This window comes from Bradyrhizobium sp. CCBAU 53415 (assembly GCF_028128735.1).
Lineage (GTDB): Bacteria > Pseudomonadota > Alphaproteobacteria > Rhizobiales > Xanthobacteraceae > Bradyrhizobium.
Genome location: NZ_LBJF01000020.1, coordinates 1 through 208,802, shown reverse-complemented (window position 1 = coordinate 208,802; position 208,802 = coordinate 1). Strand labels below are relative to the sequence as shown.

175 protein-coding genes, 4 tRNA genes and 3 pseudogenes are annotated in these 208,802 nt (G+C 64.4%); 80 read left to right on the top strand and 102 right to left on the bottom strand.

Features of this window, described 5'->3' with window-relative positions; all coding sequences use genetic code 11:
• Nucleotides 1–1,688: Na/Pi cotransporter family protein (locus XH87_RS13395; protein WP_271587621.1), on the bottom strand; the 1,688-nt coding region annotated here is incomplete at its 3' end.
• A 177-nt stretch (nucleotides 1,689–1,865) separates the two neighbouring features.
• Nucleotides 1,866–3,050 carry a cystathionine beta-lyase gene (gene metC / locus XH87_RS13390; RefSeq protein ID WP_271587620.1) on the bottom strand — a complete coding sequence of 395 codons (1,185 nt, stop codon included), beginning with the start codon at nucleotides 3,048–3,050 and terminating at the stop codon, nucleotides 1,866–1,868.
• Nucleotides 3,051–3,444: 394 nt separating this feature from the next.
• Between metC and XH87_RS13385 the strand changes: the two genes are divergently transcribed.
• The 7 genes from XH87_RS13385 (at nucleotide 3,445) to XH87_RS13355 (ending at nucleotide 15,087) form a co-directional block, all read left to right on the top strand.
• Complete coding sequence (locus tag XH87_RS13385) at nucleotides 3,445–4,461, top strand: amino acid ABC transporter substrate-binding protein (RefSeq protein ID WP_035713794.1); 1,017 nt, start codon at nucleotides 3,445–3,447, stop codon at nucleotides 4,459–4,461.
• Between the two features lie 26 nt (nucleotides 4,462–4,487).
• Entirely contained in the window at nucleotides 4,488–5,693 is a 1,206-nt protein-coding gene (locus XH87_RS13380) for an amino acid ABC transporter permease (RefSeq protein WP_035713796.1), read from the top strand.
• The gene (locus XH87_RS13375; protein ID WP_271587619.1) at nucleotides 5,690–7,210 is read left to right on the top strand and encodes an amino acid ABC transporter permease; all 1,521 of its coding nucleotides are present in this window, start codon (nucleotides 5,690–5,692) and stop codon (nucleotides 7,208–7,210) included. Before XH87_RS13380 ends, XH87_RS13375 begins: the two co-directional genes overlap by 4 nt.
• 11 nt (nucleotides 7,211–7,221) lie before the next feature.
• Nucleotides 7,222–7,959: an amino acid ABC transporter ATP-binding protein gene (locus XH87_RS13370; protein ID WP_158667656.1), complete on the top strand. Its 738-nt coding sequence runs from the start codon at nucleotides 7,222–7,224 to the stop codon at nucleotides 7,957–7,959.
• A gap of 98 nt (nucleotides 7,960–8,057) precedes the next feature.
• Nucleotides 8,058–10,298, top strand: a complete 2,241-nt coding sequence (locus XH87_RS13365; protein WP_271587618.1) for an O-linked N-acetylglucosamine transferase family protein — start codon at nucleotides 8,058–8,060, stop codon at nucleotides 10,296–10,298.
• Between the two features lie 195 nt (nucleotides 10,299–10,493).
• Nucleotides 10,494–12,737 (top strand): O-linked N-acetylglucosamine transferase, SPINDLY family protein, encoded by a 2,244-nt coding sequence (locus XH87_RS13360; protein ID WP_442868267.1) that lies wholly within the window; start codon nucleotides 10,494–10,496, stop codon nucleotides 12,735–12,737.
• 106 nt (nucleotides 12,738–12,843) lie between these two features.
• Nucleotides 12,844–15,087 (top strand): O-linked N-acetylglucosamine transferase family protein, encoded by a 2,244-nt coding sequence (locus XH87_RS13355; protein WP_271587617.1) that lies wholly within the window; start codon nucleotides 12,844–12,846, stop codon nucleotides 15,085–15,087.
• A 9-nt stretch (nucleotides 15,088–15,096) separates the two neighbouring features.
• Here the strand turns inward: XH87_RS13355 and XH87_RS13350 are convergent, their stop codons facing one another.
• The gene (locus tag XH87_RS13350) at nucleotides 15,097–16,131 is read right to left on the bottom strand and encodes a cysteine synthase A (protein WP_158667655.1); all 1,035 of its coding nucleotides are present in this window, start codon (nucleotides 16,129–16,131) and stop codon (nucleotides 15,097–15,099) included.
• A 726-nt stretch (nucleotides 16,132–16,857) separates the two neighbouring features.
• Between XH87_RS13350 and XH87_RS13345 the strand changes: the two genes are divergently transcribed.
• The 7 genes from XH87_RS13345 to XH87_RS13315 all read left to right on the top strand — a co-directional run bounded on the left by XH87_RS13345 (nucleotide 16,858) and on the right by XH87_RS13315 (nucleotide 27,261).
• On the top strand, nucleotides 16,858–18,309 hold the full coding sequence (locus XH87_RS13345; RefSeq protein WP_271587616.1) for an efflux transporter outer membrane subunit: 1,452 nt from the start codon (nucleotides 16,858–16,860) through the stop codon (nucleotides 18,307–18,309).
• The gene (locus XH87_RS13340) at nucleotides 18,299–19,690 is read left to right on the top strand and encodes an efflux RND transporter periplasmic adaptor subunit (RefSeq protein WP_271587615.1); all 1,392 of its coding nucleotides are present in this window, start codon (nucleotides 18,299–18,301) and stop codon (nucleotides 19,688–19,690) included. Before XH87_RS13345 ends, XH87_RS13340 begins: the two co-directional genes overlap by 11 nt.
• Nucleotides 19,691–19,726: 36 nt before the next feature.
• Nucleotides 19,727–22,876, top strand: coding sequence for an efflux RND transporter permease subunit (locus tag XH87_RS13335; protein WP_271587614.1), 3,150 nt, complete (start codon nucleotides 19,727–19,729; stop codon nucleotides 22,874–22,876).
• Nucleotides 22,876–25,980, top strand: a complete 3,105-nt coding sequence (locus tag XH87_RS13330) for an efflux RND transporter permease subunit (protein WP_271587613.1) — start codon at nucleotides 22,876–22,878, stop codon at nucleotides 25,978–25,980. Before XH87_RS13335 ends, XH87_RS13330 begins: the two co-directional genes overlap by 1 nt.
• Before the next feature lie 36 nt (nucleotides 25,981–26,016).
• On the top strand, nucleotides 26,017–26,757 hold the full coding sequence (locus XH87_RS13325) for a tRNA-uridine aminocarboxypropyltransferase (RefSeq protein WP_271587612.1): 741 nt from the start codon (nucleotides 26,017–26,019) through the stop codon (nucleotides 26,755–26,757).
• Nucleotides 26,758–26,853: 96 nt separating this feature from the next.
• A tRNA-Cys gene (locus XH87_RS13320) sits at nucleotides 26,854–26,927 on the top strand.
• Nucleotides 26,928–26,940: 13 nt separating this feature from the next.
• Nucleotides 26,941–27,261: a hypothetical protein gene (locus tag XH87_RS13315; protein ID WP_271587631.1), complete on the top strand. Its 321-nt coding sequence runs from the start codon at nucleotides 26,941–26,943 to the stop codon at nucleotides 27,259–27,261.
• An 83-nt stretch (nucleotides 27,262–27,344) separates the two neighbouring features.
• On the opposite strand, the gene XH87_RS13310 is transcribed toward XH87_RS13315, so the two are convergent.
• Entirely contained in the window at nucleotides 27,345–27,551 is a 207-nt protein-coding gene (locus tag XH87_RS13310; protein WP_158671258.1) for a hypothetical protein, read from the bottom strand.
• A 258-nt stretch (nucleotides 27,552–27,809) separates the two neighbouring features.
• Here XH87_RS13310 and XH87_RS13305 point away from each other — a divergent pair, with 258 nt between their 5' ends.
• The 15 genes from XH87_RS13305 to XH87_RS13235 all read left to right on the top strand — a co-directional run bounded on the left by XH87_RS13305 (nucleotide 27,810) and on the right by XH87_RS13235 (nucleotide 46,195).
• A complete protein-coding gene (locus tag XH87_RS13305; RefSeq protein WP_271587611.1) occupies nucleotides 27,810–28,073 on the top strand; it encodes a hypothetical protein in 264 nt (87 codons plus the stop codon).
• Nucleotides 28,074–28,520: 447 nt separating this feature from the next.
• The gene (locus XH87_RS13300) at nucleotides 28,521–29,441 is read left to right on the top strand and encodes an ABC transporter substrate-binding protein (protein WP_158671256.1); all 921 of its coding nucleotides are present in this window, start codon (nucleotides 28,521–28,523) and stop codon (nucleotides 29,439–29,441) included.
• Complete coding sequence (locus tag XH87_RS13295; protein ID WP_271587610.1) at nucleotides 29,441–31,063, top strand: amino acid ABC transporter permease/ATP-binding protein; 1,623 nt, start codon at nucleotides 29,441–29,443, stop codon at nucleotides 31,061–31,063. Before XH87_RS13300 ends, XH87_RS13295 begins: the two co-directional genes overlap by 1 nt.
• Before the next feature lie 43 nt (nucleotides 31,064–31,106).
• The gene (locus tag XH87_RS13290; RefSeq protein ID WP_271587609.1) at nucleotides 31,107–32,348 is read left to right on the top strand and encodes an acetamidase/formamidase family protein; all 1,242 of its coding nucleotides are present in this window, start codon (nucleotides 31,107–31,109) and stop codon (nucleotides 32,346–32,348) included.
• 134 nt (nucleotides 32,349–32,482) lie between these two features.
• On the top strand, nucleotides 32,483–34,813 hold the full coding sequence (locus XH87_RS13285; protein WP_271587629.1) for an acetamidase/formamidase family protein: 2,331 nt from the start codon (nucleotides 32,483–32,485) through the stop codon (nucleotides 34,811–34,813).
• A 14-nt stretch (nucleotides 34,814–34,827) separates the two neighbouring features.
• A complete protein-coding gene (locus XH87_RS13280) occupies nucleotides 34,828–35,211 on the top strand; it encodes a RidA family protein (RefSeq protein WP_271587628.1) in 384 nt (127 codons plus the stop codon).
• A gap of 339 nt (nucleotides 35,212–35,550) precedes the next feature.
• A complete protein-coding gene (locus tag XH87_RS13275; protein WP_035713846.1) occupies nucleotides 35,551–36,714 on the top strand; it encodes a PspA/IM30 family protein in 1,164 nt (387 codons plus the stop codon).
• Between the two features lie 10 nt (nucleotides 36,715–36,724).
• Nucleotides 36,725–37,384 carry an OB-fold-containig protein gene (locus tag XH87_RS13270; protein WP_035713849.1) on the top strand — a complete coding sequence of 220 codons (660 nt, stop codon included), beginning with the start codon at nucleotides 36,725–36,727 and terminating at the stop codon, nucleotides 37,382–37,384.
• A 22-nt stretch (nucleotides 37,385–37,406) separates the two neighbouring features.
• Nucleotides 37,407–39,104 (top strand): flotillin family protein, encoded by a 1,698-nt coding sequence (locus tag XH87_RS13265; RefSeq protein WP_271587608.1) that lies wholly within the window; start codon nucleotides 37,407–37,409, stop codon nucleotides 39,102–39,104.
• A 159-nt stretch (nucleotides 39,105–39,263) separates the two neighbouring features.
• Nucleotides 39,264–39,338, top strand: a tRNA-Asn gene (locus XH87_RS13260).
• 213 nt (nucleotides 39,339–39,551) lie between these two features.
• Entirely contained in the window at nucleotides 39,552–39,731 is a 180-nt protein-coding gene (locus XH87_RS13255; RefSeq protein WP_035713856.1) for a hypothetical protein, read from the top strand.
• 132 nt (nucleotides 39,732–39,863) lie between these two features.
• Nucleotides 39,864–40,526, top strand: coding sequence for a protein-L-isoaspartate O-methyltransferase family protein (locus tag XH87_RS13250; RefSeq protein WP_271587607.1), 663 nt, complete (start codon nucleotides 39,864–39,866; stop codon nucleotides 40,524–40,526).
• Nucleotides 40,527–40,731: 205 nt separating this feature from the next.
• Entirely contained in the window at nucleotides 40,732–42,117 is a 1,386-nt protein-coding gene (locus XH87_RS13245) for a TolC family outer membrane protein (protein ID WP_271587606.1), read from the top strand.
• Between the two features lie 301 nt (nucleotides 42,118–42,418).
• Nucleotides 42,419–43,192 carry a PopZ family protein gene (locus XH87_RS13240; RefSeq protein WP_271587605.1) on the top strand — a complete coding sequence of 258 codons (774 nt, stop codon included), beginning with the start codon at nucleotides 42,419–42,421 and terminating at the stop codon, nucleotides 43,190–43,192.
• A gap of 126 nt (nucleotides 43,193–43,318) precedes the next feature.
• Nucleotides 43,319–46,195 carry a valine--tRNA ligase gene (locus tag XH87_RS13235; protein ID WP_271587604.1) on the top strand — a complete coding sequence of 959 codons (2,877 nt, stop codon included), beginning with the start codon at nucleotides 43,319–43,321 and terminating at the stop codon, nucleotides 46,193–46,195.
• Nucleotides 46,196–46,298: 103 nt separating this feature from the next.
• Here XH87_RS13235 and XH87_RS13230 read toward each other — a convergent pair whose 3' ends face one another.
• Nucleotides 46,299–46,901 carry a DNA-3-methyladenine glycosylase gene (locus XH87_RS13230; protein ID WP_271587603.1) on the bottom strand — a complete coding sequence of 201 codons (603 nt, stop codon included), beginning with the start codon at nucleotides 46,899–46,901 and terminating at the stop codon, nucleotides 46,299–46,301.
• A gap of 130 nt (nucleotides 46,902–47,031) precedes the next feature.
• On the opposite strand from XH87_RS13230, the gene lipA reads away from it, so the two are divergent.
• Both lipA and XH87_RS13220 read left to right on the top strand, forming a co-directional pair.
• Complete coding sequence (lipA, locus tag XH87_RS13225) at nucleotides 47,032–47,988, top strand: lipoyl synthase (protein WP_271587602.1); 957 nt, start codon at nucleotides 47,032–47,034, stop codon at nucleotides 47,986–47,988.
• 6 nt (nucleotides 47,989–47,994) lie between these two features.
• The gene (locus XH87_RS13220; protein ID WP_035713876.1) at nucleotides 47,995–48,465 is read left to right on the top strand and encodes a type II toxin-antitoxin system RatA family toxin; all 471 of its coding nucleotides are present in this window, start codon (nucleotides 47,995–47,997) and stop codon (nucleotides 48,463–48,465) included.
• A gap of 137 nt (nucleotides 48,466–48,602) precedes the next feature.
• Here the strand turns inward: XH87_RS13220 and XH87_RS13215 are convergent, their stop codons facing one another.
• Genes XH87_RS13215 through XH87_RS13190 form a run of 6 tightly spaced genes read right to left on the bottom strand, consistent with a single transcriptional unit; the run spans nucleotide 48,603 to nucleotide 53,760 of the window.
• Entirely contained in the window at nucleotides 48,603–49,418 is an 816-nt protein-coding gene (locus XH87_RS13215; protein WP_271587601.1) for a c-type cytochrome, read from the bottom strand.
• Complete coding sequence (locus XH87_RS13210; RefSeq protein WP_271587600.1) at nucleotides 49,418–51,040, bottom strand: b(o/a)3-type cytochrome-c oxidase subunit 1; 1,623 nt, start codon at nucleotides 51,038–51,040, stop codon at nucleotides 49,418–49,420. Before XH87_RS13210 ends, XH87_RS13215 begins: the two co-directional genes overlap by 1 nt.
• Entirely contained in the window at nucleotides 51,027–51,596 is a 570-nt protein-coding gene (locus tag XH87_RS13205) for a cytochrome C oxidase subunit II (RefSeq protein WP_271587599.1), read from the bottom strand. The genes XH87_RS13210 and XH87_RS13205 overlap by 14 nt, the downstream gene beginning before the upstream one ends.
• Nucleotides 51,593–51,769: a hypothetical protein gene (locus XH87_RS13200; RefSeq protein ID WP_035713137.1), complete on the bottom strand. Its 177-nt coding sequence runs from the start codon at nucleotides 51,767–51,769 to the stop codon at nucleotides 51,593–51,595. Before XH87_RS13200 ends, XH87_RS13205 begins: the two co-directional genes overlap by 4 nt.
• Nucleotides 51,770–51,788: 19 nt before the next feature.
• Nucleotides 51,789–53,042, bottom strand: a complete 1,254-nt coding sequence (locus XH87_RS13195; RefSeq protein WP_442868266.1) for a cytochrome c — start codon at nucleotides 53,040–53,042, stop codon at nucleotides 51,789–51,791.
• Between the two features lie 10 nt (nucleotides 53,043–53,052).
• Nucleotides 53,053–53,760: a c-type cytochrome gene (locus XH87_RS13190; protein WP_271587598.1), complete on the bottom strand. Its 708-nt coding sequence runs from the start codon at nucleotides 53,758–53,760 to the stop codon at nucleotides 53,053–53,055.
• A gap of 933 nt (nucleotides 53,761–54,693) precedes the next feature.
• On the opposite strand from XH87_RS13190, the gene XH87_RS13185 reads away from it, so the two are divergent.
• Nucleotides 54,694–54,873 carry a hypothetical protein gene (locus XH87_RS13185; protein ID WP_035713145.1) on the top strand — a complete coding sequence of 60 codons (180 nt, stop codon included), beginning with the start codon at nucleotides 54,694–54,696 and terminating at the stop codon, nucleotides 54,871–54,873.
• A gap of 149 nt (nucleotides 54,874–55,022) precedes the next feature.
• On the opposite strand, the gene XH87_RS13180 is transcribed toward XH87_RS13185, so the two are convergent.
• Together XH87_RS13180 and XH87_RS13175 are read right to left on the bottom strand one after the other, a co-directional pair.
• Nucleotides 55,023–55,631, bottom strand: a complete 609-nt coding sequence (locus tag XH87_RS13180) for a CinA family protein (protein WP_271587597.1) — start codon at nucleotides 55,629–55,631, stop codon at nucleotides 55,023–55,025.
• Between the two features lie 3 nt (nucleotides 55,632–55,634).
• On the bottom strand, nucleotides 55,635–56,831 hold the full coding sequence (locus tag XH87_RS13175; RefSeq protein WP_271587596.1) for a bifunctional 2-C-methyl-D-erythritol 4-phosphate cytidylyltransferase/2-C-methyl-D-erythritol 2,4-cyclodiphosphate synthase: 1,197 nt from the start codon (nucleotides 56,829–56,831) through the stop codon (nucleotides 55,635–55,637).
• Between the two features lie 278 nt (nucleotides 56,832–57,109).
• Here XH87_RS13175 and dusB point away from each other — a divergent pair, with 278 nt between their 5' ends.
• From dusB to ntrC, 3 genes are read left to right on the top strand one after another with little or no spacing between them, the layout of a single operon-like run.
• Entirely contained in the window at nucleotides 57,110–58,111 is a 1,002-nt protein-coding gene (dusB, locus tag XH87_RS13170; RefSeq protein ID WP_271587626.1) for a tRNA dihydrouridine synthase DusB, read from the top strand.
• The gene (locus XH87_RS13165) at nucleotides 58,108–59,283 is read left to right on the top strand and encodes a two-component system sensor histidine kinase NtrB (protein WP_271587595.1); all 1,176 of its coding nucleotides are present in this window, start codon (nucleotides 58,108–58,110) and stop codon (nucleotides 59,281–59,283) included. The genes dusB and XH87_RS13165 overlap by 4 nt, the downstream gene beginning before the upstream one ends.
• Nucleotides 59,284–59,292: 9 nt before the next feature.
• Nucleotides 59,293–60,735, top strand: coding sequence for a nitrogen regulation protein NR(I) (ntrC, locus tag XH87_RS13160; protein WP_028174062.1), 1,443 nt, complete (start codon nucleotides 59,293–59,295; stop codon nucleotides 60,733–60,735).
• A 168-nt stretch (nucleotides 60,736–60,903) separates the two neighbouring features.
• On the opposite strand, the gene XH87_RS13155 is transcribed toward ntrC, so the two are convergent.
• Complete coding sequence (locus XH87_RS13155) at nucleotides 60,904–61,050, bottom strand: hypothetical protein (RefSeq protein WP_199763045.1); 147 nt, start codon at nucleotides 61,048–61,050, stop codon at nucleotides 60,904–60,906.
• 184 nt (nucleotides 61,051–61,234) lie between these two features.
• On the opposite strand from XH87_RS13155, the gene XH87_RS13150 reads away from it, so the two are divergent.
• From XH87_RS13150 to hflX, 4 genes are all read left to right on the top strand, one after another.
• Complete coding sequence (locus XH87_RS13150) at nucleotides 61,235–63,646, top strand: sensor histidine kinase NtrY-like (RefSeq protein ID WP_271587594.1); 2,412 nt, start codon at nucleotides 61,235–61,237, stop codon at nucleotides 63,644–63,646.
• Nucleotides 63,647–63,663: 17 nt separating this feature from the next.
• Nucleotides 63,664–65,034, top strand: coding sequence for a nitrogen assimilation response regulator NtrX (gene ntrX / locus XH87_RS13145; protein ID WP_027558046.1), 1,371 nt, complete (start codon nucleotides 63,664–63,666; stop codon nucleotides 65,032–65,034).
• Between the two features lie 311 nt (nucleotides 65,035–65,345).
• Nucleotides 65,346–65,594 (top strand): RNA chaperone Hfq, encoded by a 249-nt coding sequence (hfq, locus tag XH87_RS13140; protein WP_007591126.1) that lies wholly within the window; start codon nucleotides 65,346–65,348, stop codon nucleotides 65,592–65,594.
• 11 nt (nucleotides 65,595–65,605) lie between these two features.
• Nucleotides 65,606–66,985: a GTPase HflX gene (gene hflX / locus XH87_RS13135; RefSeq protein ID WP_271587593.1), complete on the top strand. Its 1,380-nt coding sequence runs from the start codon at nucleotides 65,606–65,608 to the stop codon at nucleotides 66,983–66,985.
• A gap of 140 nt (nucleotides 66,986–67,125) precedes the next feature.
• Here hflX and mazG read toward each other — a convergent pair whose 3' ends face one another.
• Entirely contained in the window at nucleotides 67,126–67,980 is an 855-nt protein-coding gene (gene mazG, locus XH87_RS13130) for a nucleoside triphosphate pyrophosphohydrolase (RefSeq protein WP_271587592.1), read from the bottom strand.
• A 125-nt stretch (nucleotides 67,981–68,105) separates the two neighbouring features.
• Here mazG and queC point away from each other — a divergent pair, with 125 nt between their 5' ends.
• Nucleotides 68,106–68,819 carry a 7-cyano-7-deazaguanine synthase QueC gene (gene queC / locus XH87_RS13125; RefSeq protein WP_271587591.1) on the top strand — a complete coding sequence of 238 codons (714 nt, stop codon included), beginning with the start codon at nucleotides 68,106–68,108 and terminating at the stop codon, nucleotides 68,817–68,819.
• Nucleotides 68,820–69,014: 195 nt separating this feature from the next.
• Here the strand turns inward: queC and XH87_RS13120 are convergent, their stop codons facing one another.
• The 3 genes from XH87_RS13120 to nthA are packed head-to-tail and all read right to left on the bottom strand — an operon-like array spanning nucleotide 69,015 to nucleotide 70,674.
• Entirely contained in the window at nucleotides 69,015–69,395 is a 381-nt protein-coding gene (locus XH87_RS13120; protein ID WP_271587590.1) for a nitrile hydratase accessory protein, read from the bottom strand.
• On the bottom strand, nucleotides 69,395–70,054 hold the full coding sequence (gene nthB / locus XH87_RS13115) for a nitrile hydratase subunit beta (RefSeq protein WP_271587589.1): 660 nt from the start codon (nucleotides 70,052–70,054) through the stop codon (nucleotides 69,395–69,397). The genes XH87_RS13120 and nthB overlap by 1 nt, the downstream gene beginning before the upstream one ends.
• Entirely contained in the window at nucleotides 70,051–70,674 is a 624-nt protein-coding gene (nthA, locus tag XH87_RS13110) for a nitrile hydratase subunit alpha (RefSeq protein ID WP_271587625.1), read from the bottom strand. Before nthA ends, nthB begins: the two co-directional genes overlap by 4 nt.
• Before the next feature lie 125 nt (nucleotides 70,675–70,799).
• On the opposite strand from nthA, the pseudogene XH87_RS13105 reads away from it, so the two are divergent.
• Nucleotides 70,800–71,264, top strand: a pseudogene (locus tag XH87_RS13105) (hypothetical protein); the annotation flags it as partial.
• A gap of 422 nt (nucleotides 71,265–71,686) precedes the next feature.
• Complete coding sequence (locus XH87_RS13100; RefSeq protein ID WP_271587588.1) at nucleotides 71,687–74,776, top strand: ATP-binding protein; 3,090 nt, start codon at nucleotides 71,687–71,689, stop codon at nucleotides 74,774–74,776.
• Here XH87_RS13100 and XH87_RS13095 read toward each other — a convergent pair.
• Nucleotides 74,773–78,609, bottom strand: coding sequence for a hypothetical protein (locus XH87_RS13095; protein ID WP_271587587.1), 3,837 nt, complete (start codon nucleotides 78,607–78,609; stop codon nucleotides 74,773–74,775). The two genes, XH87_RS13100 and XH87_RS13095, sit on opposite strands and share 4 nt — an antisense overlap.
• Before the next feature lie 292 nt (nucleotides 78,610–78,901).
• Complete coding sequence (locus XH87_RS13090) at nucleotides 78,902–79,393, bottom strand: FAD:protein FMN transferase (RefSeq protein WP_271587586.1); 492 nt, start codon at nucleotides 79,391–79,393, stop codon at nucleotides 78,902–78,904.
• 330 nt (nucleotides 79,394–79,723) lie between these two features.
• Between XH87_RS13090 and XH87_RS13085 the strand changes: the two genes are divergently transcribed.
• The 3 genes from XH87_RS13085 to XH87_RS13075 are packed head-to-tail and all read left to right on the top strand — an operon-like array spanning nucleotide 79,724 to nucleotide 84,331.
• Nucleotides 79,724–80,755 carry a TRAP transporter substrate-binding protein gene (locus XH87_RS13085; protein WP_271587585.1) on the top strand — a complete coding sequence of 344 codons (1,032 nt, stop codon included), beginning with the start codon at nucleotides 79,724–79,726 and terminating at the stop codon, nucleotides 80,753–80,755.
• A 15-nt stretch (nucleotides 80,756–80,770) separates the two neighbouring features.
• The gene (locus tag XH87_RS13080; RefSeq protein ID WP_271587584.1) at nucleotides 80,771–82,660 is read left to right on the top strand and encodes a TRAP transporter large permease; all 1,890 of its coding nucleotides are present in this window, start codon (nucleotides 80,771–80,773) and stop codon (nucleotides 82,658–82,660) included.
• A 21-nt stretch (nucleotides 82,661–82,681) separates the two neighbouring features.
• On the top strand, nucleotides 82,682–84,331 hold the full coding sequence (locus XH87_RS13075) for an acyl-CoA synthetase (protein ID WP_271587583.1): 1,650 nt from the start codon (nucleotides 82,682–82,684) through the stop codon (nucleotides 84,329–84,331).
• A gap of 61 nt (nucleotides 84,332–84,392) precedes the next feature.
• On the opposite strand, the gene XH87_RS13070 is transcribed toward XH87_RS13075, so the two are convergent.
• The 9 genes from XH87_RS13070 to XH87_RS13030 form a co-directional block, all read right to left on the bottom strand.
• On the bottom strand, nucleotides 84,393–85,370 hold the full coding sequence (locus tag XH87_RS13070; protein WP_271587582.1) for a TRAP transporter substrate-binding protein: 978 nt from the start codon (nucleotides 85,368–85,370) through the stop codon (nucleotides 84,393–84,395).
• A gap of 39 nt (nucleotides 85,371–85,409) precedes the next feature.
• Complete coding sequence (locus XH87_RS13065; RefSeq protein ID WP_271587581.1) at nucleotides 85,410–86,723, bottom strand: TRAP transporter large permease; 1,314 nt, start codon at nucleotides 86,721–86,723, stop codon at nucleotides 85,410–85,412.
• Between the two features lie 2 nt (nucleotides 86,724–86,725).
• Nucleotides 86,726–87,319, bottom strand: coding sequence for a TRAP transporter small permease (locus XH87_RS13060; RefSeq protein ID WP_271587580.1), 594 nt, complete (start codon nucleotides 87,317–87,319; stop codon nucleotides 86,726–86,728).
• Nucleotides 87,320–87,487: 168 nt separating this feature from the next.
• Nucleotides 87,488–88,285, bottom strand: coding sequence for an MBL fold metallo-hydrolase (locus XH87_RS13055; protein ID WP_271587579.1), 798 nt, complete (start codon nucleotides 88,283–88,285; stop codon nucleotides 87,488–87,490).
• Between the two features lie 13 nt (nucleotides 88,286–88,298).
• Nucleotides 88,299–89,075, bottom strand: a complete 777-nt coding sequence (locus XH87_RS13050; protein ID WP_271587578.1) for a TatD family hydrolase — start codon at nucleotides 89,073–89,075, stop codon at nucleotides 88,299–88,301.
• A gap of 141 nt (nucleotides 89,076–89,216) precedes the next feature.
• Complete coding sequence (gene metG / locus XH87_RS13045) at nucleotides 89,217–91,202, bottom strand: methionine--tRNA ligase (protein ID WP_271587577.1); 1,986 nt, start codon at nucleotides 91,200–91,202, stop codon at nucleotides 89,217–89,219.
• 110 nt (nucleotides 91,203–91,312) lie between these two features.
• On the bottom strand, nucleotides 91,313–92,359 hold the full coding sequence (locus XH87_RS13040) for a DNA polymerase III subunit delta' (protein ID WP_271587576.1): 1,047 nt from the start codon (nucleotides 92,357–92,359) through the stop codon (nucleotides 91,313–91,315).
• On the bottom strand, nucleotides 92,356–93,042 hold the full coding sequence (gene tmk / locus XH87_RS13035; RefSeq protein ID WP_035713276.1) for a dTMP kinase: 687 nt from the start codon (nucleotides 93,040–93,042) through the stop codon (nucleotides 92,356–92,358). Before tmk ends, XH87_RS13040 begins: the two co-directional genes overlap by 4 nt.
• 2 nt (nucleotides 93,043–93,044) lie before the next feature.
• Nucleotides 93,045–94,307 (bottom strand): D-alanyl-D-alanine carboxypeptidase family protein, encoded by a 1,263-nt coding sequence (locus XH87_RS13030; protein ID WP_271587575.1) that lies wholly within the window; start codon nucleotides 94,305–94,307, stop codon nucleotides 93,045–93,047.
• A gap of 154 nt (nucleotides 94,308–94,461) precedes the next feature.
• Between XH87_RS13030 and XH87_RS13025 the strand changes: the two genes are divergently transcribed.
• Nucleotides 94,462–95,418 (top strand): alpha/beta fold hydrolase, encoded by a 957-nt coding sequence (locus XH87_RS13025; protein WP_158668312.1) that lies wholly within the window; start codon nucleotides 94,462–94,464, stop codon nucleotides 95,416–95,418.
• Here the strand turns inward: XH87_RS13025 and XH87_RS13020 are convergent.
• The 6 genes from XH87_RS13020 to XH87_RS12995 all read right to left on the bottom strand — a co-directional run bounded on the left by XH87_RS13020 (nucleotide 95,412) and on the right by XH87_RS12995 (nucleotide 99,194).
• Entirely contained in the window at nucleotides 95,412–96,338 is a 927-nt protein-coding gene (locus XH87_RS13020) for a septal ring lytic transglycosylase RlpA family protein (protein ID WP_271587574.1), read from the bottom strand. The two genes, XH87_RS13025 and XH87_RS13020, sit on opposite strands and share 7 nt — an antisense overlap.
• 735 nt (nucleotides 96,339–97,073) lie before the next feature.
• Nucleotides 97,074–97,355 (bottom strand): hypothetical protein, encoded by a 282-nt coding sequence (locus tag XH87_RS13015; protein ID WP_271587573.1) that lies wholly within the window; start codon nucleotides 97,353–97,355, stop codon nucleotides 97,074–97,076.
• 182 nt (nucleotides 97,356–97,537) lie between these two features.
• Nucleotides 97,538–97,855 carry a DUF1476 domain-containing protein gene (locus tag XH87_RS13010; protein ID WP_271587572.1) on the bottom strand — a complete coding sequence of 106 codons (318 nt, stop codon included), beginning with the start codon at nucleotides 97,853–97,855 and terminating at the stop codon, nucleotides 97,538–97,540.
• Between the two features lie 277 nt (nucleotides 97,856–98,132).
• Nucleotides 98,133–98,324 (bottom strand): hypothetical protein, encoded by a 192-nt coding sequence (locus XH87_RS13005; RefSeq protein WP_061881641.1) that lies wholly within the window; start codon nucleotides 98,322–98,324, stop codon nucleotides 98,133–98,135.
• Nucleotides 98,317–98,517 (bottom strand): hypothetical protein, encoded by a 201-nt coding sequence (locus XH87_RS13000; protein ID WP_271587571.1) that lies wholly within the window; start codon nucleotides 98,515–98,517, stop codon nucleotides 98,317–98,319. The genes XH87_RS13005 and XH87_RS13000 overlap by 8 nt, the downstream gene beginning before the upstream one ends.
• Nucleotides 98,505–99,194 carry a TVP38/TMEM64 family protein gene (locus XH87_RS12995; RefSeq protein WP_271587570.1) on the bottom strand — a complete coding sequence of 230 codons (690 nt, stop codon included), beginning with the start codon at nucleotides 99,192–99,194 and terminating at the stop codon, nucleotides 98,505–98,507. The genes XH87_RS13000 and XH87_RS12995 overlap by 13 nt, the downstream gene beginning before the upstream one ends.
• Before the next feature lie 254 nt (nucleotides 99,195–99,448).
• Here XH87_RS12995 and XH87_RS12990 point away from each other — a divergent pair, with 254 nt between their 5' ends.
• On the top strand, nucleotides 99,449–100,057 hold the full coding sequence (locus tag XH87_RS12990; protein WP_271587569.1) for a hypothetical protein: 609 nt from the start codon (nucleotides 99,449–99,451) through the stop codon (nucleotides 100,055–100,057).
• Nucleotides 100,058–101,404: 1,347 nt separating this feature from the next.
• Here the strand turns inward: XH87_RS12990 and XH87_RS12985 are convergent.
• A complete protein-coding gene (locus XH87_RS12985; RefSeq protein ID WP_157461111.1) occupies nucleotides 101,405–101,800 on the bottom strand; it encodes a hypothetical protein in 396 nt (131 codons plus the stop codon).
• A gap of 1,645 nt (nucleotides 101,801–103,445) precedes the next feature.
• Here XH87_RS12985 and XH87_RS12980 point away from each other — a divergent pair.
• A complete protein-coding gene (locus XH87_RS12980) occupies nucleotides 103,446–104,231 on the top strand; it encodes a hypothetical protein (protein ID WP_271587568.1) in 786 nt (261 codons plus the stop codon).
• Between the two features lie 117 nt (nucleotides 104,232–104,348).
• Here the strand turns inward: XH87_RS12980 and XH87_RS12975 are convergent.
• The 18 genes and pseudogenes from XH87_RS12975 to pncA form a co-directional block, all read right to left on the bottom strand.
• Nucleotides 104,349–104,731: pseudogene (locus tag XH87_RS12975) on the bottom strand (IS3 family transposase); the annotation flags it as partial.
• Nucleotides 104,732–104,872: 141 nt separating this feature from the next.
• The gene (mdoH, locus tag XH87_RS12970; RefSeq protein ID WP_271587567.1) at nucleotides 104,873–106,987 is read right to left on the bottom strand and encodes a glucans biosynthesis glucosyltransferase MdoH; all 2,115 of its coding nucleotides are present in this window, start codon (nucleotides 106,985–106,987) and stop codon (nucleotides 104,873–104,875) included.
• Nucleotides 106,975–108,354: a glucan biosynthesis protein G gene (locus tag XH87_RS12965; protein WP_433960362.1), complete on the bottom strand. Its 1,380-nt coding sequence runs from the start codon at nucleotides 108,352–108,354 to the stop codon at nucleotides 106,975–106,977. Before XH87_RS12965 ends, mdoH begins: the two co-directional genes overlap by 13 nt.
• A 574-nt stretch (nucleotides 108,355–108,928) precedes the next feature.
• Nucleotides 108,929–109,018: transfer RNA gene (locus tag XH87_RS12960), tRNA-Ser, on the bottom strand.
• A 190-nt stretch (nucleotides 109,019–109,208) separates the two neighbouring features.
• Nucleotides 109,209–109,424, bottom strand: a complete 216-nt coding sequence (locus XH87_RS12955; RefSeq protein WP_035712371.1) for a hypothetical protein — start codon at nucleotides 109,422–109,424, stop codon at nucleotides 109,209–109,211.
• 914 nt (nucleotides 109,425–110,338) lie between these two features.
• Nucleotides 110,339–110,662, bottom strand: coding sequence for a hypothetical protein (locus XH87_RS12950; protein ID WP_158669131.1), 324 nt, complete (start codon nucleotides 110,660–110,662; stop codon nucleotides 110,339–110,341).
• A 324-nt stretch (nucleotides 110,663–110,986) separates the two neighbouring features.
• Nucleotides 110,987–111,256 (bottom strand): hypothetical protein, encoded by a 270-nt coding sequence (locus tag XH87_RS12945; RefSeq protein WP_271587566.1) that lies wholly within the window; start codon nucleotides 111,254–111,256, stop codon nucleotides 110,987–110,989.
• A gap of 420 nt (nucleotides 111,257–111,676) precedes the next feature.
• Nucleotides 111,677–113,527, bottom strand: a complete 1,851-nt coding sequence (ilvD, locus tag XH87_RS12940) for a dihydroxy-acid dehydratase (RefSeq protein ID WP_271587565.1) — start codon at nucleotides 113,525–113,527, stop codon at nucleotides 111,677–111,679.
• A gap of 276 nt (nucleotides 113,528–113,803) precedes the next feature.
• Entirely contained in the window at nucleotides 113,804–114,766 is a 963-nt protein-coding gene (locus XH87_RS12935; RefSeq protein WP_271587564.1) for an ABC transporter permease, read from the bottom strand.
• Nucleotides 114,763–115,692 (bottom strand): ABC transporter permease, encoded by a 930-nt coding sequence (locus XH87_RS12930; protein ID WP_271587563.1) that lies wholly within the window; start codon nucleotides 115,690–115,692, stop codon nucleotides 114,763–114,765. Before XH87_RS12930 ends, XH87_RS12935 begins: the two co-directional genes overlap by 4 nt.
• On the bottom strand, nucleotides 115,692–116,678 hold the full coding sequence (locus tag XH87_RS12925; protein ID WP_271587562.1) for an ABC transporter ATP-binding protein: 987 nt from the start codon (nucleotides 116,676–116,678) through the stop codon (nucleotides 115,692–115,694). Before XH87_RS12925 ends, XH87_RS12930 begins: the two co-directional genes overlap by 1 nt.
• The gene (locus XH87_RS12920; RefSeq protein WP_271587561.1) at nucleotides 116,675–117,658 is read right to left on the bottom strand and encodes an ABC transporter ATP-binding protein; all 984 of its coding nucleotides are present in this window, start codon (nucleotides 117,656–117,658) and stop codon (nucleotides 116,675–116,677) included. Before XH87_RS12920 ends, XH87_RS12925 begins: the two co-directional genes overlap by 4 nt.
• A 1-nt stretch (nucleotide 117,659) precedes the next feature.
• Nucleotides 117,660–119,297, bottom strand: coding sequence for an ABC transporter substrate-binding protein (locus XH87_RS12915; protein ID WP_271587560.1), 1,638 nt, complete (start codon nucleotides 119,295–119,297; stop codon nucleotides 117,660–117,662).
• Between the two features lie 31 nt (nucleotides 119,298–119,328).
• A complete protein-coding gene (locus tag XH87_RS12910) occupies nucleotides 119,329–120,144 on the bottom strand; it encodes a sugar phosphate isomerase/epimerase family protein (RefSeq protein ID WP_271587559.1) in 816 nt (271 codons plus the stop codon).
• 554 nt (nucleotides 120,145–120,698) lie between these two features.
• Entirely contained in the window at nucleotides 120,699–121,082 is a 384-nt protein-coding gene (locus tag XH87_RS12905; RefSeq protein WP_199762984.1) for a GrlR family regulatory protein, read from the bottom strand.
• Between the two features lie 38 nt (nucleotides 121,083–121,120).
• Nucleotides 121,121–123,154 carry an NAD(+) synthase gene (locus XH87_RS12900; protein ID WP_271587558.1) on the bottom strand — a complete coding sequence of 678 codons (2,034 nt, stop codon included), beginning with the start codon at nucleotides 123,152–123,154 and terminating at the stop codon, nucleotides 121,121–121,123.
• 140 nt (nucleotides 123,155–123,294) lie between these two features.
• The gene (locus tag XH87_RS12895; RefSeq protein ID WP_271587557.1) at nucleotides 123,295–124,410 is read right to left on the bottom strand and encodes an alpha/beta fold hydrolase; all 1,116 of its coding nucleotides are present in this window, start codon (nucleotides 124,408–124,410) and stop codon (nucleotides 123,295–123,297) included.
• A gap of 16 nt (nucleotides 124,411–124,426) precedes the next feature.
• Nucleotides 124,427–125,053: a bifunctional nicotinamidase/pyrazinamidase gene (pncA, locus tag XH87_RS12890; protein WP_271587556.1), complete on the bottom strand. Its 627-nt coding sequence runs from the start codon at nucleotides 125,051–125,053 to the stop codon at nucleotides 124,427–124,429.
• A gap of 257 nt (nucleotides 125,054–125,310) precedes the next feature.
• Between pncA and glk the strand changes: the two genes are divergently transcribed.
• On the top strand, nucleotides 125,311–126,282 hold the full coding sequence (glk, locus tag XH87_RS12885; RefSeq protein WP_271587555.1) for a glucokinase: 972 nt from the start codon (nucleotides 125,311–125,313) through the stop codon (nucleotides 126,280–126,282).
• Nucleotides 126,283–126,427: 145 nt separating this feature from the next.
• Nucleotides 126,428–126,631 (top strand): hypothetical protein, encoded by a 204-nt coding sequence (locus XH87_RS12880; RefSeq protein ID WP_271587554.1) that lies wholly within the window; start codon nucleotides 126,428–126,430, stop codon nucleotides 126,629–126,631.
• A 44-nt stretch (nucleotides 126,632–126,675) separates the two neighbouring features.
• On the opposite strand, the gene XH87_RS12875 is transcribed toward XH87_RS12880, so the two are convergent.
• The gene (locus XH87_RS12875) at nucleotides 126,676–127,053 is read right to left on the bottom strand and encodes a response regulator (RefSeq protein ID WP_035712338.1); all 378 of its coding nucleotides are present in this window, start codon (nucleotides 127,051–127,053) and stop codon (nucleotides 126,676–126,678) included.
• A 112-nt stretch (nucleotides 127,054–127,165) separates the two neighbouring features.
• Nucleotides 127,166–127,963, bottom strand: coding sequence for a Spy/CpxP family protein refolding chaperone (locus XH87_RS12870; RefSeq protein WP_271587553.1), 798 nt, complete (start codon nucleotides 127,961–127,963; stop codon nucleotides 127,166–127,168).
• A 480-nt stretch (nucleotides 127,964–128,443) separates the two neighbouring features.
• On the opposite strand from XH87_RS12870, the gene XH87_RS12865 reads away from it, so the two are divergent.
• The 6 genes from XH87_RS12865 to XH87_RS12840 all read left to right on the top strand — a co-directional run bounded on the left by XH87_RS12865 (nucleotide 128,444) and on the right by XH87_RS12840 (nucleotide 134,541).
• Nucleotides 128,444–129,784 (top strand): ABC transporter substrate-binding protein, encoded by a 1,341-nt coding sequence (locus XH87_RS12865; protein WP_271587552.1) that lies wholly within the window; start codon nucleotides 128,444–128,446, stop codon nucleotides 129,782–129,784.
• A 113-nt stretch (nucleotides 129,785–129,897) separates the two neighbouring features.
• Entirely contained in the window at nucleotides 129,898–130,836 is a 939-nt protein-coding gene (locus XH87_RS12860) for a carbohydrate ABC transporter permease (RefSeq protein WP_035712332.1), read from the top strand.
• The gene (locus XH87_RS12855) at nucleotides 130,836–131,747 is read left to right on the top strand and encodes a carbohydrate ABC transporter permease (RefSeq protein ID WP_035712330.1); all 912 of its coding nucleotides are present in this window, start codon (nucleotides 130,836–130,838) and stop codon (nucleotides 131,745–131,747) included. The genes XH87_RS12860 and XH87_RS12855 overlap by 1 nt, the downstream gene beginning before the upstream one ends.
• A gap of 20 nt (nucleotides 131,748–131,767) precedes the next feature.
• Nucleotides 131,768–132,868 carry an ABC transporter ATP-binding protein gene (locus XH87_RS12850; RefSeq protein ID WP_035712328.1) on the top strand — a complete coding sequence of 367 codons (1,101 nt, stop codon included), beginning with the start codon at nucleotides 131,768–131,770 and terminating at the stop codon, nucleotides 132,866–132,868.
• Between the two features lie 36 nt (nucleotides 132,869–132,904).
• Nucleotides 132,905–133,894: a hydroxyacid dehydrogenase gene (locus XH87_RS12845; protein WP_271587551.1), complete on the top strand. Its 990-nt coding sequence runs from the start codon at nucleotides 132,905–132,907 to the stop codon at nucleotides 133,892–133,894.
• 167 nt (nucleotides 133,895–134,061) lie between these two features.
• Nucleotides 134,062–134,541: a hypothetical protein gene (locus XH87_RS12840; protein ID WP_271587550.1), complete on the top strand. Its 480-nt coding sequence runs from the start codon at nucleotides 134,062–134,064 to the stop codon at nucleotides 134,539–134,541.
• Between the two features lie 70 nt (nucleotides 134,542–134,611).
• Here XH87_RS12840 and XH87_RS12835 read toward each other — a convergent pair whose 3' ends face one another.
• A complete protein-coding gene (locus XH87_RS12835) occupies nucleotides 134,612–135,100 on the bottom strand; it encodes a DUF1993 domain-containing protein (RefSeq protein WP_271587624.1) in 489 nt (162 codons plus the stop codon).
• Between the two features lie 116 nt (nucleotides 135,101–135,216).
• Between XH87_RS12835 and XH87_RS12830 the strand changes: the two genes are divergently transcribed.
• The 3 genes from XH87_RS12830 (at nucleotide 135,217) to XH87_RS12820 (ending at nucleotide 137,715) form a co-directional block, all read left to right on the top strand.
• The gene (locus XH87_RS12830; protein ID WP_271587549.1) at nucleotides 135,217–136,008 is read left to right on the top strand and encodes a transporter substrate-binding domain-containing protein; all 792 of its coding nucleotides are present in this window, start codon (nucleotides 135,217–135,219) and stop codon (nucleotides 136,006–136,008) included.
• A 280-nt stretch (nucleotides 136,009–136,288) separates the two neighbouring features.
• Nucleotides 136,289–137,122, top strand: coding sequence for a DUF2147 domain-containing protein (locus tag XH87_RS12825; RefSeq protein ID WP_271587548.1), 834 nt, complete (start codon nucleotides 136,289–136,291; stop codon nucleotides 137,120–137,122).
• A gap of 236 nt (nucleotides 137,123–137,358) precedes the next feature.
• The gene (locus XH87_RS12820) at nucleotides 137,359–137,715 is read left to right on the top strand and encodes a hypothetical protein (RefSeq protein WP_271587547.1); all 357 of its coding nucleotides are present in this window, start codon (nucleotides 137,359–137,361) and stop codon (nucleotides 137,713–137,715) included.
• A 139-nt stretch (nucleotides 137,716–137,854) separates the two neighbouring features.
• Here the strand turns inward: XH87_RS12820 and XH87_RS12815 are convergent, their stop codons facing one another.
• Together XH87_RS12815 and XH87_RS12810 are read right to left on the bottom strand one after the other, a co-directional pair.
• The gene (locus XH87_RS12815; protein ID WP_271587546.1) at nucleotides 137,855–138,259 is read right to left on the bottom strand and encodes a (R)-mandelonitrile lyase; all 405 of its coding nucleotides are present in this window, start codon (nucleotides 138,257–138,259) and stop codon (nucleotides 137,855–137,857) included.
• A 23-nt stretch (nucleotides 138,260–138,282) separates the two neighbouring features.
• Nucleotides 138,283–138,981 (bottom strand): ribonuclease activity regulator RraA, encoded by a 699-nt coding sequence (locus XH87_RS12810; protein ID WP_271587545.1) that lies wholly within the window; start codon nucleotides 138,979–138,981, stop codon nucleotides 138,283–138,285.
• Nucleotides 138,982–139,241: 260 nt separating this feature from the next.
• Here XH87_RS12810 and pxpB point away from each other — a divergent pair, with 260 nt between their 5' ends.
• The 3 genes from pxpB to XH87_RS12795 are packed head-to-tail and all read left to right on the top strand — an operon-like array spanning nucleotide 139,242 to nucleotide 141,810.
• Nucleotides 139,242–139,973 (top strand): 5-oxoprolinase subunit PxpB, encoded by a 732-nt coding sequence (gene pxpB, locus XH87_RS12805; protein WP_271587544.1) that lies wholly within the window; start codon nucleotides 139,242–139,244, stop codon nucleotides 139,971–139,973.
• Nucleotides 139,970–141,007 (top strand): biotin-dependent carboxyltransferase family protein, encoded by a 1,038-nt coding sequence (locus tag XH87_RS12800; protein ID WP_271587543.1) that lies wholly within the window; start codon nucleotides 139,970–139,972, stop codon nucleotides 141,005–141,007. Before pxpB ends, XH87_RS12800 begins: the two co-directional genes overlap by 4 nt.
• A 32-nt stretch (nucleotides 141,008–141,039) precedes the next feature.
• A complete protein-coding gene (locus XH87_RS12795) occupies nucleotides 141,040–141,810 on the top strand; it encodes a LamB/YcsF family protein (RefSeq protein ID WP_271587542.1) in 771 nt (256 codons plus the stop codon).
• Nucleotides 141,811–141,901: 91 nt separating this feature from the next.
• On the opposite strand, the gene XH87_RS12790 is transcribed toward XH87_RS12795, so the two are convergent.
• The 5 genes from XH87_RS12790 to XH87_RS12770 form a co-directional block, all read right to left on the bottom strand.
• Nucleotides 141,902–142,054, bottom strand: a complete 153-nt coding sequence (locus XH87_RS12790; protein ID WP_035712279.1) for a hypothetical protein — start codon at nucleotides 142,052–142,054, stop codon at nucleotides 141,902–141,904.
• Between the two features lie 202 nt (nucleotides 142,055–142,256).
• Entirely contained in the window at nucleotides 142,257–143,867 is a 1,611-nt protein-coding gene (locus XH87_RS12785) for a sulfite reductase subunit alpha (RefSeq protein ID WP_271587541.1), read from the bottom strand.
• Nucleotides 143,864–145,645 carry a NirA family protein gene (locus XH87_RS12780; RefSeq protein WP_271587540.1) on the bottom strand — a complete coding sequence of 594 codons (1,782 nt, stop codon included), beginning with the start codon at nucleotides 145,643–145,645 and terminating at the stop codon, nucleotides 143,864–143,866. The genes XH87_RS12785 and XH87_RS12780 overlap by 4 nt, the downstream gene beginning before the upstream one ends.
• Nucleotides 145,646–145,978: 333 nt before the next feature.
• A complete protein-coding gene (locus XH87_RS12775) occupies nucleotides 145,979–147,142 on the bottom strand; it encodes a CmpA/NrtA family ABC transporter substrate-binding protein (RefSeq protein ID WP_271587539.1) in 1,164 nt (387 codons plus the stop codon).
• Nucleotides 147,139–147,729: an ANTAR domain-containing response regulator gene (locus tag XH87_RS12770; protein WP_035712272.1), complete on the bottom strand. Its 591-nt coding sequence runs from the start codon at nucleotides 147,727–147,729 to the stop codon at nucleotides 147,139–147,141. The genes XH87_RS12775 and XH87_RS12770 overlap by 4 nt, the downstream gene beginning before the upstream one ends.
• A 111-nt stretch (nucleotides 147,730–147,840) precedes the next feature.
• Between XH87_RS12770 and rimO the strand changes: the two genes are divergently transcribed.
• A complete protein-coding gene (rimO, locus tag XH87_RS12765) occupies nucleotides 147,841–149,166 on the top strand; it encodes a 30S ribosomal protein S12 methylthiotransferase RimO (protein ID WP_271587538.1) in 1,326 nt (441 codons plus the stop codon).
• A gap of 28 nt (nucleotides 149,167–149,194) precedes the next feature.
• Here rimO and XH87_RS12760 read toward each other — a convergent pair whose 3' ends face one another.
• Complete coding sequence (locus XH87_RS12760) at nucleotides 149,195–150,136, bottom strand: hypothetical protein (protein WP_271587537.1); 942 nt, start codon at nucleotides 150,134–150,136, stop codon at nucleotides 149,195–149,197.
• A gap of 229 nt (nucleotides 150,137–150,365) precedes the next feature.
• Between XH87_RS12760 and XH87_RS12755 the strand changes: the two genes are divergently transcribed.
• Together XH87_RS12755 and XH87_RS12750 are read left to right on the top strand one after the other, a co-directional pair.
• Nucleotides 150,366–151,007 carry a hypothetical protein gene (locus tag XH87_RS12755; protein ID WP_271587536.1) on the top strand — a complete coding sequence of 214 codons (642 nt, stop codon included), beginning with the start codon at nucleotides 150,366–150,368 and terminating at the stop codon, nucleotides 151,005–151,007.
• Nucleotides 151,008–151,272: 265 nt separating this feature from the next.
• A complete protein-coding gene (locus tag XH87_RS12750; protein ID WP_271587535.1) occupies nucleotides 151,273–152,469 on the top strand; it encodes an acetylornithine transaminase in 1,197 nt (398 codons plus the stop codon).
• A gap of 70 nt (nucleotides 152,470–152,539) precedes the next feature.
• On the opposite strand, the gene XH87_RS12745 is transcribed toward XH87_RS12750, so the two are convergent.
• The 8 genes and pseudogenes from XH87_RS12745 to pcsA form a co-directional block, all read right to left on the bottom strand.
• Entirely contained in the window at nucleotides 152,540–153,355 is an 816-nt protein-coding gene (locus XH87_RS12745; RefSeq protein WP_158670795.1) for a Crp/Fnr family transcriptional regulator, read from the bottom strand.
• 120 nt (nucleotides 153,356–153,475) lie between these two features.
• On the bottom strand, nucleotides 153,476–155,761 hold the full coding sequence (locus XH87_RS12740) for an alpha,alpha-trehalose-phosphate synthase (UDP-forming) (RefSeq protein WP_271587534.1): 2,286 nt from the start codon (nucleotides 155,759–155,761) through the stop codon (nucleotides 153,476–153,478).
• A gap of 3 nt (nucleotides 155,762–155,764) precedes the next feature.
• On the bottom strand, nucleotides 155,765–156,028 hold the full coding sequence (locus tag XH87_RS12735) for a DUF5985 family protein (protein ID WP_271587623.1): 264 nt from the start codon (nucleotides 156,026–156,028) through the stop codon (nucleotides 155,765–155,767).
• A complete protein-coding gene (locus tag XH87_RS12730; protein ID WP_158671851.1) occupies nucleotides 156,028–156,288 on the bottom strand; it encodes a DUF5985 family protein in 261 nt (86 codons plus the stop codon). The genes XH87_RS12735 and XH87_RS12730 overlap by 1 nt, the downstream gene beginning before the upstream one ends.
• A 2-nt stretch (nucleotides 156,289–156,290) precedes the next feature.
• Entirely contained in the window at nucleotides 156,291–156,686 is a 396-nt protein-coding gene (locus XH87_RS12725; protein WP_271587533.1) for a hypothetical protein, read from the bottom strand.
• A gap of 386 nt (nucleotides 156,687–157,072) precedes the next feature.
• Nucleotides 157,073–158,047, bottom strand: a complete 975-nt coding sequence (locus XH87_RS12720) for a quinone oxidoreductase family protein (protein ID WP_035712253.1) — start codon at nucleotides 158,045–158,047, stop codon at nucleotides 157,073–157,075.
• 158 nt (nucleotides 158,048–158,205) lie between these two features.
• Nucleotides 158,206–158,340, bottom strand: a pseudogene (locus XH87_RS12715) (TerC family protein); the annotation flags it as partial.
• Nucleotides 158,337–159,104, bottom strand: coding sequence for a phosphatidylcholine synthase (pcsA, locus tag XH87_RS12710; RefSeq protein ID WP_442868265.1), 768 nt, complete (start codon nucleotides 159,102–159,104; stop codon nucleotides 158,337–158,339). The pseudogene XH87_RS12715 and the gene pcsA, both read right to left, overlap by 4 nt.
• An 84-nt stretch (nucleotides 159,105–159,188) precedes the next feature.
• Here pcsA and XH87_RS12705 point away from each other — a divergent pair, with 84 nt between their 5' ends.
• On the top strand, nucleotides 159,189–160,373 hold the full coding sequence (locus tag XH87_RS12705; protein ID WP_271587531.1) for a UbiH/UbiF family hydroxylase: 1,185 nt from the start codon (nucleotides 159,189–159,191) through the stop codon (nucleotides 160,371–160,373).
• 318 nt (nucleotides 160,374–160,691) lie between these two features.
• On the opposite strand, the gene XH87_RS12700 is transcribed toward XH87_RS12705, so the two are convergent.
• Nucleotides 160,692–161,645 (bottom strand): AEC family transporter, encoded by a 954-nt coding sequence (locus XH87_RS12700; protein ID WP_035712245.1) that lies wholly within the window; start codon nucleotides 161,643–161,645, stop codon nucleotides 160,692–160,694.
• A gap of 106 nt (nucleotides 161,646–161,751) precedes the next feature.
• On the opposite strand from XH87_RS12700, the gene hspQ reads away from it, so the two are divergent.
• Nucleotides 161,752–162,084 carry a heat shock protein HspQ gene (gene hspQ, locus XH87_RS12695; RefSeq protein ID WP_035712243.1) on the top strand — a complete coding sequence of 111 codons (333 nt, stop codon included), beginning with the start codon at nucleotides 161,752–161,754 and terminating at the stop codon, nucleotides 162,082–162,084.
• 71 nt (nucleotides 162,085–162,155) lie between these two features.
• On the opposite strand, the gene XH87_RS12690 is transcribed toward hspQ, so the two are convergent.
• Nucleotides 162,156–162,968 carry an invasion associated locus B family protein gene (locus tag XH87_RS12690; protein ID WP_271587530.1) on the bottom strand — a complete coding sequence of 271 codons (813 nt, stop codon included), beginning with the start codon at nucleotides 162,966–162,968 and terminating at the stop codon, nucleotides 162,156–162,158.
• A gap of 260 nt (nucleotides 162,969–163,228) precedes the next feature.
• On the opposite strand from XH87_RS12690, the gene XH87_RS12685 reads away from it, so the two are divergent.
• The 3 genes from XH87_RS12685 to XH87_RS12675 all read left to right on the top strand — a co-directional run bounded on the left by XH87_RS12685 (nucleotide 163,229) and on the right by XH87_RS12675 (nucleotide 167,886).
• Nucleotides 163,229–165,070 carry an extracellular solute-binding protein gene (locus XH87_RS12685; RefSeq protein WP_271587622.1) on the top strand — a complete coding sequence of 614 codons (1,842 nt, stop codon included), beginning with the start codon at nucleotides 163,229–163,231 and terminating at the stop codon, nucleotides 165,068–165,070.
• 4 nt (nucleotides 165,071–165,074) lie between these two features.
• Nucleotides 165,075–166,577: a class I adenylate-forming enzyme family protein gene (locus XH87_RS12680; RefSeq protein ID WP_271587529.1), complete on the top strand. Its 1,503-nt coding sequence runs from the start codon at nucleotides 165,075–165,077 to the stop codon at nucleotides 166,575–166,577.
• 85 nt (nucleotides 166,578–166,662) lie between these two features.
• Complete coding sequence (locus XH87_RS12675) at nucleotides 166,663–167,886, top strand: GGDEF domain-containing protein (protein WP_271587528.1); 1,224 nt, start codon at nucleotides 166,663–166,665, stop codon at nucleotides 167,884–167,886.
• A 129-nt stretch (nucleotides 167,887–168,015) separates the two neighbouring features.
• Here the strand turns inward: XH87_RS12675 and mfd are convergent, their stop codons facing one another.
• Together mfd and XH87_RS12665 are read right to left on the bottom strand one after the other, a co-directional pair.
• Nucleotides 168,016–171,534 (bottom strand): transcription-repair coupling factor, encoded by a 3,519-nt coding sequence (mfd, locus tag XH87_RS12670; RefSeq protein ID WP_271587527.1) that lies wholly within the window; start codon nucleotides 171,532–171,534, stop codon nucleotides 168,016–168,018.
• Nucleotides 171,531–171,821, bottom strand: coding sequence for an FAD assembly factor SdhE (locus XH87_RS12665; RefSeq protein WP_271587526.1), 291 nt, complete (start codon nucleotides 171,819–171,821; stop codon nucleotides 171,531–171,533). The genes mfd and XH87_RS12665 overlap by 4 nt, the downstream gene beginning before the upstream one ends.
• Nucleotides 171,822–172,040: 219 nt before the next feature.
• Between XH87_RS12665 and recG the strand changes: the two genes are divergently transcribed.
• The gene (gene recG, locus XH87_RS12660; RefSeq protein ID WP_271587525.1) at nucleotides 172,041–174,149 is read left to right on the top strand and encodes an ATP-dependent DNA helicase RecG; all 2,109 of its coding nucleotides are present in this window, start codon (nucleotides 172,041–172,043) and stop codon (nucleotides 174,147–174,149) included.
• A gap of 209 nt (nucleotides 174,150–174,358) precedes the next feature.
• Here the strand turns inward: recG and XH87_RS12655 are convergent, their stop codons facing one another.
• The 3 genes from XH87_RS12655 to glmS all read right to left on the bottom strand — a co-directional run bounded on the left by XH87_RS12655 (nucleotide 174,359) and on the right by glmS (nucleotide 178,000).
• A complete protein-coding gene (locus tag XH87_RS12655) occupies nucleotides 174,359–175,213 on the bottom strand; it encodes an NAD(P)-dependent oxidoreductase (protein ID WP_271587524.1) in 855 nt (284 codons plus the stop codon).
• A 105-nt stretch (nucleotides 175,214–175,318) separates the two neighbouring features.
• Nucleotides 175,319–176,089 (bottom strand): DUF502 domain-containing protein, encoded by a 771-nt coding sequence (locus XH87_RS12650; protein WP_271587523.1) that lies wholly within the window; start codon nucleotides 176,087–176,089, stop codon nucleotides 175,319–175,321.
• 84 nt (nucleotides 176,090–176,173) lie between these two features.
• Nucleotides 176,174–178,000 (bottom strand): glutamine--fructose-6-phosphate transaminase (isomerizing), encoded by a 1,827-nt coding sequence (gene glmS / locus XH87_RS12645; RefSeq protein ID WP_271587522.1) that lies wholly within the window; start codon nucleotides 177,998–178,000, stop codon nucleotides 176,174–176,176.
• A 219-nt stretch (nucleotides 178,001–178,219) separates the two neighbouring features.
• Here glmS and XH87_RS12640 point away from each other — a divergent pair, with 219 nt between their 5' ends.
• Nucleotides 178,220–178,438: a hypothetical protein gene (locus XH87_RS12640; protein WP_035712218.1), complete on the top strand. Its 219-nt coding sequence runs from the start codon at nucleotides 178,220–178,222 to the stop codon at nucleotides 178,436–178,438.
• 6 nt (nucleotides 178,439–178,444) lie between these two features.
• Here the strand turns inward: XH87_RS12640 and glmU are convergent, their stop codons facing one another.
• Nucleotides 178,445–179,812 (bottom strand): bifunctional UDP-N-acetylglucosamine diphosphorylase/glucosamine-1-phosphate N-acetyltransferase GlmU, encoded by a 1,368-nt coding sequence (gene glmU, locus XH87_RS12635; protein ID WP_271587521.1) that lies wholly within the window; start codon nucleotides 179,810–179,812, stop codon nucleotides 178,445–178,447.
• Nucleotides 179,813–179,984: 172 nt separating this feature from the next.
• Between glmU and XH87_RS12630 the strand changes: the two genes are divergently transcribed.
• The 3 genes from XH87_RS12630 (at nucleotide 179,985) to XH87_RS12620 (ending at nucleotide 182,390) form a co-directional block, all read left to right on the top strand.
• Nucleotides 179,985–181,349 (top strand): hypothetical protein, encoded by a 1,365-nt coding sequence (locus XH87_RS12630; protein ID WP_271587520.1) that lies wholly within the window; start codon nucleotides 179,985–179,987, stop codon nucleotides 181,347–181,349.
• Between the two features lie 133 nt (nucleotides 181,350–181,482).
• Complete coding sequence (locus tag XH87_RS12625) at nucleotides 181,483–181,923, top strand: MgtC/SapB family protein (RefSeq protein WP_271587519.1); 441 nt, start codon at nucleotides 181,483–181,485, stop codon at nucleotides 181,921–181,923.
• A gap of 86 nt (nucleotides 181,924–182,009) precedes the next feature.
• On the top strand, nucleotides 182,010–182,390 hold the full coding sequence (locus XH87_RS12620) for a hypothetical protein (protein WP_271587518.1): 381 nt from the start codon (nucleotides 182,010–182,012) through the stop codon (nucleotides 182,388–182,390).
• Here XH87_RS12620 and XH87_RS12615 read toward each other — a convergent pair.
• Entirely contained in the window at nucleotides 182,350–183,909 is a 1,560-nt protein-coding gene (locus XH87_RS12615; protein ID WP_271587517.1) for a glycoside hydrolase family 17 protein, read from the bottom strand. The genes XH87_RS12620 and XH87_RS12615 overlap by 41 nt on opposite strands.
• Before the next feature lie 340 nt (nucleotides 183,910–184,249).
• On the opposite strand from XH87_RS12615, the gene XH87_RS12610 reads away from it, so the two are divergent.
• From XH87_RS12610 to XH87_RS12595, 4 genes are all read left to right on the top strand, one after another.
• Entirely contained in the window at nucleotides 184,250–184,843 is a 594-nt protein-coding gene (locus XH87_RS12610) for a beta-1-3, beta-1-6-glucan biosynthesis protein (protein WP_271523026.1), read from the top strand.
• Nucleotides 184,844–185,076: 233 nt separating this feature from the next.
• On the top strand, nucleotides 185,077–187,743 hold the full coding sequence (locus XH87_RS12605; protein ID WP_271587516.1) for a glycosyltransferase: 2,667 nt from the start codon (nucleotides 185,077–185,079) through the stop codon (nucleotides 187,741–187,743).
• Nucleotides 187,744–188,036: 293 nt separating this feature from the next.
• A tRNA-Lys gene (locus tag XH87_RS12600) sits at nucleotides 188,037–188,112 on the top strand.
• Between the two features lie 225 nt (nucleotides 188,113–188,337).
• Nucleotides 188,338–188,781 (top strand): hypothetical protein, encoded by a 444-nt coding sequence (locus tag XH87_RS12595; RefSeq protein WP_271587515.1) that lies wholly within the window; start codon nucleotides 188,338–188,340, stop codon nucleotides 188,779–188,781.
• 87 nt (nucleotides 188,782–188,868) lie between these two features.
• On the opposite strand, the gene XH87_RS12590 is transcribed toward XH87_RS12595, so the two are convergent.
• From XH87_RS12590 to XH87_RS12495, 20 genes are all read right to left on the bottom strand, one after another.
• Entirely contained in the window at nucleotides 188,869–189,354 is a 486-nt protein-coding gene (locus tag XH87_RS12590) for a hypothetical protein (RefSeq protein WP_271587514.1), read from the bottom strand.
• Nucleotides 189,351–189,725: a hypothetical protein gene (locus tag XH87_RS12585; protein ID WP_271587513.1), complete on the bottom strand. Its 375-nt coding sequence runs from the start codon at nucleotides 189,723–189,725 to the stop codon at nucleotides 189,351–189,353. The genes XH87_RS12590 and XH87_RS12585 overlap by 4 nt, the downstream gene beginning before the upstream one ends.
• A gap of 269 nt (nucleotides 189,726–189,994) precedes the next feature.
• On the bottom strand, nucleotides 189,995–190,849 hold the full coding sequence (locus XH87_RS12580) for a hypothetical protein (protein WP_271587512.1): 855 nt from the start codon (nucleotides 190,847–190,849) through the stop codon (nucleotides 189,995–189,997).
• A gap of 19 nt (nucleotides 190,850–190,868) precedes the next feature.
• Complete coding sequence (locus XH87_RS12575) at nucleotides 190,869–191,228, bottom strand: hypothetical protein (protein WP_271587511.1); 360 nt, start codon at nucleotides 191,226–191,228, stop codon at nucleotides 190,869–190,871.
• Nucleotides 191,229–191,233: 5 nt separating this feature from the next.
• Nucleotides 191,234–191,890 (bottom strand): hypothetical protein, encoded by a 657-nt coding sequence (locus tag XH87_RS12570; protein ID WP_271587510.1) that lies wholly within the window; start codon nucleotides 191,888–191,890, stop codon nucleotides 191,234–191,236.
• A gap of 54 nt (nucleotides 191,891–191,944) precedes the next feature.
• On the bottom strand, nucleotides 191,945–193,648 hold the full coding sequence (locus XH87_RS12565) for a cadherin repeat domain-containing protein (protein ID WP_271587509.1): 1,704 nt from the start codon (nucleotides 193,646–193,648) through the stop codon (nucleotides 191,945–191,947).
• A gap of 3 nt (nucleotides 193,649–193,651) precedes the next feature.
• Nucleotides 193,652–193,867, bottom strand: a complete 216-nt coding sequence (locus XH87_RS12560) for a cold-shock protein (RefSeq protein WP_035715014.1) — start codon at nucleotides 193,865–193,867, stop codon at nucleotides 193,652–193,654.
• The gene (locus XH87_RS12555) at nucleotides 193,864–194,160 is read right to left on the bottom strand and encodes a hypothetical protein (protein WP_035715011.1); all 297 of its coding nucleotides are present in this window, start codon (nucleotides 194,158–194,160) and stop codon (nucleotides 193,864–193,866) included. The genes XH87_RS12560 and XH87_RS12555 overlap by 4 nt, the downstream gene beginning before the upstream one ends.
• Nucleotides 194,157–196,244, bottom strand: coding sequence for a hypothetical protein (locus XH87_RS12550; RefSeq protein ID WP_271587508.1), 2,088 nt, complete (start codon nucleotides 196,242–196,244; stop codon nucleotides 194,157–194,159). The genes XH87_RS12555 and XH87_RS12550 overlap by 4 nt, the downstream gene beginning before the upstream one ends.
• 8 nt (nucleotides 196,245–196,252) lie before the next feature.
• Entirely contained in the window at nucleotides 196,253–196,645 is a 393-nt protein-coding gene (locus XH87_RS12545) for a hypothetical protein (RefSeq protein ID WP_271587507.1), read from the bottom strand.
• A 141-nt stretch (nucleotides 196,646–196,786) separates the two neighbouring features.
• Entirely contained in the window at nucleotides 196,787–197,704 is a 918-nt protein-coding gene (locus XH87_RS12540) for a hypothetical protein (RefSeq protein WP_271587506.1), read from the bottom strand.
• 53 nt (nucleotides 197,705–197,757) lie between these two features.
• Nucleotides 197,758–198,429 carry a hypothetical protein gene (locus XH87_RS12535; RefSeq protein WP_271587505.1) on the bottom strand — a complete coding sequence of 224 codons (672 nt, stop codon included), beginning with the start codon at nucleotides 198,427–198,429 and terminating at the stop codon, nucleotides 197,758–197,760.
• The gene (locus XH87_RS12530; protein WP_271587504.1) at nucleotides 198,426–198,725 is read right to left on the bottom strand and encodes a hypothetical protein; all 300 of its coding nucleotides are present in this window, start codon (nucleotides 198,723–198,725) and stop codon (nucleotides 198,426–198,428) included. Before XH87_RS12530 ends, XH87_RS12535 begins: the two co-directional genes overlap by 4 nt.
• Nucleotides 198,718–199,200: a hypothetical protein gene (locus XH87_RS12525; RefSeq protein WP_271587503.1), complete on the bottom strand. Its 483-nt coding sequence runs from the start codon at nucleotides 199,198–199,200 to the stop codon at nucleotides 198,718–198,720. The genes XH87_RS12530 and XH87_RS12525 overlap by 8 nt, the downstream gene beginning before the upstream one ends.
• Nucleotides 199,201–200,063: 863 nt before the next feature.
• Nucleotides 200,064–200,906 carry a hypothetical protein gene (locus XH87_RS12520; RefSeq protein WP_271587502.1) on the bottom strand — a complete coding sequence of 281 codons (843 nt, stop codon included), beginning with the start codon at nucleotides 200,904–200,906 and terminating at the stop codon, nucleotides 200,064–200,066.
• 52 nt (nucleotides 200,907–200,958) lie between these two features.
• Nucleotides 200,959–201,192, bottom strand: a complete 234-nt coding sequence (locus tag XH87_RS12515) for a hypothetical protein (protein ID WP_271587501.1) — start codon at nucleotides 201,190–201,192, stop codon at nucleotides 200,959–200,961.
• A 178-nt stretch (nucleotides 201,193–201,370) separates the two neighbouring features.
• The gene (locus XH87_RS12510) at nucleotides 201,371–201,562 is read right to left on the bottom strand and encodes a hypothetical protein (RefSeq protein ID WP_271587500.1); all 192 of its coding nucleotides are present in this window, start codon (nucleotides 201,560–201,562) and stop codon (nucleotides 201,371–201,373) included.
• Nucleotides 201,562–201,777, bottom strand: a complete 216-nt coding sequence (locus XH87_RS12505) for a hypothetical protein (protein WP_271587499.1) — start codon at nucleotides 201,775–201,777, stop codon at nucleotides 201,562–201,564. The genes XH87_RS12510 and XH87_RS12505 overlap by 1 nt, the downstream gene beginning before the upstream one ends.
• A 371-nt stretch (nucleotides 201,778–202,148) precedes the next feature.
• Entirely contained in the window at nucleotides 202,149–203,426 is a 1,278-nt protein-coding gene (locus tag XH87_RS12500) for a tyrosine-type recombinase/integrase (protein WP_442868264.1), read from the bottom strand.
• Nucleotides 203,427–204,269: 843 nt separating this feature from the next.
• A complete protein-coding gene (locus XH87_RS12495; protein ID WP_271587497.1) occupies nucleotides 204,270–204,494 on the bottom strand; it encodes a hypothetical protein in 225 nt (74 codons plus the stop codon).
• A 478-nt stretch (nucleotides 204,495–204,972) separates the two neighbouring features.
• Between XH87_RS12495 and XH87_RS12490 the strand changes: the two genes are divergently transcribed.
• A complete protein-coding gene (locus tag XH87_RS12490) occupies nucleotides 204,973–206,037 on the top strand; it encodes an acyltransferase family protein (protein WP_271587496.1) in 1,065 nt (354 codons plus the stop codon).
• The last annotated feature ends 2,765 nt before the right edge of the window (nucleotides 206,038–208,802 follow it).

Sequence of the window (208,802 nt, the reverse complement as noted above, 5' to 3'; positions counted from 1 at the left end):
CGCGGCAGCACCGACGCCGCGCCTGACGCGGGCAGGGTGGCCGTATCCGCCTCCGTTCTGCGATAGGGCTCGCCGGCGGCGTCCAGCACGGGGTAGGCGACCGAGCAGATATGCGAATGGATACGCCTGAGGTCGCGCAGCACGTCCAGATGCAGCGACGTCGTTTCGATGGTCTCGGGCCGGCCCTCGCGCAGGCGGTCGAGATGCCGCTCGACCGCGGCAAGCTCGGTGTTGCGCAGCGCGGTCTTCTCCACCAGCAGCCTGCGCGCCTCGTTGGCGTCGCCCGACATGAACACGCCGAACGCGATCCGCAGCGAGTCCATGGTACGTTTGTGGAAGGCGGCGAGCTCGTCGGCCCCTTCCGCCGAGAACTGCAAGCGCCGCTTGATCTTCTTGGTGGCGAGCTCGCTCAGACTCTTGTCGATGATGTCGCCGATATGTTCGAGGTTGATGGTGAAGGAGATGATCTCCATCGCGCGCCGTCCTTCGCTCTCGTCGAGGCTGCCCCGCATGAGCTTGGTCACGTAGAGCTTGATGGCCTCGTCGAGACCGTCGACGAGATTGTCCATCTTGGAGACCTGGTCGACCAGCGCGCGGTCGCCCGTCATCATCGCGGCCATCACCTTGCGCAGCATGACCTCGACGAGGTCGCCCATGCGCAATGTCTCGCGGGCGGCGTCGGCGAGAGCCAGTGACGGCGTCTCCAGCGCGGTCTCGTCGAGATAGCGCGGCCGAGCCGGGTCGGCCTCCTGCACGCGATCCGGCAACAGGCGGGTGAGCAGGCGCGACATGGTGTCGAGCAGGCCGATGAAGACGACGGCGGTGCCGACATTGAAGGCGATATGGAAAGCCGCCGTCATCCTGGCGAGATCGGGCTGCCAGGCGTGCATGTGCTCGGCGATCCCACCCAGGAAGGGCAGGACGAGGGCGATCCCGATCACGCGATTGAGCAGATTGCCGACCGGCAGCCGATAGCTCGCGGGATCGTCACGCTTGGCGCCCTCGAACACGGGATTGATGGCGCTGCCGAGATTGGCCCCGAGCACCAGCGCCAGCGCCGCATAGGGCGAGATGAACTGCGAATAGGCCAGCGACATGATCAGCAGCACGCTGGCGACGCTCGAATGCACAGCCCAGGTGACGAGGGCGGCGATGACGATGCACAGGATAGGATCGCCTGTGATGGCCGACATCACGATGCGGACGCCGGGCGCGTTCTCCGCCGGCGCCAGCGTGTCGAGCAGGATGTGCAGCGAGAGCAGCATCAGGCCGAGGCCGATGCAGACACGGCCGATGTCCTTGATCCGGGATCTCGGTCCCGAGCGGAAGGCGACGAGCCCGAGCACGAACAGCACCGGCGCGACGGCTGCGATGTTGAACGACAGCACCTGCACGATCAGCGTCGTGCCGACATTGGCTCCCAGCATGATAGCGAGCGCAGCGGCGAGGCTGACGAGGCCCTCGGCCGCGAACGAAGAGGTGATCAACGCCGTCGCCGTGCTGCTCTGGAGCAGCGCGGTGAGTCCGAGGCCGGCGGCGAAGGCGCTGGCGCGGTTGCTCAGCGCCTTGCCGAGCAAGCGCCGCAGGTCGGGACCGAAGGCGCGCAAAATGCCGCTGTGGACCATGTGCAGGCCCCACAACAACAGGGCAACGCCGCCCATGAGATCGAGCAGAACCAACGTTCCCATGCTCCGAGTCCGGATTGGAGTCGATTGGCGAGGCTAGCGCCAAACGGGAGCGGATCAAACTCTTTGTTGGCGCGTCGGCGTTAACGTTTGCGGCGTCGGCGCGTTCCCGCGGCGCGCGATTGCGCGTCCGCTGGAGCGTGTTGCGGCGTCCCGAGGCGTGCTGCCCCGTGAGCAGGCTCACATTGCCGCATTCAGGGCAGCGAAGCCGCGATCGAGATCGGCCTTGAGGTCGTCGACACTCTCCAGCCCGATGTGGAGACGCAGCGTCGGGCCGCCGGGCGCCCACTTGGTCGCGGTGCGATAGGCATCGCAATCGAAGGGGATCGCGAGGCTCTCGAAGCCGCCCCAGGAGAAGCCCATGCCGAACAGATTCAGCGTATCGAGCATGGTGTCGACGGCTTTCTGCGGCGCGGGCTTCAGCACGATGCTGAACAGGCCTGACGCACCGGTGAAGTCGCGCTTCCAGATCGCATGGCCGGGATGGGTCTCGAGCCCCGGATGCAGCACGCGCGCGACCTCGGGCCGGCCAGCCAGCCAGCGCGCCATGTCGAGCCCGGAGCGATGATGCTGCGCCAGCCGCACCGACAGCGTGCGCAGACCGCGCAGCGCCAGGAAGACGTCGTCGGGGCCCGCGCAGACGCCGAGCAGGCGGATGCCCTCGCTGATCTGTGGCCATGCCCTGGCATTGGCCGAGATCGTGCCGAACATGATGTCGGAATGGCCGCCGATATATTTGGTGGCCGCCTGCATGCTGATGTCGACGCCCTGCTCGAGCGAGCGGTGATAGAGCGGGGTCGCCCAGGTGTTGTCGTCGATGACGAGCGCGCCGCGCCCATGCGCGACCTCTGCGATGGCGCGGATGTCGGGCATCTCGAACGACTGCGAGCCTGGCGCCTCGACCAGCACAGCGCGCGTGTTGGGCTTGAACAGCTTGTCGATGCCCGCGCCGATCAGCGGATCGAAATAGCTGGTCTCGACGCCGTAGCGGGCGAGCATTCCGTTGCAGAAATTGCGCGAAGGCCGATAGACGTTGTCGCAGACCAGGAGGTGATCGCCGGCCTTCAGCACCGAGAGCAGGGTGGTTGAGATTGCGGCCAGGCCCGACGGCGTGATGCCGACGCCAGCACATTGCGGGCCCTCGAGCGCCATCAGCGCCTCCTGGAAGGCCTTGGTGGTGGGCGTTCCGTGGCGACCGTACTGGAACTCGCCGCGATGGGCGTGCAGGTCCTCGGCGGTCGGATAGAGCACGGTCGAGCCATGGAAGACCGGCGGATTGACGAACCCCTTCTGCGCCTTGGTGTCTCGGCCGGAGGTGACCAGCCGGGTCTCGGCGTGCTGCTCTTGGGGATGCGAAGAATCCATGCGTCTGCTTTCAAAATCGCGTTTCCACCGGACGCGACGCGCCCGCGGGGTTGGCCGAAAGGCCGTCGTCGTTAATAACAGAACACAGAAGAGTCCCGTCAACCCCTTGACCCGGCAGGCCAGTCGTTCTGTGATGCGCGGGTGCTATTCAGTCGCCGCATGTTGAGGGGCCTGCCGCGACCTTCGATCCATCGTCTGGCCGGACGAGGCGCCACGGCCATGACGGTGGGCGCCCGCGATGGGGACTAAGGTATGGCCTCCCGGGATCGGCGGGTGTTCGGCAAGGTTTTCCAGCATGACTCTTGCAGGCTAGCCTCGGTACGACTAGCCCTGGCAGGGATGACCCTGAAGACAACATCCTGACCTTGAGACGACCTTGAAAGGCCCAAAGCCCATGAAACGCGCAACCCTGGCTCTCACCCTTGCTCTCGCCGCCGGCCTCTCCGCCCAAGCCGCCGATGCGCAAACGCTCAAGACTGTCAAGGACCGGGGCATGCTGTCCTGCGGCGTCAGCCAGGGCCTGCCCGGCTTCTCCTCCCCCGACGACAAGGGCAACTGGACCGGCATCGACGTCGACGTCTGTCGCGCCATCGCCGGCGCGATCTTCAACGATCCGACCAAGGTCAAGTACGTGCCGCTGTCGGCCAAGGACCGCTTCACGGCGCTGCAGTCCGGCGAGATCGACGTGCTCTCGCGCAACACCACCTGGACCATCTCGCGCGACACCTCGCTCGGCGCCAATTTCACCGGCGTGACCTATTATGACGGGCAGGGCTTCATGGTGAAGAAGTCGCTCAAGGTGAATTCGGCACTCGAGCTCAACAGCGCCTCGGTCTGCGTACAGACCGGCACTACCACCGAGCAGAATCTCGCCGACTACTTCAAGGCCAACAACATGAAGTACGAGGTGATCGCCTTCGCCACCAACGACGAAACCGTCAAGGCCTATGAAGCCGGCCGCTGCGACGTCTTCACCACCGACCAGTCGGGCCTGTACGCCAATCGTCTGAAGCTGGCCAAGCCCAACGACCACATGGTGCTCCCCGAGATCATCTCGAAGGAGCCGCTCGGTCCGATGGTGCGCCACGGCGACGACCAGTGGTTCGACATCGTGAAATGGACGCTGTTTGCGATGATCACCGCCGAAGAGCTCGGCGTCACCTCGAAGAACGTCGACGAGAAGGCGAAACTGGAAAATCCAGAGCTGAAGCGCGTCCTTGGTACCGACGGCAATTTCGGCGAACAGCTCGGCCTGACCAAGGATTGGGTGGTGCGGATCGTGAAGGCGGTCGGCAATTACGGCGAGGTGTTCGATCGCAACGTCGGCGCGGGCTCGCCGCTCGCCATCAATCGCGGCCTCAACAATCTCTGGAACAAGGGCGGTCTTCAGTACGCGCCGCCGATCCGCTGATCACCCCCTGATCGGTCGGCAGCGGCATGAGCACCGAGGCCCGAAAACCGCCGCCCCAGATCGCTCTGAAGATCCGGCGCATTCTGGGCGGCAAGGCAGGCTGGAACGGCGTGGCCGTCCAGTTTGCCTTCGCGGCGATCCTGGGCTGGATCGGCTACGAGATCGTCTCCAATGCTCGCGCCAACCTTGAGAACCAGCACATCGCCGCCGGCTTCGGCTTCCTCAGGAACAATGCCGGCTTCGACGTCAACCAGACCCTGATCCCCTATACCGGCTCGGACACGTTCCTGCGCGTGTTCGTGGTTGGGCTCTTGAACACGCTGGTGGTCTCCGTGGTGGGCATCGTCTTCGCCACATTGATCGGCTTCATCGTCGCGCTGTGTCGACTGTCGCCCAATTGGCTGTTGTCGCGTGTCGGCGAGATCTATGTCGAGGTCATCCGGAACCTGCCGCTGCTGTTCCAGATCCTGTTCTGGTACCTCGCGGTGCTCGCGGCCTTGCCTAATCCGCGGCAGAGCATCTCCCTGTTCGGCATTGCCTTCATCAGCAATCGCGGACTCGTCATTCCGCGCCCGGTCGGCGAGAGCGGCCTCGAGCCGTTCCTGGCGATGCTCGCGCTCGGCATCGCGGCGTCTCTGGCCCTGCACTTCCATGCGCGGCGCGCGTTGATTCAGCAGGGGCGGCTGATCCGGATCTGGCCCTATATACTGGGTCTGCTGTTCGGACTGCCGCTCGTCACCATGCTGGTATCGGGTCTGCCGTTTACCTTCGAGATGCCCCAGCTCAAGGGATTCAACTTTGCCGGCGGCTCACGCATCATCCCGGAATTCGTGGCGCTGACGGTGGCGTTGTCGACCTATACCGCCGCCTTCATCGCCGAGATCGTGCGCGCCGGCATCCTGTCCGTTCACAAGGGGCAGATGGAGGCGGGATCCTCGCTCGGTCTCAGCCGCGGCGCCACGCTCCGCCTCATCGTCGTGCCGCAGGCCATGCGTGTCATCGTGCCGCCGCTGACCAACCAGTATCTCAATCTCACCAAGAACTCGTCGCTGGCGGTCGCGATCGGCTATCCTGACCTGGTGTCGGTGTTCGCCGGCACGTCGCTGAGCCAGACCGGGCAGGCGATCGAGATCATTGCCATGACGATGGGCGTCTATCTCCTGATCTCGCTCTTCACCAGCGCCGTCATGAGCGTCTACGGTTGGCGCGTCAGCCGGAGTCTCGGCGCGTGACCGACATCACCCCCAGCAGCTTCGTCCGCAAGGACCTGCTCGCCGAGCGCCCCGCGCCGGTCAGGACCACGGGCTTGATCGGCCTGATGCGCACGCGCCTGTTCAACTCGCCGACCAATATCCTGCTCACGATCCTGGGCGCCCTGCTGCTCTGGTTCACCATCGTTCCTTCCGTCAAGTTCCTGATGGTCGATGCGGTCTGGAGCGGGCAGGACCGCACCGCTTGCCTGACCGAGAACGCCGGCTTTGCGGTCGGCGCCTGCTGGCCCTACATCCAGGCGAAACTCCCGCAACTGATCTACGGCTTCTATCCCGAGGCCGAGCGCTGGCGGGTCAATCTCACATTCGTCCTGGCGGCGGTCCTGCTGGTGCCGTTGCTCATACCGCGCCTGCCGGCGAAGGGGATCAGCGCCAGTCTGTTCTTCGTCGCCTTTCCGGTCGTCGCATTCTTCCTGCTGTACGGCGGCGGCATCAAGGGCTTCGGCATCAACTGGACGGCCGGCCTGCTGCAACTGTTCGATGAAAGCATCCTCAGTGCCGGGCAGGCGCTGCTCGGCCTGAGCAAGACGTCCGCCATCGCTCCGCTGCTATGGGTCGTCGGAAGCCTCATCGTGCTGGTCGGCGAAGTGATCTCCTGGTTGATCTTCCCGTTCATCTGGCTCCGCGATCATATCCAGGGGATGGGACAGCCGGTCTGGGCCGATTTCGCCGTCACGGCCGCGATTGTCTGCCTGACCGCCTTCGTCCTTGGCGGTGGTGTGGGCGCCGGCGGGCGGGCTCTGGCGTCCAGCATCGCCACCTTCACCGCCATCGCGATCGTCATCAGGCTGATGGGACTCGATCGCGGCGGGTTGGCGGTCGTGGCGACCAATCTATGGGGCGGTCTACTGGTGACGCTGGTGGTCTCAGTCACCGGCATCGTCACCTCGCTGCCGATCGGCATCGCGCTGGCGCTCGGCCGCCGTTCCACCATTCCGCTGATCCGGATCTTCTCGATCGCCTTCATCGAGTTCTGGCGCGGCGTGCCGCTGATCACAGTGCTGTTCTTCGCCACCTACATGTTGCCCTTGTTCCTTCCCGGCAATTTCACCGTCGACGGTCTGGTCCGCGCGCTGATCGGCATTGCTCTGTTCACCGGCGCCTATCAGGCCGAGAACGTCCGCGGCGGGCTCGCTGCGATCCCGCGCGGGCAAAGCGAGGCGGCGGCCGCCCTCGGACTGTCCTGGTGGAAAACGACCTCCCTGATCGTGCTGCCGCAGGCGCTGCGCCACGTCATTCCGAACCTCGTCAACAGCTTCATCTCGCTGTTCAAGGACACCTCGCTGGTCTCGATCGTGGCGCTGTTCGACCTCTTGGGTTCACTCCGCGCCTCGTTCTCGGATCCGAAATGGTCGACGCAGTCGACGGCGTTCACCGGCTTCGCCTTCGCCGGGATCATCTACTTCATCTTCTGCTTTGGAATGTCGCGCTACTCGTTGTTCGTCGAGCACCGCCTCAACGCCCACCGCCGCAGCTGATCGAGGCCATCATGTCCGACCCCATCGTCAAGATTTCCGGCCTGAACAAATGGTACGGTGAATTCCACGTCCTGCGTGACATCGACCTGGCGGTCGAGAAGGGCGAGCGCATCGTGATCTGCGGCCCCTCGGGTTCGGGCAAGTCGACGTTGATCCGCTGCATCAATGCGCTGGAGGAATTCCAGGAGGGCGAGATCGTCGTCGACGGCATCGAACTCGGTCCCAACCTCAAGCACGTCGATGCCGTGCGCCGCGAAGTCGGCATGGTGTTCCAGAGCTTCAATCTGTTCCCGCATTTGACCGTGCTCGACAATTGCACGTTGGCGCCGATCTGGGTTCGCAACATCCCCAAGAAGGATGCCGAGACGACCGCGATGAAATTTCTGGAACGGGTCAAGATCCCGCACCAGGCCAACAAGTTTCCGGGCCAGATGTCCGGCGGCCAGCAGCAGCGCGTCGCGATCGCCCGCGCGCTGACCATGAACCCGAAGGTGATGCTGTTCGACGAGCCGACCTCGGCGCTCGACCCCGAGATGGTCAAGGAGGTGCTCGACACCATGGTCGACCTCGCCAAGGAGGGCATGACCATGCTCGTCGTCACCCATGAGATGGGCTTTGCCCGCGAGGTCGCCAACCGCGTCGTGTTCATGGACGCCGGCCAGATCATCGAGGCCAATACCCCGAACGAGTTCTTCGCCAGCCCTCAGCACGCCCGTACAAAACTGTTCCTGAGCCAGATTTTGCGGTGAGCACCTGCAATCCGGCGGCCTCGCGGTCCAACTGACCGCAAGCTTGGCACCATGCGAATCGGCTTGCCTCTTTTCGGGCCATACTCCGGAGAGAGACCTTGCAGAGCAGTGCCGGCGCACGCGCATACCAGAATGCGCGACTGGAAAAGAAGCTGAAGAAGCAGGCGGACGCCGTCATGGCCTTCGCGATCGAGGCACTCGGGCAGGGCAGACTTGCCGAGGCCGAGACACTCTGCCGCGAGATCCTGAAGGAGGTTCCGGATCATTTCCACGCCACGCACCTGCTCGGCCTGCGCGCGTTCGATGGCGGGCGGCTCGATGAGGCGGAATTCCTGCTCGAGCGTGCGGCCGCGCTCGATCCGCGTTCGCCCGATGCGCACGGCAATCTTGGGGCTGTATATTTCGCGCTCGGGAGATTTCAGGACGCCCGCGCATGCCAGGAGAAGGCCATTGCGCTGAAACCGAATTGTCCGATTACCCTGACCGGTCTCGGCAATACGCTGCTGCACATCGGTCTTGGCGAAGAGGCGATCGGGCTGCACCAACGCGCGATCAGGCTGCGGCCGGACTATGCCGATGCATTTTGCAACCGCGGCATGGCCGAACTGATGGCCGGCAAGTTCGAGCGCGCAAAGGAGAGCTTCGATCGCGCCCTGTCGTTTCAGGCGCGACATGCGGAGGCGACCGCCGGCAAGGGCATGGTGAGCCTCGAACTCAGGCACTTCGAGGAGGCGGCCGCCGCTTTCGACGCAGCGCTGGCGATCAAGCCGGGTTCCCCGAGGATTCTGCTGCAGCGCGGACGACTCAATCTAAGCCTGTCACGGCTGGAGCAGGCGGCCGCGGACCTCGATGCGGCGCTGGCGCAATCGCCACGGCTCGAGCTCGCGCTGTGCTGGAGGGCGCAGATCGACATTCTCGTGGGGAACACGGCGCAGGCGATGGCGGGCGTCAAGACGCTGCTCGAGGTCAATCCGCGATCCGAGATGGGAATGGCGCTTCTGGCGGCTTGCCATGTGAACCAGGGAGACATCGCGACGGCGCTGGCGCATCTCGACGCGGCGCTGGAGATCGCGCCGGACTTTCCGGAGGCCATCGGGTACAAGATCTTCGTGCTGGACTACCTGCCGGAGGCTGATTTCGCAGCCCAGCAGGCGGCGCGAAGATACTGGTGGGATGCGATCGGCGCCAAGCTTCCGCAAAGGACGCTGCTGCCGCGCCGGCTCGATCCGGACCGGCGGATCGTGATCGGATACGTCGCGTCCGAATTCAGGAACCACTCGGCTGCGCATTCTCTGTTGCCGGTGCTGCGCCATCATGATCACGCCAAGTTCAAGATCGTCTGCTATTCGTGCTGGCCGCTGCAGGACGAGATGACCGAGAGATTCAAGCCTCTCGCGGACGTCTGGGTCGATGCCGCGCAGCTTTCGGACGACGAACTGGCCGATCGTATCCAGGCCGATGGGATCGATATTCTGATCGACGTGTCCGGGCATACCACCGGCAGCAGGCTCCATGTTTTCGCACGGAAGCCGGCGCCCATCCAGGTCACGGGCTTCGGTCATGCCACGGGGACCGGCCTCAAGACCATGGACTACGTGCTGGCCGATCCGATCTTCATTCCGCAATCGGCGCGGCATCTGCTGGCCGAAAAGGTCCATGATCTGCCCTGCCTGATCACGATCGATCCCATCCTGGACGTGCCGCCTTCGGAGCTTCCCATGCTCCGCAACGGCCATGTGACCTTTGGCGTGTTCAACCGCATCTACAAGATCTCGGACGAGGCCATCCGGGTGTGGTCGAACGTGATGCGCGCGGTGAGCGGATCGAAGATCGTCGTCAAGAACGGATTGCTCGACGATCCCTTGCTGCGCGACCGCCTGGTCGCGCGGTTCGTGGAGCAGGGCGTTGTCGAGGAGAACGTCATCTGCATGGGCTCAACCCCGCGCGCCGAGCATCTGCGGGCCTTTGCGAATGTCGACATCTCGCTCGATACGTTTCCGCAAAACGGCGGCATCAGCACCTGGGAATCGCTCTATGCGGGCGTTCCGGTCGTTGCCAAGCTCGGCAACGGCGCCTCGTCACGCGCCGGCGGTTCGATCGTCGCCGCCGCCGGTCTCGGCGACTGGGTCGCCGAGGATGACGAAGGCTATGCCGCGATCGCGCGCAAATATGCGGCGCAGCCGACCCATCTGGCGAAGCTGCGCGCAGAATTGCCGGCCCGGATCGCAGCCTCGCCCGCCGGCAACGTCGAGAGCTACACGCGCGAGGTCGAGGCAAGCTATCGTCAATTCTGGCGGGACTATTGTGCCACGGCCCCGGAAGGCGGCGGCCTGGCGTAGGCCACGTATTGGGAACGTCCATGACCTGGCATGATCGAGCATTGGTTTTGGACGGGCGCGCACCCGAACGGTTCCTGAGTCGGATTTGGGCCTGGGGACCGGGAAAACCCGGGGAGCCTTGCCGCTCCAGCCGACCGGGCGGGCCTGGACGACGAATCAGCTAGACTCTCCGCGGCTATCTTCCGGAGAGACACCTTGCAGAGCAGCGGCGCCGGCGCGCGCGCATTCCAGAACGCGCGATTGCAGAAGAAATTGATGAAGCAGGCGGATGCCATCATTTCCGCTGCAGCCGCTGCCTATGGCCAGGGCCGATATGCGGAGACCGAGGCGCTTTGTCGCGAGATCCTCAAAGCGCTGCCGGACCATTTCGATGCCACGCATTTGCTCGGCCTGTGCGCGCATGACGGGAGGCGCCTGGAGGAGGCGCAACTGCTGCTCGAGCGCGCGATTGCGCTCGATCCGCGTTCGCACGAGGTCTACAGCAACCTCGCAACCGTCTACTTCGACCTGAAGAAATTCGAGGATGCGCGCAGGTGCCAGGAGAAGGCCATCGCGCTGAAGCCGAACTTTCCGCTGGCTCTCACCAACCTCGGCAATACGTTGCTGCATATGAATCTGCCCGAACAGGCGATTGAACTGCACGATCGCGCCATCCGCCTGAAGCCGGACTATGCCGATGCCTTCTGCAATCGCGGCATGGCCGAACTGATGACGGGGCAGTTCGAGCGTGCCAACGAAAGTTTCGATCGCGCCCTGTTGTTTCAGCCGCGTCACGCGGAAGCGATTGCCGGCAAGGGCATGGTGAGCATCGAGCGTCGGCACTACGATGAGGCGGAAGCCGCACTCGCGGCAGGGCTCGCGATCAAGCCCAACTCGGCGAGGATGCTGGCGCAACGCGGGCGGCTCAATTTCGACCTGTCGCGCCTGGAACAGGCGGCCGCCGATTTCGACGCGGCGCTTGTGCAATCGCCTACGCACGAGCTGGCGCTGCGCGGGAAGGCGCAGGTCAATATTCTGCTGGGAAACACGGCGCAGGCGATTGCGGCCGTCAAGACATTGCTGGTGGAAAATCCGCGGTCCGAGATCGGAATGGCGCTGCTGGCGTCGTGCCATGCGAGCCAGGGTGACATTGCAACGGCGCTTCGGCATCTCGATGCCGCGCTCGAACTCAGCCCGGACTATTCGGACGCGATCGCACGCAAGATCTTCTTGCTGGACTATCTTTCCGAAGCCGGCTTCGCGGTTCAGCAGGAGGCCCGAAAATCCTGGTGGGATGCGGTCGGCGCCAAATTGCCGCGAAGGACGTTGGCGCCGCGCCAGCTCGATCCGGACAGGCGCATCGTGATCGGCTATGTCGCGTCCGAATTCAGGAACCACTCGGCCGCGCTCACTCTGTTGCCGGTGCTGCGCCATCATGATCACGCAAGTTTCGAGATCATCTGCTATTCCTGCTGGCCGTTGCCGGATGAGATGACCGAACGATTCAAGCCTTTGGCGGACGTCTGGGTCGACGCCGGTCAGCTTTCGGACGACGAACTGGCCGACCGCATCCAGGCCGACAAGGTCGATGTCCTGATCGACGTATCCGGGCATACGACCGGAAACAGGCTCCATGTCTTCGCTCGCAAGCCCGCGCCGATCCAGGTCACGGGTTTCGGACATGCCACCGGGACCGGCCTTCAGACCATGGACTATGTGCTCGCGGATCCGGTCTTCATTCCGCAATCGGCCCGACATCTGCTCGTCGAGAGGGTTCACGATCTGCCCTGCCTGATCACGATCGAACCCGTGCTGGACGTGCCGCCGTCGGAACTGCCTATGCTCCGCAACGGCTATGTGACCTTCGGCGTGTTCAACCGCATCTACAAGATCTCGGACGAAGCGATCCGGGTGTGGTCGAAGGTGATGCGCGCGGTGACCGGATCGAAGATCATCATCAAGCACGGGCTGCTCGACGATCCCTTGCTGCGCGACAGCCTGGTTGCGCGGTTCGTGGCGCACGGCATCGCAGCAGGGAATATCACCTGCATGGGCTCGACCTCGCGCCACGAACATCTGCTGGCCTTCGCGAATGTCGACATTTCGCTCGATACGTTCCCCCAAAACGGCGGTATCAGCACCTGGGAATCCCTTTATGCAGGCGTTCCGGTCGTCGCCAAGCTCGGCAACGGCGCCTCGTCGCGCGCCGGCGGTTCGATCGTGGCTGCCGTCGGCCTCAATGATTGGGTCGCGGAGGATGACGAGGGCTATGCCGCAATCGCGTGCAAATATGCGGCGCAGCCCGCTTATCTCGCGAAGCTGCGCGCAGAATTGCCGGCCCAGATCGCAGCTTCGCCCGCCGGCAATGTCGAAATCTACACGCGGAAGGTCGAGGCGGGATATCGCCAGTTCTGGCGCGACCATTGTGCTGCGGCCTCGGAACGCGGCAACGTGGCGTAGGCGCCGAGGACCGGAAAATCCCGGATGCGATGCTGGTCCAGCGACCGGCGGGCCGGGCCTGCGAATCAGCTAGACTCCCTTCGGGCCATCCTTCGGAGAGAATCCTTTGCAGAGCAGCGGCGCCGGCGCGCGCGCATTTCAGAACGCGCGGTTGCAGAAGAAATTGAAGAAGCAGGTGGACGCCGTCATCGCTGCCGCGGCGAGCGCCTATGGCCAGGGCCGATATGCGGAGACCGAGGCGCTCTGCCGCCAGATCCTGCAAGCTGTTCCCGATCATTTCGATGCCACGCACTTGCTTGGCCTGTGCGCGCAAAACGGCCGGCGCCTCGAGGAGGCGCAGCGGCTGCTCGAGCGCACGATTGCGCTCGATCCTCGTTCGCACGAGGCCCATAGCCATCTCGGAACCGTGCATTTCGATCTTGGGAATTTCGAGGATGCGCGCCGGTGCCAGGAGAGGGCGATCGCACTGAAGCCGAACTTTCCACAGGGGCTGACCAGTCTCGGCAACACGCTGCTCCAGCTCAATCTCGCGGATCAGGCGATCGAACTGTACGATCGCGCCATCAGGCTGAAGCCGGACCATGCCGACGCACTCTGCAATCGTGGCCTGGCAGAGCTGGCGCTGCGCCAGTTTGACCGCGCCAGGCAGAGCTTCGAGCGCGCCCTGGTCTTTCAGCCGCGTCAGGCGGAAGCGCTCATCGGCAAGGGCGTGGTCAATATCGAGCTCAAGCACTACGATGAAGCGGAAGCAGCGCTCGCAGCGGCGCTAGCGATCAGGCCACATTCGGCCAAGGCCCTGACGCACCGCGGACGACTCAATTTCGAGCTGTCGCGGTTGGAGCAGGCGGCGGCGGATTTCGATGCAGCGCTTGCGCTTTCGCCCAGGCTCGAGGTCGCCTTGCAGGGGAAGGCGCAAGTCAGCATCCAGTTGGGGAACACGGCCGAGGCGATTGCGGCCGTCAAGATCCTGCTTGCGGAAGATCCGCGCTCGGCGATCGCGATGACGCTGTTGAGCGCCTGTTTCGCCAACCAGGGGGAGATCGCATCCACCATCGCGCATCTCGACGCCGCGCTGGCGATGGCGCCGGACAATGCGGACCTGATCGCGCGAAAGATCTTCTTTCTGGACTTTCTCTCCGACGCCGATTTCGCGATCCAGCAGGCCGCACGAAAATACTGGTGGGACGCGATCGGCGCCAAGCTTCCGCAAAGGACGCTGCCGCCGCGCCAACTCGATCCGGACCGGCGGATCGTGATCGGATATGTCGCTGCCGAGTTCTGGTACCACTCGGCGGCGTTCGCCCTGCTACCGGTGCTGCGCCATCATGATCATGCCAAATTCGAGATCGTCTGCTACTCATGCTCGCCGCGACGCGATGAGATGACCGCCGAATTCAACTCGTTTGCGGACATCTGGGTCGACGCCTGGCAGCTTTCCGACGACGAACTGGCCGACCGTATCCAGGCCGACAAGGTCGATATCCTGATCGACGTATCCGGGCATTCGTCTGGTAACAGGCTTCCTGTCTTCGCACGGAAGCCGGCGCCCATCCAGGTCACGGGTTTCGGGCACGCCACGGGGACCGGCCTCAAGACCATGGACTACGTGCTCGCTGATTCGACCTTCATTCCGCAATCGGCGCGCCACTTGCTGGCCGAAAAGGTCCATGATCTGCCGTGCCTGATCACGATCGATCCCATCCTGGATGTGCCGCCTTCGGAGCTTCCGATGCTCCGCAACGGCCATGTGACCTTCGGCGTGTTCAACCGCGTCTACAAGATCTCGGACGAGGCGATCCGGGTGTGGTCGAAGGTGATGCGCGCGGTGAGCGGATCGAAGATCATCATCAAGCACACCCTGCTTGACGATCCGTTGCTGCGCGACAGCCTGGTCGCGCGGTTCGTGGAGCAGGGCGTTGTCGAGGAGAACGTGATCTGCATGGGCTCGACCCCGCGCGCCGAGCATCTGCGGGCCTTTGCGAATGTCGACATCTCGCTCGATACGTTTCCGCAAAACGGCGGCATCAGCACCTGGGAATCGCTCTATGCGGGTGTTCCGGTCGTCGCCAAGCTCGGCAACGGCGCCTCGTCGCGCGCCGGTGGCTCCATCGTGGCCGCCGCCGGTCTCGGGGACTGGGTCGCCGAGGATGACGAAGGCTATGCCGCGATCGCGTGCAAATATGCGGCGCAGCCGGCTCATCTGGCGAAGCTGCGGGCAGAATTGCCGGCCCGGATCGCAGCTTCGCCTGCCGGGAATGTCGAGATCTACACGCGGAAGGTCGAGGCGGGATATCGCCGGTTCTGGCGCGACTATTGTGCCGCGGCCTCGGAGCGCGGCGAAGTCGCATAGTTGGGCCGATCACACGAAGGGCGGCTTGATGTTGCTGCGCTTCTCCAGCCACTCCGGCACCGGCAGGTTCTTGGCGCGCATGAAGTCCGCATTGAACAGCTTCGACAGATAGCGGCTGCCGGAATCGCACAGCACGGTGACGATCGTCTTGCCGGGCCCGAGCTGCTTGGCAAGGCGCATCGCGCCGACGATGTTGATGCCGGTCGAGCCGCCGAGGCACAGGCCTTCGTGCTGCAGCAGCTCGTAGATCACGCTGACGGCTTCGGCATCGGGAATGAGATAGGCGTCATCGACCTTTGCAGTCTCGACGATGGCGGTTGCGCGGTTGAGGCCGATGCCCTCGGTGATCGAGCCGCCCGGCGTCGCCTTGGCATCGCCGGTCCTGAAATATTCGTACATGCCGGCGCCATGCGGATCGGCGCAGGCGATACGGATGTTCTTGTTCTTCTCTTTCAGATAGCGGCTGACGCCGGCCAGCGTGCCGCCGCTGCCGACCGAGCAGACGAAGCCGTCGACCTTGCCGCTGGTCTGCTCCCAGATCTCGGGCCCCGTGGATTCGTAATGCGCCTTGGCATTGTCGAGGTTGTTCCACTGATCGGCGAACAGCACGCCATTGGGTTCGGTCTTGCGCAGTTCGTCGGCGAGCCGCCGGCCGACGTGCTGGTAGTTGTTGGGGTTGGCGTAGGGCAGGGCCGGCACCTCGATCAGCTCGGCGCCGCACAGCTTCAGAAAGTCCTTCTTCTCCTGGCTCTGGGTCTCCGGGATCACGATCAGGGTGCGGTAGCCGCGCGCGCTCGCCACGACCGCGAGCCCGATGCCGGTGTTGCCGGCGGTCGCTTCCACCACGAGACCGCCGGGCTTGAGCTCGCCACGCTTCTCCGCCTCCAGGATCATCCATTTGCCGGCGCGGTCCTTGACCGACTGGCCCGGATTCATGAACTCGGCCTTGCCGAGAATGGTGCATCCGGTCAGTTCCGAGGCGCGCTTCAGCTTGATCAGCGGGGTGTTGCCGATGGCTTCGACAACGTCGTTTCGAATGGTCATGTCGGGGGAAATCACATCAAGGGGTTGATCAGGCTTGGCCAGAACCTAGTGCTTGGGAGGCCAAAGGGGAAGGCTTTTGCGCTGCGGCGAACCGGCCGAAACGCTTGCTCAAAGAGTGATATTCTGCCTGGCCGCGAGGCGGAATGTCGGGAGGAGGAAGTGACTGGACTCCGCCAGAAAAAGATAACGCTCGTCGTGAGTGGCCTTGCGAGCAATTCCTGCCTCGGGCGAGACGGTCGAGATCGAGCAGCGTGGATAGCGTGTGGGAGCCGAAGGATATCGGCACGATGGACGGATTCGGCTTCGGCAATTGACGGTCTTGTGAGACGGCCAGAGGGGTGTGACCGAGCCGGAGCCGTATGGCGCGGTCGGATTAAAGGTCTCAGGAGCCCATGTGGCAGCAATATCACATGAAATCTTGGTAAGCTGGATCACGCTTCCAGATGTTTTGTAATGAGAGAAGTGGCTGCAAGACAGGCACATTTTACACTTTTGTCAGTTCGCTCCCGGCTCGTTGGCATGGGCATCTCGCAACTGCGGTACTGTCCCGCTGTTCCGCGCCCGGCTAATATGGGTCTCAGGTTCCGCAGAAAGCATCACCGCTGTGAACGCGTTGTCCAAGGCCCCCCGACTGTCCTGCCGCGAATCGGTTATTCCCGCGGCGCGGTGGCGGCTCGATCTGCCCGGCGGGGGATGGATGTGACACAACATGTTCCGGCGATCGCGATGCGGCGATCATTGGGGCCTACGTCCTGGACGCGCCGTGCGGCGCGCTGGCTTGCGGTGCTGTGCCTCTCCGCCGGTTCGGGCGCTTGCGTACTGACACAGGATCTTCCCGATCCCGCGCTCGACGTACCAACGCAGTATAAATATGCCGGGAAGGGGGATGCGCCGCCGTCGCTGGACTGGTGGCGCGGCTTCCGCTCTGCGGAGCTGACGCAGCTGATGGAGGAGGCGCAGACCGTCAACCTCGACATCGCCGCTGCCGTTTCGCGCATCGTCCAGGCCGATGCCCAGGCGCGACAGGCGGGCGCGGCGCTGCTGCCGAGTCTGTCGACAGGCGGGTCGGAAACCTATTCCCGCACCTCAGGCTCGAGCGCCTCCGGTCTGTCAATCGGCGGGCGCGAGGTCGTCAATTATTCGGCTTCGCTCAGCGCGAGCTATCAGCTCGACTTCTGGGGCCAGAACCGCGACGCGCTGCAGACGGCGGAGGAGACGGCGAACGCCAATCGTTTCGACCGCGACACGGTCGCGCTGACGACGCTCGCAGCCGTCGCCAATGCCTATTTCCAGGTGCTGGCCTCGCAGGACCGCATCAGGACCTCACAGCGCAACATCGCGAGCGCGCAACGCATTCTCGATGCGGTCAGGGAGCGCCGGAAGGCCGGCACCGGCACCGATCTGGACGTCGCCCAGCAGGAGAGCGTGCTCGCGAACCAGAAGGCCCTGGTGCCGCCGCTGCGCCAGACGCTCGACCAGAACGTCAACGCGCTGGCCGTCTTGGTATCGCGCCCGCCGGAGAGCGTGCGCGTGCTCGGCGGCTCACTGAACCGGATCGCGATCCCGCGCGTGACGCCCGGCCTGCCGTCGGAGCTGCTGACGCAGCGACCGGACATCCGCCGCCAGGAAGCCCAGCTCGCCTCGGCCACCGCGAACATCGGCAATGCCCGCGCGCAGTTCTTTCCGACCATTCAGTTGACCGGCAATGGCGGCTATCAGAGCTCGGCGCTGGTCTCGCTGTTCCAGCCGCACGCGGCCTTCTTCCAGCTCGTCGGCAGCGCAACGCAACCGATCTTCGACGGCGGCAGGATCCTTGGCAATTTCGAATTTGCCAAGGCGCGGCAGGACGAACTGCTCCAGACCTACCGCAAGACCATCGTCCAGGCCTTTGCCGACGTCGACAATGCGCTGTTCTCGATCAAGCAGACCACGATCCGGCTGCAATTGCAGCGCGACGTCGTCGTCGCCTCGCGCCGCGCCTTCGATCTGTCGGAGCAGCAGCTGCGCGCCGGCACTGCTGATATCGTGACCGTGCTCAACACCCAACTGACCCTGTTCCAGGCGGAAGACGCGCTGTGGCAGGCCCAACTCGCACGGCTTCTCGCCATCGTCAGCCTGTACCAGGCACTCGGCGGGGGGTGGGAGCCGAGGATGGAGAAACCGGTCAATGCTCTTTAAGCCGGACACGAAGCAGGGCGCGGAAGAGGGGACGGCGAAAAGACCGCGCGGCCGCGGCTTCGTCATGACCTTGATCACGCTCGCGATCCTGGGAGGGCTCGGCTACCTCGGCTGGACCGCCACGCATCAGCAACAGGCCAACAACCGCAACCAGCGCCCCGATCTGCCGGTGCCCGTGCTGGCGGCGAGCCCGCGCATCCAGGACGTGCCGGTCTACCTCGACGGCGTCGGCGCAATCCGGGCCCTCAACACCGTGACGGTGCGCTCGCAGGTCGACGGCAAGCTGATCGCCGTCAACTTCACGGAGGGCCAGGACGTCAAGAAGGGCGACGTGCTCGGCGAGATCGATCCGGCGATCTACCAGGCGCAGTACGACCAGGCCGTCGCCAAGAAGGCGCAGGACCAGGCCCAGCTCGCCAACCAGCGCATCGACCTTGCGCGCTACGAGCAGCTTGCTGCCTCCAATGCCGGCTCCAAGCAGCAGGCCGACACCCAGCGGGCGCTGGTCGCGCAGACCGAGGCGCTGGTGAAGGCCGACCAGGCCGCGATCGACAACGCGGCAGCGACGCTCAGTTACACCAAGATCGTGGCCCCGATCTCGGGCCGCACCGGCCTGCGCCAGGTCGACCAGGGCAACATCATCCACGCCGCCGACACCACGGGTCTCGTGGTGATCACGCAATTGCAGCCGATCGCGGCATGGTTCAGCCTGCCGCAGCAGCAGATCATGCGCGTCAACGCGGCCGCCGCAAAGGGCAGGCTCGCAGTCGACGTGTTCGGCAATGACGGCATCACCGTGATCGATACCGGCAATCTCACTGGCATCGACAACCAGGTCGACCAGACCACCGGCACGCTCAGGCTCAAGGCGGAATTCCCCAACGCCAGTTACCAGCTCTGGCCGGGCCAGTTCGTCAATGTCCGCCTCAAGGTCGAGACCTTGGCGCAGGCGCTGGTGGTACCGACCTCGGCGGTGCAGCGTGGTCCGATCGGGACCTTCAGCTATGTCATCGGCGAGGACAATATCGTGTCGGCCAAGCCCGTGACGGTGACCCAGCAGAACGAGCATGACGCCGTCATCGCCAGCGGCCTGTCGCCGAACGACAAGGTCGTCACCACGGGCTTTGCCAATCTGTCCGACGGCTCCAAGGTGATCGTCGGCCGCGACGACCAGACCCCGTCGGCGGATCTCGCCCCGCGCAAGCGTACGCGCGGGCCGGACGCCCAGAAGAAGGATGGTGCCAAAGAAGGCCAGAAGGACGGCCAGGGCAGGGACGGCGAGTTCCGCGCCAGGCGGAAGAGCAGCGAGGGCGACCAGAAGGGACAGACCGGGCCGGCCCCGGGGCCGGGGGCATCGGGAAGTGGAGCCAAGCAGCCATGATCCCGACAACAGCCGCCTGAGCGGCAGGCAGATCCCATGGGTGTCTCCGAACCCTTCATCCGCCGGCCGATCGCGACCTCGCTGCTCGGCATTGCGCTCTTGATCGGCGGGCTGCTTGGCTATTTCGCGCTGCCGGTCTCGGCGCTGCCGCAGGTCGATTTCCCGACCGTGCAGGTGACGACGCAGCTTCCGGGCGCCAGCCCCGACGTCATTGCCTCGCTGATCACCGCTCCGCTGGAGCGGCAGCTCGGTCAGATCCCGTCGCTGTCGGCGATGAATTCGACGAGTTCGTTCGGCGTCAGCCAGATATCGCTCCAGTTCGACCTCAACCGCGATATCGATGGTGCGACCCAGGACGTGCAGGCCGCGATCAACGCCGCGGCGGGCGTGCTGCCCAAGACGCTGCCTTATCCGCCGACCTACGCCAAGGTGAACCCGGCGGATGCGCCGGTCATGACGCTGGCGTTGCGCTCGGACACGATCTCGTTGCGGGTGATGAGCGACATCGCCGACACCATTCTGGCGCAACGTTTGAGTCAGATCTCCGGAGTCGGACGCGTCTCGGTGCTGGGCGGACTGAAGCCGGCGGTGCGCATCCAGGCCGATCTCGCGCGTCTCGCGGCCTATGGCATCGCCATGGAGGATCTGCGCACCGCGATCGCCAATGCCAATGTCTCGGGGCCGAAGGGCTCGCTCGACGGCGCGCAGCAATCCTACATCATCGCCGCCAACGACCAGATCGCCGCCGCCGACGCCTACAAGCCTGTCATCATCGCCTATCGCAACGGCGCGCCCGTCACCATCGGCGACGTCGCGCAGATCGTCGATGGCCTCGAGAACGACCGCACCGGCGGCTGGTATCAGGGCACGCCGGCCGTCATCATCGACATCCAGCGCCAGCCCGGCGCCAACGTCATCGACGTCGTCCGCCAGATCCGCGCCGAAATCCCCAAGGTGCAGCGCGCGATCCCAGCCGGCGTGAACCTTACCATCGTCTCCGACCGCACCGTCACCATCCGCGCCTCGGTGCGGGACGTGCAGTTCACGCTGGTCCTTGCCGTCGTGCTGGTGACGCTGGTCGTGCTGCTGTTCCTGCGTTCGGTGCGCGCAACCGTGATCGCCGGCGTCGCGCTGCCGCTGTCGCTGATCACGAGCTTCGGCATCATGTATTTTGCCGGCTTCAGCCTCGACAATCTGTCGCTGATGGCGCTCACGATCGGCACCGGCTTCGTCGTCGACGACGCCATCGTCATGATCGAGAACATCGTCCGCCACATGGAGAACGGCGACAGCGCGATGGAGGCCTCGCTGAAGGGCGCCAGCGAGATCGGCTTCACCGTGATCTCGCTGACGGTGTCGCTGATCGCGGTCTTCATTCCGCTCTTGTTCATGTCGGGCCTCGTGGGGCGCATGTTCCGCGAATTCGCGCTGACCTTGACGATCGCGGTCGTGACGTCGGCGGTGGTCTCGCTGACGCTGACGCCGATGATGTGCTCACGCCTGCTCAAGCATGCCCATCAGGAGCTGGCGGTGCCGGGATTGGCCGCGATCAGCCGCTTCATCGATCGCACGGTCGATGCCTATCACAGGTCGCTTCTGTGGGTCCTGGAACGTCAGCGCGCCACGCTGGTCGTGACCTTCGCCACGCTGATCGCAACCCTGGTACTTTATGTCGTCGCGCCGAAGGGCTTCCTCCCGCTCCAGGACACGGCCTCGATCACGGCGGTGACGGAGGCCGGGCCCGACGTGTCGTTCGCGGAGATGCAGAAGCGGCAGGCCGAGGCGGCCGCCGCCATCAAGGCCGACCCTGACGTCGTCGGCGTGGTCTCGGTGATCGGTGCGGGCTCGGTCAATCCGACCACCAATGTCGGCCGACTCGTCATGAGCTTGAGGCCGCGCGGCGAGCGGCGTGACGACGTCGCAGGCGTCGTGACGCGGCTGAAGGAGCGGGTATCAGGCATCCCCGGCATGACCGTCTATTTCCAGCCGGTGCAGGACGTGCAGATCTCGACCCAGTCGAGCCGCTCGCAATACCAGTACACGCTGACCGGCACCGATGCGACGCTGGTCTCGGAATGGGCGCGCAAGCTGGTTGCGGAGATGCGGCGCAATCCCTTGTTCCGAGACGTCTCCTCTGAGGCGCAGGAGGGCGGCCTGCGGGCCCAGCTCGATGTCGACCGCACCCGCGCCGGCCAGCTCGGCGTCAGCCTCCAGGCCATCACCGACACGCTGAACGACGCCTTCGCGCAACGCCAGATCTCGACCATCTACGGCCAAGCCAACCAGTACCGCGTGGTGCTGGAGGCCCTGCCGATGTACCAGCGTGATCCCTCGATCCTGTCAAAACTATATCTGCCGGGCGCCGCCAGCACCACCGTCGGCGCCCCCAGTGCCCAGGTGCCGCTGTCGGCCGTGGCGACGCTGAAGCGAACCACGGCGCCGCTCGCGATCTCGCACCAGGCGCAATTCCCCGCCGTCTCGCTCAGCTTTAACCTCGCGCCGGGCGCAGCGCTGGGCGATGCCGTCGAGGCGGTCAAGACGATCGAGACCCGGATCGGCATGCCCAACAGCATCGTCGGCGTCTATGCCGGCGATGCCGCCGAATTCGCCAAGGCGCTCGCCGGACAGCCCTGGCTCCTGCTTGCCGCCGTGATCACCATCTACATCGTGCTCGGCGTGCTCTATGAGAGCTACATCCACCCGATCACGATCCTGTCGACGCTGCCTTCGGCCGGCGTCGGTGCGATCCTTGCGCTGATGCTGTGCGGGCAGGACCTTTCGGTGATCGGCCTGATCGGCATCATCCTCCTGATGGGCATCGTCAAGAAGAACGCGATCATGATGATCGACTTCGCGCTGGAGGCGGAGCGCGGGCAGGGGATGCCGCCCAATGAGGCGATCGTGCAGGCGTGTCTCTTGCGCTTCCGCCCGATCATGATGACGACGCTGGCGGCGCTGTTCGGCGCGCTGCCGCTCGCGATCGAAAGCGGCACCGGCGCCGAGCTGCGCTTCCCGCTCGGCATCTCCATCATCGGCGGCCTGCTGCTGAGCCAGCTCCTGACGCTCTACACCACGCCCGTGATCTACCTCGCGCTCGACCGCATCAACCGCCGCCTCGAGCAGGCGCTGCCGCCGGCCGAATCCGGCGGCCCGCCGGTCGCCGGCGCGACCGAGGGGATGCAGTGATGGCGTCGATCTCGGAGCCCTTCATCCGCCGCCCGGTCGCGACCACGCTGCTGTCGATCGGGTTGTTCCTGCTGGGTGTCGTCGCCTACGAGTTCCTGCCCGTCGCCTCGGTCCCGAACGTCGACTTCCCCGCCATCTTCGTGTCGGCCAGCCGGCCCGGCGCCGATCCGTCCGTGATGGCAGCCACGGTGGCTTCGCCACTGGAACGGCGGCTGGGTGAGATCGCCGGCATCAACCAGATCACCTCGACCTCGACGCTCGGCACGACCAGCATCCAGCTCCAATTCGACATCGGCCGCAACATCGACAAGGCCGCACGCGACGTGCAGGCGGCGATCAACGCCGCGATGGTCGACCTGCCGAGCGACCTGCCGACGCTGCCGCGCTTCCGCAAGGCGAATACGGCCGGCGCGCCCGTCTTCGTGCTGGCGCTGACCTCGAAGACGCTGTCGGCAAGCGCGATCTATGACGTCGCCGACACCGTGCTGGCGCAGCGCATCTCGCAGGTGCCGGGCGTCGGCGACGTCACGGTGTCCGGCGCCGACCAGCCGGCCGTGCGGGTGCAGCTCAATCCCGTCGCGCTGTCGAACGCCGGTATCGCCACCGACGACGTTCGGACCGCAATCGTCAACGCGAACCCGCTTGGTCCCGTCGGCATCTTCGAAGGCGAGCGTCAGAGCGAGACGCTGGCACTCAACCGGCAGATGCGTACTGCGAAAGAGTTCCGCGATATCGTCATCAAGAGCTCCAACGGCAATTTCGTGCGGCTCTCCGACGTCGCCGACATCGAGGATTCCGTCCGCAACGCCCGCTCGATCGCCTGGTTCAACAAGCAGCCGGCGGTGCTGATCCAGATCACCAAGCAGGGCGATGCCAACGTCATCGGCACCGTCAACAGAGTCAAGGCGCTGATCCCCGCGCTGAAGCAGTGGATTCCGGCCGGCGTCGAGATCTCGACTTTGGTCGACCGCACCGGCACGATCCGCGCCAGCGTGCTCGATATGCAGTGGACCCTGCTGGCGACCGCGTTCCTGGTGATGGCCGTGGTGTTCGTGTTCCTGCGGCGGCTGACCCCGACGATCGCGGCCGGCATCTCGGTGCCGCTGGCGCTGGCCGGCACCTGCGCCGGCATGTGGGTCGCAGGCTTCTCGATCGACAATCTGTCGCTGATGGCGCTGGCGATTTCCGTCGGCTTCGTGGTCGACGACGCCATCGTCATGATCGAGAACATGTATCGTAACCTCGAGCATGGCATGCGACCGTTCCGGGCGGCGCAGGAGGGGGCGAAGCAGATCGGCTTCACGGTGGTTTCGATCAGCCTGTCGCTGATCGCGGCGTTCACGCCGCTGATCTTCATGGACGGCATCGTCGGCCGCCTCTTGCGCGAATTCTCGCTGACGTTGACCTTCGCCATTCTGGTCTCGACGCTGGTGTCACTGACGGTGACGCCGATGATCTGCGCCCACTACATCCGGCAAACCACTTCCGATTCCGCGACCCTGTTCGACCGCATTATCGAGGGCGCGCTGTCGCGCGTTGTCGCCTTCTACACCCGGACCCTGCGCGTCGTTCTGGAGTTTCCGCTGCTGACGCTGCTGGTATTCTTCGCCACCATCGCGCTTACGGTGACGCTCTACATCAAGGTCCCCAAGGGCTATTTCCCGACGGACGATTCCGGTTTCATCATTGGCGCGACGCGCGCCTCGGCCGACATCTCGTTCCAGTCGATGCTCGGCCTGCAGCAGCGGCTCGCCGACATCGTGATGCAGGATCCGGCCGTGGCAGGCATCGGTTCGACCGTCGGCGCCGGAGGCGGGCCGGGGGGAGCAACCTCGAACCGCGGCATCATGTACATCAGCCTGAAGCCGCCGGAGGAGCGCGACCACGTCTCGACGCAGGTCGTGATCGACCGTCTGAGGCGCGCGCTGTACCCCGTGCCCGGCATCCGTCTCTTCATGTTCGCCGCCCAGGACGTCCGTGCCGGCGGCCGGCAGAGCGATTCCGACTACCAGTACACGCTGACCAGCACCGAGCTCGGTCTGCTGCAGAAGTGGGCGCCGATCGTCGCCAAGCGCATGGAGAGCGTCGAGGGCATCACCGACATCTCCAGCAACCGCGACCCCGGCGGCCTTCAGCTCACGCTCGCCATCGACCGGCAGAAGGCCTCGGCGCTCGGCGTCAGGGTTCAGGACATCGACAACGCGCTGAACAACGCCTTCTCGCAGCGCCAAATCTCGATCATCTACACCCAGCGCAACCAGTACATGATCGTGCTGGAGATCGATCCGAAATTCCAGGTCGATCCCTCCAACCTCGAGCGCATCTATGTCGCGGGTGCGGGCGATGCGCAGGTGCCGCTGTCGGCCGTGGTGCACGCGACGCGTGGTCTTGCCGCGCTTGCGGTCTATCACTCGCAATCATTCCCCTCGACCACGGTGTCGTTCAACCTCTTGCCCGACGTGCAGCTCCAGGCGGCGACGCAAAACATCCAGCGGGCCGTGGAGGAACTGCACATGCCCGAGGGCATTCGCGGCAGCTTCGACGGCAATGCCGGCGATTTCGCCAGGACCAGCAGCCGTCAGCCGCTTCTGATCCTCGGCGCGCTGGTCGCGATGTATATCGTGTTGGGGGTGCTCTATGAGAGCCTTGCCCATCCGCTCACGATCATCTCGACGCTGCCCTCGGCCGGGTTAGGTGCCCTGCTCGCCTTGCAACTCACCAACACGCCGCTGACGGTGATCGCTTTCGTCGGCATCATCCTCTTGATCGGCATCGTCAAGAAGAACGGCATCATGATGGTCGACTTCGCGCTCGATGCCGAGCGCCAGCGCGGCCTGTCCTCGGCGGAGGCGATCTTCGAGGCCTGCCAGGCACGCTTCCGCCCGATCCTGATGACGACCATGGCGGCGCTGTTCGCCGGCATTCCGCTCGTGGTCGCGACCGGCCCCGGCACGGAGCTGCGCCGTCCGCTCGGCATCACCATCATCGGTGGCCTGTTCGTCTCGCAGATCCTGACGCTCTACACCACGCCCGTGATCTACCTCTTGATCGACCGCCTGCGGCGGCGCTCCGAGCCGCGTCCGCTGGCTGCACCGGCGGAATAGGTTGTTGAAGCGCCGCCTCAAGCGTATAGCGGCGCCATGTCCAATCCGCCCGACACTGCCGCCGCACCGGCCGAGCCGATCCCCGAATGCCCGCATTGCCAGAAGCCGATGCCGCTCTGCATCTGCGAGAGCGTTACGCCAATTGAAAATCGGCTGTCGCTCCTGATCCTCCAGCATCCGCAGGAGCAGGACAGGGCGCTCGGCACCGCGCGCCTGCTTGCCAGACATTTCGCCGATGCGACCGTGCGGGTCGGCCTGTCCTGGCCGAGCCTGTCCAAGGCGCTGGGGCGGCCGGTCGAGAACGCCTCGCACTGGGCCGTGCTCTATCTCGGCTCGGCGCGCGCGGCCGATCTCGAGGCCGAAGGCGAGATCGTCGCGCTCAACCGCAAGGGTGAGGTCGCGGAGAACCAGCGCGCGATGCTCGCCAGGCTCGAAGGCGTGGTGCTGCTCGACGGCACCTGGAGCCAGGCCAAGGCGCTGTGGTGGCGCAATCCCTGGATGCTCAAGTGCCAGCGCGTGATCCTCAATCCGGCGCATCCCTCGCGCTATGGGCGCCTGCGCCGCGAGCCGCGCAGCGACGGCCTCTCGACCATCGAGGCCGCGGCGACGATCCTCGCCGGGCTCGAGCGGCGTCCTGACATCGCCGATACGCTGCATGCGAGTTTTGAGCGGCTGTTGACACGCTACTGCGAAGTCCAGGCTGAGATGCCTGAACTGGCGCCCAAACCTGCCCCGAAGGGCCGCCGGCGCGACTTCAGACGTCGCAAACGCGCCTGAGACTTCCGGTCCACAACGGAAGACGCCTTCGCCGCCATGGTCGGACGAAGGCGGTTGCCTAAACCCTTCATCCCCTATATTGCTCCGCCGTTACGGGGCCACGTGGCGGAGTGGTTACGCGCCGGTCTGCAAAACCGTTTACTCGGGTTCGAGTCCCGACGTGGCCTCCATCACAAGCATCTGATGTTTCAGTATAAAATCGCCTTTGCGCAGGATTGCGCGTCCTGCCCGGCAGGCGGTCGGCGGGCTGCACACCGGGTTTGCCCGGGGCGTGCGGAAACCGCTGATTCAGGCCGGCTGGCACAGAGTTCGCATCGATTGGGTGAAATATTCGATCAATCGAGCGCTGGAGAAGCCGTGGGCGATATCGTCCGATTTGTTCCGAAATCCGAGCTGGAGCGGGCCCGCCTCATTCGCGAAGCCCGTGCGATCTATGACAGCATCTTTCCGCCCCCGGCGCCTGCCAGGACTCGGCAGGACGGCGAGGATCAGGTCAAGACATGATCGCGGCCGCGCCGGGCATCGGTGCCGGTCCATAGCACAACGCCCGCGAGGCGCGGGCGTTGCGGTTCACAACGGAAAGGCCCTCAGCAGGCCGCGTACCAGCCGTCCGGAAACGGCAGGAGGGGCCAGGCGCCCTCGTTGTCATTGGCGGCCTTTGGGGTTGTCCTGGGTGTCTTGTCGAAACTCCACGAGCGAGGCACGAATTCCTCCCCCGGCGCGGGAGCCAGATCTTCAAACACCATGGCGTCCCGGACGGCATCCAGCAGCAGGTTGAATTCGGCTTCGCTCATCACACCCTCCGAAACGCGGATGACGCAATGTCGCAAAGCCGGTTTGTTTCCGGATTGACCCGATCGCTCGCATTTTAACGATCCGGCGATCGGAACCCGATTGGTTAGCGATTCCTGAAAATCCCCGGGCGAACCGTAAGTGCCTCCGCGGCCCGGCGGGTGTGAAGGAGATCACATTCCCAGTGATTTGTTTCTCCTACCTCTTCGCACCGTGCTGGCTGGAAACAAGCCGGGCAGGGCAGAACGGGAGAGTTGGTCATGAAGGCAAGGTTCTTGCGGTTTGCGGGCGTAAAGAGCCGGGCGCGCCGCGCATCGACGGTCGGGCTGTTCCTGTCGCTGTTTGCCTCCGCCGCTCAGGCGCAGCATGGGACTCCCGAACAGCGCCGGGCCTGCACCCCCGACGTCTACCGGCTCTGCGCCGGCGAAATCCCCAACGTCCGCGCCATCACGGCCTGCCTGCGCCGCAACCGTGCCAGCCTGAGCGAGGCCTGCCGCACGGTGTTCGATCACGCCGGCGGCTGAGCTGCCCCCCCTGTGGGTTTGTGCGCAGCAAGTATCTCGCACGGGCTCACGAATCCGGCGTAGTCAGCCTGTGGATATGCTGCGGACAGGCTGTGGAGGGCCAGTTGGTTTGCTGCGGATGCCGGCCGTAGGTGCTTCGTTCCGGCGTCGCACCTCCCCTGGCCGGCTTCATATCCCTGTCAAATAGCCTCACCGAATGTTTTTCTGATCGGACAGATCGCTCCGCCATCCGAGATCATTTGGTTCTCCGGAATTCGATAGTCCCGCAGCAGCGCCACTTCGTGGCCTGCGAACAGTTTTTGTGCAGTCCCTTGCCCAATTGCCGGGCGCACTCCATCCAATTTTTTGTACGCCTGCGGACAAGCTTTTCGCGGCGCACTCCCGCACGCTTCCTCCCCGATCACTGGACCATGGCAGGTGCCATGACATTTCGGAGGAACTGGCGAGATGGAGAAATCGGTTTGGCCCCAGGCGCGGCGGGGAACGGCGCGCGCATCATTGCCATGGCGCAAGGCCACGCTCGGCGCCGCCATCGCTTTCGGTCTCGTCGCCGCCGCGCCGCTGAGCGCGCAGGCTGCAGCGCCCGCCGCCTGCGCCGCGCTCCAGGAGAAATACCCGGACTGGAAGGGCAAGACGCTGGTCAACGCCATCAACCCGCATACGCCGGGCTATGAGACCATCGATCCCAAGGACCCCAGCAAATACATCGGCTTCGATATCGATCTCGGCGAAGCCATCGGCGAATGCCTCGGCTTCAAGCTGACCTACAAGCCGGTGACGTTCGCGGCGCTCCTGACCACGCTCGCCGCCGGCCAGGCCGACATCGTCATCTCCGACATTTATGCCACCAAGGAACGCGCGAAGGCGGCCGACTTCATCACCTATTCGAAGGTGTTCGACGGCGTGCTGGTCGCGAAGGGCAATCCGAAAGGCATCAATGGCATCAACATGTCGATGTGCGGCACGGCTGCCGCCGAGAACACCGGCTATGTCGAGGTGCCCCTGATCCAGGCGCTGATCCCGGAGTGCAAGAAGGCCGGCAAGCCCGAGCCGACGATCCAGCTCTATGACAACAACGCCAACTGCATCCAGGCGATCCTCGCCGGCCGCGCCGACACCTACATCAACGACGTCAATACCGTCGACAGCGCGGTGAAGGCCTATCCGGACAAGCTGGAAAAAGCCATCGCGGTGACGATCCCGTATTCGGTCGGCATCGCCGTTCCCAAGGACAAGCCGAAATTCCGTGACGCCGTGCTCGCCGCGCTGATCGAGGTGCAGAAGGCCGGCACCCACATGGAACTCCTGAAGAAGCATGGGCTCGACGTGAACAACTTCAAGGAGCCGGACATCCTGACGGCCGACTGATGTCGCTGTTCCTCCACTACCTGAGCCTGCCATATCTGCTCGAGGGCATCGAGCTCACTCTCGAGGTGACCGCCCTCGGGCTCGGCGGTGGATTGATCCTCGGATTGATCCTCGCCGGCATGCAGCTCTCACGCTTCTGGCCGCTGGCGGCGATCGCCAGGGCCTATACCGTGATCTTCCGCGGCACGCCGCTGATCCTGCAGATGGTGTTCGCCTACGACGCGCTGCCGCATATCGGCATCAAGCTTCCAGCGGTGCTCGCCGCCGGCCTCGCGCTCGCCTGCAACGAGGCGCCCTTCATCGCGGAGATGCTGCGCGCCGGCGTGCTCGGCGTCGACCGCGGGCAGGTGACGGCCGGCCAGGCGCTGGGCATGACGCCGTCAGTGCTGATGCGCCGTGTGATCGCGCCGCAGGCGATCCGCACCATGATCCCGGCCTTTGGCAACGAGGCCGTCAGCGCGCTGAAGAATTCCTCGCTGGCCTCCGTCGTCGCGGTGCAGGAGCTGACCTTGCGCTCGACGCAGCTCGCGTCCTCGACCTTCGACTTCTTCTCGATCTTCTTCGCCTCGGGTCTGCTCTATCTCGTGCTGACCGCGACCATCAGCGCCATCCAGCTCTTCGTCGAATGGTTGCTCGATCTCGACCGCACCACGCGCCGCGAGCGCAAGCTCGCCGATTATCTGCCCTGGCGCCGGGTCGATCTCGCCACCAAGCTCGAACTTGCTGCGACGACCGACACCGATTCCAATCCCGCTCCCGCAGATATCGCGGACACCCCGCCGCTGGCCCTGACGCGCGAGGAGCGTACCCGCCGCGCCGCGACGATCGCGCGCAACAACATCGCGGTGGAAGCAAAGGACCTCACCAAGAGCTACGGCCCGCAGAAGGTGCTCGATGGCCTCGATCTCACGGTACGCGTTGGCGAGGTGGTCGCGCTGCTCGGGCCCAGCGGCTCCGGCAAGAGCACGCTGCTTCGCTGCATCAACCATCTCGAAAGCTGGGACGTCGGCACCGTGCGCGTCGGCGGCCGGCGCCTCGGCTTTGGCGAGGACGGCAAGCCGCTGTCGCCGCGGGCGATCGCCAATGAGCGCGCCAGTGTCGGCGTCGGCATGGTGTTCCAGCAGTTCAATCTGTTCGCTCATCTGTCGGCGAAGGAGAACATCGCCGGTCCCCTGCGCTGGGTTCACGGCATGACGCGCATCGACGCCGACCGCCGCGCCACCGAGCTGCTCGACCGCGTCGGTCTCTCGCATCGCGCCGACGCGCTGCCGCGGCATCTCTCCGGCGGCCAGCAGCAGCGTGTCGCCATCGCCCGCGCGCTCGCGCCGAACCCGAGCGTGCTGCTGCTGGACGAGCCGACCTCGGCGCTCGATCCGGAGCTGGTCAACGAAGTGCTGGAGGTGATCCGCCGCCTCGCCATCGACGATGGCCTCACCATGATCATCTCGACGCACCAGATCCGGTTCGCCGACGAGGTTGCCGACCGCGTCGCTTTCCTGAGCGGCGGCGCGATCATCGAGGAGGGGCCGGCGCATGAGGTGCTCTCCAATCCCCGCAACCCGCTGACGGCGCGTTTCCTCAGCGTGATGGAAGCCGACAAGACTCCGGAGGCGGTGCGATGAGCGGCGCATCCACAACGTTCAAGTCTCCCGAAGAGGCCACCTCATGAAGCATGTCACGCTGCCGGTTTCGCCGAAGACCGTCCACTGGGGCTATTTCTCCAAGAAAGTCGCGCCTGCCCTGACGCTGCGCTCCGGGGATCGCGCCACCATCGAGACGCTGACCCACCACGCCAACGACGATTACGAGCGCATGATCCAGGGCGATCCCGGCGCCGAGAGCGTGTTCCAATGGACTCGCGAGCACAAGGCCGTGGCGCGCCGCGGCTCCGGCCCGACGGTGGGCCCGTTCATTCGCGGCGCAGGCGAGGGGATCGGCGTGCACCTGCTCACCGGACCGGTCGCGATCGAAGGCGCCGAGCCCGGCGACATCCTCGAAGTGCGCATCCTCGACGTCCGGCCGCGGCCGAGCTGCAGCGCCTGCCATGCCGGCCGCTGCTTTGGCTCCAACGTCGCGGCGAACTGGGGCTTTCACTATCATGACCTGATCGAGGAGCCGAAGCCGCGCGAGGTCGTCACCATCTTCGAGCTCGACACCTCGGGCGAACCTTATGCGAAGGCGGTCTACAACTATGTCTGGACGCCACAGACCGACCCTGACGGTATCGTGCATCGGACCATCGACTACCCCGGCGTGCGCGTGGACCACGCCTCCATCAGGAAGCGCGAGAACATCCTGTCCAGCGTGAAGGTGCCGGCGCGACTGCATTTCGGCACGATGGGTCTCGCACCATCGGAAGCCGATTTCGTCAGCTCGATTCCGCCGAGCTACACCGGCGGCAACATCGACGACTGGCGCATCGGCAAGGGCGCGCGGATGTTCTATCCGGTCGCAGTCCCCGGCGCCTATTTCTCGGTCGGCGATCCCCATGCTGCCCAGGGCGACAGCGAGCTCGGCGGCACCGCGATCGAGACCTCGCTGACCGGTGACTTCGAATTCATCCTGCACAAGAAGGCCGATCTCGCCGGCACCAGCCTCGAAGGCCTCGACCACCCGATGCTGGAGACCGACCACGCCTGGTCGTTCTACGGCTTCACCTATCCGAACTATCTCGCCGCGCTCGGCAACGACGCGCAAACCGAGATTGCCAATCACTCCAGTCTCGACCGTGCGATGCGCGATGCGTTCCGCAAGCTCCGCCGGTTTTTGATGACCGTGCACGGCCTCAGCGAGGACGAGGCGATCTCGCTGATGTCGGTGGGCGCTGATTTCGGCGTCACCCAGGTCGTCGACGCCAATTGGGGCGTCCACGGCACGATCCGCAAAAACATCTTCCGGTGCGACTAATGCATTGAAGTGCGTTCCATATTCGCGACCAGCACATGACCGACAAACCTCATCTGCGACCGGTCGCCGCGACGGACGACCGCATGCGTCTGGCACGGAGGTTGCTTCGATCGACTGCAACCTGGGTCGATCCGATGAGCTTCCGGCCGTTCACAAGCGAGTCCTACGCGCAAGATGACCGTCCCGAAGCCTGGCGGGACGTGCTGGCGGCGGTCGGCCTGCAACCGGCGGGCGGTCACAGCAATTTCGACGGACACGCGACCGCCTCGCATCGCCATGCCGCAGGTGTTGCGCTGACGCGCATGGCTGCGGGCGCGCAGAGCGTTGCTCCGCTCTCACGAGCGAGCGAAGATCTTCCCATCGCGCTGATGCCGGTCGAGGACGGCATGGTGCTGAAGAGCGCCGGAAGTCATCGTATCGTACCCGTCGGTCATCTCGTGCTGCTGCCGCGCAGCGGCGACTGGAGCATCGTGTTCCAGCGTGACATGCGCGCCATCGTGCTGTCGGTGACCTCGGGGGCGCTGCGCGGACGCCTCTCGGGCAAGCCGCGGCTGGGCGAGCCCCGCGTCGTGCCACCGAGCGGCTTTGCCGACGTATTCTCGCGTCTGCTCGATGCTACTGCACGGACGCTCGACACCCTGAGCGATGCCGAATGGAATTCGCTCGCGCAATCGCTCGTCGATCTGCTGCTGACGCTCACGCATCAGCTGGCGGCCTCGAGCTCCGATGCCGGATCGAGTGCTACGCAGGCTGCGCTCCTGCACCGGATCTGCCAGGCCATCGAGCGTCGGCTCGACGATCCCGATCTGGTGCCGGCGCGCGTCGCGCAGGCCGAAGGGATTTCCGAGCGCTACCTGCAAAAGCTGTTCGAGACGGTCGGGGACAATTTCACCCACTACGTTCGCGAGCGCCGCCTCCAGCGCGCCTGGGCGGACCTCTCCAACCCGACCGAGGCACATCGCTCGATCTCCGAGATCGCCTACGCCTATGGCTTTGGCGATTCCGCGCATTTCAGCCGCGCCTTCCGCCATCGTTTCGGCCTGCCGCCACGCGAGTTTCGCCAGCAGGAAGCGGAGCGAGCGACTGCACAGCACGGCGCCGCCGGCCAGCGCGGCTGGCCGCAGGAGGCACTGGCGCAGCTTCGCGCCCATCAGAGCGCGGAGACGCGCAGCAGTGTCGCCTGTGCCGGCGCCGAGGCGCGGACGTCTGCCGAACGTCGTCACCACCATCTCCCGGTCGAGGCCAGCCGCGTCCATTGGGGCTATTTCAGCCGCTCGCTGCCGCCGCAGATCGAGATCGCCTCGGGCGATACCATCACCATCGAGACGCTGACCCAGCACGCTTCTGACGATCCCGAGTTGATGATCGCCGGCGATGCCGCCGCCGAAAGCGTGTTCGGCTGGACGCGGGACAGGAAGAACGTCGACCGCCGCGGCGCAGGGCCCATGGATGCGAGCGTGTTCGGCCGCGGCGCCGGCGAGGGGTTCGGCGTGCACATCTGCACCGGGCCCGTCGCCGTGAAGGACGCCCAGCCCGGCGATGTGCTGGAGGTGCGCATCCTCGACATCGTGCCGCGGGCGAGCCGCAATCCGAACCATGCGGGCCGCGTGTTCGGCTCCTCGGTCGCAGCGTGGTGGGGCTATCACTACAACGAGTTTCTCGGCGGTCCCAAGCCGCGCGAAGCCGTCACCATCTACGAGATCTTCGACGCCGCCGAGGGGCCGCACGCCCGCGCGCTCTACTCCTACCGCTGGGAGCCGCAGACCGATCCGTTTGGCGTCGTACACGCCACTTACGACTACCCCGGCGTTCCCGTCGCGCCCGCCACGATCAAGCGTCGCCATGCCGTACTCGACGGCATCAAGATTCCCCTGCGTCCGCATTTCGGCGTGATCGCCGTGGCGCCGCGCGAGGTCGATTTCGTCGATTCCGTGCCGCCGTCCTATTTCGGAGGCAATCTCGACAATTGGCGGCTGGGGAAGGGGGCAACCGTGTATCTTCCGGTCTCGGTGCCCGGTGCGCTGCTGTCGGTCGGCGATCCCCATGCCGCGCAAGGCGATGGCGAGCTTAGCGGCACCGCGATCGAGTGCTCGATGACCGGCACCTTCGAGGTGATCCTGCACAAGAAGGCCGATCTCGCCGGCCAGCCCTTCGCCGATCTCTCCTACCCCCTGATCGAGACCGCCACCGATTGGGTCCTGACCGGCTTCAGCCACCCGAACTATCTCGCGGAGTTCGGCGCGCAAGGGCAAAGCGAGGTCTACGCAAAGTCGTCGCTCGATCTCGCCATGAAGGATGCGTTCCGAAAGATGCGGCGCTTCCTGATGAACGTCAAAGGCCTCAGCGAGGACGAGGCGATCGCGCTGATGTCGGCAGCCGTCGATTTCGGCGTCACGCAGGTGGTCGACGGGAATTGGGGAGTTCACGCCATCCTCAGCAAGCGCCTGTTTCAGGACGCCCCTTGACAAAGGACACCCAGGTGAAATTCCACATGATCAGCGGCGGACCGAAGCCGGTCGCGCCTTTCAGCCACGCGGTGGAAACCGATGGGTTCGTCTTCGTCACCGGCCAGATGCCGGACACGCCTCGGGCGCCGGGCGTGCTGCCCGAGGGCATCGTCGCGCAGACCCGTGCGGTGATGGAGAACCTGAAAGTGGTGCTCGCCGGCCTCGATCTCGGCCTCGAGCACGTCGTGATGACGCGCGTGTATCTGACCCGCTTCAATGAGGACTACGCCGCGATGAACGAGACCTACCGCACGTTCTTCGCGCCGGATCGCCTGCCGGCCCGCACCTGCGTCGGCGTCACCGGGCTTGCCTACGACGCGCTGATCGAAATCGATCTGGTATGCCGGCGGCCGTGACGGTCCGTGGCCTGGATGGAGCGCGGGCGCCCAGCCGGCATCCGACCTTCTCTGCGCCCTGACAGAGGAGCCCTTCTCGGAAAGACTCTGAATTGCCTTGTCGCAAGCGCGCCTCGCAACGACGAGGAGAGAGCTGCGCATCACGGATTGCCGAACGTTCCCTGCATTTCGCCTCAAATTGCAACCCATGCGTGCATGAAGTCTTGATTGGCTTTGATCTAGAGGTGATCGCCCGGCTTGAACGCAGGCCCGGACCTCGGCGACTAACAGACAAAGTGCACAAGGATCAGTGGAACGTGATCGAGCTTCCTCTTCCTAAAGCACTAAGATGGTGCTTTAGTGCTTTTCATGAGCCCGTCGCCCAAAAACGCTCCGTCCGCGCTGCGTTACAGGCTTGCCCCTGATCCGGCCGCCACGGCCGCCATCGAGGCGACGTTTAGGGCTTATGACCGCATGATGGAGATCCTCGACGAGGTGGCACGGACCCACAATGTTGGCTCCAACGTCGTCCTGCTGCATGCCCATGCCTATGAACCGATCCGCAAGCAGACCGCGCTGCCGTCGCGGCTGGTGACGCTGGGCCTGCGCGACCGCGCCGAGTATCGCGCGGCGCAAGGGCGCCGCCTGCCGCTCGACGACAAGCTCGCCAAGATCAAGGGGCCCGCCACCATTTCGATCGCGACCGTGCAAGGGCGCTTCAGCGTGCCCTTCGACTATGCCGGCTATGCCGAGGGCTGGGGGCAGAGCGTGCCGGCGCGCCTCATCCGCACCGACGACGGTTTCGAAGTTCACTACGGCGTCACGCCGAACAGCCTGCCAGAGGAGGAGAACGCCATGGATACCATCGCTGCCGCTCCCGACAATTTCCTGTCCCGGGTCGGGCGCCTGATCGCCGGGATCGCTTATGACGCGATCGAGCAGGCGGAAGGCAAGAACAAGCTGAAGGTGGTCGGACAGGCCATCCGCGAAATCGAGCGCGCCGAGACGGAAGCGCGCGATGCGCTCGCCGCTGCGCGTGCCGGGGAATATCGCCTCAACGCACGCCGCACCGAGATCGAACGCGAAATGGCCGATCTCGCCCCCAAGATCGAGGGCGCGATCGCTGACAGCCGCGACGATCTCGCGCGCGCCGGCATCGCGCGGCAGATGGATCTGGAAGCGCAGTTCGAGGTGCTCTCCCGCGCCATCGACGAGAACAACGAGAAGATCGAGCAATGCGTGACGTCGCTGCGTGCGGTGTTGTCGGCGCTCCAGGATGCCGAGCAGCGCCGCGCCGATCTCGAAAAGAGCGAGGCTGCCGCCAGCCACGAGGCGTCAACGTCGCCCCGGAAGCCCGGCGGCGCCTCGGCGGCGGCGAAAGCGCTGCGTGCGGGTAGGGCGGTGGCGCGCACCACCGGTGTCCCGGCCGCGATCCCGTTTTCGAGCGACATCGACGAGCTTAGCGCGCTCCATCGCGACAGGGAAATTGCGGCGAGGCTCGCGCGGTTGAAGTCGCGCTCCTGAGTGTCGCGTCATGAGCGCTCTGCTCGAACATGTCATGGCGCCGGAGGTCAGGCCCTTCGCGATCGCGGCGGCCATGATCGTCATTGTCGGCTCGATCGAGGTGATCTCGATGCTGGTCGGAGCCTCCTTGAGCGAGATGCTCGGCACCAACATCGATTTCGCTCATCCCAGCGACAATGGCGTCATCAACGCCATCTCCTGGATCAATGTCGGCGGCGTGCCGCTCTTGATCTTCCTGCTGCTGCTGCTCGGCGCCTTCTCCATCACCGGATTCCTGATCCAGGACATCGCGCGGATGGTCGCGGGGCCCTTGCCGGCGACGGTCGCCTCGGTCGGGGCCGCCGTGGCGTCGGTTCCGTTGGTCCGCGCCACAAGCAGGGCCATCGCGCGGGTCATTCCCAAGGACGAAAGCTACGCCGTCGGCCTCGGCGATCTCGTCGGCCGCATCGGTGAGGTCGTCATCGGTCCGCTCGACCAGGGACCGCCTGGCCGCGTCAGCGTCGCCGACGTCCACGGCAACCGTCATTTCGTCTCGGCGGTCGCGGCCCCGTCATCGTTACCTTTGCCGCAGGGAACCATGGTCCTCCTGGTCGACCGCGATGGCACGCGTTTCGTGGCGGTGAAAGCCGACGATGAACTCAAGCCGTCCAGACCCACTCTAAGCAGTTAGCAAGCCACCAGCGGAGAAAGTCATGTTCGACATCGCAGTCCCGGCCTTGATCGGCGTCGCGCTGATCGTCGTTCTGGGAATCGTCTTCACCATCCTCTACAAGCGCGCTACGCGCGACGAGGCCTTCGTGCGCACCGGGCTCGGTGGCAAGAAGGTCGTGCTCGACGGCGGCGCCATGATCCTGCCGATCTTCCACTCCTATGCCAGCGTCAATCTGAAGACCCTGCGGCTCACCGTCGAGCGCAAGGAGCGGGAATCCCTCATCACCAAGGACCGCCTGCGCGTCGACATCGTTGCCGAGTTCTATGTGCGTGTCCGCCCCGACGAGGAGAGCATCGCGCTCGCGAGCCAGACGCTCGGCGCATTGACGAACGATGCCGAGGCGCTGCGCAACCAGGTCGAGGCGAAGTTCGTCGACGGCCTGCGCTCTGTGGCGGCGACCATGAGCATCCTGGAGCTCCAGGAGAAGCGCTCGGACTTCGTCAAGCACGTGCAGTCGACGGTCGAGTCCGACGTGAAGTCGAACGGCCTCGAGCTGGAATCCGTGTCGCTCACAAAGCTCGACCAGACCGACGTCAAGTTCTTCAACCCCGAGAACTTCTTCGACGCCGAAGGTCTCACCCAGCTCAAGACCGTCACCGAGACCCGCCGGCGCGACCGCAATGCCATCGTGCGCGACAACGAAGTGGCGATCGCGCAAAAGGATCTCGAAGCGCGGCAGCAGACCCTCGGCATCGAGCGGACCAAGAAGGAGGCCGAGCTGTCGCAGGAGCGCGACATCGCCAACAAGACCGCCAGCACCCGCGCCGAGGTCGCAACCGCGACGCAAACCGCGCGTCTGACCGAGGAGAACGCCCGTATCGACACCGACAGGGCGGTCGCCGAGAAGGAGGCCGGCGCCAAGCAGGTCAAGGAAACCGCGGTGATCGAGTCGGATCTGGCGATCAACAAGCGCAAGACCGACGCGCAGCGCGAGATCCAGATCGCGACGCAGGAGAACGAGATCCAGATCGCGGCGAAGAGCAAGCAGACCTCGGAAGCCGTCGCCGAAGCCAAGACCGCCGAAGCACTCGCGGTCTCCGCAGAGGAGAAGGTCGTGACCGCGCGCGCCGTCGAAGTCGCCGATCGCGCCCGCCTCACCCAGGTGCTCGCCGCGCGCACCGAGGCCGAGCGCAAGTCGACCGAGCTGATCGTGGCGGCCGAGGCGGAGAAGAATGCCGCGCTCGACCGCGCAGAGGCCATCACCACGCTGGCCACCGCCGAAGCCGAGTCCAACAAGATCAAGGCCGTCGGCGTCCGCAACATCGGCGAGGCGGAAGCTGCCGTCATCACGATGAAGAACGAGGCGCAGAACAAGCTCGGCAGCAACGTCATCGATTTTGAGATCGCCAAGAAGCGGATCGAGACGATGCCCTCGGCTCTGGCCGAGATGGTGAAGCCGATCGCGAACCTCAAGGATGTCCGTATCCTGCACACCGGCGGCGCGTTCGGCGGCAGCGGCAACGGCGCGGCCGGCAATGTCGGCTTCGGCGAAGGACTCGCCGGCGAGCTCCTCAAGGTGCATGCGCTGCGTCCGATGATCGACGAGATCCTGCGACAGAGCGGCTTTGCGCCGGGCGACGATCCCGTGAAGGCGCTGGTCGGCGCCGTGACGGGGAAGAGCAACGGCGCGGCCGTGCCGGTGCCAGTGCCGGAGAAGACAAACGCCGCCGATCTATGAATGCCCGTTCATTGCTGCGGAAAAGTCGAAACGATAGAAACAGGAGGAGGGGTCGTTCAGGCCCTTCCTCAAGTACGTTTGGATGATGACGAATTCGTCCTTTGCAAGCGCAAGCGGCTTTGTTATACGCAGCCGCGCGCGAACGAATGGTTCGCCTTTTCCTCGGTAGCTCAGCGGTAGAGCATCCGACTGTTAATCGGATGGTCGCTGGTTCGAATCCAGCCCGGGGAGCCAAATCTTTTCGAAAATTCAACGGTTTGCGCTCGCGGCTTGATATCGCGCGCGAGCTTGTTCTCGTGACTTTGGAACAGGCTGCTTGGGCGATCCAGCGGGGAATCGCGCTCGAACAGATGTGTGCGCGGGCACGGGCGCGCCACGCCGGCGGCGCCAAATCGACTCAATTCACATCGAGCATCGAGCTGCCGGACATTTACGGAGCCGATTCCCATGCCAGAGATCCAGGTCGACCGCGCCCATATGGCCCCCTCGATTCTACCGGCTGACGTTCCCGATCTCAGCGACGATGAATGCCTCGCCTGTCTGGCGCGCGCGGTCGAGACGCCGGATTCGGCACGGCTGGACGAGGTCGCCGCTCTGATCGGCCGGCTCGCGGTGGCGATCGAATAAGGCCGGTCGCCCCCTGATTGGGGAGGCGCGCAGGCCTGTGACGGCCAACGGCCATGTTGCGTTTTGACCGAGCATGCTCCAAAGATGCCGCGAATTTTCTCCGCGGCATAGTCCGCATTGCAGGGGCCGCAAATGTCCGGTTTTTCGACCGCGCGCCAAAAAATGGTCGATGGCCAGGTGCGCACCAGTGACGTCACCGATCGCCGTGTTCTCGATGCCATGCTTACGGTTCCGCGCGAGGCTTTCGTGCCGGCTGTCCGCCAGGCCCTGGCTTACCTCGACCTCGACCTCGACGTGAGCGAAGGCGCCGCCAAGCGGTTCCTGATCAAGCCGGCGCTGACCGGCAAACTGCTCCAGGCCGCCGAAATCGGCGAGGGCGACAACGTGCTGGTCGTCGGCTGCGCCACCGGCTACCTCGCCGCGCTGGCCGCCAGACTCGCGCGGCAGGTCACCGCGACCGAATGCGATTCGACTTTGGCCGCGAAGGCCAGGGACGCTTTTACGGCCCTCGGGCTTGCCAATCCCACCTGCAAGGTGGCGGCCTGCCCCGAGGGGGACCCTTCTGCCGCGCCTTATGATGTGATCGTCCTCAACGGCGCGGCGGAGGTGATGCCGGAAGCCCTGCTCGGGCAGCTGAAGGAGGGGGGGCGCCTGGTGGGGGTGTCGGCCGAATCCAGGCCGCCGCGGGCCACGATCGTGACCCGTACCCACGGTGAATTCGGCCATCGGGCCCTGTTCGATGCCGCAGCCCCGGTCCTTCCCGGGTTGGAACGGGCCGCCGCTTTCGTCTTCTGACGGCCTAAAACTCGCCCAAATTCCGTTCTGAATCAGAAGTGTGGCCGGGATGCTGCACGTGAAGAGTTTCCACTGAGAACCACCCTCGGGTAGTTCCGTCGCGCTTGACCGCGTCCTATGTTGCGGCGGGGCAATGACTCCACTTGTAGACGGTAACCCAGCTCGCGGGCACGAGCCGGGCGCTAGAATGAACGGAATTTCAGGGATGCATGGGGTGAAGCTCTTCACCGGAGCTGCGGTTTCGGTCCTGTTGCTGGCGCTTGCCGGGCCGACGCCTGCCTTGGCGGAGACGATGGAAGGCGCGCTGGTGCGCGCCTATCAGGACAATCCGCAGCTCAACGCGCAACGCGCCCAAGTGCGCTCGACTGACGAAAACGTGCCGCAGGCCTTGTCAGGCTATCGCCCGCGGGTCTCGCTGACAGCGAGCGGCGGTTATCAGTATCAGGACCTGCAGAGTGCCCCGGGCACCGACTCATTCCATGGAACCAGGCTGCCTCGCAGCGCTGCGCTGACCGCTACGCAGACGCTCTATAATGGCAACATCACGGCCAATCGGGTTCGCGGCGCAGAGCACCAGGTCTCGGGCGCGCGCGAGGGACTGCGCAATCTCGAACAGAGCGTCCTGTTCTTGGCGGCACAGACCTACATGGACTATCTGCGCGATTCGGCGACGGTGGAGGTCAACAAGAGCAACGTCCGCGTGCTCGAGCAGACGTTGAAGCAGACCCGCGACCGCTTCAACGTCGGCGAAGTCACCCGCACTGACGTGGCGCAATCGGAAGCGCAATTGGCTGCAGGGCGAACGCTGGAGCAGCAGTCCGAGGCCACGCTGACGGCGACGCGCGCGACCTATCGCCGCGTGATCGGCAACGAGCCTGTCAACCTTGCACCCGGCTCGCCAGTCGATCGTTTGCTGCCGGCATCGCTGGCAAAAGCGGTCGAGCTTGCGCTGACTGAAAACCCGACAGTCACAGCAGCGATGTTCGGCATCGATGTCGCCTACATGAGCGTGAAGATCAATGAAGGCGCGCTGCTGCCGACGGTCACGTTGCAGGCGACCGCCCAGCAGGCAAACGAACAGTCCTTGATTCAGATGCGCTCGTTCACCGCATCGGCGATCGCGCAGGTCTCGGTGCCGATTTATCAAGGCGGCGGTGAATATTCGCTGATCCGGCAATCCAAGGAGTCGCTGGCCCAGCAGCGTCTCACGCTCGACCAGACTCGTGACCAGGCTCGCGCTGACACCGCATCTGCCTGGGGCCTGCTCCAGTCATCCAAAGCGCAGGTGGCGTCCGCACAAGCCCAGGTGGCAGCATCCGAGATCGCGCTGAACGGTGTGCGCGAGGAGGCAAAGGCCGGGCAGCGCACCACGCTCGACGTTCTCAATGCGCAGCAGGCGCTGGTCAACGCCCGGATCAGTCTCGTGAACGCGCAGCATGATCGCGTTGTGAATTCCTACAGGGTCCTCAGCACCGTTGGCCGTCTGTCGCCGCAGGTGCTTGGTCTGCGGACCACGACCTACGACCCCAGCGTTCACTACCATCAGGTCCGCGACAGCTGGGCCGGCGTGCGCACGCCCGACGGACGCTGATTCCCGCAATCATCCGGTCGGCCTCGCGAACAGCCGAGGTCGACCGGTGCTTTGCTTGCAATCGTCAAAATCCCTGACATAGCCTTGCCAAGATGATGCGGGTCGATTCGCCCGCATCAATGTCGTGTGCGTAAGCTTGGGTGCCGGGGCAGGGGCGCACCGCTGCACGTTGAGCCGTGATCTGGGGACAAGTCGGGCTGCCGCGATGAAAATGACGGGCCTCCCGTTGCGGAACCGGCCAATCCTGCCGTGCTTGGTGTAAAACAACGCATGCGAGGGCGTTGATGATGTGGAGTCGGAGATGACGCAGCCTGCAAAGGTCACAGAACCCTCGATGGAGGAGATTCTGGCCTCGATCCGGCGCATCATTGCCGACGATGAGGCAAAGCCCCCGCCGGCTGAGGCCGCCAAGCCCGAGAAGGCTGCCGCGCCCGCGGCGCCGCCGAAGCCGCAGGCCGTGAACGACGCTCCGCCATCCAAGGTCGCTCCCGCAAAACCTGCCGCCGAGAAGCCTGCGCCGCCAGTTGCGAAACCGGCTCCGGCGCCGCCGCCACCCGGACCCTCGGCGGATGCAGCCAACAGCCAGGACGATATCGACGCGCTGTTGGCGGGGCTCGACGCGGCCACGCCCGCGCCCGAGGTCCGCGCGCCCGAGCCCGAACCGGAGCCCGAGCCTGAGCCCGACGTGCTCGAATTGACCGACGAAATGGCGATGGATCCGACGCCGCCTCCGCCGCCACCGAGCTTCCGCAAGGTCGAGCCGCGCGACGATCTTGAATTCGCCGAATCGCCGCCGCGTCCGACGCCGCCACCGTCCTACGCGCCGGTGGACTTCGATGCGCCTCCGCTGCCGCCGCAGCAGCCGATCCTCGCGCAATCGACGGTTTCCGCGGTCGAATCCGCCTTCAACTCCCTGGCCCATACGGTGCTCAGCAGCAATGCACGGACGCTGGAGGATCTGGTCAAGGAGATGCTGCGGCCCATGCTGAAGTCCTGGCTCGACGACAACCTGCCGGGCCTCGTCGAACGCATCGTGAAGGCCGAAATCGAACGGGTCTCGCGCGGCGGCCGCTGAGAAGGGGCCATGCGGCCCCGATAAAGCCCTGCTCCTGCGTCATATTCGGCCCGCGGCCCGGGCCCGAGGGCCTGCCGATGAGCTTCCCGTTGACTTGAACCGCGCGCGCGGCTTTCTAGCAGCCCCATGATCGAGAAAAATTACCAGCCCGCCGATATCGAAACCCGCATGTCCGTGGTGTGGGAGGACAGCCTTGCCTTCAAGGCCGGCCGCCCCGATCGCCGCAACGCCGCGCCTTTCACCATCGTGATTCCGCCGCCGAACGTGACGGGCTCGCTGCACATGGGCCATGCCCTCAACAACACGCTGCAGGACATCCTGTGCCGGTTCGAGCGCATGCGCGGCCGCGACGTACTATGGCAGCCGGGCACCGACCACGCCGGCATCGCCACCCAGATGGTGGTCGAGCGGCAGCTGATGGAGCGGCAGCAGCCCGGCCGCCGCGAGATGGGCCGCGAGAAGTTTCTGGAGCGGGTCTGGCAGTGGAAGGCCGAGAGCGGCGACACCATCATCAACCAGCTCAAGCGTCTCGGCGCCTCCTGCGACTGGTCGCGCGAGCGCTTCACCATGGACGAGGGCCTGTCGAAAGCCGTCGTCAAGGTGTTCGTCGAGCTGCACCGCGAGGGGCTGATCTACAAGGACAAGCGGCTGGTGAACTGGGACACCAAGCTGCTCACCGCGATCTCCGACCTCGAAGTGCAGCAGACCGAGGTCAAGGGGCACCTCTGGTACCTGCGCTATCCGATCGAAGGGAAGACCTTCAATCCCGAGGATACCTCGAGCTTTATCGTCGTCGCCACCACGCGCCCCGAGACCATGCTCGGCGACACCGGCGTGGCCGTGCATCCCGAGGATGAGCGCTATCAGAAGCTCGTCGGCAAGAACGTGATCCTGCCGCTGGTCGGCCGCAGGATTGCGATCGTCGCCGACGAGTACTCCGATCCGGAGAAAGGCTCGGGCGCGGTGAAGGTGACGCCGGCCCACGACTTCAACGATTTCGAGGTCGGCAATCGCCACGGCCTGCGCCGGATCAGCGTGCTCGACAGGGAAGGTTGTCTCGATCTCCTCGACAACGAGGACTATCTGCGCGAGCTGCCCGAAGGCGCCGCGCAATTCGCCGAGGAGTTCCACAAGGTCGACCGCTTCGTGGCACGCAAGCGTATCGTCGAGCGGCTGGAATCGTTCGGCTTCGTCGAGCGGATCGAGCCGCACACCCACATGGTGCCGCATGGCGACCGCTCCAATAGCGTGATCGAGCCGTACCTGACTGACCAGTGGTATGTCGATGCCAAGACGCTGGCCAAGCCTGCGATCGCGGCGGTGCGCTCGGGCGAAACGTCCTTCGTGCCGAAAAACTGGGAAAAGACCTATTTCGAGTGGATGGAGAACATCCAGCCCTGGTGCATTTCGCGCCAGCTCTGGTGGGGCCACCAGATCCCGGCCTGGTACGGCCCGGACGGCAAGGTGTTCGTCGCCGAGACCGAGGAAGAGGCGATCAGCCACGCGCTCGGCTATTACGTCGAGCAGGAGGTCATCACGGCCGAGCAGGGCCGCGAGATGGCGCTCGACCGCAACAAGCGCGAGGGCTTCATCTCCCGTGACGAGGACGTGCTCGACACCTGGTTCTCCTCTGCGCTGTGGCCGTTCTCGACGCTCGGCTGGCCCGACGATACGCCGGAAGTCGAGCGCTACTATCCGACCAACGCGCTGGTGACCGGCTTCGATATCATCTTCTTCTGGGTCGCCCGCATGATGATGATGGGCCTGCACTTCATGAAGGAGGTGCCGTTCTCGACGATCTACATCCACGCCCTCGTCCGCGACGAGAAGGGCGCCAAGATGTCGAAGTCGAAGGGCAACGTCATCGATCCGCTCAACCTGATCGACGAATACGGCGCCGACGCGCTGCGCTTCACGCTGGCCGCGATGGCGGCGCAGGGACGCGACATCAAGCTCGCCACCAGCCGCGTCGAGGGCTATCGCAATTTCGCGACAAAGCTCTGGAACGCGTGTCGCTTCGCCGAGATGAACCATTGCGTCGTGCCTGAGGGCTTCGAGCCGGCGAAGGCCAAGGAGACGCTGAACCGCTGGATCGCGCATGAGAGCGCGCACACCACGCGCGAGGTGACCGAGGCGATCGAAGGCTATCGCTTCAACGATGCCGCAGGCAGCATCTACCGCTTCGTCTGGAACGTCTATTGCGACTGGTATGTCGAGCTCGCAAAGCCCGTGCTGCTCGGTCCGGACAGCCCCGCCAAGGACGAGACCCGCGCCATGGTCGCCTGGGCGCGCGACGAGATCCTCAAGCTGCTGCATCCCTTCATGCCCTTCATCACCGAAGAGCTGTGGGAGGTGACGGCCAAGCGCGACGGCCTGCTCGCATTGGCGCCGTGGCCGCTGAAGCCGGCCGAGCCGACGCCGGAGCAACTCGCGATGCTCGCGGCGACGACGGGGCCGACCGATCCGCTCGTCTCGCCGGCCTGGGTGCTGCCGATCTTCGACCATGCCGACTTCACCGACCCCAGGGCCGAGGCCGAGATCGGCTGGGTGATCGACCTCATCACGCAGATCCGCTCGGTGCGCGCCGAGATGAACATCACGCCGGCGACGTTGACGGCGCTGGTGCTTGCGGGCGCATCCGCCGAGACCAGGGAGCGCGCGCCGCGCTGGACCGATGTCATCAAGCGCATGGCGCGGCTGTCGGACATCTCCTTCGCCGACCGCGCGCCCGATGGCGCAGTGCAGCTGCTGGTGCGCGGCGAGGTGGCCGCGCTGCCGCTCAAAGGCGTGATCGACGTCGCCGCCGAGCGGACGCGTCTCGACAAGGAGATCACCAAGGCCGACGCCGACATCAAGCGTGCCGAGTCCAAGCTGGCGAACGAGAAATTCGTCGCCAACGCCGCCGAGGAGGTCGTCGAGGAGGAGCGCGACAAGCGCGAAGCCGCCCTGGCCCGCAAGGCCAAGCTGCTCGAGGCGCTGGAGCGGCTGAAGCAGGCGTCGTAGGACGCCCGTCATTCCGGGATGGTCCGAAGGACCAGACCCGGAGATTCTACGGTGCGCAATTGCGCACCGTAGTTCGGCTCTTCGAGCGGCCCCGGAATGACAGTCACTTTGGAAACGGCTTGCTCAAGAACTTCGAGCCCCTGATGCCATAGCGCCAGGGCCGCTCCACCGCCTTCGTGATTCCGATCCGGATGCCGGTCGCGACCTCGACATCCTCCGTCCGCGCATGCAGCGCGATTGGCGGGCGGTCCAGTGGCAGCGCGTTGTGCGCGATGGTGATGCCGAGCGCTTCGGTCAGCTTGCCCGGCCCCGAGCACAGTGCATGCGCGTCCTGCAGATGCCGCCGTCGGCGCATCGCAGCCAGGCCATGCGTCGGCTCCAGCGCACGGATCAGGACGGCGCTGGCCGAGCCTTCCCTCTCGCAGACGAAGTTCACACACCAGTGGATGCCATAGGAGCGGTAGACATAGGCAAAGCCGGGCGGGCCGAACATCACCTGGTTCCGCGGCGTCGGCCCATTGTAGGAGTGCGCGGCCGGGTCGGTATGATGATAGGCCTCGACCTCGACGATGATCCCGCCGATTCCATCGACCAGCATGGTCGCGCCGATCAGGTCGGGCGCGACCTCATGGACGCTGCGGCCGAAAAAGGCGCGCTTCAGGGCCTTGCCGAGCCGTGGTGTGGATGCTTTCGAGGTTGGAGCCATTCGAGGTGAGAATCGCCTGAGAACAGAGCAGGATATTGCCCATATCTGCCATGTTCCCTGAGGCGGCGCGAGCCGGGTTGCGGCAGGCAGCCAGACCGACTAGGTAGGACCTGAACAGACCGGACACCCCATGGTCGTTATTGTCGATACCATCTCGAACCCGCTGCGCCCGCGCCACCCCGAAAAGGTGAATCGCCCCGACTCCGCTTCGCCGCCGAAGCCGGACTGGATCCGCGTGCGCGCACCCAACACCCGCGGCTATGCCGATACCCGCAACATCGTGCGGTCCAACGGCCTGCACACGGTGTGCGAGGAGGCGGGCTGCCCGAACATCGGCGAGTGCTGGGACAAGAAGCACGCCACCTTCATGATCATGGGGTACACCTGCACCCGTGCCTGCGCCTTCTGCAACGTCAAGACCGGCCTGCCCAATGCACTGGATGCGGCCGAGCCGCAGAACGTCGCCGAGGCCGTGGCCAAGCTGGGCCTGGCCCACGTCGTCATCACCTCCGTCGACCGCGACGACCTCACTGACGGCGGCGCAGAGCATTTCGCCCAGACCATCCGCGCGATCCGGGCCGCCTGTCCATCGACCACGATCGAGATCCTGACGCCCGACTTCCTGCGCAAGGAGGGGGCACTCGAAATCGTCGTCGCGGCGAAGCCCGACGTCTTCAACCACAATCTCGAGACGGTGCCGTCGCGCTATCTCACGGTGCGGCCCGGCGCCCGCTATTTCCACTCGATCCGGCTGCTGCAGCGGGTCAAGGAGCTCGATCCCACCATCTTCACCAAGTCCGGCATCATGGTCGGCCTCGGCGAGGAGCGCCACGAGGTGCAGCAGGTGATGGACGATCTGCGCTCGGCCGACGTCGATTTCCTGACCATCGGGCAATATCTCCAGCCGACCCGCAAGCACCACGCCGTGATGCGCTATGTGCCGCCGGACGAGTTCGGTTCTTACGAGAAGGTCGCCTACACCAAGGGCTTCCTGATGGTGTCGGCGAGCCCGCTGACGCGCTCGTCGCATCATGCCGGCGAGGATTTCGCGAGACTGAAGGCTGCGCGGGCAGCTCACGCCCGCTGACGTACCATGCATCGCGTTTCGAGCAAGCACCGCGTCAATCACAGCGCGTCCGAGATGTTCGATCTGGTCGCCGACGTCGAGCGGTACCCCGAATTCGTGCCGCTGTGCAGCGCGCTGAAGGTCCGCCAGCGCATGGCGAAACCCGACGGCACCGAAGTGCTCGTTGCCGACATGACGGTGTCGTTCAAGCTGGTCAAGGAATCCTTCACCAGCCGGGTGACGCTCGACCGCGCCAATCTGAAAATCCTGGTCGAATATCTGCAAGGCCCTTTCAGAAGCCTTGAAAACCGCTGGACGTTCGAGCCCAAAGGGGACGGCGTCTGCGACGTCGGTTTCTTCCTCGCCTACGAATTCAAGAGCCGCATGCTGGCGATGCTGATGGGCTCGATGTTCGACGCCGCCTTCGCGCGCTTCTCCACCGCGTTCGAGAAGCGGGCGGACGCGATCTACGGCCGGCCGAAGCTGGCGTCGTCGTAGCTGCTCCGCGCACCGCTCTTTCCATCGTCGTTGCGAGCGCAGCGAAGCAATCCAGAATCTTTCCGCGGAGGCATTCTGGATTGCTTCGTCGCAAGGGCTCCTCGCAATGACGGTGGAGAGGCCGGTGCGCTAAACGATCAATCCACCGCCTTCACCACATCCGGCGGCTGAGAAGCATAGTATGCCGCGGCCTGCTCGATCTCCTGCGGCGTCATCGCGCGCGCGACGTTGCGCATTTGCTGGCTGATGTCGTTGCGCCGTTCGCCGGAGGCGAAAGCCTGGAGCTGCGCTTTCATGTAGGCCTCGGACTGGCCCTCCAGCCATGGGCTGCCGGTCTTGTTGTCGAGGCTGCCGTGGCAGGAGCCGCAGGGCGCGATCCCGCGCATCGGCGCGCCGTAGATGACGATGTTGGGTTTCGGGAGCTGCGGCGTCGGGTGATAGGCCGGAAGCCGCGGCAGATAGGCGTAGTACATCGAGAGATCGGCGATCTCCTGGTCGGTCAGGTTGATCGCGAACGGCGACATCACGGCATTGGTGCGCGCGCCTGACCGGAAGTCGTGCAGCTCCTTGTAGATCACGGCCGCATACTGGCCGGCGAGATTGGGCGAGTCCGCGCGGCTGATGCCGGTGGGGCCGTGGCAGATCGCGCAGCGCTGCGCCAGCGTGGCGCCGCGGCCGATCGCCTCCTGGTTCGATCGTGACAAGGTGCTCGAGGTGAGCACGACCTCGGACAGGCGCACGGTCTCCTCCGGCGCCGCCACGGTCGGGGCGCGCTGCGGCACGCCGGCGGCGCTGCAGATCGCGTCCCAGACATTGGCGAATTGCACCCAGGGCTGCGCGAAGGGCAGCACGATGAACCCGGCAATCGCGGTCACGATCAGGATCGCCGCGGTGATGCCGACGCCGATCCTGAAATGCCTGTTACTGAAGCTGAAGAGGTCGCGGGCGCTCATCACTGCGCTCCCACATAGACGGCCGGCACCGAGGTGCCTTCGGTCAGCGCCAGCGTCAGGATCGGGTAACCGTAATTGGTGATGGTGAGACCGATCATCAGCGCCACCCACAGCGCATGGGTGTTGAGCGCGACAGGCACGGTCGCGGGCTGGTGCACGGCCAGCGCAAAGCGATAGGGGCCGGCCGCAGCCTCGGGTGCGCGCATGCCGCGCGCGAGAATGACCAGGAAGAGGATGCCGGAGGCCAGCAGGATGAAGCCGCCGAACGCGGAGAAGGTGACGGAGAGCCCCTGCGGCGCGATCGCGGGATCGCCGAAGTCGAAATAGGCCATGCGGCGCGGCATGCCCAAAATGCCGACCCAGTGCCACGGGAAGGTGGTGACGATCATGCCGATGAACCACAGCCAGAGCTGGGTGAGGATCAGGCGCAGGTCGATCAGCTCGCGCCCGGTCAGATGCGGCCACAGATCATAGGCGATCGCAAAATACATGATCACGATGGCGCCGCCGAAGATCAGGTGGAAATGGCCGGTGATCCACTGCGTGTTATGGATTGAGGCATCGAGCTGGTAGCTCATGTTGATGAGGCCGCCGGCGCCGCCGAAGCCGAGCATGACGAAGGAGAAGGCCAGCGCCAGCATCATCGGATTGTCCCAGGGCAGGGCCCTGATCCAGCCGAACATGCCGCGCCCGCCGCGCAGGCGTGCGGCGATCTCGACGGAGGCGCAGATCGTGAACACGGTCAGCAGCGTCGGCAATGCCACCAGCGCTGTGAAAGCCGAATGGATGAACTTGAAGCCGGCGCCGACTTGCGGATCGGCAAAGGTGTGATGCATGCCGATCGGCATCGCCACCACCAGGAACAGGATGAAGGAGATCCGCGCCATGCTGTCGGAGTAGACCCGGCCCCCGATCGCGCGCGGCACGATGGTGTAATAGGCGATGTAGGTCGGCATCAGCCAGAAATAGACGATCGCGTGCAGCGTCCAGGAGAAGAACACCCGTGCCAGGCCGGCGTCGATGGTGGCCTTCAGTCCCGCCGCAACGGGAATGATCTGGAGCAACAGCTCGAGAGCCGCGCCGACCGCGGTCCATGCCCACAGATACGAGCCCGCGACATTGGCGAACATGGCGAGCGGCACCGGCGCGCCGGGATGGGCCTTGCGCCAGACGCGCAGATTGATCGACATCAGCGCGACCCAGATCCAGGAGCCGACCACGACCAGCACCACGCCGAGATAGTAGAACACGTTCCCGATCAGCGGCGGATAGAAGGTGTAGAGCACGGAGGCGCGCCCCATTGCGATCGGGACCACCGCCATGATGCTGCCGATCACGATCAGCCAGAAGCCGGCCCAGGCCCAGCGGACGCCGACCAGGCGCTGCTCCAGCGCGGACTCGCTGATGGCGTAGCCGAATCCCATCGCGACCAGGGTCGGGAACACGTAGCCCATCACCGTGCCGTGCGCGGTCAGCGAGCGGTAATAGAGCTCGGGGTTCGAAAGCCAGGTGCCGATCGGACTGCGGATGAACATCTGCCAGGCGCCGAGCGTGAGCGCGACGCCAAACACCGCGAAGGCCAGCCAGAAATGGGCGAGGATGAGCTTCCTATTGGCCAACACAGCTCAGCCTCCCGCCACCCTTCGCGCGGCCGGCGAATTCAGTCTTGTCGATCACCTTGACCTTGCCCCACATGCCTTCGTGACCAAAACTGCAAAACTCCTGGCAGGGCATCAGATAGTCGCCGGTCTTCGTAAAGCGCATGAGCTGCTCGGAAATGTAGCCGGGCACCAGCATGGTGTTGACGTTGGTGCCCTGGATCAGGATGCCGTGCACGACATCGGCGCTGGTGGCGCGCAGCGTGATCGGCGTGTCCGCGGGCACCAGGATGCAGGCCGGCGTGAAGGAATATTGCTGCCCGATCGCGCGCACGGTCACATTGCCATTGGCCTCCAGCACGCTGCCGAGATTGCTCTCGACGAATTCGCCGGAGAGATGCAACCGCGATGGATCGGTGGTCTCGACGCGCGGTTGCGGCATGGTTGCACGATGGATGCCGGCGAATGCCGCGAGCAGCGCCATGCCGACGATGATGGCCACGGCAATCGTCGCCCAGCGCCGCTCGACGCGGGCCGCGACCTCGGCGCTGGCGCTGCCATGGGTGTCTTCTGCGCTCATTGCAGCGGCCCGCGTGGCAGGAAGACGAACAGGTAGAAGGCGAGCCACATCGCGACCACGCAGGCGGTGGCGAGGCCGGCGACCACGATCGCACCGGACGGGCCTTGTGCGACGACCTCTTCGACGGCCTGGTCGGCGGCGGCTGGGCTGGTCGGCGGATCGGAATTGATCATGATGGATCTCTGGCGTCTCTCAGTTCAGCGGTGCGGACCGCAGCTCGTTGGCCTCGCGTGCCGAGATCGGCGTGCCGCGATTGCCCCAGGCGGTGCGGATATAGGAGACGACGGCGGCGATCTCGTTGTCGGACAGAAGTCCCGCGAAGGGTGGCATGCCGTAGGGCATCGGATTGCCCTTGGTGCCCGGCGGATAGCCGCCATTGAGCACCATGCGGATCGGATTGACCGCCGACTGCATCTCGATCGACTGATTGTTGGCGAGCGGCGGCCAGTGCGGCGGCTTGCCTTCGCCCTGCGTGCCGTGACAGCTCGCGCAGTGCTTGTCGTAGACGGTCTTGCCGAGGCTGATCAGCAGGCTGCTCTCGGTGGTCGGCAGCCTCGAGCTTGCCGGCGACGGAGGCGAGGGCTCCGCAATGCTCTTCAGGTACACCGCCATCGCCCTGGTGTCCTCATCGTTGAGATATTGCAGGCTGTTGTGCACGACCTCGGCCATCGGGCCGTAGACGACGCCGCGCATGGAGACGCCGGTCTGGAGCAGGTCGGTGATGTCCTTGATGCTCCAGTCGCCGAGCCCTGCCTCGCGATTTGACGTGAGCGAGGGCGCGTACCAGTTCTGCATCGGGATCAGGCCGCCCTTGAAGGCCTCCGATTGCGAGGTGCCGCCGAGCGCGTTGATGGGCGAATGGCACATGCCGCAATGGCCGAGGCCCTCGACGAGGTAGGCGCCGCGATTCCATTCCGCGGATTTGGTCGGGTCAGGTTTGAACTCGCCCTCCGAAAAGTAAAGCGTGCGCCAGCCGAGGATCAACTGCCGGTTCGAATAGGGGAAGCGGAGATCGTGCTCACGATTGCGCTGGTTCACGGCAGGGATTGACTTCAGATAGGCGAAGATCGCCTCAGTATCGGCTCTCGTGACCTTGGTGTACGACGCGAACGGCATTGCCGGATACATCAATCCGCCGTCCGGAAAGCGGCCGTAGTGCATCGCCTTGTAGAAGTCTTCGGCAGTCCATTTGCCGATCCCGGTGTCGCGATCCGGCGTGATGTTGGAGGAATACAGGGTGCCGAAAGGCGTCGGCATCGCGCGTCCGCCGGCGAAGGTGCGCCCCTCGGGCGCCGTGTGGCAGGCGATGCAGTCGCCGGCCCGCGCCAGATATTCGCCGCGCGCGACGAGGCTGTCGCCGGGGGCGCCAGGCTTCGGCTGCGCCTCGGCGGACGCGCCGGCGAAGAGCAACAGCAATACGGCAAGGATTGGTGAACACGATCGCAATTCCGTCTCCTCAATCCGGTTCACTGCCGCAGGCGAACGGCAGCACGTACGTGCCCTTCGGGGCCGGCGCGATGTTCACAGGCGCCGGGCGGCTCGCGAGCCATGCCGCGACCGCCGTCACGTCTTCCTCGGTGAGCCGGGCAGCGACCTGCTGCATGCAGTCCGGCGCTGTCGCCGTGCGCGTGCCATAGCGCCAGGCTCCCAACTGCGCGCTGATGTAGTTCGGGCGCAGTCCGAGCAGACCCGGAATTCCCGGCTCCATTCCGGTCAGGGCCGGGCCATGGCAGCTCCCGCACGCCGGAACCTGGCGCTGCGGATCGCCCCGCGACACCAGTGACTGGCCGTGTTGCAGCACCTCCTTGCTTGCATCGCTTGCTGCCACGGGCGGCAGAGCGGGATGCTGATCCGCAAAGTAGTCGGCCATCTGCTGCAGGTACGGATCGGGGAGGAATTCGAGCAAATAGTTCATCGGCGGGTATTTTCGCCGGCCATTCTTGAAGGCAATAAGCTGGTTGTAGAGATAGCCGGCCGGCTTGCCGGCAAGCCGCGGGAAATAGACGTCGCTGGTGCCTTCGCCTTGATTGCCGTGACAGGGCGTGCAGGCCTCGACCCGCGCCGCCATCGTGTCCGGCGGCTGATTGGCCGTCTGTGCGGCCGCACCGCCAACGGCAGCCAAGGTGACAATCACGGCGGCCGAAGCCACGGCGCGAGCGAGCACTTTCGTCGCCCTCCACAGTTCTGGTCCGGTTGATTCCGGATCACATCGTAGAGCGGCATTATTGCGCCAATATTTTCGCGCGCAAGTTCGGATGCGTGTGATGACGTTTGGTCGCGCCGTCTGCATTCGCAATTCCGATCGAATTCGACGGGACCTGCGTGCTTTTTTGAAAAGCAGGCATAGCGCTGTGGCCTCGCGGCAGTTGCTGCCCGAGCTTTGCGTCGTGTCGCCCCTCTTTTGTCACAAGGGCGCAGGGAAGGCCGGATGCCGGCCGGGCACCCGCGGTCCACTGTGCGAAGGTTGCGCTACAAGAAGCTGCACAGCGGCATACAGGTGAGGCCCAACAACCGGCCTTCCCTGCGCAGTGGTTTGACGGCTTATGCCGAGCTCTCCCCGGGGAGCGATGCACTATTGCCCCCGTCGCCTTGCGGATGACTGATGCGCGCGCCCGGTCGGGCCGCCACATCACCGCAAGACTTGGCGCACAGACCCCGGGCGCCAGGACGACACGGTTTTGCCGTACGCCGACAGCACCGGTCGTATGCGCGCTGCGCCATCGCTCACGGTTGCCCGCCCTGCGACGCCTCTCGCGCCGGTGCTGCCTGCGTCCACCGCAGCTCACCCCGCGTGTCGTGACGATCGCGATACGCCCCTCTGACCGGGATGAGGTGGCAGGATAATGCGATAAATCAGAATTTCTGTAAAGGCGAATATTTTTGCGCGAGGCAATTGACCCGGTGGTTGGGTGTTTTGGCCGACGGGCAGCACAAGGGCTGGTAGAGGGCGAAGGCGACAAGTGCAGTTCGTGCCGAGACCTGGAGCAGCGACGGAACACCGCTTGCCGCGAGCGGTACGCCTGTAAGGGTTGTATTTCATGAGATGTTCAACGAGAATCCGAGTCGGGCGCGGAGCTTTTGGAGCGGGACTGTCTAGATGGCGCGCTGGAAGCAATCGTGGAGCGAGGAAGACCTCGATCGGCTCAGGAAGCTTGCAGGCACCAAGCCGATTGCGACGATCGCGAAAGAGCTCGGACGGACCACGGGGACGGTGCTCGCGAAGGCGATCGAGCAAAAGCTCCCCGTGGTCCATCGGGTCGAGCGCGCGGCGCAATAGCTGGACACGCAGTGAGCCTGAAACTCCAGCCGGTCAATGCCCGGGTTTCACGTCGCCCCATTCATGCGATCCACGCGATCCGGCTGTTGCGATCGGTCGGTGTCCGTCCGGCGCCATGCAGCGATTCGCATCGCGCTTTGAGGGACGGTTCAGCCCCGCGGCGAACGCGGCGGCCTGCGCTTCACCGCGTGCCGGCGCGGCGAGCGAGTCACGCGCGGGCGCAGGCGGCTTGCGGCGGCGGGTCGCGGCTTGGCCGCGACTTGCGGACCGCGGGCTAGCTCCATCAGCATGCGCAGCGCCTCGACCACGGAGCGGGCGCGCACGGCGCTGCGGCCGATCGCGCCAAAACGCTGCTCGCGATGGATGATGCGGCCGTCGCGCGCGGCGGCGGCAAAGTGCACCAGGCCGACCGGCTTGCCCGGCGTGGCGCCACCGGGACCGGCGATGCCGGTAATGGCGACGGCGAGATCGACATCGGCGCGCTCCAGCGCGCCGATCGCCATCGCGGTTGCGGTCTCCTTGCTGACCGCGCCGAAATTGGCGAGCGTGCTCGCTTCGACCCCGAGCATCGCGCGCTTGGCGTCGTTGGAATAGGTGACGAAGCCGCGGTCGATCACGTCGGAGGAGCCGGGGATATCGGTCAGCGCGCCGGCAACGAGGCCGCCGGTGCAGGACTCCGCGGTCGCGATCGTCAGTTTGCGCATCCGGCACAGATCGAGCAGCGAGCGGGAGAGGGCGCGTGCGTCGCTGCCGCCCATGGCCTAGACGCTCCGGGTCTTTTCGTTGAACGGCAGGCGGATGGTGGCGCTCGCGGTGGCCGCGATGCCTTCCTCGCGGCCGGTGAAGCCGAGCCGCTCGCTGGTCGTCGCCTTGACCGCGACGCGGGAGATGTCGACGCCGGAGATCTCGGCGATGCGCGCACGCATGGCATCGCGCAAGGGGCCGATCTTCGGCCGCTCGCATATGAGCGTGACCTCGAGGTTGGCGACGCGGCCGCCGCGCTGGGCGACGCGCTCGATGGCGTATTTCAGGAACTGGTCGGAGGAGGCGCCCTTCCACTTCGCGTCGCTGGGTGGAAAGTGCGAGCCGATGTCGCCGTCGGCCAGTGCCCCGAGGATGGCATCCACCAGCGCATGCAGGCCGACATCGCCGTCGGAATGGGCGAGGAAACCTTTGGTGTGTGGCACGCGCACGCCGCAGATCATGAGATGGTCGCCTTCACCGAAGGCGTGCACGTCGTAGCCCGTGCCGGTCCTGATGTCGCCGAGCAGGCTCGCCAGGCGCGCTTCCTCGCGCACGAAATCCTCGGGAGTGGTGAGCTTCATGTTGGCAACATCGCCTTCAAAGGTTGCAACCGTCAATCCCGCCCATTCGGCAATGGCGGCATCGTCGGTGAAATCAGAGCGGCCGTCCTTGGCGGCGCGACGATGCGCCTCGAGGATGACGTCGAAACGAAAGGATTGCGGCGTCTGCGCGATTCTGAGGCGCGTCCGATCCGGCGTGTCCTCGACATTGCCGCTGTCACCGGTGACCTTGATGGTGTCGGTGACGGGCACGACCGGGATCGCAGCGCCAGTGCGGCTCGCCGCTTCGATCGCGCGCGAGATCACGCCTTCAGAGACGAACGGGCGGGCTGCATCGTGGATCAGGACGATGTCCGGCTTGTGCTTCGCCAGCGCCTCGAGGCCGGCGAGCACCGAAGCCTGCCGCGTCGCGCCGCCATTGGCCGGCGGCTCGTGCCTGAGCCCTGCGACCGCTGCGGTGAAAATGGCGCTGTCGTCGGGGTTCACCACCGGCTGCACCGCTGATACGTCCGGATGGCGGCTGAAGGCCTCCATGGCGCGATAGATCACGGGCACACCGCCGATCTCGCGATACTGCTTCGGCCCGCCGGCGCCTGCGCGCAGTCCACGCCCGGCTGCGACGAGGACGACTGCGGTGCGCTGTGATTTTGCCATAGGACTCGAATACTCAGTTGCTCGTCAAAGAGTCGGGAGTGGTGATTGCCGGCATGCCTCTAGCACGGCAGGCCCGCAAAAAAAGGGGTTTCCCCGGATTGTGGGAAACAGCATTTTGCTGCACTGCACTTGAAAGATTTGCAGAACTGTCTAAACTGTAGGCATGACGCTTGACTGCACAAGAATTGTGCGCAAGATAGGTCATGGCAGGCGCGATGAGGCCCTGTCCAGTCAACGAGACCCCCGTGACCGGCTCGGCAATATCCGGCTCTAAGCCGTTGAAAATAGGCGATATTGATATCGCCACCCCGGTCTTCCTGGCGCCGATGTCGGGTGTGACTGACTCGCCCGTCCGCCGGCTGGCGGCCGAGCTTGGGGCTGGTCTCGTCGTGTCCGAAATGACTGCGAGCGATGAGCTCGCCAATGGCCATCGGATGTCTCGCTTGCGCTGCGAAGCCACCGGCATCGGCCCGCACGTGGTTCAGCTCGCCGGCTGCGAGACGCACTGGATGGCCGAAGGCGCCCGGATCGCTGAAGCCGAAGGTGCCGATATCATCGACATCAACATGGGCTGTCCGGCCCGCCACGTCACCGGCGGCCAGTCCGGCTCGGCCCTGATGCGCGACCTCGACCATGCCATCAGCCTGATCGACGCGACGACCGCGGCGGTGAAAGTGCCGGTGACGCTGAAGATGCGGCTCGGCTGGGACGACCGCACGCGCAACGCGCCGGAACTGGCGCGGCGCGCGGAAGCCGCCGGCGTCAAGCTCGTCACCGTCCATGGCCGCACCCGCTGCCAGTTCTACAAGGGCAAGGCCGATTGGGATGCGATCCGCGCCGTGCGCGAGGCCATCGCCATTCCGCTCGTCGTCAACGGCGACATCACCTCCTACGAGAAGGCGCTCGCGGCATTGCAGGCCTCGGGCGCCGACGCGGTGATGATCGGCCGCGGCGCTCAGGGCCAGCCCTGGCTGCCCGGTCAGATCGGCCGCCGCCTGAAGGGCGGGGCTGAGGAAGCCGTGCCCTCGCTCGCGACGCAGTTGCAATATGTCCGCACGCTCCATGATGGCGTCTGCGCGCTCTATGGGCTGCGCGTCGGACTGAGGCATGCCCGCAAGCATCTGAGCTGGGCGCTCGATGTCGCAGCGCAGGCGAGCCGTGCGCCGGCCGAGAAGCTGAAATCCTGGCGCCAGAAGATCCTGGTCTCGGAGGATCCGCGCCTCGTTCACAATTCACTGCAAGACGCCTTCGACGACTTCGCATGGAGCGCTGCTGCATGAGCTCGGCTGCTGAACATCGTCGGCCGCTTCAGTCCGACAGCGACGCAATCCTGGATGCCTTGCCCAATCCCGTGCTGATGATCGGGCCCGACGGCAAGATCGTCGCCGCCAATATCGCGACCGAAGCCTTCTTCGAGATCTCGACGCAGTTCCTGAAGCGGCAGTCGTTGAAGGAGCTGGTGCCGTTCGGCAGCCCCTTGCTGGCGCTGATCGATCAGGTGCGCTCGTCGAACTCGCCGGTCAACGAATACAAGGTCGATCTCGGCACGCCGCGCATGGGCGGCGACCGCCAAGTCGATCTGCACGTGGCCCCGCTCACCGAGCGGCCCGGCCACATCGTGGTGATGCTGCAGGAGCGCACCATCGCCGACAAGATGGATCGCCAACTCACCCATCGCAGCGCGGCGCGCTCGGTGATCGCGCTCGCCGCGATGCTGGCGCACGAAATCAAGAACCCGCTGTCCGGCATCCGCGGTGCGGCGCAGCTTCTGGAGCAGCAGGCCTCGTCCGAGGACCGCATGCTGACGCGGCTGATCTGCGACGAGGCCGACCGCATCGTGACGCTGGTCGACCGCATGGAGGTGTTCGGCGACGAGCGGCCCGTGGTGCGCGGCCCCGTCAACATCCATTCGGTGCTCGACCATGTGAAGCGGCTGGCGCAGTCGGGCTTTGCCCGCAACATCCGCTTTATCGAGGATTACGATCCCTCGCTGCCGCCGGTGCTGGCGAACCAGGATCAGCTCATTCAGGTGTTCCTCAACCTCGTGAAGAACGCCGCGGAAGCCCTGATCGACGTGCCCGACGCCGAGATCCAGCTCACCACCGCGTTCCGCCCCGGCGTGCGCCTGTCAGTCCCCGGTCAGAAATCCCGGGTATCCCTGCCGCTCGAATTCTGCGTGAAGGACAACGGACCAGGCGTGCCGGACGATCTGCTGCCCAACCTGTTCGACCCGTTCGTGACCACCAAGCAGACCGGCTCGGGTCTGGGTCTTGCGCTCGTCGCCAAGATCGTCGGCGATCACGGGGGCATCATCGAATGCGAATCTCAGCCGCGCAAGACCACCTTCCGCGTGCTGATGCCGATCTATTCCACATCGGTGAAACATGCCGATCAAAGCAGTCGCGCCGACTCTGCCGGGAAGTCGTCGCCTGCGTCACAGGGGGCAAAATGAGGACCAACGATGCCCGCAGGTAGCATTCTCGTAGCCGATGACGATACCGCCATCCGCACCGTTCTCAATCAGGCACTGTCCCGCGCCGGTTACGAAGTGCGGCTGACCGGCAATGCCGCAACGCTGTGGCGCTGGGTCAGCCAGGGCGAGGGCGATCTCGTCATCACCGACGTGGTGATGCCGGACGAAAACGCCTTCGACCTGCTGCCGCGGATCAAGAAGATGCGACCCAATCTGCCCGTCATCGTCATGAGCGCGCAGAACACGTTCATGACGGCGATCCGGGCTTCCGAGCGCGGGGCTTACGAATATCTGCCGAAGCCCTTCGACCTCAAGGAGCTGATCGCCATCGTCGGCCGCGCGCTGGCCGAGCCGAAGGAGCGGACCTCGACGCCGGACGAGGACGCCGAGATGGAGGCGATCCCGCTGGTCGGCCGTTCGCCGGCGATGCAGGAAATCTACCGCGTGCTGGCGCGCCTGATGCAGACCGACCTCACCGTGATGATCACGGGCGAGTCCGGCACCGGCAAGGAGCTGGTGGCGCGCGCGCTGCACGATTACGGCAAGCGCCGCAACGGCCCGTTCGTCGCGGTCAACATGGCGGCGATCCCGCGCGATCTCATCGAGTCCGAATTGTTCGGTCATGAGCGCGGTGCCTTCACCGGCGCCAACACCCGCGCCTCGGGCCGGTTCGAGCAGGCCGAGGGCGGCACGCTGTTCCTGGATGAGATCGGCGACATGCCGATGGAGGCGCAGACCCGTCTCTTGCGCGTGCTGCAGCAGGGCGAGTACACCACCGTCGGCGGCCGCACCCCGATCAAGACCGACGTGCGCATCGTCGCGGCCTCCAACAAGGATCTGCGCGTGCTGATCCAGCAGGGCCTGTTCCGCGAAGATCTGTTCTTCCGCCTCAACGTCGTGCCGCTGCGGCTGCCGCCGTTGCGCGAGCGCATCGAGGATCTGCCGGATCTCGTGCGTCACTTCTTCGCGCTGGCCGAGAAGGACGGCCTGCCGCCGAAGAAGCTCGATGCGCTGGCGCTGGAGCGGCTGAAGCAGCACCGCTGGCCCGGCAACGTGCGCGAGCTGGAAAATCTCGCCCGGCGCCTCGCCGCACTCTATCCGCAGGACGTGATCACGGCCTCCGTCATAGACGGCGAGCTGGCGCCGCCCTCGGTCAGCCCCGGCGCCGCGGTCCAGCAGGGCGTCGACAATCTCGGCGGCGCCGTGGAGGCGTACCTGTCCTCGCACTTCCAGGGCTTCCCGAACGGCGTGCCGCCGCCCGGCCTCTATCACCGCATCCTCAAGGAGATCGAGGTGCCGCTGCTCACGGCCGCGCTGGCCGCCACCCGCGGCAACCAGATCCGCGCCGCCGACCTGCTCGGCCTCAACCGCAACACGCTGCGGAAGAAGATCCGGGATCTCGATATCCAGGTGTATCGGAGCGGGGGGTAGCTCTCGAAGCCGACGGTGGCTCAGCTCCCCCTACCAGAGCGGAGCTGAGCCTGTCCGGATCGCGCTGGCCGTTGTGGCTGACGCGGTGAGCAGAAGTCGCAGTGGCGCCGAATTGTTCCGCGGTCACACAGGAATCGGACCGTCCGCCACAGGCGGCGGCGAACACATTCACCTGATGATTGCGCCCGTGGACGGCAGGACGCGCGCGGCGTAGGCCGTTGGCTCCTGCAGGCCGGGGCCGTTGACCAGGAGGTCCGCGGCCACGATCAGCAGCAGAACGGCGGAAACCATTATCCCGAGGAAGAATCTGTCCATCCCGGTCAAGCCGCAGCGGCCGGAATCCGTTCCCGCAGATTAGGCCGCCAAAGATCGGCCTGTGGATTGTGCCCCTCCGCCGCGGGGGCTGCGCCGCGGAATTGTCGCAATTCGGCAACAATGTGGTACGAATACATCAGTATCCGCCCGTCGCGGATCCGTTTTCATCACCTCCATTGCCGGAATGACCAGCGCAGAGACCTCGGCCGCACACTTTGACACGGCCCCAGCGGAAGAGCCCCGGCGTTCGGTGCGGCGCTGGCTGGCGCCCTTTGCCGTGGCGCTGGCGCTGCTGTCGGCCCTCCTGACCTTCCTGGTCCTGACCGGCCTCACCCAGATCGAGCCGACGCCCGAAGTCGTTCGCTCGTTCTACCTGATCAATGCGGCCACGATCCTTCTGCTGGTCGGCATCATCGTCCGCGAGCTCTGGCAGCTGATCCTGGCGCGGCGACGGGGCAGGGCGGCGGCGCGCCTCCATGTCCAGATCGTCAGCCTGTTCTCGATCGTGGCGGTGCTGCCGGCGGTGCTGGTCGCCATCGTCGCCAACGTCACCATCGAGCGCGGCCTCGACCGGCTGTTCTCCGGCCCGACCAAGGAGGTGATCCAGAACTCGCTGACGATCGCGCGGGCCTATATGCAGGACCATGCGCAGCTGATCCGCGGCGACATTCTCGGCATGGCCAACGACATCGCCCATGCGAGGCCGCTCTATGACCAGGACCGCCGCTCGTTCCGGGAGATGCTGACCGCCAGTGCCGGCTCGCGCAACCTGCCCGGTGCGATGATCATCGACAAGAACACCAATATCCTGGAATCCGCCGACACCGGCATGCGGCTGGCCTATTCGCCGCCCGCACCCGATTTCCTCAGCAACGTCAACGAGAACGAACCCGAGATCGCGGTGCTCCCGGACGCAAGCTTCGTTGCCGCGGTGATCCGCTTGCGCGCGTTCAACGACACGTTCCTCTATGTTGCCCGTCCTCTTGATCCGAATGTCGTCAATCAGCTCAAGCAGACCGAAGTCAGCGTCGCCGAGTATGCCCAGATCGAGTCACGCCGGCTCGGCATCCAGGTCGCCTTCGCGCTGATGTTCGCGGTGATCGCGCTGACCATTCTGATGGCCTCGGTGCTGATCGGCCTCAACTTCGCCAATTCGCTGGTCTCGCCGATCCGGCGGCTGATGAACGCGGCGCAAACGGTCTCGACCGGCGACCTCCATGTCCAGGTGCCCGTGCATCAGTCGGAAGGCGATCTCGCCCAGCTGGGCGAGACTTTCAACAAGATGACCCAGGAATTGCGCAGCCAGCGCGACGAGCTCGTCAACGCCAGCGATCTCATCGACAGCCGCCGCCGTTTCATCGAGGCCGTGCTGTCCTCGGCGAGCGCCGGCATCATCGGCGTCGATGCTTCCGGCAGCGTCGGCATCCTCAACCGCTCCGCCGAGAAGCTGATCGGGCACTCCGAAGCGGAGACGCTCGGCCATCCGCTCTCCGACGTGCTGCCCGAGCTCGACGAGATGATGAAGACGGCGCGCGAGGGAACCCAGCGCCTGGTGCAGGGCCAGATCACGATCACCCGGGACGGCGCCGAGCGCAATCTGTCGGTCCGCGTCAGTGCCGAGAAGAACCAGCCGCACGACAGCTACATCATCACGCTCGACGACATCACCGAGCTGGTCTCGGCCCAGCGCACCTCGGCCTGGGGCGACGTCGCGCGCCGCATCGCGCACGAAATCAAGAACCCGCTGACGCCGATCCAGCTCTCGGCCGAGCGCATCCGCCGCAAGTTCGGCAAGTCCATAACCGAGGACAAGGACAAGCAGATCTTCGACCAGTGCACCGACACCATCGTGCGCCAGGTCGACGACATCAGGCGCATGGTCGACGAGTTCTCGCGTTTTGCGCGGATGCCGAAACCGGTGATGGAAGGCGAGGACGTCGCCGACACCGTGCGGCAGGCGGTTTTCCTGATGAAGGTCGCCCATCCCGAGATCGATATCGAGGCCGAGTTCAAGGACGATCCGCTCCGCGCCCAGTTCGACCGGCGGCTGATCTCCCAGGCGGTCACCAACATCGTCAAGAACGCCACCGAGGCGATCGAGCAGGTCCCGCCGGAGGAGCTCGGCAAAGGCCGTATCGACGTCGTGGTGTCACGCGAAGACGACGACGTGCTGATCGACGTCATCGACAACGGCATCGGCCTGCCCAAGGTCGCGCGCTCGCGCCTGCTCGAGCCGTACGTCACCACGCGCGCCAAGGGCACCGGGCTGGGGCTGGCCATCGTCGGCCGCGTGCTGGAAGACCATGGCGGGCGGATCGAGCTGAAGGACGCCTCCGACTTCCGCGAAGGCCAGCGCGGCGCCTGGATGCGGATGCGCTTTGCCGTCTCAGGGCAACCCGCGAAGTCCGAGACGACCGAGCCGGCGCCGGCGGCCGAGGCCAAGGAAGTGACCGAGACGACATCCAAGTCCGGAATCAAGCAAACCGTCACGGAATCCATCAAGAACCAGGAAACAAAAGAGCCGGACGCCGGAACCAAAGAGCCGGCTGAAAAGACCAATGAATCACCGAAAATCGAAGCCTCAACAGGCAGCTGACAAGGCGGGCACGACCCATGGCAAGTGAAATTCTGATTGTCGATGATGAGGCCGATATTCGGGATCTCGTTGCGGGCATTCTCGAAGACGAGGGGTTCGTCACCCGGACCGCACGTGACAGCGATACGGCGCTCGCCGAGATCGCCAACCGGCGGCCGCATCTGGTGTTTCTCGACATCTGGCTGCAGGGCTCCAAGCTCGACGGCTTGCAGCTGCTGGAGCAGGTCAAGAAGGACAATGCCGATCTGCCCGTCGTGATGATCTCCGGCCACGGCAACATCGAGACCGCGGTCGCCGCGATCAAGCGCGGTGCCTACGACTTCATCGAGAAGCCGTTCAAGGCCGACCGGCTGATTCTGGTCGCGACCAGAGCGCTGGAGAATTCGCGGCTCAAGCGCGAGGTCAAGGAACTGAAGCAGCTCGCGCCGAGCGCCAGCCAGCTCGTCGGCCGTTCGCCGAGCATGAATCAGTTGCGCCAGACCATCGAGCGCGCGGCGAAGGCCAACAGCCGCATTCTGATCGTCGGCCCTGCCGGCGCCGGCAAGGAATTGACCGCACGCACGCTGCATACGGCCTCGGGCCGTGCCGACGGTCCCTTCGTGGTGATCAACGCAGCCGCGATCACGCCCGAGCGCATGGAGCATGAGCTGTTCGGCGTCGAGCAGTCCAACGGCGAGCAGCCGCGCAAGCCTGGCGCGCTCGAGGAAGCCCATGGCGGCACGCTGTTCATCGACGAGATTGCGGACATGCCGCGGGAGACTCAGAACAAGATCCTGCGCGTGCTGGTGGAGCAATCGTTCCAGCGCGTGGGCGGCACTGCCAAGGTGCAGGTCGATGTGCGCATCATCTCATCGACCGCGCGCAATCTGGAAGAGGAGATCGCGGCCGGCCACTTCCGCGAGGACCTCTATCATCGGCTCTCGGTGGTGCCGATCCGCGTGCCGGCGCTGTCGGAGCGGCGCGAGGACATTCCGGAATTGATTGACTACTTCATGGAGCAGATCTCGGCCGGTAGTGGCCTGCCAAAGCGGCAGATCGGGCAGGACGCGATGGCGGTGCTGCAATCGCACGTCTGGCCCGGCAATGTGCGCCAGCTCCGCAACAACGTCGAGAGGGTCATGATTCTCGCGGCCGGCGGGCCGGAGGTCATCATTACGGCCGACATGTTGCCGCAGGACGTCGGCTCCATGGTGCCGGCGATGCCGACCAGCAACAATGGCGAGCACATCATGGGCTTGCCGTTGCGCGAGGCGCGCGAAGTGTTCGAGCGCGACTATTTGATTGCACAGATCAGCCGTTTTTCGGGAAATATTTCTCGTACGGCTGAGTTCGTTGGCATGGAACGTTCGGCGTTACATCGGAAATTGAAGGCGCTCGGCGTCGGCTGACGCGTTTTCGAGCGAAATGGGATGCAGTTCGGCGTCAGGAAAGCGCGCCGAAACGATAATCTGGCGCGCGATCTTGCGGCCACGCGCGAGGAATAAGCGGGGAAAATCATCGATTTTCGTAGTTTTTCGGGACAATAGGGCGTGGCCTGCCGCGTGAAGCGGCTTGCCTAATATCCCGACCTGTCCTCTAATCGAGCCGCCGTTCCTTCCGAGGGGGATCTCATGAGGGACGGCAACCGGGAGAGGCCCCAAACGTCACAAGAGGGCTGCAACCGGCGCAATAAAAAGAAACTCAAAGCGAGAAAAAAACAATGGCGGCAGACCGCGCACAAAACCTACAGGACACCTTTCTCAATCACGTTCGCAAAACCAAGACGCCACTGACGATCTTTCTGGTCAACGGAGTGAAGCTCCAGGGTATCGTGACCTGGTTCGACAATTTCTGTCTGCTGCTGCGGCGCGACGGTCACTCGCAGCTCGTCTACAAGCATGCGATCTCGACCATCATGCCGGGCGCACCCATCCAGTTGTTCGAAGGCGGCGAGGATCAGCCGGCTTGAGAGTGATCTGATTGGAACCCCGGAATTTCGGCGGGGATGCCGACCGTCCGCGGTCGACAGGGGCTCATACGGGGCGGGTGCTGGTCATCGGCCCCTACTTGCGAGTGCGCGCAGGCAATGCCGATGCGCAATCGGAAGGTTATGTCCTTCGCAACGCCGAGGCGCGGCTCGACGAGGCCGCGGGCCTCGCGCGCGCGATCGATCTCGTTATTGCCGACGCCATCATCGCTCCGGTCAGCCAGATCCGGCCCGCGACCTATATCGGCAAGGGCAAGGTCGAGGAGATCACCGGGCTGATCAAGAGCCTCGATGTCGAGCTCGTGGTGATGGATTGCGCGCTGGCGCCGATCCAGCAGCGCAACCTCGAGAAGGAATGGCAGGCCAAGGTGCTCGACCGCACCGGGCTCATTCTGGAAATCTTCGGCCGCCGCGCCAAGACCAGGGAAGGCTCGCTCCAGGTCGAGCTTGCGCATCTCAACTACCAGCGCTCGCGCCTGGTGCGCTCATGGACCCATCTGGAGCGCCAACGCGGCGGCTTCGGTTTCATGGGCGGTCCCGGCGAGACGCAGATCGAGGCGGACCGCCGCCTGATCCAGGAGCGCATCTCCAAGCTCGAGAGCGAACTGAAGAAGGTACAGGCGACGCGGCGTCTGCACCGCGCCGGCCGCCAGCGCGTGCCGTATCGCGTCGTTGCGCTGGTCGGCTACACCAATGCCGGCAAGTCGACGCTGTTCAACCGCCTGACCCGCGCCGACGTGCAGGCGGCCGACATGCTGTTCGCAACGCTCGACCCGACCTTGCGCGCGCTCAACCTGCCGCATGGCGGCAAGGCAATGCTATCGGACACCGTCGGCTTCATCTCCAATCTGCCGACCCAGCTCGTCGCCGCCTTCCGCGCCACGCTGGAGGAGGTGCTGGAAGCCGACGTCATCCTGCATGTCCGCGACATCTCGCACGAGGACGCCGAAGCGCAGCAGAGCGACGTGGATGCCGTGCTGCGCCAGCTCGGCATCAACCCTGACGATTCCGGCCGCATCATCGAAGTCTGGAACAAGATCGACCGTTTCGACGCCGAGCAGCGCGACGAACTCCTGAACATCGCCGCGCGCAGACCGGAGGATCACCCGGCGATGCTGGTCTCCGCCGTATCGGGTGAGGGCATCGACGCACTGCTCGCCGCGATCGAGCAACGCCTCGCCGCCAAGCGCACAACGCTCGACCTCTCCATCGACGCCGCCGACGGGGCCGGCATCAGCTGGCTGCATCGCAATGCCGAGGTGCTGGCCAAGGAGCTGCACGACGGCCGCTTCGACATGACCGTGCGGGTGGACGAGACCAAGCGGGATATCGTGGTGAACAGGTTCGACGCCGTGCCGCATCACGCCACATAAGCGGTGTCGTCCCTGCGAACGCAGGGCCCCATAACCACAGGATGGAGTTTGGTGCACGGTATTGGCCGCGTCGCGCCACAGCGAGATCACGCGGTATGGGTCCCCGCGTACGCATCGCGTACGCAGGGACGACGCCGGAATTAGCGGCGGGCTTGATTGCGCTCCTCTGACGGCGGCTTCGTCTCAGCTTTGGCTGCATTCCACAGCGCGTCCATCTCCGCAAGCGACGCCTGCTCGAGCGTCCGGCCCTGCGCCTCCAGCGCGCGCTCGATGTAGGCAAAGCGCCGCTCGAATTTTGCATTGGTCGCGCGCAAGGCGGCCTCCGGATCGGCGTCGACATGACGGGCAAGGTTGACGAGGGCGAACATCAGGTCGCCGGTCTCTTCTGCCAGCTCCTGCTTGTCGTTGCGGTCGAGCGCGGCCTCGATCTCGTCGGCTTCCTCGCGGATCTTTGCGAGCACGGCGCGCGGGTCGTTCCAGTCGAAGCCGACGGTGGAGGCCTTGCGCTGGAGCTCCATGGCGCGCGTCAAGGCGGGCTGGCCGCCCTTCACGCCTGATAGCAGCGAGTTGTGGGATGGCACCTGCTCCGGCGGGCGACGCGCGGCGCGCTCGGCCTTCTCCTCGGCCTTGATGCGGTCCCGGACTTCCTTGACGTGGGAGGAGGCGAGATTGCCGTCCTTGTCGGCGAAGACATGCGGATGGCGCCGGATCATTTTTCGTGTGATGGCCTCGACGACGTCCCCAAAATCGAACGCGTTCTGCTCCGACGCCATCTGGGCGTGGAACACGACCTGGAGCAGGAGATCGCCGAGCTCTTCGCAGAGATCGTCGAGGTCGTCGCGGCTGATGGCGTCGACCACCTCATAGGCCTCCTCGATCGTGTAGGGCGCGATGGTCGCAAAATTCTGCTCGAGGTCCCAGGGGCAGCCGGTCACCGGCGTGCGCAGTGCCGCCATGATCTCGATCAGGCGGGAAATGTCGCGGGAAGGGGTCATTGCGGGGCAATCTCCTGGCTTCCAGCGTTATGCCAAAAGCGGACCGCCGTTCCCAGCGCGGGTGCGCGGAACGGGCCGATTTCCACCGATTGGCTGATACGTTCCGCAATGCTAAAGCGCGGGCCATGAGCGACACATTTTCATCAGAAACCGCCCTGGTGCTGTTCTCCGGCGGTCAGGATTCCACCACCTGCCTCGCCTGGGCGCTCAGCCGCTTTGCCCGCGTGGAGACGCTGGGGTTCGACTACGGTCAGCGCCATGCCGTCGAGCTGGCCTGCCGCGAGCGCCTGATCGATGGCATCAAGCGGCTGCGCGCGGATTGGGCCGCAAGGCTCGGCGAGAGCCATACGCTATCGATCCCGACGCTGGCGGCCGTGTCCGAAACGGCGCTGACCCGCGACGTCGCGATCGCGATGGGCGCCGACGGCCTGCCGAACACGTTCGTGCCTGGCCGCAACCTCGTGTTCTTGACCTTCGCTGCGGCGCTGGCCTATCGGCGCGGCATCAGCCACATCGTCGGCGGCATGTGCGAGACCGACTATTCCGGATATCCGGACTGCCGCGACGAGACCATCCGCGCCATGCAGGCCGCGCTCTCGCTCGGCATGGCGCGCAAGTTCGAGTTGCATACGCCCTTGATGTGGATCGACAAGGCGGCGACGTGGAAGCTCGCGCATGATCTCGGCGGCGAGGGGCTGGTCGATCTCATCCGCGAGCACTCCCACACCTGCTATCTCGGCGAACGCGGCGCGCAGCACGATTGGGGCTATGGCTGCGGCGAGTGCCCGGCGTGCAGCCTGCGGGAGAAGGGATGGCGAGAGTTCGTGGCGGGGAAGTAGGTCCGCCGCACTGCTCTTGCGTGCCCCGGACGCAGCGCAGCGCTTCTTCAGCGGTGCGCTGCAGAGCCGGGGCCCATGCCTCGGCAACCTATCGTGCCGTCATCTGGGTCCCGGCTCTGCGCCGCAACGCTTGCGCGTTGCAGCTTGTCCGGGACACGAGAGCGAGCCGCTTGCAATGGCGGGTGCGCGCGCGACCTACCGAAAATCCTCCGGCCGCAGCTCGATCGGCTTGCCATGCGGCGTGCGGTCCGCGGCGTGGTCCCAGGCGTCGCGGTAACGGTGCAGGGTCTCCGTCGAGGCGACGCCCTTGCGCGCGACGAGGCCTTCCAGCGTCGCGAGCCAGTGCAGATAATAAGTCTCACCCGTGTCAGGATCTCCGGCTGCCTGTGCGCGCTTGATCTCGTCGGCGAGGGCCGCGGCCCATTCCGGCCAGGTGAACACGCCGCGTTCGTGCAGCGTCAATGCCATCGCGAACGCATGCGCTTCCCAGGGTGCGCGGAACACCGGGCCGTCGTCATCGCGGGGGATGCTCGGGATGGCCGCTGTCGCGGCCGCGGCAGCATGTGTGCTGCTCATCATACCAGGTCCAGATAGGGCTCGAACGCGTCGATCGAGACCTTCGTCGTCGGATCACCATCGGGGCCCCAGAGTTCGCGGCCCTCGAACACCACCGTATAGAGCCATTGCGGGTTCTCGCCGCGCTCGATCGCCGCGGAATCCGGAAATACGTGACAGCCATGGTTCAGCTCGACCACACCGACATGGCCGCGCACATAACGCGGCAGCCTTGTGTGCGTGGCCGGATGGATGTTCTTGGCGCGGACACGGTCGCCGATGTTGAATTTCGCCGGCGCCGGGGCAGGGCGGTCGAACTTGCCGCGCACCATCACGCGCTCGACATTGGCGAGATCGAACTTGCCGTGCTTGAGTGCCTTGGCCGGCTGCACTGCATGCCCGGCGGCAACGTCCTCGCGGGTGAGATAGCCCTTGGCGATCAGCATCTCCTCCAGACCGAGAAACCATTTCCTGTAGTAGGAACTGGAGAGATAAACGTCAGGCGGCAGCGTCTCGCGATAGAAGCGCGAGGTATCGATGTTGTAGGCACCGGCGGCGCCCATTGCACGCACCATCGCCAGCACGCGCTCTTCCCAATGGGCGTGAAACATCGGCTCGTTGGGCTCGGGCTCGACCTTGCCGAACCCGTCCATGCCGCCCATGTCGTGCACGCCGTTCATGACGGGGCTCCGGGCGTCTTGGGGAAGCCGGTGCCGATCATGGAATCGCGGGTGACGAGCTCGGCGAGCTGATCCTCGCTCCAGCCCTCGGTGCCCGCGGGGCGCATCGGCAGCACCAGGAAGCGCGTCTCGGCGGTGGAATCCCACACCCGGATCTCCATGTCCTCGGGCAGGGTGACGTCGAAATCGGCGAGCACGCCGCGCGGGTCCTTCACGGCGCGGGAGCGGTAGGGCGCAGCCTTGTACCAGACCGGCGGCAGTCCCAGCATTTCCCAGGGGTAGCAGGAGCACAGCGTGCACACGACCATGTTGTGCCGCTCCGGCGTGTTCTCGACCACGACGAGATGATCGCCGACGCGGTTGACATGGCCGAGCGTGCCGATGGCCTTGCTGCCGTCCTCCAGCAGCGCCTTCTTGAAGGCCGGATCGGTCCAGGCCTTGGCGACGACGCGTGCGCCGTTGTGTGGGCCGATCTTGGTCTCATAGGCCTGGATGATGGCGTCGAGCGCGGCCGGCTCGACATAGCCTTTTTCGGTCAGGATCGTTTCGAGCGCGCGCACGCGCAGCTCGGTCTCCGACAGCTCGGAATGGTCGTGATCGTGGTGGTGGTCGTGGCTCATGGCGGTCAAGATAGGCGCAATGGTCCCCGCCTGTCGAGCGTTCGTTGCCGCGCAATACGGGCACGTCAGCGTGACGACATCTGTGCGCCGGCATCCCCGCAAACAGCGTGGAGACGATTGGTGACTGGCTGGGCGAGCATCGCGAGGATGGCATGCCGCAGGAGAGCGGCGCTGCGTTGAAGTCCGACCGCTTCTACTACTATGCAATCCAGGACGCCGCCTTCGCCATCTATGCGGAGCTGCCTATCACCAAGCCTTCGGCCGCAAGCGCCGCGGCCGCCGTGCTCGGCGTGCGCGGCAATGGCGGTCTCAAAGCACCGCCGCATGAAATCGACATCGTCGCGATCCATGGCGACAAGGTGTTCTTCATCGCGGCATCGGACGCTTTGAAGACCACTCCGATTCCGGCCTGCGAGAAGGTCTGGAGGCAGATGATGGCCAAGAAGACGCCGCAGGACGCCATGGCCCGCGAAGACCAAGCCATGGACGCCTACACCAAGTGCTTCGCCAGGGAAGCGCCAAGCCAGAGCTGGTTCGCAGCGGCCGTCAAGAAGGCGCAGAGCCATCTTGATCTGATGCCGCTACGCTAAAGCGCAAGTGCGCCATCCTTCCACCGGGATCTTCATCGCCAGAGCCGCCGGCTGAGTGATCACGTGTCGCTGTCTCGATCATTTCATGCTGCGTGCCGAAGCCGCTGTGGGCGCGCGAGGACCCGGCTTTCCCCGGGTATTCGAGTTGCCGGATAGGCGAATCCAGCCCGGCTTGCGCAAATGCCGCGAACCGCACGCGCCGTCCATAGAGGAAAATGCGTCAGGTTTTTTAATGGGTTAGATTTGGTCGCGGCGGCTGTGCCGAGAGCCATGTTCGGCGAATGCGATCCCACGAGCTTTCGTCTTGTGCTCGCGAAAGGTAGGCGGGATACTACGGCCTTTATCATGCCTCGCGGCATCCGGTCCGGCACCAGCTGGAGACCGGGCTTGCTGTTCGCGTAACGAGTTGGCTGCGACCGACGATGAATACGCAGACCCGCGCCCCGAAAGGCGAACGTCATCGGTTGACGGTGCTTTTCTCTGACCTCGTGGGGTCAACAGCCTTAGGTAGAGATATCGAATCCGAGCACCTTTCCGAGCTCCTGAGCCAACTGCGGGAGATTTGGCATCGCGCGGTGGCCGGGCACGGCGGTCGCATCATCAGAACGCAGGGAGACGGTGCCCTCGCTGTGTTCGGCTATCCCCAGTCGGGCGAGGACGACGGTCGTCGCGCCGCGGAGGCGGCACTCGATATTCACGAGTGGGTTGGGCAGTTGCGCCATGATGGCGTGCCGCCGGCTCTCATGCCGCTGCAAATGCATTCCGCCATCCACGCCGGCACCTTGCTCCTGACCGAGGGAGATATCGAGTCCGGCCGATACGACCTCATCGGCGATGTCGTGAACACGGCGGCGCACCTGTCGCGCTACGCTGCGCCGGGGCAGGTCCTCGCCAGCATCGATGCCCTCGGTCCGCATGCAAATTTCTTCGAGCTCGGCGACCGCCTTCAGACATCGGGTGCAGCGGCCGGAATGCCGCAGGCGCGCGTGGTGCTGAGACGAAGCACGGCGACCCGCCGATTCGAGGCAACTTCTCGTCGCGGCCTGACGCCCTTTATTGGTCGCAACGAGGCTTTCAACTTTCTGACCGGTTTTCTCAGCGAGGCACATCCGACCAGGCAACGTTGCGTGGTCGTCGTCGGCGGTCCCGGGCTCGGGAAGACGCGGCTCCTGGAAGAAGTGTTGCAACACTGTGGTACCGAGCCCTTCAAGCTGCTGCGGGGCAGCTGCGAAAGCTATGCCGGTGCCGAGGTCCTGCAACCATTCCTGCAAATGCTGCGCACCTACCTGGGAATCCGGCCGGACGCATCTGTCGTCGAGGCCGACGAGATTGCCCGCGCAGGCCTGCAGCCATGGGCCGCCCAGCTCGGGCCGCGTGCTGAATCGATCCTCGCGCTGGCGTCGACCGGCGCCGATGCGCGCGGCGGCCGGATGACCGTCGACGGCGTGGTCGGTGACCTGCTCGGATTCTTTACCGTCTTGTCGGCGCACGGGCCGTCGGTGCTGGTGATCGACGACTGGCAATGGTCCGACGACGCGAGCCGGCAGCTGCTGGAGGCCCTCCTGCAATTGCCCAATGGACCGCGCGTCATCCTCGCCAGCCGGCCGCGCGACGACGGCACGGAATGGATTTCCAGCGCGCCTCATCTGCAGCTCGAGCCGTTCCAGGGCCCGGAAACCGATCTGGCTGTGCGACGCTGGGTGCCGCAGGCCGATCCCTTCCTGGTGGCTCGCGTTCACGCCTATGCTGGCGGGGTGCCGCTGTTCATCGAAGAGCTGTGCCACTCCATAGCGGCCAACGATCCTCTTTCGTTCGAGATACGCAGCAAGCAGGGATGGATCGCAACGCTGGTCGCCTCGCGGTTGGCGCGCCTGCCGCCGGATGAGGTGAACGTGGTGCGCGCCGCGGCGGTCATTGGAAACACGGTGCCGCACGGGTTGCTGGTTTCGGCCTGCGGCAGCGAACCCGACCCGGCAAAGATGCGGGCACTGGCCGACGCAGATTTTCTTTACGCCGATCCAGCGGGCGGCGTCCTGCGCTTCAAGCACGGCATTACGCGGGACGCGGTGTACGACACGATCGGCCTGCACGAGCGTCAGGCATTGCACAGGCGCATCCAGGGCGAATTGCTGGCACGATCCGGGCAGGCCGATCGCGAGGACACGCTGGAAGCGCTGGCCTACCACTCGCGCGGCGCAGGTCATTGGGAGAGCGCGGCCCATTATGCCGAGCGCGCCGGCGACAAGGCCATGGCTGCGTTCGCGCTGGATCGCGCCCGAGCCCAATATCAGGTGGCCATGCAATCGCTGGATCGCGTGCCGGATCGCTCGCGTGAGCAGTCGCTGCGCTGGTGCTTGCTGGCCAATAAATTAGGTCTGGTCAACATTTTCGACCCGATGTCGTTGACCGACGATACCACCGTCTTTGAGCAGGCGGTCGTGATCGCGACATCGCTCGGCGACACCGGCGCGATGGCCAGTGCCTATGAATGGCTTGGTTACATGTGCTACGGGTTCGGCCGCTTTCGGGAGGGCGTGACACACACACGGACAGCACTTGAATTGGCGCGCAAGCTCGGTGAGCACCGCATGATCGCGCAGATCGAAGCGTCACTGGGCCAGATTCTCGCTGCAAGCTGCCAATACGACGAAGCCATCACCTTGATCGACGCTGCCATCTCGACCAAGCAGCAACGCAGCCGCCGGCATGGCGCGATCGCCATCGGCACGGCCTACGCGTTGTCGTGCAAAGGCAGTGTGCTCGCCGATCGCGGAGATTTCGACGGCGCTCACGAGTGTTTCAAAGAAGCGATGGCCTTGGTCGAAGGCTCGACCCACCCGGTCGTCAGTTCGGTGCGCAATTGGGTCTCGGTCGTGCTGGTCTGGCAAGGTCGCTGGCAGGAGGCCGAGCGGCTCGCCGTCGAGGGAGCTCGTGTCGCCGAGAATATGCGCAGCCTGCTGCTGCTGGCTGCCTGCCGCGCCGCGTCCGGATTTGCCCGCTGGTCGGCGACCGGAGATGCCGAAGGTTTGCAGCAATTGCGGAACGCGGCGGAATGGATGGAAAGGCGAAACTTCCACTTCTACACGTCGGTTCAATATAGTTGGCTGGTCGAGGCGGCAGCAGCCGAAGGTGATGTCGATGCGGCACGGCGGTACGCCGCCCATGTCCTGCGCCGCGCGCGGGAAGGCGAGCGGCTAGGCGAAGCGGCGGCATGCCGCTCGCTCGCGAAGCTCGCGGCCCAGCGCCGGGATTTCGGACTAAGCCGGCGCTGGTTGCAGCGGGCCGAAACCTCCGCAGGCTGGCGTGGGTCGCTGCGCGACGCCGCCCTGAATCTGGCTGCGCGCAGTGAGCTTCTCGCGCAACAGGGGCAGGGCGAGGCGGCCCGCGAGACGGCAGTGGAAGCCGCCGAGAAACTGCAGGCGCTCGGCATGCGCTGGCATGCGGAGCAGGCGATCCGGCTTGTCGCCGGCACGCCCGTCATCTGCGCCAACGATGAGATAGCCCTGCCTTAGGGTGAGGGCGACGGCGGCGGCGCGGGAACCCTTCCGTCCATCGTCAAGCTCATTGGAATGGGGCCGGTGCGCATGGACAGCGGCGCCTCCAACAGTCCGCAGAAGAAACCCAGCATCACGGCCAGTGCCGGGTCTGCGCCCGGACACGAATGGGTGGGATGGCCCGCGACCCTGCGGTTGCCGCCGAAGGCGTGATAGATGTCCTGACGCCCTTCGACGAGGTTCTGCTGGGTGGCGGAGACCGCGCCGGCGACAATGACATCTCCCGGCCTGATCTCGACATCTCCGATGGTGTGCGAAACGACGGCCGTCCGCCAGATCAGTTCGGGCACCGCGCGCAACTGCATGGCCGGAATGAAGTCGTCTCTCAGCCGGTTGAGGGCCTCGGTGTAGTCCTTCGCGACCGTGCCGGCATAGCGGGCGCGCAACGCCCACAACGTTCCTTCGCGCAGCCATTCGTTCAATATCCTGCGCAGGTTTCCGTCGACCGTCGGAATGAAGCCCATCATGGCGCCGGCGATCGTGCGCGCCACGAACGGGATGTCCCCAGTGCCCCGCGGCGAGTTGTAGACGGCCTTCGTGACGGGTCCGTTTGTCGGCCCGAACTGCGTCAGGAAACCTTCCATGGCGCGGCGTGCAGCGTCGCCATGTGCCGCGCCGATCGCCTCCACTGTCTTGTTCGGGTGGGGCTGGAAGATGTAGCGCGAAGGGGAGAGGAAATGGCCGGGATAACCGGGCGGCTCGCCTGGCTTCCAATCCCAGCGATAGCCGGCGCGGCGGAAATAGCCGCCGGCCTCGCTCAATCCGAACCACTCTTCGCAGAAGGCGCCGAGCAGCGGATCCACCAATTCGTGCACGTCGACGGTCAATTCCCAGCTCGCTTCGCCGTCGTGGGCGGCATAACCGATCGTCTGCTGGACCATGAAGCCCAGCACCTTCTTTACGACCCCGCGCGCCAGCTCGAACGTGGCGAATTGGTCGAGGGCCATGATCGCAGCGTTGCAGACGGCAGATTCCTGTTCGTAGACCTGGTCTGGCTGTCTGGCGTCGCGGCCGAGATAGAGGATGCCGAACGACCGCGTCATGCGGGGCAAGTAGCCGGTGATGGTCAGCTTGGTGTCGGAATCGGTGAAGACTTGATGGACGAGGTCGCGGTCGGCCACCAGGACCCCGAAGGGCGTACGCAGCACGCCGCCGTGGCGCTCGCGGATTGCAGCCCAGATCGACGCGTTGACGAAATGCGAGGCTGAATCCGGATCTTCGAGCGCCGTCTTCCAGGCGGCCATCGCCGCGGCTTCGCCCTGCCGGCTCTCGATCAGGCGCAGACGCGCGATCTCTCTTTCGCCGTCATCCACGCTCCACGTCACCGCCGGTTTGTGTCCCTGGCTCGCCGCCCATTGCTGCAGATCGGCAAGTGCCTTCTTCGATGGCGCAAAGAAATAGGCTCCCCATTCCAGACGTACGAACGGACGGGGCTCGTCGTGGAGCCGGTCCGAGCCGTCCAGCGCCACACGAACGGTCCGGCCGCCATGCTCGAAACGGAAATGCCGAAGCCGGCCGGGTTCGGCGAGGCCGAGGAAAGGATCGCTTTCGCGGGAGGAGGATCCCGAGCTGTTGCCGCCGGCGAGCCAGCTCTGCACCACCTCGAACTGCTCGCCGAGGCTGGCATTGTAGGCCATGAAAACCAGGCCGCGCTCCGGTTGCGGGGCGGATTTGGCGGCTTGCGGGTCGTCACGGTTGACGGGCGGACCGTAGGACATGCCGCGCCTGACGATCCGGGGGGGCCGGGCGCCGGCATCCGCCCTGGTGATCGGGATACGCGGATTGGCGCGCCGTATGTGCGCGTGAAACGGACACAGTTGGGCCTGCGCATCGGCGTCGTAGTTGAAGTCGTTGCGGGCCTCGTCGGGAGGTGGAGTAGGGGTCAGGGGTTGGCCGGCCTGCGGATGGCCGGTCGGCCAGCGTCCCATCATCTTGGCCATCAGCATCTCGCGCGTCAGGGCAGGTGCGTCCGGGCTGGCCGCCTCGGTCGCCTGTCGCGTGGCGCGGGACAGGACATTCTCGAGCTGCTCGACATCCTGTCGCAGCTTGCGCAGCGCCATGAAACTGCCGTCGCGGAGCATCGCGTGAGCACGATTGGTCGCATCGCCAAGCGGCGCCGTCTCGTCGGCGAGGTTCGGGTAGCCGCACAGAATCTCGCCGAGATGCACCTGATTGGAATAGCTCTTGCCGGCCTGGCTCTCGTACAGCACCGGATTCGAAGTGCCGTCGGCGAAACCGAAATGGTCTTTCATGTTGGATCCATCCCGCTGCCGCTGCATCCACTGAATCGAGAGCGGCCTGACGCCTGGATCCACCTCGACCAGGCGGCTCATTTCGGCCATCAGCGGTTTTCTCGCATCCGCCGCCGCCTGCGGGTCTTTATTCGGGTCCCTGGACAGCAGGCGAAGCTGAAGGACGGCATGGACGGAACTCATGCTGATGCGCGGCGCAGGATCATCTTCGCGCAGGTCCGGCGCGCCGATGCCGAGCGCCCAGTTGCTTGCCGGAAGGCGCCAGCGCTGGGGATGATTCCAGCGCACGTCGCCGAGCAGGCCGGCGCGTCTCTCCATGCCCTGCACAAACTCTTCCGGCAATGTGCGCACCTCCGCGTCGGACAGGCCGGCGTGGCGCAGCCCCTCGATCGTGAATGCGATGTTGGTAACGATCTGCCCCGGGGTCAGGGCGTCGGCTTCGGACGTCACTTGCAGGACGTTGAGAAAAGCCGCCAGCGCGGCCGGACTGGCGAACTGCAAGAGCAGCAGGCAGCCGTGATCCGAAGCGGGGTAGGCGGTCAAGATCCCGCCTTGCACGTTGCCGCGATCCTGCAACGGCAGTTCGGCCGGCAGGGCGAGCGGCAGCTTGCGCCGCACCGGCGCCACGTCGGGCGGCGTCATCAACCAGAGCAGGGCCTCTTCATAGCGAAGGCGGGCGCGCGTGACGCCTTCGGCGTAAATGGGGTCGTTGATCATGGTGACGAATTCCGGCAGCAGCTCGTGGGCGGCCCGATGCAGAATCACCCCGTCATGCGTCCCCGGCGGATAGAAGTCGGCCAGATGGTAGAGCGCCGCCAGCGCGCGTATGCCGTGGCGAAACGGAGGCCGGCCGGCAGCTTCGATGGTGAGCGGCTGGCTGAAGCCGGCATTGGTCGGATCGACGCCGATCTTGCCGTCGACCTCGAATATCGAGCGTCGCGCAATGTCCTCCGGCGACGGAATTCTGATCTGCGTGACGATCCGATCGGCGCCTGGGCCCGAGGCTCGCCGATAGACGCGCTCCTCCATCCGCAGGAAGCGCGTATCATCCACGGTCAGGTCAGGGGTGGAATAGAGGAAATAGGCTTCGGTCTGCCTGCTCTTTAGCCAAATGCCCCAGTTTTCGTAGGTGTTCTCGTGACCGAGCCAATAGCCCTCGGTATTGCAGAAGATCAGGTCGAGCAGCCGGGCGGCCTTCTGCCAGATGACGCGGACATAGGCTTCCCAGGAGCCGTCGAACGTCGCGGTCAGCAGCACATAGTCCACCGCGTCCTCGGCATCGTCCTCGGGTTCGAGCACGGCGATGCTCACGGAGTGGATGCGTCCGACGCGGTCCACGGAGTCCGACAACACACGGGCGAGCTCGTATTCATACGCGCTGGCGCGTCCGCCATTCAGCGCCCGCAGCACGTATTTGACTCGCGTCTTGTACGTCGTCGCGTCCAGGGACGGCACGAACCCCTTCTTGATCGGAGCCATCACCCTGAAATCCGACGTGCCGGCCATGCTGCCGGTCTTGATGGTCAAATCCCGGCGCATGTCTCTACCCCCCTGGTGCGAGCGGCCCTAAATTGTGCCCTCGCAAAAATGCAGCTGTTACGTTTTCATTTCCGCAAACATGCAATCTGGCTCACAATATTTTCAATGCGCGCATGAATCTTGACGCCGCCTTTCGGCTGCACCGTCTTCGTCGCGGCAGTTCGAGCCATAGAGCGCCCCAACTGTGCGGCTCCGGCGCGCTTGCTTCTATGAACTAGCCCACAATTCCGAACTTTCTTCGCGATCACAGACCGAAAAATCGCCCGAAAGAAACCAGCGTCCTCGTTGCGTGCTACGCGGCCAATTCGACCGACTTGCCGGCTTCGTCGATCAGATGCACGCGGTCGATGTCGACGCGCGGCAAAAGCGTTCGAATCTCGTCTTCCTGCATCAGGCTGAACGCCGTCGACAGTGCGTCCGCGGCGGTCGCGCTGCGGGACACGGCCGTCACGCTGCGATAGCGCAGAGCGCAGCCGCCGGTCCGGGGATCGAACAGGTGATTGAAGCGTGCCCTGGAATCGAACCGGAAGCCGTAGCCGCCCGAGGTGGACACGGTGCGGTCCACGATCGGCAGCACCGTTTTCATGCGATCCACGATGTCTGGATCGGCGATGCCGATGTCCCAGGGGTGTCCGTCCGGACGCGAGCCGATCGCGGGGGCCTCGCCCATGTCGACGAGGCTATGAGAGATGCCGTGCGCCCGAGGCAGGGCAGTCCTCTGATGCAATACGAGCTCAGTTCGGGCGGGATCTGCTGACCGGCGGCAGGGCTGCTGGACCAGCATGCCCCAATCTCGAATTCGCATAAGGTATATTATGGAATATTTTTATATTCAATTCGATCAATCATTTAGAGGAAACTCCTGCTGCCGTATCTTCACTCGGGCGCCGATTTGGTCCGTGCCTCGACGATCGCCTCAGCTATTGACGGCTACTTTGCATGGGGTTGTTTTTCAGATTTTGAAATCGCCCCCGTGTTCCGAAAGCCGATATTGCCGTGACCTTGTCCGGCTGCAATAAGCGGGGCCTCGCGAGATCGCAGATGACCTTCAGGCCGACCGTCCGTATAGGTTTGCATCTCAGAACAACAACAAACCTTCCGAGGAAGCAGACCCATGGTCCTTTCAACGCGCTTTTCCCGACGCACGCTTCTCAAGGCCTCCGCCGCGACCGCGGTCCTGGGCGGCCTCAGCGCGCCCCATGTGGCCCGCGCCCAGAGCGCCGAGTTCACCTACAAATACGCCAACAACCTGCCTGACACCCATCCGATGAACGTGCGCGCCAGGGAGATGGCGGCGGCGATCAAGAGCGAGACCGGCGGCAAGTTCGACCTCCAGATCTTCCCGAACAACCAGCTCGGGTCCGACACCGACATGCTGAGCCAGATCCGCTCCGGCGGCGTCGAGTTCTTCACGCTGTCCGGCCTGATCCTGTCGACTTTGGTGCCGGCGGCGTCCATCAACGGCATCGGCTTCGCGTTCCCGGACTACGATACGGTCTGGAAGGCCATGGACGGCGACCTCGGCGCCCATGTCCGCGGTGAGATCAAGAAGGCCGGCCTCGAGGTCATGGACAAGATCTGGGACAACGGCTTCCGCCAGACCACGTCGTCGACCAAGCCGATCAACGGTCCGGAGGATCTCAAGGGCTTCAAGATCCGCGTGCCGGTGTCGCCGCTGTGGACCTCGATGTTCAAGGCGTTCGACGCGGCCCCTGCCTCGATCAATTTCAGCGAGGTCTATTCGGCACTCCAGACCAAGATCGTCGAGGGCCAGGAGAACCCGCTCGCGATCATCTCGACCGCGAAGCTCTATGAGGTGCAGAAGTACTGTTCGCTGACCAACCACATGTGGGACGGCTTCTGGTTCCTGGCCAACCGCAGGGCCTGGGAAAAGCTGCCGCAGGACGTGCGCACCGTCGTCGCCAGGAACATCAACGCCGCGGCCGTCAAGGAGCGCGAGGATACCGCCAAGCTCAATGCCAACCTCCAGCAGGAGCTCGCGACCAAGGGCCTGACCTTCAATCAGCCGGCCGTGGCGCCGTTCCGCGACAAGCTGCGGACTGCCGGCTTCTATGCCGAGTGGAAAGGCAAATATGGCGACCAGGCCTGGGACCTGCTGGAAAAGGCCGTGGGCAAGCTGTCGTAGCGCGTCGGGGCCGTCATGGCTCATGTCGAGGTCGAGGTGACCGAATTGGCGGGCGAGGCGACTGTGCAGTCCCCTCGCCGACCTTCGTTGCTGGGCTCAACGGAGCGCGTACTCGGCCTTCTCGTTGAAATCCCGGCGGCGATCCTGGTCGTCGCCGAGATCGTGATCCTGTTTGCCGGCGTGGTCGCGCGCTACGGCCTGCACCGACCGCTGATCTGGTCGGACGAGCTCGCTTCGATTCTCTTCCTGTGGCTGGCGATGCTGGGCGCGGCGGTCGCGTTCCGCCGCTCCGAGCACATGCGCATGACCGCGATCGTGGCGCGCGCGAAGCCTGCGATGCGGGCCTATCTCGATCTGGTCGCGACCTGCGCGGCGCTGGCGTTTCTTGCGCTGATCGTCTGGCCGTCCTGCGACTATGCTTACGAAGAGAGCTACATCACCACCCCGGCACTGCAGATCTCCAATATGTGGCGCGCTGCCGCACTGCCGGTCGGCATCGGCCTGATGGTGGCGTTCGCCCTGCTCCGGCTGCTACGCGCGGCCGACTACCGAATGGTTGCAGCCGCCGTGCTGTCGGTTGCGGTCGTGATCGGCGCATTCTGGCTGGCGGAGCCGTCGCTGCGGCCGCTCGGCAATCTCAACCTCGTCATCTTTTTCGTCGGCGTTGCAGGCTTCTGCGTCTTTGCCGGCGTTCCCATTGCGTTCGGCTTTGGCCTCGCCATCTTCGGCTATCTCGCGCTGACGACGCGGACGCCCGTCATGGTGCTGGTCGGGCGGATGGACGAGGGCATGAGCCACCTCATCCTGCTCTCCGTGCCCCTGTTCGTATTCCTCGGCCTCCTGATCGAGATGACCGGCATGGCGCGGGCCATGGTGGCGTTCCTGGCGAGCCTGCTTGGTCATGTCCGCGGCGGCCTGCATTACGTCCTGGTCGGCGCGATGTACCTCGTGTCCGGCATTTCCGGCGCCAAGGCGGCCGATATGGCGGCCGTTGCGCCCGTGCTGTTTCCGGAGATGAAACAGCGCGGCGCCAGGCCCGGCGATCTCGTCGCGCTTCTGGCGGCGACGGGCGCTCAGACCGAGACCATTCCGCCTAGCCTCGTGCTGATCACGATCGGCTCGGTCACCGGCGTCTCGATCGCGGCGCTGTTCACCGGCGGCCTCTTGCCCGGCGTCGTGCTCGCGATCACGCTGTGCCTGCTGGTATGGTGGCGCTACCGCCGCGAGGACATGAGCCACGTCCGCCGCGCCACGGGTGGCGAGATCGCCAGGACCTTCATCGTCGCCCTGCCCGCGCTCGCGCTGCCCTTCGTGATCCGCTATGCCGTGGTCGAGGGCATCGCGACCGCGACTGAAGTCTCGACCATCGGGATCGTCTATGGCGCTCTCGTCGGCCTCCTCGTCTACCGCCGTTTCGACTGGCGGCGGCTGTTCCCGATGCTGGTCGAGACGGCCGCGCTGTCGGGTGCAATCCTCCTGATCATCGGCACGGCGACCGGCATGGCCTGGGGCCTGACCCAATCAGGCTTCTCGCGCTCGCTGGCGGCGGCCATGACGGGACTGCCGGGGGGCGCGGCGACCTTCATCGCCGTGTCGATCCTTGCCTTCACCATTCTCGGCAGCGTGCTCGAGGGCATCCCGGCGATCGTGCTGTTCGGGCCGCTGCTGTTCCCGATCGCCCGCGCCGTCGGCGTGCACGAGGTGCATTATGCCATGGTGATCATTCTCGCCATGGGTATCGGGCTATTCGCCCCGCCCTTCGGCGTCGGCTATTATGCCGCCTGCGCTATCGGACGCGTCGATCCGGCCGAGGGCATCAGGCCGATCTGGGGCTATATGCTGGCGCTGCTGGTGGGATTGATCATCGTCGCGATCTTCCCCTGGATTTCGATCGGATTCCTTTGAGGTGTTTTCAGGAGGGTGTCGATGAGTGAGCGGCAGAACCAGTACAATATCGGCCTCGACAAGACTCCCGCCAACTACGTGCCCCTGAGCCCTCTGAGCTTCCTCGCGCGCAGCGCCGCGGTGTATCCTGGTCATCTCAGCACGGTCTACGAGGGGCGCAGCTTCACCTGGGCGCAGACCCATGAGCGCTGCAAGCGATTTGCATCCTGGCTCGCGGGCAAGGGTATCGGCGTCGGCGACACCGTTGCGGCGATGTTGCCCAACATTCCGGCGATGAACGAGGCGCACTTCGCCGTGCCGATGACCGGCGCCGTGCTCAACGCGCTCAACATCCGCCTCGATGCGCCTTCGATCGCGTTCCAGCTCGACCATGGCGGGGCCAGGATCATCCTGGTCGATCCCGAATTTTCGGGCGTCATCACCGACGCACTGGCGCAGATGAGCGGGCCAAAGCCATTCGTGATCGATGTCGACGACGCCGCCTTCAAGGGCGGCAAGCGGATCGGCGAGATCGAGTATGAGGCCGCCGTTGCCCAAGGCGATCCCGGCTTCGTCGCGATCACGCCGAATGACGAGTGGGACGCGATCGCGCTGAGCTACACCTCGGGCACGACGGGCAATCCCAAGGGCGTCGTCACTCACCATCGCGGCGCCTACCTGAATGCGGTCAGCAACATCCTCGCCGGCAACCTCGGTCAGCATCCGGTCTATCTCTGGACGCTGCCGATGTTCCACTGCAACGGCTGGTGCTTCCCGTGGACGATTGCGGCGGCCGCCGGCATCAATGTCTGCCTGCGAAAGGTCGAGCCGACCAAAATCTTCGAGCTGATCAAACAGCACGGCGTCACCCACATGTGCGGCGCGCCGATCGTCTACAACACGCTGATCAACGCGCCCGATGCGCCGAAAGGCAGTGCGGCCCGCCGCGTCGTCGGCCTGATCGCAGGCGCCGCGCCGCCTGTCGCGGTGCTGGAAGGCGCCGAAAGCATCGGCATCAAGCTGACGCATGTGTACGGCCTGACCGAGGTCTACGGCCCCGCCTCCGTCTGTGCCGAGCAGCCCGGCTGGGACGAGCTTCCCGCTCCCGAGCGCGCGCGCATGAAGCGCCGGCAGGGCGTGCCCTACCCGCTCGAGGAAAGCGTCACCGTCATCAACCCGCAAACGATGAGGCAGGTGCCGCGCGACGGCGAGACCATCGGCGAGGTCATGTTCCGCGGCAACATCGTGATGAAGGGCTATCTCAAGAACGAGAAGGCAACGAAGGAAGCCTTCGAGGGCGGCTGGTTTCACACCGGCGACCTCGGCGTGCTCGACGAGCACGGCTACGTCATCATCAAGGACCGCTCCAAGGACATCATCATCTCCGGCGGCGAGAACATATCCTCCGTCGAGGTCGAGGACATCCTCTACAAGCACCCGGCCGTGCTTTTCGCAGCCGTGGTCGCAAAGCCCGATCCGAAATGGGGCGAAGTGCCCTGCGCCTTCGTCGAACTGAAGGAAGGCGCAAGCGCGAGCGAGGCCGACATCATCGCCTTCTGCCGTTCGCACATGAGCGGATTCAAGACGCCGAAGGCGGTCGTGTTCGGGCCTATCCCGAAGACCTCGACCGGCAAGATCCAGAAATTCCTGCTGCGCAACGAGGTCGGATCAGCAAAGGCGATCTCGGCCTGAACATCGTCTGGAGGGTCTTCCGCCCGCACGTCTGAATACGGCGAGCGGAAGACCTTGCCCCTCACATCTTCTTGTAGGCGTCGACCACCGCCTGGCCATCAGGCCCTGCCTTCTTGAGCCAGTCGGCCGTGAGCTGCTCGCCGATCTTCTGGAAGCCGGCCTTGAGTGCCGGGCTCGGCGGCTCGACGGTCATGCCTTTCGCCTTGAGCTGGTCGATGTACCAGGTGCTCTTGTCCTGCCAGGCCTTCCAGCCGCGGGTTTCCGCGGTCGCGGCGGCTTTGAGGATGGCCTCCTGGGTCGGCTTGTCGAGCGCGTCGAAAGCGGCCTTGTTGACGAAGGTGTAGTCTTTCGGAATCCAGGCCTGCACGTCATAGAAGTATTTTAGCGACTCCCAGGCCTTCGAGTCGTAGCCCGTGCCGCCGGACGACATGAAGGAATTCACCACGCCGGTCGCAAGCGCCTGCGGCAGCTCGGCCGCCTGGATCGTGACCGACTGCGCGCCGACCAATTCGCCGATCCGCGCCGTTCCGACGTTGTAGGCGCGCCATTTCAGGCCCTTCATGTCCTCGATCGTCGCGAGCGGCTTGTTGACATAGACGCCCTGCGGCGCCCACGGCACGACGAACAGCAGCTTGAGACCCTGTGCATCGAGCTTCTTGACGATCGCAGGCTTGGAAGCCTGATACAGCTTCATCGCGTCCGGGAAGCTGGTCGCCAGGAACGGCACGACGTCGATGCCGAACATCGGATCCTCGTTCTCGTGGATCGACAGCAGCACCTCTCCCATCTGCGCCTGCCCGGTCACGACAGCGCGCTTGATGTCCGGTGCCTTGAATAGCGAAGCGCCGGGATGAACCGTGATCTGGAGCTTTCCGGACGTGGCAGCTTCGACGTCCTTGGCGAAGGCGACGAGGTTTTCGGAATGCGGATTGTCGGCAGGATAGGCTGCCGGCAGATTCCATTTGGTTTGCGCCAAGGCGGGCGTCGCGGACGCCACCACGCCGGCGGTCAAGAATGCGCGAAATAAACGTGACATCATCTGGTCTCTCCTCACAGCCAATTAGAACACCTCGTACGCTCAGTCCGGGAAAGCGAGCTTCGGCAAGAACATGACGATCTGCGGATACTCCGTAATGATGAACACGGCAGCGAGCAACAGGATGAAAAACGGAGACGCTGCCCGCGCAACGGTCAACGTATCACGACCGCTCATGTTCTGGAGCACGAAGAGATTGAATCCAACCGGCGGCGTGATCTGCGCCATCTCCACGTGAATGATGAGATAGACGCCGAACCAGACCAGGTCGAGCCCGGCCTGCTTGACCATCGGCAGCACGATGACGGCGGTCAGGACGATCATCGAGATGCCGTCGATCAGGCATCCCAGGATGATGTACATGATGCTCAGATACAGCGCGAGCATGCTCGGCGTGAGTTGCTGCCCCTGAACCCAGGTGGCGAGCGCGGCCGGAATGCCCGTATAGGCCATCGCGGCCGTGGTGTAGGCCGCACCCGCCAGGATCAGCATGATCATGCAGGTCAGGCGCGTCGCGCTCATGATGCTCTCGAGGAAATTCTTGCGCGTGAGCGTGCCGCTCCACCACGCCAGCAGCAGCGCGCCCGTGACGCCCCATGCGGCGCATTCCGTGGCGGTCGCGAAGCCCAACACGAGTGAAAGAAACACGGCCAGGATCAGAAGCAGGCAGGGCGCGAGCTTCGCCGACTCCCGCAGCTTCTGCCGGAACGGCATCGGCGGATCGCGCGGGGGAACCTTTTTGGGATTGAGCAGCGACCAGATGATGATGTAGCCCGAATAGAGCACCATCACGAGCACACCCGGCAGGAATCCGCCGAGGAACACCTGGAGCACGGAGACGTTCGCCGTGACCGCGTAGACCACCATCGGGATCGACGGCGGAATCAGGAGGCCGAGCGTGCCGGCGCCTGCGAGCGATCCGAGACTCAAGCCCTTGTCATAGCCGCGCTTGTCGAGCTCGGGCAGCGCGATCTTGCCGATGGTCGCGCAGGTCGCCGCCGAAGAACCCGACACCGCGGCGAAGATGCCGCAACCGACCACGTTGACATGGGTCAGGCGCCCGGGCAGCCACTGAACCCAGGGCGACAGCCCCCGGAACATCTCTTCCGACAATTTGGTACGGAAGAGGATCTCGCCCATCCAGATGAACAGCGGCAGTGCGGCCAGCGTCCACGACGAGCTGGCGCTCCAGGTGGTGGTGGCGAGCACGGCGCCGAGCGGCAGGCTCGTCGTCAGCGCCATCGCCACGAAGCCGACGAGCCCGAGCGAGACCGCGATCCAGACGCCGCTTCCGAGCAGCAGGATCATGACGCCGAGCAGGACGAACGACAGCTCGATCATGCCGAGATTGGCCATGGTCAACCTCCGCCGCCCTGCGAGACGCGCTCGATGAATTCGTCCGGCGTCTCGTCCGGCGAGCCCTTCTCGTAGCTCGGCCGGTTGCCCCTGACGACGTTGATCATTTCATCGACCAGCGCAATCGACAGTATCGCGAGACCGCCGGCGAAACCGAGCTGCGGAATCCAGAGCGGAAGCGCGACCACGCCCTGCGCCACATCGTTGAAGCGCCAGGAATCATAGGTCATCTGTGCGGCATAGCGGGTGAAATAGAGAATGAAGGCGGTGGCGATACCGAGCGCCACGATCTCCGCGATCTGCTTGGTCCGCCCGTGCAGACGTTCCAGCAGCAGGCCGACGCGGATCATCTCTCCGCGCTTGAAGGTGTGAGCGAGACCGAGGAAAGCCATCGCGGCCATGCACCAGGACGCGAAATCATCGCCGGCGGGAATGTTGATCGCAAATTGGCGCCCGACCGACATGACCATCATGATTGCGAAGATCGCAACAAGGAAGACGCCGGCGGCGTAACCTGCCCCGAGATAAAGCAGATCCAGGGCGCAGCGCGCCGGTCCCCGAGCAGTTAGGTCATCCCCTGCCAACGCGATCCCCATCCTCACTCGAGGCGATTCAATCGACGCCCGCAATCGCACGTCGGATTGCCGGTCTTGCTTGAATATCGCCCTCACCCCAACGCCTGTCTTTCAGACGTTAGATCAACATGATGAGGCCGGCGCAAGCAAAGAGTGTGCCGCCGGGGCCCCAGAATTTCCACCAGAGGTTCAGTGCGTCTCCAGCCGCAGCCCGTCATAGGCCGGCACCACGCCTGCGGGCAGCGACTGCCTGATGACTTCGTAGTCGACGTCGGCGGTCATGTTGGTGATCACCGCACGCTTCGGCTTGAACCGCTCGATCCACGACAGCGCATCGTCGATGCTGAAATGGCTGACATGGCTGGTGTAGCGCAGGCCGTCGACGATCCAGAGATCCAGGTTTTCCAGTGTGCCCCAGCTCTCGCGCGGGATGTCGTTGAGGTCGGGTGTGTAGGCGGCATTCCCGATGCGATAGCCGAGCGCGGGAATGTTGCCATGCTGCACCAGGAAGGCAGTCATCGTCACGGCGCCACCCTTCCCCAGAATGGTCTGGCTCTCGCCCGCCTCGATCGAATGCCGCGTCAGGATCGGCGGATAGTCGCTGCCCTCCGGCGAGATGAAGCAATAGGAGAATCGCGACAGGATGTCCTTGGCGGTCGACTGGTTGAAATAGGTCGGGATGCGCCGGCGCATGTGCATGACGACCGAACGCAGATCGTCCATGCCGTGGGTCTGATCGGCATGCTCGTGCGTCAGGAACACCGCGTCGATGTGGTCGACATTGGTCGAGAGCAGCTGCTCGCGCAGGTCCGGCGAGGTGTCGATCACGATGCGCGTGGTGCCGTGCTCGGAGGCACGCTCGACCAGCAGCGAGCAGCGGCGACGGCGGTTCTTGGGGTTGTTGGGATCACAGGCACCCCAGCCGAGCGCCGGGCGCGGCACGCCGGCGGAGGAGCCGCAGCCCAGGATCGTCAGCGTCAGCGTCATGTGGCTCCCAGTCTCACGCTTTCACCTTCGAGAACAGGCGGAAGAAGTTTTCGCTTGTCTGGCGCGAGATCTCGTCAAATGACACGCCGCGCGTCTCGGCGAGCACCTTTGCGACCTCGACCACATAAGCAGGTTCGTTGCGTTTGCCCCGGAACTTGCCCGGCGCAAGATAGGGCGAGTCCGTTTCAACCAGGATACGATCGGATGGCAGTTCGGCCGCGAGCATGCGCAAGGCTTCCGATTTCTTGAAGGTCAGGATTCCCGTGAAACCGATATAGAGTCCGAGCGACACTGCCTTCAGCGCCAGCTCGCGCCCGCCGGTATAACAATGCAAGACGGCGCGAAACGAGCCCCTTGCCGCCTCGTCCTCCAGAATGCGTCCGCAGTCCTCGTCGGCCTCGCGGGTGTGGATCACCAGCGGCAGGCCGGTGGCGCGGGCGGCGGCGATGTGGGCGCGAAAGCCCCTCGCCTGCGCCTCCGGCGAGCCGTTGTCGTAGAAATAGTCGAGCCCGGCCTCGCCGAGCGCGACGACCTTGGGATGCTCCGTCAAGGCAACAAGCTCGTCCGGGGCAATTCCGTCCTCCTCGTCCGCGTTGTGCGGATGGGTGCCGACCGAGCAATAGACGTCGTCATAGCGTTCGGCGATCGCGAGCAGGTTCCTCAGCCGCCGCACCCGCGTCGAGATCGTGACCATGCGCGCGATGCCGACCGCGCGCGCCCGCGACACGATCCCGTCGAGATCTTCCGCAAAGTCGGGAAAATCCAGGTGGCAGTGGCTGTCGACCAACATCGTGCGAACGCCTCTAAAGCATGATCCGGAAGGGTGCGAAGCGGTTTTCCCTCGCGACAAACGCGGAACGCGTTTGCGCGGAGATCATGCGCAAACAACAACCTAAAGCGCGATGACGATTCATCCAAATCCCATCGCGCTTTAGGCCGCCGGCTCGACGTAGCGCGGGAACGCCGGCATCGGCGCCGGCAGCGTCGAACCGGGTACGATACGCCTGGCGCCGCCGAGCATGGCGAAATTGCGCTCGGTTTCGGGGATGCCGAGGCTGTCGAGCAGCTTGCCCGAGGCGGAGGGCATTGCTGGCTGAGCAAGAATTGCGATCTGGCGCACGACTTCGGCGGTGACGTAGAGCACCGTCTTCTGCCTGGCAGGATCCGTCTTGGCGAGCGCCCACGGCGCCTCGCCTGCAAAATAGCGGTTGGCCTCCGCGACCACCGCCCAGACGGCGCTGAGCCATTGATGGATCTGTTGCGTCGCCATGGCCTCGCGCGACGCGGCGATCATGCCGTCGGCCATCGCCAGAATCGCCTTGTCGTTGTCGCTGAAGTCGCCGGGCTCGGGCAGCACGCCGCCGAACTGCTTGGCGATCATGGACAGCGAACGTTGCGCGAGGTTGCCGAGATCGTTGGCGAGGTCGGCATTGATACGCGCCACGATGGCCTCGTGGTTATAATTGCCGTCCTGGCCGAACGGCACCTCGCGCAGGAAGAAATAGCGCATCTGGTCGACGCCGTACTGGTCGGCGAGGTTGAAGGGATCGACGACGTTGCCGACCGACTTCGACATCTTCTCGCCCCTGCTGAACAGGAAGCCGTGGGCATAGACCCGCCTCGGCAGGGGGATTCCCGCCGACAGGAGGAAGGCCGGCCAATACACCGCATGGAAGCGGATGATGTCCTTGCCGATGATGTGCACGTCGGCAGGCCAATAGCGCCAGTTCTTGTCGCTCTCATCGGGGAAGCCGACGCCGGTGATGTAGTTGGTCAGCGCGTCGACCCAGACATACATCACGTGCTGTTCGTCGCCCGGCACCTTCACGCCCCAATCGAACGTCGTACGCGAGATCGAGAGATCGCGCAGGCCGCCTCTGACGAAGCTCACCACCTCGTTCTTGCGGGAGTCCGGCCCGATGAAATCAGGGTGATCCGCGTAGAGCCTGAGCAGCTTGTCCTGGTAGGCAGACAGACGGAAGAAATAGCTCTTCTCCTCGACCCATTCCACCGGCGTGCCCTGCGGACCCAGGCGCACGCCGTCCTCGTTCACGCGCGTCTCGTCCTCGGCGTAGTAGGCCTCGTCACGGACCGAGTACCAGCCCGAATAGGTATCGGCATAGATGTCGCCGTTCGCTTCCATGCGCCGCCAGATCTCCTGGCTGGAGCGGTGATGCTGCTCCTCGGTGGTGCGGATGAAGCGGTCGAACGACACGTTCAGACGCTCGTCCATCTCCCTGAAGCGGCCGGCATTGCGGGTCGCGAGCGCGGAGGCGGACATGCCTTCGCTGGCCGCCGTCTGAATCATCTTCTGACCGTGCTCGTCGGTGCCGGTCAGGAAGAACACGTCCTTGCCGTCGAGCCGCGCAAAGCGCGCCAGCACGTCGGTTGCGATCGCCTCATAGGCGTGACCGATATGCGGGCTGCCGTTGGGATAGGCGATCGCGGTCGTGATGTAGAAGACGTTGTCGCGCGCGGGCGCGACCATGGGCGCCGCGGCTTGCGGAGCGGCGACGGGATTCGGCGCACGCGGGGCCCTGGGTTTCGATACCTTGGGCTTCACAGCCTTCGGCAGCGCGGCGACAGGAGCCGGTGCGGCGGTCACGGCAGGCGCCGCCGCCTTTTTCGCGACCGTCTTCGCCGGAGCCGCGGCCGGCTTTTTAGCCGCTGAATTCGTCGAAGGCTTCTTGGCGAGGACCTGCTTCTTCGCGGCCTTCTTGCCGGCCTTCCTTGCCGCGCTCTTCTTCACGCTCTTCTTGGCGGCAGTCTTCTTGGTCTTCTTGACCTTCCTGGCGGCCTTGCTCGCGCGCGCCTTCACGGTCTTTTTCGCAGCTTTCTTGGCAGCCTTCTTGGCAGCCTTCTTGGCAGCTTTCTTGCCGCTCTTGCGTTTGACGGTCTTCCTAGCTCGCGTTGCCACCACGAATTCCTTTACCGGCTTGTCCGAAATTTGGAAACGAACCTGCGTTAGGTTGTTGTTTTGCACATGATCTTTCCGGAAAACCGCTCTGCACTTTTCCGGATCATGCTCTAGCGCGTTGCGTCCGCCAGCCAGCCGAACACCGAGAAAACCAACGGCTTGCGCTCCAGATTGTAGGTTTCGGTGTCGCGCGCGGCGCGGACGATCTTTTCCCATACCTCAGCTAGGCGCGCAAGGCGCGGCAGGTTCTGGTTGGCATTGGCCTCATCCGCATGCAGCCGCTCGGCGATCCAGCGGTCGATGCCGTCGATGAAGGCGGCAAGCGCGATGCGATCGCTGGTGCCGAGTGAATCGCCGAGCGTGTGCAATTCGCGCGGATCGACCTGCGGCAGGCGCGCGAGCAGCGCCGCCGTGCGCTGCTGAAGCTTCAGGGCGTCGCCGCCGAGCAGCGTCAGGGCCCGTGCGACGCTGCCCTCGGAGGCTTCCGCCGCCTCGCGCAGCGCAGGATCGTTCGGATCAAGCTCGGCCGCCGAAGCTGCAGCCCCGATCACGTCGTCCGTGGCGAGCGAACGCAGGCGCAGCTTGCGGCAGCGTGACTGGATCGTGGCGAGCACGCGCGCGGGCGCGTGGCTCACCAGAAGGAACAGCGATTGCTGGGGCGGCTCCTCGAGAATCTTCAGAAGCGCGTTAGCCGCGTTTGGATTGAGCTCGTCGACGGTGTCGACGATGCAGACGCGCCAGCCTTCGGCTGCCGCGGTCGAGCCAAAGAACGCGATCGTCTCGCGCGTCTCGTCCACCGTGATCACGGTGCGCATCACGCCGCGATCATTGGCGGTTCGCTCCAGCGCCAGCAGGCCGCCATGCGAGCCGGCCGCTACCTGCCGCGTAACGGCGTCGTCAGGATCGATCGCAAGGTCTTCGGCGTGCTGCACGGCGGGTGCCAGCGGCTGGGAATGGGCGAGCACGAAGCGCGCCATGCGATAGGCCAGCGTTGCCTTGCCGATCCCTTGCGGCCCGCCGATCAGCCAGGCATGTGGAATGCGCCCGCTGCGATAGGCCGCAAGCAGCGCGGCCTCGGCCTCACGATGGCCGAACAGCCGGGATGTCTCGCGCGGATGCGGAATGGCGGTTTCGCGCTCGGCCTGACGCGGGCTCATGCTGAAATGACCGATGCAGGCGTCGGGAGCAGACGCTCGCGCAACGCGGTCCAGACGCGCCCGGCGACCGTGTCGGGATCGGAATTGGCGTCGATCAGCACGCAGCGCGCGGGATCCTCCGCAGCGATTTTGCGATAGGCTTCGCGGAGACCCTCGTGGAAGCTCAGCTTCTCGGCCTCGAACCTGTCAGGCGTGCCGCTGCCACGGCGCGCGGCGGCGCGTTGCAGGCCAATCTCGACCGGCAAATCGAGGATGATGGTGAGGTCCGGCTTGAGATCGCCGATGGTGACCCTTTGCATGGCGTTGATCAGGCCGGCCGGTACGCGGCCAAGGCTGCCCTGATAGGCCCGAGTCGAGTCGGCGAAGCGGTCGCACAGCACCCAGGTGCCCTGGTTGAGCGCAGGCTGGATCACGGTGCGGACATGGTCATCGCGTGCAGCGGCAAACAGCAGCGTCTCCGCCTCGGGGCCGAGCAGCTTGCCCATGCCCGACAGGACCAGATGGCGCATGATCTCGGCACCCGGCGAGCCGCCCGGCTCACGCGTGACCCGGATGCGCAGCTTTGCCGCCTTGAGGCGGTCAGCGAGCTTCTTGATCTGGGTCGACTTGCCCGCGCCCTCGCCGCCTTCAAAGGTGATGAAGCGTCCGCGTCCGGACGGCCGCTGTGCCGCGCTCTCACTCATGATCAGAGCTTCTCGGCGCCCGCGCGGAACATGCCGATCACGAGCTCGCTGGCGCCGTCTATCGCGCGGCGCATGGTCGAACCGGTGCCGATCGCTTCGGCCGCAAAGACCGGCGTTTCGACGGCGATGTTGCCGCTGCGCCAGACCCTGACCACGCCGACCTGCTGGCCGGCCTCGACCGGTGCGCGCACCGGGCCGCGATAGACGATGCGCGCTATCAGCTTGTCGCTGCCATTCTTGTGCACCATCACCTTCACCGGCGTCCTGGCGACGAGCTTGACCGAGCGGCTCTCGCCGCCGAACACCTTGGCGTAGCCGACGGGCTGCTCGGCCGCCATCAGGATGCGGGTCTCAAAATTGCGGAAGCCCCATTCCAGCATCTTCTTGGCTTCCGTGGCGCGATCCTCGGGATCTTCCAGTCCATTGACGACGACGATCAGACGCGTGCCGTTCTGCACGGCCGAGCCTACCATGCCATAGCCGCCTTCCTTGGTGTAGCCGGTCTTTAGACCGTCGGCGCCTTCCATCGAATTGAGCAGCGGATTGCGGTTGAACTGGCGGATCTTGTTCCAGGTGAACTCCTTCTCGCCGAACAGTTTGTAGAATTCGGGGAAGTCGAGAATGATATGCCGGGCGAGGATGGCGAGCTCGCGCACCGTCATTTTGTTGGCGGGGTCGGGCAGCCCGTTGGAGTTACCGAAGGTCGACTTGGTCATGCCGAGTTCGCGTGCGCGCCTGGTCATGTAGTCGGCAGCAAAGATCCGCTCATTGCCCGCCATGGCTTCGGCGAGCGCGATGCAGGCGTCGTTGCCGCTCTGGATGATCGCGCCGTGGAGGAGATCGTCGACCGAGACCTTGCTGTTGATGGCCGCGAACATGGTCGAGCCGCCCGAGGGCGCGCCGCCCCGGCGCCAGGCGTTCTCGCTGATCCGGTACTCGTCCGTCAGCTTGACGTCGCCCTTCTTGATCGCATTGAAGACGACCTCGGCGGTCATCAGTTTCATCATGCTCGAGGGCGCACGCAGCTCGTCGGCGTTCTTCTCGAACAGCACGCTGCCTGAGGAGGCTTCGATCAGGATCGCAGTCGGGGCATCGCCATCGAAGCCGGCCTCTTCCGATTTCTTGGCGCCCTGGACGCTCTGGTTGGCGGCATGGATCGTCCCGCCCCAGCCGATCCCCGCCACCAGAGCCGCAGCAATCAGCCCGCGGGCCAGCGTTCCGGCGGTGAGCCGGTTGCGACGAAGCAAGGGAAGACGAAATGCCATGGCGAAGCCCTGAGAGAGGCGTTCTAACAGTTGGAACAGATGCGAACAACACGCGGTTGGACGCTTGCCCCCGAGATTGCACGATTCTCCTCGCGCCCCTATCGTGGCGCCTTATGTTTCCCGACCAAACCCCTGAAACAAGGCGGAAAAGCGAATGTCCTCAACCCGCATGATCAAGGCCAACGGGGTCGAGCTGTTCGTCCGCGAAGCCGGCCAGGGGCCGCTGGTGGTGCTGTGCCATGGCTGGCCGGAACTGTCCTACTCCTGGCGCCATCAGATCCCTGCACTCGCCGAGGCCGGATTTCATGTGGTTGCCCCCGACATGCGCGGCTACGGCCAGAGCGCGGCGCCGCCTGACGTTGCGGCCTACTCGATCTTCGATACGGTCGGTGACGTGGTCGGTCTCGTCCAGGCGCTCGGCGAGCCCAAGGCGATGGTGATCGGCCACGATTGGGGCGCACCGGTCGCCTGGCACGCGGCACTGTTCCGGCCCGACCTCTTCACGGCGGTCGCGGGCCTGAGCGTGCCTCCGCCGTTCCGCGGCCGCGGCAGGCCGCTCGACTTGTTGCGCCAGGGCGGTATCACCAACTTCTACTGGCAGTATTTCCAGGCGCCCGGCGTCGCCGAAGCTGAGCTCGAGCGAGACGTTGCCCGCACCATGCGGATCGTGCTTGGGGGGCGCGGCCTCGCCGATCCCTCCGCTGCCATGTTCGTGCATGAGGGCAAGGGCTTTCTCAGCCACGCCACCTCCGAAGAGCCGCTGCCCACCTGGCTCAGCGAGGCTGATCTGGCCTATTTCACCGAAGCCTTCCGCAAGTCCGGCTTCCGCGGCGGGCTGAACTGGTACCGCAACATCGACCGCAATTGGGAGCTGACCGCGCCCTGGCAGGACGCGCAGATTCACCAGCCGTCCCTGTTCATCGCAGGCTCAAAAGACGCGGTGATCACCGGGCTGATCGGGGCCAAGCGCGTCAACGAACTCGAGCGGGTGCTGCCCAATCTCAAGGGCAAGCTGATCATCGAGGGCGCCGGCCATTGGGTGCAGCAGGAGCGGCCGGACGAGGTGAACGCGGCCCTGGTGACGTTCTTGAAGGAAAGCGCGGCTCAGTAGAGCCCCCGGCCGCTCAGGATGCTCCGGGCCTCCGCAGCGCCATCGGCCGTCGAGGCAGCGCTTCGGGCGGCGTAGCGGCCGTCCTCGTCATAGGACACCGCGCGGGCGTTCTGGAGCGCCCGGCCCCGGCTGCGGCTCGACGCCGACATGTCCGAGGTCGCATTGAGCGATGCCATGTCGGCCGACGTGTTGCCGAGATTGTAGGGCCGTCCCTCCGGCATCGGGATGTCGCCGCGAATGGCGCCGCGGCTCGACGAGGGCAATTCCGGCACGAAGGGTTTGGCAGACGCGACGCGGACCATCGAGGGCGACGGCGCCGGGACGCCTGTGCGCAAGGTTGCCATCAGCTGGCGGTCATCGGAGCCTTCGAGCGGCGCGCGGCCGACATATTCGACGCGAACCCTGGCGACGCCATTACCTTTGAATTCAAGGAGTTCGGCGGCCTTGTTCGAAACATCGATGAGGCGGTTGCCGTGATACGGCCCGCGGTCATTGACGCGGACGATCAGCGACTTGCCGTTCGAGATATTGGTCACCCGCGCGTAGGACGGCATCGGCAGGGTCGGATGCGCCGCGGTCAGCGAGGTCATGTCGAACACTTCGCCGTTGGCGGTCAAGCGGCCGTGGAAATCGTCGCCGTACCATGACGCCATGCCCTCGGCGCGGTAGTTGACGTCCTCCTCCGGCACGTAGGTCCGGCCCGCCACGACATAGGGCTTGCCGACGCGGTAGGTGCCGCCGCCCTTCGGGACGGGATCGCCCCAGGCCACGACCCGGGGGCTCGAGGACACGCCGTATTTCGGATCAACGCGGCTGGCGAACTTGTTGGAAGAGGCGCAGTTGGCAAGCGCAAGGCAGGTTGCGACCACCGCAACACCGCGCGCGGCTCGCAAAACCGAATCTGACCGTCGGATCCCCATGCGCCCCAAATACCACTTTGCCGGAGGCATCCCTCACCCGCTTTCGCAACGGGGAGCGCTGTCCGGTCCTCTGATTCCGAGGCGGCCCACCACCGCGTTGGAAGTGGTAAGGATAACGCAACCGGAACACGGCGGAAATGGGGAGCCCGCAGCGATCACGCCGGGATGGTAAACGACAGGTTCGCTTTCCCCGCTGATCTACGGAACCTGCGCACCCCGCTCTGTGCCAGGTCTGGACAAGCTGTTGCGCCAAATCCTCACTCCACCCCCATTGTCACGCCGCTCACCGAAATTCTTTTGACTGTGCAAGGCCGCACGCGTTTTCTCGGATGGCAGGGGCGGATTGGAATTTTAACGATGATCGAGACGGTTTCGGCACTGATGGGTCTGGTAAGCGCGGGGATCTTCCTGGCCCATGCGTTCGAAGGTTACCGCACGAGGGCCTGAGGCACTCGCGCGGGCGGCAAGCATCACCTCTTTCAAGGCGGCACGTTCGGGCAATTTTGATCGATCCGATCGAGCATCGAGGACGAGAGCGGCAGGTGTCCCATGCGCAACCATGATTTCGTATCCGATGGCTTCCTGGCACTGACCGCGGGCGGCTTGGTGCTGCTCTGCTCGAGCCTCGTAGCCCTGGCGTTCGCCTAAGTCCCTCTCTCATTCTCTGACGGCAATCTCCCTCGCGATGCTGCGCGCAACGTTGTCCGTTGACCGCTGGCGCGGGGTCACACGTGCTCAGCGCAGCCCCAACAACGAACGGCGGTACAGGCCGTCGCGGGCCTCGTTCAGGCAAACGAAGCTGCCGTCAAATCCCTCGCCGTATCGCTTCTGCCCCTTGCGATAGTAGACGCCTTTCCTGAAATCGAGCCAGACGACCCTGTCGTGCGGACAATGACGCTGCGCCTGCGCCTCGTAGCGAAACGGCGTCAGCGGTGTCGCCGAAACTCCGGTCCCAACTGCGAGCGCGGCAGCCAGCGCGATCCCGCCGAACCATTTTCCAAAGCCGCTTCGAGACACTCCCCGCCTCCCGATCCATGCCGTACGACGGCCGCGCGACACGATAGCACGTAACGGCATGATCTCGCCGCGGCCGGGTTGCTGCCGACGATCTACGGCTCACGCTGGCTGCAACTGCGCTCTTTCTCGGCCTGATCGTGGCGCGGCGCGCGAGCATGCCGAACAAGGCATGGCGGCCGTCCTCACCTGTCTGTTTCGAGCTGCTGCAACGCCTGATGCAAACACTCCTGGAGCTTTTGGGCGACCTCCTCGCGCGCGACACCCTTGCCTGCGAGATCGGCCGACACCTTGTCCAGGACCTCGTCCATCGTCCGGTTCTCCAGATGGTCCGTCACCAGCGTCCCTGCGTAGCCCGCCGCGGCATCGCCGCTAAGGCCGAGCTGGCCTGCGGCCCAGAGCCCTAGGAGCTTGTTGGACCGGGCCGTGGCCTTGAACACGAGCTCCTCGTCGTGGGCGAATTTGGCCTCAAAGCCCTGCTCGCGCTTGTCGAACGTGGTCATGGTCAGCTCCATTGCGCTCTTCGCTGAAGGGTGTCGGACCGGCTGGAAGCAAACGTCTCCGTGATTCAGGTCAGTTGGGAAGCTGAAGCTTCCGGCGGAAGGCGAACGCCGTCAAGCCTGCAGACGCGATCGAGGCGCAATCGCGCCGCGGGGCATTTGCAGAGGCCGTCGAGGCGTTCAAGCTGGCCTCGCGTTCAAAGGGGCTGTCCATGCGGCACTGGCGAGCCGCAATTCGCCGGGAGAAGCGATTCAGGAATTGGGCCGCGAGCGCGTTCGCTCAGCCCTTCGGCGCCGCCGCTTCACGCGCCAGCCGCTCGGCCCTCAGCCGTTCCTTGTTGGCATAAAACGCCTTCTGCGCCGCTTCATGGTCGCGCATGGCCTTCTCGGCCTCGATCCGGCGGGCGGCATCGCGTGCCTGGCGCTGTTCGGGGGTCAGGGGTTTGCGTCGGAAGGAAAGGTCTTCAGTCATGACGAGACAACCCGGCGGCGAGGAAAGAGTTCCGCATGGCCCCGCCGAAGGCATAGGCGCGGACATGAAAATCCGCGAAAACAACCCCATGCACAGTAGCTAAGTCCCGCTGGCGCAACGTCTTTTGCAGTCGCCAGATCGCATTTCGGATTGAGATTGAGGTGCCGTGCACGTTCCACGTCATGAAGCGCATTGGCGCCTCCCGGCGAGCCAGGTCGCGACGAACTGCGCGCCCGCGCAGATCCCGAGCCAACCCAGAAACGCCAGTGCGAGCAGGAAAGCGTTGCTCCAGGACGCATTCCTGGCCAGATCTGCGATCCGAGCTCCCAGAACGGCCATGGCGAGAATCCCGGGCGTGATACCCAGCAGCGTGCCAATCATGAAGTCACGAAGCGGCAGCGTGCTCGCACCAGCCACGACATTCACCACCGTGTACGGTGCGACGGGAATCATCCTGATGACGACGACGGCCAGGATGCCTTTGCCTACAATGCGTTCCTGGATGCGCCCTGCGCGTCGTCCGAGCAGATGCTGCAGGCGTTCTCGACCGAGCACCCGTCCGATTGAAAACAGGACAAGGGCACTGAGCAAGGCGCCAGCCATCGCAGTGAAGAAGCCCAGCCATGGCCCGAGTGCAGCAGCGGTTGCGGCAATGAGTACGAGAATCGGAAACACGACCAGCCCGCCGACGACGAAAGCTGCGATCGCGAAGAATGGCCCCCAGATGGATTGCGAATAGACAGACAGGAGCGTTGAAATGCGGCCTGCGTCGGCGAAATCGTTCAAGGATGTGTACGACCAGGTCAGCGCCAGCCCAAGAAGCGCCGCGGCTATCGATACGATCCCGGCTATCGTCTTCGTGCTCCACATGCGTGATGCCGCCCGCTCCAAATCAAGAGGCCGCTCAGGGGCCGCCATCGGCTGAACCATCGTGGCCGGGGGACTGGTCAATCTCGAGGACCCCACTTCTCGCAGCGTCTTCGTCCCGTCATCTCTCGACACGTCGTCACGTCCTTCCGTGTTCGCGCCGCGCGGGCCTCAAAACACGACATCGTTGAGGCAGGTCAACATGAGCCAGCCCTGGCTCTGGAATCCTGAGTTCGAGCCAATCAGCGGAGGCGGCCATGTCACAGCAGAGCAGCATGCATTTTTATCTCAATTGGGCCAAGGAGCGGATCGATGAAATGGATGCCGCATTGGCCTCCTTCGAGGTCAGGGCCGGCCAGGCCAAGGCTGAGTCCAAGGTCAAGACCGATCAATTCCTGTCCGACCTGAAGACGCGTCGCGACGAGTTTCAGGCCTTGCTCAAAACCCAGGCGGAGGCGGGCGAAACCGCTTGGGCGGGCGCCAAGACAGACCTGGAAAAGCAATGGGCCGGATTCGAAGCTCAGGTGAAGACCTTCTTCGAAGACGCTGGCAAACAGTTCGAGCAGCAGCAGGCCACGTTCAAGGATCTTGCAGCGGCGCAGGCCAAGGCCTGGCGCGAAGCGGCGGACAAATTCCGCGAGGCCGCGGGCAAGGTGGCCACAGCCCGCACCGCCGACGTCGATGCCGCGCTCAAGCAGATGAGATCCGATGCGTCTGAAGCGGAAGCACGTCTGCAGAAGCTGAAGCAGGCGGGCAGTGAATCCTGGTCGGTCCTGAGTGCCGCGCTCGCGGAATCCCGGAAGGCGTTCGATCAGGCCAACCAGGCCGCGTGGGATGCGCTGAAGCGCGCTGATACGAAGAGCTGAGAATTTCGGTTCGCCGAAAGTCTCAACGCCGGACGAAACGGGGTCCAGGATCGGGTGTGGGACGAGCCAGCTTCGAGCGTCCCCTCCTCCGCCGCGAAAGGACTTGGGCGCAGCGGCGAGTTTTGGGCGCAGCGGCAAGTTAATGACGTCATCGGACGACACGCGATCTGCGCCGGCCGCACAGCGGAAGAGAGCATCATCGGTATACGGACCAAGGCGTCATGTCGGTTCGCCGGCGGCGGCTTGGCTGGCCCTGGCACCCAGGCCCGCCGGTTCACGGCGTCGCGAGCAGTGTTACATCCAGCAACCAGGGCTTGCGATCGCGCCGATGCTGATTTACATTTTTCGCTCGTTTGTAAGAGTTGCGTTCATTGAAGCACATTGCACCCGACGGGCATCAACGCCGTCCCGTTTTCACATCGCTTGACAAGGTCGCGCTCGCGACCATCGGCGCTGTGGCCGCGTTCGCGGTTCTCCTGGGGTTGGTGAATCCACAAGCCGAGACAGCCAGGCACGCCGCTGACAAGGCGGCTGCGCCGACGTGCTATTCAATCGGCTGGTTGGTGGCGCCGGGATGCTCCGAGCGCCTCAAGTGACCGGCAACGGGGCGGCTCTGCGGACATGCCTCCCGGCTGGCGCGTCGAGAGGGGCTACCAGATCACTTTGAGCGGCCGCCCTGCTCCATTGCTGTCTTTGGTTTTCGGCGAGCGCCAGGCGCGCCGCTGATTTGCCGTGCCGGGCTTCAAAACCGGATTGTCCCGAACAGGAAGAGTAGCGCGAAAGTGATCAGGCCGGAGATCCGCAGCGAGCCGAGACACCCCAGCCGGTTCGAAAAAAGAAGAACATGCACAGCCCGCTGTGAAAGGTTCTGCCGGCCCAGGATGACTTCCGGGCAACGTCACGCCTTCCCATGGCTTGGGCTTACACGCGGGGCGGCAACTCTTTGCAGGCTGAGCGCGGAAGATTACTTACGCCGACGGCGTGCGGTCGACTTTACGCAAGCTCGCCCACTCAAGCGGTAGCGGCGCAACTCAGCTTGCGTCAATCGATTTCGCAAGACGCTCAACTCCGCAATCTGACTTTCTAGAAATGCGATGCGTTGAAGCAGAACGTTGGCGGCATGGGGAGTTCGATCAGAAATACTCATCACGACCTCAAAATAACAAGAATGCAAAACGATCCCGGCAATCCCGGTATTACGCCAGCAGACGGACGCAATTGCAAGACGAATCATTCCGCAAGTGCGCACAGCCAGCCGGCAAAGACCTGGTCCGGCGGTTGCCGCTTCTTCAACGGATCCGTGAGAACTGACGCACAGGGCCCCGCCGGCTCACGCTGGCGGGCTTCTCAATAATAACGGCGTCTGGGGCGGCGTTCGTAGTCGTCGTAGCCGTAGTACCCCTGTCGACCCTGCTGAAACTGCGGCGGCACCGTACCGTTGGGGTAGCATTGACCGTCTCGAATATCGACGTCTGCGCCGTTACCACAGGGGACCCGATGTCTGCCGTAGCCGTAGCCTCCACCACCGCGATAGTAGTACTGCCGCGCGGCCTGTTCCTGAGGAGGAAGGTACCCGTTTGGATAGCACATGCCATCGCGGGCGCTCACGTCCCAACCGTGGCCGCACGGAGGCGGCCTGACGGGGACGCCGTATTGGACAGTCTGAATCTCGGGTGGAGTGTCCTGTGCCACCGCCGTCCCGACGTGAAGGGCGAGCGCAGCCGCGGCAATGCTGATGATCATGATCCGTCTCCCTCCGCACAACGTATGGCGGAGGCGCTGAATACCCGATGAACGGTACTTGCGCGTCTCAAGACACGCGTGCTGCTCGATGGCGGCCTTGATGGTTGGCTATGCAGGAGGTTCTCTTGCCAAGCCAACGTGACTGCCGGCACCACCACCAACAGAAGCGATCCGACGATATCGACCGCTGTCATGGCCGCACCGAAACGATTGCACCTTCGTTTGTGCGTTGGCAGGTAGGGTCACATTTAAATATTTGAATTTACTTTGGCGGAAGGGGTGCCTGTCAACCTTCTTGTAATTGCTTATCTTTTCTGCGCCTCGGCGCGGGCTCTCACGGACCTTACCGAGGTAAGCCGAGCCGATTCCCCACCTTAATTTCAACCACCTTTCACGGGCGCGGCGGCCTCGCCCGGCACCCCTGCTCTCCCCTTCGTCGACCGATTGCTAGGGCGACATTCGTTAGGGCCGAGATTTTCGAACGACCTTTGCCGAGCTCGCGTCTGCGGCTATTCTGATCAACGCTTCAGTGTGCACATGTGGTCACGACCAGCATGGTCCGGCTGCATTGCCAATCGGATCCCAACATTGGGTCATGGAATCCACTAGGATTACCGATGGCAATAGTGGTCGCGGCCGCCACTAGAACAACGGCGGTAAGCGCGAGCGTTCGGTAGGTCGCCAAGTTCCACTTCATTGCGCTTCCCTCCAGTGGAAGCGCCCACGCTACGCTCAGGAATACCTCCCGCTTGTGAACTACTTCACACGGAGTTTTTCAACAGTCATCACAGTCGCGTGCAGCAGCCCACTGCGTGAACTTGCGGCCTTGGAGTGCCGGGCCACGGGGCGCAGTCATACGTGGTGCTGCAATCCCCAGAAGGCGATCAGCAGAAGGGCTGCGGCCCCGATTCCCAGCAATAAGAGAATGGCTTCCAGCATGACGAATCAAGCTCCGCCCAAGCCACATCATACGCCCGGGGGAAACTTAGTCACCTAAGCCCGCCAGAGTGAACCTGGCGGGCCTGCCGTCCACACAACGACACACAGTAGCTTGCGCCCGGTAATTTGCGCGTCGGCCGCGGTGCCGCATTGATCGCGCTATGCATCCAAGCAAACGTCGAACGCCAACGCATCCAGACGGTCGGCAGCTGAAGATCACCTCGGCGAAATGCGCGCACGGTGGTTCGCGGCGTGCTGGTCTATTGGCGAGCGTCTGACGGAAAGGACATCGAATTTACAAGCCAAGGTACCGCGCCTTTGCTGCCGACGAGTGGCTCATTAAACTATCCGAGTTCTCACGTACTAACCGGAGATGGCCCGGCGAGGCCCCACCCAGACCTCAACAGCAGCATGTGCACCTAAGAGCTTCTTGACTCGAACCTCGGCGTCTTCGTCCGTGGGCAATCAATTTCGTAGACTGCGCGAGCAACGCGCCCTGAAGAGAGCGAGAGACCGGCGAGCGCGAATGATTTCGGCGCCAGTTTAGGCGTATTTTCCTACCTCGATCAGCCTCGAACTTTCGGCGATCGGACTCATTTGCCGACGGCGCCTTCGCGCGCGACGCCGGGCCCGAGCGCAGAGGTGAAAAACTGTGCTAAACAACGAAGCTCAGCACCGTCGTCAAGGGGTTCATATGGAGCACCAAATGGCTTCTACGCGGGACGACAGCGTCGCGGAACGGCAGATCGCTGAAGAGCTTTCGCACCTGGCGCGTAAAGCGGAAGACCGTCCCTCGGTCCCGCCGGCCATGGAGACGTCGCGCGCCCCGACAACAAACCATCAATGGACGAAACAGCCCCACGTGGCTTTCGTCTGCTCTCTGTTGGCGGCATGCTTTGCTGCCTGGTGGTGGTGGTCGTCCTCCGCTCATCCCCCGATGACGGCCCCTTCGGACCAAGCACCTCTGACGCGGCTCACCGGAGAAGCTACGGCGCCGAAAGACACATCGCCGTCTGCAATCGCCCTGGCTTCCGACTTGACCCAGCAGCTCCAGTCGATGACGCGCGATCTCGCTGCCTTGAGGCAAGCAGTCGAACAACTTAAGGTGACGCAAGAGAAATTGGTCCACGACAATGAAAATGTCGCGCGCCAACTCAAGACAAGCCAGGAAGAATTCGCACGTAACAACCGTGTCATCGACGAGCTCAAAGGGATCCAGATCCAGATGGCACGCGAAAGTCAAACGCTCACCGATCGCCTCAACGCAAACCAGGAGCAACTCGCCCGCGTCACGGCCATCGCATCAGCGCCGAAGGAGATGATGCCTGAAGTTACGAACGCGATTCCAGAAAAGCCAAAGGTCATGCCGGAAATACCATTGCCGCGTCCGCGGCAGTCGGCCAATGCTGCCCAGGCGCCAAAGCCGGCGCCAATTGCCAGGCCGCAAGCTATAAAACCGCAACCGTCGTTCGCGTGGCCATGGTCGCGCTAAGCCGCGACCGACCTGCTTGCGGCCGAAACTAAAGCAGGCGTCGGGCACCGTTTGACTGCGGCTCCTATTCAGACTTTCGGAATGAGCTGCTGCCGGTTTGATGGACACCCGGTTAAGCTAATCCCACTTGCGCTCGAACTCAACAGGACTGAGGTATCCGATCGTCGAGTGACGACGGACGGCGTTGTAGAACCGCTCGATGTAGTCGAACACATCTGCTCTGGCCTCGTTTCTGGTGCGATAGATTTTGCGTTCGGTGCGCTCGGTCTTCAGCGACGAGAAGAAGCTCTCCATCGCCGCATTGTCCCAGACATTGTCGGGTCCAGAAAGTTTGCCAGCACGTTCGCTACCTGGCGATCGCCTTCGTCCTTTGGCAGACGCCGGCGCCGCGGCCTCGCCCGCAACGCCTGCTGGCGCATAGCCGCTCGATCCGGTGCAGACCGCATTCGACGCCATCTGCCAAAAAGATCTCTCCAGACCCGTCGTGCACCGTAGGTTCGGCCCGTGCGGGTCTCGCTTGAAGGCTTCCTGCACCAGCAAGCCCAGCGAGTTCATGGCGCGACGCATATCGGTATGGCCGGTCGCAATCCACACCCGCACGCCGGAGTTCAGGCGGGTCGGCCCCCCCCGGCAGGTCTTCATCACTTGTGCAACACGGTCGCGAGCGCCGAAGCGTTGTTCAAGATTGAAAAGACCTCTCTGGTGGAGAGATGCTCGACGGCCTCCTCGAAGGTCTCGCTCGCCTCCACCTTGGCACCCCCAACAACCAGGTTCGCGTCGACCGTGCCGGGCCGGGCGGCGCGGGGAGGCGCTAGCTGCGCGACGTGGAATGCCAAGAGTGCGGCGTCTTCGTGCAGTTCCACCAAGGCTGGTTTGATCGCTTTGTCTGCCGCCGCGCTCAACTCGTTCGCTCGACGCAGGAGCGGAGGCGGCTCTAGTTCTTCTGGGGTGGCGAACAAGTCGACGGACGCGCGCCTTGCGGTCAGAGCTCCTATAGGTACGGCGAACAGCAGCCCGACGATGACCGGCGACATCCAGAGTAGAAGGGGCAGCGAAACGGCGTACGCGCTTGCCGCCATCGCAACGCCGCACAATGTTGGAACGCCGTATTTCCGATAGAGCTCGCGGCGCTCCACCGTACCGTCGTCCCGCCTTTGCGTCTGCCAGCCTGCGTCGCGACCGGCCAGAATCTCGATCACCGCGATCGACTGGAAGATCATCATTATGGGCGCCATCAACGCGGATATGACGACCTCTGCGAGAACTCCGGACGAAGCACGCAATGCGCCGCCGAATTGATGTGCCAGCGAGCGCCGCAACCAGAGCAAGACTAGGCTGAGCAGCTTCGGTAAAAGCAGCAATCCCATCGTGGCGACGAACACCCAGAGGGCGAGCACGGGATCCTGGGCCGGCCAGGTCGGAAAGAGCGCGAAACCCTTCGGAAAATACTCCGGACGCACGAACCGCGCCTGCAGCGAGATCAGCATCCCCAGCAGCAGGAATAGCAGCCACAGCGGTGCTGTCAGATATGCCCCGATGCCCACCATGAAATGCAGCCGGGAGACCCAGTGGAGCCCCCGCGCGGGGACCACAGCGAGATGCTGAAGATTGCCCTGACACCAGCGTCGATCGCGCGCCGCGAAATCAAGCAGGGAAGGTGGCACCTCTTCGTAGCTTCCGCCAAGCATCGGCAGCATGTAGATGCCCCACCCGGCCCGCCGCATCAGTGCAGCCTCGACGAAATCATGGCTCAGGATGTGCCCGCCGAACGGCTTGCGCCCGCGAATCTGCGGCAGTGCAGCCGCTTGCGCGAACGCCTTCACCCGGATGATCGCGTTGTGGCCCCAGTAGTTGCCTTCGGAGCCGTGCCACCAGGCGACGCCGGCCGCGATCATTGGTCCGTACAGACGGCCCGCGAATTGCTGGACGCGGCTGAACAGAGTTCGCGCATTGACGATCATGGGGAGAGTCTGGACGAGCCCGGCGGTCGGATTGGTCTCGATAGCATGGACCAATCGGACGATGGTTTGACCGCTCATGAGACTGTCGGCGTCGAGCACGATTATGAAGTCGTAGATGCCGCCGAAACGCGTGACCCACTCGGAGATATTGCCGGCTTTCCGAGCCGTATTCTCCGCTCGGTGACGATAATACAGCCGCGTTCCCACGGCTTGTCGCAGCGCGAGGACCGCTTTTTCTTCGGCGACCCAGATGTCCGGATCGGTGCTGTCGCTCAGGACGAACCAATCGAATAGCTCCCCTTGCGAGGTCGCCTCTAAGGATTCGACGATCGCACGAAGCCGCGCCGTCAATTGATGCGGGTTTTCGTTGTAGGTGGGAAGCAGCATTGCGGTGCGGCTTGCGATCGTGGGCAGTTCTGCCTCTGGCGCGAAGGTGCCCGGACGATGGGCCAGCAGCACGAAGAAGCCGGCCAACGCGGAGGCGAACGAGAAAGCCACCCAAGCGAGCAGGACCAGGAAGAGCGCCAGCACCATGGCTTCGAGGACGGTGACGCCGCCGACCTGCAGCACACGATACATCTCATAGCCACCCGCTCCCGTGAGCGCCGCCGTCGAGAGAAGGACGAGGCCGCGCCGCCAGGCCATCGCGGGGGCGACCGGCGCTGGAACGCGGTCGGGTACCCGGTTCTTTCCGAGGTCGCCAGGAGCCATCGGAAGGGGCGACTCGCGCGGCAATAGGCGTTGGATCGCGATATCGCCGGCGATCGGCCTCGGAGCTGTGTTCAGGGTGCCCATCGGTAGACCCAGACTTCCGACAAGGGCTTGTCGCCCTCGGTCAGAAACGCCCGCAGCTCGATCGGCTCCCCTTTCACCTGGCACTGGAAGCTCAGCCGCCAACCGCCGGTGTAGGGATTGGGCTGCGTGACGATGTTCTTCACCTCGGACTTTTCCGCCGTCACGACGCCTTTGACGCCGGCCGGATCGATGCCCTTCAGGTTGTCGCCGACCAGATCGAGGACGAAGAGGCGGGCGTCTTCGCCCCTCGCCCCTATTCCGCTTCGCGTGAAGCGAGCCAGCGAATGCGGCTTGGGACTGTCCGGCCCCCAATGCAGCCGATAGGTGTAGTTGTGCTCGCCCTTGGCCTGCAGCAGGCTTTTGGGCCGCCAGAACGCGGCGATGTTGTCGTGGACTTCCTCTTTGGTCGGGATCTCGAACAGCATGACGCCGCCCTCGCCCCAGTCTCCGATCGGCTCCATCCAGAGACTGGGCCGCTTTTCGAAGCTGGATTCGATGTCCTGGTAAGCGAAGAAATTTCTCTCCCGCTGCATCAGGCCGAACCCCCGCGGATTGAGGTCCTGAAAGGTGCTGATTTGGAGGTCACGGGGATTGCTGAGCGGCCTCCAGAGGCTTTCGCCCTTGCCGTTGAAGATCGCGAGCCCGTCGGAATCATGGACGGAGGGGCGGAAATCGTCGATGTCGTTGCGGTCGTTAGGGCCGTAGAAGAACATGCTGGTCATGGGCGCGAACCCGACCCGCTGCATTTCGACGCGCGGGTAGACCGACATCTCGACGTCGAAGACCGTCGTGTCACCCGGCCGTACCGTGAATCGGTAGCTCGCCGCGCAGCTTTTGCTGTCGAGCAGAGCGTGGATCACCAGCGAGGTCGCGCCGGGCGCAGGCCGCTCGAGCCAGAAGGACTTGAAGAGCGGAAATTCCTCGCCCTTGGCTTCCCCCGTATCGATCGAAAGTCCCCGGGCGGAAAGCCCGTACGTCTGCCCCTTGGCGACAGCGCGGAAGTAGCTTGCGCCCAGGAAGACGCACACCTCGTCGTAATAGTCCGCGCGGTTCATCGGCGCGTGTATGCGGAAGCCGGCGAAGCCGAGGTCGGCCTCTTCAAACGCCGGGACCTTCTCGCCGAAGGAAAAGTCCTCCTTGCGGTACTTGAGTTCGGTGGCCTTTCCGTCCGCGACCTCGAATATGGTCACCCGGTTTTTGTAGAAGAAGCCGCGATGGAAGAACTGCGTTTCGAACGGAAGATTCTTGCCGCGCCAGAGCGCGCGCTCGGGTAGGAAGCGGATGGAACGGTACTGATCGTAATCGAGATCCTTCAAGCCGCTCGGCAGCTTCTCGTCCGGCGCCTCGAACTGCTTGCCCCCGATCATACGGGCCAGGTCTCTCACCGTGGACGGCCCAAACGCGCCATCCGACGAAGCGCCGAAACCGCTTGGCGAGGCGAGCAGCAACGCCGGCAGCACCGCCGACCCTTGAACAAGTTGGCGTCGGTTCACGTGCACTCCTCGCTAACTGCTGCCGTGGCCAAGCAACGACCACCCCGCCCGCAAGTTCCACCGGCGCCATCACGTGGCCCTCCCGAGTATCGAGGTCGTGTCGATCTGGGAAGTTGTTACGGCAACGATCGGCGAACTGCCCTGGCCTAGCGGCTGATAGCGTCGGAGGCGGCGCTTTGGCCCGCATTCTGCGCCGCTGCTGCTGGGCGCCTCATTTTTCAGCTGCGTTGTCTTGGCGTGATTGCAGAGGATGGACCGGGGACAGACATCGAGGCAACTCGAGCTGACCAAGGATGCGAAGTATCATGCTCTCAGGCTTCTCTCGCGCCGCGGGCTAATTGGTAGCTTTTCACCGTAGCTACTTCAGCAGAACCCGGGTCGCCCGTCGAAAAAGCCGAGCATTCAACGGTTTGGCCGCCGCGGGTTGGAGGAGCGGTGAACAATATATTGGCGGAAGGGGTGGGATTCGAACCCACGGTACCCTTGCGGGCACGCCGGTTTTCAAGACCGGTGCCTTAAACCACTCGGCCACCCTTCCGAGACTTGAAATTGCTGGGCTTTTCGTCGCTTTGCAGAGAACGTCTCGACGACTCTGCCACCGCTTTGCCACCCAACGTCGTCGGTTCGCTTGTTTATGGCGGCTCGCATGGCGTCGTCAACCGCCGCGGCTGCCTCGCCCTGCATGTTTCGGCATCAGGTGTCCAGTGTGATCGCAATGCCGGAGCGCCCTAACCGTCTTGGTACGAAATGCCGATGTCGTCGCAGATTAGAGCGAAGGCCTTTTTCGCTCTGTCATTGTCAAAACAAAAACGCGTGCCGATGTCGGCGCGGTCGGCATACCAATTCACCTCGTTTGCTTTTGCGACACGAGACGCTTCCCCGCGCAACAAATCCAGTTGCCGACCGGGAGGGGTACGAACAATCAAGCAAGTTTCGCTTTTCATCCTGCGCTCCATGTTAGGCGAAAGGCCGCAGCGAACGCCGCTGCGGCCTTTGACCGGAGGAGTATAAATTCGTGAAGTATGTTCCAGCCCCGGCGGCATGAGGTTTAGAAAGAATTCGCTGCATCGCAAATCACATCGGGGGGCATCGTACGGGAGCGGACCAACAAAGCGCGGCTCTGCACTCCTGTTCGACGAGAGCGGCCCCGGCTGGGCAATTGGGGGGGGGGCTTGAGGCCGGGGCCGCATTTGCCGGCTAACGGGGCGACCGGCGCTGTGACAACTCGCTTGTCGCCGCTACCGTTCCTCACATGGAAGGTGCACCACCGTACCAAACACTCAGATAGTATTTCGATACCCCGTCAATGGCGGTCTGCGGCCTGTGTCGAAGCCAGGTCTGGCCTCGGCGCCCCGCCTGCCACAAGCACGACAGACGAAGCGCGACGCGATATCCGATAGCCGCATGTCGTGCGGCCGGCAGTCGGCACCAAGTGCCGCGCTGTGGCTACACCGATAGTCGGCGCAGTAAGCCGGAACACTGCGGACACCGTGTCGCGCATCTGGCGAACGCAAATCCTTGAGCTCGCATGACGCGATCAAGGCGGAGCGCCGTCCGGAGTCAAATGGTCAATCGCTTGGGTTCAACAACGCGCACGAGCTACGGCCCGTCGCAGGTGTCGGAAGGCAAGAGACCGTCAGTTTCGCGGGGGCGATCGCTTCTCAACCTCGTGCCGATAGCTCGCGGCCATCTCGAGCAGCGCCGCGCGAGTCAGTTCGTCGACCTGCTTCCCCCGCTCTTGGCAGGTCTCGAACCGTGCTAACGCCCCTGCCCCACCACCGCCTTGCCTTATGCGGTGCGCAAAGGAAAACGCGGCGCCCTGGAAAGCGCCGCGTCCAATCTTCGTCGTTGCGTCGGCTCAGTAGCCGCAGGACGCGCAGCCCATCTGCACCGGCGCGTAATAGGAATAGCCCGGCGAAACCATCTCGACGCGCTGGCGCGTGGCGTATTGCGGGGGGATGCGCTCGTACTGGACGCTCGGCGGCGCCACCATCACGGTCCGCGGCACCATCACGGTGCGGTATTGCGCCGGCGTGCGATGCGCGACCACGGAGCCCGGCGAGACCATGACGGTCTCGTCGACAGTGCGGTATTGCGGCGGAACGTATTGCTGCTGGTAGCAGGTCGTGCACGGCGGCGGTGCGTAGCAATTGTAGCAGCCGGCGGAGGCAGCGCCCGTCATGGAAATCGCGGCGACGGCCGTTGAGAAAACGACAGCGAGAGTACGAGACATTGTGGTGGTGCCCCAGTTGCCCGAAACGAATTTGCGAAGGTGGCAGCAGTATACGCCGCAAGATCATGGCCTGCCGAAGTTCGTGGAGGCATCCTTAACGAGAGCAGCCATTTGCAGCCGGCCGGTAAGGACTCATTGACCAGGCGCGTTAACGCGCACGATGTGCATGCGCCCTGATGCGGCGCGTGCTGCATCAGCGATCGTTGCTGTGCACGACTTCATTCCGCCCGGGCGCCGTTGCGAAGCGTTCATTCGCCTCGGAGCGAGCCTGCTTCAGTGCCTCGCCGCCCTTTCCAGGAACTCCAGCAGCGAGGGATCCGTTTCGTTGAATTCGACAAAGCGGCGCCGCAGCTCGTCTGCAATCTCCGCGGTGGCATCACGTGACCACCCCTCCGCGGTGTTGAAGGCGACGATGCGCGCGGGATGGAGGTATTGCCCCTCCACGAGATGTCTGAGCAGGGTCGCGCGATTGGCATCCTCCTCGGCAGTTTCGCACCAGGCACGGCCGAGCCGCCGGCCGAAATCATCGAGCACGAGATACACGTCCCGGTCTGTCGTAACTTGCGGTACGAGCGATGGAGAGGGACTCATGACTTGCTCCGCCACTGGCAATCCGGGCAGTTGCGGCCGCAATTGGCTACGGTGACTCGGCTCTGCCGGATCGAAAAATGGACTTCGATGATTTTTCAGGATCGCACAGTCAAATCATAAATAAAATAGGAATAAATAAAATTAAATATAGTGGAATGGTCTGAAATAATATATTAGATTGATAGTGCCTGGCGGCGGAAGCCCGCGTCAGGCGCCCACTTCGCAAACGGCCCCCGCATTCACCCCGAATGCCCAAGCCCCAGAACGCGGGGGCCGTGTCTTTAGCAACAACCTAAAAGTGCGACGACGATTCATCCTCATTGCATCGCGCTTTGGAGGTTGCATCCAGCCTAGGGAGCGCCGATCCGGCGCTCACCTCGAGCGCCGCTTCACCTCGCGCACCGCGCCGCGCGCGGCGCTGGTGGTGAGCGCGGCGTAAGCCTGCAGCGCGGTCGAGACGTTGCGCTTGCGGCTCTGCGGTTGCCAGGCGGCATCGCCCTTCGCCTCCTCCGCTGCGCGGCGCTTGGCGAGTTCCTCGTCGGAAACCTCGAGGCTGATGCTGCGGTTCGGAATGTCGATGGCGATAATGTCGCCGGTGCGCACGAGACCGATGTTGCCGCCCTCCGCGGCTTCCGGCGACAGATGGCCGATCGACAGGCCGGACGAGCCGCCGGAGAAGCGGCCGTCCGTGACGAGCGCGCAAGCCTTTCCGAGGCCCATCGATTTCAGATAGCTGGTCGGATACAGCATCTCCTGCATGCCGGGGCCGCCGCGCGGGCCTTCATAGATGATGACCACGACCTCACCCGCGACGACCTTGCCGCCCAGAATGCCCTCGACCGCTGCGTCCTGGCTTTCGAACACGCGCGCGGGGCCGGAGAATTTCAGGATCGAGGCGTCGACGCCGGCGGTCTTCACGATGCAGCCGTCCTGCGCGAGGTTGCCGTAGAGCACGGCGAGGCCGCCGTCCTTGCTGAACGCGTGCGCGAGATCGCGCACGACGCCCTTCTCGCGGTCGGCATCGAGCTCGTCGTAGCGCCGCTCCTGGCTGAAGGCGACCTGGGTCGGGATGCCGCCGGGCGAGGCGCGGTAGAAGGTGCGCACGGCCTCGCTCTTGCTGCGCTTGATGTCCCAGCGCTCCAGCGCGTCCGCCATCGTCGGCGCATGCACGGTCGAGACCGAGGTGTCGATCAGGCCCGCGCGGTCGAGCTCGCCCAGAATGCCCATGATGCCGCCGGCGCGGTGCACGTCCTCGACGTGCACGTCGGCCACTGACGGCGCGACCTTGCAGAGCACGGGCACACGGCGCGACAGACGGTCGATGTCGCGCATGGTGAACTCCACCTGCCCTTCATGGGCCGCGGCAAGCAGGTGCAGCACGGTGTTGGTCGAGCCGCCCATCGCGATGTCGAGCGTCATCGCGTTCTCGAAGGCCTTGAAGTTGGCGATGTTGCGTGGGAGCACCGACGCATCGTCCTGCTCGTAGCAGCGGCGGACGAGATCGACGATGGTGTGTCCGGCCTCGACGAACAGGCGCTTGCGGTCGGCATGGGTTGCGACGACCGAGCCGTTGCCGGGCAGCGCAAGCCCAAGCGCTTCCGTCAGGCAGTTCATGGAGTTGGCGGTGAACATGCCCGAGCACGAGCCGCAGGTCGGGCATGCCGAGCGCTCGATCACCTTGACGTCGTCGTCGCTCACCTTGCTGTCGGCGGCCGCGACCATGGCGTCGATGAGGTCGACGGCCTTGGTCTTGCCCTGGAGCTTGACCTTGCCGGCCTCCATCGGTCCGCCCGAAACGAACACGGCGGGGATGTTGAGCCGCAGCGCCGCCATCAGCATGCCGGGCGTGATCTTGTCGCAGTTGGAAATGCAGACGAGGCCGTCGGCGCAATGGGCGTTGGCCATGTACTCGACGCTGTCGGCGATCAGCTCGCGCGACGGCAGACTGTAGAGCATGCCGTCATGGCCCATGGCGATGCCGTCGTCGACCGCGATGGTGTTGAACTCTTTCGCGACGCCGCCGGCTTGCTCGATCTCGCGCGCCACCAGCTGGCCGAGATCCTTCAGATGAACGTGGCCCGGCACGAACTGGGTGAAGGAGTTGACGACCGCAATGATCGGCTTGCCGAAATCGGCATCCTTCATGCCCGTCGCGCGCCAGAGGCCGCGGGCGCCCGCCATGTTACGGCCGTGGGTGGTGGTGCGGGAGCGATAGGCTGGCATGGCGGTTTCCGTCCTCGGGTTTGGCGGCCGGGCGGGAAAATATGGAAGCCGCCTCAGGCCTTTCCGGCCGGATAGCGCACGGGCTGGGCGCGCGCAACGGGAACTTGGACATGACAGGGCTCCCCTGCTCCCGGCGCGGGGTCCCTCACGTGCCCCGGACGCAGCGCAGCGTCTCTTTGACGGTGCGCTGCAGAGCCGGGGCCCATGTGGCAGCGAGTGCTGTGGCCTTCTGGTCCCGGCTCGCGCTCCGCGCGTCCGGGACACGAGATCAGCGGGCTATTGCAGCGTCGGATCGAGCCGGTCGCGCAGCCAGTCGCCGATGACGGAAACCGCCAGCGTGGTGACGACGATGGTGGTGGCCGGCGCCAGCATGATCCAGGGCGCCCGGGTGAGATATTCGCGGCCGTAGCCGACCATGTTGCCGAGGCTGGTCATCGGCGGCTGAACGCCCAGGCCGAGGAAGGACAGCCCGGATTCCATCAGGATGACCTCGGGGAAGACCAGCGTGGTCGAGACGATCAGGGTCGAGGCGATGTTGGGCAGGATGTGCCGGAGGTAGATCCGCGAGGGCGTTGCGCCGAGCTGCCTGACGGCGGCGGCGTAGCCTTGCGCATTGGCCGAGATGGCGAGGCCGCGCGCGATGCGGGCATAGCGCTCCCAGCCGAACAGGCCCATCAGGCCGATCAAGAGCGGCAGCGAATTGCCGAAGAAGGCGAGCACCGCCAGCGCCATGATCAGGAACGGCATGCTGGCCTGGAAGTCGGATAGCATCAGCACCAGCTGCTCCACGGCCCCACGGAAATGTGCGGCGAGGAAGCCCAGCGTGGTGCCGACGATCGCCGAGATCGCGGTGGCGCCGAAGGCGATCAGCAGCGAGATGCGGATGGAAACGAGAAGCCGCGACAGCACATCCCGGCCGAGCTCATCGGTGCCCAGCCAGTGTGCGGCATTGCCGGGCGCCGCCAGCCGGTTGCGCAGGTCGAGCTGGGTGAAGCCGTACGGCGCGATCTTCTCCGCGAACGCCGCGATCAGCAGCATCGCGATGATCCAGGCGGCCGCGAGCGCGACCGAGACCGGAATTGCCGGCAGGCTGATACGGCGACGAACGCCAGAGCCCCCTCCGTTCCGATGAAATCGGAACGGGGCTCTAGATTCTAGTTTTGACGCGTTTTCTTTCCGCGAACCGGTATCCACTTCGCTTGAAAACGCTTCGGTGTCCTTCAGCGTCGCGTCGGTCATGCGTGGCCTTCTTTCGCGCGCAGCCGCGGGTCGAGGAAGCCGTAGAGGAAGTCGACGATCAGGTTGGACGTCACCATGGTCATCGCGACGAGCAGAAGGATGCATTGCACGACGGCAAGGTCGCGGTTGGCGACGGCGACGACGAGCAGACGCCCGACGCCCGGCCAGGAAAACACGCTCTCGACCACGACTGCGCCTGCAATCAGCGTTCCCACCATGAAGCCGAGAATGGTCACTGTCGGGATCGCCGCATTCGGCAGCGCATGCGACGTCACCACCTTGCGCCACGGCACGCCCTTGGCCGAGGCGGTGCGGATATAGGGCTGGCCCAGCACTTCCAGCATGGCGCTGCGGGTAAAGCGCGCCAGCACGGCGGCGCCGCCGAGGCTCAGCGTTGCGATCGGCAGGATGGCGTGGCGCCAGCTGTCCTGCCCGCCGGACGGCAGCCAGCCGAGCTGCACGGCGAAGACGAGCACCAGCAGCAGCGCGAGCACGAAGCTCGGCACGGTGAAGCCGGCCACCGCCGTCATCATCACGGCGCGGTCGATCGCCGAGCCGCGATGCAGCGCGGCGTAGATGCCGGCGGGAATGCCGAGCGCGATCTTGAAGGCGAAGGCCGGCAGGGTCAGCGCCAGCGTCGCCGGAATCCGCTCCAGCACGAGCTCGATCGCGGGCCGTCCGTCGCGCATGGAGCGGCCGAGCTCGCCCTTGGCGATGGCGCCGAAATAGTCGAGATACTGAAACCAGATGGGATCGTCGAGGCCCCAGGCCTTGCGAAACGCCGCGAGCACCTCCGGCGGCGCCTCCGGTCCCAGGATCATCAGCGCGGGATCGCCGGAGAGGCGAAGCACGACGAAGGCGAAGGTGACGACAAGCACGATCGTCAGCGCAGCACGTCCGATCCGAATGGCGAAATAGCGTCCCATCACGCCGCGTCCCGCGTCGCGGCGCCCGTGACGAGATGGCAGGCGACCTGCCTGTTGCCGCCGACGGCCGCGAGTATCGGCACCTCGCTCGCACAGCGCGCGACGGCGCGCGGACAGCGCGGGTGGAAGGCGCAGCCTTGCGGACGCGCGGCCGGGTTCGGCGGATCGCCCGACAGGACGATGCGGCCGGCGCTGCGGCGACCCGGCGCGGGCGAGGCGGAGACCAGCGCCTGGGTGTAGGGATGCTCGGGCCGCGCGAACAGGTCGTCGGCGCTGCCGATCTCGACGATGCGGCCGAGATACATGACGGCAACGACATTGCTGATCTGCCTGACGACGCGCAGGTCGTGGCTGATGAACAGCAATGTCAGCGACAGCTGCGCCTGCAGATCGGCGAGCAAATTCACCACCTGCGCCTGGATCGAGACGTCGAGCGCGCTGACCGGCTCGTCGCAGATCAGGAAATCCGGCTTGGTCGCCAGCGCCCGCGCCAGCACGATCCGCTGGCGCTGCCCGCCGGACAGCGCGCCGGGATAGCGCGTACCGTGCGCCGGCGTCAGCTCGACGGCGCGCAGCAGCTCCCGGACGCGCTCCTCGCGCTCGGCCGGCGTGCCGACGCCGTGAATGTCCAGTGGCTCGCGAATCTGGGTGCCGACCGGCAAACGCCGGTCCAGCGCGCCGAGCGGATCCTGGAAGATCATCTGCATGCGTGCACGCTGTGCGCGCCAGGCGGCCGTCCCGGGAGCAGCCATCGGCTTGCCCTGGAAGCGCACTTCGCCGCGATCAGGCGGCTCGAGGCCGAGCACGATGCGACCCGTGGTCGATTTGCCCGAGCCGGACTCGCCGACGAGACCCAGCGTCTCGCCCTTGGCAATCGCGAGCGACACGCCGTCGACCGCATGAACGGCCGTGCTGCGGCCGAACATTCCGGCGCGCATCGCATAGCTGCGCGAGATCGCGGACGCCTCGACGAGCGGCGGACTCATTCGGCCGCGATCCCAAGCAGCGCGCGGCGCGACGCCTCGGCGCGGATGCAGGCCACGGCGCGGCCGTCCGCGATCGGCGCCAGGCTCGGAGCGGAGAGGCCGCACGGTTCGGCCGCCAGCGTGCAGCGCGGCGCGAAGGCGCAACCGCTCGGCATGTGCGCCGGATCGGGCACAGTCCCGGGAATCGCGGTGAGACACCGCCGCGGTCCGTCGAGCGGCGGGAGCGCGCCGATGAGCCCTTGCGCATAGGGATGCAGGGGATCGGCGAAGAGCTGGTTGCTCTGGGCTTCCTCGACGATGCGGCCGGCATACATCACAGCGACGCGGTCGCAGTTCTCGGCGACAACGCCGAGATCGTGGCTGATCAGCACCATCGCCATGCCGAGCTCGCGGCGAACCGTCGAGAGCAGCTCCAGGATCTGGGCCTGGATGGTGGCGTCGAGAGCGGTGGTCGGCTCGTCCGCGATCAGGAGATCGGGATTTCCGGCGAGCGCCATCGCGATCATGATGCGCTGGATCTGGCCGCCGGAGAATTCGTGCGGGTAGGCTTCGAGCCGCCGCGTCGCATCGGGAATGCCGACGAGATCGAGCAGCCGCCGCGCTTCCGCCTTCACGGCATTGCCTTGGAGATCACGATGCAGTGCCAGTGCCTCGCAGAGTTGCTTGCGGATCGTCAGCACCGGGTTGAGCGCGCTCGCCGGATCCTGGAAGATCATGGCGATCCGCCCGCCCCGGACCTGGTCGAGCTCGGGCGCCGGCGCGCCGAGGATCTCGCGACCATCCAGCCGCACCGAGCCGGAGACCTGCGCATGCCGCGGCAGCAGGCCGAGCGCGGCTAGCCATGTGACCGACTTGCCCGACCCGGACTCGCCGACGAGGCCGAGGGCCTCGCCCTTCTGCAAGGCCAGATCGACGCCGCGCAGGACCGGCACCCCATTGAAGGCGACGCTCAGGCCCTCGATGCTGACCAGCTGCGGCACGTCAGGCCTCGAAATTGCCGGCGCGGAAATCCATCGCGAAGGCGGGAGATGCCTTCCACTTGATCGATTTCGGCTTGGCGGTGAAGGTCGCATTCTGGTGCAGCACCGTGTAGGCGGGGTCTTCGCGCTCGGCGATCTCCAGCATGCGGCGGAACGCCTTCTTGCGGGCCGCGCGGTCGGTCGAGGTCTCCAGGAATTCCGAAAGCTTGTTCAGCTCGACATTGGTCCATTCACCGATCTGCTGCTGCTGGCCGTTCGGCCCGTGCTGGGCGACCAGCGAGGACACCGGATCGTTGAATGCGGCCGAGTTCGACCAGTCGCGCACGGCGCGCGTGGGCCCGCGCTCCATGATCTGCGACCAGTTCTCCTTGGTCTCGATCTGGACGTTGAGGCCGACCGACTTCCACATCTCGACCAGGATCTGCGCGGTCGCGACCTGGTTGGTGTAGTAATTGTTGAGCAGGCGGTAGGGAATCGGATCGCCCTTGTAGTTGGCCTGCTTCAAGAGATCCTGCGCGAGCTTCGGATCGTAGGCCGGCACGCTCCAATCGGCGTTGAACATGTCGCCGTAGAATTCCCACTGAAGACCCTTCGGCACGCGGGTGCGGCCGGCCCAGAGGCTGTCGACGATGGCCTGGCGGTCGATCGCATGGGTGAAGGCGCGCCTGACGAGCGGATTGGCGAGCTGTGCGTGGTTCTTGTCAAACACCGTCAGGCGGTGATTGAGGATGGTGCCGCCCTGCACTTCGAATGCGGCGTTCTTCTCGATGCCGGCGATCTGGTCCGGCGGAATGTCGCAGGCGAACTGGTATTCGCCCGACAGCAGGCCATTGATACGGCTCGCGACCTCAGGGACTTCGAGGAAGCGAATGCGCTTGAGCGGCGGACGGCCGCCCCAATATTCATCGTGGGCTTCGAGCGTCAGCGAGACGTCGGGCTTGAGCTCGATGACCTTGTAGGGTCCGGTGGTAACAGGCTTGCGCGCCCAGTCGAGATAGCTCGCAGACTCCTCCCAGGCGCGGCGGTTCATGATGTCGGAGCCGTAGCGCGACAGCCGGCCCTCGATGGTGACGTCGGGCGTCGCGTTGTAGAAGCGCACGGTGTATTTGTCGACCGCATCGACACGCACGAGGTCGGGCCAGATCCGGCGCGCGACGGCCGGCACGTCAGGCGGCAGCTCCTTGCCCGGCCGCGGCGTCGGGATCTTCTCGAAGGCCTTGATGGTGGAACGGTTCTTGGCCTCGGTCTCGCCGAACATGCGCTGGCGGCTGAAGGTGAAGACGACGTCTTCTGCCGTCAACTCGTCGCCATTGTGGAACTTGACGCCCTGGCGCAGCTTCACCTCGACGGTCTGGTCGTCGATGCGGCGCCATTCAGTGGCAAGGCCGGGCACGGCTTCGAGGCTGCCGCGCCAATTCTTCGAGATCAGGCCTTCCCAGATCGAGGAGAAGAAGACGCGCTCGCCGACATTGGACTGCTCGCGCAGCACGTCGAGCACGTTCGAGTTGGTGACCTTCTGCACGGCGATCGTGACCGACGGACGGTCGTCGCCTTGCGCGATCGCAAAACGCGGGAGCAGCAGCGTGCTTGCGGCAGCGCCGCCGGATTTCAGGATGGTGCGACGGGTGAGCTTGCTCATGATGGTGACCCTGCCCTTTTTGGGATGTCGGTTATTCGGCGAGCCCGAGCGCGGCGAGATGGGCTGCACCGGCGCGGACGTCGTCGTGGTTGCGGAGTTCGAGGATCAGCCTGGGATTTGAAGTCAGCCGGCCAAGTGCCCGGAACACGGCGACCCACGGGATATTGCCTTCGCCCGGTGCCCAGTGCCGGTCGGCGAAGCCATCGGTGTCCTGGAGGTGCACATGCGTCAGCATGTCGCCGGCGGTCTCGACATAGTAGTCGACCGGCGGCGCGCCGGTGGAGATGTGGGCGTAGTTGGCGTGCCCGGTGTCGAGCGAGACCCGGACCCTGCTGCTTTCGAGCGCCTTGGCGAGACGCAAGCGGTCGCGCGGATCCTTGTCCTCGATGTTCTCGATGACGATCTCGCAGCCGATGGTTTCGGCGCGCGCGATCACCTCGGCGAGCGTCGCCTTGACGCGTTCGACGAGATTGCCGCGATTGTCCGGATAGAGATCGAGATTGTTGTGGTCCCAGGTCGTGAACGGCGAATGGATCACCATCTGCGTTGCGCCGAGGAACTCGGCGGCATCCAGCCCCTGCAGCAGGCGCTTGGTCACCGCCTGGCGGATCATCGGATCATGACTGTCGATCTTGAAGCCCCAGAACGGGCCGTGGATACCAAGCCGGCCGGTGTGACCGGCGAGCATCTGCTTGATCTCGCCGGCGGTTGCGCGCCAGTCGCTATCGAGCAGATCGGCGCGAAAGAAGTCCTGGATCTCGAGATCGCGCTGCCGCTCGAGAAGCCAATCGCGATGCGCGGGGATCGATTTGATGGACAATGCGGCGCCCAACACCGGCTTCGACATGGCTTGCTCCTTGGCCGTCAGCGATGACGGAGCAGCGCTAGACCAGTTCAATGACAGGCCCGTGAAATGCGAATTGCGACGTATCGATGAGGTGTGGACATCCTGCCGACCACACGGCGCGGATCAGGCAACACGATCGCAGCCGATGCAGAAGCAACACATGGCAAGCGGTATCCATGTCCGTAGTGATCCGGAATGGAATCCCAACCGACCATCGCGTACATCGCGGGACATCGATCGGCGGCGACTTCCACGGGCATCACCCTCTGATCGCGCAACATGGGGTTGGGGGACCACATGGGGCGGGAGATTGAAGGCTGGGGCAAGGTGACGGGGTCCGGACTCCTAGGCACTCCGGACCTCGAAACTTTCGACATCGAACGCAAGCGCGCCGTCCGGCTGATTCAGCCGGGCGGCGCGTTGTCGTTCAACCATCGTCCTCGATCGAAACTATTTCGGGCGGGAGCCGATGTAGTCGCACCCGTGAGGGAATCGTCCGTGCGAAGGCTCCCGAGCGGGAACGTAGCCCTTCAAGTGAGCAGATCGGCTCGCGCTCACATCGCATTCTTGAGCGTCAGTCGCGCCCTGAACGTCACGCTGGTCTTGCCGACCAGTGCCATGCCTTCGACGTCCGCGCCGCCGGGAAAATAATCGCCGGAAAAGCCGCAGGTGACCTCCCTGCCGCCGAACGCGAGCGTCCTGCCTATCGCTTCGGTGTGCTGGTTGACGGTCATGTCGCCCCGCCACTTGCCGTTCCGGAACGTGTAGCTGCCGGTGTAGTAGAAATAGCTGTCGCCGCCCATGATGCGACCGTCGCAGAGCACGACGACGCCCCTTGCCTGCCCACGCTTGCCGTCGCGCATCTCGATGTCGAAGATGTAGAGGCCGTTCGTGACCTTGGCCCCCTCACCCGTTTCCACCCCATCCCCGGCCGACATCAGATCGTCTCCCCAACAATGCCGATCCGCCGCGCCGATCAGTTCGGCACGTTGCGTTCGAGATCCTCGAGCCAGGCGGCCGCACTCGAATCCGACGGTGCGCGCCAGTCGCCGCGCGGCGACAGTGAGCCGCCGGCCGAGACCTTCGGCCCATTCGGCATGGCCGAACGCTTGAACTGGCTGAAGGCGAAGAAGCGACGCAGGAACACTTCCAGCCAGCGGCGGATCTCCTTGAGGTCATAGGCCTTGCGCCGATCACCCGGAAACGCCGGCGGCCACTCGCCCCGGGCAACGTCCTTCCACGCCTGGAGCGCCATGAAGGCGATCTTGGATGGCCGCATGCCGAAGCGCAGCGTGTAGAACAGATTGAAGTCCTGGAGCTCGTAGGGCCCGACGGACGCTTCAGTGCTCTGCGGCTTCTCGCCGGGCTGCACCGGCACCAGCTCGGGCGAGATTTCGGCGGCCAGGATCGAGCCAAGCGTCCGGTTGACGTCGTCGCTGAACTGCTTGGATGAGATCACCCAGCGGATCAGATGCTGGATCAGCGTCTTCGGCACGCCGGCATTGACGTTGTAGTGCGCCATCTGGTCGCCGACACCATAGGTGCACCAGCCGAGCGCGAGCTCGGAGAGATCGCCGGTTCCGATGACGATGCCGCCGTGATGGTTGGCGAGCCGGAACAAATAATCCGTGCGAAGGCCCGCCTGCACGTTCTCGAAGGTGACATCGTAGACCTTCTCGCCCTTGCCGAAGGGATGGCCGATGTCTTTCAGCATCTGGGTTGCGGTGGTGCGGATGTCGAGCTCCTGCCAGCTCGTCCGCAACGCCTGCATCAGCGCCAGCGCATGGCTCTTGCTCTCGCTGCCGGTGGCGAAGCCCGGCATGGTGTAGGCCAGGACGTTATCGCGCGGCAGACCGAGCAGGTCGACCGCCTTGGCGGCGACGATCAATGCATGGGTGGAATCGAGGCCACCGGATACGCCGATCACGACGCGCTTGGTGCCCGTCGCGCGCATGCGCTGCACGAGGCCGGCGACCTGGATGTTGTAGGCCTCGTAGCAATCCTGCTCGAGCAGGCTCTCGTCGCTCGGCACGAACGGAAAGCGCTCGACCTTGCGCAGGAAGCCGATGTCGGCGGCTGGCGGCTTCAGCGCGAATGTCACCTTGCGGTAAAAGGCCTCGCGCTGTCGTCGGTTGTCGTCGAACGTTCCCATCAGCGCGCGTTCCTGCCTGAGCAGGTCGAGATCGACGTCGGCCAGCGTGATCTGCCCGCCCTGGCGGAACCGCTCGCCCTCGGCCAGCAGCACCCCGTTCTCGTAGATCGAGGTCTGGCCGTCCCAGGCGAGATCCGTGGTCGATTCCCCTGCCCCGGCGGCCGCATAGACGTAGGCCGCGAGACAGCGCGCCGACGTCGATTGGCACAGCAGCGCGCGCGAGCGCGCACGGCCGATCGTGATCGGGCTCCCCGAAAGATTGATCAGAACACTCGCACCCGCGAGCGCGAGCTCGGAGGCCGGCGTCACCGGGATCCACATGTCCTCGCAGATCTCGACGCCAATGGCGAGGCCCGGAACGTCCTCGGCCGCGAACAGGAGATCCACGCCGAACGGCGCATGCAGGCCGCCGAACGCGATCGTTTCGCCGACGATGCCGGCGCCGGAGGCGAAATGCCGTCCCTCGTAGAACTCGCGGTAGGTCGGCAGGTAAGACTTCGGCACCACGCCGAGGACGTTGCCGCGATGAATGACGACGGCGCAGTTGTAGATGCGATGACCAAAGCGCAGCGGCGCCCCGACGATCAGGACCGTCAGCAGCCCCGCGGATCCCTCAACGATCGCGGCGAGCCCGCGCTCGACCGCGTCGAGCAGCGGATCCTGCTTCACCAGATCTTCGATCGCATAGCCGGACAGGCACAGCTCGGGAAACACGGCGACCGCCACCGACTGCTCGTGGCAGGCATCGGCCGCCGCCAGGACGGCCTTCGCGTTGGCCGTGGGATCGGCGACATGGGAGGTGGTGACGCAGGCCGCCACGCGCGCAAATCCGTGAGCGTAGATCGAATGGAAAGTCATCGAGCGCAGTACCCTCAAATCTCTTCGCTGCCGAAGCCGCCAGCTCCGGACCCTATGTAGCCCATCGACCGGGTGCCGTGCGAGCCGTCCGCGGTCATGCATAACGGATTTGCAACGCGGCCTGCCCGGCGTTGGCAAGCTCAGGCAGTGCGGGCCAGCACGCCCGACAGATCGTCGCGCAGCCACTCCGCGATCCGGGGCCAGGCATGCGCGTGGGTGCGCGCGCCCATGAACAGGCCGAGATGATTGCTCGGCTCGGAAGCCGCCGCAATGAAGGCCGGCGGCGTCCCGACAAGCCCGGCGGTGGCGAGCGCTTGCGTTGCCGGCACCACATCGTCATCGAGCCCGGCGAGCAGGAAGATCGGCGCCTTGACGTCCTTCAGATGAACCGGGCGGCCGAGCGCGACGAAACTGCCCCCGGCAATCCGGTTCTCCCGGAAAATCCCGTTGACGATTTCGAGATAATACGTGCCCGGCAGATTGAGCGTCTCGGCGTTCCAGCGGTCGAAGCGCGCGAGCAGAGCCGTACCCTGCTCGTCCGAGATATCCCTCTGCAATGCCGCCACGATATCGTCGCTATCAGGCGCTTTGGACCAGAAGCGCAGCATCTCCTCGCCGCTGACATTGCCGCCGCCGCGCGCGACGAGCTGGTCATAGACCAGCTCGGGCGCGTTGCGGGCGAGCCGGGATAGCGAGGAATCGATCGACAGATCCACGGGAGCACCGACCAGGACCAGTCGCCGTACCTTGGCTGGAAAGCGCGCCGCGTAGAGCAGCGACAGCCATCCGCCCTGGCAAAGGCCGACGAGATCGACCGGCGCGCCGATCTCGTCGATGGCGACGTTGAGGTCGCCGAGATAGCTGTCGATCGAGAGATAACGCATGCCGGGGGTGGCCGACCGCCAGTCGGTGAGATAGACCCGGTCGATGCCTCCCTGTTGCAGCGACTGCACCACGCTGTGGCCTGGCGCGAAATCGGCGATCAGGGCCCGATGCAGCGCATAGGGGGCGCAGACCAGCACCGGCTGGCCGGACCGGATCTGCGAGCAATCGCGCAGCTGCATCGTTGCGAGCTCCAACGCAACGCTGTTGGGTGTCGTCCATGGCAGGTTGCTCTCGTCCCGCTCCACGGGTCCGCGCTCCAGCCACCAGAAACAGGCATCCATGGCAAGCTGCGCCGCCGCAAATGGCCACAGCCGTGGATCATCAGGAGCGTGCCCTGATCCGCGTGGCTGTTTGCCGGTCTTCTCCACCATGGCTGCCTCGATGTCCTCAGAGGAACGCCTCGAGGCTCACGACAGAGATGCCGAGGTCCCGAAAACTTTGATGGGTCGCGGCGACCGAGCCGTCCAGATCGATGCCACGGCAGGCATCTTCGATGACGGCCACCTCCAATCCCGCCTTACGCGCATCCTCCGCCGAGAAACGGACGCAGAAGTCCAGCGCCAGGCCGGCCACAAAGACGGTCTTCAGCTCACGTTCGCGCAAATAACCAAGCAGTCCCGTCGGCGTCCGATGGTCGTTCTCGAACAGCGCCGAATAGGAATCGATGCGACGGCGAAAGCCCTTGCGCACCACGAGGCTCGCCCGGGTCACATCGAGATCGCGATGAAATTCAGCGCCGGCGGTGCCTTGCACGCAATGCGTCGGCCATAGCACCTGCTTGCCGTAGTCGAGCTCGATGGTCTGGAACGGCTGCTTGTCCGCTTGGTTCGGCGCGAACGAGACGTGGTCACTCGGATGCCAGTCCTGAGTCAGCACCACATTGGCGAATTTTTGGGCGATCCGGTTGATGGCGGGGACGACCTTCTCACCACCGGGGACGGCAAGCGCCCCACCGGTGCAGAAATCGTTCTGCACGTCGATCACCAGCAGCACGTCGCGGTCGGAAATCTTCATCGCAAGGCCCCATCGATCCACCTGGCGTCCGGCGCCGGACGCTCTCTCTCAATGTCGATCTTCCGGCTCGGCTTCGCAACCACCGACTGCGTGCGGCGATACCGCCAAGCTCGTGCCGGAATGCAACGGTTTGACCTTGTCCGTGTTGACTAGGCGCAACCAAGCGAGGATCCTCAGACCGTCCGCGCTCGCGGATCGGATCAGGAACGGAGGCGAAGGTTCCCGGGGGCCGGCAAGGCCACGGAAGCCGCGGGGCCATGGGCATCGGCAAGACAGGAAAAATTCTTCTCGCCGATATCGGCGGCACCAATGCGCGCTTCGCGCTGAGCTCGAGCGACCAGCCCGGGCCGATTGATTATGTGAAGGTCGCAGACTTCCCGACCGTCCGCGAGGCTATCGCGGACGTCCTGGCGCGCCGGTTGGGCGGCGAGCAGCCCCAAAGAGCGGTGCTGGCGGTAGCGGGTCCCGTCACCAACAACCGTTGCGTGATGACCAACAGCCCCTGGGTCATCGACGGCAACGAGCTGCAGCCAGCGCTCGGCTTCGACAGCGTCCATGTGCTGAACGACTTCGAGGTGGTGGCCTGGTCCCTGCCCGCCTTGCAGCCTGCCGACCTGGTCCCGCTCGGCGGAGGAGATGGCTTGCCCGGAGAGCCGTTGCTGGTCGTCGGGCCCGGAACCGGTTTTGGCGTCTCCTGCCTGATTGAACGCCATGGTTCGCGGCTGGCCGTCGTCACTGAGGCCGGACACGCGACCCTGCCGGCGGAGAACGAGCGCGAGGAACGCGTGATTGCCTGCTTGCGCCGGCGCCTCGGCCATGTCTCCATCGAACGTGGCGCGCTCTCGGGTTCCGGGCTGCAGAACCTCTACGAGGCATTGGCCGAGATCGACGGCGCTCAGGTGCCGCATCGCGACGCTGCCGCCATCACCAAGGCCGCGCTGGAGGGCAGTTGTCCCGTCAGCCGGGCGACGCTGGAGATGTTTTGCGCCATCCTTGGCTCGGTCGCCGGCAATCTCGCCGTGACCTTCGGCGCTCGCGGCGGCGTCTATATCGCCGGGGGAATCGTACCGCGCTTTGGCGAATTCCTCGCGGCCTCCGCGTTTCGGGCACGCTTTGAAGCGAAGGGACGCTTCCAGGACTATCTGAGCAACATCCCGACCAGGCTCGTGATCAAGCCCGATGCAAGCTTCGTCGGCCTCAAGATGTTTGCCGACCACACGGCGGATTGACGGACGATCGCTCCCCGCTGCTCGCGAGGCCCAGCAATTCACAGATGATTCAGCACTGACCGGGTTCCAGGCAGGAACGTGCTTGCGTGCATGTTTCCGATGCGAAACAATCTCCCCGTGTGTGGCGTAGTTGCGGGGGCGTGACATGCGTAGGCAGGATTTGGGTTTCGACTATCACCGCTATCATCGCCTGCTGAGCGAAGCGGACGACGAAGACAAGCGGTTGGCCCTGATCGAACTCCTGATCGAGGAAAAGGCCCGCGACCGGCTGGCTGCCCAGCGCGCCTCGGACCGCGCGGCCATGACGGCCCACACCATTGCCAAGGTGCTGAGGAACGGTCGCTACTGAGCCGGTTGAATCACTCTCCCACCCTGCGCCCCTCGCATGATCGGTCAGCTTGGAATTGCGGCTGACGGCTCGGGAAACATCGAATCGATCATCGCCTTGAGCTGATCCATCGCGATCGGCTTGCGCAGGATCGGCCTGCGCCGGAGCAGGGACGGCAGCAGTTCCGGACCGTAGCCTGTGGCGAACAGAAACGGTTTTCCGCGACGTTCGATCAGGTCGGCGACGGGATCGACGTAGAGACCCATGAGATTGATGTCGAGGATGGCCAGATCGTATTGCGCGGTCATGGCAAAGGCGCTGGCGTCGCGGACATTGTCCGCCTCCGCGACGACGTGGTGGCCGAGTTCCTCCACCATGTCGGCGATCATCATCCGGATCAACGCCTCGTCTTCGACCAGGAAAACGGAGAGTCTGTCCGCCATATCACCCCCGCAATCAGCCTGGCGAAGCTAACCATAACCGAGATGCGGAGAGGATTCACGAATTCGTGGCGGGCGCCGTTAATTCAGACGCGCCCGAACCGGTTCAACTTGATCAATCCAATCCGCGCTCGTGGCTGAGATGCACCATCTCCTGAATGAAGACCTGCTTCTGCTTGTCGTCGAGGCTCGAATAGAGCGGCTCTGCGGCGTCGGCGACATTGCGCTGGTCGGCGGCACGATCAATCAGGAACTGGGCCTCGTTGCGCATCTGCTCGATGATGTCGTCCGGTGGATCCCGCTTGGCGCGCGCAACCCGCAGGTTGAGCCGCTCTGCACCATTATGCCCGAGGTAGTGCATCGCGCTCGAGAAGCCATACCAATGCTTCTCCTGATCCGGCGTGAGGTTCAACTCGGTCTTGATCCGCTCGATGTAGGAATCGCTGTTGGCGACGATCTGCTCGGCGGTCAGCTGCGGGGCGCCGGTCTGGGTGAGAACCGTGACATCCTTGTTATCCCGATTGCCCTTGTTGTCCTGCGGCGCGTTCTTCGCCTCCTTGCTCGCCTTGGCGCCCTTGCCCGCCTTGGCGCTCTTCGCATCCTTGTCCTTGGCTGCGCCCTGCTGCGTGGCGTCCTTGCTGGACTCCTTGGCGGCTGGCGGCTGATTGCCGCCGTTGTTGCTGCCGACACCGAGCACGCCGGTGAAGACGCCAACCACGCCCCCGATCGCGCCGCCGAGCACGCCCCCGACCGGACCTGCCGCCTTGTTCCCGGCGGCAGCGCCTTCCTGAACGCCTTTGACCAAGCCCTGAGCATTCGCCACCACGGCTGCGCCGAACAGCAGCGCGAGCATGGATCCCAGCGCAAACCATCGTCGCAGGTGAAGCCGCGCTGGCAGCGCCGGTTTGATCATTCTCGTCTCCATCGTCGAGCTGCTGGCCTGTCGGGCGAGAGCTACCCGTCAGCGACAACTTTATCGTTTCCGGCGCTTCGAGGTCCAGACGCAGCCGATTGCTGTCCACGCCTGAAAAGTCTTTCACGCGAAGCGGTTATGCAGGCTTATTCGAAACTGCGGCGTAATTGCGCACGGATCGTTCCGGACGGGGCGACGCTAAGTGTGCGTCGCAAAAACACGAGCGGCCTCCGCCTGCGCCACGTCGCATCGCCATGTGTCACGACGTTTCCGGGCACAACGTTAGTTCTAGATGCGGAGTCGTTCGGCTTTCTCGACAGATGCGATCAATCATGATCTGATCGCGCTACCAATTTGCTGCGGCCGGCGTGAATTGCCCACGCGGGCCGACGGCACCAATAAGAAAATCCAACGACAAGAACTCAATAAGGAAGTCTCTCAGAGGAAACTCCAACAACAACACCCAAGCGAGGAAACGAGATGTCACGCAAGACACTGACGCGACGTCAATTTGTGGCTGCTACTGCAATGTCCTCCACGGCGCTGATTGCCGCGCCCTACGTCCGGGGCGCTTACGCCGCCGGCAAGCTCTCGATCGGCTTCTGGGACCATTGGGTGCCGGGCGCCAACAAGGCCTCGACCGATCTGGTCAACGAATGGGCCGCGAAGGAGAAGGTCGAAGTCTCCATCGATTACATCACCAGCCAGGGCAACAAGAATCTTGTGACGATTGCGGCCGAGGCGCAGGCCAAATCAGGCCACGATATTCTGGCGATGCCGACCTGGTGGCCGCACGCCAATGCGAACTATATCGAGCCCGTCAACGACATCATGGACTCGATCATCAAGGAAAATGGCGCCGTCAACGACACCGTAAAATATCTCGGCCAGGCGAACGGAAAATGGCTCGGGGTTCCCGCGTGCATCGGAAGCCAGATCAAGGGTCCCTGCTCCCGTATCGATCTGATGAAGAAGTTCGCCAATATCGACGTTCAGGCGATGTATCCTGCCGGCGGCCCGCCGAAAGCCGACAACTGGACTCTCGATACCTTCCTCAAGGCAGCCGAGGCATGCCACAAGGGCGGTAACCCCTTCGGCATCGGGCTCGGCATGACGAGCGATAGCGTTGACTCGGCCGGTGCATTCTTCAGTGCGTTCGGCGCAGACCTGGTCAATGCCAAAGGCGACGTGACCGTCAAGAACGACAATGTTCGCCAAGCGCTCGAATTCTACAAGAAACTGATTCCGTTGCTGCCCCCTGATGTGGCGGCGTGGGATGACGCTTCGAACAACAAATGGCTCGTCTCGGGCAAAGGCGCCATGATCATGAACCCGCCAAGCGCCTGGGCCGTCGCCAAGCGAGATGCGCCGCAAGTGGCCGAGCAGTGCTGGACGCATGGCTTCCCGGCCGGTCCCAAGGGGCGTTTCGCGCCGTACCTGCCCTATTTCTGGACCACCTGGAATTTCTCGAAGAACAAGGAAGCGGCCAAGAGCTTGCTTGTTCATCTGTCGAAGCCTTCGTCGATCGAGAAGTGTGTCGTGGCGAGCGGCGGCTACGATCTGCCGGCGTTCGAGAAGCTCACGACCCTCAAGGTGTGGGCCGAAGAGGGACCGCCGAAGGGCACGCTGTTCCACTATCCAAACCCCTTCAACCATCAGAAGCTGTCAATTGCGGCCTCTCCTGCGCCGCCCAAGATCGCTCAGCAGATCTACGCCCAGGGCACACTGACAAAAATGGCGCTCAAATATGCCCAGGGCGAGAAGATGGAAGATGTACTCGCCTGGGCGGAGGGCGAGTGCGAAGGCTTCATGCGCAGCTAAACGGAGATCGCCGCGACCGGCCGCACGAAAGTGCGGCCCGTCCGCGCCATCCGTACACACATGGAGACGGCCGCAGACCGGCAAGCCTGTAGACCCTACAAGGAATTTCAACCATGGCTGATGTTGTTGTTGGGCAAGCCAGCGTTACCCGTTCCACCGGCGTCCGCAAGCGATCTAGTCTGCGCAACGCCGTGAAGCACAAATCGACGGTCGCGTTTCTCATGACGCTGCCACTCATCGTCTTGATTGCCGTGCTGGTTCTGTACCCGGCGGTCTACTCGTTGCACCTCGCGACCTTGAGCAAGTCGATGACCAAGTTCGTCGGCTTGGGCAACTTTCAGTTCTTGTTCAAGCGCGAGACATTCTGGCTCGTAGTAGAGCAATCCTGCATCTTTGCGATCACAGCCGTGATATTCAAGGCGTTGATTGGCTTCATCGTCGCCCATTTCGTCCACAACATTCCGGCCAAGGGGCAGCGCAAGTGGCGCGGCATGCTGCTGGTCCCCTGGGTGATCCCGCCCGCGATGAGCACGCTTGCCTGGCTCTGGCTGTTCGATCCCTCCTACAGCGCCTTCAACTACACCCTGTCATTCTTGAACATCGGACCGGTTCCCTGGCTGGGCGAAGCCAGCTGGGCGCGATTCTCGGTCATTCTGGTCAATATCTGGATCGGCGCGCCGTTCTTCATGATCATGTATCTGGCGGCTCTGAAATCCGTTCCTGACCAACTCTACGAGGCCGCCGCCATCGATGGTGCGAACTGGTGGCAGCGCATCTGGTATGTGACTTTGCCGATGATGCGCAACATCATCGCGATCACGACACTGTTTTCGCTGATCGTCACGTTCGCCAACTTCGACATCGTGCGCATTTTGACTGCGGGCGGCCCGCTCGACCAAACTCACATCTTTGCCACCTGGGCTTTCAAGGTCGGCATCGAGGGCAGCGACATTCCGCTTGGCGCAAGCGTATCGCTCTTCATGTTCCCGATCCTCGCGATCGCAGCGATCTTCATTCTGCGGGATATCAACAAGCGTGGGAATGAAGCCTGATGACAACAGTAACGATGGACAAGGCGGGTCCCCGCCGGAAAGTAAAACAGGGTAGCATCAGCCGCGACCGTGCCTGGGCCCTGCGCTGGTCCTATTTCTTTCTGGCGCTGTTCGCGATCTTTTCGTTGACGCCGCCGCTCTACATGCTGATCACTTCGCTGAAAGGCAGCGCCGAGATCTCTGCTGCGACGAATCCGTGGTGGGTCTTCCATCCGACCCTCGGCAATTATGTCGAACTGCTGACCTCGAGCCAGTTCCTGCGTTTCTTCTGGAACTCGGCCATCGTCTCCATCGTCGTGGTCGCAATCACCATGCTGATCAGCGTCCCCGCCGCCTTCGCGCTGGCGCGAATGAAATTCTGGGGCTCGACCGCGCTCGCCACGGGCGTCTTTCTCACTTACCTGATCCCGGACAGCCTGTTGTTCATTCCGTTGTTCAAGATGTTCGCGACCTTCCAGGACTGGACCGGCGTTCAGCTCCTGAATCGATGGTACGTCCTGCTGCTTGTCTATCCAACGCTCACGGTCCCATTCTGCACGTGGATCATGATCGGCTACTTCGCATCCATCCCCAAGGAGCTCGATGAAGCTGCGCTCATCGACGGTGCGTCATGGTTCCAGACGCTCACGCGGATCTTCATCCCAGTTGCCCTGCCTGGCCTGATTGCGGCAACAATTTTCGCCTTCACCGTGTCGTGGGCACAATTCCTCTATCCGCTTGTGTTCACGACTTCGACGGACCAGCAGGTGCTGCCGGTCGGCATCATTACCACGCTGATCAAGGGCGACGTGTTCAACTGGGGGCAGATCATGACCGGCGCGCTGCTCGGCGCGGCGCCGCCGCTGATCATCTACGCATTCCTGATGGACTACTACATTGCCGGCCTGACCGCCGGCGCGACAAAGGGTTGATGACGAGGAGCTGAAGTTCGATGGCTGACGTTGCTTTGCGGAAGGTAGTCAAGCGTTACGACGATGTCGAAGCCGTGCGCGGGATCGACCTCGACATCGCCGACCATGAGTTCATCGTGCTGGTCGGCCCCTCCGGCTGCGGCAAGTCGACGACGCTGCGGATGATCGCGGGCCTCGAGGACATCAGCGACGGCGACATCATGATCGGCGGCGACGTCGTCAACGACGTGCCGCCGAAGGACCGCGACATCGCGATGGTGTTCCAGAACTACGCGCTCTACCCGCACATGACGGTCGCGGAGAACATGTCGTTCGGGCTGCGCCTGAAGCACTATCCCAAGGCCGAGATCAAGGCGCGGGTGACGGAAGCCGCCCGCCTCCTCGACATCACCGACCTGATCGACCGCAAGCCGAAGCAGCTCTCCGGCGGCCAGCGCCAGCGCGTCGCGATGGGCCGGGCCATCGTGCGCAATCCGAAGGTCTTCCTGTTCGACGAGCCGCTGTCCAACCTCGACGCGAAACTCCGCGTGCAGATGCGGATCGAGATCAAGAAGGTGCACCAGAAGGTGCGCACCACCACGGTCTACGTCACCCACGACCAGGTCGAGGCGATGACCTTGGCCGATCGCGTCGTGGTGATGAACAAGGGGCGCATCGAGCAGATCGGCACGCCGAACGAGCTCTACCACAAGCCGGCAACCCGCTTCGTCGCCGGCTTTATCGGCTCGCCCGCGATGAACTTCATTCCGTGCCGGCTCGAGGATGTCGGCGGCACGCTCCAGATCCGCCTCACCGATCGCATCGCTTTCCCGCTGCCGCCGGCGCGCGCCGCACGTTACAATGCGCTGCCGCGCACCGACAAGCTGCTGCTCGGCCTCCGGCCCGAGCATCTCACCGAGTCGCACGCGCATCTCGAGCCGGGCGTCGAGACCTTCGACACCGTGCTCGACGTCACCGAGCCGATGGGAATGGAGACGCTGGTCTATTTCGGGCTCGACGGCACGCCGGTCTGCGGCCGCGTGAATCCCAATGCCGGCGCCAAGGACGGGGCACCCATGCGTTTGGCGATGGACCTCAACAACATGCACCTGCTAAACGAAGAGACTGGCGTCGTGTTGTGACGCCGTCTTGAGAAAAGCGAGGCAGGCAGGGGAGCGATGGCGACCAACAAGAAGAAGATTTTCGTTACACAAACCTTGTCGCAAGGGGCACGCGCCCTCCTCACCCAGCGGGACGATATCGAGCTCGTCGAGTTTCCGAACCTGATCTCGGCAAGGGACTTCGAGGCCCTGTTGAAGAGCCACGCGCCGGTCCACGGCGTGGCGCTCGGCGCCACCGCCTTCGGCGAGACCGAGCTCGAGGCATCCCGCGACATGAAGGTGGTGACGCGGATCGGCGTCGGTTACGACGCGGTCGACGTACCTGCCCTCTCCCGCCGCAAGGTGCCGTTGATGGTCGCCGGCAGCGCGAACTCGCCCTCGGTCGCGGAAGCGGCGCTGTTCATGATGCTGACGCTGGCCAAGCGCGCGCAGGAAATGCATTCCTGCGTCAGGGACGGCAAATGGGCCGACCGGCTCGGCATGCTGCCGTTCGACCTCTACGGCAAGACCGTGCTGATCATCGGCTTCGGCCGGATCGGCAGCCGCACCGCCAAGCGGTGCCTGGCGATGGAAATGAACGTGCAGGTCTACGATCCCTACAAGGGAGCCGCCGAGATCAAGGCCGCCGGCTGCGAGCCCGTCACCGACCTCGACGCCGCGCTGCCCAACGCCGATTTCGTCACCATCCACTGCCCGAAGACGCCGGAAACGGTCGGCCTGTTCGATGCGGCGCGGATCGGCCGGATGAAGCCGAAATCCTATCTCATCAACACCGCCCGCGGCGGCATCGTGAAGGAGGCCGCGCTGTACGACGCCCTGGTCTCCGGCAAGCTCGCCGGCGCCGGCATCGACGTGTTCGAGGTGGAGCCGCCGCCGGTCGGCAATGCGCTGTTCGCGCTGCCCAACGTCATCGTTGCCCCGCATGTCGCCGGCGTCACGGTCGAGGCCGTCCAGCGCATGAGCGAGCAGACCGCGCGCAACATCCTGAGTGTGCTGGACGGCGATCCCATCCGGCAGAATGTGATCAATCAGGACGTGCTGGGCTGAAAATCCGAAGGTGGGCGGATAACCCGCCCGCCTTCGGAACGCCAGAAAGCGTCCCATTTTGGTGCAGATCGGGCCCCAACTCAGCCTTAATCAAACGCGCGTAATATGACCGGCCGCGGCGGCCGTGGGACAGACTGGCCGGCCGCGTCGAGCTGGAGGATGAGCCCTTGTCAGAGATTGACCCGACCGACCACGCGCTGGCCACCATCGCCAGCATTTTGGAGCACCCCGAGCCCGTCCTCGTCGTCCGCGAGACCGAGACCGTCCGGGAGACCGAGATCGTCGTCGTCGGTGAGGAGCCGTCCGTCGAGGAACATCATGCGGTCGACGAGCATCCAATGATCGACGAGCAGCCGCTGGTGCCGGAGCACACTGATGCCGACGGCTACAGCAAGGTCGGTCCGGGACCGATGGTGGCGATCCGTCTCAAATGGACGGTCCATCGTGGCGACGACGACCAGTACTACGTCCACGAGACCATCGGCGAACAATCCGCCCCCGTGGTCAACGGCCCGATGACGAGCGAGGCTGCCGTGCGCTTCGTCGATGCGCAGCAGGACGAGGCGAACAGGCGTTTCGAGCTGCTGCGTAGCGAGATCGCCGGCCGCAGTTCGCTCGCCGATTACGAGCGCAAGGGCGAAGCGTAAGCTTGGCCGCGGATCAGATGTTTCCTACACCTCTCCCCGCTGGGGAGAGGCGGACATCGAGCCTTCACAACTATTTCCGTCCGAGATAATCCTTCTTCACGAGCTCGACGCCGGCGTGGCGCAACAGGTCATAGGCCGTCGTCACGTGAAAGAAGAACTGCGGGACGCTGAACGTCAGCAGCAGCGCCCGTCCGGTGAAGGGCAGCTCGGTGCCGTTCTTCAGCCTGAAGAAGACTTTCCGTTCCGCAGCCGCATCGATCTCCGCGCGCGGCAGGCTTTCGATGGACGTCGCGATGCGCGCCTGCAGCCCGGCCATGTCGTGCTCCAGTGCCGGCAGCGCCACCGGCTCGCATTGGGCCAGCAAGGCCGGCGCGACCGTGGCATGGCGGCAGGCTTCGCCGACCTGCTGCGCCAGGTCGTACATGTCCGGCGCAAGGCGCATGCCGAGCAGGACCGTCGGATTGAACTTGCGGGCCTCCGCATAGGCGACGCCCTTGTCGAGCAGTGCGGACAGGTTGCGCAAATAGGGCACGAAGAGACCAATCGAGGCCTCGTACATCGAGATCGTCATCTCAAGGATTCCCTTCAAGTTCTGCCTCGCCCCCGGCGGGCATCTGGTCTAAATCCACCGCTCAAGAGCTGCACAATGTCAGCTCGGGCATGGGTGGAAAAGAGATGATGGTTCGATTCTGGACGGCTTTGGCCGTTGCGTTGCTGGTGCATGTCTCGAATGTCTCGGCGCAGGCGCAGCAGGCCGCACCTTCACGCCTCGACGAGATCGTCAAGCGCGGCAGGTTGCGCGTCGGCATGACCGGCGACTACAAGCCCTTCACCTATCTGGACAAGACCACGCAGCAGTTCAGCGGCTTCGACGTCGACATGGCCCAGGCCCTCGGCAAGGCGCTCGGCGTCAAGGTCGAGTTCGTGCCGACAGCCTGGCCGAAGCTGATGAAGGATTTCGAGGCCGACCAGTTCGACATCGCCATGGGCGGCGTCTCGGTCACGCTCGACCGGCAGAAAAAGGGCTTCTTCTCCACGCCGATCATGCGCGAGGGCAAGACGCCGATCGCGCGCTGCTCCGACGTCGGCAAGTACCAGAGCATCGCCGATATCGACAAGAAGGGCACCCGCGTCATCGTCAATCCCGGCGGGACCAACGAGCGCTTCGCGCGTGCCAACATCAGGGATGCCGAGATCACCGTCTTCGCCGACAACACCGTGATCTTCGACGAAATTGCCAAGGGCAATGCCGACCTGATGATGACGGACGCGTCCGAAACCCGCTACCAGCAGAAGCAGCATGCCGGCGTGCTCTGCGCGGTGCATCCCGAAAAGCCGTTCGACTTCTCCGAGAAGGCCTATTGGCTCCAGCGCGACGTCGCACTGAAAGCCTTCGTCGACCAATGGCTGCATATTTCCATGGAAGACGGCAGCTACAAGAAGATCTATGCCGCCTGGTTCGACTAAAGCGCGATGCGATGAGGATGAATCGTCATCGCGCTTTAGGTTGTTGTTTAAGCATGACCTTTTCGGAAAACCGCCGCGCACTTCTCCGGCTCATGCTTTAGGCGTTCTTGGCCGCGTCCTCCTGTCGCTTGCCTTGGCCAAACTTTGGGCCGGCTCCGGGCCTATTGAACCCGGAACCACCGGAAGACGACTCATACCAACGACAGTGATCTAGATCACTTTTTGCGAGCGAGCCGGCGCGTAAGCGTCGGTCCGGGGACCACCTGTTCAGGAGACGGAAATGAGGAAGCTGTTGGCCACGGCCGCATTCCTGCTGGCGAGCACGGCTGCTCAGGCACAGTACACCTTCGAATATGGCGGGCGCACCATCCGCATCGATCCGGACCGTGGCACGGTGCAGATCCCCGGCGTCTATGACAACACCGGCCAGAGCAAGCCCAAGAAGGCCAAGAAGAACGAGACGACCCCGGCCCAACAAGTGCCGCAGCAAGCCACGGTCGAGCCGCAAACGCCGGCCGCGCCAGCCCCCGCTCCCGTTGCCCCACCGCCCGCGGCTGCGCAGGCACCTGTGCCTGCTGCACCCACGGCCGCGGCACCGCCGCCGGCGGCAACCGCCAGCAATGCGCCAGCCGAGACTGCCGTGCTGCCGCCGCCGGCGCCTGCGCCGGCCGCGCAGCAGGCGGCTCCGGTCGTGACACCACCGCCAGTGCCGGCCGTGGCTGCGGCCCCCCCGGCGCCGCCCCCCGCTCCAGCCCCCGCTCAGACGGCCGCCGTCGCGCCGCCTGCTCCCGCAGTTGCGCCCACGCGCGATCTCAATTCGCCGCTCGGCATCTGGCTCACCGAGGAGAAGGAAGGCAGGGTCCGCATCGAGCAATGCGGCAGCAATCTCTGCGGCTATTCGGTCGACAGCAAATCGAACCAGAACGGCGAGCAGGTTCTGATCAACATGAAACCCGGCAAGGACCAGAAATGGTCCGGCCGCATCCTCGATCCGAACTCGGGCTCGACCTACGATTCGACGATCGCCATGAAGGGGACCGACCGGCTGCGCGTGCAGGGCTGCGCCTTCGGCGGCATGTTCTGCGGCGGCCAGACCTGGACTCGCGTGAACTAGGCTCGTCCAGGCCGTTTGATACCGCGTCATTCCGGGGCATGCGAAGCGTGAACCCGGAAGCTCGAGGTTCTCAGGTGCGCAATTGCGCACCATGGTCGGCTCTACGAGCCGCCCGGAATGACGGTGCCGGCAGCGTGCACCAGCTCACAGTGCCCCTTGCGCGCGTGAGCCCCCTCACATCGCCGGTTCCACGCTCATGCCACGATCCCCGCATGGTCCACCCACAGGGGCGTGTCATGAACGGCTTTCGCAAAGGTCTCTTCGCCACCCTATTCGCCATCGCCCTTCCGCTCACGCAGGCGGATGCTGCGACAAGCACTTTCGACGGCACATGGAATGTCCGCATCTCGTCATCGAGCGAGACCTGCGGCAACGGCGCGACCGTCGCGATCGGCATCAACAACGGTCAGATCGCCTCGAGTAGCGCCGCGGTGAACGCGTCCGGTCGCGTTGCCGATGCCGGCAGCATCAGCGTCACCTTGAGCACCGGCATCAAGCGCGCCGTCGGCTTCGGCCGGCTCAGCGGCATGTCCGGCTCCGGCACCTGGCGCGGTGCGATGTGCACGGGAACATGGACGGCGGAGCGGATGTGAGGGCCGTGTCCCGGACGCGCTGCAGCGTGCAACGCTGCTGCGCAGAGCCGGGACCAGCATCCTTAATGCAAGGCAGCTCTGGGTCCCGGATCGGCAACGCATCGCCTTGCGGCAATGCGTTTTGTCCGGGACATGAGAGCTAGCCCAGCGGCGCCGAATAGTCCGCGTCCGTCACCGGCTCCAGCCAGGTCGAATAGACGCCGTCGAGCGCTTCCTGCATGGCGATGTGGCACATGCTGTTATCAGGCGAGGCACCGTGCCAGTGCACTTCGCCCGGCGGAATCCAGACGGTGTCGCCGGGACGGATTTCCTGCACCGGGCCGCCCTTGGTCTGGACGCGGCCGACGCCCGAAATCACGTAGAGCGTCTGGCCGAGCGGATGATGGTGCCAGTTGGTGCGTGCGCCCGGCTCGAACGAGACGCGCGAGACGTTCAGCCGCGCCGGCGCGGGCGCCATGTTGATGGGGTCCTGCAGCACGGTGCCGGTGAAGTGTTCCTTCGGCGCGCGGCGGGTCGGCCGCTTGCCTGCGAGCGTGATGTCCATGACGTTCCTCGTTTCCTTACCCGTTACTTCTTGCTGGCGGCGTAGCGCGCCTTGGTCTCGGCGTTCATAGGATAGAGGCCGGGCAGCACGGCGCCGTCGTTCACCTCGTTGACGATCCAGGCTTCCATGCGCTCCTGCTCTACGCCCTCGTTGAGCACGTGATCGAGCATCGCCTGCGGGATCAGCACGCAGCCGTCCTGGTCGGCGACGACGATGTCGTTCGGGAAAACGGCAACGCCGCCGCAACCGATCGGCTCGCCCCAGCCGACGAAGGTGAGACCCGCGACGGACGGCGGCGCGGCATAGCCGTCGCACCACACCGGAAGGTTGGTGCCGAGCACGCCCTCGACGTCGCGCACCACGCCATCGGTGACGAGCGCGGTGACGCCGCGCTTGACCATGCGCGCGCAGAGGATGTCGCCGAAGATGCCGGCATCGGTGATGCCCATGGCGTCGACCACAGCGATGCATCCTTCCGGCATTGCCTCGATCGCGGTGCGGGTCGAGATCGGCGAGGACCAGGATTCCGGCGTCGCCAGATCCTCGCGGGCCGGCACGAAGCGCAGCGTGAAGGCCGGTCCCACCAGACGCGGCAGGCCCGGGCGCAGCGGACGGGCGCCGCGCATCCACACATTACGAAGGCCCTTCTTCAGCAGGACCGTGGTGATGGTGGCGGTGGTGATGCCGGCGAGGATCTTGCGGGCTTCGGGGGACAGCGACATGGACGAGAACGAGCTCCGGAGGGGCAGGAAAGAACGCGCGCATCTTGCGAGCCGCAGCCCTTGCGTCAAGAGCCAAGAGGGGCCCGATAACGCAGGGCCGCTGAGCTGTTATGCGACGCGATAACAAGGCTTTATCGTCTCCCCTTGCATTAATTTATTGGACTTGCGGGCGCATTTACGCGAAGCAGGGGCGACGCGGAACTCAACGTCGAGCCCGCGCACTTCCAAAAGTCCGATTTCGACAGCTCTTCGACAGCTCAATGGCCGCGACGCTCCCCCCGCCCCGCCTTCTGCCCAGTGGCGACAGCGCCGTCACGGTCGAGTTCAGCCGCACCATCGACGATGATGCCAACCAGCGCGTGCTGGCGCTCGACAAGGCGCTCGCAGCAAGCCCCATCGACGGCATCACCGAGACCGTGCCGACCTATCGCTCGTTGCTGGTGCACTACGACCCCGAAAAGATCGGTTTCGACGCGCTCGGCGAAAAGATCCTTCCGGTCGCCACCCGGCCGCTGCCGCCGGTCACAAAGGCGCGCCGCTGGCGCATTCCCGTCGCCTATGGCGGCGAGCATGGCATCGACCTCGAGGATGTCGCGAAAGCGCTCAACACCACGCCCGACGACATCATCGCCCGGCATGCCGGCGGCGACTACAAGGTCGCCATGATCGGCTTCACGCCGGGCTGGTCGTATCTCAGCGGTCTCGACAGGTCCCTGCACATGTCACGGCGGCAGAATCCGCGGCTGCTGACTCCCGCCGGCACGATCTCTATCGGCGGCGTCCAGGCCGGTATCCAGTGCCTCGCCGCGCCGAGCGGCTGGCATTTGCTCGGCCGCACGCCTGTCAGAACCTATCAGCTCCACCGCGATCCGACCTTCCTCACCGAACCCGGCGATCGCGTGACGTTCTTCGCCATCGACCACAAGACGTTCGCGGAACTGGACCGCGCTGCGGAAGCCGGCGAGATCATCGCCGAGCAGGTGGTCGCATGAGCCGGCTCATTGTTGCCAGCATCGGGCCCGCGAGCTCGGTCCAGGATGGCGGCCGTCACGGCGCACAGCGCTACGGCCTGACCGTCAGCGGGGCCATGGACCGCCTGTCGCTGGCGGCGGCGAACACGCTTGTCGGCAACGAGCCTTTCGCGGCCGCCGTCGAGATCGGCCCTTTCGGTGCCACCTTCACCGCCCGCGGCGGCGCCGTCCGCGTTGCAATCGCTGGCGCACCGCGCAATGCGGACGTCGCAGGCAACCCGGTCGCGATGGACACATCGGTGACGCTGAAGGACGGCGAGACGCTGACGCTGGGTTTTGCCCGCGGCGGCGCCTTCACCTATCTCGCGATCGAGGGCGCCATCAAAGGCGAGCCGGTGTTCGGCAGTCTCGCGGTCAATGCCCGCGCCGGCCTCGGCAGCCCCTACCCGCGCCCGCTCCAGGCCGGCGACGAGTTCAGCGTCGATGCCGCGAGCGGTGCGCCGGAGCTTCGGATCGAACTGCCGAAGCCTGCGACAGGTCCGATCCGGGTCCTGCTGGGTCCGCAGGATGACGAGTTCGACGAGGCCAACAAGGCGCTGTTCCTGAACAGCGAGTGGAAGATCTCGGCAACCTCCGACCGGATGGGCTACCGGCTCGAAGGCCCCCCGATCAGGCATCTGCACGGCCACAACATCGTCTCCGATGGCACCGTCAACGGCAGCATCCAGGTGCCCGGCAACGGCGCGCCGATCGCGCTGATGATGGACCGCGGCACCTCCGGCGGTTATCCGAAGATCGCAACCGTGATCACGGCCGATGTCGGCCGTCTCGCCCAGACCTCGGCGGGAACCGCGTTCCGCTTCAAGGCTGTCAGCATGGCCGAAGCGCAGGACGAGGCGCGCAAGTTCGCGCAGTTGATCCGCAGCCTGCCCGATCACCTGCGATCTGCCGATGCCATCGCGCTCAACATCGAGGCGCTCAGCGATGCTAACGTTGCGGGCTATGCGGTCAGCGCGGTCGACGCCGGGACCTGGCAGGTCACGGCGGAGCCCTGAGCGACAACAAGATCAGAGGCGGAGAGCAACCCATGAGAACAGTCGATCTTAATTGCGACCTCGGCGAAGGTTTTGGCGCGTGGGAGATGGGCAACGACGCCGCCATGATCGAGCTGGCGAGCTCGGTCAACGTCGCCTGCGGCTTCCATGCCGGCGACCCCGACATCATGCGCCGGACGGTCGAGCTGGCGAAGGCGCGCGGCGTGTCGGTCGGCGCGCATCCCGGATATCGCGACCTGCACGGCTTCGGCCGGCATCCGATCGCGGGGCTGAAGGCTTCGGAGATCGAGAACCTCGTCGCCTACCAGATCGGCGCATTGCAGGCGATCGCGACCGCCGCCGGCTACAAGGTGACGCATGTGAAGGCGCATGGCGCGCTCTCCAACGTCGCCTGCGAGGACGATATGACGGCGATGGCGATCGCCGCCGGCATCAAGGCGGTCGATCCCGGCCTGATCTTCGTCGTGCTCGCCAATTCGAAGCTGGTGAAGGCCGGCGAAGCGGCCAATCTGCCGATGGTGCACGAGGTGTTCGCCGACCGCGCCTATGAGGACGACGGCAACCTCGTCTCGCGCAAGAAGCCCGGCGCGGTGCTGCATGACGCCAGGGCGATCGCCGACCGCGTGGTGCGCATGGTGCAGGACGGCGCGGTCGTCTCGGTCACCGGCAAGGTCATCAAGATGCGCACCGATACGGTCTGCATCCACGGCGATACGCCCGGCGCGGTCGAGATCGCGCGCGGCGTGCGTCAGGCGCTGAAGGATGCGGGGATCGAAGTGGCGCCGTTCAAGCGCGGGGCGTGAAGTTCGTCGTCATTCCGGGATGATGCGAAGCACCAGACTACGGTGCGCAATTGCGCACCTGAGTTCGGCTTCGCCGCCCCGGAACGACACCTCAGAACGGGTGTACCGACAGTGTGCCGAACACGATCGCGGCAATGACTGCAAAGGCGCTGTAGAGCGCAACGTGGTGCAGGCTCGCCCCGGTCCGACGCGAGAGCGAGCGCGCGTAGAAGTGCAGCCTGGCTTCCGCCGATAGTTCGCGCATGGTCGATCTCCAACGCCCCATGTGCGCGAGTATGAAGGATCAACCCGGGGTGCCGGCAAGACGCCGACTGAAATAGCGATGAGCTTCTTCCATGAACCCCGATCGCAGATGCATTTTCTCTCCACCGGCGGGTTCCGAGAATCTTATTCGCTCAAATCCGAGCCAGTTGGAACCGGCTCGGATGATCCTGGAGTGACAGCACTCAGTAGACGTCCGCCTGGAAGCGGCCGGTCTTCTTGAGCTCGGCGACGAAGCTGACGGCCTCATCCGTCGACCGCGCGCCGAACTGGGCGACGATGTCGACCAGCGCACGCTCGACATCCTTCGCCATGCGCTTGGCATCGCCGCAGATGTAGAGATGCGCGCCTTCGGCGAGCCACGTCCACAGCTCGCGGCCGACCTCGCGCATGCGGTCCTGCACGTAGAACTTCTTTTCGCCGTCGCGCGACCAGGCCAGCGACAACCGCGTCAGCTGGCCCGACGTCTTCATCGCCTTGAGTTCTTCCTGGTAGAAGAAATCGCAATCGCTGCGCTGGTGGCCGAAGAACAGCCAGTTCTTTCCGGGAGCGCCGGTCGCCTTGCGGTCGAGCAGGAAGGCGCGGAACGGCGCGATGCCGGTGCCGGGTCCGATCATGATGACGGGCGTCTTCGGGTCCTGCGGCAGGCCGAACCCGTGCGCCTTCTGCACATAGACCTTCAGCTTCTCGCCTTCGGCGATGCGCTCGCCGAGGAAGGTCGAGGCGACGCCGAGGCGCTTGCGCTTGCCGATGACATAGCGCACGGAATCGACGGTCAGCGACAGCCTTCCGGGTGTGGCATTGTGCGACGACGAGATCGAGTAGAGCCGCGGCTGCAACGGCTCCAGCGCCTCGACAAAGGCCTCGGGATGCGGCCGCGTGCCGGAAAATTTCTGCAGCGCCGCCATGACGTCCAGGGTGGCGGCATCGCCATCGGGATCCTCCCCCTGCGCCAGCGCCCGCGCCTTCTCGCGGGCTGCGCCGCCGGTGATGAAGGAGATCAGCTCGAACAACGTGTCGGGCGCCGGCGACAGCGAGACGTCGTCGATCAGCACCTCGCGCAGCGTCTTGCCGTTGACCTTGGTGGTGTGGGAGGCACCGAGCAGCGCGATGATCTGGTCGACGAGGCCGACATCGTTGCGCGCGAACACGCCGAAGGAATCGCCGACGACGTAGTCGAGCTTGCTCTCGGAGAGGTCGAACTCGATGTGATAGGTCTCCTTCTCCGACTTGCCCTTGTTGAGAAGACGGCGCGACAGGAACGTCGCTTCGGTCGGATTGTCGCGTGAGCGGCCGGGCTCGGCGATCGTCACGGTCACGGCCGGCGCCGCCGCGTCCGGCTTGTCGGCCGCTTTGGCCACCCGGGCCTTGTCGAGATCCTCGTACAGCGACTTCAGCATCCGCGCGGTTTCCTTGCCGCCGGGAACGCAGAGGTTGAGCCGTGCTTCGCTGCGGCTCGCGATCGCTTCCGAATAATCGTGGCAATTGTAGCCGCACTGGCCGCAATCCTGCTGCGCCATCGCCGCCATCATCTTGCGGCGCAGGGGTCGTCCCTCGGCGAGCTTCATCCGCTCGGCAATCGGCATGGTCTGGTCGTGCCATGGCGCCTCGCCGTCGTCGCCGTCGCCAGCCGGGCCTTGCATGACGGCCGCGCCCTGCTCCGCCGACAATGGCATTGCGACATCGGGCGACAGCAGTCCGGCGAAGAAGCCGTTCAGCCAGGAACGCTGTGCATCGGAGAACGGTGCGCTTGCGGGAATGAGGTCGAGTTTTGGCGGAGGGGTGATCTGGTTCATGCGGACACCTGTGCGTCGGCCAGCTTGCGCAGCGTCTCGCCGTCATGGCGGCGCGCAAAGGACAGGAACGTTTCTTCGGAAGACGAGCGATGGGCGATGTAGGCCTTGAGCAGTGCTTCGACCGTCTTCGGCGCGTCCTCGGCCTTGAGGTCGTGATAGACCTCCTGCCCGACGTCTGCGTCGGGACCGAACCCGCCGCCGGTGAAGAGGTGATAGCCCTCGACCGTGTCTTCCTCGCCGACCGGCACACGCGCGCCGATCAGGCCGATGTCGCTGATGTAATGCTGCGCGCAGGAATGGTGGCAACCGGTGACGTGGATGTTGACCGGCTTGTCCATCGCGACGCGCGGCTCGCACCAGTCGCCGATCTCGGCGGCGTGGCGCTTGGTATTGGCGGCTGCGAAGCGGCAACCGGCATTGCCGGTGCAGGCGACAAGGCCGGCGCGGATGTGCGAGGCCTCCACGGCGAGCCCTATCTGCCTGATGGCCGCGCTCGCAAGCTCGACGTTCTCGTCGCGCACGCCCGATATCAAAAGGTTCTGCCAGACCGTGAGGCGGATCTCGCCGTCACCGAGATCCCGCGCGACCTTGGCGAGGCCCCGCATCTGATCGGAGGTAAGCTTGCCGAGCGTCAGCGACACGCCGATCCAGTTGAGACCTTCCTGCTTCTGCTTGTACACGCCGACATGGGCCATGCGGTCCGCCACAGGCCGTGGCGCAAGCGCCTCCTCCGGCACGCGCGTGAACGGCGTCTTCAACCGTTCCTCGACCAGCTTGAGGAAGCCGTCATGGCCCATGGCGTCGAGCACATATTTCAATCGCGCCTTGTTGCGGTTGGTGCGGTCGCCATGGTCGATGAACACGCGCACGATGGCATCGGCGACGGCGGTCGCCTGCTCCGGCTTGACGATGATGCCGGAATATTTTGCGAAATCCTTGTGGCCGGTGATGCCGCCGAGGCCGAGCCGGAACCAGACTCCGGGCTCGACGCCGAAACCGTCCTTCACCTCGTACGCGGTGAAGGCGATATCGTTGGTCTCCCCCAGCACCGCGATCCTGCCGGCACCGTCGAAGGCGACGTTGAACTTGCGCGGCAGACCGTAGAGCGAGCGGTCGTTGAGGATGTGGTAATGCCACTCGCGCGCATAGGGCCGCGTGTCGATCAGCTCCTGCGGATCGATGCCGGCCGTCGGCGTCCCTGTTACGTTGCGGATGTTGTCGGCGCCCGAGCCGCGCGAGCACAGGCCGAGGTCCTGGATGCCCTCGATCAGCTTCACGGCGTTCTTCGGCGGGATCTCGCGGAGCTGGAGGTTGGCGCGGGTCGTGACGTGGCTGTAGGGGCCGCAGAGCTCGTCGGCGAGATCGGCAAGACCCGACAGCTGCCAGTGCTTCACGATGCCGTTCGGAATGCGCAGTCGGCTCATGTAGGAGTCCTGCGTCGGCGCGACGTAGAAGATGCCGTAGTAGCGCCAGCGGAAATTGTCCGCCGGGCTCGGCGGCAAATTGTCGAGCGCCTGCTGGCGCAGCCGCGGATAGGCGTCGAAGGGATGCTCGTCGCGCTTGAACTTCTCCTGGTCGGCGAGCTTCCTGCCCGACGCGATCACCTTGTCCTGCGCCTTGATGTGCTCGGCATCGGGACCAACAGGCTCGGCATTCGCCTTGCCGGCTCCCGCGCCGAGACCGCGACCAACCCGGCTGATCTGCAACCCGGTCGTGAAGCCTTCGAGGTAGCGTTTCTGCTCGTCGGTAAAGTCGACTGAGAGCGTATCGATTTTCATGGTCGGTAACGAAGCTCCTGCGGCCACCAGAGTGGCTTCGACGGATTGGCGACCCGCAAGGAACTCGGCTGGCTGCTCAGGGGCCGGCTTCGTTACTTGCGGTCCGATCAGCTTCGTTGCTGCGGGACTTGGCTCAGCAGGCACCTGTGACAAGCTGGCCGCAGTGCAACATTCAAGTTGCGTGCCAGCTGGATCGAAATGAAAACCGACGTTATTTCAGGCTGTTAGGATAACATCGGGGAGATGCCGATCTGAGAACTCTCCCGAAATTCGAGCAGTCAGCCCAAACATTAGCCAACGAACATGCGCGCTTAAAAATAGAGCAGACCTGAATCAGGCTTTCCAGCGGCCAACCTTGAAGGCCTCGAGATGCCCCTGGATGTTGTCGGGATCGAAGACAGGCCCGGCGAAGGCGCCGAACGCCGCGGGAGCTTCGGGGGGCGCCATTTTGCCAAGGGCTGCGTCGTAAAGGTCGGGGCTGAACACCGCCATCGCCGTCCTGACGCCGTCCGGGGTCAGAGCCGTCTGCCCCCAGCGCACCATCTGAGCATAGAGCCAGGCGGCCTGGACCGGGTCCGGGCGCCCTGCTCCCTCGCGTCCAACGAGGAGATAGCGGCCGCTTTCGCGGAAGGTGCCGTCGGGCGAGATCTTCAAACGTCCGTCGAGCGTGCGCTGGATGACCTCGGCATCGACCCCGATCCGTTCCGGCTGTGCCAGGATGCGCGCCGCCTCGGTCCGGTTCTCTGGGTGCTCGATGAACTCGGCAGCCTTCACCGCCGCACGGACCAGTGCTGCAACGACATTCGGATTCTTGTCGGCCCAGGCCTGGCGGACGGCAAGCACCTTCTCCGCCGCACGGACCAGGATGTCGGAGACGAAATGCAGGATGTGACCGATGCCGAGATCGACCGCGATCGAATTCCAGGGCGCGCCGACGCAGAACGCATCGACATGGCCGTTCTTGAGGCTGTCGACCATATAGGGCGGCGGCAGCACCACGAGGCGGACGTCCTCATCGGGATCGACGCCCGCCGCGGCCATCCAGAACCGCAATTGATAGTTGTGGGTGGAGAACGGGAAGGTCATGCCGAAGGTCAGCGGCTCGGCGCCTGACTTGCGCCTGACGGCAACGACCTTCGCCAGCGCTTTCGCGGTCGCCATCGGGTCAAATCGGTCGCCGTCGATCTGCTCCATCAGCGCGGCATGGAGCGCCGGCGACACGGTGATGGCATTGCCGTTGATGCCGAGATTGAAGGGTGCGGCGATCGGCACCTTGACGTGACCGAGCCCGAGCGAGGACGCGATCGCCACTGGCGCCAGCAAATGCGCCGCGTCGAACAGGCCGATATTGAGCTTGTCGCGGACGTTGGACCAGGAGACCTCGCGCACCAGCTCGACGTCGAGCCCCTCAGCGGCGGCAAATCCCTTGTCGACCGCGACGATCAGGGCGGCGGCATCGACCAGCGGAATGAACCCGATGCGGAGGGGAACGGTCATTTCAGCATCTCCGACGCGGTGATGATCGACTGCGCGATCTCGCCGATTTTCTTCTTCTCGCGCATCGCGGTGGAGCGCAGCAGCACATAGGCCTCGTCCTCGTTGAGGCCCTTGACCCGCATCAGGATGCCCTTGGCCTTCTCGATGACCTTGCGGTCCTCGAGTTGCGACTTGGTCCGCTCGAGCTCTTCCTGGAGCTTGGCAAAGGCGTTGAAGCGGGACACGCAGAGGTCGAGGATGGGCTTGATGCGCTCCTTCTTCAGCCCGTCGACGATATACGCGGACACCCCGGCCTCGACCGAGGCCTGGATCGAGGCGGAATCGCTCTGGTCCACGAACATGGCAATCGGCCGCTTCACGGCGCGGCTGACCTGGAACATCGCCTCCAGCACGTCGCGGCTGGGGTTCTCCAGATCGATCAGGATGATGTCGGGATCGACCGCATAAATACGGGCGAGCAGGCTCTGCATCTCGCTGATATGGACCACCTGCGTGAACCCGGCCTCCCGCAACCCCTCCTCGAGGATCGCAGCCCGGATCGGGCTTTCGTCGACGATCACGATTTTGGGCGACTGTTCGGCGCTCATGGCTCACTCGCGGCAGCTGATTCATCCATAGCACGCCGGAACGCCCTGCAAAGGGTTGTAATTGTGGGCAATTGGGACTAGCTCAGGCCCGTCAATCAGGCAGATTTGGATATGGATCAGACGGCTGCGCCCAAGGTCAGCTTCGTGTCGCTCGGGTGTCCCAAGGCATTGGTGGATTCCGAGCGCATCATCACGCGCTTGCGCGCGGAGGGCTATGAGCTCGCGCGCAAGCATGACGGGGCCGACATCGTCATCGTCAACACCTGCGGCTTCCTCGACAGCGCCAAGCAGGAATCGCTGTCGGCGATCGGCGAGGCCATGGCCGAGAACGGCAAGGTGATCGTCACCGGCTGCATGGGCGCGGAACCGGAGCAGATCGAACAGGCCTATCCGGGCGTGCTCTCCATCACCGGTCCGCAGCAATATGAGAGCGTGCTCGATGCCGTGCACCGCGCGCTGCCGCCGGCACACAATCCGCATCTCGATCTGGTGCCGCCCCAGGGCATCAAGCTGACGCCGCGGCACTACGCCTACTTGAAGATCTCCGAGGGCTGCAACAACCGCTGTACCTTCTGCATCATCCCGAAGCTGCGCGGCGATCTGGTCTCACGCCCGGCCAATGACGTGTTGCGCGAAGCCGAGCGGCTGGTCGGCGCCGGCGTCAAGGAGCTGCTCGTCATCTCGCAGGACACTTCCGCCTACGGCGTCGATCTGAAATACGCCGAGAGTCCGTGGAAGGACCGCCAGGTCCGCGCCAAATTCCTCGACCTCGCGCGCGAGCTCGGCGAACTCGGCGCCTGGGTCCGACTGCAATACGTCTACCCCTACCCGCATGTCGACGAGGTCATCGCGCTGATGAACGAGGGCAAGGTGCTGCCCTATCTCGACATCCCGTTCCAGCATGCGAGCCCCGAGGTGCTGAAGGCGATGAAGCGCCCCGCCGCGCAGGACAGGACGCTGGCGCGGATCAAGCGCTGGCGCGAGGAATGTCCCGATCTCGCCTTGCGCTCGACCTTCATCGTCGGCTTCCCCGGCGAGACCGATGCCGATTTCGCCTATCTGCTCGACTGGCTCGACGAGGCCGAGATCGACCGCGTCGGCTGCTTCAAATACGAGCCGGTCGCCGGCGCCACCTCGAACGCGATCGAGAACCCTGTGCCCGAAGAGGTCAAGCAGGAGCGCTACAACGCACTGATGGCCCGCCAGCAGAAGATCTCGGCACGCAGACTGAAGCGCAAGGTCGGCACGCGGCAGCAGATCATCATCGACGAGGTCGGCCCGACCGTCGCCAAGGGCCGCTCCAAGGCCGATGCGCCGGAGATCGACGGCGCAGTCTATCTCTCCAGCCGCCGCCCGTTGCGCGTCGGCGAGATCGTCACGGCCAAGATCGAGCGCGCGGACCAATACGATCTGCACGGCAGCGTCGCGGGGTTCTGAGGCACTCCGCCATTGCGAACGGATGCTGTCACGCCAGCCATTTCGGCACCCAGCGCTCCGGGCGCGGAGCGCGGGCGAGATCGGCCTTCGCCTCGGATAGTAGCGCCGGTTCGCCCTCGATGGTCGGACGCACATCGTATTCGAAGCTCGGCATGACGCGCCCGTCGGCATGGAGGCCGAATTTCATCGCATACCACAGCCCGAGCTCGGGCTGCGCGCGGCGCATCTCCTCGCGCAGATCGCGCAGCAGGGATTCGATCGAGGCGGCTTCGTCGAACGGCTGCGGCCCGCGCGTCAGCACGCGCGCCTGGTATTGCTTGCCGACGATTGCGACCTCGAAAAGCGTCTTGTCCCAGGGCTTCTTGCCCTTGGGCAGATGCGCGGCCAGGCGCCAGCCGAGCTCGGCCATCAAGCGGTGATTGGCCCAATAGTCCTCGCGATCCCTGCTCCATTTTTCGACGAAGCCGCGGAAGTCGGGCAAATCCGGCGCACCGTCGTCAGATGTCGTCTTGTCGCCAGCCGGCTGCCCGGCGAGCCATTGCGCAAGCTCAACCGTCTGACACGCGACATCCTCGCGCGGCCGCAGATCGCTCCAGGCGCTGTCGAAGGCCTGCGATGTGAGCTTGCCGAGCAAGGCATCGAGGTTCGGTGCGAGCAGCTCGTAATCGCCCTCCGACCCGAGTCCCACGATCGGCGGATTGTCGCGATCGAGACCGGCGCCATACCAGCCGCCGACGGCAGAGCCATCCGGCAGCCGCATGAACAGCGAGAACCTGTCGCGCAAGGGACTGCCGTCGACGATCGGCGCGGAATCGGAGAACTGGCCTTGCAAGGCGAAGCAGCCGACGCTGCCCCAGGGGCGCCCCTCGAGCCAAGCGGCAAAATCGACCAGCAGCGGCGGCGCGTCGATACCCGGCGGAAATGCGCCGCGAATGCTGTCGAGGTCGATTGGGTAAAGCGTGTCGGACAAGGCTGAAACTGACTCGTTGGTCCCGCCATTCTTGGTCTGAGCCGCGGTGCGTCCGGTTCGAACCAATTCGCGTGCTTCGATCACAAACGCGCCAGTGACGCAATGGGTTCCACGGGGCCGCACACGAGACTGCCTGTGCGCCGCAATGTGACACTATAATGCATTCACGCAGGAGTCACGGACTCGGCCTAACTCTGCTCGCGCTTTTCAACGCGAGCGAGGAACGAGGATGAGCCGCCTCTCGGACATGCTGCGCACGCAGCGCTTCGACGATTACCGCTTCTACCACCAGAGCACCGTCAACCAGACGCTGCACCTGATCAGCGCCGTCATCTTCCTCGGCTGCTACGCCCTGCTGCTCAAAGACCCTGCAATCGCCGGCATCGTCGGCTGGCTCGCGATGCTGACGCGGCAGACTGGGCATTTCTTCTTCGAGCCGAACGGTTATGACGCCGTCAACGACGTCAGCAACGAATACAAGGAAGCGGTCAAGGTCGGCTACAACCAGGCCCGCAAGATCGTGCTGCTGCTGGTCTGGGGCAGTGCGCCGCTTGCGCTGTTCGCCTTTCCGACGCTGTTCGGACTGTTCGATGCACCGGCCGCACGCCTCGACTTCATCCGGCATGTCGGCACGCTCTGGCTCGCGATCGGCATCGGCGGCGGACTTGCGCGCATGCTCCAGCTCTTCGTCACGCGCGACCTCACAACCGGACTGGTGTGGGTGTTCAAGGTGCTGACCGACCCCTTCCACAACATCGCGCTGTACTGGAATGCACCGCTCAAGCTGATGCGCGGCGAACTGATCGACACCGCGATTGCGGACGCGGATTGGGACGACGTGGACGCCGAAGAAGCCGCGCATCCGACCTGACCGATGCACGCTCGGCGGGTGACCCGCGAAATGCCTGCTTGACACGTTCTGCTATTCGGCTGTAGGGACGCGCCTCATGATCAACTCTCGGACCCACCGCCGCGCAGCTTTCCGTCGTCGCACCCGCGACGATGATGGGTTGCGCCATGTCCGACGACGCCGCTGAAGCACTAAAATTCAGCCAGTTTTCGAGAAGGCCGCACCCGCAAAGTGCGGCCTTCTTGTTTTTGCGTCCATTTTCCACCTGCCCCCAGAGGAGTACGACATGACCACCGCCACCCATCCGTATGACGCGCTGATGGACATCACCGCACGGCCCAAGGCCGTGTTCGTCCGCGGCGCCGGCTCCTATCTCTGGGACGACAGTCGCAAGCGCTATCTCGATTTCGTGCAGGGCTGGGCCGTGAACTGCCTCGGCCACTCCCCACCCGCGATCGCTGACGCGCTCAGCGCGCAAGCCAGGCGGCTATTGACGCCGAGCCCGGCCTTCTACAACGAGCCGAGCCTCAAGCTTGCGCAGGCATTGGTCGAAAACAGCGCGTTCGACCAGGTGTTCTTTGCCAATTCCGGCGCGGAGGCCAATGAAGGCGCGATCAAGCTCGCGCGCAAATTTGGCAGCCTGCGCAAGGGCGGCGCGTTCGAGATCATTACGTTCGAGGGCGGCTTCCACGGCAGGACGCTGGCGACGATGTCGGCCTCGGGCAAGAAGGCGTTCGAGCCGCTGTTCGAACCGAAGGTCTCAGGCTTCAGGAAGGCCAAGCTCAACGACATCGGCTCGGTCGAAAGGCTGATCAGCGACAACACCGTTGCGGTGATGCTTGAACCCATCCAGGGCGAGTCGGGCGTGTGGCCCGCGACCGATCAGTTTCTGCGGCAGCTGCGCGCGCTCACCGAGGCACACGGCCTGCTCCTGATCTTCGACGAGATCCAGACCGGGATGGGCCGGACCGGCAAGCTTTTCCACCACGAGCACGCCGACATTGCGCCCGACATCATGACGCTCGGCAAGGGCATCGGCGGCGGCGTGCCGCTCGCCGCGCTGCTCGCAACCGAACGCGCTTCCTGCTTCGAGCACGGCGACCAGGGCGGCACGTTCAACGGCAATCCGATCATGTGCGCGGCGGGACTTGCGGTGCTCGAGGAGGTCGGCAAGTCCGACTTCCTGAAGGCGGTCACCGAGACGGGCTTGCTGCTCGAGAGCGAACTGCAGAAAGTCTCGGCGCGGCACGGCCTCGGCGGCGTGCGGGGACGCGGGCTGTTGCTCGCGCTCGACCTCAAGCTGCCGATCGCGCCAGGCATCGTTGCGCAGGCGTTCGAGGCCGGCGTGCTCCTGAACGCCCCCCAGCTCGACACGCTGCGCTTCATGCCGGCGCTCAACGTCACGCGAGCCGAGATCGCCGAGATGATCGATTGTCTCGACGGGATCCTGACCAAGGCCGGCGCGGCAAGACGCGTGGCGTAACATTGGTCTGAGACGGCGCCGTCGCGCATGACGCGCGGCGGCTTTCGCCGTTGCAGCTCAGGCAGCCACGTCACATGACACGATGGTCGTGTTGGGGCATGTCGCGAAAGATCCGAAAGCGATCCTTCAGAATTGTTTCGCATTCGCAGGCTTGCCGACGCAACCCGGCCATGTCCCGGATTCGAATGGCGCCACGTGAGCCTTCGATGATGCCTTGCGCCTCGAAGTTCGACAGTGCCTTGGACACCCCCGGCCGCCTGACGCCGAGGGCCGACGCAATCATTCCATGCGTCACGGGAACGCGGTCGCTCCCGATGCGATCCTGCGCGAGCAGTATCCATCGGGCCGCGCGCTCGGAGATTTCGTGCCTGGCATTGCACAAGGCAATCTGCGCATTGAGCGCGATCAACACCTGCACGTATCTGAGCAGATGCTCGCGTGTGGCTGGGCTTTGCTGCAGGATGTCGCGAAACGCGGTAGCTTCGATGCGCAGCGCACTTCCGGGAACACGGACGACGCTTCGCTGAATCGTCTGCATCGTACCGAGCACCAGCGACACGCCGACAAATCCGAACTTGCCGACGACAGCCACTTCAACCTGTCCATCCCTGGCGGTTCGAACCATGCGCGAGACCACGCCTGACTCGATGAAGTAGGCTGCATCCGGATACCGCAAGGCCTCCTGGAGGATATCGTTTCGCTTCAGCGGGACCGCCTTCAGGTGCGGTCGCAACAAAGCGAATTCCGCCTCAGGCAAGGTCGCCAGAAGCGCGTTCTGGACCGTAAACGGTACCGCACCGGCACTGCGGATGGATCTCGATGTCTCTGGATCGTGCATATCCTGCACTGGCCTTCGATCTGCAATCGGCACGACGGTCGCTTTCACGGTCGAAGCACCCCTCGGCATCGTCGGGAAACTAACCTTCGATCCCCCGTCTGCATTGTGACATAGTAGCGCAGACTTCAGGGACGAAGCCGCAACCGACGATTTGCCCGAAATCATACGTCAGCCGCCGGCGTGCTTCTTTCTGGGCGGTGCAGGCCAAACCGTCCGCGTCCCTGGCTCCGTCGAATGCGCGTTCTCGCCGGATTCGGTCAGGGCGACGATCCGCTCGCGGGTGCGGCTGCGCGCAGCATCGACCAGCATGGTTCCCGCCCAGCGGTAGACGTTGTTCTCCTTGACCTGCTGTCGCATGAGCTTCATTCGTTCGACCTGCTCGTCCAGGGGCATGGTCATGGCACGCTTGATCGCGGCGGCGAGCTCTTCGGTGTCGTAGGGATTGACGATCAATGCTTCGGACATCTCGCGCGCCGCGCCAGTGAAGCTCGACAGCACGAGCACACCCGCATCGTCATCGCGGCAGCTGACGAATTCCTTGGCGACGAGGTTCATGCCGTCATGCAAGCTGCCGACGACACAAACGTCCGCGGCGCGGAACAGCTTGAACACGTCGCTCGATTCGTAGTGCCGCACGATCAGCCGAATGGGGGCCTGACCATCCGGGTGACGGCCGTTGATCTCGGATGCGAGGTCCTCCGCCTCCGACTGCAGCCGCGAATATGTGCCGAGCTTGCTGCGCGTCGGTGCCGCGACCTGAATGAAGACGAGCCGCCCTTTCCAGGATGGATCGCGGGTCAACAGCGCGTCGATCGCCCGCATGCGGTCGGGTATGCCTTTGGTGTAGTCGAACCGCTCGACGCCGACGATCACCTTCGTCCCCTCGGCAAGATCGAACCTGGCCAGGATTTCCGCCCGGCACTCGTCCCGCCCCGGCACTCCCGCGAGCGCGTTGGGAGGCCATTCGATCGAGATGGGATAGGCACGAATCCTGGTCTCATGGCCGCCAAGACTGACGGCCTGAACTTCGCGGTCAATCCGGCTCTCCACGAAACGGTCGACGCACTCGACGAAATTGTTGCAATGGAACTGGGTATGAAATCCGAGGATGGTGCTTCCCAGCAAGCCCTCGATGATCTCGCGCCTCCACGGGCAGATGCTGAATGTCTCTGCATTGGGCCATGGAATGTGCCAGAACGAGATGATCGTCGCCCGCGGCAAGCGCTGGCGGATCATCTTCGGAACGAGCGCGAAGTGATAGTCCTGCACCAGGACGACCGGGTCCTCGGTCTGCGCCTCGGCAACGACTGCGTCCGCGAAACGCTGATTGATCTGCTGATACGTCCGCCAATCATCGATCCGGAACGACGGCCGTACGAATACGATATGGCACAGCGGCCACAGCCCCTCGTTGGCAAAGCCGTAATAGTAACCGTCCTGCTCGGCGTCCGAGATCCAGACGCGGCGGAGCGCATAAGCGGGCGAGCCTTCCGGGACTCTGATCCTGTCGTTCGCATCGACGGTGTCTCGATCCGCGCTCCCGCTACCGTGGGCGATCCAGGTGCCGCCGCAAGCCCGCATGATCGGCTCCAGCGCCGAAACCAGCCCGCTCGCGGGCCGCTGCACGACAACCCCGGCATCCGTCCGGTTGTGGATGTACGGCTCCCGATTCGATACGACCAGCACCTCTGCGTTCGGCAACACGCCGTGAAGCAGTTCCTGGAGTGCTCCGGGGGTCCAGTCGATCTGGTGCGTCAGGCTGAAATCTTCAGTTCGCCGGAGCAGCTTGTGGATCTCACGGTCGATGGCAGATCGGCTCGCCGGGAGCCGTTCGCCTGCCCTGCCCAGGCGCACCTCGTCGACCGCGCGCCTGAGCGAACTCATCCAGCTGCGCAGCATGAAGATCGCGAATATGATGGTGCCGACCGTCAGCACCAGGACAACGCCCGCCAAAGAGGCAAGCAGGTAGGCCACTACCTGGCTGGAGCGCGCGCTCGCAAAGCTCAGGTCGGTCAGGATCACGAGGTAGGATCGACCTGTGCTGCCGCCGACGGGGAAAGCAGCCACGAGAATTCGCCGGCCTCCGCTGACGATGTCGGAAAAGCTTTCGGTCTCGGATCTCGCGATCTTGTCGCATTCGAAGCTCGCGGGCATTTCCGGCGTCGAGGCGACCAGCGTTCCCGTCTCGCTGCAAAAGCCGACGGCCAGGATCTTCTTGTCCAGCGCCACCCGCCGGAACAGATCGTTCAGGCGATTCCATGACTGATCCTCGACGTTACGGTCGAGAAACGGCTGCATCGTATTGAAGACGAGCCTGGACCTCGCCTCGACGTCGCTCCGCGACCATTGCTGAACGACTCCTCCCGTGAACGGAGAAATGCCGAATGCGACGATCAGCGCGACGGCGAGGCCGAAAGCGCCGAAGCGGAGAAAGTCCTTGAACCTGATCGACATCACTCAACGGAACCGGTTCTTGAGCGTGATCGCGGCGATGATCAGCGCGAACATTGCAAGCCTCAGCACGTAGAACACGGGTTCGAGCTCGTTGGAAGCCTCAGTGAACCCGAGAGCGCCGCGCGAGACCGTGTCGATCGCGAACGCCAGCCCGAACAGCAGAAAGAAGATGTCGGAAGTCTGACGCCAGAATTTCATGAAGAACAAACTCGTCGCGAACGAGGCCATAGCCACCGCTCCGGACAAGACCGCGGACAAATTATTCATCATGATTCAGTGTCCCAGATCAATCCGTAGAGAAGTATGGTCATCGCGATGAGTGCGACGAACAGGCGCAATGCAGACAGATCGACATCAGGCAACACGACCTTGTCGAGCACCAGGATCACGTTGTTTGCGGCCAGGCCGACGAAGCACAGGCCGCTCCATAACAGGAGTCGGTATCGTTCTGAACGGTATGCAGCGAGCAACAGACCGGCGCAAACCGCCGATGTCGCAGCGCATAGTCCGTAGATGAATGCAGACATCGTCACGACCCCTTCCGAAATTTGAAGGCGTCGGCAAATGAGCCGATGCGGCGAGGTTTCGAATGGACGAGATTCGTGACGGGGATTAGATGCCGCGAATAGACTCCCAGAAGCTGCTCGATCAGTGCGAGATTCTGCTCTGGCACGCCATCGAGGGCGTAGATTTCGTCGGTACAGGTCAACAGCTCGGAGGCGCAAAGACGGCTCAATGCTTCGGCGGCCTCCGCCTCGCTGATGTACAGTCGCCTCGCAAGCCGTGCTGCGCTCCACTGCGATTGCGGGTCCGATCGAATGAGAAGAAGCGCTTCGATTTGAGCCACGGAATCGATCCGCTTCAAGATGAAGCTGCGTAGTTCGTCGGAAACGTACTGATCTGCCATAGTGAGCGGCGCAAACATTGCATTTCGGCAAGGCATGCCTGCCGACGGTCGCGATCTTATTTGTCGCCGACGTCTTGCGGTCGTTCGGTGTTGCACGTCTGACAGACAGACCGCACCACCATGCGCCCCGCAACTGCACGCCGTTCGTGCAGATGTGGGGTCCTTGTCGCGCAGAGCGCGCAATACGCTTCCGGATACTTGAACTCCGCCTTTGCCGTGCTGGCCATCTTGCTCCCCCTCGCGCCAAACGTCAGTCGCCCAAAGCCGCAATCACGATGGAATCGTGGCGACTTCGAGAACGTGATGTGCTGGAAGCGTGAACGCAATCAGGCGTTAGGCACAATCTGTCTGATACCGTACCGAGAATTTGTCGGGATCGCGCGCCGTATTCCGCACCCGGTCTTTTATGGCTTCAAGATCGAGGCGCCCGTGGTCTTGCGGCTCTCGAGATCGACATGGGCTCGCGCGGCGTCCTTCAGCGCGTAGGCGTGGTTGATCGGCACGTGCAGCTTGCCGTTGATGACGGCGGAGAACAGCGTGTCGGCGCCTTCCAGCAGTTCCTTGCGCGTGCCGATATAGTCGTTGAGCTTCGGCCGCGTCGCGAACAGCGAGCCGTGATTGTTGAGCTCGGCGATCGAGAACGGCGGCACCGGACCCGAAGCGTTGCCGAACGAGACGAACATGCCGCGCGGCCTCAGGCAGGACAGCGAGCCCGGAAAGGTCGCCTTGCCGACGCCGTCATAGACCACGTCGCAGCCCTCGTTGCGGCTGATCTGCTTCACGCGCGCGACGAAATCCTCCTCGTTGTAGAGGATGACGTGATCGCAGCCATTGGCCTCCGCAAGCTCGGCCTTCTCGCGCGAGCCGACCGTGCCGATGACATGTGCGCCGAGCGCGCTCGCCCATTGGCAGGCCAGGAGGCCGATGCCGCCGGCGGCGGCATGGATCAGCACGCGGTGATGCGGCTCGACCTTGAAAGTCTTGTGCAGGAGGTACCAGACGGTCAGCCCCTTCAGCATCAGGACGGCGCCCTGCTCGTAGGTGATGTGGTCGGGCAGCTTGACCAGCTTCTCCCAGGGAATGTTGCGCTCGCCGGTATAGGCGCCGAGATTGTGGTAGTAGGCGACCCGATCGCCGGGATGGAAATGCGTCACCCCGGGCCCGACCGCTGTGACCTCGCCCGAGGCCTCGTTGCCCGCGATGAAGGGCAGCCCCGGCGCCTTGTAGAGACCGGTGCGGTAATAGACGTCGATGAAGTTGAGGCCGACCGCATGCTGGCGGATGCGCACCTCGCCGGGCCCCGGCGCCGGCACGTCGACGCTCTCATAGACCAGGGATTCTGGGCCTCCGACCTGGTGCACACGGACGGCTTTGGTCATCGCCTGACCTCCTCTTCTCACCGGCAAGCGAAAGGCATCGCGCCCGCCTTGTCAACTCGACGCTGCCTGGAATGCCTGAACCGGGCGCTTGCCGGTCTTCCGGCGGTTGCGCTTGGCCCAGCATGTGGAAGAATTCGACCGCCGCCCAGAACGCAGAGGTATGCCTGCTGCTCCGGGATGCGCGAGACGCCCACCGACAGGAAGATGGCGTTGTCGATGCCGAGCGCGATCTCGAGCGAGGTCAGGGTCGGCTGCGCAGCCCATGCCTCGGGGCTGGTGATCAGGTGCATCATGCAAAGGATCTTGCGAAGCGGATCAAGGCGTCGCTGAAGCTGATCCACAGCGCGATGGCGCAGAGCACGACGGTCACGCCGGTGCCGACGCGAAAATCCATCGCCAGCGTGTAGAGGCCGAGCACCGCCCAGAGCGCAATCAGCGACATCGTCAGCCAGCGCAACCGCACGACGCGGACCGGATGCAGCACGTGGAACGGCACGAAGGTCAGCACGACGAGCGCGGCCACCAGCAGCGTCGACCAGATCGGCGGCCAGTGCAGCAGGAACAGGTAGAACGCTGCCGCATTCCACAGTGCCGGGAAGCCGCGGAAGTGATTATCGTCGGCCTTCATGCGCAGATCGGCGAAATATAATGCGCTGGTGACGATGATGGCGACGCCGAGCAAGGGAGCAGCGACCGGCAGCAGCATGCCGCTGGCCACGATCGCATAGGCCGGCACGAAGACATAGGTGACGAAGTCGACCACGAGATCGAGCACGTCGCCCGACCAGTTCGGCTGCACGTTCTTGACGTCGAGCCGGCGCGCGATCGGCCCGTCGATCGCGTCGATGATCAGGGCGACGCCCAGCCACTGAAACATCGCCGCCCAGTGCTCGCGCACGGCCTCCAGCATGGCCAATAGCGCGATCGCCGCGCCGAACGCGGTGAAGATGTGCACCGAGAAGGCCGCGGCGCGGATCGCCGGTCTGGGCTTGAGGGAATCCTGCTGCGTATCCATGGTTCCTGCTATCAGAATGCGACCGGTTTGCACATCCGCCATTGCGGCGCACGATCGCAATTCGCCATAAAATCAGGCAAAATCAGCGGGCTTGAATTTGCCGCGGGGCGTGTCATTTGTCGTTCCATGACAGACGCATCGACACTCCATGACGCGGCCGTGATCGGCGGCGGACCGGCGGGACTTGCGGCGGCCATCGCACTGGCGCGAGCGGGCGCACGGACCGCGCTGGTCGCGCGGCGCGTGCCCTACGCCGACAATCGCACCACCGCGCTGCTCGGTGCCTCCATCGACCTGCTGGAAATGCTCGACGTCTGGTCGCGTTGCAAGGACAAGGCGGCGGCGCTGGAGGTCATGCGCCTCGTCGACGACACCGGCCGGCTGTTCCGCGCGCCGGAGGTGCGGTTCTCCTGTCACGAAATCGGCGTCGACGCCTTCGGCTACAACATCGACAATCGCTCGCTGATGCTGGCGCTGGAAGAGCGCGCGACTGAGTTGCCCAACCTCATCCGCTTCGATGAGGAGGCCGAAAACGTCGTCATCGAAGCCGACGACGTCGCGGTGCGCACGGCCTCCGGTCAGTTTCTCTCGGTCCGCCTGGTGGTCGGCGCCGACGGCCGACACTCGCTGTGCCGCGAGGCCGCCGGCATCGCAGTGACGCGGCGCGAACTCAACCAGACCGCGCTGACCTTCAACGTCCGCCATGCCCGGCCGCATCGCAACGTCTCGACCGAGTTCCACACACCGCACGGTCCCTGCGTGTTCGTCCCCCTGCCCGGTGAGCGCTCCAGCATCGTCTGGGTCTCGGCGCCTGCGGAAGCCGAGCGGCTTCGCGGCTCGAGCGATGAGGAACTGTCTGCCGCGATCGAGAAGCAGTCGCATTCGATCCTCGGCCGCATGACGGTGGAGCCCGGGCGCAACCTGTTCCCGCTCGCGATCGAGCGACCGAAGTCCTTCGGCCGCGACCGCATCGCGCTGGTCGGCGAAGCCGCCCATGTGGTTCCGCCGATCGGCGCCCAGGGCCTCAATCTCGGTCTGCGCGATGCCGCCGACATTGCCCGGCTCGCGAGCGAAGCCGTCGCGTCGGGACGGGATCCCGGTGCGGACGAGGTCATCGAGCGCTACGACCGCGCGCGGCGGCCGGACATTTTGAGCCGGACTTTCGCGATCGACATCGCCAACCGCTCTCTGCTCAACGATTTCCTGCCGCTCCAGCCGGTCCGCGCCGTGGGTATGCACCTGCTCGGCGCCATCGGCCCGCTCAGGCGGTTTGCGATGCGCGAGGGGCTGACGCCGACGTGGCGGCGGTAGGCAAGCAACCAGGCGGCGCTGGATGCCGTGTGGATGGATTCGCGGCGGGCTCGGTGCGCCTCTCCCGCGGGAGAGGTCGGCGCGTAGCGCCGGGTGAGGGCTTCGTCGGGATTTTCTCTGCAGTCTTTGACGATCCCGACGCGGAGAGACCCCCCTCTCCCCAACGCTCCCTCGCAAGCGCAGGGCTATCGCATATGAGGTGTGGTCTCGGCGGGCACCGACAGTACCCACAGCGACCTCTGTTGAACGTCCAAATGCGATTGCCCTACGCGCAAGCGGGAGAGGGAGCGCACTGTTCGTGTCGCCAGCAGTTTCACCTTAAGGAAACGTCAGCCGCCCGCTCTGGATCGCCCACATCACGCTGGTCAGCGTGACCACTGACGCAAACGTGCCGAGCAGCACGGCCACGGAGGCGGATTCGATCCAGGCGTCGTTCTGCCGGGCGATCACGAACACGTTCAGCGCCGGCGGCAGCGAGGCCATCAGCACGGCGGTGGCCGCCCAGGGCTGGGCGAACGGACCGAACGCCAGCATCAGGCCGAAGGCTGCGAGCGGATGGATCAGGAGCTTGACCGCGATCACGCCCGGCACTTCCCATGGCACCCGATCGAATGGGCGAAGCGCCACGGTCACTCCGAGCACGAACAGCGCAGTCGGAGCGGCTGCGTTCTGGAGGAAGGCAATGGTGCGGTCGAGCGCGACGGGCAGCTCGATATGCAGCGCCGCCACCGCTGCGCCGAAGCAGGCCGACATGATCAGCGGATTGAGCACGATCTGCTTCAGCACGACGCCGAAGGCATGGACGAGCGAGGGATGGTCGCGGTCGGAGAGCTCGATCAAGAGCGGCACGATCGTGAACAGGAAGATGCTGTCACAGCAGAAGATCAGAGCCGTCGGCGCCGCAGCCTTGGTTCCGAGCACGGCGAGCGCCAGCCCGGGCCCCATGTAGCCGATATTTCCGTAGCCGCCGGAGAGACCTGCGAGCGTGGCCTCGCGCAATGTCAGCCGGCCAACGACCTTGCCGACCACCAGCGCCAGCGTGAACGCTGCAACCGTCGACAGCGTGGTCGCCACCAGGAAGGGCGGGTTGTTCAATTCCGAAAACGGCGTCTTCGACATGATCGCGAACAGCAGCGCCGGCAGCGACACGTAGAGCAGGAAGAAGTTCATCCAGGCGAGGCCCGATTCCGGGAGGGACTTGACCTTGCCGCAGGCGAAACCGACGAAGATCAAGCCAAAATAAGGCAGCGCCAGATTGAGGATATCGACCATTGATGAAGTGTTTTCTGAAGGCTTGGGGACTATCCGCCCCGGAAACGAAGGTTAATTCCAGATGAGGGCACTAGCATCGGCCACAATCCTGGTCTATCGACGGGGAATGATTAAAGCGCGGACCGCGAAATTCCAGATCGGACAGGTCGTTCGCCACCGGATCTTCTCGTTCCGGGGGGTGATCTTCGACATCGATCCGGAATTCAACAACACCGAGGAGTGGTGGCTGTCGATCCCCGAGGAGGTGCGGCCCCACAAGGACCAGCCGTTCTATCACCTGCTCGCGGAGAACGCGGAGTCGGAATACGTCGCCTATGTCTCGGAGCAGAACCTGATGCCGGACGATTCCGGCGAGCCGGTCCGGCATTCCCAGGTCGCCGAGATCTTCATCAAGGACAAGGCGGGCGGCTACCGCCCGCGCAATCCGTCGCTGAACTGAAATTCGCCGTCAGCAACGGGACAGCAAAAAAGGCGCTCGAACCGAGCGCCTTTTTCTTGTTTGGGATGTGATCACTTCTGCGCAGTCGGAGGCGCTCCGGGGGCGCCGCCCTGCTGTTCGAGCTTCTTGCGCTGCTCGTCCGCCTTCTTCTGAAGCTCTTCCTGAAGCTTCTTCTGGGTCTCCTCGAACACCTTCGGATCGGTCGGCGGACCGTCATAGGCCTTCTGGAATTCGCCGGCGAGCGGCAGCGGCAGGGTCAGCGGTGCGCCGTTGGCGTTGATCGCCTGGACAACGAGATTCTGGCCCTTCTTCATGTTGTTGATGAGCTCGGGCGTGGCCTCGTAGTCGGACATGCAGCCGTTCTGGAAGCAGATCACATACGGGCTCTGCAGCGGCGGATTGTTGTCGACGATGATGCGGGTGCCGTGCACGAGCTGCATGCCGAGCGGCAGCGTCACGCGCAGGATCTTCTTGGGCTCGCCTTCCGGCTCGATGATGACAGCCGCGATGACGGGCTGGCCCGACTCGATGCGGCCGTCCTTGCCGGTGAAGCAGACCTGCTTGGCATTGGCGTCCTGGCCCTTGAGGCAGAATTTGGTCCAGGGGGCGTAGATCAGCTGGATCTGCTGGTCAGCGGGCTGAGCCGCGCCCTGCTGCCCCGGCGCGCCCTGGGCGGGAGCCTGCTGGGCCTGGGGCGCCGGAGCCGGTGCGGGAGCCTTGGGGGCACCCTTCGGCGCGGCTTTCGGAGCCGCCTTGTGCGCGCCCGGGGCCGGCGCAGGAGTCTGAGCCTCGGCGGCAAACGGAACGGCCAACACCGTCGCCGTCAACAGGGCGAGAAGTCGCCCGCGCGGCCGGACGGACGCGGCCAAGTAACGGAAATTCATTGCGGAAAACCCTTTCTGAACGGGAAGTGCCCGAACCGCTCCGAAGCGCCGAACCTGGCCGCCTTGGGCGCGGCTCTCTCCCCGTCAATTGAGGCGGATAAGTGACGGGCTCGACGCTCTTGCGCGATTGGGTGCCTTCTTAACGTGGCCGACGAAAAGATCAATGCCGACAACCGTCTTTGGCCGGCCCGGCGCCAGCGCCCCACCAAATTCCCTGTGATAGGATTCGGGCCCGCCGGTCCTCGAATCAGCGTGTGCCGATGTTCATGTTCCTGCGCCTTCTCGAGGGCTCCGGCGTCCGCCTCTGCGTCCTCGCCCTTGCTGTGGTCACTGGACTTTCGGCGGGCGGCGCCCGGGCCGAGGAGACCCATGCCATCGCCATGCACGGCAAGCCGGCGATGCCGGCCGATTTTACCCACATGCCCTACGCCAACCCCGATGCGCCCAAGGGCGGTCGCTTGACCTGGGGCATTCTCGGAACCTTCGACAGCCTCAATCCCTTCATCGTGAGGGGTTTGGCCGTGCAGCAGATGCGGAGCTACGTGGTCGAGAGCCTGCTGGCCCGCGGCCAGGACGAGCCGTTCACGCTCTATGGCCTGCTCGCCAGGTCCGTCGAGACCGACGAGGGCCGGACCTTCGTCACGTTTCACCTCGATCCCCGCGCCCGCTTCTCCGACGGTACGCCGGTGCTTGCCGAGGACGTGCTGTTCTCCTGGCAGCTGCTGCGCGACTACGGCCGCCCCAATCACCGACAGTACTACGCCAAAGTTGCCGAGGCCTGGGCGACCGATCCCCTCACCGTCCGCTTCGACCTCGCAGGGGCCAACGACCGCGAGCTGCCGTTGATTCTCGGCCTAATGCCGATCCTGCCGAAGCACGCAGTCGACGTCGCGACCTTCGAGGAGACGACGCTGGCCGCACCGGTCGGCTCCGGTCCTTACCGGGTCACGGCGGTGAAGCCGGGGGCCAGCGTGACGCTCACCCGCAATCCCGACTATTGGGGCCGCGACCTGCCCATCAACCGGGGGCTCTACAATTTCGACGAGATCCGGCTCGATTATTTTCGCGAGGCCAACGGCCAGTTCGAAGCCTTCAAGCGCGGCCTCTACGATTTCCGCGTCGAGCATGAGCCGCTGCGCTGGCACGACGGCTACGATTTTCCAGCCGCACGAAGCGGCGAAGTGATCCGCGACACCATCAAGCCCGGCGTGCCGCAGCCTTCCGAATTCCTGGTCTTCAACACCCGCCGTCCGATCTTCGCCGACATCCGGGTGCGCCAGGCCCTGACGCTGCTGTTCGATTTCGAGCTGGTCAACCGCAACTACTTCTTCGGGCTCTATTCGCGCGTTGCCGGCTATTTCGCCGGCTCGGACCTGTCGGCCTATGGCCGCCCGGCGGATGCGCGCGAACGCGAGCTGCTCAAGCCGTTCGCCCCACGGATTCCAGCCGATATCATGGATGGCAGTTATCGCCTGCCGGTCACCGACGGATCGGGGCGCGACCGCACGACGCTGCGCGCGGCGCTGAAGTTGCTGTCGGAGGCCGGCTACGATCTCGAGGGCACCGTGCTGCGCAACCGTGCGACCAAGGCGCCCTTCACCTTCGAGATCATGGTCACGACCCGCGACCAGGAGCGCATTGCGCTCGCGTTCCAGCGCGACCTCAAACGCGCCGGCATCGAGCCGACCGTTCGCTCGGTCGATCCCGTGCAGTTCGACCAGCGCCGGCTCGCTTACGAGTTCGACATGATCCAGAATCGCTGGGACCAGTCGCTCTCGCCCGGCAACGAGCAATATTTCTACTGGGGCAGTGCTGCCGCGGATGATCCGGGCACCCGCAACTACATGGGCGCCAGGGATCCCGCGATCGATGCCATGATCGCCGCCCTGCTCGAGGCCCGTGAACATACGGATTTCGTCTCTTCGGTGCGCGCGCTCGACCGCACCCTGATCGCGGGCTTCTACACAATCCCGCTGTTTAACGTATCGGAGCAATGGATCGCGCGCTGGAATCGGATAGAACGGCCCAAGGCCACCTCGCTCTCGGGCTATTTGCCGGAGACCTGGTGGTCGAAGGGGCAGCAAGCTCATCAAGCAAAGTGACGCCGTGAACCAGCCAGCAATATCGCCGACGCTCGACACGCTGTTTCAGCGCACGCTGATGCGGCAGCCGCACGCGACCGCTCTGCTCGATCCCGTCAACAAGGCGCGCATCACCGGGCACCAGCCGCGGCGGATGAGCTATGCCGAGGCCGACACCGCCATCGAGGCACTGTCGGCCCATTTCGTCGAATCCGGCCTGCCGGCCAATTCCGTCATCGCGATCCAATTGCCTGCCACGGTCGAGTTCGTGCTCACCGTGCTCGCCGCCCATCGCGCCGGCCTCGTCGTCGCGGTGCTGCCGCTGCTGTGGCGGCACGCGGAGCTGACCGCGGCGCTGAACCGCACCGCGGCGCGCGCCATCGTCACCATGAGCACGGTCGACGGCGTCAGCTATGCCGACCTCGCGATGCATGCGGCCGCCGAAGCCTTCTCGATCCGACATGTCTACGGCTTCGGCGGCAATCTGCCCGAAGGCATGGCTTCGCTCGACGAGGTGCTCGCTCGCCCGCCCGGCACCACGCGCGCCGTGATCCAGGACGGCCGCAAGGCGGCGATGATCTCCTTCGACGTCACGGCCGAAGGCTTTCGGCCGGTGCCGCGGCCGCATTTCAGCCTGATCGCCGGCGGCCTCGCGATGTCGCTCGAAGCCGACATCAAGCAGGGCGCGACCGTGATGGCGGGGTTCGCGCCGATGTCGTTCGCGGGGCTGGCCTCCTCGCTCGCAGTGTGGCTGCTCTCGGGCGGCGCGCTGGCGCTGCATCATCCGTTCGAGAGCGAGGTGCTGGAGCAGCAGATCAACGAGCATGAATGCGAGGTGCTGATCGCGCCGGCCCAGCTCGCGCTGCGGCTCGGCGATTCCGACCTCGCGGCACGGATGCCGTCCTTGCGCAACGTCATCGGCCTGTGGCGCGCGCCCGAGCAGGTGGCGGCGAGCGATGCCTGGATCGCGCCGCATGCTCCGCTGACCGATGTCTATCTGTTCGGCGAGGCCGGACTGTTCGGCGCCCGCCGCGGCGAGGACGGCATGCCGGTGCCGGTCATGCCGGGGCCGCACGGCGCCCCGCGCGAGCAGTCGGGCTCCTCCATTGCCGGCGAGATCCTGCTGACGCCGAAGGGCACGCTCGGCCTGCGCGGCGCGATGGTGCCGATCGCGGCCTACGCCCCGCCGCAGCCGGTCGGCGAGACGCTGACCGCGCAGCCTCCGCGCGACTATGTCGACACCGGCTATGCCGCGCGGCTCGATCGTGCGAGCGGCGCGATCTGCATCACCGCGCCACCCTCCGGCATCATGGCCGTCGGCGGCTACCGTTTCCTCTCCAACGACCTCCAGGAATGGGCGCGCCGGCTCGGCCAGGGCGCCCTGCTCACGGCGCTGCCCGACCGCCTCTCGGGTCACCGGCTGGCAGGGCGGGCCCAGGACAATGCCCGCGCCCGCGAGGCACTCAGCGAGCTCGGGCTTAACCCCCTGATGGTCGAGGCTTTTCGCGACCGCTCCGGGCCGGCTTGAGCACAGTTTCGCGCGATCCGTTGACGCTGCATTAAGGCGGCCAGACTAGATTGCGCGGCAGCTGTTGCGTAATCAGAGTTTGTCGATGTCCCAGACGGGCCCGATCCTGTTTGTGTCCGATGCCGAGCGCCCCGCCTTCGTGGCGACGCTGGACGAGGCCCGGCTCTTTCCCGTCATCGACACCGACTGGGCCAGCGCGGCGCAGGCGGTCGAAGAGGTGCAGCCGGCCGCGGTTCTCGCTGCGATGCATGCCGGACACGAGCCGCATGTGACGGCGCTCGCAAAGAAGATCGCCGGCCAATCGCCCTACCTTCCCTTCGTGGCCCTGGATGCGGTGGACACGCTGCCGCACAACGCCCTGCCTTTCTCCTCGCGCGGCGGCAGTCCCGACCGCCTGGTCGCGCGGCTCCGCGCCGCGCTACGCGTGCGCACACTGCACGCAACGGTTCTGCGCCGGCTGCCGGAAGTGACGGTCGCGCTGCCGGAGGGCGATCCCGCACGCGATGCCACCGTGCTCCTGATCGGTCGCGGCGCGGCCTATCCTGCGCTCTCCGTCGCGCTGGGTGAACGCGTCGGCGTGGTCGGCGCGCTCTCGATCGAGGCCGCCGCCAAACATCTCAACACCCGCGACCTCGACGGCGTCGTGCTCGCCGAAGGTTTTACTGCGCGCGTGACCGATGCCTTCCTCACGGTGCTCGCGGAGGACACCCGCTTCCGCAGCCTGCCGGTGGTCGTCACCGCGCATCAGCTCACGCAGACGTATGACCTGCCCAATCTCGAGCTGATCCCGGGCGAGCCGGCAAAGGTCGCCGCCAATGCGCTGCCGCTGATCCGCCAGCACGCGATGGAAGCGCAGCTGAGCCGCACGCTGCGTTCAATCGACGCCGGCGGCTGGATTGATCCACGCAGCGGCCTGCTCACGGTGGAAGCCTTTGCCCGCGATTTTGCCAAGGCGGTCGAGCAGACGCTCGCCCGCGGCGGCGGCCTCTCGGTCGCGCGCTTCGCCTTCGATCCCGGCAACTCCCGCGCCCAGCTCGATGCCGCGCGCATCCTCAGCCGCCTGATGCGGCAGATGGATTTCGGGGCGGCACAGAAGGACGGCTCCGTCGTCGTCGTGTTCGCGGAGACCGACTTCCGCACGGCCCACATGATCGCGCGCCGCCTCTCGGCGGTGATGCGGCACACCTCCAACGGGAAGCACGAGATGCGCAGCGATCCCGTGGTCAGCGTGGATTCGCTGGCCCCGTCGGATACGGCAAGGTCATTGCTGGCGCGGCTGTCGGCGGACGCATCGAGGGCGGCGTCGTAGTCTGTAGCGAGCCACCTCAACGACCACGTCATTGCGAGCGAAGCGAAGCAATCCAGGCTGTCTCCGCGGAGAGATTCTGGACTGCTTCGTCGCAAGGGCTCCTCGCAATGACGTGGTGAGACTGAAGCCCTACGCCGCCTTCTTGCTCTCGGCGAGCTGCGCAAGCTGCCGCATGATCTCGGTGGTGCCGGCGAGGCGCTCCTCCGGGGTCTCCCAGTCCTGCAGGAACACCACCTTCATGTCGGGCCGCACCTTGGCGGCCTGGCCGTGGCTGCGGATGAAGGTCACGAGGCGGTCGGGATAGGCGAAGGAATTGTCGCGGAAGGCGATGACGGCCCCCTTCGGACCGGCGTCGATCTTCTCGACATTGGCCCGGCGGCAGAACGCCTTGATCGCGGCGACCTTGAACAGATAGCGGACTTCGTCCGGCAGCACGCCGAAGCGGTCGCGCATCTCGGCGCCGAAATTCTCGATCTCCTCCTCCGTATCGAGGTCGGCGAGACGCCGGTACAGCGACAGCCGCACCGAGAGATCGCTGACGTAGTCCTCCGGGATGAGCACGGGCATACCGATGGTGATCTGTGGTGACCAGCGGTCGGCAGCGGGCTCGGAGACGCCGGCCTTGAGGTTGACGATCGCCTCCTCCAACATCGATTGGTACAGCTCGAAGCCGACCTCCTTGATGTGGCCGGACTGCTCCTCGCCCAGGAGATTGCCGGCGCCGCGGATGTCGAGGTCGTGCGAGGCAAGTTGGAAGCCTGCGCCCAGCGTCTCCAGCGACTGCAGCACGGTGAGCCGGCGCTCGGCCTGCGCGGTGATCTTCTGCTGCGTCGGCAGCGTGAACAGCGCATAGGCCCGCAGCTTGGAACGGCCGACGCGGCCGCGGAGCTGATAGAGCTGGGCCAGGCCAAACATGTCGGCGCGGTGCACGATCAGCGTGTTGGCGTTGGGGATGTCGAGGCCGGATTCGACGATGGTGGTCGACAAAAGAATGTCGAACTTGCCGTCGTAGAACGCGGTCATGATGTCCTCGATCACGGCGGGCGGCATCTGGCCGTGCGCGACCGCGACCTTCATCTCGGGCACGTTCTTGTCGAGGAAGTCCTTGACTTCGGCGAGGTCGTCGATGCGCGGCACTACATAGAAGGCCTGGCCGCCGCGATAGCGCTCGCGCAGCAGCGCCTCGCGGATCATCAAGGGATCGTGCGGGGCGACGAAGGTCCGCACCGCGAGGCGGTCGACCGGCGGCGAGGCAATGATCGAGAGTTCGCGCACGCCGGTGAGCGCCAGCTGCAGCGTACGCGGGATCGGCGTCGCCGACAGCGTCAGCACGTGCACCTCGGCCCGCAGCGCCTTCAGCCGCTCCTTGTGGCTGACGCCGAAATGCTGCTCCTCGTCGACGATGAGGAGGCCAAGGTCACGGAATTTGATCGCCTTGCCGAGCAGCGCGTGGGTGCCGACGACGATGTCGACGGAGCCGTCGGCCAAACCCTTCTTGACCTGGTTCAGCTCCTTGGTCGGGATCAGGCGCGAGGCCTGCGCCACGTTCACGGGAAAGCCCTTGAAGCGCTCAGTGAAAGTCCTGTGGTGCTGGCGGGCGAGCAGCGTGGTCGGCACCACCACCGCGACCTGCTTGCCATCGAGCGCAACGGCGAAGGCGGCGCGCAGCGCGACCTCGGTCTTGCCGAAACCGACGTCGCCGCAGATCAGCCGGTCCATCGGGCGGCCCTTCTCGAGATCCTTCAGCGTCGACTCGATCGCCCCTAGCTGGTCCTCGGTCTCGTCATAGGGGAAGCGCGCGCAGAACTCGTCATAGAGGCCCTGCTGCACCGGCAGCTTCGGCGCCTCGTGCAGCATGCGCTCGGCGGCGATCTTGATCAGCTCGCCCGCGATCTCGCGGATGCGGTTCTTCAGCTTGGCCTTGCGGGTCTGCCAGCCCGAACCGCCGAGACGATCGAGCTCGACCGTGGTCTGGTCCGAGCCGTAGCGCGACAGCAGCTCGATGTTCTCGACCGGGAGGAACAGCTTGGTCTCGGCGGCATAATGCAGCTCGAGACAATCATGCGGCGCGCCGGCGACATCCAGGGTCTGCAGGCCGATGAAGCGGCCGATGCCGTGCTCGACATGGACGACGATGTCGCCGGCGGCAAGGCTCGTCACCTCCGAGATGAAATTGTCGAGCTTGCGGCTGGCCTTGCGCGGCCGCACCAGGCGATCGCCCAAGATGTCCTGCTCGCTGATCAGCGCGATCTCGTCGGTCTCGAAGCCGCTCTCGAGGCCGAGCACGGCGAGCATGGTCTCGTTCCGCGGCGTCGCCTGCACCGTCCGCCAGCTGTTGACGCTGGTGGTATGGGCGAGCTTGTGGTCACGCAGCATCGAATTCATGCGGTCGCGCGAACCTTCGGTCCACAGCGCGATCACGACCTTCTTGCGCTGGGCCTGCAGCGCCATGACGTGGCTGACCACGGACTCGAACACGTTGACGGTGGTGTCGTTACGCTCCGGCGCGAAGTCGCGTCCCTTGCGCGCACCGGCATCGACGACGCCAGTGCCGTCTGTCGGCACGGAAAATGGCGTCAGCCGCGCCAGCGGGATATCGCCGAGACGCCTGGTCCATTCCTCGTCGGTCAAATAGAGCCGGTCGGGCGGCAGCGGCTTGTAGATCGCGCCGCCGCCGGGATGCTCCATCGCCTCGCGACGGGCCTCGTAATAGTCGAGGATCTGCTTGAAGCGCTCGCGCACGGCGTCCTCGGCCTGTGGCTCGATCGCGACCGCCGCGCCTTGCAGATAGTCGAACAGCGTGTCCATGCGGTCCTGGAACAGCGGCAGCCAGTGCTCCATGCCGGGATGGCGGCGGCCCTCGCTGACGGCCTCATAGAGCGCATCGTCGCGCTCGGGCGCACCGAACTCGGCGACATAGCCCATGCGGAATCGGCGGATGGTATCGGTGACGAGCTGGAATTCCGAGACCGGCACGAGGTCGAGCGAGCGCATGTCGAGCAGCGTGCGCTGGGTCTCGGCGTCGAAGGAGCGGATCGATTCCAGGCTGTCGCCGAAGAAGTCGAAGCGCACGGGCTGGTCGAGGCCGGCCGGAAACAGGTCGAGGATGCCGCCGCGCACAGCGTATTCGCCGGGCTCGCGTACGGTCGAGGAGCGGTTGTAGCCGTTGTGCTCAAGCCAGGCGACGACGGTGTCCATCGGCACCACGTTGCCCGGCGCAACCGACAGTGCCTGCGCCGCGACGAGCTCGCGCGCGGGCACGCGCTGCACGACGGCGTTCACGGTCGTCAGCACGATCAGCGGCTTGTCGCTGCCGGTGAGCGAAGCGAGCCGCGCCAGCGTCGTCAGGCGCTGCGCCAGGATGCCGCCATGCGGCGAGACACGGTCATAGGGCTGGCAGTCCCAGGCCGGGAAGGTCAGCACCGGAAGATCCGGCGCGAAGAAACGCAGCGCCCGCTCGAGCTGCTGCATGCGTCCGCCGTCGCGGCACACCACGGCAAGGCTGACGGCCGGCTTCTTCGGCCGCGCCGCGATCGCCCGCGCGAGGTCGGAGACGATCAGCCCCTCGGCGCCCTCGGCGACATTGGCAAGCGTCACCGCGCGGCCAGGCGTCAGCAGCTCGGCCGGAGATTTCATGCCCTGCTTCATACGTCGCCGTCCGCGATCGGAAACGCCTTGATGCGGGCGAACAGCGCGCCGGTAACGTCGGCTGGCAGTACCTTGTCGCCGGTGATGGCGGCATAGAGATCGGGATCGTTGACCTCGAGCAGGGTCTCCAGCTCGGTCAATTCAGGCTCGGACAGGTTGCCGATCTCGGCATCCGCGAAGCGGCCAAGGATCAGGTCCATCTCGCGCGTGCCGCGGTGCCAGCAACGGAACAGAAGCCGCTTGCGGCGGTCGTCCAGCCCGCTGCTCGATCGTGTCGTTCCCGTCATGTCTCAAATCCAGTCAAACGCAGAAAGCCCGGACGTGCCGGGCCGGGGTGATATAGCCACTCGAGGTGGCCGTGTCAGCCCTTTGTTGCGACAGGTCGCCCATCCGGTCCGTCATGGCCGGGGGGCTATCCCGGCCATCCACGTTGGGGCTGCAAAAAAGACGTGGATGCCCGGCACAAAGCCGGGCATGACGGCGAGGAACGATCTTAGATTCCACGAATGCGCCCCAGCCTGCTCAATCCGCTGTTTGCTCCCGTGACCAGCCTGCCCGGCGTCGGTCCGAAGCAGGACAAGCTGCTGCGGTATCTGCTCAGCCGCAACGAGACGCCGCGGCTGGTCGACCTGCTGCTGCATCTGCCGAGCCAGGTCATCGATCGCCGGGCCCGGCCGAAGATCCGCGACGCGGCCGTCGGAACCATGGTGACGCTGGAGGTCACCGTCGATCGCCACCGCCCGCCTCCGCCGCGCAATGCGCGCGCGCCATATCTCGTCTACGCCAGCGACGACACCGGCGATGTCGTGCTCACCTTCTTCCGCGCCAAGCCCGGCTATGTCGAGAAGCTGCTGCCGGTCGGCGAGAAGCGCTACGTCTCCGGCACGCTGCAAATGTATGACGGCATGCCGCAGATCGTGCATCCCGACCGCGTGCTCGACGAAGAGGCGATTGCAAAGGTCTCCGGCATCGACCCGGTCTATCCGCTGACCGAGGGCCTCGCGCTCGGCTCACTCCGCCGTGCGATCGCGCAGGCGCTGCAGAAGCTGCCGCCGCTGCCGGAATGGATCAGCCCGGAGGTGATGCGACGCTGCAATTTTCCTCCGGTCGCGGAAGCGCTCACGCGCGTGCACCAGCCGATCGAGCTCACAGACATCTTGCCGGACCAGGCGTTCTGGTCGCGCCTCGCCTTCGACGAGCTTCTGGCCGGCCAGCTCGCCCTCGCCCTGATCCGCGCACAGCTGCGCCGCCCCGCCGGCGTCCGCAATGCCGGCGACGGGCACCTGCGCAACATGATCATCGATGCGCTGCCCTATGCGCTCACGCCCTCGCAGCGCAGTGCGGCGGCTGCCATCGCCGACGATCTCAAGCAGCCGGTGCGCATGTTGCGCCTGCTACAGGGCGATGTCGGCTCGGGCAAGACTGTGGTGGCGTTGCTCGCCGCCGCTGCGGTGGCCGAAGTTGGCAAGCAGGCGGCGCTGATGGCCCCAACCGAAATCCTGGCGCGCCAGCACATCAAGACCATCGCCCCGCTCGCCGAGCGCGCCGGCATGCGCGTCGCCATCCTCACCGGCCGCGAGAAGGGCAAGGAGCGGCGCGAGATCATCCGCCAGCTCGCCGCAGGCGAGATCGACCTCCTCGTCGGCACCCATGCGCTGATCCAGGACGATGTGATCTTCAGGGATCTCGCGCTCGCCATCGTCGACGAGCAGCACCGCTTTGGCGTTCGCGAACGCCTCGCGCTCACGTCGAAGGGCGAAGCCGTCGACGTGCTGGTGCTGAGCGCGACGCCGATCCCGCGCACGCTGGTGCTGACCTTTTTCGGCGACATGGACATCAGCGAGCTGCGCGAAAAGCCCGCCGGCCGCCAGCCGATCGACACCCGCGCCGTCGCCATGAGCCGGCTCGGTGAGGTGATGGACGGTGTCGGCCGCGCGCTCGAAACCGGCAAGCTGGTCTACTGGATCTGCCCGCTGGTCGAGGAATCCGAAGCCGAGGGCACCGAGCACCTGACCAACGCGACCAGGCGTTTCGAGAGCCTGCAAAAACGTTTTGGCGAACGTGTCGGCCTCGTCCACGGGCAAATGAAAGGCACCGAGAAGGACCGCGTTATGGGCCAGTTCGCCGCCCACGAGATCGGTCTGCTGGTCGCGACCACCGTAGTCGAGGTCGGCGTCGACGTCCCGGCCGCGACCATCATGGTGATCGAGAATGCCGAACGCTTCGGCCTTGCCCAGCTGCACCAGCTGCGCGGCCGCATCGGACGCGGCTCGGAGGCCTCGACCTGCATTCTGCTCTATGGCGAGCCGCTCGGCGAGATGTCGAAGGCACGCCTGAAAGTGATCCGCGAGACGACCGACGGCTTCCGCATCGCCGAGGAAGACCTGAAGCTGCGCGGCGAAGGCGATGTGCTGGGTGTGCGCCAGAGTGGCCTGCCCGGCTACCGCATCGCGCGCCCGGAGGTGCACGGCCAGCTGATCGCCCAGGCTAGAGACGAGGCGCTGCGGATCCTGAAGGACGATCCGAAGCTGAAGGGCGAACGCGGCGAGGCGCTGCGGTGCCTGCTGTATCTGTACGAGCGGGACGAAGCGATCCCGCTGATCGGCGCGGGTTGAGGCTTCCACAAAGACGGTACCAGAGCGACTCGCAGAGTCTCCTCCCGCGTCATTGCGAGCCAACGGGTCCGCGCGAAGCGCGGCCCGATGACAGGCTCCGCGAAGCAATCCAGAATCCCTCCGTGGAAAGAGGCTGGATTGCTTCGCTCGCAATGACGATCTGGACAAGACATCTGCAACTCGACGGGTTCTGTTCGCGGAGACTGCCCTCATCCCCTCTTCTTGCTCGTCTCGGCAAACGCCTTCAGCAACGCGGCATCCATAGCGTCGCCTTTGGCATCCTCCGCCAGATGCTCGAACCACCGCGCGAAACCCTCGTAGATCTGGCTGGCGGGATGATCGGGTCCGAGGAATCCTGAAATCTCCCGCATCTCGGCGACCCAGCGATAGGCCTTCGGGATCATGTCCGGCAGCGCGACTTCGAGCCGGGCCAGGACCGCGGGCTGGCTCAGCGCAAGCTCGTCGCGCAGCGCATCGGCCGCGCCCGCCTTCGTTGCTGCGACCACCATGGCCGAGCCGATGCCTGCTAGGCCCTTGACGATGCCGGCGTAGGACATTTTGAGCGCCGACGCCGCGCCGACCGGACCTTTGACAATCCGCACGTCGAGGCCGAGATCCTTCAGCACGGCAACGTCGTTGGCGTGCTCGCCGGACATGTAGAAGGCCGGGCTCTTGCCACCTCGTTGCGGCGGAAAGCCGATGATGCCGGCATCGACGAACGGCGCCTGCGCGGAGCCGATGATCTCCTCGATTCTTTGCACGGTGTCGACATTGACCGCATTGCAGTCGACCACGACCGGCTTCTTCGCGCGCCGGACGATCAGCGCGGCGAGACGTTCGGCGAGTGCCACGGCCTCACCCGGCGGCACGATGGAGAGGATGATATCGGCGTCTGCGATCGCGTCATCCTCGGCGCCGACCATGCCGGCGTCCGCCGCCCGTTTCAGCGTCGCTTCGCTCCGGCCTTTCAAGGAGGTCAGCACGCGCGCGCCGTTTTCGCCGAGGCGGCGGGCCACGGCGCTGCCCATGGCGCCGGGGGCGAGGATCGCGATTGTTTTGGACATCGTGCACTCCAGGTCGAATTCCGAGCGCGGCGCTCAGTTCGACCGGAACACTAGCAGAGGATGCGGGTCCTTGCGTGAACGCGGCCATCGCGCGAGGGAATGGCCCTACTCCACCTTCGCAGGCTCGGGCTGAAGCGTGGAGGCATTTGCAATCCGCGCGGCGTTGGCCATGCCCGCCAGCGCGGCCGCCTTCTTCGGGTCGGGTGCCGAGCCCGGCTGCACCACGCCGGCCGACATGATCAGCGTGGCTGCGTCCTCGGCGGTGAGATCGACCTCGATGATCTTGCTCTTCGGAACATAGAAGAAGAAACCGGTTGTCGGGTTCGGCGAGCACGGCAGGAATACCGAGACGTGCTCCTCCTGTCCCGGCAGGTTGCGCGCGATGTCCTCGCTCGGCGATTGCGAGATCAGCACGATCGACCACATGCCCGGCGAGGGAAACTCGACGAGGCCGACTTTGCGGAAGCTCGAGCCCTTACCCGAGAACAGCGTCTCGAACACTTGCTTCAGGCCACGGTAGATGGCGCGGACGGCCGGGATCCGGCCGAGGAACGTTTCGCCGACATCGACCAGCGTCCGGCCGATCAGATTGGCCGCGAGGAAGCCGACCAGCGTCAGCGTGAAGAATGCGACAATGAGTCCCCAGCCGGGCACGCCATAGGGCAGATAGGTCTCGGGCCGGTAGGCCAGCGGCACGAACGGCCGCACCACGCCATCGACCCAGGTGACGAACCACCAGACCAGATACAGGGTAATTGCGATCGGGCCCGTTACGACGAGGCCGGTGAGGAAATAGTTGCGGAAGCGGCCCATCAGGCCGGTATGCGGTTCCGGGACGGGATCAAGGGGCGCAGGCGCGTCGTCGCGGGGGGTCATTCGGGTTCCAGGTCGGTCGCTGCAAACAAGCTAGGGTCTTCTAGCAGGTTTTGGAAGACTGCGACCGACCGATATCCCGTCTGCCTATTCCACGGTCACCGACTTGGCGAGGTTGCGAGGCTGGTCGACGTCGGTGCCCATGACGACAGCCGTGTGATAGGCGAGCAACTGCACGGGGACGGCATAGACCATCGGCGTGAAGGCCGCCGCCATGTCGGGCATGACGATGGTGACGAGGGACTCGACGGTCGCCTCCTCCGCGCCCTTGGCGTCCGTCATCAGGATGATATTGCCGCCACGCGCGGCGACCTCCTGCATGTTCGAGACGGTCTTCTCGAACACCCGGTCGTAAGGCGCGATGACGACGACAGGCATGGTCTCGTCGATCAGCGCGATCGGTCCGTGCTTGAGCTCTCCGGCCGCATAGCCTTCGGCGTGGATGTAGGAGATCTCCTTCAGCTTCAGCGCGCCTTCGAGCGCCAGCGGGAAGCTGGTGCCGCGACCGAGATAGAGCACGTCGCTCGACTTGGCGATCCTGTGCGCGAGCTTTTCGATCTGGAGTTCGGTGGTGAGCGCGTCTGCCATCAGGCGCGGGACCTCGACGAGGCCATGGACCAGCTTGGTCTCGTCCTCGTCGGACAGTTCGCCTCTAGCCTTGCCGGCCGCAATCGCAAGGTTTGCCAGCACCATGAGCTGGCAGGTGAAGGCTTTGGTCGAGGCGACGCCGATCTCGGGTCCCGCCAGCGTCTGCAGCACGGTCTCGCTCTCGCGCGCGATCGTGGAGGTCGGCACGTTGACGACGGCGACCGTGTGCACGCCTTGAGCCTTGGCATAGCGCAGCGCGGCCAGGGTGTCGGCGGTCTCGCCGGACTGCGAGATGAAGACGGCCAGATCGCCCTTGCGCAAGGGAGCCTCGCGGTAGCGGAATTCGGAGGCAACATCGACCTCGACCGGTACGCGCGCAAAGCGCTCGAACCAGTATTTTGCGACGAAGCCGGCATAGCTCGCGGTGCCGCACGCCGTGATGTTGACGCGCTGGATGGTCTTGAAGTCGAACGGAAGCTCGACCGGCAGCGAGACGCGCTCGGTCGCCATGTCGACGTAGCGCGCCAGCGTGTGGCCGACCACTTCCGGCTGCTCGTGGATCTCCTTCGCCATGAAGTGGCGGTAATTGGCCTTGTCGACCAGCGAGGTCGAGGCGGCGTGCCTGATCTTGTCGCGCTGAACGGCGTAGCCGTCCTTGTCGAAGATCGTCGCGCTGTTGCGGGTCAGCACGACCCAGTCGCCGTCTTCGAGATAGCTGATCGTGTCGGTGAACGGGCCGAGCGCGATGGCGTCGGAGCCGAGATACATCTCGCCGTCGCCGTAGCCGATCGCCAGCGGCGGACCGTTGCGGGCGCCGATCATGAGATCGTCGTCGCCGGCGAAAATGAAACCGAGCGCGAAGGCGCCGCGCAGCCGCGCCAGCGTCAGCTTCACGGCCTCGACCGGCTTGTTGCCGCGCGCGAGCAAATCGTCGACGAGATGCAGCACGATCTCGGTGTCGGTCTCGGTGTGGAACACCGTGCCCTTCGTCTCGAGCTCCTCGCGCAACTCGCGGAAATTCTCGATGATCCCGTTGTGGACCACGGCGACGCGCTCGGTCGCGTGCGGATGGGCGTTGTTGACGGTCGGCTTGCCGTGAGTGGCCCAGCGGGTGTGACCGATCCCGGTCGTACCCTTCAATGGCTCCGCCTCGAGCCGCTTCTCCAGGTTCTTCAGCTTGCCCTCGGCGCGGCGGCGCTCCAGGTGCTTGCCTTCGAGCGTGGCGACGCCCGCGGAATCATAGCCGCGATATTCAAGACGTTTGAGCGACTCCACCAATTGCTCCGCAACCGGCTTGCGCCCGAGAATGCCGACAATCCCGCACATGCGGATCACTATCCCCCAAATCGCCGAAAAATCGCCTAAACGACGCGGTCGGTTTTAGCGAAACTCCTACGGAACCAGATACTCAATAATTATTGCTGATTGAGACAGCGCCAGATCACACCGAGCCTCGCCTGCGTCGATCTGGCCGGCCCTTAATCTTTTCATGTTAACTCACTATCAACATGTTTGGCCAACGATTCCCGCCCAGGAGAGACGGCCATGAGAAGCTCATCCGACCGCAAAGGCCTGTCGTCGTTGCATGTGCGCGCCAGCGAGACCTCGGGCACGCACCTTGCGCATTGGCCGCCGCCCCAGCGCGGCAAGGAAAGCAAGCCCGTCTTTGTCAAGCATTCCCAGGGCGAGCCGGTCAAGCGCGCCAAGCCGCGCGGCTGGCGCCTGACCCGCGCGATCTTCTCCGAATTCGCGGACGACGAATAGCGGCGCTCACTTCTCCGGCTTCTTTTCGAGAGCCTTGCCGCCCGTCTTCATCTCCCGATAGCGTGTCGCGCCGCCTTCCCGAATGGTCTGCTGGCTGCGCTCCAGCGCCATCGCGTCGTCGGGCACGTCGCGGGTGATCACCGAGCCGGAGCCGATATAGGCGCCGTTGCCGATCGTCACGGGGGCGACGAGCGAGGAGTTGGTGCCGACGAACGCGCCCTGCCCGATCACCGTCTTGTGCTTGCCAAAGCCGTCGTAATTGCAGGTGATGGTGCCTGCGCCGATGTTGGATTTGGCGCCGACGATCGCATCGCCAATGTAGGCGAGATGATTGGCTTTCGCTCCCGCCTCGAGAGTCGCGGCCTTGGTCTCCACGAAGTTGCCGATTTTGGCGCCTTCGCCGAGCGAGCTGCCCGGCCTCATGCGCGAGAACGGACCGACAGACGCGTTCCTGCCAATCGAGCTCTGCACCATGTGCGAGAAGGAATGGATCACCGCGCCGTCGGCGATCGAGACACCCGGACCGATGACCACGAACGGCTCGATGGTGACGTCCTTGCCGAACACGGTGTCGGCGGACAGGTACACCGTCTCAGGCGCGACCAGCGTGACGCCGGCCTCCATCGCCGCCTTGCGCAGCCGCTCCTGCATGACGCTTTCCGCCTCGGCGAGCTGTGCCTTGGTGTTGATGCCGCGCACCTCGTCTTCACTGGTCTCAATCACGACGGACTCCCATCCCTTTTCGCGGACGATGCCGACTGCGTCCGTCAGATAATATTCGCCCTTGGAATTGGCATGGCCGATCTCATCGAGGATCTCGAGCGCGCGGCGGCCGTCGACCGCCATCAGGCCGGCATTGCACAGATCGATCCTGCGCTCCTCTTCACTGGCATCGGCCTGCTCGCGGATCGCGACCAGGCGGTCGCCCTCGACGATGAAGCGGCCGTAGCCGGTCGGATCGGCGGCGCGAAAACCCAGCGCGGCGATCGTGGCGCCTCGGGCGAGCGGTTCACGCAGCCGCGAGAAGGTCTCGGCCGAGATCAGCGGCGTGTCGCCGAACGCAATCAGGAGATCATCGACGCCCCGCGCAATCGCCTCGCGCGCCGCCAGGACCGCATGCGCGGTGCCAAGCCGTTCGCTTTGCACGAAGGTGAGCGCGTCGGGTCGGCTGCGCCTCGCCTCCTCGGCGACGGCCCGGTGATGGGGACCGATCACGACTGCGAGCGATGTGCCGGTTCCCTTGGGTGCGGCGGCGAGCACATGGGCGAGCAGCGTCTGATGTGCGACGGGATTCAGCACTTTCGGCAGGCTCGATCGCATGCGCGTGCCTTCGCCGGCGGCGAGCACGATCGTGAGGCTGGAACGGACGGTCATCGAAATCCTGTCAGATACGGCCGAATCGATTGGCGCGGCAGGCGGCAGACCGCCCTGATGCTCCCGCCTTGCTACCCCCGCAAACGCCCGGAATTCAAGTGCGGGGCGCAATTCCTGTTAATGTTCCCTGATTGATTCGGGGAAGCCGCACAGGGCTGGGCACTTAAGATTCATGGCAAAGGATTCCGACCCACTGGCGGATGCCTTCGGCACCAAGGAGACCGGCGGGCTGTTCTCCGGACTTCTGGCCGAGGAGAACGCGTTCGACCGGCGCGTGATGTGGCGGCTGGGCTCCTGGGGGGTGACGGCCGTGGGCGCGGTCGTCATTGCGGTGATGGCCAACCAGGCCCAGTTGGGCTGGCGGCGCGACCAGGTTGCCTCCGCCGATCTCGCGCGGCAGGCCGACCGGCTCCAGATGCTGACCAAGGAGAGCCAGAACGAGGCCCGCCGCCTTGCCGCCGCGATCGAGACGCTGAACACCGATCGCGACCGGCTCTATTCGCGCGTCACCGTGCTGGAGCAAGGGCTTGATTCCGTCACCGGTGCCATCGCCCGGCAAACCGCCACGCCGCCGCAGGACGCGAAGCCGCAGGACGCAGCGCCGGCGACTGCAGCTCCCAGCGTCGCGCCGGTCGCCTCGACCCCAACCACGGCGGGCGAGAAGCCGCGCACCGAAGCCGCCAGGGATGCTCAGAAGGACAGTCCGAAGGAATCGCTGAAGGAGCCGTCGAGCCCGCCGCCGCAGACCGCGGCCGCCGCCTCGCTCATGCAACAGACGCCGGCAATGAATTCGGCGCTGCCGACCATTCCTCCGGTGTCGTCCAGGTCGCTCGTGGCGCCGACGGATCCGGCCATATCGAAGCTGGTTCAGCCCGAGGCAGCCGAGAAGAAGCCCGCTCCGGCCGATCTCGCCGCGGCAGCACCAAAGCCACCGGAAGCAGCCGAGAGCGAATCCTCTGCGATCGCAGTCCAGCAGACGCGTTTCGCGATCGATCTCGGCGGCGCCAACTCGATCGACGGCCTGCGCGCGATCTGGCGCGGGCTGACCAAGTCCAATCCGGAGATCGCGGCGCTGCGGCCGATCATCATGATCAAGGAAGGCGCCACCGGCCTCGGCATGCAGCTCCGCTTAGGGGCCGGCCCCCTGGTCAACGCCGCCGTCGCCGCAAGGTTCTGCGCGAGCCTCGCCGAGAACGACCGTCATTGCGAGACCACCGTATTCGACGGTCAGCGCCTGTCGATGCGTGGCGGCCAGGAAAAGGGACAAGAGAAGGGCCAGGAAAAAGCGCAAGAGAAGACCCAGGACAGGGTTCAAGAGAAGAGCCCGGAGAAGAAGCAGGACGCGGTGCCACAAGCCGAAGCTGCGCCGGCCGCAAAGCCCGAAAAGCCGCAGCGCCGCCGCAGCCACTCCTCGAAACGATCCAAGCACGAAGAGCCCGCGCCCGCTCCCGCGGCGCAGCCTGCGCCGGCGCCGGCGAAACCGGAGGCAGCATCGACGTCCGCGGGATCGACGCTGTCGTCCTTCTTCAGGCGGTAACGCCTCCCGTCCCGGACGGAGGCTGCGGGCATGCGACCAACGGACGCTTGGACCTGAGTCGCGCTTCGCAGCAAGTTCGCGATCACATCCGACGAGCTCCGAGCGTCGCCCCTTCTGAAACGCGTGGGTTTTCATGAACGAGCTGGATGATGTCCTGAGGCTTCTCGTCGCGGCCGGAACAGGGCTGCTGATCGGCATCGACCGCGACGTGAACGACAAGCCGGTGGGCATGCGAACCCTGGCGCTGGTGGCTCTCGGCTCCGCGCTGGTTTCGATCTCGGTGATCGAGTTCCAGGACCTGCGCGACCACCCGGATGCGATCTCCAGGGTCATTCAGGGCGTCGTTGCCGGCGTGTTGACCGGCGTCGGCTTCATCGGGGCAGGCGTCATCCTGCACGACGCCAAGGCGAAGACGGTTCACGGCCTCACCACGGCCGCAACGGTCTGGATCGCGGCCGGCCTCGGCATTGCGTGCGCATTGGGAGCCTGGCTGCTCGTCGGAGCAACCATCGCGGTGACGTTGCTCGTGCTGTTCGTGCTTGGCTGGGTCGAGCGCCGGCTGGGGCTGAAGTAATTCCGGCGTCGGCAGGAAACATCCGACCATACAGAAGCGTCGCCTGCCCTGTTGCCTGCCCGCCCCATCCCGACCATATTGCCCCCATGACAAAGAAGCCTTTTCGCCTCACGCCCTACCAGGTGCAGTTCCTGATCGTCGTCGGCTTCGTCGCCGTCGGCTATGCCAGCTACTTGCGCTATCTCGGCATCGAGCTCTCGACGGTCGCGCTCGCCTGCGACGCCGGCCTGCAGACCGCGATCTGCAAGGCGCGATCGGTTGCGACCGTCCTGTTCAAGAATTCGGTGTTCGGCATCGTCGCTCTGGTGGTGGCGACGCTGAACCTGATGCGGCCGTCGATCGTGCTGCTCACCGTCGGCATCGTCGCCGCCGGTCTCGGCATCGTGCTCTACAATGTCGTTTTGTCGGGCCTGGCGATCGGCCTGTTCATTCTCGGATTTGCTCGGCCCGCGCCCGCCACAGCGTGAGCGCGAACAACAGATAGATCGCGCAGGTCCACAGCGACTGCCAATTGTAGCGGCCTTCGTTGACCAGCACATAGGCGGCCGAAAGCGTCAGCACGCCCGCGAACACCGATTCCGCGATCGGACGCTGGCCGACCTGCGGCCGGTTCAGCATCAGCAGCGCAAACGGCACCACCGCCATCGTCAGCGAGGCGTAGGGAAAATCCTTGTAGCGCGGGTCGAACACGAAGCCGAGCGCGGTCTGCGCCGCGATCACCGCCGTGACCGCCAGCGTCAGGCCGAGAACGGCGGTGAGCTTCGACCATTTCCGGCCCTCGCGCGGGCCGAGCAGATCAAGGAAGGTCGGAAGGCTGCGGCCGATCACCATGGCCTGTGCGCAGAAGATCGGCGACAGGATGCCGGCGAGCAGCAGCGCGCCCCAGAGCAGCCAGCCGCCGATGCCGTAGCTCTCGTAATACATTTTGTCGGCGCCGATCCCGAGCAGGATACCCGCCGTCGTCGCCGAGATGCCGACGCCGAGCCAGGCCGAGAAGCGTGGCGTCCACGGCCGCCGGCGCAGCGTGACCATCGCGACCGCGAACACCAGCACGCTGAGGCCCATGCCGGCGCCCATGTACCATTTCCAGTACGGGAAATTGCTGATCGGCTGGCCGGGCGGATATTTCAGATTTCGCCGCACCGAGTCGTACAGGCCCCAATAGCCGCCGACGGTGCCTTCCAGCTTGCGCTTCCACGGCTGGTCGTAGGACTCGATCAGATTGACGCGAAACTTCTGCGCCTTCGCAAGGCTCAGGATTTCCGAGACGACGCGCGCCTGGTTGGTGCGCGACGGCAGCGCGCCGTCGCGCATACGGCCCTCGCTCGGCCAGCCGGTTTCGCCGATCAGGATCTCCTTGCCGGGAAACGCCACCGCCATGCGCTCGCGAATCGACTCGACATGGGCGGCAGCGAATTTCGCCTTGATGGGGAAATCCTCCCAATAAGGCAGGATGTGGATCGTGACGAAGTCGACGGCGTCGGAGACCTCGCGGTTCTTCAGCCAATACTCCCAGACGTCGGCATAGGTGACGGGCACGCTGACTTGCGCCTTCACCAGGCGGATGATCGAGACGAGGTCCGCCGTCGTCATCTCGCCGCGCAGCAGCACCTCGTTGCCGACGATGACTGCGGTGATGATGTCCGGGAATTCCTTGGTGAGGCGCACGGCGAGCGCCGCCTGCGCGAAGTTCTTGGCTCGGTTGCTGGAGAGCCAGATGCCCTGCAGCACCTTCAGCCCGCCGACCTTGGCGGCGATCGCCGGCACCTGGTCGAGCCCGTTCTCCATCGAATAGGTGCGAACGCAGTCGGTGATCTCTTTGAGCTGGCGCAGATCCTGCTCGATCTGCTCGGCCTCGATGTGAGTCCAAGCGTTCAGCGGCGACTGCTCGCCGCGGAACGGCGCGTAGGAGACGCATTGGACCTTCTCGGCGGGATCGATCGGAGCGCGCGCGAGCGTGATTGGCGTCGCCAACCACCACCACACGGCAGCGATCACACCCAGTGAAACGAGCAGAAGCGCCAGTGGCGTACGAAGAGAAATCGGTCCCGTCCTCCGCGAAGGGCCCGTCGATTACCTGCTTGCACGCCGTCTGCCAAGGGGGTGCCCAAATGCCGATCCACTCTGCGGATCCGCTCCTCCCCCAAAGGAATGCGGCCGGGCTGTTCGACCGGGCTGTAGGATCGTGACTTTGCTGGACAAAATTCGAAATACAGGTCATGGACTCCGAAAGACTTTTCCGCCGCATTGGAGACCCATTTGGACGCCATCACCGGCGCGTCCGCGGGATCCTGACGCGGACGGCAGCGGATACATTGGGGAATTCATGCGGCAACGGGTGTTCGAGTTACGAAACGCGGTCCTGCGGCAGTTCGCCGCCACCTTGGCCGTCTCCTCCTTGCTCGTTCTGACTGGTGTTGGCGGCGCCTCCGCCCAGAGCGGCGCACCAGCCCCCGACCAGGGCAAGGCCGCCGCCCAGCCCGCCGACGCTGCCAAGGATGCCGCCCAGAACCAGCGCCGCACCGACGAGTTCGCCGAAGCAGCCAAGGTGATCAACGGTCCGGCCGGCAATCCCGAATGCGTCTGGCTCGGCCGGCGCGTGGTCCGGCTGATGTGGCGCGACGACCTCGATACCGCGTTCCGCCATCTCGACCTCTACGACCGCTTCGGCTGTCCCGGCGGCCACATCCAGGCCGCCTTCCGCTGCCTGACCCGGTTCGGCGCCCAGATCGATCCCAAGGTGGCCGAGACTCTGGACAGCCGCGTGCACGCATGCTGGATCAACCCGGCCGCCCAGCCGCAGCAGGCGGCGGCCGCGGCCTCCCAGCCGGCGGCACCGGCGGCAGCCAATTCGCCGGCGCCGCAGCCGGCCGCGAGCCCCTCGCCTGCGGCAAGCCCCTCGCCGGCGCCCCCGAAATAGCCCAAGGTCTTGAATAGTCACTGCTCGTTTCAGCTGTCGTTCAGGAACGATCGGCCATAGAGACGGTTGGCACTGCCGCGCGTCGTTCGAAAAGGCATGCCCTCATAAGGACATGAGGCCATGACAGTTGTGAAACCGCGCGGCAGAGTTATGCTCCCTTTGCCGCGGACTCGGTCGGATCTCGGGGTCGGATCCGCTTCCCTGCCACCTCAGCCCCTTTTGGTTTAGCCGCGATGCGCGTTGTCGCCGCCGTTCTGTTGCTCGTGTCTGCGCTCCATGCAGGGCTGTGGGGAGTCTTGCGCGACAGGGAACCCGCGCCCGATTTCAACGGCCTCCTGCCCAGCGTCTCCTACGCGCCGTTCGAGGGCTCGGCCCACCCCGACATCGACAACATTCCGACCGTCGAAAAAATCCGCGCCGACATGAAGACGCTGTCGACGATGACGCGCGCGATCCGCCTCTATTCGTCCACGGGCGGCGTGGAACTGGTGCCGCCGATCGCGGCCGAGTTCGGCCTCAAGGTCACCGTCGGCGCCTGGATCGACAAGGACAAGGACCGCAACGAGCGCGAGATCAAGGCCGCCATCGAGCTCGCCCGCAAGAACAGCAACGTCGTCGGCGTCGTGGTCGGAAACGAGGTGATCTACCGCGGCGAGCAGAAGGTCGAAGACCTCATCGAGATGATCAAGAAGGTGAAGGGCGCGGTCCGCGTGCCCGTCACCACCGGCGAGATCTGGAACATCTGGCGCGACAATCCCGACCTCGGCTCCAACGTCGATTTCATCGCTGCGCACGTGCTGCCCTATTGGGAAAACTTCCGCTCGGACCAGGCGGTCGACCAGGCCGTCGACCGCTACAACCTGCTGCGCAACCTGTTCCCCGGCAAGCGCATCGTGATCGCCGAGTTCGGCTGGCCGAGCCAGGGCTACAATTTGCGCAACGCCGACCCGGGCCCGTTCCAGCAGGCGCTGGTCCTGCGCAACTTCGTCTCCCGCGCCGAAGCCATCGGCATGGAATACAACATCGTCGAGGCGATCGATCAGCCCTGGAAATATTTCGAAGGCGGCGTCGGTCCGTATTGGGGCATCCTCAACGCCAGCCGCGAGCCGAAATTCGCCTGGACCGGCCCGGTGGAAAACCCCGACTATTGGAAGCTGATGGGCATCGCGCTGCTGGTCGGCATCCTGCTGTCGCTGCCGATCCTGCGGATCGAGAAAGCGACCGCGAAACAGGCCTTCCTGCTGTCGGCGACCGCCAACGGTGTCGGCGCCTGGGCCGCGACCGTGTTCGCGTTCTGGAACAGCCACTACTTCATCTTCGGCTCGGCCTTCGCGCTGACGCTCGGCATGATCCTCCTTGTTCCTCTTGTTCTCATTGCGATGGCGCGCATCGACGAGATTGCAGCGGTCGCCTTCGGCCGGCCGCCGCAGCGGCTGCTCGGCAAGGGCAAGCCGGTCGCGAACGTTCCCGAGAATTACTATCCGAAGGTCTCGATCCACATCCCCGCTTATTTCGAACCGGTCGAGATGCTCAAGCAGACGCTGGATGCGCTGTCGCGGCTGAACTACCCGAACTACGAATGCGTGGTCATCATCAACAACACGCCGGACCCCGCCTTCTGGCAGCCGATCCAGGATCATTGCCGCGCGCTCGGTGAACGCTTCAAGTTCATCAACGCCGAGAAGGTGCAGGGCTTCAAGGCCGGCGCGCTGCGCATCGCAATGGACCGCACCGCCGCCGATGCCGAGATCATCGGCATCCTCGATGCCGACTATGTCGTCGAGCCCGACTGGCTTAGGGATCTCGTGCCGGCCTTCGCCGACCCGCGCGTCGGCCTCGTGCAGGCGCCGCAGGAACATCGCGACGGCGATCTGTCGATCATGCACTACATCATGAACGGCGAATATGCCGGCTTCTTCGACATCGGCATGGTCCAGCGCAACGAGGCCAACGCCATCATCGTGCACGGCACGATGTGCCTGATCCGCCGCGCCGCCATGGACATGGCCGGCGGCTGGTCGAGCGACACGATCTGCGAGGATAGCGATCTGGGCCTTGCGATCCAGGAGCTTGGCTGGACCACGCACTACACCAACACGCGCTATGGCGCAGGCCTGCTGCCCGACACCTACGAGGCCTTCAAGAAGCAGCGGCACCGCTGGGCCTATGGCGGCCTGCAGATCGTCAAGAAGCACTGGCGCCGCTTCCTGCCGGGTGCGAGCCGGCTGACGCCCGACCAGAGGCGCGAATATGGCCTCGGCTGGCTGAACTGGCTGGGCGCCGAAAGCCTCGGCGTGGTGGTGGCGCTGCTCAACCTCGTCTGGGTGCCGATCGTCGCCTTCGCCGACATCGCCATCCCCGACAAGATCCTGACGCTGCCGATCATCGGCGCCTTCATCGTCTCGCTGGCCCACTTCCTGTCGATGTACCGCGCCCGCGTCGCGATCAAGCCCGGCCAGATGCTGGGTGCTATGATCGCCGCGATGAGCGTGCAGTGGACGGTGTCGCGCGCGGTGGCGCAGGGCCTGATCACCGAGCACATCGCCTTCGCCCGCACCTCCAAGGGCGGCCTGTCCAGGATGTCGATCGAGTTCCAGGCGTTCTGGGAGGCCGTGATCGGCACCCTGCTCGTGGTCGGCGCCGGCGTGCTGGTCGCCTCCAACAGCTTTCGGCAGATCACCGAGATCTACATCTTCGCCGGCGTCCTGGTGCTGCAAAGCCTGCCGTTCCTGGCCGCGGTCGCCATCGCCATCCTCGAGCTCAGCCGCATCAACTCGTTCCAGTTCTGGCACGACAGCGCGATCCGAACCGCAGAGCTGATCGGCCTGCGCCCAGTCGCGCTGCCGCCCGTTGGCGCGCCGCAAGCCGTGCCGAGCGAGATGCGGCGGGAGACGAAGTGACGGCCGGCAGGCTATCCTCGCTCTTCAGAGTGGATGGCGGCCCGCCAATCAGGTTGAGAATTCCAGCTTAAGCTGCGGATGGCGCGAGCGAATCCCCGCTCCCGCCATGAACTTTGGCAGCGGCCGGCACTATTGACCTCCGCGGCCACTCCCCCTACACAGCGCGGGCCGACAGCATGATCCGGAAACGGCCGGTTTTCCCCGCACCGCAAGTCGAGCGTTGCGGCAAGACATGCTTCTCGAAATGACCGAACACGATGGCGATCTCTTTTCGAAGCCATCGGCGGCCATGGGAGCGCGTAGCTCAGCCGGTAGAGCACGTGACTTTTAATCACGGGGTCCTGGGTTCGAGCCCCAGCGCGCTCACCAAAAACTGCAAACTCTTCAATATCTTGTACGGCCTGTCGGATGACCCCTCAAAGGGCCGCCGACCTCGTGTCCGCACCGTGTCCGCATGGGCCTCCCGATTTCCTCGCTGGTGGCGCTAGCAGCTAATCTCCCATTACATGCTTGCATGTGAGGTTGACATTGGCGCCCATTACATGCTTGCATGTAACTGCACAATAGGTGCAATCATATTCAGGAGGACTGACAATGAAGCGCATTGTGAACGGTGTCACCTACAACACAGAAACCTCAACTGCTCTGGCCGAAAGCCGGTGGGAGGGTGATGATGACGAGCGATTTGGTACGCTCTATCAAACGCGCGGAGGCGCCTATTTCGTTGACGTCGAGGTTACGGCGCAAGTTTGGAATCAGCGCGCCGCGGCCATGGAGCAAAAGGTAACGCACGTCTTCGAGCCGCTGAGTCCCGAACAGGCGCACCAGTGGATGCTCGAAGGCGAGGTGGAGGTCTTCCACAACCCATTTGAAGACCCTCCGGAAGCATCAGCGGAAGCGGAGCCAGCAGCCACCATCTACATCCGCGTGCCAGCCTCTCTAAAGCAGCGCGTCGACGAGGCGGCCCGAGGAGCCAAGCTGTCGGGCAATGCTTGGGCCATGAGGTGCATCGAGAGATGCCTTGAGGCGCAGAGCTAGGGACGCCGCCCAGACCGAAAAAAAGAGCCCGGCGCGAAGGCCGGGCTTTTCACTTGGGGAATATTGGCGGGTCTCGACCGGACCCGTCTATGATGACGCCGGCCTCGGGATCTGCCTCGCGGTGCGATCCAGTTTTTGGATGCGCTCAAGCAGCTCATGAAGGCAAAACGAGATGGCGTCGAAACCCTCTGCATCTTTAGAAACAGAGGCGCCGTCGAGCAACCGAATCCCGACGAGCGTCATCTGTTCGAGGCACCATATCCCGTCGAGAACATCATCTTTCGGGGTCGGGTGGGTATTCATGCCGGCCTCGGGATCTGCCTCGTCGACCGTCCCAGCGTCCGGCCCCGCCTCGTTCTCTGGCACGAGGTTGGCTCGCAGCTTCTCGATCCGGTCCAAGACGTCGTGAACGCTAAACAGCAGCGTGGACGTCTCCTCCTCCGCCAGCCGGTAGTAACCGCCGGAATCGTCCTTCTGGAGATTCTGGGCCGACCGCATCGCGACTTGTCCCATCACCGCAATGTCGGCGAGGCTTCGGTCGATACCTTCGAGATGTTGCTGATGATTGCTCATGCCGCCACTCCGAGGTTCCGCAGCGCACCGGAAACGTTCTGGAGGCAAAAGAAGTACCAGTGACGCAGGCGACCGTCGTCGTCGGATTCGAGATCGGGCCACGCCTCCCCGTCGGTGTCGCCGTTCAAGGCATAATCGATAAGGGCGAGCAGGCCCGCCATCGTGGTTGGCTCGACATTGGCCAGCGCGGCGGCTGTATCCTCCAGCGCATCGCCGGCACGATCCATGGCACTCTCGGCCTCAGTGATCCTGGGATGCTTCGAGCCCACGCCGAAGGCATTCTCGGCCGCGGCGTGCTGTTTGCAGGCCGCCGCCAAGGCGGCGCGCGCGACGCGGTCTTTCTCGATCAACGCAAAGATTGGGTCTGTCATGGAAACGTCCTCCGTTGTTGTGGTTGCCCGAGGCGGAAAACCCCTTCCCCTCGGCCGGCAATTAAGGTACTACGCATTCTATGGCGAAGTCAATTCATGTAATACCAAAAAGACGTGGCAGGCCGGCGACCGGCCGCGATCCCGTTACCGCCATCCGCCTATCGGATGACCTGAAGGCGGCAGTCGACGCATGGGCCGCGAAGCAGGAAGACGCGCCAGCCAGATCCGAGGCAATCCGGCGGCTTGTCCTGCTCGGCCTGAAGGCGAAGTCAAAGCCCTAACCCCATACGCGCCCGAGCAATGCCGGCTCCCGTGACGCGCCCGCCAGCCGCTATCCGGGCCTCCGCCTTCCGTCGCAGCTCGGGCTTCGTGAGCGGCGAAGATAGTTGAACCAGCGCCTGCCAGCCGGCAACGAACATCTCCGGACGATCTCCGTAGCGCTTGGCAACACGCTGGAGTTTGCAAACAAAGTTGGTTTCGTAAATATCCCCGAATTGCTTGCGAACGGCGCGACTAAAGGCGGCGTTGCTGGGGTTGGCCTCGCGCAGCTCTAGCAACTGGCGCCCCAGCTCCACCCGCTGCTCAACCAGCTTTAAGCGCGCCGCTTTGTTGAGCGCCCTCAGGTCCGGTTTGGGCGTAGCCTCGGGCTGCGGCGGCGAGAGCATACGCCGCAGTTTGTGCGTCAAGATCCGCTCCAGCGCACCTTGCGCCTCTTTCGCGTAAAAAAAATCCAGCGCGCGCATCTGCTCCAGGATGCCTAGCAGCGGGATGGAATCGAATGCCTCGATCAGTGCGAGGCCGCGGTCGGCATACGGCCCGATTGCGCCCGAGACCGCTCTGATTGGCAACTCGGCCAGCGCGCCGCTGTTGCCCTCCGACTCCGTGATGCAACGCAGTGTTAGGACGACATGCCCGGAGCGGTCGACGTTGAATAGGCTGCCGATATGCAATTGTCGTTGAAGGTACAGCCGCGAGCCCTCGTCGAGCGCGTCAATTTCCAGCGCGTCGAGGACCGCTTGCAGCTTCCCTGGCCACGGCTCGCGCGCCCACGCGTGAATCGAGGCCGGGATAGGCCCCGATTCGCAGCCGCCGTCCTCGTCGTCCTCCGATCGACGCCGCGCCATGTCCCCTCCCGCGGCTCTCTTATGCCGGAGGCGCCGCGGGCGGCGTGATAGCCTTCCGCGCCGCTTGGAAGAAGCCGAAAACCGCCTCTTTCAATTGGAGCGCATCTGCAAGAGACACCTGCTCCAGCAACGCGCGATCCTGCGGGACGACCATCAGGCGCTCGATATAGGCCTGTACAACGTCGTCCTTCTCGGCCTGGTAGAGCATGCCGCCCTCGCTGCGAGCCAACGATGCGGGTTCGCCGAGAAGCATGACGTCTCGATATTTAGGCTCGCGAAGCACGATCTCCTTGATCTGCGAGATGCGGCTTTCGCCCGACGTCGGGTCAGTCACCGGGCCTTCGATCGGGTTCTTGAGGATAATGGTTGCGTTGGCCATGTTTCTCACATCCAAATCTGCGGCATCAGCACGTCCGTGCCGGAGGCGCCCTTGAAGGTTGCGGCGACCACGACATATTCGCCGGAGTCATTGGTCACAGTGCCCTGGATGGCAGTGTTCGCCGTCAGGATCTGATGGCCCCCACGGCTCCCCGTGTCTGGAATACGGCCATCACTGGTCCACGGCGAAGGAACGGCAAGAATTTCGACCGCAGAGCAGCCATAGACGACGGCGAACTCGTCGGCCGAGGCCAGCGTGCCCGTCGAGGATGTTGATACATCCCCGGACCCTGATCCGGTGCCAACCACGCCGGCATCAAGCACGGGGCTTGCGAGCCCTGAGAACTGCCACAGGAAGGCGTCGGCGAATGGAACCCCGGAGGCCCAGGTCAGCGTGACGCCAGTCCGGCTATCACTGAGCGTTGGCAGGAAGTAGACAAAGTACCTGAATGAACTCGCGCTCGTGCCGGTGACGCTGGTCAGCGTGAAGGCATCGCTACCAGTGCCGCCATCGGTAACGACTGAGGTCGGAAGCGGGCTGCCTTTGTCCTGCGATCCGATCAGGACCGCCGAGTTTCCGGCGGTAAGCGACAATGAGATGCTGAATGATGACGCGCCGCTGATCTGCCTTTCTGACCAGGCGCTGACGAATGTTGCGCTCATTCCAAAAATGCCCTCCTGAGGGGTTGCGAGATTGATGCTTGTGTCAGTCCATCGTCACGGCGGCGTTCCGCCGACGCTCCATGATCCGAACGTGTGGCCGGTCGACATGTTGACGTTGTCGTGGAAGTTGCCGTCGGCTTCCGATCCGGGATAGTTGAAAACGACGCCCGTCCCTCCAAAGCCGCCGGCCTTGAGGCGAGCGTAGTTGTTGGACACGTCGATCAGTTGGCTGCCGGGCGTGTACGGCGTCACGAAGAAGTTTATGTGGACGCTGTCGCCGCAATAGAACGTGTTGTGGTGAATCGCGCCGCCGTACCAAGGCCCGCCGGGATCGCCGCAGACGCCCTGCACAGCGCCCCCGCCGGAGATCTCGGCGAAAGTGTTGTATGAGAAGTCGATCTCGGTAATCGCTCCGCCATAGGTCTGAACCCAGTCCGGGTGCCAACCTATGGCGGAGTTGTAGCCGGAGTCGTTCATCACGTTGAAACGGCACGTCCACTTCGAGATCGTGCCGTCATCGTAATATTCGGAGATGCCGAAGACGTCGCATGCCACGTTATGAACCCAGTTATATTCGAAGATGTGGTCCCCGTTCGCCCTGTAGTCGATGAGAAATTCGGGAGCGTTCGAGTCAACGCCCGTGACGCCGCCGTCGAATTCGCAGTACCTGATTGTCGTGCCGGGATTTCCGGCGCCTGGCTGGTTGCGAATCCAAAGCGTGTTGTATCTGAATTTGCAGTTCGTGATGATGGCGTTGCTGCCGCCGATCTGGCTGCCGCTTCCAATGTTGAGAGACCAACCGCCGCCCGTCGAGAAGTCGTAGGCGTCGATAACGACGTTATCGCCGAGAATCGTGACGACGCGCGAGCCGGTGTCCACGTCGACACCTGCGATGGAAATGGTCGCTGGATCTTTCAGCGTGACGCCGGTGTTGATGCCGGTGCGGTAGTCCACGCCGGCAACGCTCCACGGAGGACGCGCGGCCATTGCATTCAAGAGGCTCGGGAATTGCGCCGCTCCTGACGGAGCATTTGCCGAGCCGTCACCTGGGCTCGCGACGGCCGAGGCGACGATGCTAACGCTGCCGGTGTTGCTGCCGAGCGCGTTGGTCGCCTGCACCGTCAGGCCATAGGTCTGAGCGGTCAGGCCAGAGGCGCCGGCCGACGTGACGGTGATCAGGCCGGAATTGTCGATCGCGAAATAGCCGGCGGAGTTGCCCGCTGTGATGGACCATGCGGTGGGCGTGCCGCCCGTCGCCGTGACCGTGCCGACGTGCGCGCCGGACGTGGCGGGAAGCGACAGATTGAACGTTGTACCTACCACGGCCGGCGCCGTGCCGACCGTCACGCCGATGGACTTGGCAGGACTCGTGCCGTAGCTGTTCGACGCTGTGACTGTGAGGTTGTAGACGCCATCAGGCGGAGCGGCCGAGAGGCCCGTGCGAAGATTTCCCGTGTTGTACAGCGCGAAATAGCCCGAGGGATTCCCGGCTGTGATTGCATATGACGTCGGGCTGTTGGTGGCGTCTACGTGCCCAATGAGCGCGTCGAAGCCGAGATTGGAGCCGATCGTAAATGAGGTCGACGTGATGACCGGGACGCTGCCTAGCGCCGAGCGGAATGCGAGGCGCGATGCTATCTTGCCCGCCAGCGGCGTTTTGCCGATCGAGGCGGCCGTCATGCGGCTCCGCGCAAACGCTTTGCCGACCAGGGCGATGGCATTGGGGATTGGAAATTTGACGCCTACACCGAAACGCATGGCTTATTCTCCGTGTTGCTCGGGAAACAGCCGCCCTGCCCGGCGGCGGCCGTCCTTGGTCGGCCACTCTTCAAATTCGAGGCGCATTCCGATTTCTGGAACAACGCCGATCTTTTGAAAGGCCTTTATGTGAACGAAGAAATCAGAGTCGCCTTCGTCGGGACGGATGAAGCCATAACCCCGCACCTCGTCAAACTTCCTCAACGTTCCAATCTTCATTGTTGTGTAGCTCGTGCTATGTGCTCGACCATGTCGAGCATCCCGTCGAAAGATTCCTCCAACTCCAGTGCGGCCGTTTCAGCTCGCAGCGGATCTGGCGCGCTTGTTTCGAAATACGTGCAGGCCCGCAGCTCGCGCATCATCTCGGCGCGCAATGCATCGGGAATCTGCCGCAGCAGCATGCCGAGCGACGTCGCAAACAACGCTTGAACGACCATGTTCCGCCGCGTCACGTCGTCGACCAGATACTCCAGCTCCTTCAGGCGCTCTTCCGTGCTGCGTCGTCGGGTCATGGCGCCAGATTCCAGGTTGAGTCCGGGCGAGGATTGGACGGCGCCGCCGCGTCTGGGCTGCTCTTGCCAGTCGAGCCGGGGCCGTTGCTGGAGATGTGGCCCGCGAGGGCTATGACGGCTTCAGCGCGCCTTACCACTTCGATCAACGTCGAGCCGGCGTTCACGTTGACGTCAAGCGTGCCGGTGCCGTGAACTTCGCCCGTGACTTGCGCAGTGACTTGGCTTGCGCCGGTGCCGTAGGTCATCGTTGGTGACACCTCGGGCGCCGGGAATGACGGCGGAGCGAGCATCCGATTGCCGCCGGTGCGCGGGTTGCCCGAGACCCAGCGGCCAGCGGCTGGCGAATACGTTGCGGCGTCGGACCCCTGCACGAACGGCACCGCATCGGTCGACGACGGCCAGCCCCTCCCGCCCCCGACTCGCGGATTGTTGTTGGCACCAGACCGCGCGGCGCCTGCAATCCAGGACGGCGCATTTTCCATGAACTTGTCGGCGGCAACGATCGCATTCCCGATCGCCTCGATATCGCGTCCGGTTCCTGACATGGTTCGGCCGGCCGCCGTACCGAAGTCGCTCAGAATTTTGAACAGTCCCGAGTGCTCACCGCCAGACACTGCGCCGTTAAATTTCTGCAGCGCGCCCATCACGGTGTTGAGCGTGCCGATCGACGCTTCCGCAACTTTCGCATTCGAGGCGAGATTCGCCAGTTGCGTGCTGACTGCTTCGAGCGCGACTCCGACATCCTGACGGTGCAGGTTCTCCGCTCCGGACATGCCGGTGGCGCGCTCCTGCTGTTCACGACGACGCATGCGCTGCGCCTGGCCGGACACGAGGTTGCCGGCCACGTCCGCGGCCGTTCGATTGGAGAAGAACTTCGCGTTGAATGCCGCGACCGCCGCCGGGTCGCTGGTGTCGACCTTCGCCTTCTGCATCGCCGGGATAAAGTACTCGTCAAACCATTTGTCGACATCTCGCGCAAAGACGCCCTGCCCGACTAGGCCGGTGTCGTCGCGTAGACCAACCGCGCGCTGAAACGATGCCGCTTCCTGCTTCTGGCGGCCGCCTATCAGTGCCGAGTGCATCGAGGCTAGACCCGTGCCGGCTTGGGTGAAGCCCATGTCGACGCCTAACGAAGGCAGCACCGAAGCAATGAATCTATCCGACTGGCCTCGCGTCATGTCGCGGCCGTATCGAATTGCACTGCGCAGATCCGCGGCCGAATAATCCGCGCCTCCCTCGACCTGCGATGCCCGCAGCAAGGCGTCCAGCAAATTGGACGCGCGTGCCGGGTCCGTGATCTGGCGGGCGTCGATAACTTGCAGCGCCTTGCGCATCTGCTCGTCGATACGGTCCGATCCCCAGAGCACCTTGCCGGATGTCATAAATCTGCCGAGTGTCGGCATCATCGCAAGTCCGGCTTCGGCATTGCCGAGCTGCATGGTTGCCTCTCGGCCCGCAGCTCGAAATTCAGTCCGTGACACGCTCGGGTAAAGCGCCGATTGTCTGTCAGCCTCCTCCGAAATTGCGTCGCTCTGCGCCTGAGTGAGACCGGCTTGGCGCTGCTTCGTGCTCTCGCGGCTCAGTTCCTTCGTTTTGTCGAACGTGAAGCGCGCGGCCCTGTTTGCCATGTACGCGGTGCTGCCGACACCGCCGGCAAGCAGGCCCCAGCGGAGCGCGGCGGCGCCTGCAGTGGCGAAAAACCGCTTGCCCGATTTCTCGGCATCGTCCTGCGCATCGGCTATTGCCTGATAATGGCCGACGACTTGCGTTCGCCATTGGCGCAACATCCTGTTGTGCTGCGAATTCGGATCGAACATGATCGATGGCCGCCGGTCCCGAGGCCCCGCGAACACCTTCTCGTAGAAATTCCCGTATTCCTTCGAGATTGCCGCGATATCCTTCTCGGCGACTCGCAAGCGGCGTAGCTGTTTTTCCAAGTCGTCGCCCATTCCGGAAAACCGAACGCCCTCCAACGCCTTCGCGGTTTTCTCAACGCTCTTGAATTTCGACGCGAGCTTGTCGAACGTGTTGCCCGTCGAATCTTTCGCGCTGATGACAGCGGTGGCGGTTATGACCTTCGACATGCGCGCGCTTACCTTTTGATCTGGCGATTCACTTCTGCGACTACGTCATCCCAAGAAGCCGCCGCGGCGCGTCGCTTGTCGACTGCGGCCATAGCGGCTTCTCGGGCGCGGGAAAGGGAAATGCTATCGGTTGCTTTCCGGGTCGGGGAAAACGTGTGCCCGGTGGCGGAATTGTCACGCGAATTCACGGCATCAGCGTCTACAACGCGACCGCGGATGTTGCCGGCGGATGCGCTGGCGATTCCTGGAATGTGCGTACCGCGCGACGTCCTCGATCGTTCACGTCCAAACTCGATGCACGCGCGGCATTCGCTGGGTGGCGCATTCATGTCGTGCACGAGGCTGCGCAACTCGCGGCAGCGTGGGCAATCGTCAATCGACATCGAGTAGTCGTGTTCCATTTTAAACTCCCAAAAGATGGCGCCGCGCGATCAACCCAGGGGGAGGTGGCCCCATAAAATCGCGCGGCGCCGGGGCGCCGACAAGCGAGACCATGACGAATACAACTTGCCGACGTCGACTCCTTCCGTTGATTGGGGGTTTCAGTCGCGCCTTGGCGCCGGAGCGGAGTCGGCCAGCTTCAGTGCGGCGCGCGGATCGATGTCGGCGCGCGGAAACTGGCCGGCCAATTCGGCGAATGCGGCTTCCTCGCGCTCGGACGTCAACAGATCCGCGTCGACCACAGCCAGCCTCGCGGAGCGCTGCGCCGGGTCCAAGGCGACGTCGTCCTCTGCCTGGCCGTCGATTTCCTTTGCCAATCGCGCCTCAAACTCTTTCGGAAATAGCCATGAGAGCAGTCCGAGAACGTCGATTGAGTTAACCCCCACATGATTCCCAGAATCTCCGAACGTCTGAAGTGGGACCGTGGCAAACTTGGCCTCGCCGAGCCGGTCGAGGATGTCTGCAACGTCAGGGCGAGCGCCAGCGGCCAACGCTTCGAGCTGAGCCTTGACGCGCTTCTTCGCGAGCGCGGAGGGAAACGGCGCGGCCAAGATGGCGATACGATCGGCTTGCAACGATCGGACGCGCCGCGCGACTCGTTCGAGGCCCACCAGCGCGGTTTCGCCATCGAGCAGTTGCGGCGTCGGTCCCTCGAACGGTACGAGCGCGGAGGCGTTTTCTTTGACGTAGTCTTCGAGAGCAATTCGGAGCCGATCGGCGCCTTGCCACATGGTCGACAATTCGGCGGACCGCGCGTCGCATCGCCTAACGACTGCCGCATGACGAGCGATTTCCTCATCAAGCTGGGATGCCGGCGGCTTCGTTATGTCGAGAAATTTGCCGTATCTGCGCTTCAATTCGGCCAGACTCGATTCGGCCTTCTCGCGCGCGCTCCAGGAGAGGCGCCGTTCATCGTTAATCCTGGTCAGTGCGGCGTGCCGGTCTCCGACGAAGTCGCGCAGGCTTAAAATTTGGTCCGCGACGAAAGCGGGAACGCTCTTGATGTCGAGCACGTCCATTTTAGTTTGGGCTCCGATTTTATTTCTGAGCCCATCTTGCCGCTCGACGTTGGTCAGCTCAAACGCCCAAAAATTCTGCGGACGCGGTCAGCAGATAGCGAGCGCGGGCATGCGCGCAACATGCGCCAAAAAAATTCCCGCTCGGTGCCGACGTGACGCTGCGGACAAGCGTCTGCCGCGCGCTCGCGTATCCAGGCGGTCGCTTCATATCTCCGCCATGATGCGCATAAGTCCTGCGCGGCGGCGTGGTCGCTGTACCTGCTATAAAATCTGCCGCGGCATTCGATGAGCAGCCGGTCTCGCTCGGCATGGCGCGGAGCAGGAAGCGTTAGTTGTCGCAGTGCGACCGCAATCGCGTGAAGATGCTCGGCCGATAGTTCGGCGCCGGCCCGGATAGCGATCAGCTCGATCTCTTTGGCGGCGGCGGTGACGTCGGCGGCGGCTGTCGGCTTACTGAGTTCTTCTTGAGAACGCAGCTTCACGATACCGGGCTCTTCCCTCTCCGCATCGCGGATGAGGCGGGCTTCGTGGATGTCTTTGTGAGTGAGGCCGATGTCAGACACTTTCGGAACTTCCGCTTTGGAAGTTTCGTCACCGCCTCGACGTTGTACCTCACCACGCTCCTGCGCAGCGTCGTACTCGTCGGCGAGGCGACGCTTAGCGCCAGCCTCGATCTCCAGCGCGTCGGCCGCCGGTGTCACGTGCTCGTGAGCGGCGTCTGTCACTTCGGCCTCGGTCGCAGGACGTCGGCAGCGATGGCTGACACGGTCAGATCGGAGCCCTCGTCGATCTCCATCAGACGAAGCGATAGGGCCTCCAAGTACTCATCCTCGGCGTGCAAGATTGCTTGATAGTTCGCTGGGTCGGCGTACTGCAGCCAGAAGGTAGTAACTTTCCTGACCAGGAGGCCCGCGCGCGCGATGTCCTCGATCGTGGCGTCTTCCGCAAGAGCCTGCTCGATTGCAACGTCTCGGACACCGCGAACGATTTTGAGGGCGTCGCAGAACTTGATTTTACTCACCGTCGTCCTCCTCAGAGTCATCCTCTGGCAAGCCACCGTTGGCAACCTCGCTCATCCGCGCCCTAAACCGATCGCAGGCAAACCCCAAATAGCTCTCGATGCTCTTTCGGGTCTCAAGATCGCGCGTCGCTGCAGCGGGCAAACCACGGAGAGCAGCGACCATCTCCTGGAACACGAAGTTAAATTCCTCAGTGACTTCTTTCTTGCGCAGCCACTCGCCGCGCTCGCGCTCCAACCTGAACTTCAACGCTTCCGCGCGGATGTCATTCACGCGCTGCGCCGAATCCGACCGCCCGACACCGCTGCGGAGACCGTCGATGTATGCGAGCCTGGCGGCGTCCTGATCGATGCTGCCGTCCTCGTGCAGCGGGACCAACCCACCGGCTATCATCTGACCGACGCGCTGCACGGTCAGCCCGACGTGGGCGGCGAATTCGGCGCGGGTGGCGCCCTTGCGTCTTGGTTTCCTGGACATGGTTTTCTCAATCCCTTTGTGGAGCGTGGAGCATGTAGATGTTTCTGGACCGCTGCCGTGAGCTGCGGCGCACCCGTCCGACCAGCTCGACCTTGCCGGCGGCGATCAGCCTCCTGATGGCCCTGCGCGTTGATGACAGCTCACTTGCTGTCGGCTGTCGGCGGACGGGGCGGATGATTGGTCGGCCCGCGGTGAAGGCGATGACGGCGATCTCTGCCGCCGAGAGCCGCGAGCGCCGATTCAGGATCAGGAGCAGCGTCCTACGCAAAGCACGGGGTCGATATCGGAACCCCTTTCGACGGTATCGGGCTATTTTCACGGGTCGGTCCCTGATCAAGCAAGCGCGCAAACGTTTTTCGCAGCGTTAGTGAAAGACTGGACGGTCCCGCCGCGCACCTGGCCGAGGCGCGTAACGGTCCCTGTGAAATTCTTCGCGGATGCCAGCTTGCTGCGGCTGGCGTGCCCGGTGGTGCGTTGGTTTAGGTCACGGGCGCGAAACGTTGTCCGCGACCGCAAACTCTCACCAGCGGGCTCACCTGCGTGTCGGGGTTTTGGGTGGTACTGGATCTGCGCGGCGCCGTGGCGTGTGCCGTCTGCCCTGGCGCCGGTATCTTCGAGGCGGGTCCGGGGGCGGATGGCCTGGGGTACGGGTCGACGTGCGCACAAGCGAGCCGGTGGCGGGTGATGCCCGGCTCTCTCGTCACTCTCAGGTGCGGGGGGGCGGGGGGGCGCGCATGCGCCCCCAGGCGGTGAGCAGAACGCGAGCGTGTAGCGCTCGCCGGAAGAGCTTCGCGAAGCGATGCTCGCCCCCATGCCGAGCCTGATGGCACTCTCCGATGTGCACGATGCGGGTGAGGCTGACATCATCGCCCCGCTTCCATCGGAGTTGTTGTAGCCGTGGCCTCGCCAGTCCTGCCCTTCCCCTCGAAATATTGCAGGTGCATCCGCAGACGCGGAATGACGAGAACGGCGCCCGTAAGGGCGACGCTAGGCCGATAGGCCGGCGCACTGCGCCCCTCGTCTGCTACGGTACGGGTTGGATTCGGACCCGCTTTGCGTGGCAGTCTAATTGAGTCCCCCTTTCTATTATCTATTAAGTGGGGGGACGCATTTTCACTGCCATTTTTCGGCGATATCGCTTCGTTTCCGCGCGATTTTCGACGAAAATAGGTGCGCGGACTGATGCCCAACAATTCCCACGGTTTCGCCTCCGTCGACTTCGGACGGCCGCGCTTCCGCCCCGTCGAATTCTTGGCACGACGCCGTCGAGACTTTGCGGCAGCCTTGGCGCGCGAGATGTCCAGCCTGAATTCATACTCAGGGTCATCGCAAGCACCGATGAAACGAAATGAGAGCTTGTGGCGGTCGCGCACGGTGATGTTGAGAACGGCCGCGCACTGATCCGCCGACCAACGTTTGTTTGAGGCCTTGGTGTAGGAGATGATTTGATCTATGGCGGCCTCGGGCAGATGGGGCGCCCACTTCCTGCACCAGCGGCGGACCGAGCGGCGCGGATCGCTTGGATCGGCCATGTGGGCATGGTCGGCGCCCCATCGAAGGATCGGCATCAGCCTGTCGTTCCTGGGAAGCGTCTTCCATCCGCAATGCTCAAACCATTGCCGAGCTTCTTTGAGGCGGCCGCGCGCTATCAGCGCACGATCGGACTTGATGTCGGCGGTGGTTTGTGGTTTTGTACTGACTCGCATATAATCCCTTTTGAGCCGGCCGGGGCCTCCACTCCGCCGGTTCTTTTTTGGGTTAGACTGCTCCCCCGAGCTCGCTCGGCAAATCCTCGATCCCCACCGCCTCGATCGTCTCGGCCTCAAGCCGCAACTCGGCAACCATCTCGGTCAGCGTGCAGCCCCGCAGAATATGCTTGCGGACGGTGCGATTGATCGCCCGCGCCGCCGCCTCGCGCCGCTTGTGGCGTTTCTCGGACTCCTCGAATGCCGCGGCATCGAAGTGTGGAAACCGGATGACGTTGTCGTTCATGCTGCTCCCTCCGTCGTCAGGTGTCTGGAATTTTTCCGCAACCACGCGCACCGCGCGAGCCGATGGGCGGCCACCACGGCCTCTGCGAATTGCCTCGTTTCGAATGGCCCGGCGGCATCGTCGGCGAAGCCGATTTGATATTTGCCGTCATCGGTCTGGACGATTTCGGATTCGGGAGTCACGGTTCGACGTCCTCGCCGACCCACAAGGCATTTTTTGCCAACAACTCGCTGGGGAATGTGCCGAGGATTGTCCGGTCGTTCCTGAGCGCGACGAATTCCTCGCCGCGCGCGAAGATCCAACCCAGCAAAAATCTTCCGGCATAGGCCGCGCGCGCGCCCTCGGGGATTTCTTTGATCTTGCCGGCCATCAGGTGCGCCGTGCGTTCGGATGCACCACGCGAGCCCGCAACCATGCCCGAGCGTCCTCAACGGGAATGAGGACCTTTCCGCCCAATTTCAGGAACGGCAAGCCATCGGGTTGATTGCGGTAGCGGCAGACGGTTCTGGTGGTGATGTCGGCGCTGGCGGCGAATTCGGCTTCCGTGATGTAGCCGGCAAGAATTGATGGTACGTCGTCGGCCATGGTGGCGAACGTCCTCCGGGATAGGGGACTCGCCAACGCGCGCAGCACTGCTCACGGGGCGAGAACCCAGGTTGAAAAAACCTGTTTCCTTTCCCCGGCGTCGCCTGCCTGACTCCGGTGCGCCGACTGCCTTTCGAATTGCCGCTGCCCCCTCAAGCTTCCAACGGGGGTGAAATCTCAGCCCGAGAGTCCCGGTCTCGGTATACCGCCCCCGTATTTGCTGGGTCGGTGTTTGGCTTTCGTCCCCAAACCCGGACGAAAATCGAAAGGCACTCAGCTAGAATAGGCCGCAATATATGGACGGCGCCAACGGTTGCAATGTCATTCTCGGAAAAAAACATCGGCTAAGCAGTGAACGTATCTGGAACGCCTCACGCCCCGCGCTTGGTGATGTCGGTGATCTCGGCCGACTTGCCGCCGGTGACAACGGCGCCAACACGATCGGCCGCCGCCTTCAACGGGTCGTCGAACAAGTGCGCGTACCTGCTCGTGGTCAACGGGCTGCTATGCCCCAACATCGCACCAATGATCGCCAGCGAGCTGCCGCTTGACGCGAGCACGCTTGCGAAGCTGTGGCGCAGATCATGGATGCGAACGTCGTCGAGGCCGGCCGCCTTGCGGATCTCGGCCCATGCGCCCTTGATCGAATGCCGCGGCTGAGCACCGGCACCGACACGACCGGGGAATACCCACGGCGACAACTCGGTGCCCTTCTCCTTCGCCTCGGCCTCGGCCTTGGCGCGGATGCCCTCCAGGAGCGCCAGCGCGGGCGCAGAGAGCGGTGTCCGATGGACCTTGCGCTGCTTCGTGGCATGTCCCGGCTTGGTCCAGGTGCCTTCCGCTGCCCCGTTCTGGCTACGGCTGAATTGGAGTTGATCCCATCGACACCCCAGCGCCTCGCCTTTGCGGGCGCCGGTCAACATGATCAGTCTGATTATGTTCGCCGCCTGCTGGTCCTCGTGCTCGGCCAGCGCCTTTAGGAGCCCGCCCAGCTCAGTTTGCGGGTCGACGTAGCGCTCGCGGCCGTGCTCGGGATGGCGCTGTACGCCCTTCGCTGGGTTCACGATGGCCCATCCGCGATCAAGCTTCGAGCCGTTCCAGACGATGGCGCGATTCAGCATATGGCTGATCAGCGCGAGGACGCGGTTGGCGGCATATGGCCCGGCCTCCTGCGTCACCTTACGGTGCAGCCGCTGGATATCATCGTGCTCGATGTCGACGACGCGCAAGCCAGCCTTGAGCACCGGCAGAATCCAGTTGTTGATTTGCGCCTCATAGGCGGCCGCGGTGCTCGGTGCGTTGGTCTCTTTCGACTCCTCGACGAATTTGGTGCAAAGGTCCGCGACCGTCTTCATCGAGCGGTCGGCCTCGATATCGGCAAGCGGATCTTCTCCTACATCGATCCGACGGCGCAGCTCGCGGGCTTCCTGGCGGGCGGCGGCGGCTTTCCAGTCGATGCAACTGCCGATCGTGAAGCGCCGCTCCCGGCCCGCCTTGGTGCGATATGTCAGGACGAACGATCGCGCGCCGGCCGCGGTCACGCGTACGCCAAAGCCCGGCACCGCGCCGTCATACGTGATTTTATTTCCGGCCGCCGGTGCCGGGATATCCCTGATTGCCGCGTCGGTCAGCCCCTTCAATCGCGCCATGTCCCGTCCTCCGTGTCCGCACTATGTCCGCACCCGTGTCCGCAAAATTAGTGCGCCACGTGTCAATTAGTGTCTTACACTTTCCAAACAAGTCCAATAAAGTCTATAGGCAATTCAATGGCTTGGTCCTCTTTTCGGCAATTCCAATAGCAAAATCAAATGGCTGATAGGTATGGCCAGAATTAGACTTTTAATCACGGGGTCCTGGGTTCGAGCCCCAGCGCGCTCACCAAAATCGGTAGATTCTTCGATATCTTGGCTGGCATGGCGGATAGCCCTCCCAAGGGCCTCCGGCTTCGTGTCCGCAATCCCTGGATCGTGTCCCCGTGGTGTAGCTGATTAGCAAAGCCGCCCGCTCGCTACGGCGCTTATCGGGCGCGCTTCGCGTGCGGCTTTGCTAATCAGCTACACCACTCCTTGGGACACGATCCCCGACACTTCGATCGCGGAAATCCGCGGCTTGCAATCACGGGCAGCCGAGAGCGGTAGCCACCGCCTAAGAGCAATGATCAAGGCAACTGCCGAATCGGGTGATCTTCTTCTGGGTGCTCCGTTTATGGATACACGCAGAGAAGAACAAAGCCGGATTGGTTATAATTTCAGTTGTTCTGGGCCGGAGAACGCCCGCTGACATGCAGCTTACCGAAGGACGGCCTCAGCTGGGCGGCTGAGGCCGTTGGAGGCTGCTCCGGCTTCAGGGGGGCTTTTGGGGACGCCGGAGCAGAAAGCCAATTCGTCAATTTGCCACTTGTTCCTGACTCGTAAAGCCAGCGAAAAGTCCTATCTTCTGAACCATGCGTATGGCGTACGAGCTTTGCCTGGTTACCGCCGGCAAGCAGGTGCCTAACGGGCCCGACTGGATGATCCCCGAATTATCGCAGCCTTCCTCGCCGCCCCCGCCTTCGCATGGGCGCCCTCGTCCTCGCACTCCTCCTCCAACTCGTTCATGACATAGGGATCTGATGCGTCGAGGAACGCAATCAGCCGCGTGATTTCGGCGGCGGCCTCCCTCCTGAGTCTGGCAAGCCTCTTGAGGGCCTTTTCTCTCGCCCGCTCTTGTCTGGCCAAGCGCGTGCAAAGCTCTCCGGTGGACGGCCACAGTTCGGGCTATGGTGTTTGAGTGTCGTATGACGATGGCCATGGTGGTTCTCTGGATTTACCGGCTTTCCACGGCCGGGTGCCAGTGGGCAGCACTGGCGCCGGGAGGGTGGAAACATGGCCAGAGACCATGCGCGACGGCCTTTCCCCGAAGGGTCTTGTATAGCCGTCGCTCTCCCGGCACAGTGGTGCCGTTCGCGCCGACGGCCAATCGGCACGTTCTTTTCATTGGCGAATCTCGATCCCGGCAAGGATCGCCCTGCCAACGCTCTGGTGCCAGCACAGCCCGGCAAGGCCGCTGGCGGGAGTTTCCACGCTCCACCAGACAGCCTACACCTGATGTGCTTAAAATCTATCCCCTAGAGGGAGCGCACCGGCGTCCCCATTGTGCTATTCGAACCGCATGGGGATAAGCTTCAGCCTGGACAGATCAAAGAACGACACATCCGTGACGCTCGATCTGCTGCGCGCGGTTGCAGCTCAGTTGGTCTGTGTGGGGCACGCCTATTCCTTCTTCATCGGCGCTTGGCCGGCTGGTCTCCCGTACATTCAAAACGTCGGCGTTCTCCTGTTCTTCCTGCTCTCGGGATTTCTGATTACCCACACACTCGTTTCACGGTCGATAAAACCGGATTATGGATTCCTGCAGTTCTTCATTGACCGCTTCGCCAGGATCTATTCGGGGCTCATCCCGGCCTTGATGTTTGTGGTCGCCGTTGATTGGTTCGTGCTTTACCTGACCGCCGAGCCGACGATTGCACGATACTACACACTGAAAACTTTCATCGCCAATCTGTTCATGCTGGAGGGCTACCGCGGAGCATTTCCCAACGCGCTGCAATGGTCGGCATTCGGGTCAGCCAGCCCGCTTTGGACGCTGGCGATCGAGTGGCATATCTATATGTTCGCCGGGTCAGTGTTCTTCATGTGTCGGAATCCCAGAACAATCCCGCTGCTGGCGCCCGTGGCGTTGTTTTTCGGTCAGACCCCGGTTCACTTCCTATTCGGCTCCTTCCAAAGCGATGGAGTCGGCCGCGGCCTGTTCTCGCTCTGGCTCGCCGGAGCCGCAATCTATGTCGTGGCAAGACTGCCCTATCGGCTGCCCGCGGCAGCCCTCTTGGCTTTCGTCAGCGCCGTGGCTTTTGTCGCGATCACACCCGCCGGCAAGGAATACAGCTTTGTTGGATATCCATTATTGACAGCAGTGGTGCTCGGCATCGTCGCAGTGACGCAACGGAGACACCGGATCACTTCGGAGAGGGTGCAGCGAACGATCGGATTTTTTGCTGACTATTCTTTTTCGCTTTACCTAGTTCATCACACAATCATGGTGGGGATTTGGCTGCTGCTTCCCGACCGGGGAGTGCCGGTATTCGTCCTCGCGGTGGCTCTCTCCAACGCGGTCGCCATCGGCCTCGCCTCTATCGGTGAGAACAGGCACAAGATCATTGCCCGCTTTCTCACGGGGAAGTTTTGCCTTCAGTCACGGCATGCCGCGCATACAGCTTCTTGATTATCATCGCTTCGAAATTTATCGCGGAGAACGATGCCGTGCCGGCGGCGGCGTTTACGGCCAGATCAAACCAATACGCTGTGCCAGGCGTCAGTCCGGTAACGATGATTGACATTCCAGAGGGCGTGGCGGCCGCAGCCACGGTGGTTGATAGGCTTTGCGTGGGGCCAATTTGAGTTCCAGCACGTAGGATGGGTTGAGCTCTTGGGAAACCCACCACCCGTTGCGATCAGCACCGCTGCGATCCGCGACCGATTGTCGGAGCAATCCTCGAAGGACCGCGGAGTGACCGACAGAATTGCCGGCGATGGGTTTCGCAAGAGCTCACCCCATCCTACGCACTGGCAACCGATCCAGCCAAGCGGGAAAGTGTTCAACCGGGCTTGCGAGCCACCTCGCGGCCCCCTGCTCCGCCGGCGGCCCGACCAGACCGGCCACCGTGAGATCTTCGCGCGGTGGCTTGGTGGCTTTTGTGCTTCTGATCCCGCAGTATGATGTCCGACTAGCCAATTACAGTCTGCTCTGGAGCGCTCCAATGCAGAACGTCGTAGCCGGATGCGTTGCAGTGGTTTTGGTCATCATGGCTTTGATTGTCTATTCCCAAAAGCACCATCATTGTTGGAACGGGCACGTGCTCAAAAACTTGCACGGGCACGTGCTCAAAAAAACCGGTGAGCCCTGCGGATCCCTCAGTCCCTCCATCTAGGGCGCCGCCGCTCCTTGGAGTTTTTCCACACCCACGAAGCACTGTATGTCGCTGCCGACCCGAGACCCAAGGGATTGACAATTTGACTCTGGCCGGCGTCGCGCTTCGATGCTGGATGCCTCACCCTCCTCGACGTTGTACAGCTACGCATGCCGGCCGGCCGATCAAGATCACCTTCGGCGAGATGCGCAGCATGCGCGTGCGCGGCATCCTGGTCTACTGCCACTGCGTCATCGCGTTGCTTTGGATGCCAATCGCTGGGCCGATGAGATGCGGCTGTCTGATATCGAGCCGCGGTTCGTTTGCGTAGCTTGTGGAAGCCGCGGCTCTGACATTCGGCCTGACTTCGATCGGGAAACCGACGAGTTGCGATGATAGGCGTGAAAGAGGCCGCCAGCTGAGACGATCCGTTCCGGGCTAATGGGGAGAGACAAGCGCCGCTATACCGAATGCGACGACGCACGCGGCACCTAGAGACCATAAGGCAATTGCAACTTGCCTAGGCATTCCGATCCAATGGCGAGGCCTGTTAACGGTTCCAGGATCAGTCGTGCAGGAAATACATGCTCGTAATAGCGAATAAGACGAGCGCAGCGCCGCCAAACATCGCAATGCCAAAACAGATGCGTGCCGGTATTGAATACGAGTCAAAATGAGGCTGCTTGATCACATTGCACCCCCCTTCTCCGGCGAAAGTGCAACCGGGTTGGGGAGCGCCGAAATTCGAAATTGACCGAAGAACATCCGGCTCAGATCACGCCCACAATGATCAAGACTCCGATCTCAATCAGTAGGAGCGTACCCGTTGCTGCCGAGATGAGAAACAAATCACCTAGTGACAAGAACTGCATGAATCGCCTCACAATTTGCCCTAGAAGCGGCCCTTGCATCCTTGGGGGCGTAAGTAGGGGCAGGATGATGGGGCCGCTTCCAGCAGGGTCCTTGACGCGTCCGTCCGGACGCCAAACGGTCTCATCTTAGTCCAAATTTAAATCTCGTTCATGGTTTAATATATTTAAATCACGTTTATTATCTTAATATTTAATTTGCGACGCTTGCACGATGCAGTATTATGGTGACAGTGCACTTGATGGCAGCTGCGGAACGACGCAGGGAGCAGGCTCTTTCGAGTGAAGTGCGCTGTAATTTGTAATTTCGTAAATATCCCAGGCGACGCCCGTCAGCGTGAACCCGCTGGGCTTGTGTCACAAAACCTATGGCATGGCCGTTGCACAATCCAAGCCGACTGGGATTTCAGCGCTCAGTTTGAGAATGAAACGCTGCCGGGACCGCTATTTCGAGCCCGGCAGCGTCTTAATATTGGACGAGCGGGACAGCTGCTGGCAACCTGCTTAGCTTTGTCTGCCGCGCATGCAATTGATGACAAACTCTCGTTTTGCGCGACCTTGTCCTTTCATAACTCCGCCCGCACTCGAGAAGCCACGCTCGGTAGCGAGCTGCCTGCACTTTTCCAATTTTTGAGGGTCGCGAGGCGTGCCTTGCTGAGCCTGTACAGCGCCAGCGACCAGAACCAGAGCAACGGAAGCGAATATAATCGGCCTAATCATTCCCAGTCTCCATATTTGACAAGGAAAAGAATGGCATGAGCCCCGTCTTGACCGGGATGCTTCACGCCCGAGTCAATAATGCAAACGTGCAGACCCCTCGGAAGCCCAATCAACCAACGCGATGCCCAGGCCTGCCGATCGCTCGTGAATTGTAGCACGATGGCCCGCCAGCGTGAACCGGCGGGCCTGGTAGCGCCGGTTTTGAAAGCAAACGGGCATCGATAGCCTATGAAGTCTGCGCGCCGGTCGGACTGATCCGCCCGCCTCACGTTTTGATTGTCCCCCCTCGCCAGAACATGTCGCGTTGGAGCTGTCCTGCTCGCAGCGCAAGTCATGCGCCAACTGTGGAGCTTGAAGGTCGAGGCGTTTGGCTTGGCAATTGGTGTTGTTCTTGTCGCGGCTGGCGCATGGTAACCGTCCGGTGAGGGCCGCGGGGTAATCACACGGCCCGGAGCGGATCAGGCCGCGAACTGAACAGGCGCCTTCCATTC

Bases quoted from the DNA above. Each gene is read 5' to 3' on its own strand.
- metC (WP_271587620.1), bottom strand. From the start codon at position 3,050: ATGGATTCTTCGCATCCCCAAGAGCAGCACGCCGAGACCCGGCTGGTC.
- XH87_RS13385 (WP_035713794.1), top strand. From the start codon at position 3,445: ATGAAACGCGCAACCCTGGCTCTCACCCTTGCTCTCGCCGCCGGCCTC.
- XH87_RS13380 (WP_035713796.1), top strand. From the start codon at position 4,488: ATGAGCACCGAGGCCCGAAAACCGCCGCCCCAGATCGCTCTGAAGATC.
- XH87_RS13370 (WP_158667656.1), top strand. From the start codon at position 7,222: ATGTCCGACCCCATCGTCAAGATTTCCGGCCTGAACAAATGGTACGGT.
- XH87_RS13350 (WP_158667655.1), bottom strand. From the start codon at position 16,131: ATGACCATTCGAAACGACGTTGTCGAAGCCATCGGCAACACCCCGCTG.
- XH87_RS13345 (WP_271587616.1), top strand. From the start codon at position 16,858: ATGCGGCGATCATTGGGGCCTACGTCCTGGACGCGCCGTGCGGCGCGC.
- XH87_RS13340 (WP_271587615.1), top strand. From the start codon at position 18,299: ATGCTCTTTAAGCCGGACACGAAGCAGGGCGCGGAAGAGGGGACGGCG.
- XH87_RS13335 (WP_271587614.1), top strand. From the start codon at position 19,727: ATGGGTGTCTCCGAACCCTTCATCCGCCGGCCGATCGCGACCTCGCTG.
- XH87_RS13330 (WP_271587613.1), top strand. From the start codon at position 22,876: ATGGCGTCGATCTCGGAGCCCTTCATCCGCCGCCCGGTCGCGACCACG.
- XH87_RS13325 (WP_271587612.1), top strand. From the start codon at position 26,017: ATGTCCAATCCGCCCGACACTGCCGCCGCACCGGCCGAGCCGATCCCC.
- XH87_RS13315 (WP_271587631.1), top strand. From the start codon at position 26,941: ATGTTTCAGTATAAAATCGCCTTTGCGCAGGATTGCGCGTCCTGCCCG.
- XH87_RS13310 (WP_158671258.1), bottom strand. From the start codon at position 27,551: ATGAGCGAAGCCGAATTCAACCTGCTGCTGGATGCCGTCCGGGACGCC.
- XH87_RS13305 (WP_271587611.1), top strand. From the start codon at position 27,810: ATGAAGGCAAGGTTCTTGCGGTTTGCGGGCGTAAAGAGCCGGGCGCGC.
- XH87_RS13300 (WP_158671256.1), top strand. From the start codon at position 28,521: ATGGAGAAATCGGTTTGGCCCCAGGCGCGGCGGGGAACGGCGCGCGCA.
- XH87_RS13295 (WP_271587610.1), top strand. From the start codon at position 29,441: ATGTCGCTGTTCCTCCACTACCTGAGCCTGCCATATCTGCTCGAGGGC.
- XH87_RS13290 (WP_271587609.1), top strand. From the start codon at position 31,107: ATGAAGCATGTCACGCTGCCGGTTTCGCCGAAGACCGTCCACTGGGGC.
- XH87_RS13285 (WP_271587629.1), top strand. From the start codon at position 32,483: ATGAGCTTCCGGCCGTTCACAAGCGAGTCCTACGCGCAAGATGACCGT.
- XH87_RS13270 (WP_035713849.1), top strand. From the start codon at position 36,725: ATGAGCGCTCTGCTCGAACATGTCATGGCGCCGGAGGTCAGGCCCTTC.
- XH87_RS13265 (WP_271587608.1), top strand. From the start codon at position 37,407: ATGTTCGACATCGCAGTCCCGGCCTTGATCGGCGTCGCGCTGATCGTC.
- XH87_RS13255 (WP_035713856.1), top strand. From the start codon at position 39,552: ATGCCAGAGATCCAGGTCGACCGCGCCCATATGGCCCCCTCGATTCTA.
- XH87_RS13250 (WP_271587607.1), top strand. From the start codon at position 39,864: ATGTCCGGTTTTTCGACCGCGCGCCAAAAAATGGTCGATGGCCAGGTG.
- XH87_RS13245 (WP_271587606.1), top strand. From the start codon at position 40,732: ATGCATGGGGTGAAGCTCTTCACCGGAGCTGCGGTTTCGGTCCTGTTG.
- XH87_RS13240 (WP_271587605.1), top strand. From the start codon at position 42,419: ATGACGCAGCCTGCAAAGGTCACAGAACCCTCGATGGAGGAGATTCTG.
- XH87_RS13235 (WP_271587604.1), top strand. From the start codon at position 43,319: ATGATCGAGAAAAATTACCAGCCCGCCGATATCGAAACCCGCATGTCC.
- XH87_RS13230 (WP_271587603.1), bottom strand. From the start codon at position 46,901: ATGGCTCCAACCTCGAAAGCATCCACACCACGGCTCGGCAAGGCCCTG.
- lipA (WP_271587602.1), top strand. From the start codon at position 47,032: ATGGTCGTTATTGTCGATACCATCTCGAACCCGCTGCGCCCGCGCCAC.
- XH87_RS13220 (WP_035713876.1), top strand. From the start codon at position 47,995: ATGCATCGCGTTTCGAGCAAGCACCGCGTCAATCACAGCGCGTCCGAG.
- XH87_RS13215 (WP_271587601.1), bottom strand. From the start codon at position 49,418: ATGAGCGCCCGCGACCTCTTCAGCTTCAGTAACAGGCATTTCAGGATC.
- XH87_RS13205 (WP_271587599.1), bottom strand. From the start codon at position 51,596: ATGAGCGCAGAAGACACCCATGGCAGCGCCAGCGCCGAGGTCGCGGCC.
- XH87_RS13200 (WP_035713137.1), bottom strand. From the start codon at position 51,769: ATGATCAATTCCGATCCGCCGACCAGCCCAGCCGCCGCCGACCAGGCC.
- XH87_RS13185 (WP_035713145.1), top strand. From the start codon at position 54,694: ATGGCGCGCTGGAAGCAATCGTGGAGCGAGGAAGACCTCGATCGGCTC.
- XH87_RS13180 (WP_271587597.1), bottom strand. From the start codon at position 55,631: ATGGGCGGCAGCGACGCACGCGCCCTCTCCCGCTCGCTGCTCGATCTG.
- XH87_RS13175 (WP_271587596.1), bottom strand. From the start codon at position 56,831: ATGGCAAAATCACAGCGCACCGCAGTCGTCCTCGTCGCAGCCGGGCGT.
- XH87_RS13165 (WP_271587595.1), top strand. From the start codon at position 58,108: ATGAGCTCGGCTGCTGAACATCGTCGGCCGCTTCAGTCCGACAGCGAC.
- ntrC (WP_028174062.1), top strand. From the start codon at position 59,293: ATGCCCGCAGGTAGCATTCTCGTAGCCGATGACGATACCGCCATCCGC.
- XH87_RS13155 (WP_199763045.1), bottom strand. From the start codon at position 61,050: ATGGACAGATTCTTCCTCGGGATAATGGTTTCCGCCGTTCTGCTGCTG.
- XH87_RS13150 (WP_271587594.1), top strand. From the start codon at position 61,235: ATGACCAGCGCAGAGACCTCGGCCGCACACTTTGACACGGCCCCAGCG.
- ntrX (WP_027558046.1), top strand. From the start codon at position 63,664: ATGGCAAGTGAAATTCTGATTGTCGATGATGAGGCCGATATTCGGGAT.
- hfq (WP_007591126.1), top strand. From the start codon at position 65,346: ATGGCGGCAGACCGCGCACAAAACCTACAGGACACCTTTCTCAATCAC.
- mazG (WP_271587592.1), bottom strand. From the start codon at position 67,980: ATGACCCCTTCCCGCGACATTTCCCGCCTGATCGAGATCATGGCGGCA.
- queC (WP_271587591.1), top strand. From the start codon at position 68,106: ATGAGCGACACATTTTCATCAGAAACCGCCCTGGTGCTGTTCTCCGGC.
- XH87_RS13120 (WP_271587590.1), bottom strand. From the start codon at position 69,395: ATGAGCAGCACACATGCTGCCGCGGCCGCGACAGCGGCCATCCCGAGC.
- nthB (WP_271587589.1), bottom strand. From the start codon at position 70,054: ATGAACGGCGTGCACGACATGGGCGGCATGGACGGGTTCGGCAAGGTC.
- nthA (WP_271587625.1), bottom strand. From the start codon at position 70,674: ATGAGCCACGACCACCACCACGATCACGACCATTCCGAGCTGTCGGAG.
- XH87_RS13100 (WP_271587588.1), top strand. From the start codon at position 71,687: ATGAATACGCAGACCCGCGCCCCGAAAGGCGAACGTCATCGGTTGACG.
- XH87_RS13095 (WP_271587587.1), bottom strand. From the start codon at position 78,609: ATGCGCCGGGATTTGACCATCAAGACCGGCAGCATGGCCGGCACGTCG.
- XH87_RS13090 (WP_271587586.1), bottom strand. From the start codon at position 79,393: ATGCTGGTCCAGCAGCCCTGCCGCCGGTCAGCAGATCCCGCCCGAACT.
- XH87_RS13085 (WP_271587585.1), top strand. From the start codon at position 79,724: ATGGTCCTTTCAACGCGCTTTTCCCGACGCACGCTTCTCAAGGCCTCC.
- XH87_RS13080 (WP_271587584.1), top strand. From the start codon at position 80,771: ATGGCTCATGTCGAGGTCGAGGTGACCGAATTGGCGGGCGAGGCGACT.
- XH87_RS13075 (WP_271587583.1), top strand. From the start codon at position 82,682: ATGAGTGAGCGGCAGAACCAGTACAATATCGGCCTCGACAAGACTCCC.
- XH87_RS13070 (WP_271587582.1), bottom strand. From the start codon at position 85,370: ATGATGTCACGTTTATTTCGCGCATTCTTGACCGCCGGCGTGGTGGCG.
- XH87_RS13065 (WP_271587581.1), bottom strand. From the start codon at position 86,723: ATGGCCAATCTCGGCATGATCGAGCTGTCGTTCGTCCTGCTCGGCGTC.
- XH87_RS13060 (WP_271587580.1), bottom strand. From the start codon at position 87,319: ATGGGGATCGCGTTGGCAGGGGATGACCTAACTGCTCGGGGACCGGCG.
- XH87_RS13055 (WP_271587579.1), bottom strand. From the start codon at position 88,285: ATGACGCTGACGCTGACGATCCTGGGCTGCGGCTCCTCCGCCGGCGTG.
- XH87_RS13050 (WP_271587578.1), bottom strand. From the start codon at position 89,075: ATGTTGGTCGACAGCCACTGCCACCTGGATTTTCCCGACTTTGCGGAA.
- XH87_RS13040 (WP_271587576.1), bottom strand. From the start codon at position 92,359: ATGAGCCCGCGTCAGGCCGAGCGCGAAACCGCCATTCCGCATCCGCGC.
- tmk (WP_035713276.1), bottom strand. From the start codon at position 93,042: ATGAGTGAGAGCGCGGCACAGCGGCCGTCCGGACGCGGACGCTTCATC.
- XH87_RS13030 (WP_271587575.1), bottom strand. From the start codon at position 94,307: ATGGCATTTCGTCTTCCCTTGCTTCGTCGCAACCGGCTCACCGCCGGA.
- XH87_RS13025 (WP_158668312.1), top strand. From the start codon at position 94,462: ATGTCCTCAACCCGCATGATCAAGGCCAACGGGGTCGAGCTGTTCGTC.
- XH87_RS13020 (WP_271587574.1), bottom strand. From the start codon at position 96,338: ATGGGGATCCGACGGTCAGATTCGGTTTTGCGAGCCGCGCGCGGTGTT.
- XH87_RS13010 (WP_271587572.1), bottom strand. From the start codon at position 97,855: ATGACCACGTTCGACAAGCGCGAGCAGGGCTTTGAGGCCAAATTCGCC.
- XH87_RS13005 (WP_061881641.1), bottom strand. From the start codon at position 98,324: ATGACTGAAGACCTTTCCTTCCGACGCAAACCCCTGACCCCCGAACAG.
- XH87_RS13000 (WP_271587571.1), bottom strand. From the start codon at position 98,517: ATGCGCTTCATGACGTGGAACGTGCACGGCACCTCAATCTCAATCCGA.
- XH87_RS12995 (WP_271587570.1), bottom strand. From the start codon at position 99,194: ATGTGGAGCACGAAGACGATAGCCGGGATCGTATCGATAGCCGCGGCG.
- XH87_RS12990 (WP_271587569.1), top strand. From the start codon at position 99,449: ATGTCACAGCAGAGCAGCATGCATTTTTATCTCAATTGGGCCAAGGAG.
- XH87_RS12985 (WP_157461111.1), bottom strand. From the start codon at position 101,800: ATGATCATCAGCATTGCCGCGGCTGCGCTCGCCCTTCACGTCGGGACG.
- XH87_RS12980 (WP_271587568.1), top strand. From the start codon at position 103,446: ATGGCTTCTACGCGGGACGACAGCGTCGCGGAACGGCAGATCGCTGAA.
- mdoH (WP_271587567.1), bottom strand. From the start codon at position 106,987: ATGGGCACCCTGAACACAGCTCCGAGGCCGATCGCCGGCGATATCGCG.
- XH87_RS12965 (WP_433960362.1), bottom strand. From the start codon at position 108,354: ATGATCGGGGGCAAGCAGTTCGAGGCGCCGGACGAGAAGCTGCCGAGC.
- XH87_RS12955 (WP_035712371.1), bottom strand. From the start codon at position 109,424: ATGAAAAGCGAAACTTGCTTGATTGTTCGTACCCCTCCCGGTCGGCAA.
- XH87_RS12950 (WP_158669131.1), bottom strand. From the start codon at position 110,662: ATGACGGGCGCTGCCTCCGCCGGCTGCTACAATTGCTACGCACCGCCG.
- ilvD (WP_271587565.1), bottom strand. From the start codon at position 113,527: ATGCCAGCCTATCGCTCCCGCACCACCACCCACGGCCGTAACATGGCG.
- XH87_RS12935 (WP_271587564.1), bottom strand. From the start codon at position 114,766: ATGACCGACGCGACGCTGAAGGACACCGAAGCGTTTTCAAGCGAAGTG.
- XH87_RS12930 (WP_271587563.1), bottom strand. From the start codon at position 115,692: ATGGGACGCTATTTCGCCATTCGGATCGGACGTGCTGCGCTGACGATC.
- XH87_RS12925 (WP_271587562.1), bottom strand. From the start codon at position 116,678: ATGAGTCCGCCGCTCGTCGAGGCGTCCGCGATCTCGCGCAGCTATGCG.
- XH87_RS12915 (WP_271587560.1), bottom strand. From the start codon at position 119,297: ATGAGCAAGCTCACCCGTCGCACCATCCTGAAATCCGGCGGCGCTGCC.
- XH87_RS12910 (WP_271587559.1), bottom strand. From the start codon at position 120,144: ATGTCGAAGCCGGTGTTGGGCGCCGCATTGTCCATCAAATCGATCCCC.
- XH87_RS12905 (WP_199762984.1), bottom strand. From the start codon at position 121,082: ATGTCGGCCGGGGATGGGGTGGAAACGGGTGAGGGGGCCAAGGTCACG.
- XH87_RS12900 (WP_271587558.1), bottom strand. From the start codon at position 123,154: ATGACTTTCCATTCGATCTACGCTCACGGATTTGCGCGCGTGGCGGCC.
- XH87_RS12895 (WP_271587557.1), bottom strand. From the start codon at position 124,410: ATGGTGGAGAAGACCGGCAAACAGCCACGCGGATCAGGGCACGCTCCT.
- pncA (WP_271587556.1), bottom strand. From the start codon at position 125,053: ATGAAGATTTCCGACCGCGACGTGCTGCTGGTGATCGACGTGCAGAAC.
- glk (WP_271587555.1), top strand. From the start codon at position 125,311: ATGGGCATCGGCAAGACAGGAAAAATTCTTCTCGCCGATATCGGCGGC.
- XH87_RS12880 (WP_271587554.1), top strand. From the start codon at position 126,428: ATGCGTAGGCAGGATTTGGGTTTCGACTATCACCGCTATCATCGCCTG.
- XH87_RS12875 (WP_035712338.1), bottom strand. From the start codon at position 127,053: ATGGCGGACAGACTCTCCGTTTTCCTGGTCGAAGACGAGGCGTTGATC.
- XH87_RS12870 (WP_271587553.1), bottom strand. From the start codon at position 127,963: ATGATCAAACCGGCGCTGCCAGCGCGGCTTCACCTGCGACGATGGTTT.
- XH87_RS12865 (WP_271587552.1), top strand. From the start codon at position 128,444: ATGTCACGCAAGACACTGACGCGACGTCAATTTGTGGCTGCTACTGCA.
- XH87_RS12860 (WP_035712332.1), top strand. From the start codon at position 129,898: ATGGCTGATGTTGTTGTTGGGCAAGCCAGCGTTACCCGTTCCACCGGC.
- XH87_RS12855 (WP_035712330.1), top strand. From the start codon at position 130,836: ATGACAACAGTAACGATGGACAAGGCGGGTCCCCGCCGGAAAGTAAAA.
- XH87_RS12850 (WP_035712328.1), top strand. From the start codon at position 131,768: ATGGCTGACGTTGCTTTGCGGAAGGTAGTCAAGCGTTACGACGATGTC.
- XH87_RS12845 (WP_271587551.1), top strand. From the start codon at position 132,905: ATGGCGACCAACAAGAAGAAGATTTTCGTTACACAAACCTTGTCGCAA.
- XH87_RS12835 (WP_271587624.1), bottom strand. From the start codon at position 135,100: ATGTACGAGGCCTCGATTGGTCTCTTCGTGCCCTATTTGCGCAACCTG.
- XH87_RS12830 (WP_271587549.1), top strand. From the start codon at position 135,217: ATGATGGTTCGATTCTGGACGGCTTTGGCCGTTGCGTTGCTGGTGCAT.
- XH87_RS12825 (WP_271587548.1), top strand. From the start codon at position 136,289: ATGAGGAAGCTGTTGGCCACGGCCGCATTCCTGCTGGCGAGCACGGCT.
- XH87_RS12820 (WP_271587547.1), top strand. From the start codon at position 137,359: ATGAACGGCTTTCGCAAAGGTCTCTTCGCCACCCTATTCGCCATCGCC.
- XH87_RS12815 (WP_271587546.1), bottom strand. From the start codon at position 138,259: ATGGACATCACGCTCGCAGGCAAGCGGCCGACCCGCCGCGCGCCGAAG.
- XH87_RS12810 (WP_271587545.1), bottom strand. From the start codon at position 138,981: ATGTCGCTGTCCCCCGAAGCCCGCAAGATCCTCGCCGGCATCACCACC.
- pxpB (WP_271587544.1), top strand. From the start codon at position 139,242: ATGGCCGCGACGCTCCCCCCGCCCCGCCTTCTGCCCAGTGGCGACAGC.
- XH87_RS12800 (WP_271587543.1), top strand. From the start codon at position 139,970: ATGAGCCGGCTCATTGTTGCCAGCATCGGGCCCGCGAGCTCGGTCCAG.
- XH87_RS12795 (WP_271587542.1), top strand. From the start codon at position 141,040: ATGAGAACAGTCGATCTTAATTGCGACCTCGGCGAAGGTTTTGGCGCG.
- XH87_RS12790 (WP_035712279.1), bottom strand. From the start codon at position 142,054: ATGCGCGAACTATCGGCGGAAGCCAGGCTGCACTTCTACGCGCGCTCG.
- XH87_RS12785 (WP_271587541.1), bottom strand. From the start codon at position 143,867: ATGAACCAGATCACCCCTCCGCCAAAACTCGACCTCATTCCCGCAAGC.
- XH87_RS12780 (WP_271587540.1), bottom strand. From the start codon at position 145,645: ATGAAAATCGATACGCTCTCAGTCGACTTTACCGACGAGCAGAAACGC.
- XH87_RS12775 (WP_271587539.1), bottom strand. From the start codon at position 147,142: ATGACCGTTCCCCTCCGCATCGGGTTCATTCCGCTGGTCGATGCCGCC.
- XH87_RS12770 (WP_035712272.1), bottom strand. From the start codon at position 147,729: ATGAGCGCCGAACAGTCGCCCAAAATCGTGATCGTCGACGAAAGCCCG.
- rimO (WP_271587538.1), top strand. From the start codon at position 147,841: ATGGATCAGACGGCTGCGCCCAAGGTCAGCTTCGTGTCGCTCGGGTGT.
- XH87_RS12755 (WP_271587536.1), top strand. From the start codon at position 150,366: ATGAGCCGCCTCTCGGACATGCTGCGCACGCAGCGCTTCGACGATTAC.
- XH87_RS12750 (WP_271587535.1), top strand. From the start codon at position 151,273: ATGACCACCGCCACCCATCCGTATGACGCGCTGATGGACATCACCGCA.
- XH87_RS12740 (WP_271587534.1), bottom strand. From the start codon at position 155,761: ATGTCGATCAGGTTCAAGGACTTTCTCCGCTTCGGCGCTTTCGGCCTC.
- XH87_RS12735 (WP_271587623.1), bottom strand. From the start codon at position 156,028: ATGAATAATTTGTCCGCGGTCTTGTCCGGAGCGGTGGCTATGGCCTCG.
- XH87_RS12730 (WP_158671851.1), bottom strand. From the start codon at position 156,288: ATGTCTGCATTCATCTACGGACTATGCGCTGCGACATCGGCGGTTTGC.
- XH87_RS12725 (WP_271587533.1), bottom strand. From the start codon at position 156,686: ATGTTTGCGCCGCTCACTATGGCAGATCAGTACGTTTCCGACGAACTA.
- XH87_RS12720 (WP_035712253.1), bottom strand. From the start codon at position 158,047: ATGACCAAAGCCGTCCGTGTGCACCAGGTCGGAGGCCCAGAATCCCTG.
- pcsA (WP_442868265.1), bottom strand. From the start codon at position 159,104: ATGGCGGATGTGCAAACCGGTCGCATTCTGATAGCAGGAACCATGGAT.
- XH87_RS12705 (WP_271587531.1), top strand. From the start codon at position 159,189: ATGACAGACGCATCGACACTCCATGACGCGGCCGTGATCGGCGGCGGA.
- XH87_RS12700 (WP_035712245.1), bottom strand. From the start codon at position 161,645: ATGGTCGATATCCTCAATCTGGCGCTGCCTTATTTTGGCTTGATCTTC.
- hspQ (WP_035712243.1), top strand. From the start codon at position 161,752: ATGATTAAAGCGCGGACCGCGAAATTCCAGATCGGACAGGTCGTTCGC.
- XH87_RS12690 (WP_271587530.1), bottom strand. From the start codon at position 162,968: ATGAATTTCCGTTACTTGGCCGCGTCCGTCCGGCCGCGCGGGCGACTT.
- XH87_RS12685 (WP_271587622.1), top strand. From the start codon at position 163,229: ATGTTCATGTTCCTGCGCCTTCTCGAGGGCTCCGGCGTCCGCCTCTGC.
- XH87_RS12675 (WP_271587528.1), top strand. From the start codon at position 166,663: ATGTCCCAGACGGGCCCGATCCTGTTTGTGTCCGATGCCGAGCGCCCC.
- mfd (WP_271587527.1), bottom strand. From the start codon at position 171,534: ATGAAGCAGGGCATGAAATCTCCGGCCGAGCTGCTGACGCCTGGCCGC.
- XH87_RS12665 (WP_271587526.1), bottom strand. From the start codon at position 171,821: ATGACGGGAACGACACGATCGAGCAGCGGGCTGGACGACCGCCGCAAG.
- recG (WP_271587525.1), top strand. From the start codon at position 172,041: ATGCGCCCCAGCCTGCTCAATCCGCTGTTTGCTCCCGTGACCAGCCTG.
- XH87_RS12655 (WP_271587524.1), bottom strand. From the start codon at position 175,213: ATGTCCAAAACAATCGCGATCCTCGCCCCCGGCGCCATGGGCAGCGCC.
- XH87_RS12650 (WP_271587523.1), bottom strand. From the start codon at position 176,089: ATGACCCCCCGCGACGACGCGCCTGCGCCCCTTGATCCCGTCCCGGAA.
- glmS (WP_271587522.1), bottom strand. From the start codon at position 178,000: ATGTGCGGGATTGTCGGCATTCTCGGGCGCAAGCCGGTTGCGGAGCAA.
- XH87_RS12640 (WP_035712218.1), top strand. From the start codon at position 178,220: ATGAGAAGCTCATCCGACCGCAAAGGCCTGTCGTCGTTGCATGTGCGC.
- glmU (WP_271587521.1), bottom strand. From the start codon at position 179,812: ATGACCGTCCGTTCCAGCCTCACGATCGTGCTCGCCGCCGGCGAAGGC.
- XH87_RS12630 (WP_271587520.1), top strand. From the start codon at position 179,985: ATGGCAAAGGATTCCGACCCACTGGCGGATGCCTTCGGCACCAAGGAG.
- XH87_RS12625 (WP_271587519.1), top strand. From the start codon at position 181,483: ATGAACGAGCTGGATGATGTCCTGAGGCTTCTCGTCGCGGCCGGAACA.
- XH87_RS12620 (WP_271587518.1), top strand. From the start codon at position 182,010: ATGACAAAGAAGCCTTTTCGCCTCACGCCCTACCAGGTGCAGTTCCTG.
- XH87_RS12610 (WP_271523026.1), top strand. From the start codon at position 184,250: ATGCGGCAACGGGTGTTCGAGTTACGAAACGCGGTCCTGCGGCAGTTC.
- XH87_RS12605 (WP_271587516.1), top strand. From the start codon at position 185,077: ATGCGCGTTGTCGCCGCCGTTCTGTTGCTCGTGTCTGCGCTCCATGCA.
- XH87_RS12595 (WP_271587515.1), top strand. From the start codon at position 188,338: ATGAAGCGCATTGTGAACGGTGTCACCTACAACACAGAAACCTCAACT.
- XH87_RS12590 (WP_271587514.1), bottom strand. From the start codon at position 189,354: ATGAGCAATCATCAGCAACATCTCGAAGGTATCGACCGAAGCCTCGCC.
- XH87_RS12585 (WP_271587513.1), bottom strand. From the start codon at position 189,725: ATGACAGACCCAATCTTTGCGTTGATCGAGAAAGACCGCGTCGCGCGC.
- XH87_RS12580 (WP_271587512.1), bottom strand. From the start codon at position 190,849: ATGGCGCGGCGTCGATCGGAGGACGACGAGGACGGCGGCTGCGAATCG.
- XH87_RS12575 (WP_271587511.1), bottom strand. From the start codon at position 191,228: ATGGCCAACGCAACCATTATCCTCAAGAACCCGATCGAAGGCCCGGTG.
- XH87_RS12570 (WP_271587510.1), bottom strand. From the start codon at position 191,890: ATGAGCGCAACATTCGTCAGCGCCTGGTCAGAAAGGCAGATCAGCGGC.
- XH87_RS12565 (WP_271587509.1), bottom strand. From the start codon at position 193,648: ATGCGTTTCGGTGTAGGCGTCAAATTTCCAATCCCCAATGCCATCGCC.
- XH87_RS12560 (WP_035715014.1), bottom strand. From the start codon at position 193,867: ATGAAGATTGGAACGTTGAGGAAGTTTGACGAGGTGCGGGGTTATGGC.
- XH87_RS12555 (WP_035715011.1), bottom strand. From the start codon at position 194,160: ATGACCCGACGACGCAGCACGGAAGAGCGCCTGAAGGAGCTGGAGTAT.
- XH87_RS12550 (WP_271587508.1), bottom strand. From the start codon at position 196,244: ATGTCGAAGGTCATAACCGCCACCGCTGTCATCAGCGCGAAAGATTCG.
- XH87_RS12545 (WP_271587507.1), bottom strand. From the start codon at position 196,645: ATGGAACACGACTACTCGATGTCGATTGACGATTGCCCACGCTGCCGC.
- XH87_RS12540 (WP_271587506.1), bottom strand. From the start codon at position 197,704: ATGGACGTGCTCGACATCAAGAGCGTTCCCGCTTTCGTCGCGGACCAA.
- XH87_RS12525 (WP_271587503.1), bottom strand. From the start codon at position 199,200: ATGTCCAGGAAACCAAGACGCAAGGGCGCCACCCGCGCCGAATTCGCC.
- XH87_RS12520 (WP_271587502.1), bottom strand. From the start codon at position 200,906: ATGCGAGTCAGTACAAAACCACAAACCACCGCCGACATCAAGTCCGAT.
- XH87_RS12515 (WP_271587501.1), bottom strand. From the start codon at position 201,192: ATGAACGACAACGTCATCCGGTTTCCACACTTCGATGCCGCGGCATTC.
- XH87_RS12510 (WP_271587500.1), bottom strand. From the start codon at position 201,562: ATGGCCGGCAAGATCAAAGAAATCCCCGAGGGCGCGCGCGCGGCCTAT.
- XH87_RS12505 (WP_271587499.1), bottom strand. From the start codon at position 201,777: ATGGCCGACGACGTACCATCAATTCTTGCCGGCTACATCACGGAAGCC.
- XH87_RS12500 (WP_442868264.1), bottom strand. From the start codon at position 203,426: ATGGCGCGATTGAAGGGGCTGACCGACGCGGCAATCAGGGATATCCCG.